Origin of the sequence: Thermocoleostomius sinensis A174 (genome assembly GCF_026802175.1) — a bacterium.
Taxonomy (GTDB): Bacteria; Cyanobacteriota; Cyanobacteriia; order Elainellales; family Elainellaceae; genus Thermocoleostomius; species Thermocoleostomius sinensis.
Genome location: NZ_CP113797.1, coordinates 4,033,735 through 4,264,420 on the forward strand (window position 1 = coordinate 4,033,735; position 230,686 = coordinate 4,264,420).

The 230,686-nt window shown below is 48.1% G+C and carries 189 protein-coding genes, 3 tRNA genes, 5 pseudogenes, 1 CRISPR repeat array and 1 riboswitch (2 of these 199 running past the window's edge); of the genes and pseudogenes, 122 read left to right on the plus strand and 75 right to left on the minus strand.

The features are described from left to right. Window positions 1-1,503, plus strand: partial view of a single-stranded-DNA-specific exonuclease RecJ gene (recJ, locus tag OXH18_RS17505; RefSeq protein WP_268608424.1) — the 3' portion only. 876 nt of this gene lie to the left of the window's left edge; 1,503 of the gene's 2,379 nt are visible here — the last part of the coding sequence; its start codon lies beyond the left edge, outside the window; its stop codon occupies window positions 1,501-1,503. 82 nt (window positions 1,504-1,585) lie between these two features. Further along, a complete protein-coding gene (locus OXH18_RS17510; RefSeq protein ID WP_268608425.1) occupies window positions 1,586-2,200 on the plus strand; it encodes a hypothetical protein in 615 nt (204 codons plus the stop codon). Between the two features lie 6 nt (window positions 2,201-2,206). Here OXH18_RS17510 and OXH18_RS17515 read toward each other — a convergent pair whose 3' ends face one another. Continuing rightward, the gene (locus OXH18_RS17515; RefSeq protein ID WP_315874752.1) at window positions 2,207-2,800 is read right to left on the minus strand and encodes a MarC family protein; all 594 of its coding nucleotides are present in this window, start codon (window positions 2,798-2,800) and stop codon (window positions 2,207-2,209) included. Window positions 2,801-3,089: 289 nt separating this feature from the next. Here OXH18_RS17515 and OXH18_RS17520 point away from each other — a divergent pair, with 289 nt between their 5' ends. The 5 genes from OXH18_RS17520 to OXH18_RS17540 all read left to right on the plus strand — a co-directional run bounded on the left by OXH18_RS17520 (window position 3,090) and on the right by OXH18_RS17540 (window position 6,585). Continuing rightward, a complete protein-coding gene (locus tag OXH18_RS17520; protein ID WP_268608427.1) occupies window positions 3,090-3,965 on the plus strand; it encodes an ABC transporter permease in 876 nt (291 codons plus the stop codon). A 160-nt stretch (window positions 3,966-4,125) separates the two neighbouring features. After that, window positions 4,126-4,524 (plus strand): DUF4346 domain-containing protein, encoded by a 399-nt coding sequence (locus tag OXH18_RS17525; RefSeq protein ID WP_268608428.1) that lies wholly within the window; start codon window positions 4,126-4,128, stop codon window positions 4,522-4,524. 178 nt (window positions 4,525-4,702) lie between these two features. Next, window positions 4,703-5,251: a 2TM domain-containing protein gene (locus tag OXH18_RS17530; RefSeq protein ID WP_268608429.1), complete on the plus strand. Its 549-nt coding sequence runs from the start codon at window positions 4,703-4,705 to the stop codon at window positions 5,249-5,251. A gap of 11 nt (window positions 5,252-5,262) precedes the next feature. Then, window positions 5,263-5,571, plus strand: a complete 309-nt coding sequence (locus OXH18_RS17535) for a (2Fe-2S) ferredoxin domain-containing protein (protein ID WP_268608430.1) — start codon at window positions 5,263-5,265, stop codon at window positions 5,569-5,571. A 96-nt stretch (window positions 5,572-5,667) separates the two neighbouring features. Beyond that, the gene (locus OXH18_RS17540) at window positions 5,668-6,585 is read left to right on the plus strand and encodes a histone deacetylase family protein (RefSeq protein ID WP_268608431.1); all 918 of its coding nucleotides are present in this window, start codon (window positions 5,668-5,670) and stop codon (window positions 6,583-6,585) included. A 120-nt stretch (window positions 6,586-6,705) separates the two neighbouring features. On the opposite strand, the gene OXH18_RS17545 is transcribed toward OXH18_RS17540, so the two are convergent. Together OXH18_RS17545 and gmd are read right to left on the minus strand one after the other, a co-directional pair. Continuing rightward, complete coding sequence (locus OXH18_RS17545; protein WP_268608432.1) at window positions 6,706-7,653, minus strand: GDP-L-fucose synthase family protein; 948 nt, start codon at window positions 7,651-7,653, stop codon at window positions 6,706-6,708. Window positions 7,654-7,884: 231 nt separating this feature from the next. Beyond that, the gene (gene gmd / locus OXH18_RS17550; RefSeq protein ID WP_268608433.1) at window positions 7,885-8,970 is read right to left on the minus strand and encodes a GDP-mannose 4,6-dehydratase; all 1,086 of its coding nucleotides are present in this window, start codon (window positions 8,968-8,970) and stop codon (window positions 7,885-7,887) included. 611 nt (window positions 8,971-9,581) lie between these two features. Here gmd and obgE point away from each other — a divergent pair. Beyond that, window positions 9,582-10,601, plus strand: coding sequence for a GTPase ObgE (gene obgE, locus OXH18_RS17555; protein ID WP_268608434.1), 1,020 nt, complete (start codon window positions 9,582-9,584; stop codon window positions 10,599-10,601). Window positions 10,602-10,999: 398 nt separating this feature from the next. Next, window positions 11,000-14,587, plus strand: a complete 3,588-nt coding sequence (locus OXH18_RS17560; protein ID WP_268608437.1) for an FkbM family methyltransferase — start codon at window positions 11,000-11,002, stop codon at window positions 14,585-14,587. 93 nt (window positions 14,588-14,680) lie between these two features. Here OXH18_RS17560 and OXH18_RS17565 read toward each other — a convergent pair whose 3' ends face one another. Next, on the minus strand, window positions 14,681-16,840 hold the full coding sequence (locus OXH18_RS17565; protein ID WP_268608438.1) for a hypothetical protein: 2,160 nt from the start codon (window positions 16,838-16,840) through the stop codon (window positions 14,681-14,683). A gap of 224 nt (window positions 16,841-17,064) precedes the next feature. On the opposite strand from OXH18_RS17565, the gene OXH18_RS17570 reads away from it, so the two are divergent. The 7 genes from OXH18_RS17570 (at window position 17,065) to OXH18_RS17600 (ending at window position 23,026) form a co-directional block, all read left to right on the plus strand. Continuing rightward, window positions 17,065-18,045 carry a glycosyltransferase family 2 protein gene (locus tag OXH18_RS17570; RefSeq protein WP_268608439.1) on the plus strand — a complete coding sequence of 327 codons (981 nt, stop codon included), beginning with the start codon at window positions 17,065-17,067 and terminating at the stop codon, window positions 18,043-18,045. 45 nt (window positions 18,046-18,090) lie between these two features. Then, window positions 18,091-18,780 (plus strand): acylneuraminate cytidylyltransferase family protein, encoded by a 690-nt coding sequence (locus OXH18_RS17575; protein ID WP_268608441.1) that lies wholly within the window; start codon window positions 18,091-18,093, stop codon window positions 18,778-18,780. Window positions 18,781-18,860: 80 nt separating this feature from the next. Next, entirely contained in the window at window positions 18,861-19,784 is a 924-nt protein-coding gene (locus OXH18_RS17580; protein ID WP_268608443.1) for a phosphoglycerate dehydrogenase, read from the plus strand. Between the two features lie 94 nt (window positions 19,785-19,878). Continuing rightward, window positions 19,879-20,628 (plus strand): SDR family NAD(P)-dependent oxidoreductase, encoded by a 750-nt coding sequence (locus OXH18_RS17585; RefSeq protein WP_268608445.1) that lies wholly within the window; start codon window positions 19,879-19,881, stop codon window positions 20,626-20,628. 112 nt (window positions 20,629-20,740) lie between these two features. Then, window positions 20,741-21,439, plus strand: coding sequence for a class I SAM-dependent methyltransferase (locus OXH18_RS17590; protein WP_268608447.1), 699 nt, complete (start codon window positions 20,741-20,743; stop codon window positions 21,437-21,439). Next, window positions 21,439-22,641, plus strand: a complete 1,203-nt coding sequence (locus tag OXH18_RS17595) for an alpha/beta hydrolase fold domain-containing protein (protein WP_268608449.1) — start codon at window positions 21,439-21,441, stop codon at window positions 22,639-22,641. The genes OXH18_RS17590 and OXH18_RS17595 overlap by 1 nt, the downstream gene beginning before the upstream one ends. Before the next feature lie 100 nt (window positions 22,642-22,741). Then, the gene (locus OXH18_RS17600; protein ID WP_315874753.1) at window positions 22,742-23,026 is read left to right on the plus strand and encodes a Precorrin-3B methylase; all 285 of its coding nucleotides are present in this window, start codon (window positions 22,742-22,744) and stop codon (window positions 23,024-23,026) included. Window positions 23,027-23,190: 164 nt separating this feature from the next. Here OXH18_RS17600 and OXH18_RS25560 read toward each other — a convergent pair whose 3' ends face one another. Further along, window positions 23,191-23,319, minus strand: a complete 129-nt coding sequence (locus tag OXH18_RS25560; RefSeq protein ID WP_390904335.1) for an IS630 transposase-related protein — start codon at window positions 23,317-23,319, stop codon at window positions 23,191-23,193. 420 nt (window positions 23,320-23,739) lie between these two features. Between OXH18_RS25560 and OXH18_RS17605 the strand changes: the two genes are divergently transcribed. From OXH18_RS17605 to OXH18_RS17615, 3 genes are read left to right on the plus strand one after another with little or no spacing between them, the layout of a single operon-like run. Beyond that, window positions 23,740-24,807 carry a chlorophyll a/b binding light-harvesting protein gene (locus tag OXH18_RS17605; RefSeq protein WP_268608453.1) on the plus strand — a complete coding sequence of 356 codons (1,068 nt, stop codon included), beginning with the start codon at window positions 23,740-23,742 and terminating at the stop codon, window positions 24,805-24,807. A gap of 59 nt (window positions 24,808-24,866) precedes the next feature. Next, the gene (locus OXH18_RS17610) at window positions 24,867-25,898 is read left to right on the plus strand and encodes a chlorophyll a/b binding light-harvesting protein (protein ID WP_268608455.1); all 1,032 of its coding nucleotides are present in this window, start codon (window positions 24,867-24,869) and stop codon (window positions 25,896-25,898) included. A 1-nt stretch (window position 25,899) separates the two neighbouring features. Then, complete coding sequence (locus tag OXH18_RS17615) at window positions 25,900-27,468, plus strand: chlorophyll a/b binding light-harvesting protein (protein ID WP_268608456.1); 1,569 nt, start codon at window positions 25,900-25,902, stop codon at window positions 27,466-27,468. Between the two features lie 69 nt (window positions 27,469-27,537). Here OXH18_RS17615 and OXH18_RS17620 read toward each other — a convergent pair whose 3' ends face one another. Together OXH18_RS17620 and OXH18_RS17625 are read right to left on the minus strand one after the other, a co-directional pair. Next, window positions 27,538-27,846 carry a hypothetical protein gene (locus tag OXH18_RS17620; RefSeq protein ID WP_268608457.1) on the minus strand — a complete coding sequence of 103 codons (309 nt, stop codon included), beginning with the start codon at window positions 27,844-27,846 and terminating at the stop codon, window positions 27,538-27,540. Window positions 27,847-27,946: 100 nt separating this feature from the next. Then, a complete protein-coding gene (locus OXH18_RS17625) occupies window positions 27,947-28,522 on the minus strand; it encodes a hemerythrin HHE cation-binding protein (protein WP_268608458.1) in 576 nt (191 codons plus the stop codon). Window positions 28,523-28,854: 332 nt separating this feature from the next. On the opposite strand from OXH18_RS17625, the gene OXH18_RS17630 reads away from it, so the two are divergent. Continuing rightward, on the plus strand, window positions 28,855-29,883 hold the full coding sequence (locus tag OXH18_RS17630) for a chlorophyll a/b binding light-harvesting protein (protein WP_268613207.1): 1,029 nt from the start codon (window positions 28,855-28,857) through the stop codon (window positions 29,881-29,883). Window positions 29,884-30,045: 162 nt separating this feature from the next. Next, complete coding sequence (locus OXH18_RS17635) at window positions 30,046-30,759, plus strand: phycobilisome rod-core linker polypeptide (RefSeq protein ID WP_268608460.1); 714 nt, start codon at window positions 30,046-30,048, stop codon at window positions 30,757-30,759. 264 nt (window positions 30,760-31,023) lie between these two features. Here OXH18_RS17635 and OXH18_RS17640 read toward each other — a convergent pair whose 3' ends face one another. Beyond that, window positions 31,024-31,878 (minus strand): SIMPL domain-containing protein, encoded by an 855-nt coding sequence (locus OXH18_RS17640; RefSeq protein WP_268608461.1) that lies wholly within the window; start codon window positions 31,876-31,878, stop codon window positions 31,024-31,026. Window positions 31,879-32,099: 221 nt separating this feature from the next. On the opposite strand from OXH18_RS17640, the gene trmD reads away from it, so the two are divergent. Further along, the gene (gene trmD, locus OXH18_RS17645; RefSeq protein WP_268608462.1) at window positions 32,100-32,795 is read left to right on the plus strand and encodes a tRNA (guanosine(37)-N1)-methyltransferase TrmD; all 696 of its coding nucleotides are present in this window, start codon (window positions 32,100-32,102) and stop codon (window positions 32,793-32,795) included. 64 nt (window positions 32,796-32,859) lie between these two features. Here the strand turns inward: trmD and OXH18_RS17650 are convergent, their stop codons facing one another. Continuing rightward, window positions 32,860-34,947 (minus strand): cation:proton antiporter domain-containing protein, encoded by a 2,088-nt coding sequence (locus OXH18_RS17650; RefSeq protein ID WP_268608464.1) that lies wholly within the window; start codon window positions 34,945-34,947, stop codon window positions 32,860-32,862. A gap of 601 nt (window positions 34,948-35,548) precedes the next feature. Between OXH18_RS17650 and OXH18_RS17655 the strand changes: the two genes are divergently transcribed. The 4 genes from OXH18_RS17655 (at window position 35,549) to OXH18_RS17670 (ending at window position 39,878) form a co-directional block, all read left to right on the plus strand. After that, a complete protein-coding gene (locus tag OXH18_RS17655) occupies window positions 35,549-36,877 on the plus strand; it encodes an ABC transporter substrate-binding protein (RefSeq protein WP_268608466.1) in 1,329 nt (442 codons plus the stop codon). Then, window positions 36,874-37,776, plus strand: a complete 903-nt coding sequence (locus OXH18_RS17660) for a carbohydrate ABC transporter permease (protein WP_268608467.1) — start codon at window positions 36,874-36,876, stop codon at window positions 37,774-37,776. The genes OXH18_RS17655 and OXH18_RS17660 overlap by 4 nt, the downstream gene beginning before the upstream one ends. 3 nt (window positions 37,777-37,779) lie before the next feature. Then, window positions 37,780-38,664: a carbohydrate ABC transporter permease gene (locus OXH18_RS17665; RefSeq protein WP_268608468.1), complete on the plus strand. Its 885-nt coding sequence runs from the start codon at window positions 37,780-37,782 to the stop codon at window positions 38,662-38,664. Between the two features lie 122 nt (window positions 38,665-38,786). Further along, window positions 38,787-39,878, plus strand: a complete 1,092-nt coding sequence (locus OXH18_RS17670; RefSeq protein ID WP_268608470.1) for an ABC transporter ATP-binding protein — start codon at window positions 38,787-38,789, stop codon at window positions 39,876-39,878. Between the two features lie 46 nt (window positions 39,879-39,924). On the opposite strand, the gene OXH18_RS17675 is transcribed toward OXH18_RS17670, so the two are convergent. The 3 genes from OXH18_RS17675 to OXH18_RS17685 all read right to left on the minus strand — a co-directional run bounded on the left by OXH18_RS17675 (window position 39,925) and on the right by OXH18_RS17685 (window position 42,670). Further along, on the minus strand, window positions 39,925-40,677 hold the full coding sequence (locus tag OXH18_RS17675) for a response regulator transcription factor (RefSeq protein WP_268608472.1): 753 nt from the start codon (window positions 40,675-40,677) through the stop codon (window positions 39,925-39,927). Window positions 40,678-40,860: 183 nt separating this feature from the next. Continuing rightward, on the minus strand, window positions 40,861-41,745 hold the full coding sequence (locus OXH18_RS17680) for a phytanoyl-CoA dioxygenase family protein (RefSeq protein ID WP_268608473.1): 885 nt from the start codon (window positions 41,743-41,745) through the stop codon (window positions 40,861-40,863). Beyond that, a complete protein-coding gene (locus tag OXH18_RS17685) occupies window positions 41,726-42,670 on the minus strand; it encodes a phytanoyl-CoA dioxygenase family protein (RefSeq protein ID WP_268608475.1) in 945 nt (314 codons plus the stop codon). Before OXH18_RS17685 ends, OXH18_RS17680 begins: the two co-directional genes overlap by 20 nt. Before the next feature lie 145 nt (window positions 42,671-42,815). Between OXH18_RS17685 and OXH18_RS17690 the strand changes: the two genes are divergently transcribed. The 7 genes from OXH18_RS17690 (at window position 42,816) to OXH18_RS17720 (ending at window position 53,942) form a co-directional block, all read left to right on the plus strand. Next, window positions 42,816-43,577 (plus strand): type 1 glutamine amidotransferase, encoded by a 762-nt coding sequence (locus tag OXH18_RS17690; RefSeq protein WP_268608477.1) that lies wholly within the window; start codon window positions 42,816-42,818, stop codon window positions 43,575-43,577. Between the two features lie 8 nt (window positions 43,578-43,585). Further along, window positions 43,586-44,347, plus strand: coding sequence for a FadR/GntR family transcriptional regulator (locus OXH18_RS17695; protein WP_268608479.1), 762 nt, complete (start codon window positions 43,586-43,588; stop codon window positions 44,345-44,347). Between the two features lie 234 nt (window positions 44,348-44,581). After that, on the plus strand, window positions 44,582-46,069 hold the full coding sequence (eat, locus tag OXH18_RS17700; RefSeq protein WP_268608481.1) for an ethanolamine permease: 1,488 nt from the start codon (window positions 44,582-44,584) through the stop codon (window positions 46,067-46,069). A gap of 42 nt (window positions 46,070-46,111) precedes the next feature. Next, window positions 46,112-47,500: a glutamine synthetase family protein gene (locus tag OXH18_RS17705; protein WP_268608483.1), complete on the plus strand. Its 1,389-nt coding sequence runs from the start codon at window positions 46,112-46,114 to the stop codon at window positions 47,498-47,500. A gap of 123 nt (window positions 47,501-47,623) precedes the next feature. Next, entirely contained in the window at window positions 47,624-51,397 is a 3,774-nt protein-coding gene (locus OXH18_RS17710; RefSeq protein ID WP_268608485.1) for a hydantoinase B/oxoprolinase family protein, read from the plus strand. 305 nt (window positions 51,398-51,702) lie between these two features. After that, the gene (locus tag OXH18_RS17715; RefSeq protein WP_268608487.1) at window positions 51,703-52,719 is read left to right on the plus strand and encodes a J domain-containing protein; all 1,017 of its coding nucleotides are present in this window, start codon (window positions 51,703-51,705) and stop codon (window positions 52,717-52,719) included. Further along, window positions 52,719-53,942 (plus strand): ATP phosphoribosyltransferase regulatory subunit, encoded by a 1,224-nt coding sequence (locus tag OXH18_RS17720; protein WP_268608489.1) that lies wholly within the window; start codon window positions 52,719-52,721, stop codon window positions 53,940-53,942. Before OXH18_RS17715 ends, OXH18_RS17720 begins: the two co-directional genes overlap by 1 nt. 32 nt (window positions 53,943-53,974) lie before the next feature. Here OXH18_RS17720 and OXH18_RS17725 read toward each other — a convergent pair whose 3' ends face one another. The 4 genes from OXH18_RS17725 to OXH18_RS17740 form a co-directional block, all read right to left on the minus strand. After that, entirely contained in the window at window positions 53,975-54,973 is a 999-nt protein-coding gene (locus OXH18_RS17725; RefSeq protein ID WP_268608491.1) for an MBL fold metallo-hydrolase, read from the minus strand. A gap of 89 nt (window positions 54,974-55,062) precedes the next feature. After that, window positions 55,063-56,157, minus strand: coding sequence for an alkene reductase (locus OXH18_RS17730; RefSeq protein ID WP_268608493.1), 1,095 nt, complete (start codon window positions 56,155-56,157; stop codon window positions 55,063-55,065). Between the two features lie 227 nt (window positions 56,158-56,384). After that, window positions 56,385-57,071 (minus strand): PRC-barrel domain-containing protein, encoded by a 687-nt coding sequence (locus tag OXH18_RS17735; protein ID WP_268608495.1) that lies wholly within the window; start codon window positions 57,069-57,071, stop codon window positions 56,385-56,387. Between the two features lie 157 nt (window positions 57,072-57,228). Beyond that, the gene (locus OXH18_RS17740; RefSeq protein ID WP_268608498.1) at window positions 57,229-57,606 is read right to left on the minus strand and encodes a WGxxGxxG family protein; all 378 of its coding nucleotides are present in this window, start codon (window positions 57,604-57,606) and stop codon (window positions 57,229-57,231) included. Window positions 57,607-57,859: 253 nt separating this feature from the next. Here OXH18_RS17740 and OXH18_RS17745 point away from each other — a divergent pair, with 253 nt between their 5' ends. Then, window positions 57,860-58,663, plus strand: a complete 804-nt coding sequence (locus tag OXH18_RS17745; RefSeq protein WP_268608500.1) for a YebC/PmpR family DNA-binding transcriptional regulator — start codon at window positions 57,860-57,862, stop codon at window positions 58,661-58,663. Between the two features lie 71 nt (window positions 58,664-58,734). On the opposite strand, the gene OXH18_RS17750 is transcribed toward OXH18_RS17745, so the two are convergent. Both OXH18_RS17750 and pcrA read right to left on the minus strand, forming a co-directional pair. After that, window positions 58,735-58,911, minus strand: coding sequence for a hypothetical protein (locus OXH18_RS17750; protein WP_268608502.1), 177 nt, complete (start codon window positions 58,909-58,911; stop codon window positions 58,735-58,737). A 114-nt stretch (window positions 58,912-59,025) separates the two neighbouring features. Continuing rightward, window positions 59,026-61,389 (minus strand): DNA helicase PcrA, encoded by a 2,364-nt coding sequence (gene pcrA, locus OXH18_RS17755; RefSeq protein ID WP_268608505.1) that lies wholly within the window; start codon window positions 61,387-61,389, stop codon window positions 59,026-59,028. Between the two features lie 268 nt (window positions 61,390-61,657). Between pcrA and OXH18_RS17760 the strand changes: the two genes are divergently transcribed. After that, window positions 61,658-62,206 (plus strand): hypothetical protein, encoded by a 549-nt coding sequence (locus OXH18_RS17760; RefSeq protein WP_268608508.1) that lies wholly within the window; start codon window positions 61,658-61,660, stop codon window positions 62,204-62,206. A gap of 185 nt (window positions 62,207-62,391) precedes the next feature. On the opposite strand, the gene OXH18_RS17765 is transcribed toward OXH18_RS17760, so the two are convergent. From OXH18_RS17765 to OXH18_RS17775, 3 genes are all read right to left on the minus strand, one after another. After that, window positions 62,392-64,212, minus strand: a complete 1,821-nt coding sequence (locus tag OXH18_RS17765; protein WP_268608511.1) for an AAA family ATPase — start codon at window positions 64,210-64,212, stop codon at window positions 62,392-62,394. A 48-nt stretch (window positions 64,213-64,260) separates the two neighbouring features. Next, window positions 64,261-64,488, minus strand: coding sequence for a hypothetical protein (locus OXH18_RS17770; RefSeq protein ID WP_268608515.1), 228 nt, complete (start codon window positions 64,486-64,488; stop codon window positions 64,261-64,263). A gap of 86 nt (window positions 64,489-64,574) precedes the next feature. Beyond that, window positions 64,575-65,627, minus strand: coding sequence for an endonuclease/exonuclease/phosphatase family protein (locus tag OXH18_RS17775; RefSeq protein WP_268608518.1), 1,053 nt, complete (start codon window positions 65,625-65,627; stop codon window positions 64,575-64,577). Window positions 65,628-65,874: 247 nt separating this feature from the next. Between OXH18_RS17775 and surE the strand changes: the two genes are divergently transcribed. Continuing rightward, window positions 65,875-66,726 (plus strand): 5'/3'-nucleotidase SurE, encoded by an 852-nt coding sequence (gene surE / locus OXH18_RS17780; protein ID WP_268608521.1) that lies wholly within the window; start codon window positions 65,875-65,877, stop codon window positions 66,724-66,726. A gap of 34 nt (window positions 66,727-66,760) precedes the next feature. Here the strand turns inward: surE and OXH18_RS17785 are convergent, their stop codons facing one another. Then, window positions 66,761-68,491, minus strand: a complete 1,731-nt coding sequence (locus OXH18_RS17785) for a succinate dehydrogenase/fumarate reductase flavoprotein subunit (protein WP_268608524.1) — start codon at window positions 68,489-68,491, stop codon at window positions 66,761-66,763. 203 nt (window positions 68,492-68,694) lie between these two features. Between OXH18_RS17785 and OXH18_RS17790 the strand changes: the two genes are divergently transcribed. The 3 genes from OXH18_RS17790 to OXH18_RS17800 all read left to right on the plus strand — a co-directional run bounded on the left by OXH18_RS17790 (window position 68,695) and on the right by OXH18_RS17800 (window position 71,744). Beyond that, the gene (locus OXH18_RS17790; RefSeq protein ID WP_268608529.1) at window positions 68,695-69,078 is read left to right on the plus strand and encodes a DUF3110 domain-containing protein; all 384 of its coding nucleotides are present in this window, start codon (window positions 68,695-68,697) and stop codon (window positions 69,076-69,078) included. A 162-nt stretch (window positions 69,079-69,240) separates the two neighbouring features. Continuing rightward, window positions 69,241-70,776, plus strand: a complete 1,536-nt coding sequence (locus OXH18_RS17795) for a site-2 protease family protein (protein ID WP_268608531.1) — start codon at window positions 69,241-69,243, stop codon at window positions 70,774-70,776. Window positions 70,777-70,814: 38 nt separating this feature from the next. Next, window positions 70,815-71,744, plus strand: coding sequence for a PIN domain-containing protein (locus OXH18_RS17800; RefSeq protein ID WP_268608533.1), 930 nt, complete (start codon window positions 70,815-70,817; stop codon window positions 71,742-71,744). Here the strand turns inward: OXH18_RS17800 and OXH18_RS17805 are convergent. The 3 genes from OXH18_RS17805 to OXH18_RS17815 all read right to left on the minus strand — a co-directional run bounded on the left by OXH18_RS17805 (window position 71,700) and on the right by OXH18_RS17815 (window position 74,438). Continuing rightward, window positions 71,700-72,548, minus strand: a complete 849-nt coding sequence (locus OXH18_RS17805; RefSeq protein ID WP_268608535.1) for a M48 family metallopeptidase — start codon at window positions 72,546-72,548, stop codon at window positions 71,700-71,702. The two genes, OXH18_RS17800 and OXH18_RS17805, sit on opposite strands and share 45 nt — an antisense overlap. 302 nt (window positions 72,549-72,850) lie before the next feature. Further along, complete coding sequence (locus OXH18_RS17810; RefSeq protein ID WP_268608537.1) at window positions 72,851-73,384, minus strand: DUF4330 domain-containing protein; 534 nt, start codon at window positions 73,382-73,384, stop codon at window positions 72,851-72,853. Window positions 73,385-73,523: 139 nt separating this feature from the next. Then, on the minus strand, window positions 73,524-74,438 hold the full coding sequence (locus tag OXH18_RS17815; protein WP_315874601.1) for a LysR family transcriptional regulator: 915 nt from the start codon (window positions 74,436-74,438) through the stop codon (window positions 73,524-73,526). Window positions 74,439-74,592: 154 nt separating this feature from the next. Between OXH18_RS17815 and OXH18_RS17820 the strand changes: the two genes are divergently transcribed. Together OXH18_RS17820 and OXH18_RS17825 are read left to right on the plus strand one after the other, a co-directional pair. Then, window positions 74,593-75,297, plus strand: a complete 705-nt coding sequence (locus OXH18_RS17820; RefSeq protein WP_268608541.1) for a pirin family protein — start codon at window positions 74,593-74,595, stop codon at window positions 75,295-75,297. Between the two features lie 123 nt (window positions 75,298-75,420). After that, a complete protein-coding gene (locus OXH18_RS17825; protein WP_268608543.1) occupies window positions 75,421-76,008 on the plus strand; it encodes an NADPH-dependent FMN reductase in 588 nt (195 codons plus the stop codon). 157 nt (window positions 76,009-76,165) lie between these two features. Here OXH18_RS17825 and OXH18_RS17830 read toward each other — a convergent pair whose 3' ends face one another. Then, window positions 76,166-77,278: a glycosyltransferase gene (locus OXH18_RS17830; RefSeq protein ID WP_268608545.1), complete on the minus strand. Its 1,113-nt coding sequence runs from the start codon at window positions 77,276-77,278 to the stop codon at window positions 76,166-76,168. Window positions 77,279-77,454: 176 nt separating this feature from the next. On the opposite strand from OXH18_RS17830, the gene OXH18_RS17835 reads away from it, so the two are divergent. From OXH18_RS17835 to OXH18_RS17845, 3 genes are all read left to right on the plus strand, one after another. After that, the gene (locus tag OXH18_RS17835; RefSeq protein WP_268608547.1) at window positions 77,455-78,732 is read left to right on the plus strand and encodes a M16 family metallopeptidase; all 1,278 of its coding nucleotides are present in this window, start codon (window positions 77,455-77,457) and stop codon (window positions 78,730-78,732) included. Window positions 78,733-78,827: 95 nt separating this feature from the next. Beyond that, window positions 78,828-80,141 carry a M16 family metallopeptidase gene (locus OXH18_RS17840; protein WP_268608549.1) on the plus strand — a complete coding sequence of 438 codons (1,314 nt, stop codon included), beginning with the start codon at window positions 78,828-78,830 and terminating at the stop codon, window positions 80,139-80,141. An 18-nt stretch (window positions 80,142-80,159) separates the two neighbouring features. Beyond that, complete coding sequence (locus tag OXH18_RS17845) at window positions 80,160-81,371, plus strand: FAD-dependent monooxygenase (RefSeq protein WP_268608550.1); 1,212 nt, start codon at window positions 80,160-80,162, stop codon at window positions 81,369-81,371. Window positions 81,372-81,497: 126 nt separating this feature from the next. On the opposite strand, the gene ftsH2 is transcribed toward OXH18_RS17845, so the two are convergent. Continuing rightward, window positions 81,498-83,384 carry an ATP-dependent zinc metalloprotease FtsH2 gene (ftsH2, locus tag OXH18_RS17850; protein ID WP_268608552.1) on the minus strand — a complete coding sequence of 629 codons (1,887 nt, stop codon included), beginning with the start codon at window positions 83,382-83,384 and terminating at the stop codon, window positions 81,498-81,500. A 547-nt stretch (window positions 83,385-83,931) separates the two neighbouring features. Here ftsH2 and OXH18_RS17855 point away from each other — a divergent pair. After that, window positions 83,932-85,002, plus strand: coding sequence for a ParM/StbA family protein (locus OXH18_RS17855; protein ID WP_268608554.1), 1,071 nt, complete (start codon window positions 83,932-83,934; stop codon window positions 85,000-85,002). Window positions 85,003-85,032: 30 nt separating this feature from the next. After that, on the plus strand, window positions 85,033-85,698 hold the full coding sequence (locus OXH18_RS17860; protein WP_268608556.1) for a hypothetical protein: 666 nt from the start codon (window positions 85,033-85,035) through the stop codon (window positions 85,696-85,698). Between the two features lie 407 nt (window positions 85,699-86,105). Here OXH18_RS17860 and OXH18_RS17865 read toward each other — a convergent pair. From OXH18_RS17865 to OXH18_RS17875, 3 genes are all read right to left on the minus strand, one after another. Next, a tRNA-Val gene (locus tag OXH18_RS17865) sits at window positions 86,106-86,179 on the minus strand. A gap of 84 nt (window positions 86,180-86,263) precedes the next feature. Beyond that, on the minus strand, window positions 86,264-88,987 hold the full coding sequence (locus OXH18_RS17870) for an ATP-binding protein (RefSeq protein ID WP_268608558.1): 2,724 nt from the start codon (window positions 88,985-88,987) through the stop codon (window positions 86,264-86,266). A 192-nt stretch (window positions 88,988-89,179) separates the two neighbouring features. Further along, on the minus strand, window positions 89,180-89,578 hold the full coding sequence (locus tag OXH18_RS17875; RefSeq protein ID WP_268608560.1) for a response regulator: 399 nt from the start codon (window positions 89,576-89,578) through the stop codon (window positions 89,180-89,182). 528 nt (window positions 89,579-90,106) lie between these two features. Between OXH18_RS17875 and OXH18_RS25615 the strand changes: the two are divergent. Both OXH18_RS25615 and OXH18_RS25620 read left to right on the plus strand, forming a co-directional pair. Further along, window positions 90,107-91,090: pseudogene (locus OXH18_RS25615) on the plus strand (PAS domain-containing protein); the annotation flags it as partial. Between the two features lie 90 nt (window positions 91,091-91,180). Beyond that, a pseudogene (locus tag OXH18_RS25620) lies at window positions 91,181-92,485 on the plus strand (hybrid sensor histidine kinase/response regulator); the annotation flags it as partial. A 122-nt stretch (window positions 92,486-92,607) separates the two neighbouring features. Here OXH18_RS25620 and uvrA read toward each other — a convergent pair. After that, on the minus strand, window positions 92,608-95,697 hold the full coding sequence (gene uvrA / locus OXH18_RS17885; RefSeq protein WP_268608564.1) for an excinuclease ABC subunit UvrA: 3,090 nt from the start codon (window positions 95,695-95,697) through the stop codon (window positions 92,608-92,610). 222 nt (window positions 95,698-95,919) lie between these two features. Then, entirely contained in the window at window positions 95,920-97,104 is a 1,185-nt protein-coding gene (lptC, locus tag OXH18_RS17890) for an LPS export ABC transporter periplasmic protein LptC (protein WP_268608566.1), read from the minus strand. Window positions 97,105-97,245: 141 nt separating this feature from the next. Here lptC and OXH18_RS17895 point away from each other — a divergent pair, with 141 nt between their 5' ends. The 5 genes from OXH18_RS17895 to ptsG all read left to right on the plus strand — a co-directional run bounded on the left by OXH18_RS17895 (window position 97,246) and on the right by ptsG (window position 104,899). Beyond that, on the plus strand, window positions 97,246-97,923 hold the full coding sequence (locus tag OXH18_RS17895; RefSeq protein ID WP_268608569.1) for a HEAT repeat domain-containing protein: 678 nt from the start codon (window positions 97,246-97,248) through the stop codon (window positions 97,921-97,923). A gap of 317 nt (window positions 97,924-98,240) precedes the next feature. Beyond that, on the plus strand, window positions 98,241-100,805 hold the full coding sequence (gene ptsP, locus OXH18_RS17900) for a phosphoenolpyruvate--protein phosphotransferase (protein ID WP_268608571.1): 2,565 nt from the start codon (window positions 98,241-98,243) through the stop codon (window positions 100,803-100,805). Window positions 100,806-100,827: 22 nt separating this feature from the next. Further along, window positions 100,828-101,643 carry a glucosamine-6-phosphate deaminase gene (gene nagB / locus OXH18_RS17905; RefSeq protein WP_268608573.1) on the plus strand — a complete coding sequence of 272 codons (816 nt, stop codon included), beginning with the start codon at window positions 100,828-100,830 and terminating at the stop codon, window positions 101,641-101,643. 120 nt (window positions 101,644-101,763) lie between these two features. Beyond that, the gene (gene nagA / locus OXH18_RS17910; protein ID WP_268608575.1) at window positions 101,764-102,951 is read left to right on the plus strand and encodes an N-acetylglucosamine-6-phosphate deacetylase; all 1,188 of its coding nucleotides are present in this window, start codon (window positions 101,764-101,766) and stop codon (window positions 102,949-102,951) included. 73 nt (window positions 102,952-103,024) lie between these two features. Then, window positions 103,025-104,899: a glucose-specific PTS transporter subunit IIBC gene (ptsG, locus tag OXH18_RS17915; protein WP_268608577.1), complete on the plus strand. Its 1,875-nt coding sequence runs from the start codon at window positions 103,025-103,027 to the stop codon at window positions 104,897-104,899. A gap of 52 nt (window positions 104,900-104,951) precedes the next feature. Here the strand turns inward: ptsG and OXH18_RS17920 are convergent, their stop codons facing one another. Together OXH18_RS17920 and OXH18_RS17925 are read right to left on the minus strand one after the other, a co-directional pair. Next, the gene (locus OXH18_RS17920; protein WP_268608579.1) at window positions 104,952-105,269 is read right to left on the minus strand and encodes a hypothetical protein; all 318 of its coding nucleotides are present in this window, start codon (window positions 105,267-105,269) and stop codon (window positions 104,952-104,954) included. Beyond that, window positions 105,262-105,456 carry a hypothetical protein gene (locus OXH18_RS17925; RefSeq protein ID WP_268608581.1) on the minus strand — a complete coding sequence of 65 codons (195 nt, stop codon included), beginning with the start codon at window positions 105,454-105,456 and terminating at the stop codon, window positions 105,262-105,264. The genes OXH18_RS17920 and OXH18_RS17925 overlap by 8 nt, the downstream gene beginning before the upstream one ends. A 368-nt stretch (window positions 105,457-105,824) precedes the next feature. On the opposite strand from OXH18_RS17925, the gene OXH18_RS17930 reads away from it, so the two are divergent. Further along, window positions 105,825-106,256, plus strand: a complete 432-nt coding sequence (locus OXH18_RS17930; RefSeq protein WP_268608583.1) for a threonine/serine exporter family protein — start codon at window positions 105,825-105,827, stop codon at window positions 106,254-106,256. A 91-nt stretch (window positions 106,257-106,347) separates the two neighbouring features. On the opposite strand, the gene OXH18_RS17935 is transcribed toward OXH18_RS17930, so the two are convergent. The 3 genes from OXH18_RS17935 to OXH18_RS17945 all read right to left on the minus strand — a co-directional run bounded on the left by OXH18_RS17935 (window position 106,348) and on the right by OXH18_RS17945 (window position 109,469). Beyond that, window positions 106,348-106,635, minus strand: a complete 288-nt coding sequence (locus OXH18_RS17935; protein ID WP_268608585.1) for a hypothetical protein — start codon at window positions 106,633-106,635, stop codon at window positions 106,348-106,350. 286 nt (window positions 106,636-106,921) lie between these two features. Next, the gene (locus OXH18_RS17940) at window positions 106,922-108,484 is read right to left on the minus strand and encodes a PAS domain-containing protein (protein ID WP_268608587.1); all 1,563 of its coding nucleotides are present in this window, start codon (window positions 108,482-108,484) and stop codon (window positions 106,922-106,924) included. Window positions 108,485-108,677: 193 nt separating this feature from the next. Beyond that, window positions 108,678-109,469, minus strand: a complete 792-nt coding sequence (locus OXH18_RS17945) for an IS5 family transposase (RefSeq protein WP_268607476.1) — start codon at window positions 109,467-109,469, stop codon at window positions 108,678-108,680. 501 nt (window positions 109,470-109,970) lie between these two features. Between OXH18_RS17945 and OXH18_RS17950 the strand changes: the two genes are divergently transcribed. Beyond that, window positions 109,971-110,270 (plus strand): RNA recognition motif domain-containing protein, encoded by a 300-nt coding sequence (locus OXH18_RS17950; RefSeq protein ID WP_268608589.1) that lies wholly within the window; start codon window positions 109,971-109,973, stop codon window positions 110,268-110,270. A gap of 219 nt (window positions 110,271-110,489) precedes the next feature. On the opposite strand, the gene mnmE is transcribed toward OXH18_RS17950, so the two are convergent. Further along, entirely contained in the window at window positions 110,490-111,887 is a 1,398-nt protein-coding gene (gene mnmE, locus OXH18_RS17955) for a tRNA uridine-5-carboxymethylaminomethyl(34) synthesis GTPase MnmE (protein WP_268608591.1), read from the minus strand. A 481-nt stretch (window positions 111,888-112,368) separates the two neighbouring features. Here mnmE and OXH18_RS17960 point away from each other — a divergent pair, with 481 nt between their 5' ends. The 3 genes from OXH18_RS17960 to OXH18_RS17970 all read left to right on the plus strand — a co-directional run bounded on the left by OXH18_RS17960 (window position 112,369) and on the right by OXH18_RS17970 (window position 113,568). Continuing rightward, the gene (locus tag OXH18_RS17960) at window positions 112,369-112,569 is read left to right on the plus strand and encodes a hypothetical protein (RefSeq protein ID WP_268608593.1); all 201 of its coding nucleotides are present in this window, start codon (window positions 112,369-112,371) and stop codon (window positions 112,567-112,569) included. Window positions 112,570-112,869: 300 nt separating this feature from the next. Beyond that, window positions 112,870-112,953: transfer RNA gene (locus OXH18_RS17965), tRNA-Ser, on the plus strand. Between the two features lie 114 nt (window positions 112,954-113,067). Beyond that, on the plus strand, window positions 113,068-113,568 hold the full coding sequence (locus OXH18_RS17970) for a hypothetical protein (protein WP_268608595.1): 501 nt from the start codon (window positions 113,068-113,070) through the stop codon (window positions 113,566-113,568). A 2-nt stretch (window positions 113,569-113,570) separates the two neighbouring features. Here OXH18_RS17970 and OXH18_RS17975 read toward each other — a convergent pair whose 3' ends face one another. Both OXH18_RS17975 and OXH18_RS17980 read right to left on the minus strand, forming a co-directional pair. Beyond that, the gene (locus tag OXH18_RS17975; RefSeq protein WP_315874754.1) at window positions 113,571-115,298 is read right to left on the minus strand and encodes a diflavin flavoprotein; all 1,728 of its coding nucleotides are present in this window, start codon (window positions 115,296-115,298) and stop codon (window positions 113,571-113,573) included. Window positions 115,299-115,373: 75 nt separating this feature from the next. Next, window positions 115,374-115,973 (minus strand): phosphate-starvation-inducible PsiE family protein, encoded by a 600-nt coding sequence (locus OXH18_RS17980; RefSeq protein WP_268613208.1) that lies wholly within the window; start codon window positions 115,971-115,973, stop codon window positions 115,374-115,376. Window positions 115,974-116,323: 350 nt separating this feature from the next. On the opposite strand from OXH18_RS17980, the gene OXH18_RS17985 reads away from it, so the two are divergent. Further along, complete coding sequence (locus OXH18_RS17985; RefSeq protein WP_268608599.1) at window positions 116,324-116,725, plus strand: hypothetical protein; 402 nt, start codon at window positions 116,324-116,326, stop codon at window positions 116,723-116,725. Window positions 116,726-116,975: 250 nt separating this feature from the next. Here the strand turns inward: OXH18_RS17985 and OXH18_RS17990 are convergent, their stop codons facing one another. Beyond that, on the minus strand, window positions 116,976-118,700 hold the full coding sequence (locus tag OXH18_RS17990) for a diflavin flavoprotein (protein ID WP_268608601.1): 1,725 nt from the start codon (window positions 118,698-118,700) through the stop codon (window positions 116,976-116,978). 171 nt (window positions 118,701-118,871) lie between these two features. On the opposite strand from OXH18_RS17990, the gene OXH18_RS17995 reads away from it, so the two are divergent. The 7 genes from OXH18_RS17995 (at window position 118,872) to OXH18_RS18025 (ending at window position 128,424) form a co-directional block, all read left to right on the plus strand. Continuing rightward, window positions 118,872-119,912 (plus strand): glutathione S-transferase family protein, encoded by a 1,041-nt coding sequence (locus OXH18_RS17995; RefSeq protein WP_268608603.1) that lies wholly within the window; start codon window positions 118,872-118,874, stop codon window positions 119,910-119,912. Between the two features lie 279 nt (window positions 119,913-120,191). Next, the gene (locus OXH18_RS18000) at window positions 120,192-120,473 is read left to right on the plus strand and encodes a hypothetical protein (RefSeq protein WP_268608605.1); all 282 of its coding nucleotides are present in this window, start codon (window positions 120,192-120,194) and stop codon (window positions 120,471-120,473) included. A 422-nt stretch (window positions 120,474-120,895) separates the two neighbouring features. Further along, window positions 120,896-122,185 (plus strand): phosphopyruvate hydratase, encoded by a 1,290-nt coding sequence (gene eno, locus OXH18_RS18005; protein WP_268608606.1) that lies wholly within the window; start codon window positions 120,896-120,898, stop codon window positions 122,183-122,185. Window positions 122,186-122,280: 95 nt separating this feature from the next. Beyond that, window positions 122,281-123,225, plus strand: coding sequence for a tRNA pseudouridine(55) synthase TruB (gene truB, locus OXH18_RS18010; protein WP_268608607.1), 945 nt, complete (start codon window positions 122,281-122,283; stop codon window positions 123,223-123,225). Window positions 123,226-123,445: 220 nt separating this feature from the next. Then, on the plus strand, window positions 123,446-126,298 hold the full coding sequence (gene mutS, locus OXH18_RS18015; RefSeq protein WP_268608608.1) for a DNA mismatch repair protein MutS: 2,853 nt from the start codon (window positions 123,446-123,448) through the stop codon (window positions 126,296-126,298). Between the two features lie 558 nt (window positions 126,299-126,856). Further along, a complete protein-coding gene (gene cbiB, locus OXH18_RS18020) occupies window positions 126,857-127,801 on the plus strand; it encodes an adenosylcobinamide-phosphate synthase CbiB (protein WP_268608610.1) in 945 nt (314 codons plus the stop codon). A gap of 185 nt (window positions 127,802-127,986) precedes the next feature. Beyond that, the gene (locus OXH18_RS18025; protein WP_268608612.1) at window positions 127,987-128,424 is read left to right on the plus strand and encodes a DUF4079 domain-containing protein; all 438 of its coding nucleotides are present in this window, start codon (window positions 127,987-127,989) and stop codon (window positions 128,422-128,424) included. Between the two features lie 352 nt (window positions 128,425-128,776). Here OXH18_RS18025 and OXH18_RS18030 read toward each other — a convergent pair whose 3' ends face one another. Continuing rightward, window positions 128,777-129,937: a glycosyltransferase gene (locus OXH18_RS18030; RefSeq protein ID WP_268608614.1), complete on the minus strand. Its 1,161-nt coding sequence runs from the start codon at window positions 129,935-129,937 to the stop codon at window positions 128,777-128,779. 1,184 nt (window positions 129,938-131,121) lie between these two features. Here OXH18_RS18030 and gnd point away from each other — a divergent pair. Both gnd and OXH18_RS18040 read left to right on the plus strand, forming a co-directional pair. After that, on the plus strand, window positions 131,122-132,537 hold the full coding sequence (gnd, locus tag OXH18_RS18035; RefSeq protein ID WP_268608616.1) for a decarboxylating NADP(+)-dependent phosphogluconate dehydrogenase: 1,416 nt from the start codon (window positions 131,122-131,124) through the stop codon (window positions 132,535-132,537). Between the two features lie 299 nt (window positions 132,538-132,836). After that, window positions 132,837-132,909, plus strand: a tRNA-Glu gene (locus tag OXH18_RS18040). Window positions 132,910-133,024: 115 nt separating this feature from the next. On the opposite strand, the gene OXH18_RS18045 is transcribed toward OXH18_RS18040, so the two are convergent. Beyond that, window positions 133,025-136,231: an AAA family ATPase gene (locus tag OXH18_RS18045; RefSeq protein ID WP_268608618.1), complete on the minus strand. Its 3,207-nt coding sequence runs from the start codon at window positions 136,229-136,231 to the stop codon at window positions 133,025-133,027. A 151-nt stretch (window positions 136,232-136,382) separates the two neighbouring features. Beyond that, a complete protein-coding gene (gene hpt, locus OXH18_RS18050) occupies window positions 136,383-136,910 on the minus strand; it encodes a hypoxanthine phosphoribosyltransferase (RefSeq protein ID WP_268608620.1) in 528 nt (175 codons plus the stop codon). A 166-nt stretch (window positions 136,911-137,076) separates the two neighbouring features. Here hpt and OXH18_RS18055 point away from each other — a divergent pair, with 166 nt between their 5' ends. Next, window positions 137,077-137,772 (plus strand): phospholipase D-like domain-containing protein, encoded by a 696-nt coding sequence (locus OXH18_RS18055; RefSeq protein WP_268608621.1) that lies wholly within the window; start codon window positions 137,077-137,079, stop codon window positions 137,770-137,772. Window positions 137,773-137,787: 15 nt separating this feature from the next. Here OXH18_RS18055 and OXH18_RS18060 read toward each other — a convergent pair whose 3' ends face one another. From OXH18_RS18060 to OXH18_RS18070, 3 genes are all read right to left on the minus strand, one after another. Further along, window positions 137,788-139,047, minus strand: coding sequence for a glycosyltransferase (locus OXH18_RS18060; protein ID WP_268608622.1), 1,260 nt, complete (start codon window positions 139,045-139,047; stop codon window positions 137,788-137,790). Window positions 139,048-139,065: 18 nt separating this feature from the next. Next, on the minus strand, window positions 139,066-139,818 hold the full coding sequence (locus OXH18_RS18065) for an aspartyl/asparaginyl beta-hydroxylase domain-containing protein (protein ID WP_268608623.1): 753 nt from the start codon (window positions 139,816-139,818) through the stop codon (window positions 139,066-139,068). A 454-nt stretch (window positions 139,819-140,272) separates the two neighbouring features. Beyond that, the gene (locus OXH18_RS18070) at window positions 140,273-140,920 is read right to left on the minus strand and encodes a hypothetical protein (RefSeq protein ID WP_268608625.1); all 648 of its coding nucleotides are present in this window, start codon (window positions 140,918-140,920) and stop codon (window positions 140,273-140,275) included. 529 nt (window positions 140,921-141,449) lie between these two features. On the opposite strand from OXH18_RS18070, the gene OXH18_RS18075 reads away from it, so the two are divergent. The 3 genes from OXH18_RS18075 to OXH18_RS18085 all read left to right on the plus strand — a co-directional run bounded on the left by OXH18_RS18075 (window position 141,450) and on the right by OXH18_RS18085 (window position 145,718). Next, window positions 141,450-141,764 (plus strand): hypothetical protein, encoded by a 315-nt coding sequence (locus tag OXH18_RS18075; protein WP_268608627.1) that lies wholly within the window; start codon window positions 141,450-141,452, stop codon window positions 141,762-141,764. Window positions 141,765-141,939: 175 nt separating this feature from the next. Continuing rightward, complete coding sequence (locus tag OXH18_RS18080) at window positions 141,940-144,645, plus strand: MGH1-like glycoside hydrolase domain-containing protein (RefSeq protein WP_268608628.1); 2,706 nt, start codon at window positions 141,940-141,942, stop codon at window positions 144,643-144,645. Window positions 144,646-144,746: 101 nt separating this feature from the next. Beyond that, a complete protein-coding gene (locus tag OXH18_RS18085; protein WP_268608629.1) occupies window positions 144,747-145,718 on the plus strand; it encodes an S-layer homology domain-containing protein in 972 nt (323 codons plus the stop codon). Between the two features lie 68 nt (window positions 145,719-145,786). Here OXH18_RS18085 and OXH18_RS18090 read toward each other — a convergent pair whose 3' ends face one another. Continuing rightward, window positions 145,787-146,251: a DUF2459 domain-containing protein gene (locus OXH18_RS18090; protein WP_268608630.1), complete on the minus strand. Its 465-nt coding sequence runs from the start codon at window positions 146,249-146,251 to the stop codon at window positions 145,787-145,789. Between the two features lie 411 nt (window positions 146,252-146,662). Between OXH18_RS18090 and OXH18_RS18095 the strand changes: the two are divergent. Continuing rightward, window positions 146,663-146,829 (plus strand): annotated as a pseudogene (locus tag OXH18_RS18095) (IS701 family transposase); the annotation flags it as partial. A gap of 21 nt (window positions 146,830-146,850) precedes the next feature. Here the strand turns inward: OXH18_RS18095 and OXH18_RS18100 are convergent. The 4 genes and pseudogenes from OXH18_RS18100 to OXH18_RS18115 form a co-directional block, all read right to left on the minus strand. Then, window positions 146,851-147,042, minus strand: a pseudogene (locus OXH18_RS18100) (IS1 family transposase); the annotation flags it as partial. A gap of 88 nt (window positions 147,043-147,130) precedes the next feature. Continuing rightward, window positions 147,131-147,856: a hypothetical protein gene (locus OXH18_RS18105; RefSeq protein ID WP_268608633.1), complete on the minus strand. Its 726-nt coding sequence runs from the start codon at window positions 147,854-147,856 to the stop codon at window positions 147,131-147,133. Between the two features lie 96 nt (window positions 147,857-147,952). Beyond that, complete coding sequence (locus tag OXH18_RS18110) at window positions 147,953-148,378, minus strand: response regulator (protein ID WP_268608635.1); 426 nt, start codon at window positions 148,376-148,378, stop codon at window positions 147,953-147,955. A gap of 264 nt (window positions 148,379-148,642) precedes the next feature. Continuing rightward, window positions 148,643-149,023 carry a hypothetical protein gene (locus tag OXH18_RS18115; protein ID WP_268608638.1) on the minus strand — a complete coding sequence of 127 codons (381 nt, stop codon included), beginning with the start codon at window positions 149,021-149,023 and terminating at the stop codon, window positions 148,643-148,645. Between the two features lie 625 nt (window positions 149,024-149,648). Here OXH18_RS18115 and OXH18_RS18120 point away from each other — a divergent pair. Beyond that, a complete protein-coding gene (locus tag OXH18_RS18120) occupies window positions 149,649-151,649 on the plus strand; it encodes a S8 family peptidase (RefSeq protein WP_268608640.1) in 2,001 nt (666 codons plus the stop codon). A gap of 97 nt (window positions 151,650-151,746) precedes the next feature. Here OXH18_RS18120 and OXH18_RS18125 read toward each other — a convergent pair whose 3' ends face one another. Next, complete coding sequence (locus OXH18_RS18125) at window positions 151,747-156,381, minus strand: glutamate synthase-related protein (RefSeq protein ID WP_268613209.1); 4,635 nt, start codon at window positions 156,379-156,381, stop codon at window positions 151,747-151,749. Window positions 156,382-157,130: 749 nt separating this feature from the next. Between OXH18_RS18125 and OXH18_RS18130 the strand changes: the two genes are divergently transcribed. The 4 genes from OXH18_RS18130 (at window position 157,131) to cbiE (ending at window position 162,407) form a co-directional block, all read left to right on the plus strand. Next, window positions 157,131-159,068 (plus strand): phosphodiester glycosidase family protein, encoded by a 1,938-nt coding sequence (locus OXH18_RS18130; protein ID WP_268608643.1) that lies wholly within the window; start codon window positions 157,131-157,133, stop codon window positions 159,066-159,068. 413 nt (window positions 159,069-159,481) lie between these two features. Next, window positions 159,482-159,901 (plus strand): phosphomannose isomerase type II C-terminal cupin domain, encoded by a 420-nt coding sequence (locus OXH18_RS18135; RefSeq protein ID WP_315874602.1) that lies wholly within the window; start codon window positions 159,482-159,484, stop codon window positions 159,899-159,901. Window positions 159,902-160,398: 497 nt separating this feature from the next. Then, window positions 160,399-161,145: a phycocyanobilin:ferredoxin oxidoreductase gene (locus tag OXH18_RS18140; RefSeq protein WP_268608645.1), complete on the plus strand. Its 747-nt coding sequence runs from the start codon at window positions 160,399-160,401 to the stop codon at window positions 161,143-161,145. Beyond that, window positions 161,142-162,407, plus strand: a complete 1,266-nt coding sequence (gene cbiE / locus OXH18_RS18145) for a precorrin-6y C5,15-methyltransferase (decarboxylating) subunit CbiE (protein WP_268608649.1) — start codon at window positions 161,142-161,144, stop codon at window positions 162,405-162,407. The genes OXH18_RS18140 and cbiE overlap by 4 nt, the downstream gene beginning before the upstream one ends. Here cbiE and OXH18_RS18150 read toward each other — a convergent pair. After that, window positions 162,384-163,265 carry a CPBP family intramembrane glutamic endopeptidase gene (locus OXH18_RS18150; protein ID WP_268608650.1) on the minus strand — a complete coding sequence of 294 codons (882 nt, stop codon included), beginning with the start codon at window positions 163,263-163,265 and terminating at the stop codon, window positions 162,384-162,386. The genes cbiE and OXH18_RS18150 overlap by 24 nt on opposite strands. Before the next feature lie 269 nt (window positions 163,266-163,534). Continuing rightward, window positions 163,535-163,936 (minus strand): AbrB family transcriptional regulator, encoded by a 402-nt coding sequence (locus OXH18_RS18155; protein ID WP_268608652.1) that lies wholly within the window; start codon window positions 163,934-163,936, stop codon window positions 163,535-163,537. 603 nt (window positions 163,937-164,539) lie between these two features. On the opposite strand from OXH18_RS18155, the gene OXH18_RS18160 reads away from it, so the two are divergent. The 4 genes from OXH18_RS18160 to OXH18_RS18175 all read left to right on the plus strand — a co-directional run bounded on the left by OXH18_RS18160 (window position 164,540) and on the right by OXH18_RS18175 (window position 168,689). After that, window positions 164,540-165,592, plus strand: coding sequence for a succinate dehydrogenase/fumarate reductase iron-sulfur subunit (locus OXH18_RS18160; RefSeq protein WP_268608654.1), 1,053 nt, complete (start codon window positions 164,540-164,542; stop codon window positions 165,590-165,592). Window positions 165,593-165,660: 68 nt separating this feature from the next. Beyond that, a complete protein-coding gene (locus tag OXH18_RS18165) occupies window positions 165,661-166,620 on the plus strand; it encodes a glycosyltransferase family 10 domain-containing protein (protein ID WP_268608656.1) in 960 nt (319 codons plus the stop codon). A gap of 128 nt (window positions 166,621-166,748) precedes the next feature. Continuing rightward, on the plus strand, window positions 166,749-167,747 hold the full coding sequence (locus OXH18_RS18170; protein WP_268608658.1) for an Npun_R2821/Npun_R2822 family protein: 999 nt from the start codon (window positions 166,749-166,751) through the stop codon (window positions 167,745-167,747). A gap of 21 nt (window positions 167,748-167,768) precedes the next feature. After that, window positions 167,769-168,689, plus strand: a complete 921-nt coding sequence (locus OXH18_RS18175; RefSeq protein ID WP_268608660.1) for an Npun_R2821/Npun_R2822 family protein — start codon at window positions 167,769-167,771, stop codon at window positions 168,687-168,689. Window positions 168,690-168,793: 104 nt separating this feature from the next. Here the strand turns inward: OXH18_RS18175 and OXH18_RS18180 are convergent, their stop codons facing one another. Together OXH18_RS18180 and OXH18_RS18185 are read right to left on the minus strand one after the other, a co-directional pair. After that, the gene (locus OXH18_RS18180) at window positions 168,794-169,585 is read right to left on the minus strand and encodes an IS5 family transposase (protein WP_268607476.1); all 792 of its coding nucleotides are present in this window, start codon (window positions 169,583-169,585) and stop codon (window positions 168,794-168,796) included. 100 nt (window positions 169,586-169,685) lie between these two features. After that, window positions 169,686-169,979 (minus strand): YggT family protein, encoded by a 294-nt coding sequence (locus tag OXH18_RS18185; protein WP_268608662.1) that lies wholly within the window; start codon window positions 169,977-169,979, stop codon window positions 169,686-169,688. Window positions 169,980-170,173: 194 nt separating this feature from the next. Between OXH18_RS18185 and psbX the strand changes: the two genes are divergently transcribed. From psbX to OXH18_RS18250, 13 genes are all read left to right on the plus strand, one after another. Next, window positions 170,174-170,296, plus strand: a complete 123-nt coding sequence (gene psbX / locus OXH18_RS18190; protein ID WP_268608664.1) for a photosystem II reaction center X protein — start codon at window positions 170,174-170,176, stop codon at window positions 170,294-170,296. Between the two features lie 392 nt (window positions 170,297-170,688). After that, window positions 170,689-171,429 carry a Ycf66 family protein gene (locus OXH18_RS18195; RefSeq protein WP_268608666.1) on the plus strand — a complete coding sequence of 247 codons (741 nt, stop codon included), beginning with the start codon at window positions 170,689-170,691 and terminating at the stop codon, window positions 171,427-171,429. Between the two features lie 519 nt (window positions 171,430-171,948). Beyond that, on the plus strand, window positions 171,949-173,397 hold the full coding sequence (locus OXH18_RS18200; protein ID WP_268608668.1) for a trypsin-like peptidase domain-containing protein: 1,449 nt from the start codon (window positions 171,949-171,951) through the stop codon (window positions 173,395-173,397). A 104-nt stretch (window positions 173,398-173,501) separates the two neighbouring features. Then, complete coding sequence (locus OXH18_RS18205; protein ID WP_268608669.1) at window positions 173,502-174,932, plus strand: trypsin-like peptidase domain-containing protein; 1,431 nt, start codon at window positions 173,502-173,504, stop codon at window positions 174,930-174,932. Window positions 174,933-175,031: 99 nt separating this feature from the next. After that, window positions 175,032-175,175, plus strand: a riboswitch (cobalamin riboswitch). 20 nt (window positions 175,176-175,195) lie between these two features. Next, a complete protein-coding gene (locus OXH18_RS18210) occupies window positions 175,196-175,888 on the plus strand; it encodes a HupE/UreJ family protein (protein WP_268608670.1) in 693 nt (230 codons plus the stop codon). Between the two features lie 27 nt (window positions 175,889-175,915). After that, window positions 175,916-176,440 (plus strand): hypothetical protein, encoded by a 525-nt coding sequence (locus tag OXH18_RS18215; protein WP_268608671.1) that lies wholly within the window; start codon window positions 175,916-175,918, stop codon window positions 176,438-176,440. A gap of 548 nt (window positions 176,441-176,988) precedes the next feature. After that, the gene (locus OXH18_RS18220; protein ID WP_268608672.1) at window positions 176,989-179,217 is read left to right on the plus strand and encodes an AMP-dependent synthetase/ligase; all 2,229 of its coding nucleotides are present in this window, start codon (window positions 176,989-176,991) and stop codon (window positions 179,215-179,217) included. Between the two features lie 19 nt (window positions 179,218-179,236). Beyond that, on the plus strand, window positions 179,237-181,582 hold the full coding sequence (locus OXH18_RS18225) for a 3-hydroxyacyl-CoA dehydrogenase/enoyl-CoA hydratase family protein (protein ID WP_268608673.1): 2,346 nt from the start codon (window positions 179,237-179,239) through the stop codon (window positions 181,580-181,582). Window positions 181,583-181,596: 14 nt separating this feature from the next. Beyond that, window positions 181,597-182,778, plus strand: a complete 1,182-nt coding sequence (locus OXH18_RS18230) for a thiolase family protein (RefSeq protein WP_268608674.1) — start codon at window positions 181,597-181,599, stop codon at window positions 182,776-182,778. A gap of 112 nt (window positions 182,779-182,890) precedes the next feature. Continuing rightward, window positions 182,891-185,332, plus strand: a complete 2,442-nt coding sequence (locus tag OXH18_RS18235; protein ID WP_268608675.1) for an acyl-CoA dehydrogenase — start codon at window positions 182,891-182,893, stop codon at window positions 185,330-185,332. Between the two features lie 650 nt (window positions 185,333-185,982). Then, window positions 185,983-187,224 carry a sedoheptulose 7-phosphate cyclase gene (locus OXH18_RS18240; protein WP_268608677.1) on the plus strand — a complete coding sequence of 414 codons (1,242 nt, stop codon included), beginning with the start codon at window positions 185,983-185,985 and terminating at the stop codon, window positions 187,222-187,224. Next, window positions 187,224-188,039, plus strand: coding sequence for an O-methyltransferase (locus OXH18_RS18245; RefSeq protein WP_268608679.1), 816 nt, complete (start codon window positions 187,224-187,226; stop codon window positions 188,037-188,039). Before OXH18_RS18240 ends, OXH18_RS18245 begins: the two co-directional genes overlap by 1 nt. Before the next feature lie 101 nt (window positions 188,040-188,140). After that, complete coding sequence (locus OXH18_RS18250; protein WP_268608681.1) at window positions 188,141-189,514, plus strand: ATP-grasp domain-containing protein; 1,374 nt, start codon at window positions 188,141-188,143, stop codon at window positions 189,512-189,514. Between the two features lie 140 nt (window positions 189,515-189,654). Here OXH18_RS18250 and OXH18_RS18255 read toward each other — a convergent pair whose 3' ends face one another. Beyond that, window positions 189,655-190,071: a universal stress protein gene (locus OXH18_RS18255; protein ID WP_268608683.1), complete on the minus strand. Its 417-nt coding sequence runs from the start codon at window positions 190,069-190,071 to the stop codon at window positions 189,655-189,657. A gap of 700 nt (window positions 190,072-190,771) precedes the next feature. Here OXH18_RS18255 and OXH18_RS18260 point away from each other — a divergent pair. Further along, on the plus strand, window positions 190,772-191,083 hold the full coding sequence (locus OXH18_RS18260) for a hypothetical protein (RefSeq protein WP_268608685.1): 312 nt from the start codon (window positions 190,772-190,774) through the stop codon (window positions 191,081-191,083). Window positions 191,084-191,261: 178 nt separating this feature from the next. On the opposite strand, the gene OXH18_RS18265 is transcribed toward OXH18_RS18260, so the two are convergent. From OXH18_RS18265 to OXH18_RS18295, 9 genes are all read right to left on the minus strand, one after another. Further along, window positions 191,262-191,900 carry a DUF6151 family protein gene (locus tag OXH18_RS18265; protein WP_268608687.1) on the minus strand — a complete coding sequence of 213 codons (639 nt, stop codon included), beginning with the start codon at window positions 191,898-191,900 and terminating at the stop codon, window positions 191,262-191,264. Window positions 191,901-192,045: 145 nt separating this feature from the next. Further along, window positions 192,046-192,699 (minus strand): hypothetical protein, encoded by a 654-nt coding sequence (locus OXH18_RS18270; protein WP_268608689.1) that lies wholly within the window; start codon window positions 192,697-192,699, stop codon window positions 192,046-192,048. Between the two features lie 308 nt (window positions 192,700-193,007). Continuing rightward, complete coding sequence (locus OXH18_RS18275; protein WP_268608691.1) at window positions 193,008-193,220, minus strand: DUF6887 family protein; 213 nt, start codon at window positions 193,218-193,220, stop codon at window positions 193,008-193,010. Beyond that, the gene (locus tag OXH18_RS25565; protein ID WP_390904336.1) at window positions 193,204-193,395 is read right to left on the minus strand and encodes a DUF6888 family protein; all 192 of its coding nucleotides are present in this window, start codon (window positions 193,393-193,395) and stop codon (window positions 193,204-193,206) included. The genes OXH18_RS18275 and OXH18_RS25565 overlap by 17 nt, the downstream gene beginning before the upstream one ends. Before the next feature lie 82 nt (window positions 193,396-193,477). Next, on the minus strand, window positions 193,478-194,107 hold the full coding sequence (locus tag OXH18_RS18280) for a hypothetical protein (RefSeq protein WP_268608693.1): 630 nt from the start codon (window positions 194,105-194,107) through the stop codon (window positions 193,478-193,480). Between the two features lie 121 nt (window positions 194,108-194,228). Then, on the minus strand, window positions 194,229-194,732 hold the full coding sequence (yidD, locus tag OXH18_RS25375) for a membrane protein insertion efficiency factor YidD (protein ID WP_315874603.1): 504 nt from the start codon (window positions 194,730-194,732) through the stop codon (window positions 194,229-194,231). 334 nt (window positions 194,733-195,066) lie between these two features. Beyond that, complete coding sequence (locus tag OXH18_RS18285) at window positions 195,067-195,519, minus strand: HNH endonuclease (protein ID WP_233745964.1); 453 nt, start codon at window positions 195,517-195,519, stop codon at window positions 195,067-195,069. After that, window positions 195,506-195,748, minus strand: a complete 243-nt coding sequence (locus OXH18_RS18290) for a hypothetical protein (protein WP_233745962.1) — start codon at window positions 195,746-195,748, stop codon at window positions 195,506-195,508. The genes OXH18_RS18285 and OXH18_RS18290 overlap by 14 nt, the downstream gene beginning before the upstream one ends. A 15-nt stretch (window positions 195,749-195,763) precedes the next feature. Next, a complete protein-coding gene (locus OXH18_RS18295; protein WP_315874604.1) occupies window positions 195,764-196,624 on the minus strand; it encodes a restriction endonuclease in 861 nt (286 codons plus the stop codon). A 181-nt stretch (window positions 196,625-196,805) separates the two neighbouring features. Here OXH18_RS18295 and OXH18_RS18300 point away from each other — a divergent pair, with 181 nt between their 5' ends. After that, on the plus strand, window positions 196,806-197,597 hold the full coding sequence (locus OXH18_RS18300; protein ID WP_268607476.1) for an IS5 family transposase: 792 nt from the start codon (window positions 196,806-196,808) through the stop codon (window positions 197,595-197,597). Between the two features lie 260 nt (window positions 197,598-197,857). On the opposite strand, the gene OXH18_RS18305 is transcribed toward OXH18_RS18300, so the two are convergent. Then, window positions 197,858-199,249 (minus strand): DUF4041 domain-containing protein, encoded by a 1,392-nt coding sequence (locus tag OXH18_RS18305; RefSeq protein WP_268608701.1) that lies wholly within the window; start codon window positions 199,247-199,249, stop codon window positions 197,858-197,860. Between the two features lie 393 nt (window positions 199,250-199,642). On the opposite strand from OXH18_RS18305, the gene OXH18_RS18310 reads away from it, so the two are divergent. From OXH18_RS18310 to OXH18_RS18325, 4 genes and pseudogenes are all read left to right on the plus strand, one after another. Then, on the plus strand, window positions 199,643-200,530 hold the full coding sequence (locus OXH18_RS18310; protein WP_268608703.1) for a phage integrase N-terminal SAM-like domain-containing protein: 888 nt from the start codon (window positions 199,643-199,645) through the stop codon (window positions 200,528-200,530). Next, window positions 200,476-200,736 (plus strand): annotated as a pseudogene (locus OXH18_RS18315) (tyrosine-type recombinase/integrase); the annotation flags it as partial. The gene OXH18_RS18310 and the pseudogene OXH18_RS18315, both read left to right, overlap by 55 nt. 351 nt (window positions 200,737-201,087) lie before the next feature. Further along, on the plus strand, window positions 201,088-201,288 hold the full coding sequence (locus tag OXH18_RS18320; RefSeq protein WP_268608008.1) for a hypothetical protein: 201 nt from the start codon (window positions 201,088-201,090) through the stop codon (window positions 201,286-201,288). 151 nt (window positions 201,289-201,439) lie between these two features. Beyond that, complete coding sequence (locus OXH18_RS18325) at window positions 201,440-202,249, plus strand: methylenetetrahydrofolate reductase (protein WP_268608705.1); 810 nt, start codon at window positions 201,440-201,442, stop codon at window positions 202,247-202,249. Window positions 202,250-202,304: 55 nt separating this feature from the next. Here OXH18_RS18325 and OXH18_RS18330 read toward each other — a convergent pair whose 3' ends face one another. Beyond that, window positions 202,305-203,165, minus strand: a complete 861-nt coding sequence (locus tag OXH18_RS18330) for a WCX domain-containing protein (RefSeq protein WP_268608706.1) — start codon at window positions 203,163-203,165, stop codon at window positions 202,305-202,307. Window positions 203,166-203,286: 121 nt separating this feature from the next. Here OXH18_RS18330 and cas3 point away from each other — a divergent pair, with 121 nt between their 5' ends. The 10 genes from cas3 (at window position 203,287) to OXH18_RS18380 (ending at window position 217,153) form a co-directional block, all read left to right on the plus strand. Next, a complete protein-coding gene (cas3, locus tag OXH18_RS18335; RefSeq protein WP_315874756.1) occupies window positions 203,287-205,407 on the plus strand; it encodes a type I-D CRISPR-associated helicase Cas3' in 2,121 nt (706 codons plus the stop codon). A gap of 358 nt (window positions 205,408-205,765) precedes the next feature. Further along, complete coding sequence (locus OXH18_RS18340) at window positions 205,766-206,245, plus strand: hypothetical protein (protein ID WP_268608708.1); 480 nt, start codon at window positions 205,766-205,768, stop codon at window positions 206,243-206,245. After that, on the plus strand, window positions 206,245-209,538 hold the full coding sequence (gene cas10d / locus OXH18_RS18345; protein WP_268608709.1) for a type I-D CRISPR-associated protein Cas10d/Csc3: 3,294 nt from the start codon (window positions 206,245-206,247) through the stop codon (window positions 209,536-209,538). Before OXH18_RS18340 ends, cas10d begins: the two co-directional genes overlap by 1 nt. 41 nt (window positions 209,539-209,579) lie before the next feature. Further along, window positions 209,580-210,605 (plus strand): type I-D CRISPR-associated protein Cas7/Csc2, encoded by a 1,026-nt coding sequence (gene cas7d / locus OXH18_RS18350; protein WP_268608710.1) that lies wholly within the window; start codon window positions 209,580-209,582, stop codon window positions 210,603-210,605. Between the two features lie 5 nt (window positions 210,606-210,610). Continuing rightward, complete coding sequence (gene cas5d, locus OXH18_RS18355; RefSeq protein WP_268608712.1) at window positions 210,611-211,345, plus strand: type I-D CRISPR-associated protein Cas5/Csc1; 735 nt, start codon at window positions 210,611-210,613, stop codon at window positions 211,343-211,345. A 410-nt stretch (window positions 211,346-211,755) separates the two neighbouring features. Continuing rightward, complete coding sequence (gene cas6, locus OXH18_RS18360) at window positions 211,756-212,571, plus strand: CRISPR-associated endoribonuclease Cas6 (RefSeq protein WP_268608714.1); 816 nt, start codon at window positions 211,756-211,758, stop codon at window positions 212,569-212,571. Then, window positions 212,571-213,155, plus strand: a complete 585-nt coding sequence (cas4, locus tag OXH18_RS18365; protein WP_268608716.1) for a CRISPR-associated protein Cas4 — start codon at window positions 212,571-212,573, stop codon at window positions 213,153-213,155. The genes cas6 and cas4 overlap by 1 nt, the downstream gene beginning before the upstream one ends. A gap of 47 nt (window positions 213,156-213,202) precedes the next feature. Beyond that, window positions 213,203-214,207, plus strand: a complete 1,005-nt coding sequence (cas1d, locus tag OXH18_RS18370) for a type I-D CRISPR-associated endonuclease Cas1d (protein ID WP_268608719.1) — start codon at window positions 213,203-213,205, stop codon at window positions 214,205-214,207. 86 nt (window positions 214,208-214,293) lie between these two features. Then, entirely contained in the window at window positions 214,294-214,566 is a 273-nt protein-coding gene (gene cas2 / locus OXH18_RS18375) for a CRISPR-associated endonuclease Cas2 (RefSeq protein ID WP_315874758.1), read from the plus strand. 296 nt (window positions 214,567-214,862) lie between these two features. After that, a CRISPR array of direct repeats spans window positions 214,863-216,561; the repeat unit is 37 nt; unit sequence GCGCTAATCATCACCAAACCCTTCCAGGGATTGAAAC. A 346-nt stretch (window positions 216,562-216,907) separates the two neighbouring features. Then, window positions 216,908-217,153, plus strand: a complete 246-nt coding sequence (locus tag OXH18_RS18380) for a hypothetical protein (protein ID WP_268608723.1) — start codon at window positions 216,908-216,910, stop codon at window positions 217,151-217,153. 231 nt (window positions 217,154-217,384) lie between these two features. Here the strand turns inward: OXH18_RS18380 and OXH18_RS18385 are convergent, their stop codons facing one another. Further along, on the minus strand, window positions 217,385-218,401 hold the full coding sequence (locus OXH18_RS18385; protein ID WP_268608725.1) for an ABC transporter substrate-binding protein: 1,017 nt from the start codon (window positions 218,399-218,401) through the stop codon (window positions 217,385-217,387). 213 nt (window positions 218,402-218,614) lie between these two features. Between OXH18_RS18385 and hemE the strand changes: the two genes are divergently transcribed. From hemE to OXH18_RS18405, 4 genes are all read left to right on the plus strand, one after another. After that, window positions 218,615-219,679 (plus strand): uroporphyrinogen decarboxylase, encoded by a 1,065-nt coding sequence (hemE, locus tag OXH18_RS18390; RefSeq protein WP_268608727.1) that lies wholly within the window; start codon window positions 218,615-218,617, stop codon window positions 219,677-219,679. 422 nt (window positions 219,680-220,101) lie between these two features. Continuing rightward, a complete protein-coding gene (locus OXH18_RS18395) occupies window positions 220,102-221,058 on the plus strand; it encodes an NAD-dependent epimerase/dehydratase family protein (RefSeq protein ID WP_268608729.1) in 957 nt (318 codons plus the stop codon). A gap of 11 nt (window positions 221,059-221,069) precedes the next feature. Then, on the plus strand, window positions 221,070-221,498 hold the full coding sequence (locus OXH18_RS18400) for a VOC family protein (RefSeq protein WP_268608731.1): 429 nt from the start codon (window positions 221,070-221,072) through the stop codon (window positions 221,496-221,498). 576 nt (window positions 221,499-222,074) lie between these two features. After that, window positions 222,075-223,097, plus strand: coding sequence for a pentapeptide repeat-containing protein (locus OXH18_RS18405; protein WP_268608733.1), 1,023 nt, complete (start codon window positions 222,075-222,077; stop codon window positions 223,095-223,097). A gap of 80 nt (window positions 223,098-223,177) precedes the next feature. Here the strand turns inward: OXH18_RS18405 and OXH18_RS18410 are convergent, their stop codons facing one another. After that, complete coding sequence (locus tag OXH18_RS18410; RefSeq protein ID WP_268608735.1) at window positions 223,178-223,306, minus strand: hypothetical protein; 129 nt, start codon at window positions 223,304-223,306, stop codon at window positions 223,178-223,180. A 26-nt stretch (window positions 223,307-223,332) separates the two neighbouring features. Here OXH18_RS18410 and OXH18_RS18415 point away from each other — a divergent pair, with 26 nt between their 5' ends. The 3 genes from OXH18_RS18415 to OXH18_RS18425 all read left to right on the plus strand — a co-directional run bounded on the left by OXH18_RS18415 (window position 223,333) and on the right by OXH18_RS18425 (window position 225,636). Further along, window positions 223,333-223,617, plus strand: a complete 285-nt coding sequence (locus tag OXH18_RS18415; RefSeq protein ID WP_268608736.1) for a hypothetical protein — start codon at window positions 223,333-223,335, stop codon at window positions 223,615-223,617. 162 nt (window positions 223,618-223,779) lie between these two features. Beyond that, on the plus strand, window positions 223,780-224,145 hold the full coding sequence (locus OXH18_RS18420; protein ID WP_268613211.1) for a GNAT family N-acetyltransferase: 366 nt from the start codon (window positions 223,780-223,782) through the stop codon (window positions 224,143-224,145). A gap of 3 nt (window positions 224,146-224,148) precedes the next feature. Further along, window positions 224,149-225,636: an FAD-dependent oxidoreductase gene (locus OXH18_RS18425; RefSeq protein ID WP_268608738.1), complete on the plus strand. Its 1,488-nt coding sequence runs from the start codon at window positions 224,149-224,151 to the stop codon at window positions 225,634-225,636. Here the strand turns inward: OXH18_RS18425 and OXH18_RS18430 are convergent. The 3 genes from OXH18_RS18430 to OXH18_RS18440 form a co-directional block, all read right to left on the minus strand. Beyond that, window positions 225,631-225,867: a hypothetical protein gene (locus tag OXH18_RS18430; RefSeq protein ID WP_268608740.1), complete on the minus strand. Its 237-nt coding sequence runs from the start codon at window positions 225,865-225,867 to the stop codon at window positions 225,631-225,633. The genes OXH18_RS18425 and OXH18_RS18430 overlap by 6 nt on opposite strands. Before the next feature lie 28 nt (window positions 225,868-225,895). Further along, entirely contained in the window at window positions 225,896-226,543 is a 648-nt protein-coding gene (locus OXH18_RS18435) for a hypothetical protein (RefSeq protein WP_268608742.1), read from the minus strand. A 272-nt stretch (window positions 226,544-226,815) separates the two neighbouring features. Next, a complete protein-coding gene (locus OXH18_RS18440) occupies window positions 226,816-227,265 on the minus strand; it encodes a hypothetical protein (RefSeq protein WP_268608744.1) in 450 nt (149 codons plus the stop codon). 113 nt (window positions 227,266-227,378) lie between these two features. Between OXH18_RS18440 and OXH18_RS18445 the strand changes: the two genes are divergently transcribed. Together OXH18_RS18445 and OXH18_RS18450 are read left to right on the plus strand one after the other, a co-directional pair. Then, complete coding sequence (locus OXH18_RS18445; RefSeq protein WP_268608746.1) at window positions 227,379-227,681, plus strand: hypothetical protein; 303 nt, start codon at window positions 227,379-227,381, stop codon at window positions 227,679-227,681. 222 nt (window positions 227,682-227,903) lie between these two features. Further along, window positions 227,904-228,125 (plus strand): chlorophyll a/b-binding protein, encoded by a 222-nt coding sequence (locus OXH18_RS18450; protein ID WP_268608747.1) that lies wholly within the window; start codon window positions 227,904-227,906, stop codon window positions 228,123-228,125. A gap of 198 nt (window positions 228,126-228,323) precedes the next feature. Here the strand turns inward: OXH18_RS18450 and OXH18_RS18455 are convergent, their stop codons facing one another. Next, window positions 228,324-228,887, minus strand: a complete 564-nt coding sequence (locus OXH18_RS18455) for an HdeD family acid-resistance protein (RefSeq protein ID WP_268608748.1) — start codon at window positions 228,885-228,887, stop codon at window positions 228,324-228,326. A 347-nt stretch (window positions 228,888-229,234) separates the two neighbouring features. On the opposite strand from OXH18_RS18455, the gene ahcY reads away from it, so the two are divergent. Together ahcY and OXH18_RS18465 are read left to right on the plus strand one after the other, a co-directional pair. Next, complete coding sequence (gene ahcY / locus OXH18_RS18460) at window positions 229,235-230,506, plus strand: adenosylhomocysteinase (protein WP_268608750.1); 1,272 nt, start codon at window positions 229,235-229,237, stop codon at window positions 230,504-230,506. Between the two features lie 115 nt (window positions 230,507-230,621). Further along, window positions 230,622-230,686: the start of an exopolysaccharide biosynthesis protein gene (locus tag OXH18_RS18465; protein ID WP_268608752.1), read on the plus strand. It continues 568 nt past the right edge of the window; only the first 65 of its 633 coding nucleotides appear in the window; the start codon lies at window positions 230,622-230,624; the stop codon falls past the right edge of the window.

Consider the following 230,686-nt stretch of genomic DNA (forward strand, 5'->3'; position numbering starts at 1 on the left):
ATTTCCTTTGGACTGGGACCACGCATCAATGCCATTAGTCGCATTCATGGCGAGGCTCAGTTTTGTGTTGAGTTGTTGACCAGTTGGGATCTCGATCGGTGTCAACAGTTGGCGGAAGAAACAGAACTGGCGAATACTCGGCGTAAGTCGCTGCAAAAAGATATGGTGCACCAAGTAAAAGCAAAGCTAGCGCAACTCGATTTGTCTACTTGTCCGGTGATTGTGCTAGCTGATTCTCAGTGGTCAGTAGGTCTGTTGGGATTGGTAGCGGGACAGATTGCGCAGGAGTATGGACGTCCGACAATTCTGCTGAGTGTAGAAGCTTCTGATGACGAAGCATTGCCTGCACTAGCTCGTGGTTCGGCTCGTTCGGTGAATCAACTCAATCTCTATGAACTAGTGCAACAGCAGGCGCACTTATTGCATCGCTGGGGAGGGCATCCCTTGGCGATGGGGTTGAGTTTGTCTGTAGAAAATATTCCGTTGTTTAGCGACGCCATCAATCGCCAATTGCGGCAAACGCTGAAAGCGAACCATGAAACAGACACCCTGCTGCAAGCCGATCTGACAGTGACGGTGGCCGAGTTAGGCAAGGCGTTATTTCGCGAACTCAAGCTGCTAGAACCCTGTGGTATTGGCAATCCTGTGCCGAAATTGCTGATTCAGAACTGCTGGTTTCAACAGGTGCGCAACCGCAACATTCAAGATCATCGCGGACGCAAAGTTCGCTACATCAAAACAGAATTTGAACTGTGGGATGATTCTGCCACAGATGGCTTTCCAGGCGTTTGGTGGGAACATTACCGCGACGAAATTCCCACTGGCTTGTGTGATGCGATCGTGGAACTGGATTTCAACACCTACAAAAAATGCTATGAAGTACGGCTGCTGGCGGTGCGATCGACCCAGCAACCCAGTCAACTGACCGTTGCTACGGCTGTTGATTGGATTTTAGATTGGCGAGGCAAAGCAGAAATAGAAAATTTGATCGCGCCCCTGTCCTCTCCTTTGCCGCTCAATCATTCCCCAAAAATCTTGAAAATTACTCAGTGTCCAACCAGTTGGAGGGATATGCAGCAGTGGTTTCAGCAAGTGCAACCAGGGCAAAAATTAGCGCTAGCCTACGCTCCACCCCTAACTCACCCCCCAATCGATCTCTGGCAACAGTTGGTAGGAATTGCCAAATATCTCACCCGAACGGGAACCTTGGCAACGCGATCGCAACTGCAAGACAAGCTGGCATTGAGCGATCGGGCATTGACGATGGGGCTAGAAGCGTTACAGGAGCTTGGGTTTACTGTCAGCGTTGTAGATGAAACGGTGCAAATTGGCTGGTTCAAAGCGGTTGAGGAAACAATGACCAACTCTGCTCTCGGCCAATTTTTTGTGGTGCTAGAAGAAGAACAATTTCGTCAGCGTTATTTTTACGAAGTGCCCCTTGCTACTATTCAATCCGTTGCCCGTCAGTTTCTTCAATCTCGCAGTAGAGCGATCGAAGATTGAAAATCCTAGAATGGGCTTAGTCGTTCATAAAGATAGAGGCTATCGTATGGGGTTCAATGATGATTAAAGACTGATCTATTTATTGGAGGGAATCGCTTTCTTCACACTGCATGAATTTGATTTAGACGAGATTGTTCGATCGCTAACCACCATCGGCATCATCTCGATTCCTTTGTTACAAGAACAAACTCGACAACAGTTGCAACGCGAAGCGGAGCAATTCAACTACGCTCCTGAAATTAAAACAATTGGCGCAACTGATCAGATTGTGAAAACTGAATATGATTCCTGTGATACCTTTGCTGAGAATTCGTTGTACACAGAATTGACACAGCAGTTTCAAACTTTACTAAATGATGCCATTGCCCAAACGGGATTATCGCTGTTTGAGACACCACTGCAATTTAACTCTATGGTGCTGCAACGTTATCGACCAGAACAATTGGGGATCACGCCTCATCGCGATAGCCTTAGAGCTATCAACCTGATCTGTGTTTTCAACATCAGTGGACATGCTTCTTTCTACCGCTGTGACGATCGATCAGGGGCTGGAGCCATTGCCATCGATACGACCCCAGGACATGTGATTTTGATGCGAGCACCGGGATTCTTAGGATTAAGCGATCGACCGTTTCATTACGTTACTGAGATTCGCTCTACCCGCTATAGCTTGGGATTACGACAGCGGATTCGATAGAAACCCTCAGGTGAAGAACAAGGTGCGAATGCCCTCACTGCCAAGCTCGATCGCTAGAGCCGCCAGCAAAAATCCCAAAATTTTGGTGGCAATGATGGCACCTTCTGCTCCAATCCAATGGGAAACCCGGTTCGCTTGCCGAAAAATTAACCAGCTTACCAGCATGGCGGCCACAATCCCAAAAATCACGCTAGCGTGGGCATTGGGTTCTTGGGACATCAACAGCATAACGGTTGTTAGCGTACCAGGACCAGCCAATAGTGGTAGAGCCAAGGGCGTAATCGCCACATCGCGATCTTGTTCGACAATCGGCTCTTCGATTTTGCCGTTCAGCATATCAAGCGCAATCAGCAGTAACAGCAATCCTCCGGCTACTTGCAGCGAAGCAATACTAATATGCAAGTAATTCAGGATAGGCTGCCCGATAAAGGCAAAGATTAATAAAACGGCCGTTGCCACAAGGGTCGCTCGATCGACGACTTGATTGCGCTGCTCTGCATCCATCCCCTTCGTCAGAATTAGCAAGATTGGTGCATTGCCGATCGCATCGGCTAAAACAAACACCGCCACAAAGGTCCGAATCACGATCGACACATCCATTTCCATCCCCCTTTGCCACTTAACACATTACGTTTGGTTCTGAACCTGATTGAGTGTTTCAATCTAGGTTTTAATTCGCTGCTTTTAATACCAATTCTCTATCAGGTTGCACCGGATGCCGACCCCTCCAACCATCCCGTTGCAAGGGGAGGAGCCGCCAGCGGTGGGATGAATGCGATACCGCATGACAAAGAGTTGATACAACCTAAAGTCTGATGTCGTCAAGATAAAGCTAAAGCACATTCGATAAACGATAAAATGCTGCTTTAGCCTCTGTATTTGTGCCATCATGTCCCTTGTAAGAACCCGCCCGCTGCGGCAATTTGTTGGATTATCCAGTCTATCGCGTCAAATGATGGCGATCGGCGTGCTAATCACCCTCGTATTTGTCTTGGCAGCTGTATTTGCACCACTATTGCAATCTTGGGGCGTCATTCAAGATCCGCTCGAAGCGTTGGCGAATCCCATTCATCAACCCCCATCGGTAGAGCACTGGTTTGGTACAAGTCGGCAGGGCTATGATGTGTTCTCGCGCACGTTGTTTGGCAGTCGCGTCGCGCTACAGGTGGTGATTTTGGCTACACTGCTGGGATTGGTGACAGGTGTTCCTCTGGGCATGGTCAGCGGCTACATTGGCGGACGGCTCGATCGCACCGTGCTGTTTTTCATGGACATCATTTCGACGTTGCCAACGTTGTTACTGTCTGTCACCCTAGCGTTTGTGGTGGGTCGGGGGGTGTGGAATGCGGCGATCGCCCTCAGCATTGCCTACATTCCGCAATATTATCGAGTGGTCCGCAATCATACCGTCAGTGTCAAAACTGAGCTATTCATTGAGGCGGCCCAAGCAATGGGGGCCTCGACGTGGCGGGTTCTGAGGCGCTATCTTTTCTTTAATGTGATTCAAAGTGTTCCGGTGTTGTTTACCCTCAATGCAGCAGAAGCGGTGCTGGTTTTGGGTGGACTGGGCTTTTTAGGGTTAGGACTGCCTGAAGGTACACCAGAATGGGGCCGCGATCTGCAATATGCCTTGGATGCTTTGCCAACAGGCATTTGGTGGACAGCCCTGTTTCCAGGGCTAGCTTTAACGCTGCTGGTAGTAGGTCTGTCGCTGATTGGCGAAGGCTTAAATGAGTTAATTAATCCTTTGGCTCGGCAAGAATGAGTGGTTAAGATTTGTAACTTCACAAAAAGTAGTATTGACTTTCAGTGGAATTCTCTGCGATCTCCTGCCCACATCGGCAACGTACAGATTACACTGGATCAAGCCCTTAATTCAGACATTAGGTCGCACCTTATCATCTTGGCAATTCTCTTTTTGCTCCATGATTCCATCTACACAAAAACTATCGGCTGAGGAGCTAGTTGCCCTCGATCATAAACTCTCTAACCGCTACATCGAACTTGATCCGGCTGGTTACTTTATCATTTATGTCGATCGTGAAGCCGGACTCATTTGCGCGAAACATTACACGAATACAATCAACGATAAGGGGCTGGCTTGTGATCCTGAAACCGGTGAACCCTTGCCTTGCAACAGTAAAGTAGAGCGGGTTCCAACTCGAATTTATGCAGGTAGAACCGCGAAAGAATTGTGCATTCAGATATTTGAAGAGACCCAACCCTGCCCCCTAACATACCTAGACCATGCGGCTTATTTGGGGCGGGAATTTGTGCGGGCGGAAATGGCGCTGCTGACAGGACAAGACTATATCCAGGATTGAAATCGGCTTTTTGGAGTCTAGGGAATGGGTGGTTGGAAATGGGTTAGTTGAGTCAATAAGGATTGTTTGAATAGGCTTGGACTCATGGCACGAGTAGTCGAGCACAGCCAAGTTCCAGCATATCAGTTCGGTTCCAATCAGTCTTCTTCTGCATTGAGGACAAATCTCACCAGGGAGGATGAGTTCGTCTGCTGTTGGGCTGAGTAGAATAGAAGGGATAGCTATTCCTCATTTACAATCCGTTGCCATGATGAACGAGTTGTACCGCTCAGAAGACGCCCAGCAAATTTTGCAAATTGCAATGGCTCGTCAAACAGACGAAGGCGAACTCACTCGCACTCAGCTTTATGAGATTGCGGCAGAGTTGAATATTTCGATCGCCGATATGGAAGCAGCAGAACAACAGTGGTTAGCACGGCAAGGTGAGGAAGCAGAACGGACTGCGTTCATTCGATTTCGGCAAAGCAAGTTTCAGCGACGACTGGCGAAATATGCGATCGTCAATGTGTTTCTGATTTCCCTGAATTTACTGACTGCTCCAGGAATGTTGTGGTCGCTGTATGTGGCGCTCTTCTGGGGAATTGGCGTCGCGCTAGATGCTTGGAAGACCTACTGGGTGGGCGATATAGAATTTGAGGAAGCCTTTGAAAACTGGCGACAGCGGCAACAACTGAAGCGATCGGTTTCGACAGTGCTCAATCGCTTCAATCGCTGGATTGCGAGTTGATGACGGCTCCAATGTCTTCCCCAAAGCGGCGATGCGTTTTAGTTTGTCAACACCGATCGTGTGCTCGTAACGGAGCCGCCGACGTTCTAGCCACTTTTCAGCAAGCTGCACCATGCGAAGTGTTTGTCAGTGGTAGTGATTGCTTGGGACAATGTGCATCTGGTCCAACGGTGCAGGTGATGCCCGACGGTACATGGTATTGTCGAATTAAGCCCAGCGATGTAGCGGCGATCGTTGAGCAACATTTGCAGAACAATCAACCGATCGCGAATCTTCTGCATCCGCGGTTCCATCCGCGTTACGATAGTCCGCTTGTATAGTGCTCAATTGGCAGAGCTTTCTATGAAACCCTGTATACGGGTGAAGCCGAACTCAAAAAGCAGTGTAGTTAGATTGAGATAGACGATTGATGACCTATGGATTTGCCGATCGTCTATCATCCCAACTATGTGGTACCGCTACCTGACAACCATCGCTTCCCGATGCCCAAATTTCGGCAGTTATACGAAATGCTGATAGCTGACCAAGTGGTGCATCCCTGCCAGTTTCATGTTCCAGAATTACCGTCAAATGAGACGATTGCATGTGTGCACACTCCTGAATATGTACAGGCTTATTGTGACGGAACGTTAGATGCCAAAGCCCAGCGACGCATTGGACTACCATGGAGTCCGGCGTTGGTGAAGCGCACTTGTATAGCTGTGGGCGGAACGATCCTCACGGCTCGATTGGCGTTAGAGTGCGGCTTAGCCTGTAACACGGCGGGTGGAACCCACCATGCCTTTCCCAGTTACGGCTCGGGGTTTTGTATTTTCAATGATTTGGCGATCGCCGCTCGCGTATTGTTGTCTGAAGGTGTAGTTGAAAGAATCTTAGTTATAGATTTAGACGTTCATCAAGGTGATGGTACAGCTTTTATTTTTCAAGCTGATGCACGTGTCTTTACATTTTCAATGCATTGTGCTGTTAATTTTCCAGGAACGAAACAACAGAGCGATCTAGATGTTCCCCTAATAGCGGGAATGGGTGATGATGCTTATTTGCAACTATTAGGTAACTATTTGCCCGATTTATTGTCGCATGTCAATCCTGATTTGGTTCTCTATGATGCTGGAGTAGATGTGCATATTAGCGATCGGCTTGGTAAGTTGGCGTTGAGCGATCGGGGAATTTTTTGTCGAGAAATGCAGGTATTAAGTACCTGCGTATCACAAGGCTATCCAGTGGCATGCGTAATTGGCGGTGGCTATGGAGACGATATGCAAGCCTTAGTGTATCGACATTCACTAGTGCATCGCGCCGCCAGTGATGTGTATCGACAGTACCGACTTTAGAAAAGAAAGGAGGAAAGGATAAGGCATGAAGAATGAACTCAGCGCTTTCACGTTGTCTTAAAAAATTCCCAGGTTCCGTCGGCAGAACGCTGGGAAAATAACAAACTTCTCGTTAAGAATTTAAGCAGCGTGCTGACGATACCAGTCGATCGTGTTTTTCAGTCCCTCCTCGAAGCCAACTTGTGCCACAAACCCAAAGGCTTGCTTAGCTCGTTCTGTATCCAGACAGCGGCGTGGCTGACCGTTGGGTTTATCTGTTTCCCAGACAATTTCACCATCGAATTCCATTAACCGACAAATTAATTCAATTAAATCTTTGATGGCGATTTCGTATCCAGTTCCTAAATTTACAGGTTCAGCCTTGCTGTAGGACTGCGTACCCATGACAATGCCGCGTGCTGCATCTGTCGAGTAGAGGAATTCGCGAGTGGGGCTACCATCTCCCCAAACCGGAATCTGCTTATCACCGCGTTGCTGAGCTTCGTGCACCTTGCGGATTAAGGCAGGGATGACATGGGAACTGCGCGGATCAAAGTTGTCTTCAGGTCCATACAGGTTCACGGGCAGTAGGTAAATGCCGTCAAATCCGTACTGCTGTCGATAGGCTTGCAGTTGTACAAGTAATGCTTTTTTGGCAATGCCATAGGGGGCGTTAGTTTCTTCGGGATAGCCGTTCCAAAGATCATCTTCTTTGAAGGGCACGGGCGTGAACTTGGGATAGGCGCAAATGGTGCCAACACAAACAAATTTCTTGACACCTGCTTCATAGGCTGCATGAATTAGCTGAGTACCCATCATCAGGTTGTCGTAGAATAGCTCGGCTGGTTTTTCTCGATTCAAGCCAATGCCGCCGACATGGGCTGCTAAGTGAATCACAATATCTTGCTGGTCTACGGCACGTTGACAGCTTTCCATCTGGCGTAGATCGCAGTCTTTCGATCGCGGTGTGGTGATTTTGTCTCGATCGGCCCCGGCTTTGCAGAGTTGATCTACCACTTGACGACCCAGAAAACCGGCCCCACCCGTAACCAGAATGCGTTGATTTGTGAAGTCTAATGTTGAGGTCATATGAATTACTTCTGGAGTAACTAAGGGGAGTACAAATGGACAAATGGCGATTGTTTCAGGGACAACAAGGAATGGGGATGGGGGATAGGTAATAGATAAGAGTAATGGGTGATAGCAACGCAAAGTGCAGTCTCTATTCTTTCCCTATTCTCTACTCCCTACTCCCTACTCTCCATTCCCTATTCCTTCCAACCGCATCCCTCTACTACGATCGCCGATCGCCCTCGGTAACTAGAGCGAGATGCTGCCAACGCCTTGGCGAATGGTGGCATGTTCCAAGCTAGCGTTAGCCACGATGGAGCCGTTGCTGAGGGGAATTAGCCCTAGTGCTTTGAGGTCAGCTTCTACCATCAGTTGAACTAGTTGCTCGAAGGTAACGGATGGTTCCCAGCCTAATTTCTGCTTAGCTTTGGCGGGATCACCAATCAGCAAATCAACTTCTGCTGGCCGCAGGTAGCGCTCGTCAAATTCAACATAGTTCTGCCAATCTAAATTCACATAGCTAAACGCCAGATCGAGAAATTCTCGAATGGAATGGGTTTCCCCGGTTGCTACAACATAATCATCGGGTTCGCTGTGCTGAAGCATCATCCACATGGCGCGAACATAGTCTTTGGCATAGCCCCAATCGCGCTTGGAGTCTAAGTTACCCATGTACAGTTTCTTTTGCTGTCCGGCCACAATGCGAGCGATCGCTCGGGTGATTTTACGAGTCACGAAGGTTTCGCCACGGCGGGGCGATTCATGATTGAACAGAATGCCATTGCAGGCAAACATTCCATAGGACTCGCGATAGTTCACCGTTTGCCAATGAGCATACACTTTGGCGCACGCATAGGGACTGCGGGGGTAGAAGGGTGTGCTTTCTCGCTGCGGAACTTCTTGCACTAGCCCGAACATCTCTGACGAACCAGCTTGATAGAACCGCACTTGCGCCCCTGTCCGTCGCTGATAATCCCGGATAGCTTCTAGTAACCGCAGAGTGCCCATGCCAACAGCATCGACTGTGTATTCTGGTGCATCAAAGCTAACTCGGACGTGGGATTGAGCACCCAGGTTATAGATTTCTGTGGGCTGAACTTCTTCTAGAATGCGGCGTAGCGTTGTGCCATCTGTGAGATCACCGTAATGCAAGAACAGCCGGGCATCTTCTTTGTGCGGATCTTCATAAATGTGATCAATGCGATCGGTATTAAAGGTTGAAGTTCGGCGAATAATTCCATGAACTTCATAGCCTTTTTCCAGCAAAAATTCACTTAGGTAAGAACCATCTTGACCTGTAATTCCTGTGATCAGTGCACATTGCCGTTGTGTCATGTTCGGTGTCCCTTGTAAATTCATGAGTAGAAATGGCAGAAACCTCTTAATTTTGAAGAACTTCTGCCGGAAATAGGCTTTCTAGTTTGACATTTAGACTAATACCGCATGGCGCGTTAACTACTAGAATTCCCAGAAAATCCACCTCTGCAACCACTGTTATAGTGGTCAGGATGTAGAAAATTTCCTCGTTGTTGCTCAGCCGATCGCCCCCATCTTCAGTAGATTTACTAAGATCACAACGATCAATCCGAAAGTTTCTTTATAAACTTAGCTCAGGCTCCGACAAGAAACTTTAAAAAAATTAAAAGTTATGGTGAAGTTAGCCGCACTACTCAATTTTAGTGGTGCTGTTGCTGCTAGCGGAGTTGGGGCAAGGCAAAAGGCGTCGGATGCTGAACGTTTCGATGCTGACCATGAGTTCCAAATGCTGGCTAACTGACACAACTCATTGCTCCCTCATCCCTCAACTTCTTCGTCCTCCTGGTCTAGAAACGGAATATAGGGAAGGGCGGATTATTCTCAGTTAATCAAGTTGCAAACGAGTTCTCTGTTCGATCGCCTACTATCAAAGAAGGATGGCAAGGTTAAAGATGGGCTAATTATCAGTCATGCAATTTATTGATCAAGCAGAAATTGAGGTGCAGGGCGGTGACGGCGGTGACGGACTGGTTGCTTTCCGGCGCGAAAAATATGTACCCGCGGGTGGGCCGGCTGGCGGGAATGGTGGACACGGTGGTTCGGTCATTCTGGTGGCTGTCGAGCATTTACAAACATTGCTAGATTTTAGATACGCTCACAAGTTTAAGGCCCAAGATGGACAACGGGGCGGCCCTAAAAATATGACGGGGGCTTCGGGGGATGATCTTCGAGTTGAAGTTCCTTGCGGCACGGTTGTTTATGATGCTGAGACGGATGAAGTGCTGGCCGATTTGACAGCACCGAATCAAGAATTTTGTGTGGCGAAGGGTGGTAAAGGTGGGTTGGGCAATAAGCATTTTCTTAGCAATCACAATCGTGCCCCAGAACGGGCGTTGCCAGGGCTGCCGGGGGAGGTGCGGCTGATTCGTTTGGAATTGAAACTGTTAGCCGAAGTCGGAATTATTGGCTTGCCGAATGCGGGTAAATCGACGTTAATTTCGGCATTGTCAGCCGCCCGTCCTAAAATTGCGGATTATCCTTTTACAACGCTTGTGCCCAATTTAGGTGTAGTTCGTAAGCCCTCAGGCGACGGTACGGTGTTTGCTGATATTCCTGGACTGATTGAGGGAGCGCATTTGGGAACGGGGTTGGGGCATGATTTTCTGCGACACATTGAACGGACGCGCGTCTTGCTGCATGTGATTGACGCCACTCAAGCCGATCCAATTGCCGCTTACCATACGATTCAAGATGAATTAGCAGCGTATGGACGTGGTCTCACCGCTCGTCCCCAAATCCTAGCACTCAATAAAATTGATGCTTTTGCGTCTGAAGAAGAGGTGGCGGCGATCGCTGCTCAATTAGAACAATGCAGCCAGATTCCGGTGTTTCTGATTTCAGCCGTCGCAGGAACTGGGCTAGATCCGTTGCTTCAGCAGATTTGGCAGGTCTTAGAAGTAACTGAACCTGTTGTGGAAAGTTTAGCTTAATCGTCCTGTATAAGCCTGGTTGATTGAATGCAAGCGGCTATTAACGGCGGGTGAAGCTAGGTACAGTACTCATTCAAAGGCCCCTATAGCAACCTAAACCAAGCAAACTGATGCAAAGTAGGTGAGGTGACGTTGCTAAAATCTAACGGGATTGCTGACACAGCGTTGCACAAAGAGGAATCGCGAGGAGCAACGTGATCTGTTTAGAGTGCCACCTGATAAACTGTCACAGCAATGAGGCGCGAGACGCGCAACCGATCTGAGTCTAATGCAGGGTTGAGACTCTAATGCTTCAACGAGATGTTTGGATTTAATAGCGCTTGTCGCTAAAACACGGGTCACTGTTTGCTAAACTGAGGGACAGTTTTAGGCAAATAGACGTTTCACCCATTGCCTCCATGAGTGTCACATCCTCCGGTGCTATCTCGGCATTGTTGACAGGACATTTAGTACCTCCCCGAGTCTTAATCATTGACATGACTCGTATAGGAGACTATTCAGCAACTGGGCAGATGAAACAGTCTATCTTTGGCCTTCACCCTGCAGAATGCCTACTACAAGTTTACATGGTAGGTGAACGGCAATTTGGGTTATATTCTCCAGCCTCAGATTCAGCCATCAAACAATATCAAGACTGTGATCAACTGTTAGCAGACTGTATTCAATTCGCACCGGATGTTATTTACTATCGTCCAGTTGCTGAGCGTCCATTGCTTCACACCTTTGCTGTTGCTGCTATCGCTAAACTAAGTATTCCCACAGTCATTCACATTGTAGATGATTGGCCAGAACGGCTGCGGCTTCAGACCCCAAGCCGATATGTCCAGTTAGATCAGTCATTGCGTAGGCTACTTAATGATGCGTTTGCTTGCCTTAGTATTTGTGAGGCTATGTCGATTGCTTATCGAGAACGGTATGGTGTTGATTTTATTGCCATTGCTAATTGCATTAAACCTGAAGATTGGCTGCCAACAAATACTCAAATTTCAAAAAAATTTTCACGGGTGCAACCTTTCACAATTCGCTATGTCGGTAGTTTAGCCGACGATATGACCTGCCAGAGTATTTTGGATGTTGCCGAAGTGATTGCTGCACTGCAAACAGAATATTCTATAAACTTTGAAATTTACACTACCAACTATTGGAAACAAAAGGCGATTAACACCTTCTCGAATCTACCAGGTGTAAGCATTCATGAAGCAGCCTTTTCTACAGTAGCCTATCGCCAGTTGCTCATCACAGCAGACGCTCTGTTGATTGCTTACAATTTTGATCCAGACAGCGTTACTTATGTTCGTTATTCGATGGCAAACAAATTTCCGGAATGTTTAGCATCAGGAAATCCTGTTCTGGTTTATGGTCCCATCGATGTAGCACCGATCGCTTATGCGGCGGAGATTGGTTGTACCCAATTAGTGATTGATCGCGATCCAAACAAGCTTAAAATTGCCATCTGTGCCTTAATAGATGACCCAAATTATGCTAGGGCATTGGGACAAGCTGCCCGCGAATATGCTTTCCAACATCATTCGGAATCTGTAGTAGCAAAGCGATTTTACGAAATTCTGTGTCAAGCAGCACAATCAGCTTTACCCACTCGGCACCAGAGCGTGAGCAATTTAGTAAGTTCTGATCAGCAGTCGATACTGGGTCCTTTCACGCGGGATCAATCAGTTTGTTTAGACGAAACTCAATTAGTCGCTGAGCTTTTGTCACATCTGCCTGAACACTCAATCATGTTAGACGTTGGGGCCCATCATGGCTCTGCTCTCCTCTCGTTTGTTGAAAAAGGATGGCGAGTGTTCGCCTATGAGCCTGATCCGGATAATCGCCAAGTTCTTGAACGACGAATGAACTCCTACACAAATCTGACGATCGACCGCCGAGCCGTTAGCGATCGAGCAGGAGAAACGGTTTCATTCTATGCTTCACCTGAGAGCACAGGCATCAGCACGCTTTCTCCCTTTCAAGACAGCCATCAGCAGAAATGCCAGGTTATAACTACAACAGTAGCTGAAATTTGTGCTGAGCATCAGTTGCACCAGATTGATTTTTTAAAGATCGATACAGAAGGACATGACTTGATGGTTTTAAAAGGAGTCCCTTGGGACAAAATTCATCCTGCTGTGATTGAATGTGAATTTGAAGACCACAAAACTGTTCCTTTGGGATATACCGTTGAAGATTTGGCTCAATATCTTGTCGATCGCGGTTACACCGTATTAGTCAGCGAATGGCATCCAATCGTTCGATATGGAATTCAGCACGATTGGCATCGCTTGATGTTATACCCCTGCCAACTTGCTACTCCTCATGCTTGGGGAAACTTGCTAGCGTTCAAACACACCCCCGACCTAGAACAGGTTGTAGCGCTCACCCAGAAACTCATTAAAACGAAATCTGAAAAACCAATCACCCAGATTTCTCTAAAACTTTCTAACCAAGCCACGATCGAAGGACATAATGGTATGAACCCATCTCGTCTTCAGGACAATCCGCAGCAAGATTCTACAGAATCATTGAATGGAAAGCATTCCTCTCATTCTGAGCTATCCCGACAACAGGAACCCTTCAATCCTCCCAAGTCTGTGCCTGTATTGCTCAAATTGAATGGGACTCGATTGGCTACTGGCTTGCTTGGACGGGTTGGGCGTTATTACAGCCGTTGGCCTCTCAGCATTGCCCTACTTGCCATAGGACTGAATACGATTGCCATGTTGGATGATGTCCCGTTTCGTTGGATTTTCTCTAGCGGGGGAACATTTCTTTTGGTGTTTTTGGTTGGACATGCTGCCTCCAAAGCAGATGTCGCTTTGCAAACGGGCGAACGTGCTCAAGAAACAGTGACGCAATCTCAGGAGATGACTGCACGGTTACAGAAAAAGGCAACTTCGGCCTTCAAGCGAGCCACTCAAGCGGGTGAACGGTTAAAACTGACTACTGAGCGCGTTGATCAAGCGATAGCAGAGGCAGTGACGGTTGCAGATCGAGCAATATCAACCGCCAAATTTGCCACAGAGATGGCGAGCCGTGCCACCGGAAGCGCTCAGTCTGGCGCTCAATCAGCCAATCGCGCTATTGAAATGGCAACTGCTTCCTTGGAAACGGCAAAAAACTGTCATGAAATAGCTCAACGATCGCTTAGCTATGCTGAGTCTGCTAGCGCTCAAACAACACAAGCCATTGCAGATTTGAAACAGCAAATTGATCAAATGTCAATATTGAATCCAAGCAATACCAGCAATATCAAATTGTTTCAGCCATTCGGACGGCAACTCTCGCAGGAACACATTGAAGTTTTTACTAGCTTCTGGACATCAATGTTGAGATTGCAACTAAACCAACAAGGTTTAGGATATCTAGCGCATCGAATTTGTTTGTCAGAAGATATCTGCACTGGGCGCTTGGCAACAACGGTGCAAGATATGGCACTTCGAGTTTTAGTCGCCCAAAGTCTTCGCACTCCTAACTTGTCAGTTCTAGAAATTGGTTCTCTATTTGGAATTAACCTTGCCATTATTTATGAAACTTGTCGTGATCATTTTGAGCAAATCCATTTGAGCGCAATCGATCCGTTGGATGGTTATTACGATAAAGGCAGAACGGATGTTATTACTCAAGTTCCAGTCACGCGTAAGATTTTTGAACACAATATGCGCCAAATGGATATTGCGCCTCAAGATATTACTCTGCTTCAAGGTTTAAGTACTGAATCAGTAATTTTAGAAAAAGCAGGATTAAGGCAATACAACTTGCTAATTATTGATGGTGATCATTCCTATGCAGGAGTCAAATTTGATTTTGATCACTATTTGGCTGCTGTAGATGTAGGGGGGTATATCATCTTTGATGACTATAATTCCGAGGATTGGCCAGAGGTGACGGAATTTGTTGATAATGAAGTTAAACGGAATTCGAGCGTTGAATTCATAGGCTCAAGTTGGAGAACGGCTGTATTCAAGGTAATTCGTAAAAACCTAGTTTGATACGCCTGCTGAACTACATGACTCTAAGAAACAAGCTTTTTCAGAGCTTCAAACTACTGCTAAAAGCCTCAGTGAAGATTTAAGAATTTCTATTTAGGCTTTATCTAGGCTTTCAATGCTAACCTGAGAGATTGTTTGACAGTGAAAGCTAATATTGGTCAAGATGAGTTCTACTTCGTTAAAGTCATCACTACCAAATTCAAGGCTAATTCCGTCATGACTGCGTGAAACATTTAACTGGAGTGCAATCTTCTCTGTTCCTGCTTGGCAATGGAAGGTTCGTCTAACGCCTTCAAAAGGATTGCACCCTCGTGGGTAGAAACCAATCGATAGTTCGCAAGACTTGACCATCAGTAAGCTAATGTCAACCTGAATTAAATCGCCTAGTTCGATCGCTTTGTTGTAGTGTAGAACGACCCAATCTTTAGCTGAATGGTTGCCGACTACAAAGCCTTTTTGAGTGGGGTAACTTTTTCCTTCAAATTGAATTCCACAAAAAGTAAAGCCAGATGCTAATTCCTGAGCTAAAACATCAAGTAATTGAGCAAACTCTTCCGCTTTGGGTCGTACTTTAAAATCTTCAGCTAAAACCTGACGGCAGATAGAGTCACAAATGGTGCGATTATGCAAGATGTAGGATTCTGAGTAGTTTTTCCTTGAGTGTAGCAGTAGAGTAGGCTCAGCCTTCTCCAAATCCCTCTTTGCACTGTAGTTTAAGATGTAGTTAGTATAGCGAAGATAGGGTGAAATTTCTTGAAAAAGCTGCCACCCCTCAGAGCTAGGATCAACTGGTTGAAATGGTGAAGATAGATTGGAACCAAATTCGGCAGCAAAGAAGTTTTCTAGCAAGCAATCATAGGCCATGCCACTGTCAATTTTCTCAGTAGTTTCATCTAGGAGAGCCTGCCACTTTTGGACAAACTCAATGAATCGCCGATCGCCGACCGCATAAATAGCATTGCCATTGATGTGACGGGCATATTTCCGTGCTAGCGTATCTTGTCCTTTGTACGGGCTACCCAAAATCCAAAACTCTTCAGCCGTTTGCACTAAATCGTAAAGCGCTCCCAGCCAATCGGGACGTAGAGGAACACAGTCTGTTTCCATAAAGAAGGCATAATGGCAACTATCTTGAAGTGCAAAAATACCTCGAAAGAATTGTTGATTAGGTCCGCTTTTATAACCTTTCTTTCCAACTGGAAGCGATCGATCGCGAATATAGATATCTTCACCGTCCGGTAATACAAAGAAATAGAATTCTAGCTCTGAAAAACAATTTTGAAGAAGTTCACTAGTTTTAAACTCCTCAATAATTTCTTGCTTTAATGCTTCATCTTCCACGCCTGTAAACGTAAAAATCAATTTAGGTTTTTTCCGTCCCCGAAGATGAAGAAATGGTGTAAAGCCTGGAATCTGCCACAATTTAAGATTATTTAAAATTTGCTCGCGTTCTCTCACCTGCGTTGGAATAACTAGTGCCCCCAGTCCTGGTTGATCCAAAACTTTCCACAAGGGCTTGTATGGCAATATACCTCTCGCATGAAGTTCAGACTTCAAATTGCAATTAATGACTTCCACATCCAAATTTTTCAGGAGAATGTCATCTCGCAAGGACTCAAACGAAGTAGGATGGAGATCAAAATTATGAACTTTTGGGTTTGGAATCTGAAACTTGTCTCCAGCTTGCTGATAATCATCAAAGAAATAGTTAGGATTTCTTGATGGTGTTTTTTTCATGACAAGCTGTATTCCCTCAGTGTTTTCTGCTTCTGGAATTTGTTCAATATATTGCAGATCAATACCGAGCAGCGCAACTCGTTGATATCCTAAATAGATGGCATAGCGAACTGAGTAAGAACCAGTTGTCACTTTTGATGGTTGAGCGCTTTGAAAAATCGAACTTTCGATAAATGGTAAACCGAATTCAGCACCGCGTTTTTGATACCAATACAATAAAAACTGATCTAGAAAAACATAGCGCTTATCTTTGCTTGCATCAGGAAAAAACTCAAGAAAACGCCCGTCTAAAAACGCTGTTTTCACTTGCCCCTCTTCAACTAGCCGTTTGATAGCTTGGTGATGTGTAGCAATCAGTTCAGAGTCTAGACAGCAATAATGGGTGGGATACCAGTTAATACGATCCCAATAGCGATAGGCAGCATTCATGCCTAATGTATCAACCTTGTTGAGCGCTGCAAAATCAAATCCTCGTAAACTCGGACCATTACCAATGACGATGATTGTTTTTTCCATGACACCCTTTCTTTAGCTAGTCAATCTTCAATTAGCAAAAATGATGAGAAAACTTACATAAAAGCGGCACTCAAAAAATTCTATCCTGATTCATTAACGTATAAAGATTTGATCTGGTAGATAGGAGTGGTAAGGTAGAACTGCACCCGTCAGTGATATTAGACACAGTTAGAACGGATAAGAACCAGTTATTGACCTGTGTGGTAGAGAAGTGCGAGGTTTAGATGATTCATCCCAGATGTTCTATCATCATCCGATGTTATAACGAGGAACAGCATATCGGCCGACTGCTCGACGGCATCCAGCAACAGACGATCGCCCCCGTCGAGATCATCGTAGTAGATTCCGGTTCTACCGATCGAACCGTGGAGATTGCGCAGCAATATTCGGTAACGCTGGTATCGATTCGCCCAGAAGAGTTTTCCTTTGGGCGATCGCTCAACTTGGGATGTCAAGCGGCTTCGGCTGAGTTGATTGTAATCGCCAGTGCTCATGTGTACCCTGTCTATCGAGACTGGCTAGAGCAACTGCTGAAACCGTTTGCCGATCCACAAATGGCGTTAGTATATGGTAAGCAGCGCGGCAATGATGTTACAAAATACTCCGAACACCAAATTTTTGCAACCTGGTTTCCTGATGACTCCAACCTCAATCAAACTCATCCGTTCTGCAACAACGCCAATGCAGCAATTCGGCGAAAATTATGGCAGCAACTTCCCTATGATGAATCACTGACAGGCTTGGAAGATTTAGACTGGGCCAAGCGCGTCATGCAACTGGGGCATCGCATCGCCTATAGTGCTGAAGCGGAAATTATTCATGTGCATGATGAAACACCACGACGCATCTACAATCGCTATCGCCGTGAAGCTATTGCTCTCAAGCGCATTTTTCCACAGGAGCATTTTAACGGATGGGATTTTGTGCGACTATTTGTCACTAACACCTTCAACGACTACTATCACGCTTTTCACGATCGTGTTTTATTCAAAAACTTTCTTTCCATTCCAGTATTTCGCTTCATGCAGTTTTTAGGAACCTGTCGCGGCTTTATGCAAAGAGTTCCGGTGACGAGCCAACTGAAACAGACCTTTTACTATCCGAGAGGACTAAAGCGACATGCTCTCTCGCAAACTTCTAATTCACGACGGGCGATCGATTACACTCAGCGCGAAGAAGTCGTACTTGAGCAAATTCGTCACTAACGGTTACTTTACTTTTCTCTTTACCTGTCTATAATTAATTAATTTATGAATTCATCACCTTCTTCTTTGCAAATTGCTGCGTTTGTTCCTATGCGCCACAACAGCGAACGAGTGGTGGGTAAGAATTATCGCCTGTTTGCGGGTCGTCCGTTGTATCACCACATCATCACCACCTTGCTCAACTGTCCGCAAATCAGCCTTGTCTGCATTGATACCGACAGCCCCATGATTATGGAAGATGCGGCAGCACAGTTTCCCAGTGTCAAAGTATTGGAACGTCCAGAGCATTTACGAGATGGAGCCATACCCATGAACGAGGTGTTGCTAAATTCTGTGGCTCAAGTTCCAGCCGATCTGTATTTACAAACTCATAGCACCAATCCGCTACTGCGAGCAGAAACAATTTCACAGGCAATCGAGCAATTTCTAGGACAGTCTGAGCATGACAGCCTATTTGGAGTCACCCAGTTGCAAACCCGCCTCTACGATGCCACTGGCAGAGCCATGAATCACGATCCAGAAGTATTGCTGCGAACACAGGATTTGACGCCTGTTTACGAAGAAAACTCTAATCTCTACCTGTTTACAAAGCAGATTCTGCAAGAACGTCGTAATCGAATCGGCTACAAGCCCATGATGTTTGCAATCGATCGCCAGGAAGCCTGGGATATTGACGAAGAAATCGATTTCCGTGTGGCGGAATTTCTCTACACCGTGCAACAAACAAGCGCGTGACACGGGCGATAATGCTTGTAATTTATCAATAGGTTAAATACATGAACTGGCGAGTTTTAATTACTTGTCCACCTATGATCATGACATTGGATCAGTGTCAGGATCGCCTTGCGGCCGAAGGGTTGGACGTGGTTGTACCGCAAATTCAGCAGCAGATGAGCGAGTCCGAGCTATGTAACATTATTGCTGACTTTGATGGTGTGATCGCGGGCGACGATCCGTTTACGGCCAAGGTGCTAGAGATTGGTCGCAAGGGACGCTTGCGGGTGCTGGCTAAGTGGGGCATTGGAGTGGATGCGATTGATTTAGAGGCAGCCAAGCAACTGGGCATCTATACCTCTAACACCCCCAATGTGTTTGGGGATGAAGTGGCGGATATTGCTCTGGGATATATCATTTTGCTGGCGCGGCAACTGCACCGCATGGATGCGGCAATTCGGCGCGGCGAGTGGTTGAAGATTCAAGGCACGTCTCTGCGCGGCAAAACGGCTGGGGTGGTTGGTATAGGCAGCATTGGGAAGGCAATTGTCCGGCGATTGCATACGTTGGGCATGGAGGTGTTGGGGCATGATGTGCACCCGATCGATCCGGCGTTTTGTCAGGAAACCCATCTGAAATCTGTGGCGTTAGATCTGCTTTTGCAACAGTCCGACTGTATTGTGCTAGCTTGCAATTTGACGCCGCAAAATTATCATTTATTGAACGATCGGGCGTTTGCTCAGATGAAAAATGGCGTATGGGTTGTGAACGTGGCACGGGGAGCCTTAATTGATGAGACAGCCCTTGTGACAGCCCTTAAAGATGGCAAGGTGGGTGCTGCGGCGTTGGATGTGTTTGAGACGGAACCACTACCACTAACTAGCCCCTTACTTCGGTTTGAGCAGGTGATTTTGGGCAGCCATAATAGCTCGAACACGCGAGAAGCTGTACTACGAGTCAATCAGTTAGCGATCGATCATCTAGTTCGTGATTTGAATCGCGCAGCTAGTAGTCATGAATCGTAGAATACATCAGCGCAACGCAGTGCATCAATCCCTTGCGCGGCGATGGTTTGGTTAGCCCATCCTGTCAATTACTGGTTCGAGTGACTTAGGAAAAATGAACAAAATTGTACTAATTACAGGGGTTGCTGGTGGCATTGGCTATGCGACTGCTCAACACTTCAAACAAAATGGCTGGGTAGTAGTCGGCGTCGATCGCCAAGACACGTCATCGCTACCGGACATCGATTGTCGAATTCAGGTGGATATTGCAGAACCACAGGCAATTCAAAAAGTAGTATTGCAACTGCGCCAAGAGTTTGACAACTTACATTGTCTTGTCAACAATGCGGCGGTGCAGATCTGTAAACCCTCTCTAGAGATGACTGTAGCTGAATGGGACGAAATCATGGCGGTGAATGTGCGATCGTGCTTTTTTCTGGCTCAGGCAACGTATCCCCTGCTCAAACCCGTAGCAGGTAGTGTGGTGAATGTCAGTTCGGTTCATGCCGTTGCCACCTCTGCCAACATTGCTGCCTATGCCACTAGCAAAGGAGCCTTGCTGGCCATGACTCGTGCCTTGGCGATCGAGTTTGCCTCTGCAAACATCCGTGTTAATGCCATTTTGCCAGGAGCCGTAGATACGAGCATGTTACGATCGGGCTTGCAGCGGGGGCATTTGAGTGGGGATTATGTAGACGAATTGCTTACCGATTTAGGCAAAAAAACCGTAATCGGGCGAGTAGGTAATCCTAGGGAAATTGCCGAAGCTATTTGGTTTCTGGCAAACAATACCTGTTCCTCCTTCATGACTGGGCAATCACTGATTGTAGACGGTGGTGCCACAGCACGACTAAGCACCGAGTAGAAACAAACCATTCAAGACAAGAGCAGCTTGGAGTGTTGCAGCACTCTTAAGCAAGTTAGTCTATCTGTCACCGGTATGTGATAGGTGCAGGGTTCTTCCAAGGAAAAGGCTAATGAGTATAAAACTGGAAAAATTTGTTCCGTTTGGTCGATCGTTTGATGAATACCGGCAGATCTTTGCTTTATCTGAAGCAGATTTGTCGGGAAACATTTTGGGAGTCGGAGATGGTCCTGCTAGCTTTAACGCTGAAGCGACTGCAAAAGGATATTCTGTAACCTCGATCGATCCTGTCTATAAATTTAGCGGCGAAGAAATTTATCGGCAATTCGATCATGTTCTGGATACGATTATTGATCAAGTAATTGCTACTCCGAATGATTGGATTTGGTCCTATCATCGATCGCCTAATGACCTGCGCAGAAATCGAATTCAAGCTATTCAGCGATTTATTTCTGACTATCAGCACGGAAAACAAGCAGGGCGCTATCAAGTGGGTTCCTTACCGAGCTTAACCTTTAAAGATGATCAGTTTGATCTGGCATTATGCTCTCATCTTTTATTCTTATACTCTGATCACTATGATGCCGTCTTTCATCAGCAGGCTGTGCAAGAGATGCTGAGAGTGAGCCAAGAAGTGCGAATTTTTCCACTTTTAACGTTGATGTTGCAACCATCTCCTTATTTAGATAGAGTGATTCATGATTGTGTGGCGGCTGGGCATACCGTCACAATAGAGCCGGTATTCTATGAACTGCAACGAGGGGGTAATCAGATGCTGCGTATCCGCAAAGTCATCAAAGCAGCAAACTAATGAATTCTATGAATCGCATTAAACGCATTGTGAAGATTACTCTGTTCTTAATCTTGTTGTTCAGTGGATTAGGATTCTTTTTAAGCCTTTGGATCATTGTGCCTGCTCCTACCTTCTCGTTACTACCTTTAGCAGTGGGTGCACCTGAAATTAGCCCCTGGCTCTTGGTTGGCAATATGATCGCGGCCCTTTTAGCCCTCAGCCAGTATCAGCATCCCCTTGCACGAGTTGCCCTAGTAGCAAGTTTAGTTGGGTTGTTGTTGAGTAGTTTACCCCTTAGCCAGTTGTCGGCGACTCATCAAGCTGTCACCCTGACGATGCAGCGGAATCTAGACGTTGATTCCTGGAATCAGCCACACCCAACCCTGTCCTTCCGGACTCAACCATTTCAACTGATCGATGGGTTTCGCGGCATTCCGTTGACTTCTGTCCGTCACGATTCTGGTATTGTGTTTGCCGAAGTTGAAAATGAACGGTTAACGCTGGATATTTATCGTCCGTCTACTCGCGGGCGCTATCCCACAGTTATAGTCATTTACGGTGGAGCTTGGCAAAATGGTAATCCGTCGCTGGATGCTGACTTCAATCGCTATATGGCTGCCCAAGGGTATACGATGATTGCGATCGACTATCGTCATGCGCCTCGCTATCAGTTCCCCAGCCAAATCCTGGATGTGCAAACGGCGATGCAGTTTATTCAGCGCCATGCAACGGCATACGAGGTGGATCTTAATCGCATGGCTGTACTGGGGCGATCGGCAGGGGCACAGTTGGCGATGTTATTAGCCTACCAACCCGACACTACACCATTGCGAGCCGTCGTGAACTATTATGGCCCGGTTGATTTGGCAGCAGGCTATCGCAATCCCCCGGTTCCTGATCCGATTAATACCCGAGCAATTTTAGACGCATTTCTGGGTGGTTCTCCCGAACAAGTTCCCGACCAATATACACTGGCCTCTCCAATTCACTTCATTAAGCCAAATTTGCCGCCAACGCTCTTGGTCTATGGCAGCCGGGATCATGTCGTGGAAGCTAAATATGGACGACAGTTGCGCGATTGCCTGCAAGCCTCAGGAAACACAGCCGTGCTACTGGAAATTCCTTGGGCAGAACATGCTTTTGATGCAGTGTTCAGTGGTGTCAGTAATCAGCTAGTGCTTTATCATACAGAGCGTTTTTTAGCTTGGGCTTTACGATGAGGTCGCGGTAGGATCAAATTGGGATAACGACGGTGCAAGGTGTGTCAGTCAATTAAAATCAAAGTGTCAATCCGATCGCAGCAATCGTTAAGCTGGAATGATGAAACAACCCGAAGACCCTCTCAGCGGAGATGCGCTGGTGAAAGAAGTATGTCGGCGGATTCGAGTTGCCCGCAGCTATTGGGATGCTCATAATAATGCTGCCTGTCGAGGGGAACGCGATCGAGCGCTGCAACTTTACAATACTCTAACGAACGAGCAAAAAGCGCAGATTCCACAAGTGTTACGAGTGTGGCTCCGCTATCGCAGCGAGAAATATTTTGGCCGCCACCGAACACCACCTGGCAGTCAGAAGCGCGCAAAACATGGAAAGCGCAAGCGCTAGGAGAAATTATAAAATCTATTTTGACTAAACATACAGACAAGTCACACTCTCCTCAAATCCATATGCATCGGTGAAGACAAGGCTTTTGCCACCATACCGTTGAATTAAGCCTTTCAAGATTTGAGAGCATCTAATTCTTGCTTCTGTGTTTCTCTCTCGAGATCTCAGCGCTTTTTCTGAGTGACTTTCATCTTCTTTAAAGCATAAAAGATGGCATTGGTTCTCACCCCAAACTTTTGAGCGCGATCGGCCACCTTGGACTCTAAATTCTGCGTTAAAAGAGCATAGAGCATTCAGCTATATACATCTACAAAGGTTGAGATGGCATATCTCAGGCGTAGTTCATAGAAGCCGGACCTTTGACCCACTATCCAGCGTATGATTACAGCACCCACCGCAAGAAGTGTAACAAAATCTTGATTTTTATTGGGTATTTGCTGCTCAACCTGCATAATCAGATTTAACGCTAATCATTCTCATTAAGCCGCCGATCCGCATGAGAATGTCAATAATCCTTTGAGAGAGAGCCAATTCGGAAAGTCAATCCTGGTGAGTTGAACCAGCTAAGTGATTCAACTTACGATACTTGCCTGTTATAGAGAAGGGATTTGATTTTGCGATCCGTGACATTGCAATAGGTTTAACTGATTCGCTGCAACCACTGCATCGAGTCCAGGTTGTTTTGTTGATTGAATACTCAAAGGAAACGGTGAATGGCAGTCTCAATTGTTTGGAAGCCTGTCTTTCGGGTGTTGGGCTGGTCTTTTGATCAAGAATCTGGAGCACCCTTGTTGGCAGGTAATGCCCAGTTTGTGAACCTTTCAGGACGATTGTTAGGGGCACATGTTGCCCATGCGGGATTAATCGTGCTGTGGGCGGGTGCAATGACCCTGTTTGAGCTATCCCGGTTTAATCCCAATTTGCCGATGTACCAACAGAACTTGATTTTGCTGCCTCACTTAGCAACGCTGGGATTTGGCGTCGGAGTCAATGGACAAATTTTCGATACCTATCCTTACTATCTGATTGGAATGCTGCACTTGATTAGTTCTGCTGTGCTGGGAGCGGGCGGAATTTATCATGCTGTGCTGGGGCCCGAAGTCCTAGATGAAAGAGGGTTTGGCTATAACTGGAATGATGGCAACAAAATGACCACCATCTTGGGAATTCATTTGGTCTTGCTGGGAGGCGGGGCACTGCTGCTAGTGCTTAAGGCAACCCAATGGGGTGGGCTGTATGATCCGTTGGTTGATCAGGTGCGATTGATTCAGCCTAACTTAAATCCAGCCCGGATTTTTGGCTATTTGTTTGGCTTTAGCCCTAATGGCTGGACAATAACGGGAATGGCCAGTGTGAATAATTTAGAAGATGTGATTGGTGGTCACGTTTGGGTCAGCCTTCTATGTATTATTGGCGGAATTTATCACATTTTCTCTAAACCGCTCGATTGGGCAAAGCGGGCATTGGTCTGGTCAGGAGAAGCCTACCTTTCCTATAGCCTAGGTGCGCTGGCGATCGCAGGTTTCAGTGTGGCGTGCTTTGTTTCAGTCAATGACATTGTCTATCCCAACGTCTTTTACGGTCCTGTGAGCGGTTCACCAGTCCGTGCTGCCCTTGCCAGTGTCCATGCTGCCCTAGGATTTTTGGCATTAATCGGACATCTCTGGCACGCCTACCGAGCACGTTCAGCGGAACGCGGTGTGCAGGCTAATACATTCTTTGATTTCATGGCGAAGGATGTGACGTTAGCAGTACCTGCGGGGTTGCAAAGCCAAGAGTGAGGAACAGAAAGTCTCACTCATCCCCATTCAATAGGATTTAACGAGGAGAGTAACTCATTATGACAACAGCAACTCAAGCCATCGATTCAATTCCTTGGCGAGCGGGGAATGCTCGTTTAGTTAACCTTTCTGGAATGTTATTGGGTGCCCATGTTGCCCATGCTGGGCTAATTGTCTTATGGGTGGGTGCGATCACCCTGTTTGAAGTAGCGGGTTTCAAGCCAGATCAACCGATGTATGAGCAGGGATTAATTGTGTTGCCCAATCTGGCGCGATTAGGATTTGGTGTGGGTAACGGTGGCGCAATTGTGGATACCTATCCCTATTTTGTGATTGGTGTTTTACATCTGATTAGTTCTGCTTTTTTGGGTGCGGGTGGTCTCTTTCATGTGTTCAAAGGTCCCAAAAAACTGGAAGATCGGTTTCCCTTTTTTGGGTATCGCTGGGATGATGCTAACAAGATGACAACGATTCTCGGTATTCATCTAGTGGTGTTAGGTACGGGTGCATTGTTGTTAGTCGCCAAAGCGATGATCTTTGGTGGGCTTTACGATCCACTCATTCAAAAAGTGCGTCTAATTACCAATCCAACACTGAATCCAGCGGTAATTTTTGGTTATCTGCTGGGTACACAAGGAAAGTTCTGGATTGCTAGTGTGGACAATCTCGAAGATGTTGTAGGAGGGCATATCTGGGTAGGTCTGATGTGCATTCTCGGCGGTATCTGGCATATGCGTACGACTCCATTTACCTGGGCAAAACGACTGTTTGTCTGGTCAGGGGAAGCGTACTTATCCTACAGCATTGGCGCGGTAAGTCTGATGGCGTTCGTGGCAACGTTGTTTGTCTCGGTCAATTCACTAGTATTTCCAACTGAGTTTTATGGTCCTACCTTGTCATTGGTGTTCGATCGCTTCCCAGTTTTTGTTAGTCCAGACGGTGAGTTAACCGCGCGGGTCTGGCTCGCCAATGCGCACTTTTGGCTAGGTTTCTTTTTCCTGCAAGGGCACCTATTTCATGCACTGCGAGCAGCAGGCTACAGCTTTGCAGAAGGACGGGTTCTCGCTTCTACTCGTGGGCAGGTGAGTTGAAATGACAATTGCAAATGTAACACCCGACAGCACAGCGCCTTCGCTGGAGTTTCCAGGCAGTACGCCCGAAACACGCTATGTCAAAGATTCTGTCGATCCCTATTCTTGGTGGGCGGGTAACTTCCGCTTTGCCAATCTGTCAGGTAAGTTATTGGGTGCCCATGTTGCCCATGCAGGATTAATCGTGCTGTGGGCAGGTGCAATGACCCTGTTTGAGTTATCCCAGTTTAATCCCAATTTGCCGATGTATGACCAGGGCTTGATTTTATTGCCCCATCTGGCTAGTTTGGGGTTTGGGGTCGGAGCCGATGGGCAAATTATTAGCACCTATCCTTACTTTGCGATCGGTGTTGTTCACCTGATTAGTTCATCAATTTTAGGAGCCGGCGGCATTTACCATGCAGTTTTGGGACCAGAAAAACTAGATGAAAAGGGGTTTGGTTACAACTGGGAAGATGGTGGCAAAATGACTTCTATTCTTGGCATTCATCTAGTACTGCTGGGAATGGGAGCATTGCTGCTAGTGCTTAGGGCAACTCGACTAGGGGGGGTGTATGATCCGGCGATCGCCGATGTTCGTCTCATTACCAATCCCACGCTGAATCCACTCACGATTTTTGGCTATCTGGTGGGCATCACGCCTGACGGTTGGACACTTCAGGGTATGGCAGCCGTCCACAACCTGGAAGATGTTGTGGGAGGTCATATTTGGGTGGGCGCCCTGTGCATTCTGGGTGGCATCTGGCATATCTATACAAGACCAACCAACTGGGCGAAAGGCTTATTTGTCTGGTCAGGAGAAGCTTATTTGTCCTACAGTCAGGCAGCACTAGCGTATATGGGCTATTTTGCTGCTTACTTTGTTTGGGTGAATGAAACGGTGTATCCCTCGGTGTTCTATGGCCCTGTTGGTACTACCACTGTCGATGGGGTGATTACTCCGCGTACTTGGCTGATGCTATTTCATGTTATCTTTGCCAGTCTGCTGCTGGCAGGGCATTTCTGGCACGCCTTGAGGTCCCGGGCGATCGCTGCTGGATTTGTCTTTAGCAAGATGACGTTCAATTCCGATGCCATGCTGGGTGATAGCCAGTTTAATGGCATACCTCTGTTTACAGGCATTGTGCAGCCTGACCGTAGCGATGTTCAGCAGGGCAACCTAGCAACTCCGATCAACACCAGCGACATTAGCCTCACTTGGATCAAAAACCTTCCCATCTATCGATCGGGGTTGTCTCCCATTACACGGGGGCTAGAGATTGGTATGGCACATGGCTATCTACTGCTAGGCCCATTCCTCAAACTAGGCCCATTGCGAAACACTGATGCTGCTCTCATCGGTGGCTTTGGCGGTGCATCAGGCTTGGTTGTGATTCTCAGTGTTTGTCTGTTTCTATATGGGTTTGCGGTCTTTCAAGGTAGACCCAAACCACGTGGAGTCTTACCCGGTAATCTCAAGACCTACAAAGACTGGAGTTTGTTTACGTCAGGATTTCTGATTGGTGGTCTTGGGGGTGTGCTGTTTGCCAGCTTTATTGTCCTAGAAATTAGCCGAGCAGGTCTTAGTTGAGGATGAAATGATGGAGCAAGGAGTGCTGACTACATTTCATCACTTCCCGCTCCATCGTTCCTTTTGAATTTAAGCCTGATCTACTTTGAAGTATTTAGCTTTTAACAAAGCACGACCATCGGTGGTAATCTCTGCGTTCTTAACCGTGATCAGAGCAGAGGAGTCAGAGGACGAATCAATTTCTCCCATCATGTAGTTAGATTGCAACAAATGATTCATTTGTTCGTTTAATTCCTCGCGGCTAACTTGTTTGCCGTCAAAGTCTTCAGCAAAGAAGCTGACATTCGATCGCCCTTCGCCACTGTGTTTGATCTTGTTGAGCAATACATAAACGATTTCATCGTTCAGGTTATCAGCAGGCGTCATATCAACTGACATAGAGAACTCCTTGTTTGTAGGTTGAATCAAGTTAGATGAATGGTTCAGGAATACCTAGGTGAAAGGATTTTTCATCCTTTGTGTAAGACTGTATGGAATGTCACTTAGTGATTCCCTCAAACAGACCTCTCAATGCGGCAACAGCATCCTGCGTCCGTGCCCAAACTCCTTTGTCGGGGTCTTTGCCTGTCAGTTCTCGAGTTCCCAGAATTTCCATCACTCCTTTCAATTGCTCTTGATGGGCACGATTCTCAAAGTTCACTTGATTCAAAGCACCGATCGCCTGCTTGACATCCTCACCAGCAACTTGTGCCGCTTTATGAACAATCAAACCTGTCATTACCGCTTGATGTTTAATACGCTCATGAGTAGACACTTTCTGATACAGCGTTAATTCTGAGCCGTTCATCAAACGGTTTACCTGATCAATGTACTGTCGAATCGTATCTCTAGGCTGAGTTACACCCCCAAACTGGGTCAGAACACCATCAATCACCGTCAGGTTCTTTTGGTCATCTCGAAGAAAGTCATTAAAGCGATCGCGAATCTCCGCATCTGTGCTGACGGCAGGCAGAAGGTTCTGTTCTGTCGCAATCAACAATTCCTGGAGCGCTTTGAGATCGGCAATTTCTTGAGCGATCGCACTCCGCTTTGTATCGTCTAATCTTGCAACCATGTGTGGATCTTCTCCAACTCATTGTGCTAACTACTGTCACATGCCCTTTGTTTTCTAACACCTTTCTTGAGATAGATTATCAATAAATTTGCTTCTTATACTTTGAGATACTGCCGTTCAAGAATCTAGCGAAATTGGACGCATTTACAGAGCATGCCCACACTAGCCAAAGCCGACAACCCCCTATCATTACATTAATTTACATGGTGTTAATAATAGTCATTCTTGATAAGTGTGATAGGATACCTCTGAAGCTAATTGAGTATAGTTCTCAATAAATGCTGATTACTGTATAACAAGTAAGGAGAAAGAAATCCATGCAAAGTGCTGCCATGCAGACTTATGGCAATCCTGACGTAAAGTATGACTGGTGGGCGGGTAACGCTCGCTTCGCTGACTTGTCTGGGCTATTTATTGCAGCGCATGTTGCTCAAGCTGCACTGATTACGTTTTGGGCAGGAGCATTCACACTATTTGAAATTTCTCAGTTTGACCCTGCTCGTCCCATGGGTGAACAAGGTTTGATCCTACTCCCTCACTTGGCAACCCTGGGGTTGGGTGTTGGCGATGGTGGACAAGTCGTCAGCACCTACCCGTGGTTTGTAGTCGGTTCGGTGCATCTGATCTCATCCGCAGTGTTTGGAGCAGGGGCACTGTTCCATGCCTTTAGAGCGCCAGAGAATCTCAAAGATGCTTCTGGGCAAGCTCGTAAATTTCACTTTGAGTGGAACGATTCTGCAAAACTCGGACTGATTCTGGGGCATCATTTGCTTTTCTTAGGAGCAGGTGCATTGTTACTGGTTGCAAAAGCGATGTATTGGGGGGGGCTATACGATGCTGCATCTCAAACGGTTCGCGTGGTGACAGAGCCAACCCTTAATCCCGCCGTCATCTATGGCTATCAAACTCATTTCGCCAGCGTTGACAACTTGGAGGATTTAGTGGGAGGGCATATCTATGTGGGAGTGATGTTAATTGCAGGTGGCATCTGGCATATTTTGGTTCCTCCCCTGAATTGGGCAAAGAAAGTGCTGATTTTTTCAGGTGAAGCCATTCTGTCTTATTCGTTGGGTGGCATTGCCCTGGCTGGATTTGTAGCAGCTTACTTCTGTGCTGTAAACACACTGGCGTATCCGGTTGAGTTCTATGGCCCTCCGTTAGATGTCAAGTTGGGAGTGGCTCCTTATTTTGCAGATACGATCGACCTACCACTGGGTGCCCACACACCTCGGGCTTGGTTAGCCAATGCTCATTTCTTCCTAGCATTCTTCTTCCTGCAAGGGCATCTCTGGCACGCACTGCGAGCTATGGGATTTGACTTTAGGCGGGTGGAAAAAGCCTTGAATGCGGTTGAGAGTTAGGTTTTTCAGGTTCTGCAAAGAACTTTGATGAACTCTATCCAAATTAATCACAAGGGTGGATGGATAGGTAGATGAGTTATTTTCATCCCTTACCTGCTCTCTCCTATCTGTTCACTCTTTATTTCTTGTTCTGAATTTAATCTATTCGCGAAAATATTCAACATGTCATTACCACTTTTAGCCTATTCTCTTTCCAGTCAGAACCAGCGAGTCAACAGCTACGAAATTCCAGGTGATGAGCATCCTAGAATGTATACCACAGATAATTCGCCCAAGACGACCGAGATGGACTCAATCATCTGGGCTTGCTATCGACAAATATTTAACGAACAACAAATCATTCATCATCATCGCCAAATTGCTTTAGAATCACAACTTCGCTGTGGTCAAATCACTGTGCGCGATTTCATTCGAGGGTTGGCGTTGTCTGATTCATTTCGAAAATTGAACTATGAGGTAAATAATAACTATCGATTTGTCGAGATGTGTATTCAGCGGATTCTAGGTCGCAACGTGTATAACCAGCGAGAAAAATTTGCCTGGTCAACGGTTTTGGCAACCAAAGGGTTAGGTGGGTTCATTGATCGGTTAATCAACAGTGACGAGTATCTGGAAAACTTTGGAGAGACGATCGTTCCCTACCAACGGCGACGAATCTTGCCACAGCGTCCGCAAGGTGAACTTCCGTTTGCGCGGATGGCACGCTATGACGGCTATCATCTGGAGCAATTGCAACAACTGGGGCATTGGAGACCATTTGGCAATGGTGTAGTCGATCGTAGTACTGAGGTTTATCGCAGAGTGCTGTTTGCAGTTCCCATGCTTTCCATTGTGGCATTGATTACAACTATTATCCTGATCGCATCTCCTAAGTAAAGGCACATTCCGGTTAAAAGCTGTCTTGAAATCAGTCATTGCGATCGCCAGTAAGCTTGTAACTGACTCAGTTGTGCAATTGCTTATCCAACTCCTCAATGGGTTCCTGCACCCATTCAAGAGGGATATCCATGTTCTGCCAGATCTTTCTCAGCATTGTTCCTTGATGGTTCTTCTCAAACGATAAGGGGTCGTTTGCACAACCCCTATCGTTTCTCTTCCGCATTGGACAAATGAACCGTCTTCAATCCGATCGATTCGATCTTAGTCTTCGATCGAGTAAGTGGCGGTTACTTGTGTGGTAACGCTGACTACAGGCGGCACAGTAGGATCGAAAGGATACCCTCCATACTGAAATGGAGCCGGAGACAGGCTGTCGGGCGTAGGGCACGTTGTGGAATAGCCAAAGTTCCAGCTAGAATAGTCTGCCAACGTTAAGACCTTTCCAAGCTCCACGCCGGCAATATTGGCAAAATCGTTTGCTCGCGTTTCTGCATCGGCGATGGCTGCTCGTCGAGCATCATTTTCTATGGTTGAGCACTGATTGATCGTATAAATCACGCTGCTGCCACTGGGCGAAAACCGTTCGTCCTCAGCCACAACTTGATTGACCCTTGATACGATTTGATTGAGGCGATCGGTGGTGGGTTGCGCCAATGTCAGTTGAATTCTTGCCCCGCCGTAGCTGTTGGGATCGGCAAAAACTCGAATATCACGCTCCGCCACGCCCAAGCTGGTGAGGGCATTGACAATGAATTGCAGTTCACTGGGATTAATTGGGGCAGACGAAACGGGCAGAGTGGTATCAACTGGAACGATCGGATAGTAAAACAGTTGTAAGAGTGCTTGGTCGGCTGGGGCGTTCACTTGCCCAGTCCCAGTAACGGTAAGGCTGCGTTGATTGGTAAAAACCGTGGTTTCAGGGGGAGACGTCTGAGCTAAAAGATCCAAAGACATGTCAGAGGATGGCAACTCTAGTTGAGCAATTTGAGGGGCAGAAGATACTTCTGATCGGTTCTGGGCAAGCGGACTAGCCTGGCTTACCGATGGGATTCCCCATCCACCTGCTAGAATGCCGGCTATCATCATTACGGTTCCAAAGCGTTTGCTTCGCGACATAGATTTACTCGTGAGTCTTCAAAATTGTTCAAAGGGATCGGTTATTTAGAAAAGCTAGTTAAGGTAAAAAGAACTGTTGATGCGATGAGGAGAGAACGCAGGCACATTGGTTATACACAACGGTTATATACAACTAAAACGAGGGCAGTTCCGTACTGTTTCTGCAATTGCTCTTAGAATTCCCACTCTTCTTAAGCTGTAATCATTTTTAAGTAGTAACCATGCGTTTCGACATTGTGACGTTGTTTCCCGATTTCTTTGATTCGCCACTCAGTTCTGGCTTGTTGGGTAAAGCGATCGCGAAACAAATTGCAACCGTTCATTTGGTGAATCCTCGTGATTTCACTACCGACAAGCATCACAAAGTAGACGATGAACCCTATGGCGGCGGCGTGGGGATGTTGATGAAACCAGAACCTATTTTCGCGGCGGTTGAATCTTTACCTGTGTTGCCCCAACGTCAGGTGATTTTACTGACTCCTCAGGGGCAAACCATGAATCAGCGCTTGTTTCAAGAACTAGCGCTTGGCTTTAATCAATTGGTATTAATTTGTGGACATTATGAAGGAATCGATGAGCGGGTGTTGCACTTGGTCGATCGAGAAGTGTCTCTGGGCGATTTTGTGTTGACCTGTGGAGAAATTCCGGCTCTTACCTTGCTGAATGGCGTGATTCGACTTTTACCAGGAACCGTTGGCAAAGAAGAATCCCTTAAACTAGAGAGCTTTGAAGCTGGCTTGCTGGACTATCCTCAATACACTCGCCCGGCTGACTTTCGCGGCTGGAAAGTGCCCGATGTTTTGCTGTCAGGTAATCATCAAGCGATCGCCCAATGGCGAAAAGAACAGCAAATTCAACGCACTCGCGATCGGCGACCGGATTTGTGGGAAGTTTGGGTGAAGGAATGTGGAGAGTAGGGAGTAGGAAGTAGGGAGTGGGGAGTGTACTGCTCTAACTGTCTCTCTTTTATTGCTTCTATTTTCATCCTTTCCTTTCGTCTTGGCTGGGGAAATGCACGATGATCATCGATACGTTTGGATGCTGACGAGCGATCGCTTCGGGTTCTACGCCAAGGGCTGAGGTTCCAAACCGTTCGGGTTGGGTGCCAACGGTCATCATCAGAAGATCGGTAGGCTGTAGGCGTCTCGAGACTTGCCCTACCAGATTACCTTGGATGGGATGGATGGGTAGGTCTGTGGTGAGTCGCTGGCTTGGCTGCCGTCGGGGACGATCGTTGACTACTTGCAGCAGTTGCAGTGTGGCTTTGAGTTCAGAGGCGAGGGTTTGTGCTAAAGACAAGCTTTGTTGCAAGATGGGGTTTTCCTGATCGCCGTCTGGAATCACTAATAGGACTCGTTGAATGGCTTCGATCGCTTGAGGAAAGCGGCTAACCAATACGGGCACTGTGGCCCGACGCAGAACATTGTCGATTACACCACCAAAAAAGTTTTCTCGATAGGTGGAATAGCCTTTCCAACCACAAACAATTAAACTGGCACTGCGTTCTTGGGCAACGCGGACAATGCCCCGATCGATCGATGCATCAACGCGACCAATCGGTTCGACTGGGGTGACGGACGCATGGGCGATCGTTTCTGCGACAGCCAACAGTTGTGTTTGCTGCATTTTAGCTTCTTCTGAAATGGGACCTTTTGCGTCTGACAGCACATGCAACGGTAACAGGGTTCCTCCGGTTGTTTTGGCTAAAATCAGTGCTAGTTGCAGCAAATTATCTTCGGTGTTGGGGTTAGCAACGGGAATCAAAATGCGATAGCGTAACGGTCCAGCCTTGACCGGAGCCGATACTGTCATGCGCTTTCCACTGCGTTTCGTTGTTTCAGCTTTAATTTTGGGTCCCCATCGGGCTGTAATCCAAGGCGAGGCAATGCAGGTAACTAAAATCATGGCGATCGTGCCATTGACGGTTAGCTGATCGACTAAATCAATGTCATAGGCAACGGTAATAGCAGCCAAGGTTGATGCGGCTTGCGCCACCGATAGCCCAAACATAACCATAATGCTCGATCGGGCAAAGCCAAAGAATTTGCCCACTCCCCATGCTGGCAGCAACTTAGCAACCAATGCAACTCCTACCATGGCACCCGATACCAGCAACGATTGTGGATTTTGAATGAGCACTAAGGGGTTGACCAACATCCCGACCGAGATTAGAAAAAATGGCACGAATAGCGTATTACCAATGAACTGAATCCGGTTCATCAAAGGACTAAGCTGCGGAATCAATTGAGTAATAGCAATTCCGGCTAGAAATGCCCCAATAATTGGCTCAATCTCAATCAGTGCGGCTGCATAGGACACCACCAACAACGTGGCAAATACAAAGGTGAATTCGGCTCCTTCGTCGTGGCCAAAGCGACGAAAAAACCAACGCCCTACTTTAGGCACGCCCCACAGTGTGGCGAAGGTATAAAGCGCAAGAGAAGGAATGAGAAATAGCCAAAATCCCAAATTTAAGTCACCTTGATGAGACTTAACGACGACCGCTAAAACCAGCAGCGCTAACACATTGGTAATGAGGGTTGCTCCTAGTGTAGCCGTGACAGCCTGCGATCGCATGATGCCAAATTTTGACGCGAGCGGCAGCGCTACCAACGTGTGGGAGGCAAAGCAGGACGCCACTAGGACAGCCGCCAAAAAACTATAGCCCAACCCCTGCATCACCACCGTGCCCATCAGCATCGGTACACCAAAGGTTGCCAATCCAAAAATCACTGCCTTATCTGCGTTGTACTTCAAGTCATCTAAGCTGGTTTCCAATCCGGCCATGAACATCAGGAACAATAACCCCACCGTTCCCAACAGCACGATCGTATTATCTCGCTCTAAAATTCCTAGTCCGTTTGGCCCAATGACCACACCAGCTAAAATCAAGCCAACAATTCCGGGGAGTCGAATGCGCTCGAATAAGAGGGGAGCCACCAACATGATGGCCATGATGATCAAAAATACCCCAACTGGATCGGTGACAGGATTCCCGAACACCGAAGGACTTAAAAATTGGGTTAACCATTGCCAACTACTCTCCAAACTTGCCCAAACCCTTCCCATGATGATGACGTTTCCTTGGTGTCCAACATCCTCATCTATTCAAGCATGAGTTTGGGAAGCGCGGAAAAACACGAGGGTAGTTTAGGAAGGGCCGAATGAATAGAAATCTACCTTGTAGTAGAGGCATTGAGATCACAAGTTCTAATATATCTAGCTATGCATTAAATAGTTTCTAGTGTAGTGCTGTGCCATCAATTCTGCGATTTCTTGATGCTAAGCACTGATATTCGATCGCTTGCTTATTACTAAGCTTGAAGTCAAGAATTTGTCAATTTGATTTCTGAAGTTCAATGCAAAAGAATCTAAACTTTTTTTACATTCCTTCTCATTCAAATTGAAATTTATTCTAAATTTAAAAGGATATTCGTTGGCTAAAGCTGAGCATTGTTGAGGCTTTTAGGCTGCAAATGCAATAGCAATAGCTCAAAGGCTGAATGCATTTGTTGCCCAATTGAAGAGTCTCTGGGCTGAAAAATACACCCATCAACTGGAGCGATCGACTCACTGGTGCTTTCGATTCAAAATCAACTAGGCGTTCTTCAAAATTTGAAGTGCGGCACCTTTTTTCTGCAACATTTTATCCTTGCGTCGTCTACTTTCTATGAATGTTAATTTACTCATTCATCGCTTAAAACGGTTGCTGTTGAGCAGGTTGCCATCACGATTGTGGCTAGTGCTCACAGGAATTGGAGTGGCGCTCAGCATTGTGTTCTATGCGGCGATCGCCTTCTCCCAGCAACCTGTTGTGCTTTCTATGTTAATGCCTGCCCTCGATGCGGCTTCAGCCCGGGTGGTTGTAGAAGAATTTGAGGCCCAGAACCCCAACATCCGGCTGAACTTAGTCGAAGGTCCCGCGGCGTCTAACTTGATTGAAGACCTATACACGTCTTCTTTTTTGTTGGGCGATTCGCCCTATGACCTAGTGGTAATGGATGTGGTCTGGCTCCCTAAATTTGCCGCAGCGGGTTGGCTAGTAGACATGACCGACCAGATTCCCGAATCTGAATTAGCCGACTTTTTGCCGGCGGATTTAGAAGGCGGCAGGTATCAAGGACGGCTGTACCGCTTGCCATTTCGCACCGATGTTGGGCTACTGTACTATCGCACTGATCTATTGGAACAAGCGGGATTGCAGCCACCTGAAACTTTTGATGATTTGCTGACAGCGTCGCGCACTATCCAGGAAGCAGGAGAGGCGCAGTGGGGTTATGTATGGCAAGGGCGACAGTATGAAGGGCTGGTGGCCATGTTCGTCGAGGTGTTGTCGGGAGCTGGTGGCTTTTGGGTCAACCCTGAGACGCTGGAGGTTGGCTTAGACCGCCCTGAAACCTTGAAGGCGATCGAGTTTCTGCGCAATACCGTTGCTCAAGGTGTTTCTCCACCAGGGGTCACGACCTATCAAGAAGACGAAGCCCGGCGGCTGTTCCAAAGTGGCAATGTAGTGTTTATGCGCAACTGGCCCTATGCCTACCCGCTGGGTAATGAAGACGGGTCAGCAATTCAAGGACGATTTGACATTAGACCGATGGTGCATGCCCCGGGGCAAGATGGAGCGGGCTGCTTAGGGGGTTGGGGGCTAGGAATCTCCCACACAACGCCACACCCAGAGGAGGCGCTGCAAGTGGTGCGCTTTTTTGCCGGGCCTCAAGGGCAAAAACTGACGGCGCTGGCTAATGGCCATTTGCCGACAATTCGATCGCTCTACAACGATCCAGAGATTGTAGCGCAATATCCCTACTATCCTGATTTGCTGGAAGTGCTAGAACGTGGCGTTTTACGTCCGCCAGTGGCGCAATATGCCCAAGCCTCGGATATTTTGCAGCGCTATCTTAGTGCAGCGTTAACGGGTCGTATGAATCCTGAAGCCGCCATGAAGTCAGCCGCTGATGAAACTCGTCGATTACTAGAGGCAGGAGCCGCCGCATCATGACAAGTACGATTCGATCTCGCGAAAAACGCACTGGATGGCTATTGTTAGCTCCGGCATTGCTGATTTTGGCAGCAGTGTATGCCTACCCCATCGCTCGATCGTTCTGGCTGAGTTTGTTCACACAGAACCTAGGAACCCAGTTGCAACCTGTGTTTAATGGCTTGGGTAACTATGGACGCATGGCTCAAGATGGGCGCTTTTGGCAGACCATCAGTAACACGATGGTGTTTACCATTTCATCGCTGGTGTTGGAATTAATCTTAGGCTTAGCCATTGCGCTGGTGTTGAATCAAGCTTTCAAAGGACGGGGAGCAGTGCGGACGATCGCCATTCTGCCCTGGGCCTTGCCAACAGCACTAATTGCCGCGACGTGGGCTTGGATTTTTAACGACCAGTTTGGTGTGGTCAATGACCTGCTACTGCGGTTGGGGGTGATTGATACTGGCATCAACTGGTTGGGCAATCCGGTTCCGGCGATGGTATCCGTCGTGATTGCCGATGTTTGGAAAACCACCTCGTTTGTGGCCATTTTGCTCTTGGCGGGCTTGCAGTCTATTTCGGGTGATCTTTATGAAGCGCATGCGATGGACGGAGCTACCCCCTGGCAGAGCTTCCGCCAAATTACCCTACCGATGCTGATGCCACAGATTTTGATTGCCACGCTGTTTCGCTTTGCCCAAGCTTTCGGCATCTTCGACTTGATTCAGGTGATGACCGGAGGGGGACCTGGTGGCGCCACGGAAACCGTTTCCATCTATGTCTACGCCACGGTGATGCGCTATCTCGACTTTGGCTATGGAGCCGCACTGGTGGTTGTCACTTTCTTGATTTTGATTGCTGTTGTGGCGTTGGCGGCTCTGTTCTTGTCTAAACTTCGTAGTGCTGCGGGAGAAAACTAGGTTATGACCACCATTACCCCTGCTGATCCACAGGTACAACCTCAATCCAAAGAGTCGAGCTTTCCCTGGCGCAAAATTCTGTTTGCGATCGCCGTTGTCGCCATTGTTATCTTCAGCCTAGCCCCCATTCTTTGGCAAGTATTGACCTCGTTCAAAACCAACGAAGACATTTCGGCGGTTCCCAATGTTTACTTTCCCACTCGGCTGACGCTGCAACATTACATTGAGATTTTTGCCCGGCGCCCCTTTCTCAACTACATGCTCAACAGTGCCTTTGTCGCCATTACTTCAACGCTGTTGTGTTTGCTGCTGGGAACCCCAGCGGCCTATGCCTTGGCGCGGTTGCGCTTGCCCGGAGAGCGAATTGTGCTGGCGATCGTGCTTGTGGTGACGTTGTTCCCATATATTCTGCTGTTTCTAGGGCTGCTGGAAATTGTTCGAGCCACTGGTCTAGCCAATAATTTCCTAGCGTTGATTGTTCCCTATACAGCAATGAACGTACCGCTGACCATATTAGTGATGCGCAGTTTCTTTCAGCAGCTTCCTCGTGACCTAGAAGACTCGGCCAAGGTCGATGGCTATACCACCTGGGGAATGTTGGCCAAGATTCTGATGCCCATGACGGTTCCAGCCTTGGTCACTACTGGTATTCTCACCTTTATTGCCGCCTGGAATGAATTTTTGTTTGCGCTTACCTTCATCACCCGCGAGTCGATGAAGACCATTCCTGTCGCTGTGGCTCAACTCAGCGGCAGTAGCGTCTTTGAGATTCCCTATGGTGCTCAGGCAGCGGCTACGGTGGTTGGGACAATTCCGCTGGTGATTCTCGTTCTCCTCTTCCAACGCCGTATTGTGCAAGGTCTGACTTCCGGCGCGGTGAAAGGATAAGTCAAGAGAGAAAGGATAAAAATCAAGAAGTGAGTTTGATACTTTAGCCTTTTGCTTTCCTACTGCCCCCAGTCTCTAATTCCCAACTCCCAGTTCCTAATCCCTAACCCCTTAATAGAACTATGGCCAAACTTGAACTGATTCACCTCAATAAAACCTATTCACCCAAGATTATTCCCGTTAAGGATGTTAGCCTTAGCGTGGACGACGGTGAATTTTTGACGTTGCTGGGACCTTCTGGATGTGGTAAATCTACCATTCTGCGGCTGATTGCCGGGCTGGAACAACCCACCCATGGCGAAATTCGGATTAATGGTCGTGATGTCACCAATGCTCCGCCGGGCGATCGCAATATTGCGATGGTGTTCCAAAGCTACGCGCTCTATCCGCACATGTCGGTATATGACAACATTGCGTCTGGGCTAAAGCTGAAAAAAGTGCCATCCGAAGAAATTCGAGTCCGCATTGAGCAGGTGAGCGATTTCTTGGGACTAGGTAGCCTGATGCAACGCAAGCCCGGTCAGCTTTCCGGAGGACAACGACAGCGAGTCGCGTTGGGACGGGCGTTGGTACGGCAACCAGATGTGTTTTTGTTAGATGAACCGTTAAGCAACCTAGATGCCCTACTGCGGGAACAAGTTCGGGCGGAACTGAAACAAATTTTTGAGACTCAAAACACGCCTGTTGTCTATGTAACGCACGATCAAACCGAAGCAATGACCCTGTCTACGAAAGTTGCGGTGCTCTATAATGGCGATTTGCAACAACTAGATTCGCCTCGGCGGATTTACACCCATCCTGCGAACCGATTTGTGGCGGGGTTTGTAGGTAGCCCCCAAATGAACTTGTTGGATCTGAGGTGCGACGGCCGGTTTGCGATTTTGGGGAATTATAAGATTCCCTTACCGAACGGACTACAGTCGCCGGGGCATATTGTGTTGGGAATTCGACCGGAGCATGTACGGCTCGCCGATGCGAGTGATAGCCATCCGATCGCTGCAAAGGTCATCTTAAAAGAAAACCTAGGAATGAGTGATTTGATTAGCACTCGTGTGGATGGAGCCGAGAACTTGTTGCTGCGGGCCTTATTGCCCAGCGATCGTCCTTGGCAAGAAGAATCTATCAAACTAACGTTGCCATTAGACGCCATTCATTGGTTCCATCCCGATACGGGCGAACGGTTAAACAGTGAGAACCTACAGGTGGTTCGATAGAACCGCTCGACATCCTCTGGCGAGAAGGCTGCGATCGCTCAGAGGATTAGAGTTCAGAGGGTTCAACATCGTCTGAAGTTGAGGACGCTTGCCCTCCAGTTGTTGGTAGCTCCAGGCAATAACCAGCACCATACACGGTTTTGATGTAACGAGGATGACGAGGATCAGGTTCTAGCTTGGTGCGTAGATGACGAACGTGTACGCGAATGGTTTCAATGTCGTCATTGGGATCGTATCCCCATACCTCTTTGAGAATCTCACTTGGCGATACGGTTTGTCCGTGGCGCTGAAGCAAACAGTGTAACAGTTCAAACTCTAAATGCGTCAGTTTAACAGTGTGATCAAACCAAATGGCTTCAAGCCGCTCCGGCACGAGGGTGAGTGGCCCGAAGTTGAGAATTTCGGTATGTTTCGCCGCTTGAGGAATGCGATCGGTTCGCCGCAGTAACGCCCGCACCCGCGCTAACATTTCCTCAATCTCGAAGGGTTTAGTCAAGTAATCATCAGCCCCAGCATTAAAGCCTTCGACTTTATCTTGAGTTTGCCCCAGCGCCGTCAACATCAACACTGGAATATCGGCCGTGCGATCGTCTCGGCGAAGACGCTGACACACCGTAAAACCATCTACCTTCGGCAGCATTAAGTCCAACATAATTAGATCAGGAATTAGCTGGAGTGCTAAAGCCTGACCTTTAATACCATCTGGCGCTTGGCTCACGTCATACCCAGCCATCTCTAGGTTGACCGCGACCAATTCCGAAATTGCAGGATCATCATCGATGACAAGTATACGAGGCATTTCTACAGGTATTGCGTTGTTTTCATGGATAATGGCTAGCCATTAGGAATCTGTATCGGAATAAAAAGATTCCTGTACAGATTATAAGCAAGGATTCTAAATTCTTTCTAAGCATGTCAAATCTATCAATTTATGTAGAAGATTTAACACTGCTTTTATGCCGATCGGCTGCCAGACCTGCAACTAGCAAATTGCCAAAATATCTGAGCAATATTCCTTGACCATGGGCGATCGAGCGCCTGTGTTCGTCCACAACACTGGGAAAAAGCTGTCGTCTAAGGTAGAACTGTTAGCACAACGGTAGCGGCTGAAAATATAACCCACCCCTGTCCCTGGGGGTTGAAAGCAAGCATTGACCGGCAAGGTGCTGATGGCAAAACTGCGCCGCCATTGATTGGTTGTATTGCATCCAGACCCATGCCACAGGTCGCCATGCAGAAATACACAGCCGCCAGCCGGTAATTCGATTGGCACAATGGTAGAGCGATCGATTTTGGCATCCCGTGCGGCTTGCCACAGTGGTTGGCGATAATCTCCTTCGGGCGCATGCACAAAGCGAAACTGATCGGAGCCAGGCCAGTGATGCGATCCGGGAACAACTTCTAAGGTACCCATTTGTGCCGTGATGGAGTTGAGGGCAATCCAACAGGTGACAATGGCCGCCGGATCAATGCAACTAACGTAGGTAGAGTTGCGATGAAATGCGACTTCGGGTGCGTTGGGCGGCTTTAGCCAACAGCTATCCATCGCCAAGCGTGCGCCAGACCAGCCTGCCAGGGTTGCATTCAGTCGCGCCACCTCAGCCGACAACGACAAACTGGCCACGGTTCGATCGCAGCGCCACAGTCCAACCATCTGCCGCGTTGCATGGGGACGGCTTAGTCCGGGGCGTCCGTGCCATTCATCCGGATAAATGCCTGTTTCTAAGCGGGTAGCAAATAGGGGATCAAGCCGATCGTCAATGTGCTTCACCACCTCAAGGGGCAAAAACCGATCGAGGATGAGAAATCCTTGCTGGCGAAACTGAAGAATTTGCGCCTCGCTGAATTCAATAGGTTGATAGCGCATGATTCTGTGACTCCCCGATTATCCAAGCCTGCTCTCGATCGTCCTCGTCTAAGTCATTTTCCTGTAAACAATAATTCTGTAAGAAGGGCGTGCGGTAGCCATCTTGTTGCCAAGCGATTGGAAAAAAGCTTTCATCCATTGTGTCATCGCCAAAGCGTTTGTAGCGCCCTGGCAAATAGCCACCAGGAACATAAGTGCCAGTAGACTTAAACCGCGCCGTTGAGGGAATATGCGAAATGACCAAACTGCGACGGAGGAAATTGGGCTTGAGGTTTTTACCAGAGCCGTGCCACATGTGCCCATGATGAAAGGCACAGTCCCCTGGATTCAGCGATAATTGCAGAACAGTAGGGGTTTCAATCCCAGCCCGCTTAGCGGCTTGTTCCATCTCGCTGCGATAGCCCCTACTAGTGGCATGAAATTCTGCAACGGTTTGCGATAACGTCCAGCGGTGGGAACCAGGAACATATTCGATCGTGCTGGCTCCAGGCATGGCGGGGCTGAGAGCCAACCAACAAATCACCAAGTCCTGGGGTGTGTGATAGTGGCAGTACATCGAGTCTTGATGATGCGTTGTTTCGGATGCGCCATAGGGTTTCATCCATAGGCTATCGGTTAAGACTCGCGTTCCGCTCCAGCCGCCCAAGCTGGCGCTGATTTCAGCCAACTCGGCTGAAAATACTACCGACGCAAAAGCCCGATCGCTTTTCCAGACATTGCTCATTTGTCCAGATGCTCCCGGTAGTCCCAACCGTGGGTTCCAATACCACTCGTCTGGATAAACACCCGTTTCAAAGTTGCCTGCAAACAGCGATTCCACTCGATCGGCTAAGCGTTGCATCCGCGCCGGATTCATGAGATTGCGGACAACTAAGAAGCCATCGCGGTGAAATTGCTCAATTTGGTCAGAAGTGATCAGCGACATAGACAGAATGAAATTAGGTAGAGTTGCTACCCGATAGCAGGAACGATAGCAGAAAAAATGGTATGAAGTTGTACCATTCAACTTACCATTCAACTTAAAATGTTCACGATTGGCAATTCGTAGCTGGCAATACCAACAGAAATTTATGCAACTTGCTGCAACCAATCCGCCAAAGATACTTGTAATTCGCCATGAGGCTTGCACTAGCTTAGGGCTATTGGGGCAAGCGCTCTCCCCCGATCACAGAGTTCACTATCTCAATTTCTTTCAAGGTGAGCAGTTAACGGATGTGATTACCGACTACTCGCACTTGGTTGTGTTAGGTGGAGCCATCAGTGCCTACGAAGCCGATCGCCATTCCTTTCTGCATGACGAATTTCACCTGATTGAAACGGCGATGGCGGCTGAAATTCCTACGCTTGGAATTTGTCTAGGGGCGCAGATTTTAGCCAAAGTTTTAGGAGCTAATGTCTATCGTGGCGCTGCTGGACGAGAAGCTGGTTGGTGTGAGGTAGAGTTACTAGAGGCTGCTAGTCGGGATCGGTTGCTGCGCTCGTTTCCCAAACGGTTTCGCGTGTTTCAATCGCACCAAGACACCTTTGAGATTCCGACTGGAGCGGTGCGGCTGGCCCAAAGTGCTCAATATCCCAATCAAGCTTTTTGCTATGGCGATCGGATATGGGCGTTACAATTTCATCTAGAGTTTGACGAGCATGTGTTAACCGATTGCGCCGCCGTCATTACCCAAGAACTCTACGACAGTGGTATTCACACTACCACCGTCTCAGATTTACTAGCAGCAGCGAAACGTCATTCTCCTGCCGTTGCCCCCCTTGCCCATCAATTCATGCAGCAGTTTTTTCAACTTCCAACCCTCAATTCCCAATCCCCCAACCCTAACTCTTAATCCCCTTCATGCCTACCCCGCGCCACGTATCCAGTCCTATTAGCCAGCGATCGACTCAGCGATCGGCCGATGCGTTGTTGCGAGGCCCTAAGCCCACCATTAATCCCTTTGAAGTCACCCTAGAGCGACTGGGATCGGCTATTAAAATGGGACTATATGAGCCGGGCGATCAACTGCCTAGTGAACGAGACATCGCCAAATTGATGGGGATCAGTCGGGCAACGGTGCGGGAAGCAATTCGCCTCCTAGTGGAACAAGGCATTCTTACGGTAAAGCGGGGGCGATCGGGCGGTACGTTTGTTTCTGAAAACCCGCCCTCAGAAGCGCTGTTGGAGTTGCGACGACGACTTCATACCAGTGGTGCTACTTTATCTGAAATTTTGGATCATCGTTTGGTGGTCGAAACTGGAATTGTGGAACTGGCGGCCCAACGTGCACAAGCCGATCAATTAGAAGAATTGCAAGCGTTAGTGAATGTGATGCAGCAGGCCGATAGTTACGCGGTTTATCGCAAACTAGACATTCGCTTTCATCTATTAATTGCCAAAGCGACGCAAACGAATCGACTTCCGGCGATCGTAGCTGACATTCACTCAGAATTATCGGACTTACTGCAAACGGCTCCCTATAGCCGCTCTCAACAAAGCCACTCGACGCAACAACATCAAGAGATTCTTGATGCGATGCAGCAGCAAGATGGAGTTTCCGCCAGAGAGGTGATGCAAGAACATATCCTTGCAACCAACAGCTTTTTGAAGGGATTACTCTAAAGCCAGTTCAGCTAAGCTTAAGATTTCAATCACTTTGTATTTGCAGTTACTAATTTACAATCAGGGACAGCGTACGTTTTAATGGTACGATTTCATACCATTGGTTCCCGAAAACGACACGCAGATCTTAGGGGAGTGAACCTATTCTAGAGCCATTGCTCCAAGACTGGAGCGCGTCGTGGTGACAAAACGATACTGCTAAAATCTTGACGTTATTCTCACAAGTGAGGGTGTATGGCAAATAAACCGCCGAAAGGAATTGCCCGGTACGAGAATGTGGGAGATGAATACTTGCAAAAACGGCAGCTACGCCGCAGTGCCGGATGGGTTCTGCTGTGGGCGCTCGGGGTCGGGGCGGTCATCTCTGGCGATTTCTTTGGTTGGAATTTTGGATTGGCGGCAGGCGGCTTTTGGGGACTGGCGATCGCCACGTTTCTCATGGCCATCATGTATCTGTGCCTCGTCTTTTGCATTGCAGAATTATCAGCAGCATTACCTCATGCCGGAGGGTCCTATGCTTTCACCCGCTATGCTTTTGGTCCCTTGGGCGGCTACCTGAACGGCATTACTGACCTAATTGAGTACATTCTGGCCACCTCTGTGGTAGTGGTTGGGATTGGTGGCTACCTACAAACCCTAATACCAGGCATTCCATTGTTGTTTTGGTGGTTGCTCGCTTATGCCGTGTTTGTGGCAATCAACATTCGCGGGGTAGAACTAACCCTGAAAGTTGCACTCGTCATTACGCTGCTGGCAGTTGCCATGTTGGTGTTGTTCTATGTCGGGGCGATTGGGTCGGGTGCGTTTGATCCGGCCTTGTTGTTTAATTTAGAACCCGATCCGGGGCAATCTGCCACGTGGTTGCCCAGGGGATGGTTTGGCGTATTTGCCGCTTTGCCATTCGCGATTTGGTTCTACTTGGCGATCGAGCAGCTTCCCCTGGCAGCCGAAGAAACCCATAATGTGGCGCGAGATATCCCAAGGGCAATTGTGTGGGGCATTGTGACGCTGCTGATTTTGTCGCTGTTTACCTTGGTGCTGAACTCAGGGGTTGGCGGTGGGGTCGCGGCGATCGGCGAATCGGCGGCTCCGCTTAGTGATGGCTTTCAAGCGGTGTTTGGATCGGGGGTGACAACCGTTGTTTTAACGCTGATTGCCCTGACTGGATTAATTGCCAGCTTCCACACCGTCATTTATGCCTATGGACGAGTGCTGTTTGCCCTATCGCGGGCAGGCTATATTCCCCGCTGGATCTCTGTCACCGGACGGTTTCACACCCCAGCCAGAGCACTGATTTTGGGCGCAGTCATTGGGATTTTGTGTGCACTGTTGATCGATCGCTTTAGCAGCACCTTGGGCGCGGCATTACTCAATATGTCGGTGTTTGGAGCCGTCATTACCTATACGCTGATTTTCTTTACCTATATCAAGCTGCGGTTAGCGCGTCCTGATTTACATCGTCCTTACAAAAGTCCAGTGGGCTTGACTGGGGCGATCGTAGGAGCGATGTTATCGATTCTGGCACTGTTTGCTTGCTTCTCAATTCCCGATTATCGTCCTGGAGTTTGGGGAACGTTGATTTTTCTCATTGTGGCCGTGCTGTATTTTCTGCTGTACAGTCGCCATAAGTTAGTGGCGCAAGCCCCTGAAGAGGAAGATGCCCTGTTGGGACGTGCCCTTCGGGAAATCGATCATCCACATGGTATTGATTTGCAGCGATAACGTTGCCGTTATCATTTCGTCTGTAGCAAGCGAGAAACAGGTATGGACACCTCAAAGTTGCGTGGCAGGTTGACAGTTGAAACGCTAGCCCAGTTAGTGGAAGATGAGCAGATTGAAACCATTCTGACCGTCATTCCTGATCTGTATGGGCGATTGGTAGGTAAACGCATTACGAGTGATTTTTTTCTCAATGATGTACTGAAAGAGGGAATCCATGCCTGTGATTATTTATTGGCGTGCGATATGGAAATGGAACCCGTGCGCGGCTATGCCTTCACCAATTGGGCCAGCGGCTATGGCGATTTTCGGCTGATTCCTGATTTAAGCACTCTGCGGCTGGCTTCGTGGTTAGACAAAACGGCGATCGTTCTCTGTGATGTCTACAACGAAGAAGAAGATGAATTGGTGGCGGTGGCTCCCCGCACAATTTTGCGACAGCAAGTTGAACGAGCAAAATCCCTAGGCTATACGGCTATGGGTGCATCGGAATTAGAACTTTATGTGTTTTCCGAGTCTTACGAAGAAGCCCGTCGTAAGCACTATCATGACCTACATCCGATCGGTCCGTATGTTGAAGACTATCACATCTTTCAAGGAACAAAAGAAGAATTTGTGATTGGCGCGATTCGCCGACATTTAGAGCGATCGGGCATTCCGGTTGAGTTCTCTAAAGGAGAGTGGGGCCCGGGTCAGCAGGAAATCAACCTGCGCTACAGCGATTTCTTGGAAATGTGCGATCGCCATTGCCTCTACAAGCATTTGGCCAAAGAAATTGCTTGGCAAAACCAGGTGGCGGTCACGTTTATGTCTAAGTGGGATGAGCGCTTCGCCGGATCGAGTATGCACCTGCACGCCAGCCTATGGGATCAAGCAGGACAGGCGTTGTTTCCGGGTGAAGAACCGTTTGGACCAGTACACAGTTCGCCGCTGTTCCGCTGGTTTTTGGGAGGGTGGATGCAGCATATCCGCGAAATTTTTGCTTTCTATGCCCCCTATCCCACCTCTTATAAGCGCTATGTAGCCGGTTCGTTCGCACCGACGGGGATCGCTTGGTCGTATGACAACCGCACAGCTGGGTTTCGCGTTTTGGGACACGGATCATCGTTGCGGCTAGAATGTCGTGCCCCTGGAGCCGATGCCAATCCCTATCTGGCGTTTGCGGTAACGCTAGCTGCCGGACTTGACGGAATCAAGAACCAAATTGAACCCCCGCCTATGTTTGAGGGTGATGTCTACGAGGCTAACAATTTGCCGCAAGTACCGCGTAGCCTCAATGAAGCCATTGCCGAACTGGAGCAAAGCCAGTGGGCCCGATCGATCTTGGGAGAGGCGATCGTCGAGCATTACCTCCATTTCTTCCGCACCGAGCAACGCAAATTTGATGAAGTAGTCACCAGTTGGGAACGGGCCCGTTACTTTGAACGTGCATAGATGCGGGAATTCCGTGACTGATGCAAGCGCACCTAGAAAGCTAATCTGTAGAAATTAGCATCCCTCGGCGAAACGCGCCGATACCTTGGGGGTGTGGATTGATCTACGATAAGGACTTCTCTCATGCTGAACGTATTTGCCGATCGCGGCGGAACCTTTACCGATCTGGTGGCAGTTACCGATCAACCTGACATTGTCGATCGATTATTGCTATTTCCAGAACGGTTTCAGGTCACGGCGTTACCGAATCAGCAGTGGGTGGTGGTTTATAAATTGCTGTCAGAACAACCGGATCAGTACCAAGATGCGGTCATTCAGGGCGTGCGCGATATTTTGGGACTGTCGAACCATGAACCGATCCCACCTGAGGCGATCGATCGGCTCAAGATGGGTACAACGGTGGCAACCAATGCGCTGTTGGAACGCAAAGGCGATCGCACGGTGCTATTAATCACCAAAGGCTTTGGCGATGCCCTGCGAATTGGCTATCAGAATCGCCCGGATATCTTTGCGCGTCAGATTGTGTTGCCGGAGATGCTCTATGAACGAGTGATTGAAGTAGAGGAGCGCTATACCGCCCAAGGCGACGAATTAATTCCGATTACCGCTGAAGAACAGACTCGACTCGTCGAAGCCTTACAAGCAGCTTATAGGGATGGTATTCAAGCTTGTGCAATCGTGTTGTTGCACGGCTACCGTTACCCCAATCATGAAGCTCAAGTGGCAGCGATCGCCCGTGAGGTGGGGTTCACGCAAATCTCGGTTTCCCATGACGTTAGTCCACTCATGAAACTAGTCAGTCGAGGGGACACTACCGTAGTAGATGCGTATCTTTCGCCAATTTTGCGTCGCTATGTAGAGCAAGTTGCGTCTGCTTTAGAGAGTAGTGCTGATTGTGGATCGGCTAATCTTCTACCAACGCTAGAGTTCATGAAGTCTGATGGCGGGCTAACGAACGCTCGATTGTTTCAAGGGAAAGATAGCATTTTGTCTGGCCCAGCAGGCGGTATCGTTGGGGCGGTGAAAACAAGTACCAGTGCTGGATTTGACAAAATCATTGGCTTTGACATGGGCGGCACGTCTACCGATGTTTCCCACTTCAATGGTGAGTACGAACGCAGCTTTGAAACTGAGGTGGCAGGTGTGCGGCTGCGATCGCCGATGCTGTCGATTCATACGGTGGCGGCTGGCGGTGGTTCTATTCTGGTTTTTGATGGGTTTCGCTATCGAGTTGGGCCAGAGTCTGCCGGAGCACACCCCGGCCCGGCATGTTATCGCAAAGGTGGCCCGCTGACAGTTACCGACTGCAATGTCATGCTGGGAAAAATTCAGCCAGACTTCTTTCCCAAAGTGTTTGGAGCCGAAGGCAATTTGCCGTTAGATCGATCGATCGTTCAAGAAAAATTCACGGCATTGACGGTTGAAATTGCTGAGAAAACTAGCGCTTCGCCCCCCAACCAACGCACCCCAGAACAAGTGGCAGAAGGATTTTTAAGGATTGCGATCGACAAAATGGCCAACGCCATTAAAAAGATTTCAGTGCAGCGTGGGTATGACATCACTGACTACACATTGTGTTGCTTTGGGGGGGCGGGCGGTCAACATGCGTGCCTGATTGCTGAAGCGTTGGGCATGAAGCAGATTTTTATCCATCCCTACGCCGGCGTGTTATCGGCTTACGGGATTGGACTGGCCGATTTGCGCACCCTCAAGGAAAAAGCAATTGAAGCTCGATTACATGAGTCTGTGATGCCTACCCTAACCCAGACATTAGAGGAATTGACCCATAGCGCTTGGGCTGAAATGATCGCTCAGGGAGTCAGCGATGATCGAATTCAGGTGATACAAAAGGCACATCTTCGATATGAAGGTACAGACTCAGCGTTGGTTGTGGATGTTGGTTCAACCGCAGAAATGCGATCGCGATTTGAGCGAGCGTATCAGCAGCGCTACGGATTTATCATGACCGACAAGGCTTTGGTGGTAGAGGCGGTTTCGGTAGAAGTTATTGGACAAACGACCCCGTTAGAAGAACCCCGATTGTCCACCGAGCGAACCACATCCCTACAGCCTGTGGCAACCGTGACGCTCTACACAAAAAACCAGTGGTGGGAAACTCCTGTTTATCAACGTGAGGATTTAAGACCAGGCGATCGAATCATAGGAACGGCTCTAATTATTGAAGCAACCGGAACAAATGTCATTGAACCGGGGTGGTATGCAGAAGTAACCGAAAAAAATCATCTAATCTTGAAGCGAGAGCAGTTTACTTCATCAAATTTTACTGCTCTAGAAACCACCTTAAATCATCGAACTGACTATCCTGAAACTCGTCCTGATCCAGTACTGTTAGAAATTTTCAATAACTTGTTTCGAGCGATCGCTGAAGAAATGGGTATTACTCTGCAAAATACTAGCTATTCCGTCAACATCAAAGAGCGACTTGATTTTTCTTGCGCTGTTTTTGACCACCAAGGACAACTTGTGGCGAATGCTCCACATATTCCCGTACACCTTGGTTCTATGAGTGAAAGTGTACGCAGCCTCATCGATGCCAACGGTAACGCCCTCAGACCTGGGGACGTTTATGTGTCCAATAATCCCTACAATGGTGGTACACATTTGCCAGATGTGACAGTCATTACTCCGGTATTCATGCCGAATGTCTCAGCTTCAGAGGAGGAACTTCATCCTCACTTTTATGTAGCATCTCGTGGACATCATGCGGATATTGGCGGAATTACACCCGGTTCGATGCCACCCCATAGCACCTCTATGGAACAAGAGGGGGTTTTGCTGGACAACGTTCAACTAATCAAACAAGGTCAATTTTGCGAATCAGAAATCTTACATCTATTAACCACAGGTGCGTATCCCGCACGCAATCCAGTTCAAAATTTGGCCGATCTGCAAGCTCAAGTTGCCGCAAATGAGCGCGGAGTGCAAGAGCTACAACGGATTGTAAAGCACTATGGATTAGAACTAGTGCAAACCTATATGCAGCATGTACAAGCGAATGCTGAGGAATCTGTGCGTCGAGTAATTGATGTTCTCAGAGATGGACAGTTCTGTTACCCAATGGATGACGGCTGTGAGATTCAGGTTCGCATTACAATCGACCGTTCGACACGATCGGCGCACATCGATTTCACCGGCACATCTCCCCAACAACCAACCAACTTAAATGCGCCACTGGCCATTGGTAAAGCGGTGGTTCTGTATGTATTTCGTACCTTGGTCGATGATGACATTCCTCTTAATGCAGGCTGCCTGAAGCCGCTGAAGATCACTATTCCAGAAGGGTGTATGCTCAATCCGCGCTATCCAGCCGCCGTAGTGGCAGGTAACGTGGAAACTTCACAAGCGATCGCCAATGCCCTCTATGGGGCGCTGGGGGTGATGGCAGCGGCTCAAGGGACGATGAACAACTTTACTTTTGGCAATCAGCATCATCAATACTACGAAACCATTTGCGGTGGTTCGGGGGCGGGCGCAACCTTTGACGGAACTGATGCTGTGCAAACACACATGACCAACTCACGCTTAACTGATCCAGAAGTACTAGAGTGGCGCTTTCCTGTCCTAGTCGAAAACTTCGCTATTCGTGCTAACAGTGGTGGTAAGGGCCAGCATTCGGGAGGCAATGGCGTAATTCGACATATTCGGTTTCAGGAAGCCATGACAGCAGCCATTTTGTCAGGGCATCGCATTGTTCCACCATTTGGGCTACAGGGAGGCAACCCAGGGGCAGTCGGGCGAAATGCGGTCAAACGACGGAACGGAGCGATCGAGCCTCTTTCCAGCAAAGCCGAAGTGGATATGCAACCGGGCGATGTTTTTGTAATTGAAACGCCGGGCGGTGGTGGGTTTGGAACAAAACCCTTGGAAAACTCATAATAAGGTCAAAGAATCATGAGAAGATGCCGCCGAAACTCCCTCGCCCGTTAAGCAGGATACGTCCAACTGATACAGCCCTCAGCCTCTGTTCCTCTCCCAAAGGGCGCGAGACTGGAAGCCGGAAGAATGGGTGTTGCTGGAGCTGTGGTGAGAGGGTGCTCTAGACTCCCCTTTGTCTAAGGTTGGGAGAAGGGGCAGGGGGATGGGGGCGGATACGGACATTACAATCCGAATGTGGGTGCAATCCGTTAGGCAGGCGCGATCGCAGGGAATCCTGTATATAGTCACACTGTGTAAGAAGCCGCATGTCTTTCAAGATTGAGCAAGGGCTGTTTAGTCTCGATTTCACGGACTATCATGCCATTTTGGGAGTTCCAGTCGATGCAGACGCCAAAGATATCCGAAAGCGCTACTTAACTATTGCCCGCCGGCTCCATCCCGACAGTTGCACCACCGACAATGATGTCGATCGTCAACGTGCCGCCAACTTTTTGTCAAAGCTCGTCAATCCTGCCTACGAAAAGCTGTCACAAGAAAAAAACTATGTGGAGTATGCTGTACTCTTGCGGTTAAAGGGGCAACAAGCCCTGCGACAACAAGACACCATAGCATTAACCAGTGATGCTGCTCGTCGATTAGCCTCTGCCAGTGATTTAGAGACGTCTTACCGGGCGGCAATACGAGAAGTAGCCGAACACCAATACCAGCAGCTAGAGCAATCGCTCGTGTATATTGGGCAAATCAGTGAGCTAAACCTAGTGTATTTGATGCGCAAGGAAAGCCGAGGAGAATCGATCGGACTGCCGCAATTGGACGAATCCATCAATTCATCGAGTGCAGCCTCTCGATCGAGCACTGTTCCATCACCGTTGCCGAAACCCCCTTCTGCCCCCCCAACTCGCGACTCGCTGATCTCAGCCTACCTCCGCCGTGCCCAAGAGTTTGAAACCAAACAAGACTTTCCTCGTGCCATTCAAGAACTGCGAGAAGCCCTGCGAATGGATGCAACCAACAGTGCTTGTCACAGCCGTCTAGGTCTCATTTACCTGAAAACCCAACAAACCACGATGGCGAAAATCCATTTTAATAAAGCCTTAGAGTTAAATCCCCAAGATGCGGTAGCCTTGGAAGGTAAACGCAAATTAGAACCCTCAAACAGTCAGAAAGCGACTAAGCCAGATGGAAAGGGTGCTAAACCTGCTTTTGGTAAATCTGATCCAAAGGCAAAAACGCCTCCTAGAGGCGCTTTGGAAGCGGGAGAAAAGCCCAATTCCACCGGCAAGGGCGGTCTGTTCAGACTGTTTGGCAACAAGAAGAAGTGATGGTTTACCAACCCCCCGCTGGCTCACGCGATTTGTTTCCCCTAGATGTTGCCCAAAAACGATGGATTGAAGAGCGAATTCAACAAGTCTTTCACAGCTGGGGATATCACCGAATCATTACCCCGACCTTAGAACGATTAGAAACGCTGATGGCAGGTGGCGCGATCGAACAATCGACTGTGATTCAACTGCAAGATGTGGATGGGGAAGCGCTGGGGTTACGCCCAGAACTAACTGCGTCAATTGCCAGAGCGGCTGTCACTCGCATGGTCGGAGTGAGCTATCCTCAACGGCTCTACTACAACGCCAATGTGTTTCGTCGGGCTACTAAAGGCAGCGACAATCGGCAACAAGAGTTTTATCAAGCCGGGGTAGAACTCCTGGGAACGGGTAGCGTTGCGGCCGATGCAGAAATTCTCTTCATCTTGTTCGACTGTCTGCATAGCCTCAAGCTCGAAGGGTGTTCGCTCATCGTTGGAGACGCCGGCCTAACCCGATCGCTGCTTTCGCCCTTTCCTGAATCGATTCGAGAATCGGTACGAGAGTCGATTGCTCAACTCGATCGCATTGCCCTAGAATCCTTACCGCTGTCTGCCGAACTCCAGGAACGCGCCCGATTGTTGCTCGACTTACGAGGTGAACCCGCCGATGTACTGCAACAGGTGTCTCGCCTTAATCTGGATGACAAGCAACGATCGATCGTCACTCGCCTCAAAGCCCTGACTGAATTACTGCAAACCAGCCAATCACCAATCCCTAACCCCCAACCCTCGATCGTACTGGATTTAAGCCTGATTCAAGCGATCGACTACTACACCGGGATTGTATTTGAAGTCGCGGGGCCATCCGGGCGGCGCATTTTGGGACAAGGTGGACGCTATGATCAACTGCTGAGCCTTTACCAACCTCAGGGGCAGACCTGTCCTGGTATCGGATTTGTGCTGAATATCGAAGAATTGCAACAGGTATTGCTGACCGACGGACAGTTGCCCCTGCACACACCTGCCAGTGAATGGTTAGTTGTACCGACGAGTCCCGCTGCCTATGCAGCAGCCTTTGCTCATGCCCAAAAGATTCGAGCTTCGGCTCACTTGGTGCGGGTAGAGGTAGAATTGGGCGATCGAACGACTCCAGAGGACATTCGTGAATATGCTAAACATCGCCGCGTTAAACAAATTGCTTGGGTTAGCGCTGAGGGATTATCGCAAGTGGAGACGGTGTAGGGAGAGGGAGTCGGAAGTCGGAGTGGGAACGGCTACACGTCAAATTGCCATTGCACGGGTTCCCACGCGAAGCCGCCCTCGCTGCGGCGACGAAGATGTCCCAAGCCAGGAAATGGAAAATGGTAGGCAAACATAAGGTGGCGTTCGGCGGCGATCGAGGCCAAGGTTTGTTGGCGAGTAGCGACAGCTTGATCGGCATCGAAATCAAAAATTGGCTGCCAGCTTACATTCCAGAGATTCACTGTATGCGTGTGAACCACATCAGCCGTGTGAATTAGAGATTCACCGTTTGAGGTGATGCGAACGGCAATCTGCCCTGGAGTATGTCCTGGCGCGGCAAGCGCATGAAAGCCAGGAATAATTTCCTGCTCGGGTTCAACCAAAGTAACCCGATCGCTAATTGCCCCCAAGCATCTCTGCGCTACACTGATGAACTGTTGCCGCATTGGCTCATCAATGTTGATTCTTGCCAAGCTAACTTGAGGATCAGTCCAGAACTCATATTCAGTACGAGAAACAAAATACTGCGCATCGGGGAACACAAAGGCATCGGCTGCATCTAAGACACCACCGATGTGATCGACATGCGCGTGAGTAATGATGATCGTATCGATATCGGCTGGCGAAAGCTGTACGGTTTGCAAATGGTTGAGCAGCTTCCCGGCTGTTGGAGCCATCATTGAACCACCACCCACATCAACCAGAACGTTATGACTACCTGTATTCACAAACAAAACGTTGCAGTCCAGCGTTAAGGTTTCAGTTTGAAAGGCTTGTTCTAAAACCTCCGCGACTTCAGTAGCCGGAGCATTACCAGCAAACAGTGCTGCCGGAGCATTGATAATTCCATCGCTAATGGAGATTACTTCAAACTCACCAAGCTTGAATCGGTAAAACGGAGCATTGCTCAGTGAAGTGGCTGCACTTTCTTGAGCCGTTGCTCCTTGTCTCCAGGTAATAGGCAGCGCCGAAGCGATCGTCGCTCCTGTTGCTAACTGCAAAAATAACCGTCGTGAAAATTTTGGGTTCATAGCAGGATCAGATATTTGTAAGCCTTGTCCGAACAAGGGAGTGGGAGAGGAAGAGCAGCAGATGAGCGATTATTTCCGCTCAATCCACTTTATGCTGTTTGTGTCATGGCTGGGTAATCTGTATACCCTTTTTCATTACCACCGTAGAAGGTCGATCGATCATAAGGGTTGAGGTCAGCGTTGGCAGCAAAACGCTCTGGTAAATCAGGGTTAGAAATATACCAGCGACCGTAAGCAATCAAATCGGCTTCTCCGTTGGCAAGGGTGACTTCTCCAGATTCTTTGTCGTGTCCGCCAGCAGAAATCAGCGTGCCGCTGTAGACCGATCGAAAGAAGCTAGTGGTCAGGTTTTGCCCGGCGGGCGCGCCGTTATCAATGCGGGGTTCTACGATGTGAACGTAAGCCAGATGGTGGCGATCGAGTTGTCCAACCACATAAGAAAACAAGGCTTGCGGATCAGAATCAGACATGCTGTTGAACGTGCCGCTGGGCGATAGGCGAATTCCCACGCGATCGCTGCCCCACACACTGGTCACGACCTCTACAATGTCAAACAAGAAACGGGCCCGATTTTCGATCGATCCTCCATACCGATCGGTGCGCTGATTGGAGCCATCGCGTAGAAACTGATCAACTAGATATCCATTGGCAGCATGAATTTCAACCCCATCAAAGCCCGCTTCTAGGGCATTTTTGGCGGCTTGGCGATAGTCTTCTACAATGCTAGGAATCTCTTTAATGTCAAGGGCACGAGGGGTGACAAACGGCTTTTCGCCATCATAGGTAGTGGCCATGCCTTCAGGCGCAATGGCACTCGGTGCGACGGGCAACTCACCATTCGGTTGCAGCGACGGATGAGAGATCCGACCGACATGCCATAGTTGCAGAAACACACAACCACCGCGATCGTGCACTGCCTTCGTGACCAGCTTCCATCCTTCCACCTGTTCTGGTGAATGAATTCCAGGTGTAGCGGGATACCCAACTCCTTGGGGTGAAATTTGGGTAGCTTCAGTGATGATGAGACCCGCCGTTGATCGCTGAGCATAATAGACTGCATTCAATTCGTGAGGGACATTTCCGGCCCCGACTCGATTGCGTGTTAACGGAGCCATAACCAAACGATTGGGCAATTCATAGCGACCCAGTTTGACAGGCGACAAAAGAGTTGTAGCAGTGCTCATAGATGAGATGACAGTGAATAGAAAAACAGTAAGAGAAACAACGGCTAAAGAGACAGCAACTAGGCAAGCAACCTCCAATTGAGACCATACAATTGAACCGGTAAGTTGCTCATAAGTGCACACCAAAAAGAGGAGTTGGTAAACTCCTCTACTGTACAGGATGCATATGATTCTCAGCCAATTCTCAGGTATTTTGCAGCTAATTCACACCGAACCCAACACACGGGTTAACGAGACCGCATCCGCTTTGCCCGCAAACGTTCTTCAAAGCGCTGAAGCACAGATGGCGACTGGTCAATATGACCGCTGGTAAGATTGCTGTGATAGTTTGGTGCCGATGGATAATCGCGCTGCATTCCATATGCTCCTTGATTGCTCACTGAGTGATCCGGACGTGACATGGACTGAGGAGCAGTGGATGGATACGACGAACGCTCAAGCGGTGCCGTTCGCTCAATTGGCATGACCTGATAGGTAGGGTTCATCGGCTGAGGTGGCAGAGTTTCAGCCGTGGCCTGTGAGCGGCTGGAACGTGAATCTGCGACAGGTTGGTGAACGGGTTGACGCAAACTCTCGTGTAACTCTTGACGACGATCGTCATCGATGCGCAAGCTTTCGTTAAATTCTGCCAACTGTTCCACTTGATCCTTGTGCAGACCCAGGGCATAAAGATGCTTTCCATCACTGTCAATCTGGGCACGTTCGACTGGCAACATCACCTTTTTACCGAAGCCCCAAAAACCTAGATCAACGATGAAGTAACGAAAATGGCCTTGTTCATCCACTAAAAGGTCATGAACAGTTCCAACCTTCTCATTATTAACATCCGAATAGACATCGAGACCCTTGATATCATATCCGCCAAACGCTTCGCGATAATCCGGCTCAAAATCCTTAATTTTCACGAGGGCCATAGAGTTGATCCTCCGACTTTAACTTTCAAACAACTGAACGCTTTAAGGCGCTTCTAACGAATAAAACAATCATCAAAGAAGCATCGATCGCGTAATCAATCTAATTAACGCTGGATATGTGCGACACTATCAGCAAGTGCGTCGCTCATGCGTAAAACTATTCGCGATAGTCAGTGCGGTTGATAGCATTGGGATCGCGATAGCGGGGAACATCTGTGCGAGTATTGGTAGGTGCCCCAGGTTGATAGCTAGGATCAGCATCCGTGCGATGCTCATTACGATAGCGCGTGTCTACATCACGCACATCATCACGTCTGCCGCGACCTGCCAGACCAGCAAGCCCAATCAGCCCTAATAATCCCAATAACCCCCAATCAAAATCCGTATTCTCTACGGCTGCTTGAGTCGATTCAACTGTGTCTTCTACAGGGTTTGTTGTCTCTTGAGCAGAAGCGCTAATGGAAAACGGAACTGCAACTAATCCAAACGATAAAACACTGACACTTGCCACTTTTGCTAACTTGGAGAAGCTCATACATTTACTCCCTTTACTGCATCTTTTTTAAGAGTTCAAAAACGCGATCGGGCTGGGTTAAAAAACTCTTACAACAATAAACAAACTGCCTTGTTGTTATTACTTTATAAAAATCTTATAAAACTTGAATCGTCCCATAGCAAGAACGTTAACTGCTCCCCGCTCCTACTGAAGGGATAGGAATCGGTTCTAAAACTGCTAGATCTTTGTCTATTCTAGTTTTGGTGAAGTAGCAGAAATGTTAAGTTGAGGCATGGCAGGACACAGTAAATGGGCCAATATCAAACGGCAGAAAGCTAGAGTAGATGCGGTTAAGGGAAAAACCTTTGCTAAGATGTCGCGGGCTATCATTGTGGCAGCCAGAACGGGTGGAGCTGACCCTGCTGGCAATTTTCAACTCCGCACAGCTATCGATAAGGCCAAAGCCGCAGGCATCCCCAACGACAACATCGATCGGGCGATCGCCAAGGGAGCTGGCAAACTAGGAGCCGATGGAGACAACCTAGAATCGATTCGCTATGAGGGGTACGGCCCCGGTGGCGTAGCCGTTTTGATTGAAGCGTTAACCGACAATCGCAATCGTACTGCCGCCGACTTGAGAACAGCCTTTAGCAAAAACGGAGGAAACTTGGGCGAAACAGGCTGTGTGGGGTGGATGTTTGACCAACGAGGGGTTGTCACCATTAAAGGAAAGCCCGTCCTGCGCGGTCGAAAAGAAGTCTTTGAATTAGATGAAGAAGCGTTATTGGAAGCCCTATTAGAAGCTGGAGCCGAGTCCTACGAAATCGTTGAATTAGACGAGGATAGTTTAGGAGCCGAAGTATTTACTCAGGCATCGCAATTAGAATCATTGTCCCAGGCTTTGAGTGCATCAGGGTATCGCCTAATCCAGTCTGAGTTGCGCTGGATTCCAAATAACAGCGTGGAAGTCACAGACACTGAACAAGCACGATCGCTATTGAAGCTGATGGATGCCTTGGAAGAGCTAGACGATGTACAGTCTGTAACAGCCAACTTCGAAATGTCCGACGAGCTAATGTCGCTGAGCATGGCTTAGAAAAATGATAATGTTTCATAACCCATTACCTATGCCCCCTATTCCTCATCACCATTCGGTAAGTTCGCAATTTATTGCCCAAACCAGTCCGCCGTATAGCTATTGGTGCCTGCGCTCAGTCGCTGTAAGGTTTCTTCAAGTAACTCGATCGGTGATCCTGCCAGGTTGCTTGCTGCCATCGCCGCAAACAATGGCTTAGCGAAGGAAGATCGATCTGTTGTTCCTGGGGAAGGAAAAGTTGCAGTCATGATTTCAGCCAAGCGTTTGCGATCGTGTTCAAGCCAGAATCCTTAGAAAAGCCAGTCCCAATTCCCGACTTCCGACTCCCGATTTCCGACTCCCAATGACCAAAACTACTCCTATTATTCCACCCGCTTCAACGCGACCAGTTTGGGATCGAGAATGCGAGGAATGGGTTGATCATTAAAGCGCACAGCGATCGTCGCTTTGTTGCCACTGCCCAATACGTGCGTCACTTGCCCCATGCCAAATTTGGGATGAATAATTTGATCGCCCACGTTCCAGTCGGTAATGGTGGTTTTTGGGGTGCTGGGTTTTGTCGCTGCTTGGTCACGTTTAACATCACGAATTTGCTGCGTAAATTTGGTAGGAATGGCATTGGCGACGCTACTCAACAGCAAGTCTTTGGGCAATTCTGCCAAAAATAGCGACGGGCTGGCGGGTTCTCGATTGCCGTATAATCGCCGTTCACGGGCATAGCTGAGAAATAGCCGCTCTTTGGCGCGAGTGATGCCTACATAGCAGAGCCGCCGCTCTTCTTCGATCGCCTTGGGATCTTCCAGCGAGCGGAAGTTGGGAAACAAGCCCTGCTCTAACCCCACTAAAAATACTACGGGAAACTCCAGTCCCTTGGAGGAATGCAGCGTCATCAGCGATACTTTCGACTGCTGTTGCTCATTTAAGTTGTCCAAATCGGAGGCTAATGACGCATTGGCCAAAAATAGCGGTAGATTAGATTCGTCGTTTTCTTCTTCAAACTGTAAAACAGCGTTATAAAGCTCCTGCACGTTTTGCAACCGATCGATCGCTTCGTCGGTTCCCTGATTTTTGAGATCTGCTATATAGCCGGAATCTTCCAAAATTCCCTGTACGATGGTAGAAGCAGCAGCGGTTTCTACTTGTTCTTGCCAAGTTCGCACGAGGCTGGTGAAAGTCAGCACTGGCTTAGCCGATCGTCCCGCTAATGTTTGCACCGAGGTCTCATCAGTGAGCAGTTGCCAGAGGGGAATGTTCAGTTCTCTGGCGGCATTTTCTAAGCGATCGATTGTGGCTTTGCCGATACCACGGCGGGGGGTGTTGATGATGCGCTTGAGGCTAATAGTATCGTCAGGGTTGGCAATCACCCGCAGGTAGGCCAGCACATCTTTGATTTCTTTACGATCATAAAATCGCAAACCGCCTACCACCGTATAGGGAATCGCATACTTTACCAACACTTCTTCAAACGCCCGCGACTGTGCATTGGTGCGATAGAGAATCGCAAAGCTACCCCATTGCAAATCCGGCTCTGTCAGTTCCATCTGCCGAATTTGATTGACAACGAAGTGGGCTTCTGCGGTTTCATCATCGGCGCGGTAACAGAAGATTTCTTCTCCAGTGCCACGAGTTGGACGCAGAACTTTGTCAATTCGTTCGGTATTGTTTTCAATTAATTCATTCGCAACTTCGAGAATGTTAGCTGTCGATCGATAGTTTTCCTCCAGTTTCACCATTGTCCGTGTGTCATCATCTGGCAAACCATCGCCGAAGTCATGCTGAAAGTCCATGAGAATGGTAAAATCTGCCGCTCGAAACGAATAGATTGACTGATCCGCGTCGCCCACCACAAAGATCGATCGATGGTTCCAGTCGTTAAATTTACGCGAATCTTCTCCATTTGTCACCAGCAATCGAATTAAATCATATTGGGTGCGATTAGTATCCTGATATTCATCCACCAAAATATGGCGAAATCGCTTGTGCCAATAGGCTAATACCTGTTCGTTTTGCTGAAAAAGCTGCACTGGAATCCAGATTAGATCATCAAAATCGACTGAGTTGTTGGCAGCCAGTCCTTTTAGATACTCAGAATAGACATTGGCCAAAACGCGCCCGCGAAAATTGGGCTGTTCCCGTTCTACATCTTCTGGTGACAACCCCTGGTTTTTGGCATTACTGATGGCATAGCGCATCGATCGTGGCTCAAATTTCTTATCGTCCAAATTTAATTGGTTGACAACAATGTCTTTCACTAGGCTCTGCGCATCAGATTCATCCAAAATAGAGAAATTTCGATTCCAGCGAAACCCTTGAGGGCTTTGATATTTTTCGATGTCAAACCGCAGGATGCGCGCACACAGGGCATGGAACGTGCCAATCCACAAATCTTTGGTGATGGTTTTGTAGACCTGCGATTTTAGCCGGGTTTGCTCTACGGGAGCTAGTTCTGTCAGTGGTTTATCGTACTTTTCCCAAGCCTGCTGTTCGGCAAACAACCGCTCAATCCGCTCTTTCATTTCCCGTGCCGCCTTATTGGTAAAGGTGACGGCGAGGATATTTTCAGGATCGACTCGATGGGTTAGCACCAAGTTGGCAATGCGATAGGTCAGCGCTCGTGTTTTTCCAGACCCTGCTCCGGCCACCACGAGCAGTGGCCCACAAAAGTGCTCAACGGCCCGATGTTGAGATGGATTCAGATGCTTGAGAAAATCGATCGATTGAGGCATGAAGCTAAAGATACGAATGAACGCAAATAGCCAAGATACAGAAGCGCAAGGACTAACAAAGACTTACAATAAAAGCGGTGGAATGAACCTAAGCGTTTCCTAGGCGTGTCCTGTACGTTTGTCCTCGAGTCTTCCGTACTCAAGGGTATCGCATCTCTTGAAGACATGACTGATCGCGATTCTCCTTCTCAGGATCTACGTCTTTGGATAGTAGGAACTGCACGGATACACGCTGAAGATCAGTTATATATTTTTATACCAGTGACCTATGCACGACAGAGAAAAGGGTGACAGAAACAAGTCCGTTGATGAAATGGAGAGCGATCGAGCACTCGATGTGGAAGCTAAGCTACACAATCGCAAGCCTCGACCACTGATTTATGCCTTGAGTCGGCTATTGGTGACATTGTCCTACGCGATTGTGGGTAGCTTGATCGTCAGTCTTATTGCGCAAGCTTTTACCCTCAACATCGAAGCTGGTCTAAAGTGCCTAGCGGCTGCGACTCTACCGCCTCTTGTCATTACCTACTTTGCCTTGTTCACCCGATCGATTCGTCCTCCCCGTCACATTTCTGAAATTTCGCTGTTTGTGGCAGCGGCGGCGTGGATGATTGCGATGCTGTTGCTGGTCAACTATTTGAACCAGTATGCAACCTATGGGATTCCCCTCGGGGTTCTAGCGCTGTCCACCACCCTCAGCGGTCTTATCTATCTCAACAAGCACATTCCCTTCTCTGCCACCCTTTCTTGCTCCTACGGCATTGTGGCAGGGTTGCTGCTTTACACTCTGTTGTTTGGATTTACCTTTGGGATCTAAGTTGAGTCCTTCAGATTGGAATTGACGTGCTCCTAGAGGATGTTTGACACGTGGCAACCATTACGCTCCATCCCCCAATCCCTACTCCTGTGGAAGAAGGGGAGGGCGTTGCAGCTCCTTCTGCTGGGGGTGAGGGTGAGGAAAGGGCAGTTTGAGCCATCTATTGATTCTATTCAACCAACCTCTTAACCGATTGTCGATCGAGCATCAAATTCTTCGCTCCAAGCTGGAATGTCAGTGTTGATCTGTCGCCCATAGATCGTCACCTTCTGAATCGCATCGAGACTCATGTGCGCCAGTTCTTGCCGAACAAACTCAACGAGTTCAGCTTCGCTAGGAATCTGGTCTGACTCTAGCATCACTTGCAGCGAACCGTTGGTGTTGGTCACTCGGGCAGTAATGTTTTGGGAGTTTAAAGAGCGATTCAAGCGATCGGCCACAGCCGCGATCGAGGGAGATAGCGAAGACGAGGCAGAGCTAGATGAGGGAAAAGATAGCGCTTGCCAATTCACTTTGCCTGCCAGGGTGCCAACAGCATCAACCGGAATGTCGTCGGGTTGCAGAGTAGTTAATACCTCGTCGGTTAAAGAAGACAGTACCGCAAGTCGATTTGCTTGCCGTTCAATACTCTTTTCAAACAGGTTTCGGGCAACTCGTGCATTACCAAAGGTTCGATCGCGCCGAACATAGAGTTCTTCAAACACCCGTAAGAGCTTGGTGCGGGTAGCAGCAGTGAGATGAAAATGGCTTTTATTGGCCATCTTTTCAAAAATCTGTAATAGTTCATCCGGCTTATAATCATCGAAATAAAAATAGCGATTGAAACGCGACTTTAAGCCTGGATTCGATTCAATAAAACGGGTCATTTCATCGGTATATCCTGCCACAATTACCACCAATCGATCGCGGTTGTCTTCCATGCGTTTTAACAACACATCGATTGCTTCTCGCCCGAAATCTCGTTCGGCATCTTCAGGAGCCAGTGAGTAAGCTTCGTCAATAAACAACACACCATCGAGAGCCGAATTAATTACCGCCTCTACTTTTTCTGCGGTTTTACCGATGTAACCGGCCACCAATCCAGCCCGATCGGTTTCTACAAGATGCCCTTTCGTCAAAAAGCCCAAGCCCTGATAAATTCGACTCATCAAGCGAGCCACGGTCGTCTTGCCGGTGCCGGGTGGACCACAAAAGACGGCGTGCAGTGAAACGGAGGTTTGCGCTAGCCCACGTTCCTCACGGATTTTCTGCACCTTAAGAAAATTTGCCAGCGTTTTCACTTCTTCTTTGATATTATCTAGACCCACCAAATCATTCAATTCTGCCAGGGCTTGATTCAAAATTTGGTTCAACTCAGCTTCACTTTTGGCAACTGATTTATCAGCGAGTTGTGTGTTCGAGGCGGTTGACGAGGATGGAGTTTGCTCGATCGTCTGCGACGGAATTTTCGCCACCGCTTGATTCAATGCAGCTTGATAATCCTCGATCGATTGATAGGAATGCAGCAGTTGCCAAATATGGGATAAAGCATCCATTTCCTGCATCGAAATTTCGCCATCTGCCTTGACAATCACCTGGGCAAATTTGTAGATTGCATTAACTGCCGTATCTAAATAGTGAGTATTTTTCTCCTCATCAAGCTTATTCAAAACAGACGGTAACGTTAATTGATCTGGAGTTTGATGTTTGGTTAAATTTAGCAAAATTTGCAGTGTTGTTTTCTCGAATTTCGATCGCTCAACTTCAGAAAACTCCCATGTATTTAAGGCAACATTGAGTTTATCTTTATCCTTTTTAATTAGGGCATAGATAATTAGATAGGCCAATAATTCAGCCGAGGTGATTTCACCACTCGCTTGTCCACAAATTTGCACCACTTTGGCCAGATCAATTAAAATTAATTCTGCAAACTTTTCATCGAGTTCCAGGATTGGCGTTAACGATCGATGCAACGCACTCGCTTCTTGCTTAACCATCCTGAAATTGACGATTTGTCTAAAATCCACGATCGTCTCCTAGGGGTGGGAAAAAGGAAAGGGGGAAGAAGAGAACGATTAGCGATCGGTATCAGACATTTCATTTGAGTCACGAATTTCAGCATTTTTACCACGCACGGGAGGTAAGCGATCGACCAAACCCATCTCAAACGCAAGGTCAGGTAACTCTCCCGCTAAATAGGTGCCTGGCTCAAACACGCGCCCCGGTGTGAAGCACGTTTGCCGCAGTTGCACAACTTCGCTTGGCAAAAATGCGCCCTTAAACATCCTGTGCTCGATGCCCATTTCGCAATCCTCTCATACCAAATCCTTCCCCTCAGTTTAGCAGTCTCCCCTAGAGATAGCGCAGGCGATCGAGCGTTTCCTCCACCCTAAAGGGTAAAGCGAGCATAGATCGGGGCATGATCTGGGCGGTTTTTACCGAAGCGTTCGACTGGATTGTCACCAATGCTTTGCTGTTGAATGCTGTCTACTAAACTTCGCACCTCCAGGACACGCCATTGATCCTGCCGCAAAGAACTTTCTGTACCAAGAAGTCCTTTACTGACTAGGATGTGATCAATCAATTCATATCGTCCTTTATAGATTCGCGAAAACCGTTCCTTTGAAGACAAAAATCGTTTATCGTTAGATTCATCACCTCGACGCGGAATTGAATCCACCAAGTTGTACAACCGCACAATATCTAACTTATCGTCGGTGGTAATATCGGCGTCTTCGGGACCTAGCAACAGTTGTGTAGTAGCGGCTCGCGGTTCATCGTTCAAATCACCTAAGACGATCGTTTCAGTTGTATCATCAGGCTGCATCAGCGAGTTGAGATAAACCCGTACCGTCACTGCTTCGGCTGTTCGTCGCAATAGGGCCAATCCTTGTCCGATCGATCGTTCATTCTCATCCCTAGGTTGAAAGCGTGGGTTCGCTCTTGCAGTCGGCAGGTAAGTAATGAGCTTAGACTTTAAGTGTAAATTGATCAGGCGAATTCGGAGTCCGGATGAGAGTTCAATCTCAATTCGTAAACCACCCCGTCCCATTTGAGTGACAGGCGGTTTAGACGACCAATCGGGCACTTGGGATAATTCTCCTGCTGGAAAATCAGCGAAATCGTCTGTTTGTAAAATATCTAATTTTGATAGAAATCCAACCCGAATTAAGCGACGATCGGGATTGCTAGAGAGCGCTTTATAGGGATAGTTCTGCAAGTGGGCTTGCAAATCATCCAACGATTGAGTATCGTCCGGCGATCGGCTGCCAATCTCTTGTAGGGCAATGATATCTGGATCAACTTCCAGAATCCGTTGTTTCAAATAGCTTAATTTACTCTCGTAATCCGCTGGAGAAATCACCTTACTAGGGCTGATGGCATGGCCGGGTGGAAACAGATTTTCAACGTTCCAGGTCATCACCGTAAAAGCAGTCGGCATCGAATTGTCCTGGGTAACAATCACGGTTGTACCCCAAATTACGGAGCGATCGGCTTTTTTACAGAAAGAGTTAACGAGGGTTGCCAAGCACCAACATCTAGACGTGATGACTTGATTGGGCTACGTTTGGGGAACCTTGAGATTAGAAAAAGTTTGAAGAACTTTAATTGAGCGCGCCATCACGCTTTTGCTGAGATCCCATCTACACTAAATGGTGAAACATTGGTCATCTTTGCCCCAAACCTGCATGAATCTTCTGATTAGCAACGACGATGGCATTTTTGCATTGGGTGTTCGTACCCTTGCTAACACTCTCGCTGCCGCTGGGCATCATGTCACAGTTGTGTGTCCCGATCGCGAGCGATCGGCAACAGGACACGGATTAACGTTGCACGATCCGATTCGAGCAAAACTAGTGGAATCAGGGTTTCATCCCACTATTCAGGCTTGGGCGTGTTCGGGAACTCCCTCAGATTGTGTCAAACTGGCGTTGGGTGCTCTGCTAGACGCTCCCCCAGATATGGTGCTTTCTGGCATTAATCATGGATCGAACCTGGGAACCGATGTGCTCTATTCAGGCACGGTCTCTGCTGCGATGGAGGGTGTCATTGAAGGCATTCCCAGTATTGCCTTCAGCTTAACCAGCTTCACCCATCAGGATTTTCAACCGGCTGCTGACTTTGCCCGATCGCTGCTAGCCCAACTGGAGACCCGATCGTTACCGCATTTGGCGTTGCTCAATGTCAATATCCCAGCAGTGGCGGCTGACGAAATTGCTGGGGTTGTGATGACTCGACAAGGAGTACGTCGCTATTTTGATACCTTTGAAAAACGGGTTGATCCGCGTGGAAAAATCTACTACTGGTTGGCTGGAGAGGTACTAGAAGAGGTGAGCCAAGAAGAACTCGAACAAGCGGGAATGTCAGGGTTGAAAGCATCTGGCGGGGATATTGAGTGGTTCCGCAACACACCCACTGATGTGGAAATGATTCGCAAAAATTACATCACTATTACGCCCCTGCAATACAACCTGACCTGTGCTTTGGGGTTGGAAAGTTTACAAAAGTGGCAGCAGGGCTACAAAAAATGGGCAGAATAGTTTTACCTTAAGATTTAAGGCTTAATACTAAGGCTTAATACTTACGCTCTTGCGGCTCAAATCGGGTAATGACCACTGGCATCGATCGAATCTCTACCCCAGCCGCCGGAGCATAGTAAGCCAAGGTGTGCTTGAGGAAGTTGGTATCATCGCGATCGGTGTAATCTTCACGGCAGTGGGCCCCTCGGCTTTCTTGGCGATTCAAGGCGCTGCTGAGAATAATTTCACCCACGGCTAATAAACTCTGAAGTTCCAGCGCTTCCACTAGTTCGGTATTCCAGAGTCGATCTTTGTCATCTAGATAGATACGATCGGCCTGCTGGCGGATCTGGTGCAGTTGTTCCAGTCCTTCCTGCATTAGGCTCTCGGTACGAAAAACGCCACAGTAGTCGGTCATGCAGTCTTGAAATGCCTGCCGCACAGTAGCAATGCGATATTCTCCGGGTTTGTCGAGGAGGGACTGCAATTGTTGTTGAGCCTCATTGAGGTAGCGGGCTTCGTCAAGGTCGGGCAACTTGCGAGTTTCCACATAGCGGGCGATCGCCGCCCCGGTGCGTTTACCATAGACAACACATTCCAGCAACGAGTTACTGCCCAAGCGATTCGCTCCATGCACGGAGACGCAAGCAGTTTCTCCAGCCGCAAAAAAGCCTTCGACTAATCCTTCCGCACTGCTGCGCACCTGTCCATCGGTGTTGGTAGGAATACCACCCATCGAGTAATGCACGGTGGGGCGTACGGGAATTGGCTGCTGCACGGCGTCAATCCCCACTAAGCGATGGGCTTCTTCCCAACAGAAGGGAATGCGGCTCATGATGTGATCGCGCCCTAAATGCCGTACATCCAAGTGCACAAACGGCCCGCCCGCACTGCCATCGGGCTGAATGCCACGACCTGCCCGAATTTCTTTGACGATCGCTCGCGAGGTAATATCTCGTGGAGCTAGTTCCATCCGACTGGGAGCATAGTCCGCCATGAAGCGATGACCGTCGCTGTTGATCAGGTAAGCGCCCTCTCCCCGCACCGCTTCTGAAATCAGCACCCCTACTGGGTATAGCCCCGTTGGGTGAAACTGTACAAACTCCATATCTTCCAACGGCAGTCCGGCCGCCGCAGTCATTGCTAGCCCGTCCCCCGTAGAGGCGTAATCGTTGGAAGTGGTATTATAAACCCGCCCATAGCCGCCTGTGGCAAACATCACCGCTTTGGCTCGCACCACTTCAATGTGTCCGTCGCGGATGCGATACATCACAACGCCCTTAGCCTGGCTGTCTTCCAAAATTAAGCGCATAACATACCATTCGTCATAAATCACGACTCCATAGCGGCGCAAGTTATTGACGAGTTCGTGCAAAATGGCATGTCCGGTTTTGTCGGCAGCATAGCAAGTGCGCTTGTGAGAATGACCACCAAAGGCGCGTTGGGCAATGCGTCCATCGGGCAAGCGCGAGAACAGCACACCCATGTGTTCTAAATCAATCACCACATCGGGAGCTTCACGGGTGAGAATTTCAACAGCATCTTGGTCAGCGAGATAATCGGATCCTTTGACCGTATCAAAAGCGTGGGCTTCCCAGGAGTCTTGCTCGTCTACATTTTTTAATGTGGCAGCAATGCCACCTTGGGCCGCCACCGAGTGCGATCGAATGGGATGAGTTTTAGCCACTACGGCAACCCTGAGACGTGGGTTGGTTTTAGCAATTTCGACGGCGGCTCGGCAGCCAGCTAGTCCTCCTCCCACAATGATTACGTCGTGTTCAATCATGCTGTATCTTGCGTTTAAGCAGTAGTCGTATAGTTCAGAGTTGAATCGGCTTCTAATTCTATCCTGACGCAAATGCCCGGCTTGGCGAGAATTTCCCCAAATCCCGTAATATCTCTCAACTGGGATAGCCGTCCGCTGTGGCCGCAATCCGATTAGGATAGACAAGTCCCCTCTCAAGATGTTACTGAGACTCCTGGTCAGCCATGCGTGTATTTGTTCTGCTATTCAATGCCGGTACGGAGAACGAAGGAATTCATACGCTGAAAGTGGGCGATCGCAATACCATTCTGATGTTTGAGTCAGAAGACGACGCCACTCGCTATGGTCTAATGCTAGAAGCTCAAGATTTTATTACGCCATCGGTCGAAGCCTTTGAATCAGAAGAAATCGAGGAGTTTTGCCAAGGAAGTGACTATGATTGCAAGCTAGTTCCTGAAGGCACACTTGCGGTTCCGCCCGAAACGAATTTGGAACAAACCGACTGGCAGCCCGATGGTACTCCTGCTAATGCATCCAGTGCTGAGAAACCCGATTTTTCCCAATCCGAGTTAGATGAAATTCGCCGTCGCCTAGAAGGCTTGATATAACCTCTGCAATTGCGCACAGAGAAGACGATTTAATTGAACGAAATCGCGCCAGAACCGCTACAGTGTTAGGAAAGCGAGCCGCAACAATTTAGCTCTGCCTAAACCTATACGGCTTCAGAATTTCTCAGTATTGGTTCTGAAGAAACCGAGGAAGTTAAAAGGATGATTATTGCTTTAATTTTAGTGGCAGCACTGGGGATACTAGGATGGGGATTCTATCGCGCTAAACCCTATGGCAAGTTGGGTCTCCTATCATGGCTGCAATCAGTGGTGTTGATGCTCCCTTGGCTCACCTTTTTTGGACTTGTGGCACTGGGCATATATATCAACTTGGCGATCGTGATTTTTCTGTTGGTTGGGTCGATCGGGCTATACATTCTCCTTGGTCGGCAACTACGGACAATTGCCGGAAATGAAAATTTCACGAAGCGGTTTTCGTCGGTCAACGCCACAAACACCAAAGCGGAAATCGATCAATCGGAGCCTGCGGCAGCGGATGCCTCGCCTCAGTCCCCCTCAGAGACCCCCGCCCCCACCCCAGCATCGTCCTCTCCTTCAGCTTCGACGGAGCCTGCCAAGCTGTCGCCATCGTTGCCAGCAGAGGATTTGCAAGCCATTCAGGGTATCTTTGGCATTGATACCTTTTTTGCCACCGAAACAATTCCGTATCAAGATGGTGTGATTTTTCGCGGCAATTTGCGCGGCGAGCCAGACTCTAGCTACGATCGCCTTGCCGCTAACCTCAAAACCCAAGTAGGCGATCGGTATCGCTTATTCCTCGTAGAAGGGATGGAAGGTAGACCTGTAGTGGTGGTGTTACCCAGCGCTAACCAACCACAACCAACCACCCCGGCCCAACTTGTCCTGGCAATTGTGCTGGGACTAGCCACTATTGCCACCTGTCTAGAAACAGCCGGGCTACTGCTGGGGTTTGATTTCTTTAGCGAAATGAGCCGCTATGCTGAAGTTTTACCAATCGCCAGCGGTATTTTAGCGGTGCTGGGGGCGCACGAAATCGCTCATCGCGTTGTGGCCAGGCGCTACCAAATTCGGCTTAGCCCCCCTTTCTTCATCCCCACAGGGCAAATTGGCTCGTTTGGTGCCCTAATGCGGTTTGAATCGGTTCTGCCAAATCGATCGGTCTTGTTTGATATTGCTTTCGCCGGACCGGCGATCGGCGGCCTTGTAGCCCTAGGATTGCTCATTATTGGGTTGTTGCTGTCTCACCCTGGCAGCCTATTCCAAATTCCCGCTGAGTTTTTGCAAGGCTCAATCTTGGTGGGAACGCTGGCGCGGGTAGTGTTGGGAGCCGCTGTTCAGCAACCCCTAGTGGATGTGCATCCGCTGGTGCTCATCGGCTGGTTAGGGTTGGTAATCACGGCTCTGAACCTCATGCCAGCAGGTCAACTCGATGGTGGCCGTATTGTGCAGTCTATTTACGGGCGCAAGGTGGCTGGACGCACTACAGTGGCAACCTTAATTGTTTTGGGGTTGGCGTCTCTGGTCAACCCGTTGGCGCTATACTGGGCTATCTTAATCTTGTTTCTACAGCGCGATTTAGAACGTCCAGCCCTAAATGAGCTTTCCGAACCCAACGATGCGCGTGCCGCACTGGGGCTGTTAGTGCTGTTTCTGATGGCAGCTACCTTGCTGCCGCTGACTCCTAGTTTGGCAGGGCGGTTAGGAATTGGCGGTTGATAGATATAGGAGCAGCGGTTGATATAGGAGAAAACGATATGGTGATGGTTCCTCCGGTGATTCTAGTGTTTGATATCAGTGCTCTATCAGCCGCCTCGTCGTTGGAATGGCGCGAGTTTTCACGGGTAGGAAATTGCTACATTCCACAAGTTGTCTATGAAGAGGTGAAGCGGCTAATCGATCGCGCTCCCGATTCAGACCTAGAGCGTATGGCCAGGGCATTTCACCAATTTTATGGTGCTAGTGGTTGGCAAGTGAGTGAGGCAAATGCCTATCATACTGCCCTCACAAGCGATGCTGGACTTCCCCCGACTCGACGTACAACCTTATCGCTGGCAGTCGGACGCTGTGCCTATGGCATGGCCCAAGAATTTCCCAATAGTCTCGTTGTTCTAGTTAGCAAAGACCGCTCTTTGTTACAACGACTGTACGAAATTTCTCGCTTCAATCTATGTGGCATCACGGGTGAATCGTTGCTGCAATGGAGCCGTAGCGGTCAGCGTCCGATTCCTGTGAGTCAAACCTTTCAACAGTTTAGAGCTAAACATAGGTTTCAGCCACATCACTCATCTGTTAGTTCGACGTTTGAGCCATCTGCGTTGTCTGCTTATCCGATCGCTCATACTACATTGCTGTTGACAGCGGCAGTGAGACCTGCATCTGCTCGATCGCGGCTGCCTTTATTCAACCGATCGACAGAATGGTTGGTGGCAGGAAAATCTCTCCTGGTTGCCCTTGTCAGCTTCGCGATCGTCACCTATTTGGTGTGGCTACTCTTCAACGCCACCGGATGGAACACGCTCCTGCAACGCCCATCCAATCTTCAATCACTTAGACATCTCATGAAAGCGCAACTGGTACTAGGCGAACTCCCTCACCCCGATGCGCAAGAGGCAGACAGAGAGAGGGTAGAGGGAAAAAGGCTACAGCAGATCTCGAATTCGACTGCGATAGGCGGCGTTATCTAGTCCATCTCCAGCGTTGGCGGTGGCTGGGTCAATTAACGCATTTAACCGCTCGATGCGGGTGCTGGTGGCGGGATGCGTACTTAAAAACGTCGGTACAGACCGCTGATTTAGCAACTTCTCCATGAAAGCTGGCATGGCCCCGGCGGCATATCCCGCTCTAGTTAAATTAGCTAATCCCAGTTCATCCGCTTCTAGCTCGTCTTGACGACTGTTGGGACGACGAATCGCCAAATCAACACCGATCGCCACCGCATCATTACGATTGAGTCCAGCGGCTGTCAATGCCCCAGCAGCAATGGCCTGTTCTCGCATTTGTTGTACTGCATGGCGTCCGACAATATGTCCAATCTCATGACTGATGACGCTGGCCAATTGTGCTTCGTTGTCGGCAGTCCGTATCAGTCCAGTGGTGACATAGACATAGCCGCCCATCGTGGCAAATGCATTAACGCTTTGATCATCAACCACTTGAAATACATAGGGAAGATTAGGGCGATCGCTATGGGGGACTAATCGTTGACCAATATCATCAACATAGTTAGCAATATCGGCATTGCGATAGAGCCTGATTTCTCGGCGAACCAATTGATCATTGATTTGACGTCCTAAAGCGACTTCATTGGACGTTGACAAGGTAGAGAGTTGAATAACTTGAATACCCCGAAATAGTAGCTCCAGTAGAGAAGAAGCGTGAGATGGAGTAGGAGTACTAACAATTAACCCTAGGGCGACGATGAGGGAAATTAATCCATACATCCATCGGCGACGCAATTGACGAAAACGATGAAAAAAAAGGTTCATCATGATTTGGAACTTAGCAAAAGCTACGACAGTGTAAGAGGGCTGTATCAGTATGGACATGAATCAGCCTTGACCCATGGAGACGTTACCCCGCTTTTTTTCAAGACGATCGCCTCAATCGCTTGTTCCGACCGAGCGCAATCTTGGGCAAGTCGTCTTGTACCCATGCTTTTAGTTTAAATGGTTGACTCGATCGGGTTTTTCTGGCGATTTTTTCTGGCAAAAAGACATTAAAAATGCACCCGTTTTCAAGGTGCTTTAGGTACGATTTGCAAAAAATTGCTGGTAGAGCTTAACCAGCTTATTTACTTATCCAAAATTCTAACTCCAACAACGGGCGCATTAAAGCGATAGGTTAGTCCTTCTAATTCCATGGGTGTTCCCACTTTAATGTTTGTATTCCCTAACACAGCCCCATTATTAACAATTTGAGCATCGCCACCCAGGGTAATCAACATATCGATCGTGTAGTTTAACTCTGGGCGGGGGTCAGGCAACGATTTTACCGTACCGTCGGGCTGAGGAACTGCCACACTGCGCGGCAAGGATTGGACTGCCAAAACATCAACTTCGCCATAGGGCTGGTTGCGAATGATGATTTTGGTTTTCTTCTCGTCTTCAAAGGCTTTTAGCAATGCTTGAGGATCGCGCACAGTTAAGCCCCGCACCATTACATCAACTTCAACCGGGCGGGTGGTTGTTCCCACCTGTGCCACGGAACCAGATCCACCAGGAAACAGAAATATCCCGGCTAACACTAGTAAGATCATCAACGCTGCGCCGAGATCTAGAATGCTGACTTTGCCGAACAAACGACCTTTAGAATCTAAAATAGCCATGTGAAAGGCTCCCAACCGGAGAGTGGATTCATATCAGATAGCACTGTAGCAGCAAATTCATCGGAAAGATCCACAAAACTACAAAAATCGATCGAGCAATGAATACTGGGAGAATGAACCGTCAGCAACCGTTCAGCCCTTAATTCTCATCCCCATCCCAACTAGGAGATTGACCAAACCGCTCTTTTAAGAAACTGGTGAATAGCTGAATTTTGGTAGACAAATGCCGATTTGCCGGATAGATAACACAGACATAAATATCCGGTGGCGCATAGTCTGGCAGCACTCGTTGCAGCGTTCCTTGATGTAGACACCGGCTAACAATAAAAGTGGGCAACAGAGTGATACCTAATCCTTTCAGGGCAGCCGCTTGTAACACTTCGCCGTTATTAGAGCACAGCACAGCCGGGGTTGAAATTAGGTGTTCTCCATCAGGGCCCCTCAGCTTCCATTGATTATCAAAGGTGGAGTGGCCATAGTGTAGACAAGCGTGTTGCCGTAGTTGAGAAGGATGGGTGGGATTGCCATGTCGGCTTAAATACTGAGGAGAGGCACACAAGATGCGCTCTGCAAGAACAAGAGGATGCACAATCAAAGCCGTGGAGTTGGGTGGGTCGGCAATGCGCACAATCAGATCAAATCCTTCGCTGATGGGATCGATGAAGCGATCCTCTAGGGTTAATTGCACCTGCAAGTCTGGATATTTGACCATAAAGTCAGCGGTGGCGGCGGCTAGATGTAGTGTTCCAAATGACATCGGCGCATTCACCCGTAACGTCCCTTTCGGCTCTTCGTGCAGTTGCGACACAGCCAGTTCTGCCTCTTGCAGATCTGCCAAGATGGAAACGCAGCGATCGTAAAATGCCAGTCCAGTCTCCGTTGGAATCACTCGGCGTGTACTGCGATGCAGCAGTTGCACTCCTAAATCATTCTCTAGATTAATTACCAGTTTATTGACTGCCGAGCGCGACAGTCCCAGTTCGCGAGCCGCTGCTGCGAACCCACCTGATGCCACCACTTGGGTAAATGCTTTCATTGACTCAAATTTGTCCATTTCTGCCTGCCATCCGCACACGTTATTGTAGAAAAATTAGATACAAAATGTATATAAAATTGGTTATTGTCTTTTAATTTAATTCAATTCATAATAGAACTATACGAAGACGGCAGTTCAAACCGTTCGCTCCTTCCATCAGGAGGTACACCTTATGATTACTATTCGGCCTTCTAGCGATCGAGGGGTAGCAAATTTTGGGTGGCTTAACAGTCGGCACACCTTTTCTTTTGGTAATTACTATGACCCCAACCATATGGGCTTTGCCAGTCTACGGGTGATCAATGAAGACAAGGTTGATCCCAGCCAAGGCTTTGCCACGCATGGACACCGAGATATGGAAATCATTTCCTATGTTTTAGAGGGCGCGTTAGAGCACAACGATAGCATTGGCAATGGTTCTGTAATTCGTCCAGGCGATGTGCAGCGGATGTCAGCCGGAACGGGAATTCTGCACAGCGAGTTTAACGCTTCAGATACCGATCCCGTTCACTTTTTGCAAATTTGGATCTTGCCAGAGCAACGCAACCTAGAGCCAGGCTATGAGCAGAAGCATTTCTCTGATACGGACAAGCGTGGACAGTTGCGGTTGGTGGGGTCGCAGGATGGACGGGAGGGGTCTGTCACCATTCACCAAGATGTTAACCTCTACGCGGGCTTGTTCAATGCAGGCGAAACCGCTGCATATCCGATTCAAACGGGACGCTCGATTTGGGTACAAGTGGCCCGAGGCACGCTGCAACTCAATGACCACAACCTAACGGCGGGCGATGGTGCAGCCATTGATGCAATCGACTCTCTTACCTTGACAGCGACCGCTGACGACACAGAAGTGTTGCTGTTTGATATGGCGGCTTAACCCCAGCGGTACACAACGCTTGAGGGGACGATCGTCTAAAGTATAGCCAGTTTGCGTTATGTAGGGTGGGCCAAGCCCACCTTACTCCAACCTGTACATGTCAACTATTCATAGGAGGTTCTAGTGACAAACTCAGCAAAAATCTTGGCCTTTGCAGGCAGTGCGCGAGAAGGGTCGTTCAATAAGATGTTGGTGAAAATTGCAGCGGAAGGCGCTAAAACCGCTGGAGCCGACGTGACGTATGTAGATTTACGCGATCTGCCGATGCCGTTGTATGACCAAGATTTAGAGGCGAAAGAAGGATTGCCAGAGAACGTGCTTAAGCTCAAAGGACTGATGAAGTCCCATCAAGGATTTTTGATTGCCTGCCCAGAATACAATAGTTCCATTACTCCATTGTTGAAAAATACGATCGACTGGGCTTCTCGATCGGAACCGGGCGAACCACCGCTGGCCTTAACCTGCTTTCAGGGCAAAGTCGCGGGAATTATGGCAGCATCTCCAGGTGGATTGGGGGGGCTGCGGGGGTTAGCTCACGTGCGCTCCATTTTAGAAAGCATTGGTGTGATTGTCATTCCCAATCAAACAGCGGTCCCCAGCGCCTACAGTGCCTTTGATGAAGCGGGAAATTTGAAAGACGAAAATCAGCGATCGTCCGTTCAAGCGATCGGTGCAAAATTGGCGGATGTAGTGGCGAAATTGAATGCTTAAACTGCATGGCAGCAGCCTCAGAATCAGCCGTTTGATGACCTATACCAATTCTCTATAGGGTTGCACCGGATGCTGACCCCTCCCAACCTCCCCTCGCCAAGGGGAGGAGCCGCAGGCGGTGGGGTGAATGTGATGCCGCATGAATAAGGCATGGGTATTACAAACATGCTGCTACGATGTGATTCAATTCAACCATAAACCGCTGAGTAGAGAACAGGTTTCTCTGCTCATTTAATGCTAGTCGCAGATTTTTTTGCTGTTCAGAGTGGCGCAAAACCGTAACAATTTTATCAACAGCTTCCTGCTCATTGCGAAACATTAAAGCATGGTTCTGTTTACCCACAATTTCAATTTGTCCTCCTTGATCGCGCACAAAGGGAATGGCTCCTGCTTTTACCATTTCTGCGATCGAAATGCCAAAAGGTTCCTGCTTGAAATGAATGCCAAAACGGCACTTGGCTAATATCTGGGCATAGGCTTGATAGGATAAGTTTTCATAGAGCGTTATCCAGTCAGCATTTTCTTTTACTAGCTTTTTGACAAAATTCTGATATTTCCAAGCATAGGCTCCGCCACCGCCACCAGTTAGATAGAGCTTTACATCAAAGCCCTGCTGGCGCACTCGTTTAAGAATGGCAATCACTTTGTGGGGTTGTTTGGCTTCTGTAATGCGACCGCTACAAATGAAAGCATTTTCTTTTTGCTCCCACGAAAGATTGGGTGTATCTAACACAACTGGCGGATAAAGAACGTTAGCAGTGCAGCCATATTCCTGTTGAATATACTCAGCAACGGTATAGGAGTTAGTGATCGAATGATTCTGCTTCATGCGCTCGATTGAAAAATTAGAAATTTGATTGTAGAATGCATTCGTTTCTAATACTTTGATCCAGTGGATATATTGCAAACCTGGTTTGCCAAAATCAACCGCATTATAGGCAGAAATCAATAAATCATAGCGATCGCGATGGACTTTTAGAGATCGAAGCAGCCAGTGAAACAGCAGCAGCCGAATATGTTGATTGTTGGCAATTAAACTGTTCACCATCGGACGTAGCCAACCAGCAAAAAACGACTGCACTGTAACAGACTGGAGCGAGAGGCTGGTGCCATAGAGAGCATTGAGGCGATCGAAGTCTACCGCAGCCAGCGTAAACAGCGTTAGGTCATAGTTTTGCTGAAGTGCCTCCAGCATCCAAAGTCCAACGGTTTCAGCGCCTCCACCTAGAAAGGCTGGGTAGTAAACTGCGATTTTGGGGTTGCCTAACATCTGCATAAGGGCATGGTAAAAAAAGGCTCTTGTCGTAGCGTTCCCTTCAAACAGTATCAGGCAATCAACCTGCCTCATTTCCCCAATCGGTACGCAGTAAGTTATCCTATTTATTTAATCGGCCGTATACAACATTACGTCCCCGACGGAACTTTTAAAATTTGGATTGAGAAAAGTTGGTTGTACTTCTCAGAACCGAATCGCCCGTTCACACGTTTTTAGCCCATCATTGTCAGTTAGAGAATGGACTGACCCTGATTCATCAGCAAATTCCTGCTGCCCCTGTTGTCACTGTAGATGTTTGGGTTCGGGCTGGGGCCGCCACTGAACCCGAGCCGTGGGCAGGCATGGCACATTTTTTGGAGCACATGATCTTTAAAGGGACCGATCGATTGGCTCCTGGCATGTTTGACCAAATCATTGAAAGTCGGGGCGGAGTGACCAATGCCGCCACCAGCCATGATTACGCTCACTTTTACATCAACACCGCCGCTGCCGATTTACCCGAAACCTTGCCCTGCTTGGCAGATTTGTTGTTGAATGCTGCCATCCCCGATCAAGAGTTTGACCTAGAGCGGGATGTGGTGCTGGAGGAAATCCGACAGTCTTTGGATGATCCGGACGCTCTGGGATTTCAAGCGCTATTGGAGACCACATTTCAACGCCATCCCTATGGCCGATCGATTCTAGGCGATGCCGCTGGATTGTTGGAGCGATCGCCAGACGAAATGCGCTGCTTTCACCACACGCATTATCAACCCGAAAATATGACAGTGGTCATAGTAGGCGATATTGCGTGGGATGTAACCGTTGAACTGGTGCAGCGTCACTTCAGTCGATTTGCCCCTCGTGCTATTTGCCCTGTGCCAGAGTTGGTGGTTGAGCCACCCCTGACCGAGATTCGTCGCCAAGAGTTGGGCTTGCCGCACATTGGTTCTGCCCGGTTGATGATGGCCTGGGTTGGACCTGGAGCCGAGCAGTTACACCGTGCCTATGGGCTAGATCTTTTGTCGGTGCTGCTATCGGGGGGACGGACTTCGCGATTGGTGCGGGAGTTGCGCGAAGAACGGCAGTTGGTACAAGATATCAGCAGCGGCTTTTCACTCCAGCGAGATTCGAGCTTGTTTACGGTGACGGCGTGGCTTGATCCAGCCCATCTTGATCAAGTGGAGGCGATCGTAGGCGATCGGTTGGCAGAACTGTCAGCGGTTCCGGTTAGTGAACTAGAACTGCGACGCTATCAGCGGCTTCTGTGCAATGACTATGCGTTTTCCACCGAAACCACAAACCAACTTGCCGGACTGTACGGCTATTACAGCACCATTGCCCAACCAGAACTATCGGCTGTTTATCCGCATGTGATTCAGGCGATCGAACCAGACGAATTGAGCCAGTTGGCAGCACAATATCTATCTCCGTATCGCTATGCAGCAACTGTGGTGAGACCATGCTAACCCACTTACTCTCTGGACATTTGAGGGTGACGCTACAGTAGGAAAGGAAATTCTGTGGTGTTGGTGGTCATAGCTTTTATTTTTTGTATCTAACCATGCCTAGTTATCAAACCGTTACTCATTCGTTCCAAAATCGCACCGTTCATCGAACCGAACTGCACAACGGCATGGTGGTTTTGGTAGTGGAAAACCCCGCCGCCGATATTGTGGCGACACGCATGTTCATTCGAGCGGGCAGTCGCTATGAGCCGCTGCATCAAGCAGGACTCTCGCATCTGTGGGCCGCCGTCCTCACCAAGGGAACCGATCGCCTGTCGTCTCAAGATATTGCTGAACGAATTGAGTCGGTTGGGGCTGGGCTGGGCACAGACTCGGCAACCGATTATTGCCTCCTGAGTTTGAAAACGGTCTCGTCTGACTTTCCCGAAATTCTGCAACTGGCGGCAGAGTTGTTGCAATCACCCTCGTTTCCTGATGCAGAGGTGGAATTAGAGCGGCGGTTAACCCTACAAGGCATTCGCTCGATGCAGGAACAGCCGTTTTCTGTCGCCAACAATCAATTGCGCTACGCCATCTATCAACACCACCCCTACGCCCTACCAGGATTGGGCACCGAAGCAACGGTGGCTCAACTCGATCGCTCGGCATTGCAGCAGTACCATCAAACCTATGTTCGTCCCGATAATCTGGTGGTCAGCATTGCCGGACGCATTACGTCTCAGCAGGCGATCGATCTGGTGGATCAGTATTTTGGCAATTGGCAACCACCACAGCAGAACGGACAGCTTGTGCCGTTGCCCAGCCTGACTCTCCCTAAAGTCACGGCAAACCCGACTCAGGTCATCACCCTACGCGATACGCAACAGGCGATCGTGATGTTGGGATATCTCACTAATTCGGTTCACAGTGCCGATCACTTGGCTCTAAAACTGCTGAATACCTATTTGGGGAGTGGTTTATCAAGTCGGCTGTTTGTGGAACTGCGAGAAAAGCGAGGGCTGGCTTACGAAGTGTCGGCTTTTTATCCCACTCGCATCGACACGTCGCATTTTGTCACGTATATGGGCACGGCTCCCGAAAACGCGGGCATCGCTCAGGAAGGATTACGATACGAAGTCGATCGCCTGTGCACGACGTTGCTGACGCCTGAAGAACTGCAAACGGCTAAGAATAAGCTGCTGGGTCAATACGCCTTGGGCAAGCAAACGAATGGGCAAATTGCGCAAGTTCTCGGCTGGTATGAGATTCTAGGACTAGGCGTTGGTTATGATGAAACGTTTCAACAGAATGTGGCTGCTCTCACGGCCGAGCAAATTCAGCAAGTAGCGCGGCGCTATTTCACCGAACCTTACTTATCAATTGTGGGCCCCGAAACCGCTATTGCGCTGCTGAACACTGTTCCAGTTTAACCCACCTCCCCTAGACCCATGACTCAAGTTGTCGTTGTTGGAGCCGGGCCAGCCGGGGCTACCCTATCGCGGTTGCTGCTGCAACGGGGCATCTCGGTGCAACTTGTGGAAGCGTCTCGCACATTTCGACGATCGTTTCGAGGCGAAGGGCTGATGCCCAGCGGCTTAGAGTCCCTGCAACAGATGGGTCTCTCCTCCGTGCTCGATCGAGTACCTCATCAAGCGTTACATGCCTGGGAATTTATCATCAATCAGCGACGGTTATTCCGGGTCGAAGAACCGATCGAACCCGGCAGCCCACCCTGCACTTTGGTGTCGCAGCCCGCTTTACTAGAAGCTCTAATTCAGGAAGCCAGCACCTTTCCCCAGTTTGCATGGATGCCAGGAACACGAGTACAGGATTTGGTCTGGCATGGCTCGCGAGTTGTTGGCGTCAAGCTGACAGACGGACGCAAGTTGCTCGCTGACCTAGTGATCGGTACCGATGGGCGCAACTCGATCGTGCGGCAACGGGCCAATTTAGCACTGCAATCTTCACCAGGAGCCACTCATTCGTTTAATATCCTCTGGTTCAAGCTGGCAGACAGTCCTGACTTTGGAACTGAGAATAATTTCTACTCGATTGTGCAGGGTTGCCATGCCTTTGGACTATTTCGCAGTTCTGAAGGGAATCTGCAAATTGGTTGGGCGTTGCGTAATACTGAAGCCAACACCTGGAAGCAAACCAACTGGGTTGAGAAATTGGCGGCTGCCTCACCTAATTGGCTATCCGAGCACCTTCGGTTGCACTCCGATACCCTGGAAGGGCCAGTATTGCTAACGGTTGTAGTAGGGCACTGTCCGCAGTGGTCGGTTCCAGGAGTGTTGCTGCTGGGAGATGCGGCTCATCCCATGTCACCGATTCGCGCCCAAGGCATCAACATGGCGTTGCGAGATGTGATTGTAGCGGTTAATTATCTAGTCAAACCTTTGCAGCAGAGAAATTGGGAGGCGATCGATGCAGCCTTGCCTCAGATTCAAGCAGAGCGAGAACCAGAAATCATTCGAGTGCAACAGCTTCAAGCTCAGGAAGCGGCTCAGGCAGATTTATTAGAAAAAACCGAACTGTTCCCATGGATTGTTAGCCAGCTTGCGCCCCTATTGCGGCCTCCGATTCGATTCGCGTGGCTGCGACGGCAGCGGCAGTTACGTCAAGGGGTCACTCAGGTGAGGCTGAGGACTGAGGGCTGAAGGAGAGCGTAAGAGGCAGCCCCCTGTATCGACCCTCATCACAGACAAATCATGTCAGCAAAAAGGGTGAGCAAGGCCCACCCCTGAGAAATGAGGCACGCTTGAAACGCCTCCCATACGGTTAATTTACAGTTGCGGCACGTACTGCTCCTTCTCAGGCACAACCGTGTACTCTGCCACAATCTGGCGGAATTCTTCGCCATCAATCGTTTCTTTTTCAATCAAGAGATCGACCAAGCGATCGATTACGATCCGATTGTCACGAATCAAACGGCAGGCCACTTCATAGCAGTGTTCCACGATTGTGCGGACTTGGGCATCAATCCGAGCGGCAATCTCTTCCGAATAGTCCGAGCGCGACATCCAATCCCGTCCCAGGAACACTTCACCCTGCTGGCTTTCCAGCGAAACTGGTCCAAGGTCAGACATGCCGAACCGCGTCACCATCTGCCGCGCCATGCCCGTTACCTGCTGCAAGTCACCGCCTGCCCCGGTGGTGACTTCCGCATCACCAAAAATCACCTGCTCTGCGGCCCGACCACCCAACGCACCAGAAATACGAGCTAGTAGCTGTGCCCGCGAGACCAAGCCTTGCTCCTCATTTGGCATAAACCAAGTCAACCCCTGCGCCTGTCCACGCGGAATTAGAGTAACTTTCTGAACCGGATCGTGGTGTTGCAACAGCGTTCCTACCAGAGCATGACCAATTTCGTGGTAAGCAATCAAGCGCTTGCTCTTGCTGTCTACCAGTGGTGTCCCTTCCATGCCAGCTACTACTCGATCGACTGCATCGTCAATTTCCAACATTGTAATGCTTTCCTTGCGACGGCGGGCCGTGAGAATAGCTGCCTCATTCAACAGATTCGCCAAATCAGCCCCAGTGAAACCGGGTGTACGACGAGCGATCGCCTCTAGAGACACTTCTGGCGCAATCTTCTTGTTGCGAGCGTGCACTTGCAGCACTTCCAATCGACCCTTGATATCCGGTGCATCGACCATCACTTGGCGATCGAAGCGACCCGGACGCAGCAGCGCTGAATCCAGCACATCGGGACGGTTGGTAGCAGCAATGATGATAATGCCCGTGTTGCCCTCGAACCCGTCCATCTCGGTCAGCAACTGGTTGAGGGTTTGTTCGCGCTCGTCGTTGCCACCGCCAATACCAGCCCCCCGCTGCCGACCCACGGCGTCAATTTCATCAATAAAGATAATGCAGGGGGCGTTCTCCTTCGCCTTCTTGAATAAATCGCGGACACGAGAAGCTCCCACTCCCACAAACATCTCCACAAACTCAGAGCCAGAAATGCTGAAGAAGGGCACTCCTGCTTCCCCGGCGATCGCCTTGGCGAGCAACGTTTTGCCCGTTCCCGGTGGTCCAACTAGGAGAACACCCTTAGGAATTTTGGCTCCCACGGCGGTAAAGCGCTCTGGTTTTTTCAAGAAGGTGACCACTTCTTGCAGTTCTTCTTTGGCTTCTTCAATGCCAGCGACATCGTCAAACATCACACCCGTTTTAGCTTCCATCATGAAGCGGGCGCGAGATTTACCGAAGTTCATTGCTTGACCAGGGCCACCCGGAACGTTGCTAGAGCGACGGAACAGAAAGAACAGTCCACCAATTAGCAGAATGGGGAAGATCAAGTTACCAATGAGGCCCCAGAAAGCGCCATCATTGCGGGGTGGATGTACGTCAAAATTTACATGATCAGTTCTCAGCCTAGAAATTAATTCCGGCGCGTTGCCCGGCAGGTCTACCCGCAAGCGCTGTACCCGATCGTCCAACTCTGGATCGGTCGCCTCCACGATGGCTGTTCGTCCACCATCAAACAAATCAACACTGGTGACTCGACCTTGATTAAGATAATCCAGAAAGCGGCCGTAGGTCATGCGCGTGCTAGCCGTATTATTGCCCACGTTCATCGGGGATGTAGCAAATGCGCCTTGCCAGACGAAGAAACCTATCAATAAGGCTGGCAACGTCCAGAGAAGAATTACTCTCCAGGAAATTTTCATAATTTAAGTCGCCTCTGAGATATTAATACAGCAGCAAAACGTTAGAACTGAGCAATCAACGCGATTGAAACTCGATCTAGCCTGAAACCTGACTATTTCAATCCAATTTTTCAATCCAGTTTCTCAAGTGTCACGAACTTTATAACCCCAGTTTAGAACCTCTGGTTCAGTCCTGAACGGCTCTTGCGCAGAGCAAGAATAAGTCTGTCTGCTCTACGAGCGCTCGAGGATTCGTACAAACTGAGAGCAAATCTTAATTAAATTTAACTTAATTAAGGGCCTTCGAGCAACGTATCTTTCGGTACAGGTTGATTTAAGGTGCATCAGGCAAAGCGTTTCAGGCGTTTATCGGGATGATAACCAGATTCATAGGGGAACAGGTAGGGCGAAATTTCTGAGCCTCATTCTGAGAAATCGATCGCTGCATTCCATTTTGATATACATTTGTACTATTCCGGCAAGGCTTACGGGTTACAGAATGCCGACATATGCTTTCGGCAGAATCATAGTAAAATCGCAGCATCAAGTAGATAGAGGCATTCCGCTCATGGCTGGCAGGCAACCTGTTGTTGCTTCTCCGATCACTGTTCTCAGTGTGGATCTGGGTCGAACGTCCACCAAGACTTGTATTAGTCGCGATCCAGATCAAGTGGTGTTGATTCCGGCAAACGTCGCTCACTTAACGGTGGAGCAAGTGCGTCGGGGTGGCTTTGAATCACAGTCAACCGATCCGCTGTTGGATATTTGGCTGGAATATCAAGGGCGAGGATTTGCGATCGGTCAATTGGCGGCTGATTTTGGAGCCAATTTGGGTGTGGGTCAATCTAAGGTGGAAGATGCATTGGTGAAGGTGTTGGCCTGTGTCGGATTCTTTCAGCTACAAGGAGAAATTGCTGTGGTGTTGGGGCTGCCCTATTATTCTCAGGAGCAATTCGATCGCGAAAAGGAACTGCTGAACAGCTTGGTGCGATCGCCCCATATCATGAACTATCGGGGAGAGCCAGTTTCAGTAGACATCAAGCATGTGTGGATAATGCCAGAAGGGTTTGGCAGTTTAATTTGGAGCGAGGCCCAGGACAAAAAAGCCTCTAGTCCCGATTTTCCCAACCTCTCTGTAGCAGTTGTGGATATTGGACACCAGACGACCGATTTTCTCATGGTCGATCGCTTTCGTTTTGCTAGGGGTGCATCCAAAAGTGAACCCTTTGCCATGAGCCAGTTCTATGACCAAGTGGCAACACAAATTCAAGGGGCAGATAGCCAGTCGCTGTCGTTAATTGAAGCAGTGCATCGCCCCGAAGGCGAACGGTTTTTCCGGCCGCGTGGAGCCACTAAGCCTACCAATTTAGACGATATTTTGCCGAGTTTGCGCAAAAGCTTTGCCCGTGAATTGTCCGATCGCCTAGTAGCTTGGCTGCCAGAGCGGGTCACAGATGTGATTGTCAGCGGTGGTGGTGGCGAATTCTTCTGGAGTGAACTGCGGCCACTGTTGCGCGAAGCTCGGCTGAAGGGACATCTGGCCAAACCGTCGCGGCAAGCCAATGCTTTGGGACAGTATATTTATGGAGAAGCACAAATGATGGCACTGATAACCAAATCAACCGCGACACAGCCCTGATTCAGTTCAGGTGTTTGAACGTTTTATGGCATGGCTGAATCGAGCTATGAATCTGACCGTCCCCCTCACCCTCGCCCTCTCCTAACCAGCGAGGAAGCGTTTTGGCTCTCTGCTCCCTTGAGGAGAAGGGGTGGGGATGAGGGCAAACCCGACTTCAATTCAGAAACGCCCGTTTTATTAGCCCCTGTTTTTGCAACCATGTCTTCTGGGAAAGAGATCAACAAAGATAAATTCAGTCAGGTTGTTAAGTTTGCTCCGACCGAGTCTGATCAAGCCTTGAAGCAGGCGATCGAGCGGACTTTGGAAACTGGCGAGTATTCCAACTTTAGTGAGTTGTGTAAACAAGCCTTACGGCAGTTAGTTTCCACCCAAGCTCCCTCAGTAAGGTCAGATGTCACACTGTTGCAAAGTCAGGTGAGTTCACTGCAAAAACAGATGCGATCGTTGCAGATGCAGTTGGCTCGGTTGGAAGGGGCACTGGGAATGCAGCAACGGTTGTCGTTGGGATCGCTGGAACACCAGATGAGTCAACTAGAAGAACGCTTGATGCAGCAAACGGCTCAATTATCCGATCGGCTTCAGCAGATGGAATCTCATCTTGCTTCCCACAATCTACCGACAGAACCTGAAGAAGTCCCTGTTCATGAATTCGATCCACTATTAACTCGGCTGGTGCCGCTGCTAGAAGATTTTTAGTCTTAATCACCGTCTAGGTAGGTTAATTAGCCACCTGGCTTCCATAATTAATTTGTGTAGCTAAAGTTGGCTAACAACCCCCAAGTAGAAACGAGCATCACTACATCATTTCTATTAAACGCTTGAGTAGGCTTCCTATTCAGGAGATTCTATCCTATCGGAGTGCGTGAAACTGGTATAATGCCGAGGGCAACTTGTTCAAGAGTGAGCAGCATGACCCGGACTCCACACAACCAGTTCTCAAAACAGTATTTGGAAGAATTGCTGTCACCTCTGGGTCAAGTCCCCCTTAGCCAGGAAGTGCCAGGAGAAGCAAGGCAGGTTGTAGAGTTCAACAGCAAGCCATTCAGGAATTAGCTGCTCTACTTAGAGAAGATGCACTCCGTGATAGAGTCTTAGCGTGTGCATGGACACAACTGGACTCGAACCAGTGACCCCCACGATGTCAACGTGGTGCTCTAACCAACTGAGCTATGCGTCCAAATTATCCAGACAATAGTAGCACGAATTCTATGCCTCCTGCAAATAGCGATTCAGAGAGAAAAGAAACGAGGAAAGAGACTCGCTAACGGAAATAGAGAGGACTAGAGAGGGGCATGAGGGGCAGCATGATTGTAAAGGTAGCTCCTTGTTCTTCTCCCATACTTGTGGCTTGAATCCCCCCTTGATGTAATTCAACGAGTTGTCTGGCAATGGCTAGTCCCAAGCCTAGCCCCCCATACTTGCGTGTGTTAGAGCTATCGGCTTGGCGAAAGTAGTCAAAGATATAGGGTAGGGCTTCGGCTGAAATTCCCACCCCCGTGTCGCTGATAGTAATTCGGGCGTATTGGAAGTCGGCGAGTGGAGAACTGGAGGTTGGAGGTTGGGAGTTGGGGGCGGCGATCGCTGTGACCCAATCGCAATGACCCACGACCGCTTCTAGTTTCACCTCGACACAACCGCCAGATGGGGTGAATTTGATGGCATTGGAGAGCAGATTTTCCACAACTTGTTGCAATCGATTGCTATCTCCTAACACCTCACCTACTGCATCATCTAGGGCACTGTTTAATTGAATGGCTTTTGACAAGGCTTGGGGATTGACAGTTTGAAGGGCCGCTTCGATCACTAATTTCAGATTGACGGGATGTTTATTTAACTGCAACTTGCCCTGCAACAACCGAGAAACATCGAGCAAATTCTCAACAAGCTGTCTCTGTAATCGAGCGTTGCGTTCGATCGTTTCCAGTGCGCGGGCGGTAACGGACTCATTGAACTGACGGGTTCGCAACACCTCGGCCCAGCCCAGAATGGCATTGAGAGGAGTTCGCAGTTCGTGAGATACGATCGCCAAAAACTCGTCCTTTAAGCGGTTCGCTTGTTCCAGTTCTTCTGAGCGTTGTCGCAGTGCAACCAAAGCTGCTTGTAGTTCTTGGCGGCGCAAACTCACTTCTTGAACGAGTGCTTCTAAATCATGGCTTTGACTAGCAAGTTCCTGCTGTAACAAGTCTCGCACCCGTTTGATGGCAATTAAGTTACCAACTCGTGCTCGTAGTTCCTCAACCGAAAAAGGCTTCATTAAGTAATCTTGAACACCCTGCCGCAGCAGTTGTATCCGTAGTTCATCATCAGCTTTGGCAGTCAGAATTACCACTGGCGTTGGGTCTAGCGTTGGATAAGTGCGGAGTTGCTGAACAAATTGATTGCCGCTGAGGGCTGGCATCATGACATCACTCAAAATGAGATCGGGTTGAAGGGCGATCGCTTGCTCCAGTCCTTCTTGTCCGTTGGCGGCCGTAGCCGTGCGATACTCAGTGGCCAACGTGGTGGTAATGAATTGATTCATTTCTGGGTTATCTTCCACAATCAACACCAAGGGTTTACCCAGGGTTTGTTCTGGAATTGGATAAGCAGGTTGGCGAACTGTGCGGAATTCTTCCAAGCTCAACACATTGTTAACACTCACTGGTTCCAAAGCTTGTGGCGGTTCTGATGCAGCTATGCCAGAGGTCGTCACTGCACCCAACGAAGAGACCAATGGAATTTCAACGGTGAATTGAGCACCGCCTTCAGGAGCATTGCTAGCGCGAATCGTACCACCTTGAAGTTCAACAAACTCTTTGGCGATCGCTAAGCCTAAACCCGTGCCACCAAAGCGCCGGGTAGAGCCACCTTCCCCTTGACTGAACCGTTCAAAGATATGAGGCAGGAAGTCGGGAGCAATGCCTTTACCCGTGTCGGAGACGGTAATTTGAGCGTACTGGGACTGAGGAGTTGAGGGTTGGGAGTTCGAGGGTGAGTTCAACGGTGTATCGATCGATGACGCATGACCCTTGACTTCCTGCACCTGTACTTTAATTTGCCCACCTTCTGGAGTAAATTTGAAGGCATTAGAAAGCAGATTTAGAAGAATTCGTTGTACCTTTGCAACATCAACCTCAGCAAGCAACGATTCTGGAGCAACCACACTAAAGGCGATTTGCTTTTCTTCTGCCAAACCATCAAAATTGGCGGCCATCAAACGCACGAGTTGCGCCAAGTTTACAGGGCTGTACTCCACGTTCATTTTTCCGGCTTCTAGCTTTGACACATCCAACAGATCATTGACTTGCTTCAACAGTAATCGAGCATTGCGATCGACAATTTTCAAATCGTGCTGGTGCTCTTGGCACAAGTCTTGTTTAAGCAGTTTTTCAATCGGCCCCAAAATTAAGGTAAGGGGTGTCCGCAGTTCATGACTGACATTGGCAAAAAATTGAGTTTTAAGTTGATCCACCGCTTTGAGTTGTTCATTCAGAGACTCTAGCTGATGATTTGCCGTTTCGAGATGAAAGCGCCGTTCTTCCGAAAGTTTGGCAGCTTCAACGAGGGCTAAGGCTTTGGGGACGAGAAACGGTAAGATTATGGCTGTAGTGACAGAGGCGATCGCCGTGATCACTTTGAAAGCACCTGAAAGCCAATAGGTTGGATGCCACAACGTCCAGACCTCCATGAAATGCGTGCTTCCACAGGCAATGATGAAGGAACCAAATGCCAAGAACATCCAGTGAAACGGAATTTCTTGACGAGTTTTATAGACGAGGTAAGCCAAGGTCGCTGAAATGGCAACGTAGGCAAGCGCAATCAATGAGTCTGAAATGACATGTAACCAAACTAAACTTGGCTTCCACAAATAACAGTGACCGTGGGGAATAAACTCATTTGCCGTCAATAATGCATTCCACCATTGTGGAACCATCAACAGAAGTATGAGGGCCACCACGCTGATAGCGGTGCCATAACTCCGGGTGTCTTGATCGATATTTATCATCTGTTTGAATTTGAACACCAAGTTTTGATAGCCTGACATCCAATAAATCACGGTCTAAACAATCTCCAAAATTAGAAGACTGTTCATCTACCTTACCGTGACCTTTGGTTTGGGCCCAAGGTGTGGTATTGAGAATGATGAAGAGTAAGAAGAATGACGAAGGGTGAGAAGAATAGCGTGAAAGAGCAGCAATTAAGGCGAACAGGGATTCTGCTTAAATTGTAAAAATGCGGCCACTCGTGTCAACAGTTGATCAAATTCGATCGGCTTGCGGATGAAGTCATTAGCCCCTAATGCCAAGCCCTGCACATCATTGGCATCTTCATGGGCAGTCACTAGCAGAATTGGAACGAACGGAATACTTGAATTCTGCCGAATTCTCCGAGTGACTTCATAGCCGTTCATATCGGGCATCATTACATCCATCAGGATCAGATCCGGTGGAGAGGCTTCAACTTTAGCTAAGGCTGAACTTCCATTGTTGGCTGTATCGACCTCGTACCCCTCTGCTTCCAGAATTGTCTGTAGCAGAAATAAGTTGTCATCGAGGTCATCTACAACCAAAATCCGAAAGGCTGGGAAGTCACACACAAGTCACCTGAATATAGACGCTAAGACAGTAATTATTGTCATTCTTCCCCAACAAGTTGGAATTTGCCTCTCACTTTGGATAGAAGCTGATCAAAAAGAAGCCTCAACTATTCAGGAGAGGTTCGATCGAGTAAGGTTATCTGTTGGCTAAGGTTGGCTAAGATAGTTGACCCTCCAGATAGATCAGAATTTTCACACGATAGTGGACAATGAGTAGAGACCCGCCATATCCTATTCCATCTAAAGTAAGATTGTGCTGAGCCATGGAATAGGTTGCGACTCGCGCCTTGGCCTAATAGCCGTAACCGGACTCATTGCCCCAGATTCACTGCCTAAAATCGTCAATCGCCATTTGCTGTATTTTGGTCGTTTACTATTCGGAAGTTTGGAGAGAGGCACTGTATGACATCCGATCGGATTGCTTCACTAAGCGAGTATCATCGCTTACCTCAAGCATCCCAACCTTCTGATTTCTATAAGCGGCTGCTGGAGGTGGTTTGCAATAACGCCACCCTTGCGCTTTTCATTATGGATGAGCATCAGCAGTGTATTTATATGAACCCGACGGCGGAAACATTGACGGGCTTTAGTTTGGCAGAAACGCAGGGACGGGCCCTGCACGATGTTATTCACCATACACGACCAGATGGGCGTCCTTATCCGTTGTGCGAGTGTCCGATCGATCAAGCCTTTCCTCAAAACAATCGGGAACAAGGAGAGGAAGTATTTGTTCATAAAGACGGTCACTTCTATCCGGTGGCCTATACAGCCAGCCCCATTCGAGAAGGCGATCGAGTCACTGGCACAATTATTGAAGTTCGCGATATCACTCAGGAAAAGTTAGATCAACAGTCTCGTGAAGAGGCCCTGCGCCGAGAACAACAGCTACGAGCCGAAGCCGAAGCGACTCAACGACGGCTCACCCATTTGTTGGAGCACATGACTGATGCCTTTATCGCCCTCGATCGCAACTGGCGCGTGATTTATCTAAATGCTGAAGCAGAGCGAATTAGTCGCAAATCCCGTTCTGAAGTCCTGGGTAGAACTCATTGGGAAGAGTGGCCGGCATCGATAGGAACAGCGATGGAAACCCAATATCGTCAGGCTATGGCAGAACAAATACCCGTTCACTTTGAACATCACTATTATCTGCCACCCGACTATGACCTTTGGCTAGAAGTTCATGCTTATCCGTCTGAAGATGGGCTGGGGATTTTCTATCGAAACATCACCGATCGCAAACGGGCAGAAGTTGCTTTAAGCCAAAGTGAATTCCGCTACCAAACACTAGTCAAAAATATACCTGGCATGGTGTACCGCTATGCTCCAGATACAGGCATAGGCGATCGCTTTACCTATGTAAGTTCTGGCTCTCGTGATCTGTTTGAGCTAGAACCAGATTTGATTCTTCAAGATCCATCTGAGTTTTGGTCATTGGTTCACCCTGAAGATGTCGCGTCGTTACAAGTGTCGATCGAGCAAGCGGTGGTTCAATCAACTGGCTGGGAATGGGAAGGGCGGTTTATCACCCCTTCTGGGAAAATGAAGTGGATTCAGAGCAAGGCCCGCATGGAGGCAATTGGACAAGGCAAGGTTTGGGATGGATTGCTCATTGACATCACTGATCGTAAACAGGCTGAAACTGAACGAGAACGATTATTGATCCGAGAAAAGAATGCCCGGGAAGATGCTGAGACCGCTAACCGAATTAAAGATGAATTTCTGGCAGTACTATCGCATGAATTACGATCGCCATTGAATCCGATTCTTGGTTGGACAAAATTATTGCAAGCACAAACGCTAGATCAACAAAAAACTCAACAAGCATTAGCAACCATTGAGCGGAATGCAAAATTACAAACTCAACTAATTGAGGACTTACTTGATGTCTCTCGAATTCTGCGCGGCAAGTTGACGTTGAATACGGGGGCTGTGAACTTGTTGGATACGATTGAAGCAGCAATGGAAACCGTGCGATTGGCAGTCGATGCCAAGGCGATCGATTTGTGCTTGGCAGTGACCTCGTCCTCCCGTTCTCTTCAAGTGATGGGCGATGCGGCCCGGCTGCAACAGGTGGTCTGGAACTTGCTTTCCAACGCGGTTAAATTCACTCCCACTGGTGGTCGCATCGAGGTAAAACTAGAAACGGTCACGGGGCATTGCTCATCGATGACCCAACGGTTTGACTCACCCCCCACCCCCGATTCCCCATCCTCTGCCCTCCCATACGCTCAGATTACCGTCTCCGACACTGGCAAAGGCATTGCTCCCGATTTTCTACCCTATGTATTTGACTATTTTCGCCAAGAAGATGGCACCACCACTCGCAAATTTGGCGGCTTGGGTTTGGGATTGGCGATCGTGCGGCATATTACGGAACTGCATGGCGGCACAGTCAGGGTAGAGAGCGCTGGAGAAGGGCAAGGGGCTACATTTACGGTGCAGTTGCCATTGCCCGGTTCCGACCTCCTCGGAGAGCAGGAGGAAACCGCAGACGCCCCTTGTTTAGCTGAGTATTCTTCTCTTCAAGGTGTGCGGGTGTTAGCGGTGGATGATGATGCAGATATCCGGGAATTGATTGAGTTTGTTCTACAGCAAGCGGGGGCAACCGTGTGTGCGGTGAGTTCTGCCTCGGAAGTGCTGCAACAAATCAAAGTTTTTGCTCCAGATGTGCTGATTTCAGATATCGGTATGCCTGAAATGGATGGATACATGCTGATGCGACAAATTCGCACCTTTTTGGAACGCCGAGGCATTTTGGCGATCGCCCTCACGGCTTACGCTGGCGAGATCAATCAGCAACAGGCGATGGCAGCGGGGTTTCGGGTACATCTGGCAAAACCGATCGAACCCAAAGCATTGATTGAGGCGGTCGAGATGGTTCTAAATCGCAATCGACCGCTGTGAGAGCTAATTTATAAAGTAAGTCTTAAGCAAGCTGATTGACTGACAATTCTTTGTTCCCTCATCTTCTAACCCTATTGAGTCAGCAAACCTGAGCCTAGACGGAAATGGTTTAGGAATGAATTTTAGGAATGAACAGTCGGTGGGTGTTGGGCTAATACTTTCTTGAGATACTGCCCGGTGTACGATCGCTGATTTGCTGCTACCTCTTCGGGAGTGCCAATCGCCACAATCTCACCACCGCGATCGCCGCCCTCCGGACCGAGATCGATAATCCAATCAGAGCAGCGAATCACATCCAGATTATGTTCGATCACTAAAATTGTGTTGCCCATGTCGGTCAGCCGTTGCAGCACGTCCAGCAGCTTATGCACATCGTAAAACGATAAGCCAGTCGTCGGTTCATCGATTAGATACAGAGTCTTGCCTGTGGCGCGACGAGAGAGTTCTGAGGCCAGTTTCAGTCGTTGGGCTTCTCCGCCAGATAGGGTGGGGGCCGTTTGTCCCAGTCGCACATAGCCCAAGCCTACATCCACCATCGTTTGCAATCGCGAGGCGGCTTTGGGGATGTTCTCGAAGAATACCAAGGCCTCTTCAGCCGTCATGTTCAACACATCGGAGATGGATTTACCTTTGTATTTCACCTGCAAGGTTTCGCGATTGTAGCGTGCGCCTTTGCAGACTTCGCATTGCACATACACATCCGGCAGGAAATTCATCTCAATTACGTTCACGCCTTGTCCACCACAGGCTTCGCAGCGGCCGCCCTTAACGTTAAACGAAAACTGTCCTGGTTTGTATCCACGTGCTTTTGCTTCAATGGTCTCTGAAAATAGATCGCGAATTACATCAAACACCCCCGTATAAGTAGCAGGATTCGATCGTGGGGTGCGGCCGATCGGCGATTGATCAATGACGATGACTTTATCTAAGGCATTCAGCCCTTCAATCTTTTCTAATTCTTTTGGGAAGGGAATTTTGTGACCAAAGTGATGTTGCAGCGCCGGAAACAGCAGTTCGTTGATCAGGGTCGATTTGCCGGAACCAGATACGCCCGTAACGCAGACTAATTTACCTAGCGGAATCTCTACGTTGATGTTTCTGAGGTTATTGCGATGAGCGTTACGAATGCGTAGCGATCGGCCATTGCCTTCCCGGCGTTCGGCTGGCGTGGGAATCACCCGTCGCCCCGACAGATACGCACCCGTCAGCGAATTTTCTTCATTGAGCAGGGTTTCCAGCGATCCCTGGGCCACAATTTGCCCACCATGAATACCAGCGCCAGGGCCAATATCCACCAGATGATCAGCCGCCCGAATCGTATCTTCATCGTGTTCCACTACGATCAAGGTATTGCCCAAATCGCGCAGTTTGGTCAGCGTATTCAGCAAGCGATCGTTGTCGCGTTGGTGCAGTCCAATGCTGGGTTCATCCAGGACATACAGCACTCCAGTTAATCCGGCCCCGATCTGCGTTGCCAACCGAATCCGCTGCGCTTCTCCCCCTGAGAGAGTCATGGCCGTGCGATCGAGGGTGAGATAGTCCAATCCCACGTCTAACAAAAATTGCAGTCGGGCTTTAATTTCCCGCAGCACCAGATCGCCAATTTGCGCTTGTCGGGGCGTTAGTTGCAGATGGTTGACTCGCTCTAAACAATCGCGAATCGATGCACCCGTCAGATCAGTAATAGTGTACTGTCCCACCTTCACCGCCAACGATTCCGGCTTGAGGCGATCGCCACCGCAGACTTCACAGGGTTGATCGACGAGATACTGTTCCAGCTTTTGCTTATACAGATCGGAGGTAGATTCCCGATACTGGCGATCGAGCATGGGCAACACACCCTCATAGCGACGGTGATAGCCTTTGTTGTCGCGATAGCGAGAATCGGCTTCAATCAAAATTTTCTCATCGGAGCCATGCAGCAGGACCGCTTGCTGATCGGGGGTGAGTTGATTCCAGGGAGTTTGAATTTCAAATCCGAAGGCTTTGCCGACGCTGTAGAGCAACGAGAAGTAGTAAGTGTTGTCTTTCTCTGACCAAGGAGCAATAGCGGCATATACAGGCAGCGATGGGTCAGGCACAACGAGTTCAGCAGAAAAGGTGCGCAATGTCCCCAGTCCGTGACAGTTGGGGCAGGCTCCGTAGGGCGAGTTAAAGGAGAACAAGCGCGGTGACAGTTCCTCCATCACGGCTCCATGTTCTGGACAGGCGAAGTTCTCGGAAAAGATCAGTTCCAGCCGATTTTTGTCTGCTTCCTCCGATTTGCCATAGCGTCCGGCGGGTTCTGCGGCCATTGAGGGCAACATCGCCAGTTGCAGATCGGGATTTAGCGTTACTACATTGTTAGTCTCGGGCAGCGTCGCATCAATGATGGCAATGCCGTCCGATCGCTTCAGGCAGGTACTGAGCGAATCGACCAAGCGCTCTTGAATGCCATCTTTTTTCACCAGGCGATCGACGACAATTTCGATATTGTGTAGGTGGTTTTTGTCCAGTTCAATATTGTCTGAGAGTTCCCGCACTTCTCGATCGACCCGCACCCGCACAAAGCCCTCGGATGCCAAACTCGAGAGCAATTTCTTATGCGTTCCTTTCTTGCCGCGTACCACCGGAGCCAGAATTTGAAAGCGGGTGCGATCGGGCAATTCCATAATTTGATCGACCATTTGATCCACCGTTTGTGGCACAATTGACCGCCCGCAGTGGGGACAGTGGGGTTCCCCGGCCCGTCCATACAGCAAGCGCAGGTAGTCGTAGATTTCCGTCACCGTGCCCACTGTCGATCGTGGGTTGTGGGAGGTAGATTTTTGGTCAATGGAAATGGCCGGACTCAAGCCTTCGATCGCGTCTACATCCGGCTTATCCACTTGTCCCAAGAACTGCCGCGCATAGGCGCTCAGCGATTCCACGTAGCGGCGCTGTCCCTCAGCAAAAATCGTATCGAACGCCAGCGAGGACTTTCCCGATCCCGATACCCCTGTGAATACAATCAGCCGATCGCGCGGTAATTCTAAATCAATATTCTTGAGATTGTGCTGTCGGGCCCCGCGAATATGAATGCAGTTCTGCGCTTTGCCATTCAAGATTCCAGGTGAACTGAGCACAGCTACTTTCTTACCTTTTGCCTTTTGCCTTTTGCCGTCTGCCTTTTCATCAACCGGAATTGGCGGGACAACAGTCTCAGACTCTATAAACACATCACGCTGGGACATGGGCGATCGGGGGGAGACAGAAACGGTTCTTAACAATTCTATCGTCAAGCTTCATCTAGTCGAGTTGACGCACTGCCATCAACCCAATTATCCTAGCGCGATCGAATCCAACAGTACACCCGTCCTAATCATTTAAGCTTTCCCAACCAATGTTCTCGTGTGCAGAGAATAGTTAAAGTCTATGGAAAAAACACTCTACGTCAACCTCGTTCGATCTTCGACCTAATTTGCCCCATCGGGTAGAAAATTGAAATCCCCATTGGGCACAATCTGGGTTTCGACTCGCCCGCCGCTAACAACGATCGTTCTATCTTGTAACCTGCCCACGGCTTTTGGCCCACGCAACGTAGCAGGTGGATCAGGTTGGGTATAGACAACATTTCCCTCGGCTTCCACGCGCTGTGAATCGATTTGCCAAGTGAGTTGATCAGCCGTCAGCAGCGCTTGGTTTTGCTGCCCTGTTGCCCGAACATTGCCCATGAAATAAGCCGTCTGCGGCTCAAATTCCATGCGTCCTTGATCAGCCGTCAGCGTTACTTGTTCTTGGCGCTGTACCGCCGTCACTGCTTGATCAGACACGAGAGTTTTCTCGTCCATATTCCACAACAGCGAGTTGCCACGGATTTGCAGTGGTGGTTCCGTCAGCGTCAAGATCGCGTTGTCCAGCAGTTTCACGGTCTTTGCCTGAAGATTGACCTCGGCACGGTTGCTTTCTGCTTGTTCGGTGACTTGTTCGCCCTCAAGCTGCTGCATGACCAACGGACGATCGCTAATCACCATTTCGTTATCTAATTGCCAAACAATTCGCTCGCCTTCAAGCTGTAGTTTTGGATTATCTAAGGTTGTTGCCTGAATTTGGCCAGTGAGTTCCACTTCCCGGCGTCGATTAGAAGCCCGGGCCTCATCTGCCGAAACTTGTAACTGTGGATGGGTTCCCCGTAAATTGCCGCGCACAATCAGCAAATCACGCTTGGGTTGCCATTCCATCTCGTTACCCCGCAGAATAGCCCCACTTTTGATATCCGTAGCGACCACATTGCCACGCAGAAAAATTCGTTCACCATCCCGTCGTACCTCACCCTCTTGGGCTTGCACCTGATAAACCGCCTTGCCTTCCTGATACAGTTCGCCATCGGGATTGACCACCGTTGCCACTCGCTGATCCGGACTGTAAACCACTTGCTCGGACTGCACCTTCCAAAGCACCCGTCCTTGCTCATCCGCTTGTTCCAAGGTGATGTTATTGAAAGTGAGATTAGAATCCACCTGTTGAGCCGCTGAACTGTCTTCAGCCAGTCGATCGGCCCCACGGCTTCCCGATCGACAGCCAGTCGCCGTCAACAACAGCGTGACTAGAAGTATTGGCAGCGTTGAGAGTCGAATCCAGCCCATGGTTTTTGTGTTCAATTCAGTAGCTCAGCGTTTGATTCAGATGTTCGATCAGACGATTCGATCGAATTAGACGCACTGCGATCGACAATGCTTCCCCATTTAACCGTGTGATTCCAATATAATAAGAACAGAAGAATGTAAATTTCTGTAAAAATTATGAGCCAACTCAGCCTCGAGCAAATTGCCGCCCAACTCGATAGCGATAGTACCAAAGACCGCATGTTGGCGCTGGCGTCGCTGCGCAACGTACCGGCTGAAGCGGCTGTGCCGCTAATTAAAAAAGTTTTAGACGACGAAAGCTTGCAAATTCGATCGATGGCTGTGTTTGCGTTGGGATTAAAACCAACCGAGGAATGTTTTTCAATTCTGGTGAAGTTACTGGAAACCGATCCTGATTATGGCATTCGGGCCGATGCTGCTGGAGCGTTGGGATATTTGGAAGATCTGCGAGCGTTCGAGCCGTTAGTTCGGGCTTTTTATGAAGATACCGATTGGTTGGTGCGCTTTAGTGCGGCTGTGGCATTGGGTAATCTCAAAGATCCGCGGGCGCGAGATGTGTTGATTCGGGCCCTAGAGAGTGAGGAAGTAGTGCTTCATCAAGCGGCGATCGCGGCCATTGGTGAAATTCGAGATGTGACGGCGGTCGATCAGATTTTGCGGTTTGCCCAATCCGACGATTGGTTAGTGCGGCAACGCCTTGCAGAAGCCCTAGGACAATTGCCTACAGAAAAGAGTGTTTCCGCTCTTAAGTATTTGGAGAAAGACAGCCACGCTCACGTTTCTACTGCGGCGACCCTTTCTTTGAAAAAGTTAGAGGAAAGTGGATGGCGTTAAAAAGCGATTGAGGAGGCCATTAGCCAACGGCTCACCTGAACTTTGTATCTGTTAATGTCATCTGTTAATGTCCCTGGTGAACCCCACACATCACCGGGGGCTTTTTGTAATTTCGCCACACCAAGGGAGCATGGACGGCTAAGTCTTGAAAAAGATGAACAAAAGCTTAAATCTTTTGCGATGAAAAAGAAAACACATCCCCCTTGTCCTCAGAATGAAACAATAGCGATTGCAGCTTCACATAGCCACAGAGCAGAGAACTGAATCAATCCATTACTTTACGGTTCTTTGCAATAAAACAACATTGGGAGATTACGATGACGTACACAGCTACATCGGTTCAGCCCGGTACAGGTGTGCTTTTAACAGCCCCACTGTCTGGAAAATTGGTGCCGATCGAACAGGTGCCTGATCCAGTCTTTGCCCAAAAAATGGTCGGAGATGGCATCTCCATTGATCCGGTTAGTCAAAGTTTGCTTGCTCCATGTGACGGTGAAGTCATTCAGTTGCATCCGTCCCATCATGCCATCACCCTTAAAACAGCGAATGATTTAGAAGTGTTGATGCATATTGGCTTGGATACCGTGACGCTACGGGGTGAAGGCTTTACGCCTAAGGTGAAAGTTGGTGATCAAGTGCAGATGGGCGATCGGTTAATTGATTTTGATGCCGATTATGTGGCACTAAATGCCAAAAGCTTGTTAACGCAAATTGTCATTACCAACAGCGAGCAAGTCACCACGTTCATACCGCGATCGGGCAATGTTACCGCTGGGCGCGATCCGGTGTTGGAGTTAGCCTTTGCGGGTACAGAGGCAACGGCTCCGGCAACCGACAACCATGATGTGGCTACATCCGAAGCGATCGTTATTCCTAATCCAACGGGACTTCATGCTCGACCAGCCGCAGTCTTAGCCAATTTAGCGAAGAAGTACAAATCTGATATTCGCTTGAAATATGGCGACAAGAAGACCAATGTGCGCAGCGTTGTTGGAGTGATGGGGTTGTCGATCGACAAGGGTGACACTGTATCCCTAGAAGCAACTGGGCCAGATGCGGCGGCGGCCATTGCAGAGTTGACCGAAGCATTGCGATCGGGGTTAGGTGAAGCTGGGGTAACTCCTGTGGCCACAACGACCAGCCAAGCAGCGGCAGATGTGTCTGCTCCACCTCCTCGACCGCGATCGGACGATCCCAATTTAGTGTTGGGGGTGGCGGCCTCTCCTGGGGTGGCGGTGGGCTATTTGCATCGGGTACAACAACAGGACATTGCCGTTACCGAACAGTCCGACAATCCTGCTGCTGAACGCCGTCGCCTTGAGCAAGCGATCGCCCAGGCAAAGCTGGAAATTGAAGCGCTACGGGCCAAGGTGCATGGGCAGGGCAATCCGCAAAAGGCGGCAATTTTCTCGGCCCATCAGGAATTGCTGGAAGACCCTGAACTGGTAGATGCAACCATGCAGGCGATTGATCACGGCAAGAGTGCAGCCTATGCTTGGAAGCGAACCTATAGCGAGCAAGCCGATCAACTCGCGAGGTTGACAAACGAACTGCTGGCGCAACGGGCGAATGACTTACGCGATGTAGGGGGGCGAGTGCTGCGAATTCTCACTGGCGTCAGCACTGAGACGACCCACTATCCGGAAAACACCATTTTGGCCGCCGAAGATCTGACGCCCTCGGATATGGCCACGCTCGATCGCTCTAAGGTGGTGGGCTTTTGTACGGTGGCTGGTGGCGCGACCTCCCATGTGGCGATTCTGGCTCGATCGATGGACATTCCTGCCATTGCTGGGTCAGAGCCGCGCGTGCTGGAACTATCCAACGGTACACCTGTGATTTTAGATGGCAGCAAGGGCACCCTGCGGCTGCATCCATCCTCCGACGAAATGGAGCGGGTCAAGCAACGCCTGGTGCGCATCAAAGCTAAGCGCGAGCGGGATTTTGCCAGCAAAGATCAGCCTGCGATGACGATTGATGGCCATCGCATGGAAATAGTTGCCAATATTGGCAATGTCGAAGATGCCAAACAAGCCGTAGCATTGGGTGGCGAAGGTGTCGGGCTATTGCGATCGGAGTTTGTGTTTATGGAGCGATCAGCGGCCCCCACCGAAGAGGAACAGACCGATATTTACTCGGCGGTGGCGCAGATCCTGGGACCGGAACGCCCGTTGATCATTCGAACTTTAGATGTAGGCGGCGATAAACCCCTGCCCTATTTACCAATGCCCCATGAAGAAAATCCCTTCCTAGGGGAACGCGGGGTGCGGATTGGCTTCGATCGCCCGGAAATTTTACGCACTCAGCTACGCGCCATTTTGCGATCGTCTGGCTTGGGCAATGTCCGCGTCATGTTCCCGATGATCGCTCGTTTAGAGGAATTCCGCATGGCCAAAGGCATGTTAGAAGAAGAACGCCAAAAGCTGGGCGTTGCGCCTATTCCCGTCGGCATTATGGTAGAAGTGCCATCGGCGGCGGTGATCGCCAATCAATTTGCCAAAGAAGCCGACTTTTTCTCGGTGGGAACCAACGATCTGACCCAATATACCCTGGCTATGGATCGGGGGCATCCTAAACTCGCTCCTTACTGCGATGGACTTGATCCAGCCGTGCTCTCGCTAATTGGCATGGCGGCAAAGGCAGCTAATCAACAGGGCAAATGGTGTGGCATCTGTGGTGGCATTGGTAGTGATCCGCAAGCAGTGCCGCTGTTAATTGGGTTAGGCGTCAAAGAACTCAGTGTCAGTATTCCTACCATTCCCAGCGTCAAGGCCCAAGTGCGCGATTTGAGTTATGCAGAGTGTCAACGCTTGGCAGCCCAAGCCCTTGCTGCCGACACAGCCGCCGATGTGCGCAATTTGAGTCCACTCGCTGAGGAATAACCGGGAACTACTGGGAACCACCATGCGGCTAATTGTTTGCGAAAAAGAGATTGCACCCTGGGCAGCGAGGTATATCAAACAGCGGATCGAAGACTTTGCTCCCACGAGCGATCGACCCTTTGTATTGGGGTTACCGACGGGCAGCACTCCATTGAAGCTATATCAAAAATTGATTGAGTTTCATCAGCAGGGCTTGAGTTTTAAGCATGTGGTGACGTTCAATATGGACGAGTATGTGGGGCTACCAGAAGATCATCCGCAAAGCTATCACACCTACATGCATCAACATCTGTTTGACCACGTTGATATTCCCCGCGAAAACATTCACATCTTGAACGGCAACGCCCCCGATCTTGAAGCGGAATGTCAGCAGTACGAAGACCAAATCAAGGCATTTGGTGGTGTTGAATTATTCGTGGGCGGTGTGGGTGAAGACGGCCACATTGCCTTCAACGAACCAGGTTCTTCGTTGCAATCGCGCACCCGTGTCAAACCCTTGACTTACAGCACCCGCCTAGCTAACGCTCGCTTTTTTGACAACGATTTAGAAAAAGTACCCAAACTGGCCCTTACCGTTGGCGTTGGCACAATCATGGACGCCCGCGAAGTCATGATTCTGGTACAGGGATTTCACAAATCGATCGCCCTTGCCCACGCGATCGAAGCAGGGATTAACCACATGTGGACTATTTCAGCCTTGCAACTGCATCCGCACAGCATCGTAGTCTGCGACGAAGACGCCACCATGGAACTCAAAATTAAAACCGTGAAATACTTCAAACAACTAGAACAAGAAATGCCGACGTTGAGGGAATCGGAAATCGGAAATCGAGAATAACGCCATTGCCCTTTTCTCCGACCCTGTTCCTACCAGTGAGAGCAGAGAGACAGAAAAGGGGGCAATCTCCTTTCTCAAACCCACTCCCCACTCCTGATTCCCGACACCCCACTTCCTGCCATGTACGCTCTAACTAACTGCACCCTCTACACCGGACACCAAATCCTCACCGATCGCGCCCTTCTGATCGAGGGTTCGCGGATTGTTGAGATTGTCCCACAGGCACACCTGCTGCCTGATTGGACAATTAATCAGACAATCGATCAAACGATCGATTTGGCAGGAAACTCGGTTGCACCAGGATTCATTGATTTGCAACTAAATGGCTGTGGTGGGGTCATGTTCAACGACTGCATTACGGCCGCGACGCTGGAGACAATGCATTACACCAACCTGAAATCAGGAACAACGAGCTTTCTGCCGACGTTGATTACCACATCAGATCACGAGATGCAGGTCGCGTTGGAATTGGTGCGGCACTATCGTCAACACCATCCCCATCGGGTACTGGGGCTGCACTTGGAGGGACCCTATCTCAATCCCAAACGCAAGGGTATTCACAACGAGTCCTATATTCGTCCACCCGATCGCACCATGCTCCAGCACATTGCTGAGTATGGACGCGAGACGGTCAAGCTAGTGACGTTGGCTCCCGAACAAGCACAACCGGATGAAATTCGGCTGCTAACTGAGGCGGGAATTGTGGTATCGGGCGGACATACAGATGCCACCTATGAGCAGGCGATCGCCGGATTTGAGGCAGGGGTGAGCATGGTGACTCACCTATTCAACGCCATGACGCCGTGGTTGGGGCGCAGTCCGGGCATGGTGGGGGCGGTATTTAGTCGCGGTGATATTTACGCTGGCATCATTGCCGACGGCTTTCATGTTCATTATGAGTCGATTCGGTTGGCGCACTGCATTCTCCAGGACAGACTGATTCTGGTGACGGATGCAACCCCTCCCGTGGGGACGAATATGCCTGCCTTCTGGATTGGCGGACAGGAGGTGTTTTACCAAAACGGTAAGTGTGTGTCAGCCGATGGCACATTGGGCGGCTCGGCGCTCACCTTAATCGAAGCGGTTGCAAACTGTGTGCGCTATGTGGGGATTCCGCTACCGGAAGCACTGCGGATGGCGACACTCTATCCCGCTAGGGCGATCGGCGTGGATAACATCCTGGGACAGATCGCTCCAGGATATGTGGCTAACTTGGTGATTTTCGATGCCAATTTCCAGATTCAGGGCCTGGTGCAGGCGGGGCAATATACCGCCGATTGTGCCTCTGTGTTGTCTAACTGTTCCTGACTTCCTTCGTTTATCTGTTCTAAAGGTTGATATTAGCTTGTGATCTAAATCCATTACTTCACTGTGACTCCTTATGTGGAAAAAAGCATTTGCTATCTTGCAACAGCTTGGAAAAGCGTTAATGCTGCCGGTTTCAGTACTGCCCGTAGCGGGGTTGCTGCTGGGACTGGGCAGTGCTCGTCTCATTGAGATTGAAAACCTGCAAAAAGGAATCATTCAAACGGCTAAATTTGGATTTATTCCAGACTGGCTGGCCAGCATCATGAAAGCGTCGGGGGATGCCATCTTTGGCAATTTGGCCATCATTTTTGCCATTGCCGTGACGATCGGCTTTACGGGCAATGATGGGGCCTCGGCGGTGGCGGTAATTGTCGGCTATGTGGTGTTTCTGGCAACAATCGGGGCTGCGTCAACAGGTTTGTTTGGCGTTGATCCAGACAGCCTCAAATCTGTGATGGGCATCAGCACACTGGATACGGGGGTGTTCGGCGGCTTAATCATGGGTGGTATTGCGGCCTACCTATTCAACCGCTTTTTTCGGGTCAAACTGCCGCAATATCTGGGCTTCTTTGCAGGTAAGCGATCGGTCCCCATTCTCACGGCGCTAGCCGCCATTGTGGTAGGAACGCTGATGAGTATCATCTGGCCGCCAATCGGCAATGGCATTGATGCCTTCGCCAATGCAGCCGCAGCAGGAGACAACACGGCAACAACGGCGGCTATCTACGGTGTCATTGAACGCTTGCTGTTACCGTTTGGATTACACCACATTTGGAACGTTCCTTTCTTCTTCCAAATTGGTTCCTTTACCGATCCGATTACGGGCGATGTTGTCCGAGGGGATATCAACCGCTTCTTTGCGGGCGACACTACAGCCGGAATTTTGGGTGGTGCGTATTGGTTCAAGATGTTTGGCTTGCCAGCAGCGGCGATCGCCATGTGGCGGGCAGCTTATCCTCAGAATCGAGCCAAAGTTAGCGGGTTACTGCTATCGGCTGCGTTCACTTCATTCTTAACCGGTATCACCGAACCGATCGAATTTTCCTTCATGTTTGTCGCCCTCCCGCTTTATTTCATACATGCAGCGATCGCCGGAGTCTGTCAGTGGCTATTCCAAACATTGGGCGGCAAAATGGGCTTCACCTTTTCTCAAGGTGGCATTGATTTCCTGTTGTTTAGCGGCTTGCCCAATGCTCAACGCACTTGGCTCATTCCCTTGTTGGGGCTGCTGGTGTTTGCGCCGCTTTACTATGCCATTTTCTACATTGCCATCCGACGATTCGACTTCAAAACCCCAGGACGCGAAGAAGAAACAGGCGATGCGGTAGTCGGCCCTGGCGGCGACTCAGAACTTTCCCGCGAATTGGTACGAGCGTTTGGTGGACGTGGCAACATCGCCAACCTAGATGCCTGTATTACGCGCCTACGGGTCGGTGTCAATGACAAAAGCCGCGTCAGTAAAGAACGCTTGAAACAATTAGGGGCAACGGGTGTTCTGGAAGTGGGCAATAGCGTCCAGGCTATCTTTGGGCCGCGATCGGAAAACTTGAAAACTGACATGGCCGAATACTTGAAAACCGCCGGAGCCGAAGCCGATGAGGCCTATGCTCCCAGTGCAGTTGAGAGCGTCGCAGCAACCAACGGAGCCGCCCGCGATGGAGTTGCAGATGGGGCCGTTGAGATTGCTGATGATCCAGACGCTACTCGGAAAGTGCAAGATATGATTATTGCGCTGGGTGGTCGCCGCAACATCCGCACTGTAGATATGGCAGCTTTAACTCGCTTGCGGTTACAGGTTGCAGACGATGCCAATGTGAATGAAGAAGCGCTGCGATCGGCGGGTGTGGATGGCATTATGCACTTGCCCGATCATCGCTATCATCTCATTGTTGGACTTCATGCTGACCAGTATGCCCAAGAGATGAAGAAGCAACTGGCAAACGTCTAGGTTTGGATCGCTGGTAGGGTAGGCACTGCCCACCCTATCTATCCAGGCACGGTCATCGCATGGGTTTTGGTCGTTTGCCTCCAATTGCTTGTTCAATAATAGAATAGAGTTTGGTTTGTTGACGATCCTGAACCGCAGGTAGCAACCGCCACTGAGCCACAGGTCGGGGAATGAAGGTAAGTAGCATCCACCACTCCTCGTTTGTTTGAGAAACTCCCCAAGCGAACTGATCATCTAACTTTTGAACGGCGTATCCTTGGGCTAACAGCGCTTGAGCGATCGTCTCACCTTGTTGAGACAAGAGGACATCGTTGATTAAATCACTCGTTTCGTGACCGCTGATTTGGTCACTAGGAAAATATCTAATCAAGGGGCCGCCCTCCATCGCCACAGTGCGCCACGTTTTTCCCTTGATACGTCGCCTTAAATTCAGCTTGCCGATAAATTTTCTGGAGTTGCCGAATAATGCGATCGGCCTCGGTTCTCGTCTTTGCAAACGCACAAATCTTGCCATTGCGCGTAATCCTCCAGGGGTGCTCTGGGTACTCTAATGCCATACAATAAACTCCTTAAGCATATTTGAAGAACGGGGGCGATCGATCGCCCCTTTTTTGTTGATTTGAACGCTTCTGTGATCTCAATCAGGGAACCACGGTGATCAAAGTCAGACTACAAGCGGGTTTTCGCCGCTAGTCACTATCAAGTACAGGCATTTTCTGAACAATCAGGGAAAATTGGCAAAGATTTCCTTAAAAACTTGACAAATTAGCAGATAAATGCGTTACGGCTTTACAATCGCCTCGGCTCTGATTTAGCTCATCCTGCAACAGCCTAACGCTATAATTCTTTAACTCAGTGCAGAAGTAGTAACAATAGGATTTCTGAAGGAGCGTCAACATTGGTCTCAGAATTCTTCTCTCTTTCATTGCAGACGGTCTTCAGTTTCTTGGCAACCTTGGGATTTGCTGTGCTATACAACGTTCCTTATAATGCCCTCTGGATTTGTGCGGCGATCGGTGCAGGTGGTTACTTGCTGCGTAGCGTTTTGGTTGATTTTGGTATAGCGATCGATGTCGCTACGTTTTTTGGTGCCCTGTTTGTAGGGTTGGTGGGCACTATTCCAGCCAGACGATTACGTCTACCAATGGTGCTGTTTGCCATCACTGGAATTATTTGTATGATTCCAGGAATTTCGGTGTACAAGATTTTAGTGTATTTCAATCAAGGTGACCTTTTAGGCGGGCTAGAGAGTGCGGTGCGAGCAGGATTTGGGGTGGGAGCCATTGCCACAGGAATTGGGGCCGCTCGCATTTTGACCGATCCAGAATGGGGGTTTGACCGCGATCGACCAACGTAGCCAACTAGAGGACAAAGAGTTGGGCTACAAAAAAATAAGAACGTTGCGCACTGCTTAAATGAAACGCACTGGACGCGTCAATACACTACATTTAATAGCGAACCAATTTATAGCCATCTCGGTAGCCGCGCTGATATTCCTCAGCAAATTCGTCCGCTGGCAGAACCAACTGAGAATGGGTGCGTAATGGTTGATCAACCATAGCGTCTGCTCGCCCTTGCCGATAGCCTTCCACATAGTGACGGTGAGCGTCTAGACGACGAGAACTAGACCCAGCCTTGGCCGCAATAGCCACAAAACACAGGACAAACCCGATCGCGAAAACTAATAGATGTACCGGAAGATTGGCTGTCCTAATTGCGTTCTTGTTCCAAAACACGCCATGCACCTCATAGATTCAGAAAGTCCCGCTCCAACATCACGAATGACCTGGAACGGGAAGCGATAACCTGGTATATGACCAGCTTGGGTTTCCTCACCTAAAAGCGTAGAAAACAACCATTGCTTGAACATCCGCCAAGCTAGTGATCCTGCGTTTTCAACTAATTTTTCGATGAATCCTTGGGATGGCTGTTGACAATTGGTCTGTCACATGGTAAGCAACTAGTGCGTCATTGACTAGTGCTGAACCGTTTAGCAGCATCGTGGTACAGGCACACCTCGAATTATGAAATCCTCACAATCACGCCGATAAAATAAAGAGGAGCATTTTGGGCATCGCGCACGATCGACCCTGCTAAATCTACCCAACAGACTTGTCCATCTTTGCGAAGATATCGCTTGCGCATAGAAAAGTTGGACAGGTTGCCCTCCAACATTTGCTGAGCATAGGTCAAATCAAGGGCTAAATCATCTGGATGTGTAATTTGGCTCACTTTTTGCTGCAACAATTCTGCTTCAGAGTAGCCAACAATTTCGCAGAAGCGTTGATTGGCTCGCAAAAACCGTCCAGACGGGCTAATGACAGTGATACCGACGGCCGCTTGTTCAAACACCACCCGAAACCGTTCTTCACTTTCTTGGAGTGCAGTTTCTATGCGTTTGCGATCGGTAACATCCCGGATAGCCCAGATCACCGAATTCTCATCGATCGGGGAGATGCTAGCATCTGACCAACATTCTTGATCGTTAATCATCAGGGGATATTCGGCCCGCACAGGCTGTTGGCTGTCTAGGGCGGCGTGGATATAGCCCAACATTTGATCGGCAATTTCTGGAGCAAACAGTTCGTGTAGAGTTTTATTCACTTTCTCTTTAACCGGACGCACCAAAATGCGCTCATTTACGGCCAACGTTTTCAGGTGACGTCCCTGCCGATCGTAGATAATAATCAAATCGTTCATCGCTGCAAAGAGCGCGTTCATTTCAGCATTAGCGGTTGCTAGCTCTTGGCAAACCTGATTCAATTCAGCCGTTCGAGCTACCACTCGTCGTTCTAAATCGGCATTCAGTGCTTGAATTTCTGCTTCTTTCTTTTTTCGTTCTGTGATGTCTCGAACAAAGCTTTGAAAGACTAGGCGATTGTTATATTCAATGATTTGAGTACTAATTTCAACAGGAATTTCATCTCCATTTTTACGTCGATAGACATGCTCAAACATAAAACTGCCATTGTTCTCTAATTGTTGCAGAATGGCAGCACGGCGTTTTGCCGACATCGGCATTTCAATATCGCAAATTGATAGTTGCAATAGTTCCGATCGCGTATATCCAAGCTGTCTAGCTGCATTCCAATTGGCATCTAAGATTTGATAGGTTACAACGTCAACAATGAAAATAAAATCCGTAGCTGATTCAAACAAATACCGATATTTTTCTTCAGATGCTTTTAACGATCGCTCTGCGTGATTCCGAGCACTAGCGTCTCTAGCAATCAGTAGGATTAGATTGACTCCCAAATCGCTTTGGCGAACCAAACTCAATGTATACTCATATTCTTTGAATGAATGCGCCGTTGGAATTTTTAGTTCGCCATAACACCCCTGACCAGTTTCAAGCGTCACCTGCGATCGAGCTATTAAGGCCATTTTGTGTTCCTGCGAGAGATTCAAATCTTCCCACATTTTACCTAACAGATGAAATCGTTCAATATTGAATGCTTCAGCGCTCGCTGCATTCACGTAGGTAAAGCGCCCAGTTGGATCTTGAATAAATACGAGATCAGGCGAAGCGGCAAATATTTGTTCTAGAATGTCTGCTAATAAACCAGTGGATGACGAGGATGACATAAATTCTGGGCAAGATTAACTTCGGCTGAAATTAACAATTTACAGCAGATTTCTTTCGAATCAGTGGTTTAAATCATCATTCCCATCGAAGAGTACGGTATCCCTGAAACTCTTTTTGCTTAGTTATTATTTAATTAAAGATTTTATAAAATTAACGGTAAGAGGGTGTTTGAAAAGATTTGAGGTGTCAAATTTATGCCAACCGCCTCACCATAATCCGAATCATGGCAAGGTAGATCAAGGTTTCTGATGTCTCTGGTAATAATTCATAGTCTCTGACCAACCGTCTGCATCCCATTAGCCAACCAAAAGTTCGTTCTACCACCCACCTCTTTTTGAGCAAGCTAAAGCCTTTGGTTTGCTCAGGTCGCAGTACAACTTGCACAATCCAACGACAAACATCCATCACCCACATCAGAAAAGGGGCGCCATCGAACCCGCCGTCTACCCAAATGGTGATTAAGCGTGAAACCTTTTTCTTCATCCGTTTGACTCGTTTGAGGACACGTTTGCCCCCTTCGCGTTCCCCCAGGTTTGCCGCACTCACAAACACCCGCAAAACCAGTCCTAACGTATCCACCGTTAAAAATCGTTTGCGTCCTGTAATCAGCTTGCCTCCATCAAAGCCAACTTGTTGATGAACTCCTGCTGCACTCTTGATGCTTTGGCTATCGATGATCGCTTCTGATGGACTAGGATAGCGTTGCGCATCGATGCGAACCCACTGGTGCAACTGGTCATGAATGGAAATCCAGGTGCCGTCCAATCGCCAGTTGCGGAAGTACGTGTACACCGTCTGCCAGGCTGGGAAATCACCAGGTAAAGAACGCCAACGACAGCCTTCAACCAGAACATAGAGCATGGCATTGAGCACCTCCCACAGGTCAACGCTGCGAGGACGACCACCTGGCTTTGCTGCTGGAATTAATTCACTCAAAACCTCATATTGGGCGCGGGTTAGGTTACTGGGATATGCTTTACTCATCTGACTCACTCAGGGCTGTAGATATTTGCTATTCGCAGCCTACACTGAGTGAGCTTTTTTACGACCTTCCTGGCTTCTCAAACACCCTCTAAGTTTTTGTAATTAGAGAGGCGTCGGCAACCATTATAAATGTATTGCAGTGTGCGTATTGCAGCGCAACACAAAAATGTAACCGCTGAGCGTTTCTTCATTCAGTGTGGTAGTTTTTTAAACTTTTGCTAGCCATCGCACGCAATGGTTTTTCTGAACCAAAACCCTTCCTAACGGTAGACAGCAGATATTTGAAGAGAGCGGGCACGATGGACTCATTCCATCTCGAACAATTCTAAACAATTCTACAGATTCACCCATTTTCTCGATCGAGTGCTAGGATGGTATCTGAGAAAAGGTAATCGGTTATAGCGTTTGTTTCAAATATTAAAGGTTTTATACGTTTGGTATTGGCAGGCTTCTCTCCGAAATCTCACTCTCTACACATTTTTCCGTTTTGGAGATTAGTTCATGTCGATTTATATTGGAAACCTGTCCTATCAGGTTAGCGAAGCAGATGTAACGGCTGTCTTTGCCGAGTATGGTGCAGTTAGGCGAGTGCAACTGCCAACCGATCGCGAGACCGGGCGAATGCGCGGGTTCGGTTTTGTGGAAATGAGCACAGAAGCGGAAGAGCAGTCTGCTATTGATGCGTTAGATGGAGCAGAATGGATGGGGCGCGATCTCAAGGTCAATAAAGCGAAGCCCCGCGAGAACCGAGGTTCATTAGGCGGTGGCAATCGCAGAGATAGTTTTTCTCGTAGATACTAATTCTGCTAATCCCCGTTCGTTATCAGGCTGCATTGCATTCACCTCACCGCTTGCGGCTCCCCTTTATAAAGGGAAAGGGTCGGTTTCAGCGTAGTCTCTAAAACCAATCCTGCGGACAGTTAAGGTTCATGGAATCACCCGTGAACCTTTTTTGATTGCTATTGCCGATTGAGGCAACCACTCAGCACAAAAATAAACCCATCAATAGAATAGATACGTCTACTTGCCAATGCAAAATCGGCTAAAGATTTGATCCAATACAGATTCTGTAATCTCGTCTCCAGTGATTTCTCCCAACGTTTGAATCGCACTACGCAAATCGATTGTCCAAAAGTCAAGGGGCAGTTGATCCGCGATCGTTTGTTGTACTTGCTCCAAGGCAGATTTGGCGGAGATTAGAGCCGCTGCTTGACGTTGATTGATGGCGAAATCCAGATTGGCGGCTTGGAAGTTCCCCGCTTGAGCGATCGTCAAAATTGCTTGTTCCAACTCATCAATACCACGATGCTGAGCAGCAGCGGTGCGCACGATCGGGATTGTGTCGTTGGTAAACGGCAATGCTTCGCTGAGGGTGTGATCACTCGTCACCAGGTCAATTTTGTTCATTACCAAAACGAAAGGGCGATGACTGATCTGTTCATAAATATCCTGATCAGCCTCTGTCCATCCAGCAGTAGCATCGATCGTTAATAGCACTAGATCAGCCGCTTGAGCCACTTGTCGTGATCGTTCCACCCCAATTTGCTCAACGCGATCGGCCGCTTCCCGAATTCCAGCCGTATCAAGCACCTGAATCGGAATGCCGCCAACTACCAGTTGCGATTCCACCACATCCCGAGTGGTTCCTGGCAAATCCGTGACAATAGCCCGATCGCTGCGGCTCCAAGCATTCAGCAAACTGGACTTACCCACATTAGGACGACCGACAATCGCCACTTTCAACCCGGTGCGCAATAGTTCTCCGCGATCGGCCGTCGCTAGAATTTGCTCTACCTCATGTAAAACCTGCATCAACTGTGCCTTGATTTCGTCCTCATTCAGCGGTGGCAAATCATCTTCAAAATCAATCCGAGCTTCCACCTCCGCCAAAATATCAAGACAGGTTGATCGCAGTTGCCGAATTGGATGAGCCAACTTGCCTTGCAGTCCTGCCAGGGCAAACTGAGCCGCCTGTGGTGACTGTGCCCCCACCAAATCAGCAATACTTTCAGCCTGAGTCAAGTCTAACCGTCCATTTAGAAACGCCCGCAGCGTAAACTCTCCAGGTTGCGCCAATCTTGCCCCCTGTCCCAGACAGACTTGCAACACTTGCTGCACCGCCATGATGCCACCATGACAGTGAAATTCCACTACATCTTCGCGGGTATACGATCGCGGCGACGCCATCAGCAACATCAATGCTTCATCAATCACTTGCTGCGTTTGAGGATGGCGCACATAGCCATACAACACCCGATGACTTTCCCAAACTTGCTGTCCGGGTGCGTGGAATAGCGATCGAGCAATTGCCATTGCCTCTGCGCCTGACATGCGCACAATGCCCACACTGCCTTGCTGGGGCACAATAGCCGTAGCAATGGCGGCGATTGTTTCTCCTTGAATCACGGGTTTAGGCATGGGGAAACTGAACGGTTCTTTTGTGGGTAGCACTCATCAAGAGATCTTGTGAGATCTTGTCCAGCACTACTCTGAGTATGCATCTTCCAGAAGTCTAGCGGAGCCAGGCAAAGTTGGCAGCAACGCCATGGTAAAACACTCACCTCCTCCTTCATCATCACCAAATCCTGACAAAAAATTGCCCGATACGCTTGTGCAGTGCAATCGAGTTGGTTTATGCTATGGCGATGCTGGTTCTTTCGGCAGACGAGAGGAACGGCTGAACGGCTCAAGGTACTGGCGCTGATTAGGGAAGTTTGGCCGCAACCCTAACCAGCTAACCTAACTTCCTGTTGACCGCAGGAGGCTAGGCTGTGTTGATTGTAGACCAGGTGTCTGCGATCGGCACACCTTGCTGATGCATGGTTGGGTGACCCCCATGCCTTGGGCCATTCTTAACCCAATAGAAAACATCAGCAAGGAAACGAAGAGGAATACAACCATGACTGGAGAATGGAATAGTGAATTGCGCGTTCAGGAGACTGAGCGAGCACAGGTTTGGATTATCGGTAATCGTGAGCAGGTGACACATTTGATGAATGAGTTTTATGTCAAACGGATTGCCACTGACCGAGTGCAGTTTACGCCGATCGTTCCGGCTCCGTTTGCCACAGGCAAGTACATGACGGTGTTGGTGCGGTAGGAAAAATAGGGGCGATCGAGGGTCGTCCCTAGCACAAAAACTATTAACCCGGCCATATTTGCTCTTGTATTTCGCCCCCCCATCCCCCAGTCCCTGCTCCCACAAAAGGGGAAGGAGAGCCGGATCGAAAGTCGCTCTCCCAAAGGGTGAGAGATTGAGGGTGAGGGGAATCGAAGTTTGTCCGTCAATTAGGAGAAATAGTCGATCGAGCACCCGTTACGTCAGATTTAGGCTAAAATCTTAACTTGAGGTTTGTGTTGAGATTTCCCTACAAGGCACATTCCTTGGCTGAAACACCTTGGAGAGGTGGCAGAGTGGTCGAATGCGCTCGACTTGAAATCGAGTGTCCGATGAGGACCGTGGGTTCGAATCCCACCCTCTCCGTTTAGTTCTTACCTGCACACAACTTAAAGCAGAGTGCAGATTAACTCGATCGAACTCGATTGACGAACTAAAAAACTCAGTTCAACCTTGAAGGAAGTGGCGTTGGAGTGGCTTGTGTTAGCGATAGACTTTAGTCATCTCACGATCGCAGGCGGCAAATTTGTATACCAGTCTTATCACTGGCAGATCGATCGAATAGCTACTTCGAGTGAGGTTTTTTTTGAATACATACTGAAACGAGACAGTGAACTCATTGGTGAAGCTAAATGTCAACCCTCTAGCTTAATTCGAGCGAATCTAGCTGGCTCAGACGCAGCCAAGCTCAGCGTTGATCCGATCGCAGTGCAGCAGTACCAAGGGCAGTGCCACTGGATTGAAACCCTGCAAATTTTTTCAGCGTTTCGTGGTCGGGGCTACGGGTCATTATGGCTGGAAGCACTGTGTGCATTGCTGCATTCAGACGCCAAGCTGCCGATCGTGCTGTATGCTGATGAGTGGTGGGATCAATCGAGTCCACTTAAGGGCAACCAGTTCAACGCCTGGTATGAACGCCACAGATTTTTTCCCTATCCAGTGAATGGAATGTTAACCTTGCGAGTCCGTGAGTCGGAATAAAATTAATATTGCATCCCTGACTTGCGATGTTGTACCGCCGTCACGCCGATCGCCTCTAAGACTTTGCCATTATCCACCGTGGCATACAGCAGCCAATGATCACCACACTCCATCCGATCCTGAACCGTACATTCTAAATAGGCTAGGGCTTCATCTAAAATCAAGCAACCATTCTGAGCCGGATGCGTCATTAAGTCGCCAAAACGATCGGCGCCAGACGCAGGTTTGAGAAAATGCCGTCGCAGGTTACGCCCTTCTTTCAAAATATTCAATACAAACGCGGCCCCAGACTGTGGCAGAGATTGACTTTGGTCAGTGGAAATGGCGATCGTTAGGCCGGGTGGGTTGAAGGTTGCTTGTGAAACCCAAGAGGTTAAAAATCCTCGATGCTGCTCACCTTCGCGAGTTGTCACCACACACAGCGACCCAGCAATGCGTCCTACGGCTTGTGCAGTGCGATCGGACTGGGTTTCCACCGCAGGTTGACGAACTGTGCGCACTTTTCGCACTTTCTTCAGCGCCTGTACAAACTCGGCTCCGGCTGTTTCGCACTCCTGCAAGGTGTCGTCTGTGGGTTTAAATTTGACGCGAATAGGTTCAAAGCCAAATTGATAGCCCGCATCTTGCAGCTTATTTTGCAACAAATCGATCGCTTCACCGCTCCAGCCATAGGAACCAAACACCCCAGCTAATTTAGTTTTGGCTGCCGTAGATAAGGCAATTCCTAGCGCCGTTTGAATTTGCGATGGAGCATGGCCGCCCAAGGTGGGAGAACCAATGATAAAGCCATCGCATTGTTCCAAGCTGGCAGTGATTTCTGCCGGATCGGCAAATTCACAGTTAATGGTTTGCACCGATGCCCCTGACTCGATTAACCCCTTGGCGATCGCCCGGCCCATCGTGGCTGTGTTGCCATAGGCGGAGGTATACAACAGTGCCACATTGAGTTCCTGCGCCTGCTGATGTTCGCACCAATAGCGATAATCAAACGTTAAGCGGCTAACGCTGTAGCGCACCAGTGGCCCATGTCCAACCGCATAGAGCTTAGCTTTATCCGAGAAAGGTGCTAGTCGATCGAGCGCTGCTTCTACCTGTTTGGCTTGGCTCGCATGCAAACAGTCAAAGTAATAGCGCCGATCGTCATCCAGTCTGCGCCAGTTTTCATCCAACACTGCATCATCACAGAGGTGTGCGCCAAACAGCTTATCTGTATAGAGAATGCGCGTGGCTGGGTCATAGGTGCAAAGTCCATCAGGATGGCGCGGGGTGGGTGTAGGAATGAACTGCAACTGATGCCCCTGTCCCAGATCGATCGTCTCTTCGCTGTTGGCCAACACAATGCGCAGTGTTTGTTCTGGAAAGGCCGATCGCAAAGCCACCTCTGCGGCTCTGGCACAGACAAAGGTAATTTGAGGAGCCACCTCAATGCCCAACAGTGCCTTCAATGTAGCAAAGCGATTAGGATTGGCATGACCCAAGATCACATAGTCAATTTTCTGTAAATAGACGTGATGGGCCAGTTCCTCAATAAATACGTTGGTAAAGGATTCGCCGGGTGGATCAATCAACGCGGTTTTGTCAGCTTGAATTAGGTAGGAATTAGCCGTAGTTCCCTTTTGCCGCGCATACTCCACTTCAAACTTCAGCCGATCCCACGTGCGCGATCGCAACACCAACGTATTCGCACCAATTTCGGCTGTTTGCACATCGCGAGGTCGAGTTTCAGCCATTTTTGCTTCGGTCAGTCTCGTTTCAGCCATGAATCCTCTACGCTCCCACCTGCATCAAGGTTTGCTTCACATGTTCTAACTAGTTTTGCTCTCACGAGCGGGTACTGAATGACCTAGAGCATGGTTGTTTAATCCAGTCATATTACTGGCCGAACCGTTTCTTGTGGCTAATTCCGATGCATTCAATTCAGCCAGCTCTTTCAAACGCTTCATCGATACAATATGTTCTGGATCAATGCCTTCAAAGGTTGGTGGCAACCACACTCGAATCACTAGCAATACTCCCAACACTAGCAGAAAAGCGCAAGCTGAGAGAATCTGATTCGCGGGTGCTTCCAGCACGCCTCGCACAATGACTTCCCGCAAAATAGAAACGATCGATACCTCAACCGCTACACCAATGGAAATACGCTGCTCTTGCAAATAAATGATCAGTAGCCGAAACAGTTCCACCAAAATCAGCAGAAACAGAATATCAGCCGTTACCGCCGGAAAATCTAATGGGGGCAACAGCGAGAGAAACATTTCTCGCATCTGGATCACCATGAAGCTAAACAGCCCAATGCACAGCGAGATGATGATTAAATCTTGAACCGTTTCAAGGGCACGAACGATGCGATCGCGTTGAATCCAATCCGATCGCTCTAGGGAAGAGGGCTTCATCAGTTTCTGCATATTCTGCATGGGGCGCTCCTTGAACTTAACTGCAACAATTCTTAGCTTAATTCAGCAAGGCTTATAAATAGCGCTTCTATTTATCAATAAATCTAATGGAATCAATTGAGCTTCAAGAGTGTGGCGATAGCTGAACCAGCACAGGAAAGGAGAGGATACGCCACAGTTTCTCCACTCGATCGGGCAGAGTCCGCATCACAAGCCATCCTCATATCATGTTGTCCGTGTGTTGCTCGTGTGTTGTTCGTCATGCCATAGGATTTAGTACCCAAGTGGGTCATCTCAATTCCAGAGAAACTAGTTAGGGTGGAAGTAGGTTCGAGCCATCCACCCCCACAGGATTTTTAGGTATGACAAACAACCCGCTACATCCATCACCGTTGATTGATTGCAGGTTAACGCATCTACGATGGTGTAATTGTTCAACTCAGCGTCTCTCACAAGGAACCGTTGTAGTCCTTGCATCGATCGCAGCTACCTCTCTATGGGGGTTCAACACCGCAGCACAAGCTCAGGCGGCCTTTGGTAATTTCGGCATCACCACACCTTCCGAACGCTTTCGCCAAGAAGGACAGCAGCGGATTGAACAAGAGATTGACCGACTCTACGCTCCTCTGACAGAGACCCTGCTGACGATCGACGATCGGGTGAATATTCAAGAGGACCTATTGCAACTTGAAGATCTGCGTTGGCATCTGCTAGACATACCACAGCCAGATGGGCCAGACGATCGAGATCAAGTTAAAGGGTAATGGGCAATAGGTAATCGGGGCTGGGAATTGGTTGGGAATGATTGATTTCCTATTAATGTGGTCTGCGACTTTATTTAAAGTGCTACGTAGACTCTACATTGCCCTCAGCCCCGACCCTGTTCCCACCCGTGAGAGCAGGAAGCCAGAAAGGGGGCGGACTCTTTGCCCTTCTGGCTTTGGGAGAGGAAGGCTGGGGAGGTGAGGGCAAAATAGTCACACATGGCGCTATCACCCGTTCCCCCACTTAGCTTTAATAGTGATTCCCCACTTTGCGATGGTGCACAGCCGTGAGTCCATCCAGTTTCGAGACGCGCCCCAGGTCCACTTGGCTGTAGACAATCCAGTGATCGCTGCATTCCATCCGACTGACTACTTCACATTCCAGATACGCCAGAGCATCGCCCAAAATTGGAGACCCGTTGGTGGCAGGATAGGTTTTCACACCAGCGAATCGATCGGCTCCAGGTGGGAACCGCTTTAGGAAGTGCCGCATTAAGCTTTGATAATTGCCTTCTTCTAGCACGTTCAGCACAAACCGATCGCCCACATGCATTAAGGATTCAATTGCGCGATCCTTGGCGACGGCGATTGTAATCCCGGGGGGCTTCATGCTTGCTTGGGCAACCCATGAGGCCAACATAGCACTGGATACATCCCCCTTTCTAGCGGTAATGATGTACAGCCCGCCGCTGAGCCGACCAAGAGCCTTATCCAGGTCGTTATCCATGGCCTTCATTTGTTTCACGGCTCGATCGCGAGTCAGCCACTGGCCCATATCAGTTCCGGCTTCTTCGCACAGTTGCAGGGTTGATTCTGTCAAGAGTTCTTTAATCAGAATGGGTGGAAAGGCTTCGCGCACGCCCAACTCCTGAAACTGGTTGCGCAACGGATGCACCGACTCATCATCGCCGCCGCCCACTTCAAACAGACCAAAGGTTTGCTTGGGGTTTACGGCTGCCAAGATGGTGCTTAACGCGGCCCGAGCCGTCGTTGCAAATTCACCCGACTGGGGTGGCATTCCAATCACAATGCCGCTTGCTACACCCACCATGGCCATGATTTCGTAGGGATCGGCTAGTTTCAGATCCAACAATTCGGTGGCAACGCCTGTTTTGGCAATCCCTTGAGCAATCGCGTGCACTAACTCATTGCTGTGACCATAGTCAGAAACATAGAACAACACAGCCGTAGTTTCTGCTTTGGCCTGGGCTTGGCTCCAGTTGCGATAGCGCTCGACCAATTCTGGAATGTTGTAACGCAGCAGTGGCCCGTGTCCGGTGGCGATCGTCTCGATTGGCGGCAAGTCAGCCATGCGCTTGAGGGCTGCTAGCACCGAGCGGGCATTGGGGCCCATAAGACAGTCGTAATATAACTTATAGTCAGCGTCGATCAGTTCTAGATCTTCGTCGTAGGGGCGATCGTCACAGTAGTGCATCCCGAACACATCACAGGTAAAGAGAATGCCCGTTTTGTGATCAAAGGTAAGGATGGTGTCGGGCCAGTGCAAGTTAGGAGCCGAGACAAACTCTAACTCGTGCCCATTGCCTAAGTCCAGCCGATCGCCACTCTTCACCAACTGGCGCTGAAATGGCACATGCACAAAGCCTTCCAAAAACTGAATTGCCACCTTAGAGCCAACCACTATCATCTGAGGAGCCAGCATCAACATGTCCTGAATCAGACCGCTGTGATCGGGTTCAGTGTGGCTGACAATCAAATAATCAATTTGAGTCGGGTCAATCAGTCCTTGCACGGCATCGAGATAAAGCTGCCGAAACTTTTCGTGAGAAGTATCCACTAGCGCAATTTTTTCGCCGCGGATGAGGAAAGAATTGTAGGTTGTTCCATTTTGTAACTCAAATTCAATGTCAAACCGATCGCGATCCCAATCTAGCGATCGAATCGTGGTAGTATCCTCAGCAATCTCTAACGTCTGTAATGTCAAGCGGCTCTGGGGGCGAACGGCTGCAACCATAGCAAACCCTCCTAAAAATGACTTATATCTGCATTTATCCTTACGCTTCTACTATTGTGGCGTAGATGAGGGCATTGTAAAGTTCTAATAAGAAAAGCTGGCTATTAACCAAACTTATATTAGTAGGATGAATTTGGTCGGCGGCAGCAGCAGGAACGCTACAATAGTGCTATGTCACCTTCTTCTACAAAAGGACTCAAACCCGGACGGGCCCTTCCTCCTGGCTTGGTTGTTCGCACAGGAAAACTCGTATGGACAACGCTGTGGCATTTGATGATGTCGCGCCTTGCTCCACGGGATGCGTCTGGAGCGTATGTTCGCCCTGCTAGCCAATTTCGCCACACGGTTAGCTCAGAGCCAGACAATCCCTATCAACCTGCGATCGATCGCTATCGGTTAATCATTGGCTACGGTTGCCCCTGGGCCCACCGCACTCTAGTGACCCGGGCTTTGAAAGGTCTAGAAGAGACTATTCCCCTGTGGATTGCTTCTCCGTCTCCCAATGAAGGGATTTGGGTATTTGATACTAATCAGGATGCCGCAGGGTGTCGCAGCTTGCCAGAGTTGTATCAGCTGGCTCAACCCGGTTACAGAGGTCGCTCTACGGTTCCTGTACTTTGGGATACCCAAACCAATACGATCGTCAATAATGAGAGTGCTGAGATTATCGTTATTTTGAACGCTGCGTTTAACCGTTTTGCCAATCACCCGGATCGCGATCTATACCCACCTGACTTACAAGCAACGATTGATCAGTGGAATGAGAGGATTTATCACAGCGTGAATAATGGTGTATATCGCTGTGGCTTTGCTCAAACACAGGCAGCCTACGAACAAGCATGCCAGGAATTGTTCAGCACTCTAGATGATATTGATACAATCTTGGCAACACAACGTTACCTTTGTGGCGATCGCATTACACTAGTAGATGTGCGGTTATTTACTACCCTATTTCGATTTGATGTAGTCTACCATGGTCTTTTTAAGTGCAACCGTCGGCGCATTCAAGATTACCCAAACTTAGGTCCTTATTTGCGTGATCTCTATCAATTTCCTGGAATTGCTGAAACTGGCAACCTGGAAGCCGTTAAGCGAGATTACTATGGCAATTTGTTTCCACTGAATCCGGGTGGAGTCATCCCGCTTGGCCCCGATCCGGCGGAACTTTTAAAACCCCACGATCGTCATCAACTAAGTACCGCCCTTTCATAGAATCAGGTTCAAACGCAAGTACGGAATCAGGATCACAGTCGCCTGCTCTACCAATTCGATAGAACAATAGTAGGGTAAGCAATGATCAGTTTCTATTGGCTGGTTCTATTAGCTAGATTTACCAACAGCATGAACGTGGTCAGACTTGTTAAGAATCTTGTCATGTGTCTGACTTAAAAATCAAAAATCTCCTGAAAAGTTCCCTGTCGTGTTGTAGATACTCTAATCTGCAAACTCGCTACGTGTGTAAGACAATCACTTGATTCAGGGAGAGTTCCAATGAATAAATCTGATGTTAATTTGATTCAGAAATTCCGTCGCGATCTGTTCCGTTTCAATGATCCAACTGTGACGTGGGGAGAAGACGAACGCTATCAGCAGTATCTAGCTTGGGCGCGTGCCACTATTACCTTTGCAGTTCTGCTTGTGCTCGGCGGAATACTAGCTTGGAGCTATGTGCAATTGCGCCAAGATCCATACCAACAATTTCTACAACGATGCCACCAGCAGGGTAATGATGACACAACGTGTAGTTCTCACTGGGAGCGCATTCGATCGTAGAATTTATCACTCTGCAATCACTGTTAACTGTTAACTCTGTTTACTAATACCCAGTCTTTGTCAGGTGGCATCGCATTCACCCCACTGCCGACGGCTCCTTTCCTTGCCAAGGAGAGGTTGGAAGAGGTCGGCATACGGTGTAACCGGATAGAGAATGAGTATAACTTAATTCTCTCGTGTCAAGGCCGATCGGTTGTCGTCTCTAGGTTAAGCGTGTCTGGGACAAGCTCGATCGGCTATTCATTTGCAATTGTTGATCAGCCAATGATTGGATTAATTATTCTGCATTCTGTTGCAAGTCTATTAGGAAAGTCATCGGAATCTAAAGTCTTGTAGACGACGGTTACGAATGCACAGAGAGGTGATATACAAGATTGGATTCACATCATTAGCAATCGATTGCACTGAGAGGAAAGTTAAGAATGCTGGAAGGGCTAGACACGTCGATTGAGAAAATTGAAGCTAGGGAAATCTTAGATTCACGCGGCCGACCCACGATCGAAGCCGAAGTGTATTTATCAGGGGGGGCTGTGGGATTGGCACAGGTTCCCAGTGGGGCGTCAACCGGCAGCTTTGAAGCCCATGAACTGCGAGATGGCGACTCCAGTCGCTATGGTGGCAAGGGAGTTCTCAAGGCAGTTATTAACATTGAAGAAAAAATTGTCCCCACGTTGGTTGGCATGAATGCGCTGGAGCAAGTGGCAATCGATCGCACCCTAATTGACCTGGATGGATCGGCTAATAAGGCAAATTTAGGAGCGAATGCCATTTTGGCTGTGTCTTTGGCCACAGCCAAAGCCGCTGCTAATGCCTTGGGAACCCCTCTGTACCGGTATCTAGGGGGAACGCTAGCCAATGTCTTGCCCGTGCCGCTGATGAATGTGATTAACGGTGGTGCTCATGCCGATAACAATGTAGATATTCAAGAATTCATGATTGTGCCGATCAGTGCGCCTACCTTTGCTGAAGCATTGCGCTGGGGATCCGAAGTCTTTGCCTCGCTGAGTGCAGTGTTGAAGACGAGAGGACTGTTGACCGGAGTAGGCGACGAAGGCGGCTATGCTCCCAATTTGAAGTCTAATCGGGAAGCGCTGGATATCTTGATGACGGCGATCGAACAGGCAGGCTATAACGCCGGCGATCAGGTAGCCCTAGCCCTGGATGTCGCAGCGACTGAACTGTTTAAAGACGGGCAGTATATCTACGATGGCGCGGCCCACTCTCCTAACGCGATGATTGATTATCTGGTGAGCTTGGTAAATGACTATCCAATCGTCTCCATTGAAGATGGACTATCGGAGGATGATTGGCAAACCTGGAAACAACTCACCGAAGAACTGGGCAACCGGGTGCAACTAGTGGGCGACGATTTGTTTGTCACCAATCCCACACGCCTGCACAAAGGCATTGACTTAGGCGTGGGCAATTCGATTTTGATTAAGCTCAACCAAATTGGCACCCTTACCGAAACCCTGGAAACGATCGACTTAGGTAAACGCAACGGCTACACCTCCATCATCAGCCACCGTTCCGGCGAAACCGAAGACACCACGATCGCCGATCTCTCCGTAGCCACCCGCGCTGGACAGATCAAAACCGGCTCCCTCAGCCGCAGCGAACGCATCGCCAAATATAATCGCCTGTTGCGCATTGAAGCCGAACTAGGAGAACAAGCCGTGTATGCCGGAGCAATCGGGTTTGGACCACGATAAGGGTGAAAGAATAGGGGATATAAGGATGAAAGCAGACCAAAGAGTGAAATGTACCCCCGTTCCGACTTCCGACTCCCCTTCCTTCTTTCCCAATCATGCAAGGCTTCATTAACCTCAACAAACCGTTTGGACTCACATCTCATGATTGCGTGGCTCGGTTGCGCAAACTACTGCGGCTACGCAAAGTTGGACACGGCGGCACATTAGATCCGTCCGCAACGGGGGTTTTGCCGATCGCAGTAGGTAAGGCAACGCGCTTATTGCAATATTTGCCGACGGACAAGGCCTACAAGGCAACGATCCAGTTTGGGGTGCAAACGGCAACCGATGATTTGGAAGGAGACGTGTTGGCGACGCATCCCGCCGATAATCTGACACTAGAGCAGGTACAGCCTCATCTGGCTCGGTTTCAAGGCACGATCGAGCAAATTCCCCCCAGCTATAGCGCCATTCAGGTGGGAGGAAAGCGGCTGTACGATTTGGCACGGGCGGGTGAAGCGGTGGAAGCCCCCATGCGCACAGTGCAGGTTTACCAGATTGAGATTTTGGATTGGCGATCGGGTCAATTTCCAGAATTGGATGTGTGGATTGCCTGTGGCAGCGGCACCTACATTCGATCGATTGCGCGAGACTTGGGGGCAGCGATCGGCACAGGTGGCACGTTGGCAGCGTTACTGCGGACTCAAAGCAGCGGCTTTGAGTTATCCCAAAGTCTCACACTGGAAGCGTTGACCGAGCAGATTGAGACCAAGACATTTCAACCGATTCCACCCACTATGGCCCTTCAGCATTTACCGTCGATTGTCCTGTCGGATAGCTTAGCTCAGCGGTGGCGGCAAGGGCAGCGCATTTACTGGCAAGAGGTGACATCATTACAGCTAAAACCAGCTTCCCCTACTACTTGGCTAAGCCTCGGAGAAACCGATCGACTGTATCGAATCCAAGAGGCAGGCGATCAGTTTTTAGGGATTGCAACCTACGGCATTCGGCACGAGGAAGAGCGGCTATTGCCCAAATTAGTTTGGGAAACTGGCACTTAGCGGTGACAATCCATAATCATTGGGGACAAAGATGGCATTGTCAAAGTTAAGCAGGAGAATAGGGAATAGGGGTTGGCGATCGTTCAACCATATCCATTACCCTTTGCCCTCTACCCCTTACCTCTAGTCGATAACCTCCGCTTTCTTGCCAACCCTTTCATAGTACAACCCCTGGTACAAGCGCTAGAATCCAAAGGTCAGGGTTTCTTCACTCATACCAATGACGGATTACACCTCCTCTCCAGATTCTCCATCTAATTTACTAGGCGATTTGCCGGAACGTCTGGTTAAGCATACGGTGCGCTATGCTGACCATCGATCGGTCGATCGCCATGAGTTAACGCCGATGATGCGGCACTATGTGGAGATGAAAGATCAATATCCCCATGCGCTGCTGTTGTATCGGGTGGGCGATTTTTTTGAGACGTTCTTTCAAGATGCGATCACCGTAGCGCGAGAGTTGGAGCTTGTTTTAACTAGCAAAGATGCGGGGCAGAAGATTGGGCGCGTTCCCTTGTCTGGCATTCCCCACCATGCCCTCGATCGCTACTGTGCGCTGCTAGTGGAAAAGGGCTATGCGGTGGCCGTGTGCGATCAAACGGAAGATGCAGCGGATGTGCAGGGTCGATTGGTGCAGCGGGAAGTGACTCGCGTAATTACGCCCGGAACGGTGCTGGAAGAAGGTATGTTGAATGCCCGTCGCAATAATTACTTGGCGGCGGTGGTGATTGCGGGAACGCACTGGGGATTGGCGATCGCTGATATCTCAACGGGGGAATTTCTGACGACGCAATCGAGTGAACTGGAACAATTGTCACAAGAACTGATGCGGCTGCAACCGTCAGAGGTGTTGGTTCCCACAAATGCACCTGATTTGGGTGGACTGCTGCGACCGGGTGATAAGGAGGCTCGATCACGGGTAGCGGCGGACCTGCCCGACTGTCTGCCAATTCAGTTTTGCTACACGATGCGCTCACAAGCGCCATTTGCCCTAGCGGAAGCCAAGCAGCGACTCCTAGAAAAATTTCGGGTGCGATCGTTGGAAGGCATGGGCTGTGAACATTTGCCGTTGGCCGTGCGGGCAGCAGGCGGGTTGTTGGAATATTTGGAGAATACCTTAAAGAGTGAAAGGCGAAAGACGGAAGGTGAAAAGCAGAATCGAGACAGCCATTCCTCCCTGCTGTTGCAACCGCTGTGTACCTACACGCTGACCGAATATTTGGTGATTGATCATCAGACACGGCGCAATTTGGAGATTACGCAAACCGTCCGGGATGGCACGTTTCACGGATCGCTGCTGTGGGCGCTCGATCGCACCGTAACGGCAATGGGGGGGCGAATGCTGCGGCGTTGGCTGCTGCAACCGCTACTGGATATTGCGGCGATTCAAGCCAGACAGGACACGATCCAAGAACTGATCGAGAATGGGTCGCTTAGGCAGAATTTTCAGCAGCTATTGAAACGAATTTACGATCTGGAACGGCTAACTGGGCGGGCCGGATCTGGGACAGCTAATGCGCGAGATTTAGTAGCATTAGGTGATTCCTTGTGCAAATTGCCAGAGGTAGCAGCCTTAGCAGCGGCAGGCCGATCGCCCTATCTGCGAGCACTGCAATCCGTTCCGCCCGAACTAGAGCAATTGGGACGACATTTACAAGCACATTTGGTCGAACAACCGCCGCTGTATTTAACCGAAGGGAACTTGATTCGATCGGGCGTGAATACACAACTGGATGAATTACGGCGGCAAGTGGAAGCCGATCAGCAGTGGATTGCCCAACTAGAAGCGAGTGAACGTCAGCGCACGGGCATTCCCAATTTGAAAGTCGGCTATAACAAAACCTTTGGATATTACATCAGCATTTCTCGCGCCAAAGCTAAAGGCGATCAGGTTCCAGAGGGCTATATTCGCAAACAAACATTAACCAACGAAGAACGCTACATTACCACTGAATTGAAAGAAAAAGAAACCGCTCTGCAACATGCTCAAGATGTATTAAATAAACTAGAGTATGACATTTTTATTGAATTGCGATCCAACGTCGCTGAGTACGCCGAAATAATTCGTCCGATCGCCCAAGCGGTTGCGTCGATCGATGTGCTTTGTGCCTTATCGGAAGTTGCCGTGTACCAAGGCTATTGTCGTCCTGAAATCGTCCCCACTCGCGAAATTCACATCACTGATGGCCGCCATCCGGTCGTCGAACAATCGTTGCCTGCCGGATTCTTTGTGCCCAATTCAGCAATGTTGGGGAATCGGGAATCGGGAATCGGGAATCGGGAATCGGGAAAATGCAAGTCGAACAATAGCACCGAGGATCCTTCCCACTCCCTACTCCCCACTTCCCATTCTCCCGATCTGATCATCCTCACCGGCCCCAACGCCAGTGGCAAAAGCTGTTATCTGCGGCAGGTAGGCTTGATTCAACTGATGGCGCAAATGGGCAGCTTTGTTCCAGCCAAATCAGCAACCTTGGGCGTGTGCGATCGGATTTTTACTCGTGTCGGCGCAGTAGATGATCTGGCCACTGGACAATCCACATTTATGGTGGAGATGAACGAAACGGCGAATATTCTTAATCATGCTACGCCAAAATCATTGGTACTATTGGACGAAATTGGACGAGGAACGGCTACGTTCGATGGTTTGTCGATCGCGTGGGCGGTGGCAGAATACTTGGCGATCGAGATTCGGTCCCGCACAATTTTTGCGACGCATTACCATGAACTGAATGAACTCGCGTCTATCTTAGCTAATGTAGCGAATTATCAGGTCACGGTAAAAGAACTACCCGATCAAATCATTTTTCTGCACCAGGTGCAACCCGGAGGAGCCGATCGATCCTATGGAATTGAAGCCGGAAGACTGGCCGGACTACCTGCTTCGGTGATTCAACGCGCCAAACAAGTAATGACTCAAATCGAGAAGCATTCACATATTGCAGTCGGATTACGACAAGGCAATAAGAAAAATCATAAAAATTCTCAAGAAAAGAAAGCAAATGAAAAGGGTGAAAACTATCAGATAAACATTGAGTCGGACGATTTAGAACAACTTGATATCTTCAGCTAGGTGAATCTGTCTGAGAAGTTGCGTCTGGTTCAACCAAACATCTTCGTACAACAATTCGAGCGAGCAAGAGAACTCAATAGTTTCCAGGGCGATCGTTTCTCCAACTATATGTGGAACATATGGAACATAAAGTCATATCTTTCCTTCTCCCCAGCAATAGCATTCCATGCTCATTTGTTTGGAATTGATTAAGACATATAAACTGGGAATTTGCAATCATTGCCAGCCTTTCTGAGGTGTTAGCTGTCCGGTTGTGAGAAACTTGACATGTAAAGAGTAATTGAAAATAGGCGGGCAGTCATAAATAACGGAGCGGAGTGAAGTTTGAGAAGATGTGTCAATCCATTCAAGCGTGTTTCTGTTGATACATCGGTCAAATTTATGATCCTATGACCAGTTTTCACGCTGTCGAATTCCTGATGTGGGGAATTGGCAATTGTCGCCTCACCTTGTACCTTTAATCTGACTTAATCTTCTACTCACCGATCAAAATCTTGATCTTGATCAAGCTTTGATTGACCTGCCAGCTTGCTATTCTTGGCTCCTGATGATGCAGTTATGGTTCTAGCGATTGCAGCGTTCCTCGATTTTCTTATTGGCGACCCCTGGAATTGGCCGCACCCGGTTCAAATCATGGGGTGGGGTATCCAGCAGTATACTCAATGGGTTTTGAAACGAATCAACCATCCATTGGGGCAGCGCATTGCAGGGGTGGTGCTAGCGGTACTGATGGTTGGATTAAGTGCTGGTGTGGGCTGGGGACTGGTCTATGGTGCACGCTTTGTCAATGCATGGTTCAGTCTGGCGATCGAAAGCATTCTGTTAGCCAGTTGTTTTGCCGGACGCAGTTTGCGGCGATCAGCCGAAGAGGTGCTGAAACCCCTGCATCAGGGCGACGTGGCAGCAGCCCGTTCACGACTACAACGCTATGTGGGCCGCGACACCGAGGAGTTGTCTCCCTCAGAAATTTTGCGAGCCGTATTGGAAACTGTCACTGAAAACGCAACTGATGGTGTAATGGCTCCGTTATTTTGGGCGATCGTCGGCACCTTTACACCGATCGGTCCAGTTTCCTTTGCGCTGGGCTACAAAGCTGCCAGTACCCTCGACTCAATGGTAGGCTACCGGGAAGAACCCTATACCTACCTTGGCTGGTTCAGTGCCCGCCTGGAAGATGTGCTAACTTGGCTTCCTTGTCGCTTTGTAGTATTCAGTCTTTGTGCCCTAGCCAATAATCCAGGATATGTTTGGAGAGTATGCTGTCGCGATGCTCCCAAAGATCCTAGCCCCAATGCTGGCTGGAGTGAATGTGTGTATGCAGCGATTCTAGATGTGCAAGTCGGCGGAACTAATCGCTATCGCGGCATCGAAAAACAAAAGCCCCTCCTGGGAAATCCCAATCGCTCGATCAATGCGGAAGCCATTCGCCAAGCTTTGAAGTTAACACGCCTCAACTTCTTGATTTGGCTCGCGATCGGGCTGGTGTATAAAATTTTTCTCTGAGGCATCACCCTCTAGACAGTAGATGACCATTGATGGTTAGGTGGTAAAAGAATAAATGAAAGATAAAGGAAAAGGGATGAAGGATGAGGGATGAAAAGAGTGAATGAACCAACCATCGACACTATGATACTAATCCCCCACCCCCGATTCTCCATTCCTACCCCCTACCCCCACCTCCCCATCCCTTGAATCTCCCCTCATTTCTCTGGCTTTGGCGTATTGCTGCTTGGTCAATGGGCTTATCTTTGACCGCCTATGTGCTGCTGACTATCACAGGTTCCTGGATGTTAGTGGCTCGGCATCACAGCCGACCGCGCCCTAAGTGGCTACGCCCAGTTCACTATGCAATCGGTGGCACAATGGTGGGGTTGGTACTGCTACTACTTGGCATTGGCTTAATTGGTACGATCGGCTATTACGGTAACTTGGGTCACTCGGCTCATTTACCTGCTGGTTTGGTGGTAGTAGGCTTAACATTGCTCTCAGCTTGGAGCGCCACCCAAATTAGCCCCAAACGACCGTGGGCCCGATCGCTGCACATTGGCACAAATGTAGCGTTGTTTTTAGGGTTTGTCCTAGTGTCGTGGACAGGATGGACGGTGGTTCAGAAGTATTTACCCTAAGCAGTTGTTCGAAAAATATCAAGCTGGCTCAAACTGCCCGCGTCCTCACCAGGTGCATCCCACTTTCGTATTAGTGTGGTTGTAACAGCCCTCATCTGCCTACCCCTCCAAACCTTGGGAGAAGGGGGCAGAGAAAAATGACCTGGCGCAAGCGAAGCCAATTCTTCCCGCTCAAAGTCCCTCGCCCGACCTTAGAGAGATTTAGCGTGAGGGCTTGCACAACTGGGATGCACCCTCCTCGCAAAATACCCCAATGTCTCCATCGGAGTATGAATCAGAAAAATCACGAGACTAACTAGCTAGGCGATACCCTTGAGCGCTGGTTCGATCGCGCAAGTAGCCTAAAGCATTTTTAGACACAAGCAAGGACTGGTGACTCGCCTAGAATGGTGTTCAAGAACCGCTCTGCTGTTGCTTCAGGAGAATAATGTTGCATCACCCAAGCACGGCCCTGCTTTGCAATGCGATCGAGCAGTTCAGGATTGTCGCGAATTCTATCAATAGCTTCGTCAATGTTATCTAAGTCAATTCCGATGTAGTGTTCCCAATTAGTTGGCTGTACTGGAAGCACAAAACCATACTTCTCAAAATCTACGTGGAAAGTTACACAACCAGCCGCTAGAGACTCCCAAAGACGCCAACTATCCCACTGCGCAATTCGATCTGTTTTGATGCCAAGGCGATCGACGATTCTCGAAGAATAATAACTGACTCTTGGATTGAAATCAGTGACTTTAGGAGCTAGAAAGAGACCACTAAAGGCAGCACAAGCTGTAGCTTCCCGCAGGCTTTTGAAATAGCTCGGATTGTGCCGTCTACCCGTTTGTACCCATCGGAGATAGTGATAGGGATCTTCTGGGGCTACAGGGGTAGATTTGTGAATAGCATTGCTCTTACCTGATGTGTCAATCGGCAGGACAGATTCAACTTTAGGTACAAAGCTTTTTTCAATGAACTTTCTCAACGAGTGGGGCTGCTTGTTATGTCTAAAGTTTACTAACAGCTTCTTTTCTCTAAACTCCGAATCATTATGCTCTGCCAACTCTCGAATGATTCTATTGGTTAAACCGAATGTCCAAGGGTAAATATTATCAGGATAGTCAACAGATTGAATATGATGCGGTTTAAATATAAAGTCAAACTGTCTAAACTCCGGCAGCCAGGAAGGTGTTGTGATGCCGTCATCGCTATCTAGGTAAACTGTAATGTACTTGCGCGATGGCTTGAATAAATCTTTTGGTAACGCATGGTTTTCCTCAACATATTGTCGTTCTAGCACAACAATATCGCAGTCTTCATGCGTAACGGTTGGATCATGCTGAAGCAAGAACTCATTGGTATTAGGCAGCAGTCTCCAGTAATTGTGGTTGGAATAGTGCTGAATTCCTAATTCATTGAATCCTTCAGCCAGCGTAATTAAAAGCGTCTGGTACCAAGCCCCAGCAGCGCCAGACGCATTGCACTCAGTAGAGGTGGTGTAAAAAAAGACTTTTGGCTCAGAATGTCTGCGCATATCTCAGGGAACCTTTGTTGTCTTAATTGATTTGAATGAATGAGACAGCTCCAGCAGGAGTTGGTGTCAAATTGAAACAAACTTCGTTGTCAGATCACTGCAATGAAAAACACCCTAGCCTACAGTGAGTTCATGACAACCGCGATCCATAGAGGCGATCGATACTATCAACCAACGGTTGCAATCAATCGGTAGATGCAATCGATAGTGGTATTGGATTAACAGTCTGAAATGGATGTGACTTAGAAGACTTTGTTCTAATTCTTCATTCGCACTGCTGCCTATCCATCAGACTAGTCTTGCTACGGTTGACTTAAAGTTGACATTTGCTAGTGCAATTGTGAAGCCTGAGTATAGAACCGAACACTTAGCAAAACTTGGTAATGTCCCTGAGTATTAGCCCACTTCAGGTAGATGTTTGAAGATACATCAGTTCAAAACCAAATCTGAATGAGGTCACACAAGCAGTTGCGATCGCTAGAGTGCCTTCTTCCGATAGGTGAACTTACCTGATTCTATAAGTACTAATCTACAAGAGATTAAGGAGTTGCTCTGATGGGAACTGCGTTTAAGAATACTGATTCACCCTATAGAGGTAGCCCTGACGAAAATTTTATCCGTCTTGAGCTAGTAAAGCACCTTGTTTCAAACTCACTGCTTTCAGCTAGCCCTTAAAACTAGCTACAAACTATATATAGCTGGTTATCTGTAAAGGCCGGGTAAAGCCGTTTCACAGGTTCCGTAAAGTTACAGGTGAAATGGCGTAACGCTGCTCCAAATAACCAAAATTGCAACTGTGCCGGCAGATCGTTTGCTGACGTAAGCTCAAATTCCACCTTGGCATAGCCAAATTTTATCCCTTTTGATTGTGGACGGAACTAAAAAAACCGATTTTCTAGTATTGAGAACTACAAAAACCCAAACTGGGCAAATGTTGTTGCTCAACCAAATAAAGAAAATCTTTCAGAGAACCTGTTTTCCTTGAACCGTTGTTTACTCTGGTATGTGCAAGCCTGAATATAAATCGATTTTACGAGTCAACCGTCAACCTGTACGGCTGCAATTCTAAAGAATCGTAACGATTCCAGAGCGTTGTTCAGGAAACAGGGTTTTCGGATAGAGCGAAATGCGCCCAAAAGCCAACGTTTCCATTGTCCAGAGTAAGCGGAGAATAGCAGAGTCCTATGGCACAAAGTTTTGGTTTGATCGGACTGGCGGTCATGGGGGAAAACTTGGCGCTAAACGTCGAGCGCAATGGTTTCCCGATCGCCGTATACAACCGCACTTCTAGCGTGACAGACAAATTTATGTCTACGCGGGCACAAGGTAAGAATGTAAAGCCTGCCTATTCACTTCAAGAATTAGTGCAGTCCTTGGAGCGGCCTCGCAAAATCATGATTATGGTAAAAGCGGGTGCTCCGGTTGATTATGTCATCAACGATCTGAAGCCCTTGCTTGAGCAGGGTGACATGATTATTGATGGGGGCAATTCGCTGTATACCGATACCGAACGCCGCACCCAAGACTTAGAGGCGATGGGGTTGCGCTATATCGGAATGGGTGTCAGTGGTGGTGAAGAAGGGGCACTCAATGGCCCCAGCTTGATGCCGGGTGGAACCAAAGAAGCCTATGAAGCGATCGAACCGATCGTCACTAAAATTGCCGCCCAGGTTGATGATGGCCCTTGTGTCACCTTCATCGGTCCGGGTGGGGCTGGGCACTATGTCAAAATGGTGCACAACGGCATCGAGTATGGCGACATGCAATTAATCGCCGAAGCCTATGACATGCTAAAAAATGCGCTGGGTTTAAACCACGAGCAACTACATGAAGTCTTTGCCGAGTGGAACACCACCGATGAGCTAGATTCCTTCTTAATTGAAATCACAGCCGACATCTTCAAGAAGATGGACGACGAAACCGGACTGCCCCTGGTGGATGTGATTCTAGATGCAGCCGGACAGAAAGGAACGGGCAAGTGGACTGTGGAAACGGCTCTCGACTTGGGCATTGCAATTCCGACGATCGTGGCCGCAGTAAATGCTCGTATTATGTCCTCTATTAAAGAAGAACGGGTGGCAGCCGCTAAGGAATTGTCGGGACCCTCCGGCAAGTATGATGGCAATACGAACGCCTTCATCAATAAAGTGCGAGATGCGCTCTACTGCTCGAAAATTTGTTCGTACTCTCAAGGGATGGCCTTGATTGGTAAAGCCTCCAAGGAACTGTTCAACTCTCAGATCGATTTAGGCGAATGTGCTCGTATTTGGAAAGGCGGCTGCATCATTCGGGCACGCTTTCTGGGCAAAATCAAGCACGCTTTTGATGAGAACCCTAACCTGCCCAACTTGCTGCTGGCTCCAGAGTTTAAGCAAACGATTCTCGATCGCCAGGATGCATGGCGCGAGGTAATCATGACCGCTGCTAAACTGGGCATCCCTGTTCCTGCCTTCAGTGCTTCTCTCGATTATTTCGACAGTTACCGTCGCGATCGGTTGCCGCAAAACCTCACCCAGGCCCAGCGTGATTACTTTGGTGCCCATACCTTCGAGCGCACTGATAAACCGAGAGGTGAATTTTTCCATGCCGCTTGGTTCTAACACTCGATAGAGCCGAACCAGAAGGTAGGCGTGTCATCACGCTAACTTCTCTTGGGTAAGGGACAGGGGAGTATGTCACGTTTGCAAGCCTAGCCCTTATCCCCTAACCCCTTCTCCCAAGCGCGGAGAAGGGGAGCCGGATTCAAGTTCCTCGCCCTAGAGGAGAGGGATTTAGAGTGAGGGCAACAAATATGACATGCTCCCAGGGACAATATTCTTTGAATGAGAATGGCGATCGATTGTCATTGAGAGTTGACAACACTCATTACGTTCGCTATATTAGTTAAAGTGAAAAACGCGCCCCCATCGTCTAGAGGCCTAGGACACCTCCCTTTCACGGAGGCGACGGGGATTCGAATTCCCCTGGGGGTATTGAATTTAATAGTAAGTGCGCTGTGAGGACTTTAATACTTGCAGCGCATCTGTTTTTTACCTGTTCTAATTTTTACCTGTTCCAAGCTGCTGGTTTTGGGATGATACAGCCAGCCTATGGCACCATGTACCCAGATTGGCTTCGATCATAGATGCCAAATTTGGAGCCATCGGCACCATAAAGTTCGATCGGCGTTTGAGTAGATTCACTGATATTGACTAACGATTGCAAAAACTGGCTAGTTTGGCTGCCATCATTCCAACGCGTTGCATTACTGCTTAATTGAGCAGTTCGTACAGCTTGTGCCACTGTACGATCATAGGGAGCATTCAGATGCACTCGAATGGCTTCTGTCGTCAGCGTATAGGTGCACAATGCTAACCTGGGTAAACACAGGTTTTCTAGTTGAGGCTGTGCGGTTTGCAGCAACGTCGATTGCTTGGCGCTTGCTTCCGCTTGGTTCAATGAGGTGGTGTACGGAGTCATCAGTGCTTGGGACTGGCTATAGTGGGTTGTTCCCTCAGGTACTTGTTTGATGGCTGCAATGGCATCACGCCAAGCGATCGAGGCTTGTGTCCACTGTTGTTGTTGTTCCAAGCGGCGAGCTTGATCGGCCAATTCTAGGGCGCGATTATAAGCATTAACCGATCGCTCCTCTTGAGCACGACGGTTTTCAGCGGCTTCTAAACGAAGTTGATAGAGTTTGGCCAAGCGTTGAGCCTCGGTGAACGCCATGGTTCCTTGAGGAATTTGCTGCAACTGAGCTAAAATCGCTTGCCACGACTCGGTGGTTTGTTGCCAACTTTCGATCGAACTAATAATTTGCGATCGGGCTTCAGTGACTTCGGCGGCTTTTTTAAGCATCTCAATCCGATCTTGTGCTGCCTGTTCTGCCATCACGCGATTGTTGATGCTGTCTAAATTAGACTCATATTCCGAGCGTTTAGTTTGCGCTAGAGAATATACCAAGCTTTCCGTGGGAACTTGCTCCAATAAGGCGATCGCTTCTCGCCACATCCATTGCACTTCTCGCCATACTGGGACAGGATGTGGTGGATTCAGGCTTTTCTTGGCCGCATTGTTCGCCTGATTCAGTGCTTTAACGACCAAGCCCAATTCTTCAATCTTATTGGCATATTCTGCTATTAGTTCTTGAGCCGTAGAATAAGAGCGCGACCAAACTGGAATAGTTTCAAGCAGTTGATTGGCTTCAGACAGTTGATCATAAGCATCGACTACTTCCAAAGCAGACGGATTGGTTTGGATTGTGGCTAGCGCAATTCGAGTGAGTTGCTGCGATCGTTGCAAGGGTTGACACTGGTTGCCTAGCACGCAGGGTCGTGACAAAATATAAAATCCGCTAATGACAACAAAGGAACTCATAGCTCCCACTAGTAAAACATTGGACAGCGTGACCATCGATTGAAACGATCGCCGTTTGTGATCGCGGATATCTAACGGCAGACGATCGAACCCTAAATCATCTGCTGCTTGAGTCGTTATCATCTGGATGTTTGTCGTTTCGGTATTCGTGGTCTCAGGATCGGCAGTTTGAGTATCAGTGCTCTGAATATTAGCCGTCTGAATAGTGATAGTCTCAGTGTTAGGATCTGTTAATGATGACGCTGCATTTGATGGATATTGATCTGGATATTGATCTAAATCGGTGACAAATTCAAGCTCTCGATTAGGTGACGATTGTTCTGTTTCCAGATCACGCAAACCCTCATGTTCACGGAAATATTCGGTACGTTGTTCAACCTTGACAAGTTTGGAGCTAAAATCATCAGCCTCGCGTTTTGATACTTGCTTTGATGACTCTTGTTCTAAGTTCAATCCTGATGTGAAGGAAGAGGGTTTGCAAGATGATTCAACTTCCTGAGTGGGGACGGGTTCTGTAGGCGTCGGCTCAAAAACTACCCGCTCAGAGCTAACTGGCTCAACCTGAGCGGAGCTTGCCGAAACTGGATCAGACTCACGGGGGATTGTTGTCGGTTTAGAGACTGCATCAGGCACGATCGCTCTTTCTTCAGCTAGGAAGTTCTCGACAGGTTGAACATCTGAAGAAACGAGTGGCTCTAATGTTGCTTCTTCTGAATTTAGTTCTAAAACAGATGAATCTTGTGAATCTTGAGATAAATCTTTAACGTAACTGTACTCTGTTTGATTGTCGTTATTTTCAGATGATGATTCAGATGCTATTACCGGGTTAATGAATAAATCGCTCTTTGTTGTATTAGGTGAAATAGTTAGATTCTTTGTATTGAAATCAACAGTTGAATCAGGGAGGTGATCTCGTTCTTCAACCACCCTTTGATTTTCTATTTCTAGATTCAGCAAATTCCCATGTTCTATTAATTTTTCGTCTGATATTTTGTTAGGTGTAATTAATTTATCTATCTGCAAATTTTTCGAGATTAGCTGAGGCTTAGATTCATCTAAGATTTTGAAAGAATCTACGCTAATTTCAGCATGAGTTCCAGTAAGCGAGGTTTCGATCGTTTCAGTTTCAATCGATTGAAATTCAGTAACTCTATCGCTTGTATATCTTTCAACAACCTCTTGTCTTCGTTCTTTATCTAATCGCTGGGACAGCCGCTCTGGATTCTCAGATATCTCTTCTGATGCCACTAAAGTTATCTGTTGCTCATTGCAAGCAGACACCTGGCTATTACTCTGTTGCTCCACATCTGGTGCAGGATCGTCTGGTTTGGAATCATCTGTCTCAATGATGGGTGTTTCCCCTGGTTCGATACTGGAAGGGGTGACAGGTAGCGTTTCGGCAAGGGAATAGTTCGGCTCTATTGACTCGCTCGCAGGAGCAGTAGGAGTCTCTTGTAGAATCGTAGCTGGACTGCTATTGGTAGGGAGTTCATCCAACAGCGTTGTTTCAGCGGATTGGGCTGAGGTATGAAGGGGAGACAGCGTGAACGCGAACGTGTCGTAGGGCTGCTGATATCCAGCCACTCTTAGATAAAGCCGAACTGGCAGCGGGTAAGCCTTGACAATTGGCTCACAGTCTGGATTAGACTCGATGAGTTTAGGCACATTCGATCGTACCGTTTGCTCGACGGCTTGGAAAATCTGCGGTGGCTCTGGCTCAATGTGCAACAGGTGCTCAATTAAAACCAACAGCACTCCCTCTCGAATGGCGCAACGAATTTGAAGGCGATTTGGCTGAGCTATCTGTTGTTGAAGGATTGTTTGAATCAGTGGAATGAGCCAGCCAATCTCACTAGCAGAGATCGAGCTAGTAGGAGCGGTGGGCTGGGGTTGCGGTTCAAGGGAACGGTTGCGCTTGAAAAGAAAATTCCTGACCATGCTGTAGTAAGGGAAATTAAGCGACTAGAGCCATTAACACAAGCCGTACAGGGACACAGATTATCTTCAATAGATCACGCCAAGCGGAGGCGTTTCAGGATGGCACGACGACATCGATTCGATTCAGTTCCATTGGCTACATCCTCCTAGTTTATTCGGTCAACCCATAAATGGCTGGTAGCTGCCGGTATTGTTGGTTAAAATCGATACCATATCCTACAATAAATCGATCGGGAATCGTGAAGCCTAAATAATCGATTTGCACAGATCGCTGTCTTCGTTCAGGCTTATTCAGCAAGGCACAGAGCTTTAAGGAGGCAGGCTGGTATTGCTGCAAAAGTTCTAGAGCCGTGTGGGTAGTGATTCCGGTATCAATAATATCTTCTACAACAATGACATCCTGGTTGACGATCGTCTCGGCAGCAATTCCCATCAACATTTGTGCCTGTCCAGAACTGGTTGTAGAAGAGCCATAACTAGAAAACCGCATAAACTCCACGTCTCGAATGGGAATCTGCATCGCTCGTACTAGATCCGCGAGAAAGATAAACGACCCTTTAAGAATTCCAATCATTAAGGGAGAACGATCCACATAATCGCGATCGATTTCTTGGGCGAGGCGTTGTACAGTATTGGCGATTGCCGTCTGGGCAATGAGTAGTTCTAGGGGTTTCTCCATTGGGGTCATCCTCACAGATCTTACCCACTATATCGATCCAAATTAAAAGTGAAGCATTTTGAGCATGACTGAATTGAAGCTAGGCTGCCAATAAACCCTTTGATCTTTCGCCTGACTTTGGCTGTGCTTGGGCCTTGCTCCTTCTATGCTCTGCTATAGTTTCTCTATGCCTCCACTTACCCTCAAGCAACGGCTAGCAAAAACGCTGGAAGATGCAGTGCTCTCTAACGACGAGAAGCGGGCGCTGGAGTTTGTTTTTGCAAACTTGGAACTGACAGATGCTCAACGATTGCACATTCGACAACTGGCGTTCGATTTGGCATCAGAAGCGCTGACTAAAGCCCGGCCCCAAGCCGTATTGCAATGGTTCAATGCGGTAACGCTCCTGCTGACCCCTTCTGTCTCATCCTCCTTAATAGCTGAGGCATGGTTTAGCCCCCATAACAACTGTGCAGAACGTATTGTGCGACTGCTGGATGCGGCGCAACGGGAGGTAGATATTTGTATATTCACAGTTACAGATAATCGGTTGTCTGAAGCAATTCTGGAAACTCATCAACGCGGAGTCTCTATTCGGATCATTTCTGATAACGACAAAGCGTTCGATCGAGGATCGGATATTATGTTTCTTCATACGAACGGTATTTCTGTACGAGTTGATCGCTCTGAGTTTCACATGCACCATAAATTTGCAGTATTCGATCGACAAATTCTGTTAACAGGTAGTTACAACTGGACAGTGGGGGCAGCGCGTGATAACCAAGAGAATTTTTTGATTACGTCCGATCCTCGTCTGGTACAGGCGTATCAAGGAGAATTTGAGCGGTTGTGGCAAAAATTGGCAAATACTAGCGCTTTGTAGAGCAGGCTGATGGCGTTAGTGGGACAAGTCGCTGTGCGCGCGTTCAATCTGCTGATTCCACACATGCAGCAGGCGATCGACTGCCCGATTCCAAGTGAATTGAGCAATATGATGCCGAGCATTTTGCCCCAACGTTTGGCGCATCTGTGGATGATTGATCAGTTGTACTAATTTCTCTAGAAAATCTTGTTGATTGCCCGGCGCATACAAGCAACCCGTATAACCATCCTCAATACTGTCAATAATACCTCCTGCACGCGGAGCTAAAACGGGCAACCCGGCAGCAAACGCTTCCAAAACCGTTAAGCCTTTAGTTTCTTTCTCTGAGGCTGTAACGTGAATATCGCTGTTAATCAACAGAGCCGGAACTTCAGATGGTGGGATTCGCCCCAGCCAACCTACCGAGAATCCGAACGATGATAATTGGTCAGTGATTCGATCGCGCATGGGGCCATCTCCAGCGATCACTAGGGCAATATCGGTGGAGGATAAGGTTTCCTGCACCAGAAATTCCGCAAGGTTGCCAAGAGCATCAAGTGCAAAATTCCAGCCTTTGTCAGGTGTTAGCCGTCCTAGAAAAACGAGCTTAATTTTTTTATCTATCTCTTCTATTCCATAGGTGTGATGAAAAAAGTCAGGGCGTCGTAAATTTGGATGAAAGCGATCGAAATCAATGCCTAGAAACTCGTCGGTTACAACATTCTTAATTCCCATTTGTCTCAACTTATGTGCTGTTTCGGCACTAGCAGTTAGCGTTGCATTGTAGGAATTATAATTACGAGCAATCAAGCATTGAGACAGCTGTTGAAATCCACGCAGTACGAAGTTTGGCAAGGCAAAATAATCTTCAATATACTCAATGAAATTAGTATGAAAGAAGGCAACGCAAGGAATATTCGCCTGACGAGCATAAGCAACACCAGGATACTTAAACAAACTAAGAAATAGGCGATCGGGTTCATCAACATGAATTAAATCAGGCTGAAATTTTTTTAACTCATGGATCAATAATGGATAGGCTTGGCGACTGATATTGCGTTCAAACGTTATATCTATAAACGGCACGCTTGGTAAATTAATTACGTTAATACCTGGTAGAATTTCGCCTGTAAATGCTTGCCAATTTGGATAAATTTGTTCTAACGTCTGGTAGTCTGGGCAAAACACGATCGCTTCATACTGGCGTTGGCTTAGCTGCTGTAATCGATGCCACAAGGTGATAGTCACTCCATCAATCACAGGAAGAAATCCAGAAGAAATGATGGCAACTTTCATGGGTGTAAATTCATTGAGTTATTTTGGTTCTAAACGACGTTCCCATGCTAGAAAATTTGCCTTGCCGCTTTGCACATACGGCGACCAAGCAATCAATTGAATCATACCGCGATTGAGCAGTGAAAAGGGAAACTGCATTGGCCGCACGAAATCCAGGAACAAGATTACGCGCAGATCATTAGTATTGTTCCAAGCTTTGTGAGGAAATGTGTCATCAAAAATTAAGCTTTTACCTTCTTGCCAATAACGAGTTTCTTGACCCACTTGGATGCCACAACCCCGATCGACAGGTGGTACTTTAAGCGCCAAATGATAGCGTAGTAGGCCTTTGTAGGGGCCTCGATGCTCTGGTATTTGTTTATGAGGTAACAAAATAGAAAAAAAGGCAGTTTTCATGCCTGGTATTTGTTCAATCAGACGTGTTGTGTTGGGACATCGATTGCAGTTTTTTTCAGCTTTGTAACCGTAGGCATATAAAAAATAAGTTTTCCAACGATCGTCCTGTGTAATGCTAGTTTGATCTGTCGAAATCTCCTGAAAATTAGGCAAGCGATCGATTTGTTGCAGCACAACATCTAGTTCCTGTCGAATAGTCAGCCAATTTGCCTCTAGCAATTGTACCCAAGCAAATTGATCTGTATCCAAAAACGGTCTATTTGGCACTAGTGATTTTCTAGCAATCTGATCTTCTAACTGTCGCACAAGGACTTCGCCATAGGTCAATACCAATTGTTTGTGCTTTGCTTGCAGTTGAGAATAAAACGACGACATAAATGAAGAATCTATGATTTTGTCGATGGTTTCTTTTTAATCAGACTTTAATTAGGAATGATAGCAATTTTAACTGAGTGAGCAACGCCGCCATCCCTGACGGCAGATACATACAACTACTTGCACTGGTGCATTGCTCAAAAAACGTCGCCACCGCCGCTCCACACTTTGTGCTTGGGTTGCCCAACTCGGCACATTGGTTCCCATGCACGGAGACTCAAAGTACTGTTTGCGATCAAGGTGCTGTTCATCTAAGCTAGGTCCTTGATACGCCTCAGATCCTCGGCGTGACTGTATTGACGCAAGAAGTCGAATATTTGACTATACAAATGGGTAGAGTTTGCCGTGGGCTTCGGGCTATTTGTGTCGTAACTTTAGCCTCTCATGCTTCTCTATCTTTTCCTTCAACTCTCTTTGTTCTAGCTTTCACCTACTTCTGCTAGGCAGCGAGGTGCTACTGACAATTACCATCACATGAACCTTGAGTGCGACTAATAACTGAACCAATATATGTATTGATGACTTCATTAAAACATTGTCCATCAGGATATTGAACTTGCCGCAGTAACTTTCCTCCCCCTAAATCTTTCGTACAAAGTACAATTGGAGCCTGCGATATCTGGTTCTCTTCCTGATTGTCATTTACAGACGCAGCAATCGCTACAGGAGAAAAAAGATCAATAAATGCGCTTTCTTGAAAAATATCATTTTCGACCCATCTAGATATCGGTTCTAGAGAATCTGGTGTCTCAACAATTTTCGAAGTCGGTACAGAAGTTCGGATAAATTTAGTTATTAGTACATCTCCAGAAGATGAGCAAACTAGAGCAGTTACCCTAATACTCCTGTCCGTTGGAACTTCAATAGGTTCAACAGAAACTAGACAGTCTTGATTTGCCAGCCATAGCCTTCGCTGCCTTGCTGCCTCAGAAGCTCGACCTGGAGGAACGCCCGTTCTAATTGCTATGTAAAGTTCTATCAATGTTGGAATGCAGCCAAGAATAGCAACAAGGAGACCTGGGTATTTTAGCCACTGTAACCCTTGTAACAAAAGTCGATTCCTTGGAACTTGCAAATTCGTTGTTAGATTCTCCTGTACCATAGCTCAACTCACTGAAAATGTAGAGTATTCAAACCGAACCGATTCTAAGCATCGATCTAGTCACACAGGGAAACGTTGCGTTGATGACACCCTAAACGAACCTTAATCGACTTGCCGACAGTTCACTGCAATAGTGAAAAAAGTATTAAATTGTTTGTTCAGATACTGTTTACTCGAACGTATCTAGTCCTGAGGATCTAACTAGGCTTAATTGATTATTTCACCCAATTTACGGCAGTTACGGACAGGTTTTCTTAAAAAAAGTCAGGTCAGGTCAGAAAAAATCAGGAAAAGGTCAGGTTTTGCGACTTCAAATGTGCTGATGGCAAGAGTTTTAGAAAAAGTTGGCAGTTGTACGATCGTCAACGAATATTAGGCAGGATTTATTAAAAAGCTGTAATACGCGGAGAATTACTTTGGTTTTCTGACGTTTTTGTCATCAATTTGTCTAAGCATTTTGTCCAGTCAGGGGAAGGCAGGCTTACTAAGGGCTGAATAGGATGGGAATGTAGAGTTCCATATCAGGGTTATGAAACACTCCTACGAAATTCCGATCGCCATCATCAAAACGGTGTGGGGCAGTGCCGTTGGGATGGTGGTAGTTGCAGGCATTTTTACAGGGGGTGAATCCACTGGAAAATACATTGCCATGTCTGTTCCACCCATTGCAGCAACCGTAACCACAGCGGTCGTGCTAAATCACGCTAAGAAGACTGACCAGCCACAAGCAACGATCGAAATGCAACAGATAGAATCGCGACTCGCGACCCTGGAAACGATCGTCACCGCCGAACAGCCTGACCTACTAAAACATCCATCCCATCGCCCATCAACACATTCCTAACTGGTATAGGCAGAACCGTAGAGTGGGCGGTTCTGTCACTTTCCAATCACATTTAAGTTGGACACTAAACCTAAGTAGGCAGCACAAGGATTGCTGCAATGGATCAAAGATTGCACAGCTTTCCAACTCCTGCCTCAGTAAAGCTTTTCAACCATTGACACCACTCGCAAGACCTATGACAACCGCAGAAGAACGTAGACTCACCGAAGATCGTAACCGCACCGCATACTGGCGCAGATGGGGCCCCTACTTGAGCGAACGCCAATGGGGAACGGTGCGCGAAGATTATAGCCCTGATGGCAGCGCCTGGGATTACTTTCCCCACGATCATGCTCGATCGCGGGCTTATCGCTGGGGCGAAGACGGTATTGGTGGCATTTCTGATAATCATCAGCGGTTATGTTTTGCGATTGCGTTGTGGAACGGTGAAGATCCAATTTTGAAAGAACGGCTATTTGGGTTAACTGGACCGCAAGGAAATCATGGTGAAGATGTTAAGGAATACTATTTTTACCTTGACAATACTCCCAGTCATGCCTACATGAAATACCTTTATAAATATCCTCAACAAGAATTTCCCTATGAGCAGTTGATTCAAGCCAATCAACAGCGGGGATACTTTGATCCAGAGTTTGAATTAATTGATACAGGGATTTTCAATAATAGTCGCTACTTCGATGTTTTCGTTGAATATGCAAAAAATACAGACGAAGACATCTTGATTCAAATCTCTGTCGCTAACCGATCGGCAGAAACTAAAACACTGCATTTGCTACCAACTCTGTGGTTTCGCAATACCTGGTCTTGGGATGAGTCAAGTGAAAAACCAAACCTGCGACAAGTAGAATTACAAGGCACTACTCATGTAATCCAAGCATCGCATCCTACCTTGGGCGATCGATGGCTCTATTGTCAATCTCCTAAAGCCTTGTTGTTCACTGAGAATGAAACTAATCTAGAACGCCTGTTCGGAACATCAAATTCTTCGGCATATGTCAAAGATGGCATCAACAATTACATCATTCACGGGCAAACAAATGCCGTAAATCCAGATCAAACTGGAACCAAAGTATCCGCCTACTATCAACTAACACTGGAACCTGAAGAAACTCAAATTGTTTGGCTGCGGCTGGCTGATACTGCCAAGCTTTCAAACCCCTTCCAGACGGAATTTGAAACCGTGTTTAACCAGCGCAAACAAGAAGCTGACGAATTCTATCAGCGCTTCACTCCGGATCAGAGTTCTGTAGATGCCTGCAATATTCAGCGACAGGCCTTTGCCGGTTTGCTATGGACAAAACAGTTCTATCATTACGTGATTGAAGACTGGCTGAAAGGTGATCCTACTCAACCCCTGCCCAACCGCTCCTATGCCCGCAATGCTGAATGGATTCATTTATTTAACGATGATATTTTATCGATGCCGGATAAGTGGGAGTTTCCGTGGTTTGCGGCTTGGGATCTGGCATTTCATATGATCCCGTTTGCAGCGATCGATCCTGACTTTGCCAAGCGACAACTCGATCGATTAACGCGGGAATGGTACATGCATCCCAACGGGCAGATTCCAGCTTACGAATGGCACTTCAGTGATGTCAATCCTCCGGTTCATGCTTGGGCTGTTTGGCGGGTTTACCAAATTGAGCAAGAGATGTATGGACGGGCCGACACAGAGTTTTTAGAGCGCGTCTTTCAGAAATTACTACTCAACTTTACCTGGTGGGTGAATCGCAAAGACAACAACGGCAATAATGTTTTCCAAGGCGGATTCCTAGGATTGGATAATATTGGTATTTTTGATCGCAGTGCCGAATTGCCAACAGGTGGATATTTAGAGCAAGCAGATGCCACTAGTTGGATGGGAATGTATTGCTTAAATTTATTGGCGATTGCGCTGGAATTGGCCAAAACTAACCCCGTCTACGAAGACATTGCTAGCAAGTTCTTTGAGCATTTCCTCTATATTGCCGATGCTATTAACCACATGGGTGACACAAATATTCCTTTGTGGGATGATGTCGATCAATTTTTCTATGATGTATTGCATTCACCTCAGGATGAATACCACTATCTGAGAGTGCGATCGATGGTAGGATTAGTGCCTCTGTTTGCCGTTACCGTTTTAGAGCCACAAGTGTTAGACCAATTTCCCGATTTCAAACGCCGCTTTGAATGGTTTATTCACAATCGCCCTCAACTACAGCGCCACATTGCCTCAATGGAGCAACCAGGCAAAGACTCGCGGCGATTGTTAGCAATCGTCAATCCGGAACGGCTGAAACTGATTTTGCAGCGATTGTTAGATGAAGAAGAGTTTTTGAGTCCGTATGGAATTCGATCATTATCTAAAGCTCATGCGGATGCTCCCTACACCTTCAATGTAGACGGACAAACGCATCAAGTGGCCTATGAACCTGCGGAATCCACCAGTGGTATGTTTGGCGGTAATTCCAACTGGCGTGGACCAATTTGGTTTCCAGTGAACTACTTGCTGATTGAATCTCTGCAACACTTCCATAGCTATTTAGGCGACCACTTCAAAGTGGAATGTCCTACCGGATCGGGACAGTGGATGAATTTATCTGAAGTGGCGATCGAGCTTTCTCAACGCCTGATTCGCATTTTTCGGTGTAACCAGGAACACAATCAGCCAGGTAATCGCCCTGTTCATGGAGGTCAAGCACTGTTTCAATCTGATCCTCATTGGCGATCGTTAATTCTCTTCTACGAATACTTTCATGGCGATAATGGTTCAGGGCTGGGAGCTAATCACCAAACGGGTTGGACAGGGCTAGTGGCGAGCTTAATTCAACAGTGCGGCACAGATAATCAACTAGCACAAGCGAACCGTTCTAAATCGCTACTCAAAACTGCCTTCTGAATACAGATGCGATTGTTACGCATTCATGACTAGGGTTATGGAATGACCAATCTGTGATACAAACAACTTACTATTCACATCACGAATCAGGGAGGAAATCTATGTTTAGCGTTTCGCGCTGGTCGTTTGCAGGGGTAACGTTGCTCACTGCGGGGCTGGCTGCTGGGGCGATCGCCCCCTTTGTCACCATCCACTCTTCTACAGTGCTGGCTCAAACAAATGGTGATCCCTTTCCCGACATTCAGGGGCATTGGGCCCGCCCGTTTATTCGTGTCCTTGCGAACGAAGGCATTGTCCGAGGATATTTAGATGGAACCTATCGACCAGAGCAAGCAGTCAGTCGAGACGAGTTTGCTGCATTGGTCAATCAAGCCTTCGACCAGGAACCCGTTCGCCAAATTGAAGGGGGAAGTGTCTACCAAGATGTTCCTGAGGGCTATTGGGCAGATGAGGCGATCGAAGCGGCCTACCAGCAAGGCTTTATGACAGGCTATCCTGGTGGTTTCTTTCAACCCAATCAACCGATTGCCAAAGTGGACGCCTTAATGTCCTTATCTCGCAATCTCAACTTACCAGGAGCGGCTGGAAGCACGGAGCAAGCCACGTCCGAACCCACAGCCACTGCCTCAGAAACGGCTCGGCCAGCTACCCGTCGCCAGGCAACAGCCCGCCCTTTGATGTTTCCACTGGCAATGACAGCCCTTATGCAACCAGTGTTGTCAATTCCCCAAGAGCAATCCCCCACCTCTACGGCTGCACAACCGGACACTGTAGCAGCTACCCAGACTGAGCAACCCCAGGAGGCAGAGTCCATTGCAACTCCTGCTTCACGTTTAGTGGCTGATTACTATGTAGATGCGGATCAAATTCCCCAACATGCAGTCGGTGACGTTGCTGCTGCCACTGAAGCAGGGCTAGTTGTCAATCATCCAGAGCCAAACGTGTTAGAACCTAATCAACCAGTGTCGCGTGGAGAGATGGCAGCTATTCTTCATCAGGCGTTGGTCTATCAGAATCGGTTAGAGCCATTACCCGCAGAAGAACCCGCTGCCAATTACATCGTTGGTCGTTAATCTGTTGTTGGTGATCGGATGTATGGTAGCTCATCAGGGTGTTTCACAAAACGCCCTGTTCTGCCCTTTTAAGGCTTGAAATTAGAGAGTTGTTTGACAACCGTTGAAACTAACTGGGTTGTCCGAAAATTTGCCCATAAGACAAAGCCGCGCACACGACAGTCCAAAGCTTGTAACCACTCCACTAATTCATGGTTACTATTGTGAAGTAAAGTGTAGTCTTGCTCATCGCGAACAAGAGTAAGCCCTGTATCGGGGTTTTCAGTATAGGTGCTAAGTTGTCGATCGAACCGCTGGTTTAATTCTTGCCGTAATTGCTCTACTTTTGCGCTCGCGACAGCGACACTGAGAATGGTGGCTTGTTCCTGCTGAGATGTTTGTTGAAACTCAGTTAGGCTTGTAAATATGCGCCGTCCCAATGCGCCTTGCGTAGGAATTAAAACGGCTGCGATTGTATTTTCCCAATCTTGTTGACCCAGTGCATAATACTTCCAATCTCCATAGGCATACTGAATCAATTCTCCTTGATTCATCGGTAGTACTAGCCTAGAATGCAATCCATGCTCAGTGATATGGACTAAAACAGGATAATTAGGTTGAACCGGTGGAAGAATTAAAGCAGGAGAAAACATCCAAGCAGTTATGATTATGATAATACTAGTGAATGCTAGAGCGAGGAAATAACGCAACTGCATAACGGCATCCGTATTTACTAATCATTTTTTGATTGTTTGAATTGAGAGTGAGATCAAGAATAGCTTATTTAAGATGAAACCTAAAAATTATAGTAACCGTTCACGGGGAGGTGCTGCTATCCGGTAGCAGTGATGGAGCAGGTCGCCCTTGGCGAGCAGCCCGATACGCCTCGACGAAATAATCCAACACTGGACGATTTTGAGCACGCAATGTTGGCAAGCGTTCAGGCGTATCTTCAGCGCAGGTAGTATTGGCTGCTTACTACAGCCCCCCAAACCCTACCAGACAACTCGACTTCCTTTGTCATGGCTGTGCGCCTACAGTCAAGTTGATGGAAATTAGCAACCAGTATGGGTTTAGAACCTGGATTGAGTATGGTCTCAAGCAAGCGAAAGATACACTCGGATGGGCAGACGGTAGTGGTGAATAGTAATGGTCAAGAGCGCAGGGAGGCATTGTCATGATGCACAAAGTACCAAATTGCGCCAACATGGCCAATATGATTGCTCATTTTTTTCGAGAACGACAAGGTTTTACGAACCAAACGTTCGGCCCGCTGGCGCAAGGTGTTGTTGAACCGTTCAATATAGCTAGTTTGACCCGTTTCTTTGCCCACCGCTCGATGTTGCTTGCTCTATATTGAACAGGTTGCAACTTATCCTTCCTCCCTCCTTCTTAGGTCCTCCCTCTTTGTTCCGCTTTCCTCCTTTCCCCCATCACTCGCAACCAACCCAATCTCGATCGACATCAAAATTGTAAGGGTCTTTGCCTACAACGCGAAAGCCGCGCCGACCAAGCGTCCGACAATCCAAATTTTCTAGATTTGGAGGAATACAAAAATCTGGATAAGACGGTTCACACGCCGGCTCGGCTGCTTCTGCCTCTGTACTCGGTTCAGATGTGACCACTGTCTCGGTTTTTGCTCTCGAATCAGCCGCATCTACCGTAGTCACCGCTGATTCACTGTTCTCTGTGCTACCTTTTTTCGGCTGCATATCCTGGTAGATATACACAACTGTTTCAACAATGGCGGCGGCTGGATGCTTGGCAACATAGCTGGCCACCTCAACTTGTTCCTTGTGCCATTGACACTGGCTTTTGGCTGCCCAGTCATATTCCGGCAGCATTCCTGAATTAATCACAAATTTCGCTACACTTTTGCCGTCTCTAGCAATCGCATCCAACTGATCGCAAAAGGATAGGGCTTCAAATGGAACGGGTTTTGCCGTTTCAATGATTTGCGGCTGCTCGATCGTTTGAGTGGGTGATTCGACAATGACTGGAATCGGGATATCTGGTATGGTTTCAGACCGTTGAGATTGAGACGTACCAGCCCCAGAATCGGGTTCAAGGCGAATAAAAGGCTGAAGTTCAAAAATTTCACCTGTTCCCACAGACGAGGTCAAAACACTGAATCCAACTCCTGCAATTAAGCTTTTCATAGATCGTTCTATTAGTCTCCCTAGTAAGAGAACAACAATCTCCGCCTGAAACCGGACAATGTACAAAAAGCTACATGAAAAATTTATCGCGATCGATTAAAAGGTACTGCTGTGTCCTCGTAGTTTGCCCTGCTTTTTGGCTCCTCGTGTGTACTGCAACAAATTCTCGATTTTTGAGTGCAACTCTTCAAAATCGATCGGTTTACGCACAAAGTCGTTGGCCCCAGCTGCTAATCCTTTAATTCGGCAGGCATCAATATAAGCTGTAACTAGAATGACGCGGACAGTACGCAGCTTTTCATCTCGTCGAATTGCTCGTGTTAACTCATATCCATTCATTTTGGGCATCATCACATCAAGCAGGGCAACATCAAAGGAAGAAGCCGCTAGTTTTTCTAGAGCTAAATCGGCGCTGTCTGCTATATCAACCGTATGTCCTTCAGATTCTAGAAATGCCTGAAGTAGGAGTGCATTATCAACCACATCGTCTACGATCAAGATTCGGTAGCTTTTGGAAGACATAAGAACTAACCCTCAAATGGTAGTTTTCAATCCAGTGTTTTGCGTTCACGCTGTCAGAGCGATTGCAAAAGACTATTTCTTAAATTTAAGAAAGCTAAACAAAAGTAAATCTCTGTTGTCAATCTTGTCTACCCTATCTAAGGCCAGGCTGATGCAGGCAATGGTGCTTTAAAGAAAAAGCAGCTTACAATGAAGCTGCCGTCATCAGTTCGATTAGCTGGTTGGATGCACAGGATGGAGAATTGATTTTGCTGGAATGCAAGACTAGATAATACCAGTTCCCTTGCCTCGCTTATCCTCTTCCATCGTTAGCTCCCCTTGCTTATCTGTATCACGAACTTCTTCAATCTCTTCAGCCCGCTCTGCTTCTAGAGCTTCCTCTTTTGCTCTCAAATCACCTGGCTCTTCATAATACATTTCAGGTTCAATCGCATAGTTATTCACTAACCCTTCATTGTCCACAGTGTAGCCACTGGTAGTATCAACATGTTCACTTCCAGCTTCATCGTGGACTGTTTTCTTATATAGATCTCCTTCACGCTCTTTGCGGGCCGCCGTTTCAGCCGGAACAATACCCCGATCGTAGGTATCTCTAGAAACGTCTTGTTGTTTATCAGGATGCTTATCAGTGTTTGGATCTGCCATAACAATTCCTCTTACGCATTCATATTGTGATGAATTGCTAACAAGTATCAGTCGAAACCTAAAATTAAACCTCTATCTCAAGGGGTTATGTTTTTTAAGGGTGATTTCTACCTATAGGCATAGGTAAGGACCATGCTTTATCATACGGCATCGCATTCACCCTACCGCTGGCGGCTCTTCGCCTCGCCAACGGGAAGTTGAGGGCGGCATATTATGCAACCTCATAGAGAATTGGTATAAGTAGGATTTTTTATAAATTGCCAGGCTCTCTCATATTCGGTGTATTTGCTCCAGCCTTACAGATTTCTGCCACTCTGGTTGCTGATACTTCCAGAGAAGTTGACACAAATCAGGAAAGAGACCGTAAAGCTCTTAGTGATATCTTATTGGTGTTCATCATTGGGTGCGTTTATCGAAGACATGTTGGGGAATGAGGGTGGTTTGGCACAAAAATGTCCGGACTATTGATTTAACTACCCCATCGGTTGCACTGGCCCATTAATCGACCGTACTATCAGCCGTAAAGGTTGAGTGTGAATTTGTAGTAAATAACACAACCGGAACCAATCAGCTTTCTGGTGTGCCTAATCGGATTGTCTTAAACAACCAATATCTACTTATATCTATGCTTTCTTCAACATCACCAGAAACGATTGCTTTGTTGGATAGCTCGTTAGGTAAGATTCATGGATTTGGCGATAGTCATGATCAGTATGGACTAAATTCTACTTCTAGCGATCGAAATCAATTATCAACCTCTCTTTATCGCGATCAAACATTAAATTTAGATTTAAATCAATACTCACAGCGATCATCCACTGATGATTCAATGCTTACAGTCTCTAATTCCAGTACAAGTTCGCTGTCGGATACAACTGAAACTACTTCATCGCTATCAACAAATAACAAAAATTCAAACGAAACTGATACGCTTACTGGAATCGCTGCTACTGATGCTCTTGTGAATCGATCGGATTCTGCTCCTGGTACTAATAATACAGTCTACGGTACTCTGTCTGGAACCGATGCTCTGAACCCGACTCGTCCCGGTGCATACAAAGATGACTATGTTTATCGAAGTCGAACGACGCAGACGGTTCAAGTCAGCATGAGTTCATCCCAGTTTGATACGTACCTACAAATTGTTAATGCTAGCACTGGGCAAGTCATTGCCTATGACGACGATAGTGGCCCTGGACTTAACTCGCAACTTGTCTTTACGGCGACAGCTGGCACCACCTATTTCATCCGCGCTACGAGCTATGCTGCTAGAGCGACAGGAGCCTACGCCTTAACAACCCGTGCCAGTACCACACCGCCCCAATCTGGACAATTTAATTCAACAACTGGTTATGGTTTAGTCAATGCAGCCGTGGCAGTTGCCCGATCGATCAATACGTCTACCTTTGGCGATGTTAGGGATTTAGGTGGCAATAACTGGGGTACGGATATGGTTCGAGCACCAGAAGTTTGGGCCCGAGGCTACACCGGGCAGGGTATCACGGTGGCAGTGATTGATTCAGGAGTAGATATTAATCATTCCGATTTACGCAATAATATCTGGGTCAATCAGCGCGAAATACCCAATGATGGCATTGACAACGATGGCAACGGGTATGTAGATGATGTCTATGGCTGGAACTTTGGTGCCGGACAAAATAATAACAATGTCACACCAGGAACCAGTAACTCTGCACAAAGTCACGGTACGCACGTAGCGGGTACGATCGCGGCGATGAATAATGGTGTGGGACTGACAGGAGTAGCCCCCAATGCCAGAATTATGTCGCTGCGGATGGGTGATGTCGATAGTTTTGGACGCTTCGTTAATCCGGGCAGTTTAGCTCAGGCGATTCGCTATGCGGTAGATAACGGAGCTAGGGTGATTAACATAAGCTTGAGTTGGACAGATTCTCCTGAACTGCGATCGGCGCTTGCTTATGCCGCGTCTAGAAATGTAATTACTGTGAGTGCAGCGGGCAACAACGGGAATTTTTCACCCGGTTCCCCTGCCTACTATGCTACGCAGTATGGGCTATCAGTCGGTGCGGTCGATCGCTATGGGTCGGTGGCCTATTTCTCAAATCGTGCTGGTTCTAATAGCCAAATGCGGCATGTTGTAGCTCCAGGAGTAGATGTGTACTCCACGCTGCCAGGCAATCGCTATGGGTTGCTCAGTGGCACCTCAATGGCATCCCCCCATGTGGCTGGAGTGGTTGCCTTAATGCTCAGCGCTAATCCCAATCTAACCCATGCGCAGGTGCGGCAATATCTGACCGGAGCCACGACGACCACGACGGCATCAACTTTATCCACCCAAGGCACAACGCTGACTCAAACACAAGCTGACCCTGAATTGGCTACGCTGCAATCAGGGTCGATCGACCTAAATCGGACAACCGATCGTAGTGCTACCTATGGCATCAGCAGTGCCGCAACTCGCGATGCGATTGACGCAGCCGTGTATTCTACAGTTGATGCCACGGACGCGGACGCTGATAGCCTCACTGGTTGGGTGGCAAGCCAAGGCCGAGGAAATCGGCAGCTAGATCGCAATGGCAGTGATGAGGTCGATGAGCTATTCGCTGTTGGCAATCGCAGGATCGCTCGTCGGTATAGTGTTTGATTTGACTGTATTGCTGATAATAAAAAAACTCCTGGGTGAATCACCCAGGAGCACTTGAAGGAGATCAGAAATTTATAGAACGGGAAGTCGATCGCGCCTACTGCACCGGAGTCAGCACCTTTTCCGCAACTGCTGCATTGGGATTGGCTTCAGGGCTATCGGCTTCCGATGGTGGTACCACTTGCCAGAACTTCGGCAGGGCTTCGCTCCAGTTGTCGAGAATGAACCGGGCTTTGCGGCTACCTGTGCGATCGACGTGGGCTTGAATCAAAGCTTTTAGCTGTTGCTCACCAGTTGGTGTGACAACCCGCTGTACTTTGACAATTTCCGGGTTGACTTTGGTGGGGAAGCTACCGTCTTCGTCAAAGAAGTAAGCTAAGCCGCCCGTCATACCAGCGCCCACGTTACGCCCGGATTTACCCAGTACAACAACAACGCCACCCGTCATATATTCGCAGCAGTGATCGCCTGTGCCTTCAATTACCGCCTGAGCATTAGAGTTACGAACTGCAAAGCGTTCACCTGCCTGGCCCACGGCAAACAATGCACCGCCCGTTGCGCCATATAAACAGGTATTGCCAATAATCACGTTTTCAGACGGGGTATAAGTGGCTTCAGCAGGAGGGTGGATGATGATTTCGCCACCGTGCATCCCTTTCCCCACATAATCATTGGCTTCGCCTGACAACCGCACAATCATGCCAGGGAGGATAAAGGCTCCAAAGCTTTGCCCCACCGATCCCTCAAAGTTAAGCGCAATTTGTCCTGTGAAGCCTGTGTCGCCGTGCTGTTTGGCGATCGCTCCCGATACTCGTGCCGCCACCGATCGATCGGTGTTGACAATCTTGTAGGTTTTGCTGACCGTACCGTGATGGGCAATTGCATTCTGAATATCGGCATCTGCTAGGATTTCATCGTCCAGGACATAGCCGTTCCCGTGTACATCCTCATGCTGCAACCAACTACGATCGGTGCGCGTGTCGGGGAGATTGGTTAGGCAGTTCAGATTCAGGGCTTGGGTTTTGGTCAACGACACGCCATCCCGCATCTTCAGCAAATCCGATCGTCCCATGATGTCGGTCAACGAACGATAGCCCAACCGTGCCAACAGCGATCGAACTTCCTCGGCTACAAAGTAGAAGAAATTCACGACATGTTCAGGCGTGCCGGTAAAGCGCTGCCGCAGTTTCTCTTGTTGTGTGGCCACGCCCACTGGACAGTTGTTGGTGTGACAAATGCGGGCCATGATGCAGCCTTCCGCAATCATCGACACAGACCCGAAGCCGTATTCCTCGGCTCCCATCAGCGCCGCCATCACTACATCCCATCCGGTTTTCATGCCGCCATCTGCTCGCAGCAATACTCGATCGCGCAGACGATTTTCCATCAGTACCCGATGCACTTCAGTCAGTCCCAATTCCCAGGGAACACCGGCATGTTTGATAGAACTGAGCGGCGATGCGCCTGTCCCACCATCATGACCAGAGATTTGAATAATATCGGCGTTGGCTTTGGCCACTCCAGCAGCGATCGTCCCAATCCCCACTTCTGCCACTAGCTTCACCGAGACTTTGGCTTGTGGATTGATTTGGTGCAGATCAAAGATCAGTTGTGACAGGTCTTCGATCGAGTAAATATCATGGTGCGGTGGCGGCGAGATTAGGGTCACACCAGGTTTCGATCGACGCAGCATAGCAATGTAGGGGCTGACTTTCTTACCGGGTAGCTGGCCACCTTCACCGGGTTTTGCCCCCTGTGCAATTTTGATTTCTAGCTGCCGACCGCTCATCAAATATTCTGGAGTGACGCCGAATCGTCCTGATGCGACTTGTTTGATGGCCGAACTGGCCGTGTCGCCATGGCGTAATCCCTTCAGATGAGGAAATTGCTGAGAGCGCCCTGTTTCATCGACATCGCCAATCGTCTGGTAACGCATCGGATCTTCGCCGCCCTCACCAGAATTAGATTTGCCGCCCAATCGGTTCATGGCAATGGCTAGGGTTTCGTGGGCTTCACGGGACAGCGATCCCAGCGACATTGCCCCTGTGCAGAAGCGCTTAACGATCTCCTCCACGGGTTCAACGTCTTCAATTGGAATAGAGGGGCGATCGCTTTGGAAATCTAACAAATCCCGCAGGGCTGTGATTGGTCGCCCTTCCATGTACTTTTGGTACAGAGCGTAGTGGTCAATGCTCTTGTCGGCTACCGCTTTGTGCAAGTACTTAGCCATCTCCGGGCTATTCATGTGGTACTCGCCACCGGGTTTGTAATTAAAGAAGCCAAAGTTCTCCAGCTTTTTGGTGGTCAACGCTGGGAAGGCGCGACTGTGGAATGTGATGATCTCCTGTGCTAGATCGGCCACACTCAAACCACCCAGTCGCGAAGCCGTGCCCTGAAAGCCCAACGCTAGCAGATCAGGACCAATACCAATTGCTTCAAAAATTTGCGCCGCTTGATAGCTAGACAACAGCGAAATGCCCATCTTTGAGAGAATTTTCAGCAACCCTGCCTCGACGGCTTTACGATAGTTATGCTGCGCCCCAGCCAAGCTAATTTTGGCAATTTTGCCGGTTTCCATCAGCTTTTGAGTTTTACCATCTGCCCACCAGTGTCGCACAGTTTCCCAGGCTAAATACGGACAAACGGCGCTAGCTCCGTAACCAACTAAACAAGCAAAGTGGTGAGTGCTCCAGCATTGCGCTGTATCAACTACGATCGAGGCTTTCATGCGTAGGCCTTGCCGAATCAGGTGATGGTGCACCGCGCCCACAGCCAGCATCGGCGGAATGTAGCTGAACGCTTCGCTGAGAGTCGTTGGGTCTCCAGCCGCATTGACGCGATCGCTGAGAATCAGAATTTTCTTGCCGTCGTGCACCGCAGCCGTTGCTTGTTGGCACAGATTTTTGACAGCATGTTGTAGTCCATCTGGTCCATCGGCAATCCGAAATAGGGTTGAGAGGGTGGCCGTGTCAAAGCCCGACTGACGGATTTGCTCGAGTTCTGGATCATTTAGCACTGGAGAATTCAGCTTCAGCAGATGGGCGTATTCCGGCTTTGCGTCGAGCAAATTGCCTCGTTCACCTAGTTGAATCGACAGCGACATCACCAAACTTTCCCGCAGGGGATCGATCGGCGGGTTCGTCACTTGCGCAAAGCGCTGCTTGAAATAGTCGTACAACAACCGGGGCTTGCTTGATAGCACTGCCAGTGGAATATCATCCCCCATGCAAAAAGTGGGTTCCTTGCCCTGGGCCGCCATTTCTTGAATAATCATCTCCACATCTTCGGTGGTGTACCCAAAGGCAGTTTGGTGCTGAAGCAGATTTTCAGCTACCATGAAGGGTTCATCCAAGAAAGGTTGGGGTGACAGGTCTTGCCGATGTGCTTGGAGCCACTGCCCATAGGGACGGGCCCGGGCTACGCGCTGCTTAATATCCCAGTTTTTCAGCACTTCCTGGGTTTGCAAATCTACGGCGATCGCCTGTCCTGGTCCCAAGCGCCCCTTTTCCACAATCTCGGCTTCGGGAATGTCTACCACACCAGCTTCCGATGCCACCACAATCAAGCCATCGCGGGTGATACAGTAACGGGCTGGTCGCAAGCCGTTGCGATCAAGTGTTGCACCGACTAGTTTTCCGTCACTAAAGGCCAACAAGGCAGGGCCATCCCAGGGTTCTTGTAGCCCACTGTAGTACTCGTAAAAATCAACGATCTCTGGATACTGATCAAGGTCGGGTTGGTTTTGGTAGGCCTCCGGCACTAGCATCATCACCGTTTCCAGCGGCGGACGCCCCGACTGTACCAATAGTTCGGTGACACTGTCGAGGTTAGCCGAGTCACTTTGCTCAGCATTCACAATCGGCTTGAGGTCTGCCAACCGATCGCCCCAGTGCGGATCAGCCAATCCAGCCTCCCGTGCCATCATCCAGTTGATATTGCCCAGCAGCGTATTGATCTCGCCGTTATGCCCCAAAAACCGCATCGGTTGTGCCAGCGGCCATTTGGGCATGGTATTGGTGCTGAAGCGACGATGGTAGATGGCAAAGGCGCTCTCGTACAGGGGATTTGCCAGGTCTTCGTAGAATAATCCCAACACTTCCGATCGCACCATGCCTTTATAGACAATCGTGCGGCTCGAAAATGAGCAAATGTAAAAGTCTTGTAGCCCTGGCGTTTGTTGAGCCTGTTGACTCATGGCTTTCTCGATGCGCTTACGGGCCCAATACAATAGTCGCTCTAGCTCGTCGCCCGTTTGAGTAGACTGCACCAAAAGCTGCTCAATCTGCGGTTGGTTTTCCTTTGCCTGCTGACCAAGGACTTCTGGTTTAACCGGCACAATCCGCCAGCCTAGAGGGATAAGGTTCACCTCAGAGAGCGCTTTCTCAACGATGTCACGCGCGATCGCCGCATCTGCGGCAATGGCCGGCAGAAACATCATCCCTACGCCAAGCTGATCGATCGCAGGAACCGCGATTGCTTGACAAGAGAGCCAATCAGTGAACAAGTTCCAGGGGATTGCCGTCATCAACCCTGCCCCATCGCCCGAGTCTTGGTCGGCACTGCATCCACCTCGGTGTTCCATGCAAGTAGCCGCTATCAACGCCTTGGAGACTAACGAATGACTAGCACGCCCATGTTGATCGGCAATAAAACCGACCCCACAGGCATCGCGTTCTTCGACAAGCCAACGTTGACCGACATATCCAACTTCTGATTCCTGATGATGCAGCATAGGTTGATTCACGCTTCTCCTACTCCCGATGAAATACACGAACTGCGCTCTGCAACGAGTAAACCTTAAAAATTGACCACAAACCTTGACAACCTCAGGGTCATCTTTCTGGCATCTTGTTCTTCATGCACGTTACCAACTTTCAATACTGTCGATCGTTCCCTTAGGGCATTTCTTAATTGAAGCCTGCAAAGTCTCCTCACTCGTCTTTAACAGGGCGAGGGGTAGGTCTAGCAGTCAAGTAAACCCAAATGTCATCCTTGACGCTACACACAATCTTAAATAGAACAGATTAAGCATCTTAATAGAGTTTAACTATGCTTTGCAATCCTTGACGCGGTTGCCATTCGCAGCACTTTGGCCTCACTAATCTCCAAACTCTGTACCTGACCCCTATTTCAGCCTGCAACCGATTTTGAAGCCTCCCTGATTGGGTGAGGGATCGCCTCTATTGTCCGGAATAGTACCCATCTATTATGAGGCTAATCTTTACCTGCATAAGGTGATGAGAGTGACCGTTTGCTCAGGCTTTGTGAGGCTCATGCGAGGCAGGGATGCAGCCCAGCACCAAACGGGGTCTGACTATCTGTTTGACTGTCTATTTTTAAAATCAACACAGAACTGACACAGTTTGATTACGTAATCGACAGAATAGCAACAATTTGTGAATAAATAGCGGCAATTTAAACAAGGGTGAGGAATGCTGTAGAAACGTGTTTTTAGGAATGTTTGGATAAGCTCTGAGAATCGTGGCCAGAACTAGAACTCGTCGTCGTCGGGATCGGCGTGATCGATCGCGCTATCCTCGCCCTGTCAGTGTCTCCCTATCTAGGAGTCCAGCCAATCACTCCCCAGACACCCTTGTCTTTGTGCCCCTGTTGGTGATGGTGGTGTGTCTGCTATTGATCCGGCAGCCTAGCATTGCGCAGGTGCTTCAGCTTCCCTCGCCAGTTGTCACCGATTGGAAAACCGGGCTGCTGTCGTCGATGGGACGGGCCTTTCAATTTGCGCAGGTGTTTGAGCCGGCTGTCATCACCCAACAAGGCAATCAGGTCATTCTCAATGGGCGTGCCTATCCCGTTGCCTGGAGCCAACGCCAAAACCGCATTGGTGTTTCGGATACATCCTTGCTGCAACTCATTGGGGTTGATTTACTGAGTACCGCCGACGTGTCTAAGCAGCCAATCGAATGGTTTTCCGATCAGCGAGTCAACCCGATCGTCTTACCTACGTGGCGCAGTGGCCCGATTCGATATTTGGACATTACAGATTTACCGCAGCATTTTAGCTGGCAGCTTGAAACCAATGGTGGAACACTACAGATTACGACACCTACCGCTAGGGTGACAGGGGTGCGGCAAGGCCGCCAAAGTTGGGGCGATCGAATTGTGATAGATCTAGATCGATCGACGCCGTGGCAGGTTGATGAACAACCAGGTGCTGTGATCGTCACCCTGGACGCCCAGGTTTCCCCTGCCATCCTCCGTGCCTTTAAACCAACGGCAGGCAACCGCATCACCTCGACCAAAGTGGAAACTAGCCACAACCGTACGGTAATTCGAGTAGGAATGGCGGCGGGCATTCGTCCTCGCGTTTGGGCAATTCCAGACCCTAATCGGTTGTTAATTGATGTTCGTCCCGATTCGCTCGTAGAACGCGATATCCTTTGGGCCCCCGGCATCCGCTGGAAGCAGCAGTTTGTGAAGCTGGGCAACAGTAGTTTTCCCGTGGTAACGCTAAATATTAACCCTCGGCAACCAGGCATTACGCTCAAGCCGATCGTCAGCCATGCTTCCACGGTCGTTGGTACGGCTCCTCTATTGTCTACCGCGCAGTCGATTCAGGCCGCCGCCGCCATCAATGGTGGGTTTTTTAACCGCAACAATCAACTTCCCTTGGGCGCTATTCGTCGTGATTTTCGCTGGATTTCAGGGCCGATCTTAAACCGAGGGGCGATCGCCTGGTCAGATACGGGCGATATCACTGTGGGACGATTACACCTGCAAGAGACGTTGAAGACCTCCACAGGACAACAATTGCCCGTGGTCTATCTCAATAGCGGCTATGTGGGGCTTGGTGTTTATCGACATACCCAAGAGTGGGGAACAACTTACACCCCAATTTTGGACAATGAACGCATTGTCACAGTTCGTAACGATCGAGTCACCCAACAACAGCAGTCCGGAGCCGCTGGTAAAAACCCAATCCCCATTCCCAGCGATGGGTACTTATTGGTAATTCGTGGAAACGATGCCGCCTTTAACGCTTTGTCTGTGGGGACGGGCATTGAAATCGAAGCCGCTACCCAACCAGCTGAGTTCGATCGTTATCCCAATGTGGTCGGGGCAGGTCCACTACTGGTACAAAATCGTCAAATTGTTCTCAACGCTCAAGGCGAACAGTTTTCGACCGCTTTTCAACAACAAGGAGCCGTTCGTAGCGTCATTGCCACCACGGCTGAGGGCAACCTACTGTTGGCAGCCATTCATAATCGCATCGGTGGGTCTGGGCCAACGCTGGCAGAAACCGCTCAACTCATGCAGCAGATGGGAGCCGTAAACGCACTGAATTTAGATGGAGGTAGCTCAACAGCACTGTATCTAGGTGGACGACTACTCGATCGAATTCCAGCCACAGCCGCCCAAGTTCATAATGGCATCGGCGTCTTTGTCCAACCTGATTCTTAGCCTATATCAGCAAAATTACCTAGTGAAAAAACTTAACTTTAAATGGGCTTGAACAGGCCGTCCTGCGTGTGAAGAGTACATGTAGAAAGCGTCGTTTCAGTAATCCAAGGCTACCGAGAACCAAAAGAATTTTGTTATCTTTACTTGCGGTCTATTGAACCCCCGAACGCTAAATCCCTGCTTCTAGTAGGGTAGGCAGGGATGACTCTGACCTTTGTATGGGTGTTGGGCTTGTTCGTGTTCCCATTGGAACTTTGCGTGGGGTTCCTGATTCAATTCTTGACTAGGCATGTCTAAACTTTCACCAAAGCGCTATGGAGTGCTTGGAGATAGCAGAGACCTGTTTGTTAGAAGAGTCATCTGAAAAAGTTCATCAGAACTTCCGTTTTGCAATAGTCTCAAGGAGAAAAATTGTGGCTCAACCGAAAGAAGTGACGCAACCAACAGCGCTATCTGTCCCAAACCCAGCTGTTGCCAAGGGCGTGGCAGCGACTGAACTACGCCCCTGGGGGTCTTTCACCGTTCTAGAGGAAGGCAACGGTTACAAGATTAAGCGCATTGAAGTCAAGCCAGGACATCGCCTCAGCTTACAGATGCATCACCACCGCAGCGAGCATTGGATTGTGGTATCAGGTACGGCTCGTGTATTCTGCGGTTCGGAAGAAAAGCTGCTATTTTGTAACCAATCGACCTATGTTCCGGCGTGCACGAAGCATCGGTTGGAAAACCCCGGGGTGATCCCGCTGGTGTTAATCGAAGTGCAGAATGGCGAATATCTCGGAGAGGATGATATTATTCGATTCCAAGACGATTATTCTCGCGCAGATAAGTAACTGTCAATCTGGTTTTTCGTGCTCATAAATGAGCTTTTAAAGATTGCAATCTTGTAACATTGAGGCCTGCACCAGCAGGCTTTTCGCGTTGGAATTATATTAATTGTATTAGTATCAAGCGATCGAAAACAAAACAATCAAGGCAGTGTCAGGCTTCTTAAATCGCCGATCCAAGATAGGCTCGAGGTTGGTTGCAGCGTCCAGTTGACCAGAGCGCCGTCGCATCTAACATCAAGGCTATATCAGGGCTATCTTAAAAGGATTTGACCGAACCAAAATTGACAAGATCAACTAGCAGATGGGTTTGAATCAGAGCCAGCGCCTTGCTGTCCTTAGGAAGATCAATTTCAAAGTATTCTAGAGAGTTGGACATTGTGCTAAGCGTGAGGGCTTGGAAGGCTTTGATCTCTCGCTGAAATATGTTTTAACTTATCGACGGACTCCCTTTTGGGCTTTTATTGCTTCAAATTTACCTTTTGAACATCTGTTTGGTTTATATGTCTTCTTCAACTACTCGATCGATCCGCGAACAACAGCATCCTCTGATTCATCAGCTTGCCGATGTCATTGAGTCGGTTTGGCAGCGCTATCTCGATCTATCTCCCTATCAGCTTCCTGAAGACTTGGGCTATGTGGAGGGACGGCTAGAGGGCGAAAAGCTGATTATTGAAAATCAGTGTTATCAAACTCCGCAATTTCGTAAGCTGCATCTGGAACTCGCTAAAGTTGGTAATTCGTTGGATATTTTGCACTGTGTAATGTTTCCGCGTCCGGAGTATGCCCTACCAATGTTTGGTGCTGATTTAGTCGGTGGGCGCGGACAAGTGAGCATGGCTATTGCCGATTTGTCCCCAGTCAGCCGCGATCGCCGCTTACCGGATGTCTATCGATCGGCTCTGCATGCTTTGCCAATCCCAGAATTTTCGCAAGCGCGCACCGTGCCAGCCTGGGGTGATATTTTTTCCGAGTTTTGCGTATTGATTCGTCCGGGTAGTGCAGAGGAAGAAGCTCAGTTTCTATCGCGGGTGGAAGCCTTCCTTCAGATTCATTGTCAGCAGGCAACAGCCATGCCTCCAACCCCCGAAACCCAATCGGAGATTTTAGCTGGACAGCAATACTACTGTACGCAACAGCAGCAGAATGATAAAACTCGCCGCGTTTTAGAAAAAGCCTTCGGTACTGAGTGGGCCGATCGCTATATGACTACCGTACTGTTTGATGTACCCGAGCCGGAAGCGCGATGACCCCAATCCATGTGGTTGGCATTGGTCTAGACGGTGTAGATGGGTTGTCTGCACCAGTTAAGCACCTGCTGCAACAAGCTACATTCCTAATCGGAAGCGATCGCCATCTCAGTTATCTTTCCGATTATGCAGGTGAGCGGTGGGTGTTGGGCGACTTCCGTCAAGCGATTCAACACATCAAGGAACAATTACAAATCTCTAACGATTGTCCTGAACAACCGCCTCTGATGGTGATTTTGACCTCTGGTGATCCGCTATTTTTTGGGCTGGGGCGGTTGCTGCTCGCAGAATTGCCGGCAGAACAACTAACGTTTCATCCTCACCTTAGTTCAGTCCAGCTAGCCTTTAGTCGGGTAAAAGTAGCGTGGCAAGATGCGCAGATTATCAGTGCACACGGACGATCGTTGGATGAACTGTCCCGGGTGCTCCAACAAGGTGCGGAAAAAATTGCCATTTTGACCGATAAAACCAATACCCCCCAAGCGATCGCCCGTCTCTTGTTCGCGTTGAATTTACCCTGGGCTTACCAGCTTTGGGTCTGTGAAAATTTGGGTGGCAATGATGAGCAGGTTCGTTGCTTCCGTCCAGAAGCTGTGGTAGATGAGAGCTTTGCGCCCTTGAACGTAGTAATTCTGCTACGCGATGCCAGTGCACTGGCTGCAACGTTAGACTCACTTCCTGCCCTGGGCATTGCCGACCATCAGTTTCTTAGTTTTCCCGATCGCCCAGGGTTAATGACGAAACGAGAGGTGCGGCTGCTGGTGTTGGGCGAGTTGAAATTGCAGCCTCATCAAACCATTTGGGATATTGGGGCAGGAACCGGATCGGTGTCGATCGAAATGGCTCGATTATTTCCTAGCTCGCAAATTTATGCCGTTGAACAAACGGCGATCGGGATTTCGTTGATTCAGCAAAATAGCCAGCGGTTTAACGTTCAAAACATTACCAGTGTGCACGGCTCTGCGCCAACTGTCCTAGAAGATCTTCCGCAACCCGATCGAATTTTTATTGGCGGCAGCAGCGGCAAACTTCATGAAATTTTGCATCAATGTAGCCAGCGACTACATATCTCTGGCACGATTGTTGTTGCCCTGGCAACGTTGGAGCATTTGACGGTGGCCCTCAATTGGTTACAGACGGCTCCTGCCTGGGAGGCTCAATGGTTACAAGTGCAACTGTCTCGATCGATTCCGATTGCTACCTTGACGCGCTTTCAACCTCTCAACCCCGTGACACTGCTAACGATACGCCGCCGTCCATAACCCGATTCCGGTCAGCAATAGAAACCCTAATCCCATCACCCCTGCTAATGGGTGATTATCAAATCCTGTGAGCCACTTTGCGGTTTGATTCGAGTAATGCACTAGATGCCAGCGATCGCAACTGGCTAGAGTCCAAATCCATCCGGCATGAAGCCCGATCGCTAGTCCTAATTGTCCCTGATCTGCCCAACGAGCCAACGAAAGCACCATTCCCATCAGCCAAAGCCCAGGCAACTGCGGCAGAATTTTACGTCCGTCCCACACCCAATGCAGCATGGCAAACAACACACTGACACTTGTTGCTGCAACCCAAGGAGCATAATCTTGCTGAAGCTGGTTCCACAAGAATCCTCGAAACACGAGTTCCTCGATCGTGCTGACCCACAGTCCCAGTCCCACGATCGCCACCAAGGCAAGAGACTCAGACTGGACTGCTCCAATTTCTGTCAAGTCTTCTGGTTCAATTGGCAAATCTGTTGATACCATAGCGTCCGATCGCCCCAGCTTTACCCAGCCAAACTGTTGTTGTAGAAAGAATAGCCCCCCTAATCCAACCGTCCCTATAACTGCCCCAACACCAAAGGATACCAGCGTGGAAGGTTGCCCAAGTCCATAGGTTGTCCAGAACGCCCGTTTAAAGCCCGAAACAACCCAAATGGCGACGGGTGCAACGGCATAAAGCGAGACAACTAAAGGAATCTTGTGATTAGCAGTTGCTGAAGGCTGCAAGGGATTCCATTTCAAGACAACTGCTAGGATTGCTGCCAACGGTAGCCAAACTACCATCCAAACCAAGAAAAAAAGCAGTAACTTGGTCAGGGCTGGAACTTGGGTAGAAGCCGGAAACAAGGATAGCAAATCACAACTCGAACGAAGAGAGCAATAGAAAGTCGGTAACAAGTCGTTTAGCACTTAGCACTCTCCGAGCAAGGCGGTTCAAGGATAGATAGAACTACCTAATTGTACTGTCTCAAAATTCAGGGGTACACTTTGAATACTCAGAACTAAGCTAAAAAGCAATAATTACTTCGTCTACTCTGAATCGACTCTCATCGGAATGTCCGCTGTTTCACAGAAGTAATACTGCCTACATACTTTCATGCATAATTATTTGAATAAATGGAATGCTATTCCTCGTCCTCATCTACAAAGCCATTACGATCGCTGTCAATCTGAATCAGGTGGATATGCTTGTAGCCTAACTTGATTTCAAATTCATCGCCTGGCTTCAAACCCATTTTCTCGGTATAAGTAGAACCGATAACGATTTGACCATTTTTGTGTACGCTGACCCGATAAGTTGGCTCACGACCCCGACCATCTTTCGCTCCCTCGGCGTCTAGCGTTGTTCCCTTTGCTTCCAACAACGCCTCAAAAAAATCCGCTAAATTGACTCGCGTTTGATTATTTTTTCCAACAGTATAGTACCCGCAACGCCTTGCCTTTTCTCGTCGGGGTAAATGAGAAAGTTCCTTTACCTTTTGAAGGAGTGCTTTCCCAGTTAATGGAGTCGGCGTGGATTCAGTCATTGTTTCCAGGAATTCCTTACAGCTTTTAAGGGTAGTTAGGAAGTGAGATTCATCCAGTTCATCTCATCTATCTGAATATAACTTTAAACCTATTTATTTCAAAGACGACTAGTAGGAATTAGATTATGAAGTTTAGTAATTGGATGTCCCGATTTTGATCGAGCAGAGAAGTTGCTAGACGAAATTAAAGGCTTCCAATTACTAAATTGGTCTGAGAAACTACCAATTGAGTCTGTTATTTGAGAGTTACTGTTTATGATTACAATTTCTTGGCTGTTGTGTATTGATATTAAGGTAGGTATACATGAATTTTGCCAACTGTCAACCGAAAAGCTGAATGTTTAGCTTGCCAACGCGCATGAATCGGTGCTACTCAAAAAGCCCAAGGCAATTTTAACTACCAATAGTGCCGTAATTTGTTGACTAAACAAGTTACATTTGATGCAATCTTGTCTACGCAGAAAGCCATTAGGGTGATTGAGATGCTTGACTGAACAAGCTATTTTTATCTCTAATACGATTTCTGAAAGAATTCCGTAAACTCTGAGCACTCTGTACGCTTGGATTAGACTAGAAGATAAGTCAGCATTTCGCTTCAAATGTATGCAAGTTTTGTTTAAAGTCGTTCGGCAAGCCTCCAACTCTACTTCTTACACGCAGTCTTATCAACTGGACGTTGAGCCAGGCAACACTATTTTGGACTGCCTCAATCGAATTAAATGGGAACAAGATGGTAGTTTAGCGTTTCGGAAAAATTGTCGAAATACGATTTGTGGCAGTTGTTCCATGCGGATCAATGGTCGATCGGCGTTAGCCTGCAAAGAAAATGTCGGTAGTGAAATCGCCCGGTTGCAATCTATTGCTGCTTCGGTTAGTGAAAAATTCCCTACTTCAAATACTCAAACTGCTCCTATCCCCACTATTACCATTGCTCCGATGGGAAATATGCCTGTGATCAAAGATCTGGTTGTGGATATGTCAAGCTTTTGGGATAATCTGCAAGCCGTTGATCCCTACGTCAGTACTTCGGCCCGGCACGTGCCCGAACGAGAGTTCTTGCAATCTCCTGAAGAGCGCGATCGCCTGAACCAAACGGGAAACTGTATCTTGTGTGGCGCGTGCTATTCCGACTGTAATGCCCGCGAAGTCAATCCAGACTTTGTAGGGCCACACGCGCTGGCTAAAGCCTATCGTATGGTGGCAGACAACCGAGATGCCCAAACCGCCGATCGCCTGACCCATTATAACGAAGGCACAAGAGGCGTGTGGGGCTGTACCCGTTGCTATTTCTGCAACGCGGTTTGTCCAATGGACGTGGCTCCCATGGATCAAATTGGCAAAATTAAGCAGGAAATTCTCGATCGCACTTCCTCAATTCAGTCCGATCCTCAGGCTGAGCCAACCAGTCGCTCGGTACGGCATCGCAAAGTATTGGTTGAGTTGGTGAAAGAGGGTGGCTGGATCGACGAGCGCCGCTTTGGGTTGAAGGTGGTGGGTAATTCCTTTCGTGATTTGAAGGGTGTGTTTAGTTTAGCGCCGCTGGGTCTGCGCATGATAGTCAAAGGCAAGTTTCCGCTCCGCTTTGAACCCTCAGAAGGCACTGACGAAGTACGATCGCTCATTGAATCTGTGGAACAGGCAGAATCTGAAACCTAATAAGCCCTCAACTGTTGTTTGATGAAAGCTGTTTCTGGGAACTCTACCAGTAGTTCACCAGAAAACTTATGGGTAGACGGATTGTAGGCATGATCACTTCCTATCAAGGTGTGAATCAAAGTGATTGGTTATGGCAGCAAACTCCCAACCCTTTCGGCGTTTGGAAAACTATTCAAATTTTGAAAAATGCACCCAAACCTGATGTTTTGCTGCTCTACCAGTATGATTTTTTTCGGCAGTCTACTCGGCGGAAAAGTTGGCTCGATCGCTTGCAACCACCCCAGTTGGAAACGGTTTCATTAAGCGCTACCGAATTACGTGGTGTCCCCAGGGAGCGAGCGATCTATTTGTTGCGAGAACCGCCATTAGAAGAAATTTTGCACAAAAACAAAATTAATTATGAGGCTGCTAAATCCTACTGTGGCTATGTTTTCGGCCCCGATGATAGTGCTCCTACGCCCGATTACATGCCTGCGATTTGGTATCACGCCAACTCATTTCGAGAGCTTGAGCAACTACCCGTTCCAGAAAAACCCAAACGCTGTAGTTGGATTACATCGGGCATCAACCGCACCAAAAACCACCGCCAGCGCCTTGCGTTTTTGCAGCAATTGCAGCAAATCGAACTTGATGTGGATCTCTACGGTCGGGGTTTACCCAGTGGGGCAAGAAGCAATGGCGAACTAAAAAATAAATGGTATGGCATGGCTCCGTATTACTACAATCTAGCGATCGAAAACTATGCCGACAACGATTGGTACGTCAGTGAAAAGCTATGGGATTCGTTGCTGGCTTGGTGTTTACCCATTTACTACGGTGGTTCAGCCGCCGATCGACTGTTGCCACCTGGAAGTTTTCTGCGCTTGCCCAGCCTTGACGAGAAAGGAGTTGCCTACATTCAAGAAGTCATTACATCTCCAGAAACCTGGTATCAGGCAAAAGATGCCATCGCCGAAGCACGACAAATTATCCTGCACAAGCTCAATCTCTTGAACTGGCTGTCAGAATTCGTTGAAAAGTACTTTTAGGCAATGTGACATTACCTTGTGAAAGGGGAAGTAGGGAGAGGCAATGGGAAATAGGGAACGAAGCGATAGATTCTGCACCAACCCCCGACTCCCGACTCCCAACTCCCGACTCCCAACTCCCGACTCCCATGAATGGAATCTGCACCCTTGCCAACGATCAGGTTTATAACCAACTCGTAGCCCTGCTCAATAGCATTGAAGCCGTTGTAGGAGCAACCATCCCTGTTTGCGTTTATCCTTATGACGATCGCACCGATCGCATTGCAGCCGAAATTGCTCGGCGTCCCAATGTGCAGCTTTACAATGATCGCCTCTCGATTCAGCACTGGGATCAGTTTGTGCGGGATGTTTGGGACGCGCATCCCACCGCTAGACAATGGTGGGGCAAGCTTGACCCAACTGTATATTACCGAGTTGGAACCCATCGTCGCTTTTGTGCGTTTGATGGCCCGTTCGAGCGCTTCCTTTATCTGGATGCCGACACGCTGTTGATGAGTTCACCAGAGTTCATCTTTCAGCAGCTAGACCAGACCGATTGGGCAGTTTACGACTTTCAATTTAAAGATCCTAGCCACGTTTACAATCTCTCTTCACCCCGACTCACTCAGTTATTTTCGAGCGATCGGCTGCAAACGGAGATTTTTTGTTCTGGTTTCTACGCTACCAAGCGCCACATATTTACGGCAGAGCAACAAGCATGGCTGCTGTCAGAGTTACGAGCGGGCGATGCGGAAATCCTGTATCCGATGGCTCCTGATCAAACGTTGCTAAATTATATGGTAATGAAATCAGGCATTAAACTCTGCAACTTGGCGCTGAAGCTACCACCCGAGCAGCGAACGGGCTGTTGCATTACCTCGGATAAGTTCACCGAGCATGATCGAATTCTGTACGACCAAGGCAATCCGTTGACCTACATTCACTACATCGGGTTAACGTCTAGCCTCGTGAACCGGGTCTGTAGCGGCGAAAATCTTGACTTTCCCTACCGTGATCTGTTCTTGCACTATCGCTATTTGCACGAACCAGAGCAACACCCTGTTTTTTCTCAAAAACCCAGGGCCTACAATGCATCGCCGAGCCTACAGAAGCGCTTGTTTCGGAAGTTGGGTTTGGCTCGAAATTAGACTATCTCAAGGAGAACTGGTATGAATCGCGGTATCTACATCACCGCCAACGATCGCGCCACAGAGCAATCGATCGCCCTACTGAAAAGCATTCGGGTTTATGATGCTGAGACGCCCGTTGTGCTGATTCCCTATGACGAGCACTATCACCATGTCGCCGATGTGTTAGCTCATCAATTTGGGGTAACGGTTTATGAAGATTTGGAGTTCATCGATCGGTTATCGCGTCAGCTATATGACATTTTTGGGGAGGGATTTTTTGCCCGCCCTAATCAATTCCGCAAGCAAGCCTGCTGGTTTGGACCCTTCGAGGAATTCATTTATATCGACACGGATATCGTGGTCTTTGAAAAAATCATTGACAACCTGAATTACCTGACCGAGTACGACTTTATCTGTGCCGACTACCAGCACGCAGGCGGGATCGCCAACGTTTTTACGCCGAAGGTACTAGAGGCAGGGGTTTTGACTGAGCAAGAGTGTGGCGATATTTTCAACGGCGGCTTTTGGGGATCGAAGCAGCATCGCATCTCTGAGTCCGATCTCTACTCTATTTTTCAAGAGTGTGCCGCCCATCCCGACTATTTTGATTTTTCTCAGAAAACCTCCGATCAGCCCATCATGAATTACATGGTGTTGAAACAGATTCCCAAACGCTTCAATATTGTCCGCCGACCCGGCAAAGCGCCCGGAAACTGGGCAGGCAGTCCCCATTTTCAAATACAGGGCGATCGGCTTTTTGATCCTAAAGTGAATCAACCTTTACAATATTTGCACTGGGCTGGAATGCGGATTCAGCCCGGTTGCCCCTATTGGGAAATATGGGAACACTACCGCTACTTAGGTGAAGAGAAACCACCGATTGGTGCTCAACCCACGGGTCAGACCCCCGTCTGGCGGAAAACACTCGACCAAATCAAATTAAAAATCAAAGCATATTAAGGATTAGGGATAAGGACAGAACAGACAGGACTGCAACCTTCATTTATCTATCACTTTTATCTCTGACCCTTAGAGGGTGTTTGAAAAGATTTGAGGTGTCAAATTTATGCCAACCGCCTCACCATAATCCGAATCATGGCAAGGTAGATCAAGGTTTCTGATGTCTCTGGTAATAATTCATAGTCTCTGACCAACCGTCTGCATCCCATTAGCCAACCAAAAGTTCGTTCTACCACCCACCTCTTTTTGAGCAAGCTAAAGCCTTTGGTTTGCTCAGGTCGCAGTACAACTTGCACAATCCAACGACAAACATCCATCACCCACATCAGAAAAGGGGCGCCATCGAACCCGCCGTCTACCCAAATGGTGATTAAGCGTGAAACCTTTTTCTTCATCCGTTTGACTCGTTTGAGGACACGTTTGCCCCCTTCGCGTTCCCCCAGGTTTGCCGCACTCACAAACACCCGCAAAACCAGTCCTAACGTATCCACCGTTAAAAATCGTTTGCGTCCTGTAATCAGCTTGCCTCCATCAAAGCCAACTTGTTGATGAACTCCTGCTGCACTCTTGATGCTTTGGCTATCGATGATCGCTTCTGATGGACTAGGATAGCGTTGCGCATCGATGCGAACCCACTGGTGCAACTGGTCATGAATGGAAATCCAGGTGCCGTCCAATCGCCAGTTGCGGAAGTACGTGTACACCGTCTGCCAGGCTGGGAAATCACCAGGTAAAGAACGCCAACGACAGCCTTCAACCAGAACATAGAGCATGGCATTGAGCACCTCCCACAGGTCAACGCTGCGAGGACGACCACCTGGCTTTGCTGCTGGAATTAATTCACTCAAAACCTCATATTGGGCGCGGGTTAGGTTACTGGGATATGCTTTACTCATCTGACTCACTCAGGGCTGTAGATATTTGCTATTCGCAGCCTACACTGAGTGAGCTTTTTTACGACCTTCCTGGCTTCTCAAACACCCTCTTAGCCTGATATCAGGGCACTCGATTCATCATGGTCAACAACCCTTGCTGTCCTAACAACAGTTCCCTTGCCAAACTTAAAATTCCTACCCAAATAATGGGCGAGATATCGACTCCTCCGATCGGAGGAACCAACTTGCGGGTAGGACTCAAGAAGGGTTCAGTCGGAACTGCGACAACGTTGAAGGGAAAGCGCTGAAGATCTGCTTGAGGATACCAAGTCAAGACAATCCGAAAGATGAACAGAAAAATCATGATCCCTAGCACGAGAGCCAGAATCCAGGTTGCGATCGATATGGCAGGCATATTTTAAGCTTTGTAACTGTGCTGTCTCATATTTTATCGCTGGTTGTGCGAAGCATGAATTCAATCATTATCCTTACTTGGCGGGCTGTAAAGTCATCAGTTCCAGATTGCTTTTCTGATTCATCTTTTCAAAGGTTTAACAGACCGATAAGATGATTAATGAATAACTCGCCTGAACCTACGGATAAAGTTCTATGACACCCTCTCTTGCTAATTTCCTTTACAGCTTGCTGGCTGGTGTTGTTGTTGTGGTCATTCCTGTTGTGGTGGGTCTCGTCTTCATTAGTCAGAAAGATAAGATCCAGCGCGGCTCATAACTCAGTCATATATTGCTCTGTGAATTTGTCCAGTGAATAGGTGTGACACCCTTTAGTCTTGACACAATTGCTTGACAAGCCTGTCTCCATAATAGCTAGGATAAAGTTGGCGACCCTAATGTGGTAGAGCGACAGCTTGTCCTAGCCATTTTTGTATCATTGGTATCAACGAATGTGGTTTTACCCAAGTATCACCTTATAAGTAGATAGAGGACAGCTTAAATAAAGCAGCATATAGAGTAGCATCAATCTAAATTTCAGACCTTCAGGCTCGATCGATTTCTGTCGGATCTGATTGATCAGAATCAATTTCTCACGATTTCATTAAAAATCCTGCTAGAGATTTGATGCCCAGAGTCGTTAACATAGGGACATAACATCGGAGAACGGTAATGGTAAACGTTGGACTTAACTGGGCTAGCTTTCTAGGCATTGCCCTGGCGCTAGGAGGGGCAGGCTTATATGCTCTAAGAACCATGCGTCCGGGGTTGGCTCGCGATCAGGATATCGTATTTGCGGCAATTGCTCTCCTGTGTGGCGGTATCTTGTTCTTCCAAGGTTGGCGGCTTGACCCGATTCTGCAATTTGCTCAAACTTTGTCTGTGGCTTCAGCTATCTGGTTTGCTTATGAAGCGGTTCGTTTGAGAGGAATTGCTACGGAGCAGGCGAAACGGAATACTCCTGTTGTCGATGAGGAGCGCCCTGTCAGCCGAGTTTACCGTGCAGAACTAGATGATTATCCTCCACTAGATGAACGCGATCGGTTCCCGGTGAATCGTCGAATTCGGGGAACTCGTGAAGAGGTTCGCCCCCGCGATGATTATGACGATACCCGTCGCTCAACACCTCGGCGTGGCAGCGAACGTCCCAGCCTCAGCGATCGCCCTCGTCGCCCTCGTTCGTCCCGATCTTCCAGTTTGCCTCCCGATCGCTCGGAACGTACTTGGGATGACGATTCAAGTGAGCAGTCGTTTCGTCGTGAAGTGATTCGACCCAGTAGCGCTAGCGACGATCAGCCGACTCGCCCCAAGCGCAGCCGTCCGTCTGAGGCATCCCGTCGCCGCAGTTCAGACTACGCTGCCTCTGATTATGTTGATTATCAGCCAGTGGATCGCTCTGACGATTGGAGCTAGGGTGTTGGCTAGTAACCGCTGATCATGCCGATCGTACAAGCTCACGGTGGATTTGATGTTTAGGAGTAGGGGCGTTCGGTTAGCGTCCCTACTTTGTTTTTTTAGTAGAGTTGTTTAACTACAAGGTGAAGCTATCAATTTTTTATGGAATTTGAGCTAGTCTATTTAATTCTCAATAGGCAGGGTGGAACTCCAAAAATATTAACAATTTCAACATTGACATCTCTGGTTGATAGTAAGCAGAAATAGAGAAAGGCTTTGCTTGGGATTGACGTGAGAATCGGCATTCAATGAATGCAATGCAAATAGGGCTTGTCGATGGCAATCACAGCAATCTTTTGTTTACGCATGTTTACGCAAGATCCCTGAAGCAAACCCTCTGTGTCATCCAACGAGCGAGTGAAGGTTGCGAGTTCAGTGTGAATTCTCAACGAACGTCCAAAACGCGAACTGGTGCGATCGTGCCTGTGTATTTCTATGTAAAGGGCTTTGTACTGTACCTATCAACAAGTGGTGAGCATGACTATCAATTTTTTTCGGTTAGCGTCCTCTAGCTTAGCTGTTGCCGGAACGGCTCTTGGTTTAATAGGACTGAACGCTTTTATACCGCTAGAGGTTTTTACGCTGAAATTAGGAACTCGACAAGCAATTGCTCAGACCAACATAACCGATGATCCAGAAGAGGGGGTGAATGTTCGCGTCTACCAAGCAGCTAGCCCGGCGGTGGTGGCGATCGAAACTGCAACAGGCAGTGGCAGTGGTAGCATTATTCGCCCCGATGGGCTGGTGTTGACAAATGCCCATGTGGTGACAGGGTCAGAAACTGTGACGGTCAAACTTGCCGATGGTCGAGAATTTGAAGGGACGGTCATTGGCTATGGAGAGGGAGGACTGGACTTGGCCGCCGTTCGTATTGTCAGCAACGAACGCAATTTTCCAACCGTGCGAGTTGCCGATCCAGAAGCGGTGGCGGTTGGTCAGCGGGCGTTTGCGATTGGCAGTCCGTTTGGCTTTCAAGGCACATTCACCACAGGCATTGTCAGCCGATTAGATCGCAATCGCGGGTTAATTCAAACCGATGCCGCCATTAATCCTGGAAATTCTGGTGGTCCATTGCTCAATAGTCGCGGAGAATTGATTGGAGTCAACAGCGCCATTCTGTCCCCTGGTGCGGGAGCTGGCAATGTGGGAATTGGGTTTGCCATTGCTACGGATCGCGTAGATTCGTTTCTGGTTGCCGTTGAAGAAGGGCGAGCCCCCACGGCTCCCCAACAATCTCCCCTGTTAGCGGGTGGAGCCGCTGCTGAACGGTTGGCCCTCAACAACGAACCGATCGAAGTGAAAGGAAAGCTGGATGAGGAAAGTAACGTTCTCCCTAGCGATAATAGCTACTTCAACGCCTACACCTTCGAGGGCGATGCTGGACAACGGGTTATTATCGAAATGAATAGCCAGGAATTTAACTCCTATTTGATTTTGCTCTCGCCAGAAGGAAACAATGTTGCTCAAGCAGGTACGGACAATGGGGCCAGAGATTCGCGGATCGAGGTGACGCTACCAACCGAAGGCATTTATACCATTTTGGCGAATACCTATTCCGCTGGTGAAACCGGAGAGTACACACTAGCCCTCTCTACCACTGGCTTAAGCCCAATTTTGCTGAAGGAAGAGGGACGGTTAGGGCCAGAGTCGCAGGTGCTTCGAGCCGATGGGACATTCTACCAAGAACATACCTTCCAAGGACAAGCAGGACAGAGTGTGACGATTGTGATGGAGAGCGAAGATTTTGATACCTATCTGATTTTGCTCGGTCCAAATGAACAGGTGATTGGACAAAATGACGATGCGTCGGCTGGAACGCTCAACTCGGTGTTGACCGTCACATTACCGGTCACTGGAACGTACCGAATTATTGCCAATGCCTATGAACGCACCGGGCAAGGGGCCTATACCGTGACCGTTCGCTGACCGAGCCTGATTGCTTCACGGCTAAAATAGCGCTGTACCTCTGGCTACAACCTTGTTCTATGTCTGTTTTTTAAGTTGCTTTCGCTGAGTTGCTTTAACGTCTTATGAGTTTTCAAGTCCTCCGTCTCGCATCGTCGGGTCTGATTGTTGTGGGCACAACCCTGGGGCTAACTCTATTTAACGCGATGTCTCCGGTGGAGTGGTTCAGTGTATCTGGGTTTGGCCGATCTGCGCCTCGCGTTGCACTAGCCCAAGATGCAGAAACAGTTTATGCCGAAGTTAGTCCGGCAGTTGTCTCGATCGAATCCGACAGTGCGACGGGGAGTGGCACGTTGATTCGCTCGGATGGGTTGGTGCTAACCAATGCCCATGTGGTTGGAGATGCCCGATCGGTGACAGTGATTTTAGCGGACGGCACTCAGTATGTGGGCGAGGTGATTGGCTATGGAGAAACGGGTCTCGATTTAGCGGTAGTTCGTCTGCAAGGAGACGATTCCTTTCCAACCGTCCGCATTGCTGAACCAGGGTCTGTCCGCACGGGGCAACAGGTGTTTGCAATCGGTAATCCCTTCGGACGTTTCCAAGGCTCCATCACGCAGGGAATTGTGAGCCGTATCGATCGGGAACAAGGATTGATCCAAACAGACGCTTCGATCAATCCAGGCAACTCCGGGGGGCCATTGTTGAACAACCGAGGGGAATTAATTGGTGTCAACACGGCTATTTATGCTCCACGAGGATCGGCCGGAAATATCGGCATCGGCTTTGCTATTCCGATCGAACAAATTCAACCCTTTTTAGCGGCTGTTAACCAAGGGGCTGCCCCACGAACTGCTCAACAGCAAACCCCATTTGTTGAAGAACGCACTGTACAACCCTTAACGCTCAATAGCCAGATTCAAGGCAGGTTAGATGACAACAGTGGTATTCTGCCAGCCGATAATAGCTACTTCAATGCCTATTCATTCGCGGGTAGGGCAGGACAGCAAGTGGTCATCCATATGAGTAGCAGCGAATTGAATCCGTATTTGATTTTGTTATCTCCTACCGGAACCGCTTTGGCTCAAGATGACGACAGTGGTGGCGGCCGTAATTCCCGCCTCAGTGTGACATTGCCAGATGATGGCACGTATTTGATTTTAGCTAATTCGTATGCTGCTGGAGAACAAGGTAATTATCAGCTAGAACTGTCAACTATTGCCACAAACCCTCAACCAACAGTCGCAATTCTTCAAACGGAAGGTCTCCTCGGTAGTAGTTCACCGAAGCTGGAAGATGGCAGTTTATACGAGGAGCATAGCTTTCAAGGAAACGCCGGTCAAACCGTTACCATTTCCCTAGAAAGCAGTGACTTTGATACCTACTTAATTTTGCTAGGGCCCAACGATCAAGTCATTGGTGAGAACGATGATGCTGCTTCCAATACACTCAACTCCACTTTGACCATCACCCTCCCGGTGACGGGAACCTATCGTATCATTGCCAATGCCTATGACTCGGAGGGACAAGGGCGCTATGTTTTAACTGTTCGGTAAGGGAGCAGTGTGGTGAACGCGAAGCAGAGGCGTTGAAACTGCATTAACTTGCTTTGTGTCAATTCCGTAACTTTGCATTAGTCCGCCCTGACCATGCTAATCTCTTAAGGTAACGTCGGTTCTGATGGGGAACAGCCATCAGACGCAAGGGGGAAAGTTCGGTGCAAATCCGGCGCTGTCCCGCAACTGTGATGAGATGTTTCCTCTCTGAGTCAGGATGCCCGCCGATCGCAAATCCATCCCTTTTCATCTGCGAGGTACGGATGAACCAACATTCTGGCTTTTCTAGATTAATCCGCTGCGATCGTCCCTTCAAGCAAGCAGGGCTTCTAATATTTCTAATCATCGCCAGTTTTTTGTTCAGCAACTCTCCTACACTAGCTCACCACGCAATGGGAGAGAGAGTTCCCGCCAATTTCGTTGAAGGCTTTCTGTCAGGTCTGGCTCATCCTGTGATTGGCGCCGATCATTTTGCATTTATTGTGTCTGTTGGATTACTAGCTGCGATTAGTTGTCAAGGAATCAAGATTCCGATCGCTTTTGTGCTGTCAACAGTAGCAGGAGCCGTGTTCCACTTGATGCAAATCACATTACCAGCGGCTGAGCTTTTCATTTCTGGATCGGTGCTGCTATTTGGTATTTTTCTGACCCTGAAGCAGCAGCCCAATAGCTGGGTTTTAACTGGATTAGCTGCAATCTGTGGATTGTTTCATGGCTATGCCTACGGAGAATCTATCTTTGGTGCAGAAATGACGCCGCTGGTTGCCTACCTGGCAGGCTTCACTGTGATTCAACTCGCAGTGGCTATTGCCGCTTTTTTCATTGGTAAAGCGGTTCTCAAGCAAGCCACTGAACTGCCTAATTTGCCGCTTCGGTTTGCTGGGTTTGTCATTTGTGGCGTAGGTATTGCTTTTCTATCGACCCTAATTGTTGAAACGATTTTCTCAGCATTGTGACAAATTGAAAGTGAGGGATTTTAGATAGTGGCTGTAAGCAAAGGATGGTACGTCAGTTTGATTGCAATCGGCAGCGTTAGTAACTTGATCTATCCTCACGTGCCACTAGTTAGTTTTGCTACTCTGGCGGGAGTAACCCTCCGTCGCAACCAGGCGATCGTAGCGATGGTGTGCATTTGGTTCGTCAATCAGCTTGTTGGTTTCACGATTCGACAGTATCCACTGAATGCGATCGTGCTGCTGTGGGGCTTGACGATGGGCTTAGGAAGTATTCTGGTTGCCTTGATCGCTTCAATGCGCCCAATGTTTAGTTATCACGGTTGGGTAGGACAACTCCTGTGGCTAGGAGTAGCGCTGCTGCTGGGGTTCACTGTTTACCAAAGCAGCACCCTGCTAGTCCATCAATGGGTGGGAATGCACGGTTTGACGGTCGATGTTCTCCTGCGCATCTTTGTACGTGATGGAATGTGGACGATCGGTCTCTATGCAATTTACTACGCTATTCACAAAGTCTTCCGATTAAACTATCAGCAACGATTGAAAAGCCGATAAATCAGTAATCAACTCTCACAAAAATCTAAGTATCTTAATCTTTCAACGTCCATTCGTTCAAGAAATGTATAAAATCCGACAAATTCGTTATTGAATGGCTACACTAAAGCTACTAGCTAGAGAGAAATGAGACGTGTTGGAGTCAATTTTCTCGAGCCATGAAAGTTGTTGCTAGTTACTACCAAACTGAAAGGAGATACTGAAGATATTGGCACTTCAGGTGTCAGTCATCAGCATCAACAATCTAATTGTGCCCGATTGCACAAGTAGATCTTGCATTGCTTGAAATACAAATTATTTATCAACCCTGATCTAACTCAATACGCTGCTTATTGCACGATTGCTTCCTTGCTTGACATTAGCTTATTCAAGCTTGATGGCTCTGCTTTTGCTGTTAATCAGAAAAAGGTTTCTTATGAAAGAAATTATATCCTGCACTTCATCTTGCACCTCTTAATTGATTGTTTTTGTCTAATTTGCATTGTTGTGTAGTTATAGCCTTTCTTAAAAACTACTGATCGCCGAAGAGAATTGCTCTTCTAAAGAAGATGATAGGAACTAAAACCACCAAACCTGTTTCGCCTGATTCTCTTACTGTGAGATTGGGGCGAACCTTACCTTCCTTGTTGAACGAAGCTTCTCTTCAAGTTCCCAACCCTCATGCGTTTAATCAGTGGACTGAATCAGGATGGCAATCGTTGTCGAATCAAGCCTTTCAAACGGCAGTCGAATCGCTGGCGGTTGGCTTGCTAGAGTTGGGGTTGCAGAAAGGCGATCGAGTAGCGTTATTGATGCACAGCGATGTTAATTTTTGCGTGGCTGATTTAGGTTGCTTGCTTGCAAACCTAGTTGATGTCCCGATTGATCTAACTCAGACCCTTGAACATATTATTTTCGTACTGGATCACAGTGAAGCGCGAGTGCTGATTGTTTCTAATTTAGATTTATTGCAGCAAATCTTGCCCTATCTTTGGAATATGCCTCAGCTTCGCTACATTATTGTCGTAAGCGTTCCTGAAGACTGGCAGGCAGTTCGATCGCAATGGATCACTTCCGCTTCTACACCTGGAAGCCAATTCCCCACCAAAGAGATTCCTGAATCTGCTTGTCTAGATATTCCTATGCTGCTGCACCCAGCGTCTCTGGAGCAATCCCATCCAACAGTTCCTCAATGTCTTCAAGTTTTCTCACTCGAAGAAATTCAGCACAACGGACAGGCATCTACAATCAATCCTCGATCGCTTCATGACGCCATCGCTGCGCATGATTTAGCCACGATTGTATATATTCCCGACGAACAGGGGCAACTGCAAGGAGTGATGCTGACCCACGAAAATATATCGGCTAACGCGCTAACCTCATTCTCGGTCATTCCAAACCTCAAACGAGGAGCACAAGAGGTTGTGCTTTCCTTTTTGCCCCTCAACCATGTTCTAGCACGAACGCTGTTATATGGGCACATCAATTATGGTCATAGTATCTATTTTTCTAGCCCCAATCGTGTGATGAAGCAGTTGCAGGAAGTACATCCTACTGTGTTGACCACGGTGCCGCTGTTTCTAGAGAAGATTTATAGCAAAATTCTGGAACATAGCCACAAAGCCTCTTCAATTGTAGAGCGCCTGCTGCTACGCTGGGCGATGCGACTGGCAAAACGCTACGAAATGGAACATCAACCAAGCGGGGTCTATGCAGGGTTGCTAACGCTAGCGGATTGGTTGGTGTTTGCAAAATGGCGATCGGTGTTTGGAGGGCGCTTGCAGCATCTCATTTGTGGAGGAGCCGCCCTGCGCGCCGAGGTGGCTACGGTATTTGCCGCCGCGGGTATTCCAGTGATGCAGGGGTATGGACTCACACAAGCCAGTGCTGTTGTATGCTGCAATCGGGGTTCTCACAACCGCCCCGGAACAGTTGGTACTCCCATTCCGGGAGTTGAACTAACGATCGCAGAGGATGGCGAAATTCTGATTCGTGGTCCTTACATCACACCGGGTTATTATCGCAATTCTGAAGCCACTCGATCGCTAATTGATTCGCAGGGTTGGCTCCATACAGGAGATTTGGGAACGATCTCTGAAGATGGATTTTTAAAGATCGTAGGACTAAAAAAATCGCTGTTTAAACTTTCGACTGGCAAATACATTGCTCCACAACCTATTGAGCAACGTCTAATGCAATCACCGTTCGTCGATCGAACAATCGTCATCGGGGCCGATCAAAAAACGTGTGCTTTATTGATTATTCCTAATCTAGCAGCCTTGCACCGCTATGCATTGGAGTTTGGAATTGATTCACCTAATGATGCCTTACTGAAGCATCCATGTGTACTAGCCTTGTATCAAGCTTTAGTCAACGTTGCGAATTGTCATTTGCCATACTGGGCCATCGTTAAGCAATTCCGATTGATTCATCCAGATATTATCTCTAACGCTGAACAGAACTCGATCGAACCACTCAGCCGGACGGCTCTACTACAACTCTTGACTGATGAAGTTAAGGCATTATTTGCTGAAATAACGCCTCAGGTAAGACCTCAAAATATCAAAGTTTTGACAAGCCCTGATGCAGATAAATGGAATATCAATGAGCAAGCTGGGTCTGAAGTGATTGATTTACTGTGTTCTTACCTTCCCGACGCAACTTGTCCTGTTTTTGCTCAATCATTGAATCCGCGATTGACAACGCTGCGATTGATCGTGCCATTTATGCTTTACACCGGAATGAATATACCTGAATTTTCTAGAGGCATTGCAGAGCAACTCATTACGATTCTTTAAGGGGGAGGCTATCAGAATCATGAATAAACCATTCCGAACTGCTGCTGTACTCGGTGCTGGAATTATGGGCACTCAGATTGCTGCTCATCTTGCTAACGCCGGATTGACTGTGCATTTACTAGACTTGCCTGCTCAATCATCTGATAAAAACGATTTGGTAGAAACTGCATTTAAGAAAGCGTTGAAACTATCTCCTCCCATTTTCTTTACCAAGAAAATCGCCCATCGGGTCATATTAGGCAATTTTGAAGAACATTTTCACCGAGTTGCCGATGTGGATTGGGTGATTGAAGCAGTAGTAGAAAAACTAGATGTTAAACAGCAGTTGATGCAGCAGTTAGAAACGGTCATTCGAGCCGACACGATCGTTTCGACAAACACAAGTGGTTTACCAATTCAAGCAATTGCAGAAGGACGATCGCTATCATTCCGTCAGCGTTTTTTAGGTACGCATTTCTTTAATCCACCGCGATATCTCAAGTTGTTAGAATTAATTCCCACATCTGACACCAATCCAGATGTTTTGAAGCGAATGCAGTGGTTCGGACGATCGGGTTTGGGCAAAGGTGTTGTGATTGCCAAAGATACTCCTAACTTCATTGCTAATCGTATTGGTATGTATGCTGTAATGCTAGGATTACAAGCTTGGACAACCCAAGGATACACGATCGAAGAAATCGATGCCCTGACCGGAACATTGGTCGGACGTCCTAAATCTGCCACCTTTCGCACGGCTGATTTAGTTGGGTTAGATACCCTGCTGTACGTCATCGAAAATTTGTATCCTGCTATTCCCAATGATGAGAGCCGTGAAGTGTTTCGGGCACCTGAAGTGTTGCGTAAATTGGTGTCTACGGGCACATTAGGTGCAAAAACTGGGCAAGGATTTTACAAAAAACAGAACCAGCAAATTCTCTCGTTAAACCGAGAAACCTTTGCCTATGAGCCTGCCAAGTCGTTGGATTTGGGCGATTTGTCGGCGATCGAGCCGTTGCCGTTAGCCGATCGGTTACGGGCCCTTTATGGTGCTCCTGGACGAGCGGGTGCATTTTTCCGGCAAACTATGCTCCACATTTTGGGCTATAGTGCTCGACGGATTCCTGAAATTGCCAATTACCCGGTAGAAATCGATCGAGCTATGCGTTGGGGTTTTGGTTGGGAACTGGGCCCGTTTGAAATTTGGGACGTGCTAGGGTTTGAAACGGTGCTGGCAGACATGAACGCTGCGCATATTGCGATTCCAAACTGGGTGGAGACAATGCACCACAATGGAGCTAGAAGTTTCTATTGGAATCATCATTATACTTATGAGTTGCAGTATCAATATGTGCGGATGGAAGCACCAGCTGATGAGATCAATCTGGCTGATCTCAAACGCATTGCCGATCGCACGCTTTGGCAAAATTCTGATGCTGCATTACTCGATTTAGGAGACGGGGTGGCTCTGTACGAGTTTCGCTCCAAAGGCAATACGTTGAGCCTGAATGTAGTGAACGGACTGGCAGAGGTGCTTGATCGCCTGGAAACTCAGGATGATTTGCAGGGATTGGTGATTGGTAACGACCGCCCCAATTTTTGTGGAGGGGCAAATTTGGCAGAAATTGCTGAGATGGCGCAATCTGGCAATATGGAGGCGATTAACACCTTAATTATTCAGTTCCAGTCACTTCTTCAGCGGATTCACTACGCTTCAAAACCGATTGTTGCTGCTGTTCAAGGACGTGTTCTCGGTGGCGGTTGTGAGTTAGTTATGGCTTGTCCGCAAGTGGTGGCCGCTGCAGAAACCTATATTGGACTGGTGGAGTTGAGCGTTGGTCTCATTCCAGGAGCAGGTGGTATTCTACGAACTGTTTCTCGATCGGTAGAACGGGCTGCAACTGAATCTCCTGAACATATTCGTCCATTCTTGCAAGCCGCCTTTGAAACGATCGCTACAGCCAAAGTCTCAAATAGTGCCTACGAAGGTCAAGAATTAGGATTTCTTCCATCCACAACTCACATCGTGATGAATGCCGATCGCCGTTTATTCGTGGCTAAGCAGCAAGTGCTTCATCTCAGTCGGATTGGCTACACACCACCTCCTCGACAAAACGCTATTTTAGTTTTGGGGCGTCCAATGCGGGCTGTTTTGGAACATGCTGCCTATATCTTTCAACAGAGTGGGTTTGCCAGTGACTACGATCGCTATCTTGCTAATCGCTTAGCTTATGTCATGACAGGCGGAGAGCTAACGGCTCCATGCTTTGTTTCCGAAGAATATCTACTGCAACTAGAGCGAGAAACGTTTTTACCACTCCTGGGTCAGCTAAAAACTCAGGAACGGATTGCACATGCACTGAAAACGAAGAAGCCGTTGAGGAATTGATGAGGGAAAGAACGATGAAAGCTGCATACATCGTTAGTAGTGTTCGGACAGCGGTTGGTAAAGCACCACGCGGGGCACTTCGCACGATCCGTCCAGATGATATGGGGGCCGTCGCAGTGAAAGCCGCGATCGATCGAGTTCCAGGATTGAAGCCTGAGCAAATCGATGATGTAATTTTAGGTTGTGCTTTTCCAGAAGCGGAACAAGGTTTCAATTTGGGTCGTATTGTAGCCCAGCGTGCCGGATTGCCAGACTCAGTTGCAGGCTGCACGGTAAATCGATTTTGTGCATCAGGGCTGCAAACGATCGCGATGGCTACACAAGCAATCATGACTGGACAGGCGGAGGTGATAGTAGCAGGGGGAGCGGAATCGATGAGCTTGATGCCGATGGGAGGACATGGCATGGCTCCTAATCCGGATTTAATGACAAACATGCCGCAAGTCTATTGCACAATGGGACTGACGGCTGAACACGTAGCGCAGCAGTATCAGATTTCCCGTGACGATCAAGATGTGTTTGCTCTACGATCGCATCAACGCGCTTTGGCTGCCATACAAGCGGGCAAATTTGCCGAGGAAATTGTTCCCCTTCAGGTTCATGAAACCCTGTACAAGGACGAGCGACTGCAAACTCAAGATACAGTATTTCAGATCGATGAAGGTCCCCGGGCCGATACTAGCTTAGATGCCTTGTCCAAACTACCAGCTGTGTTCCATGCCAAAGGCACCGTCACGGCAGGCAATGCGTCCCAAATGTCAGATGGAGCCGCTGCAACCGTGGTGATGAGCGATCGCCTGGTCAATCAACTAGGCGTTAAACCTTTGGGACGGTTAGTCGGATTTGCGATTGCGGGTGTGCCGCCAGAAATTATGGGAATTGGCCCGATTGCAGCCATTCCTAAGGTGTTACAGCAGGCGGGGCTGACGCTGAATGATATTGGCTTAATTGAACTGAATGAGGCGTTTGCTGCTCAAAGCTTGGCTGTGATTCGCAAACTTGATCTCAATGAAGAAATTCTCAATGTGAATGGTGGGGCGATTGCGTTAGGGCATCCATTAGGAATGACAGGGGCAAAACTGACGGCAACGCTACTGCACGAAATGAGACGACGCAGCGTGCGCTATGGGCTGGTGACAATGTGTGTAGGTGGCGGTATGGGTGCGGCAGGAGTGTTTGAGAATTTGATGGTGTAAGGCTGATTCTGGCAGTAGAGGTATGGTATTCAATCGGTACGATTTCTAAAGTATTCAAGCAAACGCTTGAATGCTATACCTTACAATTTTTTATTTAATTTAGTGAACTATTATGATTTCTATTTCCTTAGCAATCGCCTTTTCAATCTTTATTTTCTTTTTTGCGATTTTTGGCTACCTTAATGTTCCGTTTTGGGTGTGGTCAATTTATTTTGTCTTGGCTCTACTTGTATTTCATACATCAATTTGGATCTTAATTATATTTTCTGTCGCTATTGCAGGACTTAATATTCCTTTGATTCGTCAAAATTTAATTACTCATTCAATCATGAGGGCAATTCGTATTTCTGGTGTTTTGCCAACAATATCAGAGACAGAAAAAGCGGCGATCGAAGCGGGGACAGTTTGGATAGAGGGAGAGTTTTTCACGGGTGCACCGAATCTCAAACGGTTGATGAATGAACCGTATCCGAAACTGTCACCAGAGATTCAAGCGTTTTTAGATGGCCCGGTTGAACAAGTTTGTCGTATGGCAACAGATTGGGAGATTTACCGCCACAAAGACTTACCGCCGGAAGTTTGGAATTACCTGAAACAAGAACGATTCTTTGGCATGATGATTCCTAAAGAATATGGTGGGTTGGGGTTTTCTAATCTGGCGTATAGTGCCACGATGGTGAAACTTGCGTCGCGATCGTTCATTCATACGGCTACGGTGGGGGTCACCAATTCCCTTGGTCCGGCTAAACTGCTGCTCAGTTATGGTACGCAAGCCCAGAAGGAGTATTACCTGCCCCGTCTCGCACGCGGAGACGATATTCCTTGCTTTGCCCTCACAGAGCCGCAGGCAGGATCAGATGCGGCTAGCATTACCTCATGCGGGGTTGTGTTTCGCGCAGGTAATGGCAAATTGTACCTGCGCTTGAACTTTCGCAAACGCTATATTACTTTGGGCGCGATCGCCACGCTGATCGGATTGGCGATCAAATTGCACGATCCGGATCAATTGCTGGGGAAGGGGAAAGACGTTGGCATTACTTGTATTCTGGTTCCAGCCAATACGCCGGGTGTGGTACTAGGAAAACGCCATGATCCGATGGGTGTTCCGTTCTATAATTCACCGATCGAAGGGCGGGATGTGATTGTGCCGATTGATCAGATTATTGGCGGAATCGAGCAAGCGGGACAGGGGTGGAAGATGTTGATGCAGACGCTGGCGGCCGGACGGGGAATTAGCTTCCCTGCCACCTGTACAGGCATTGCCAAATTTGTCACTCGTGTCACCAGTGCCTATGCGACAGTGCGGCGACAGTTTGGCTTGTCGATTGGGCGTTTTGAAGGAATTGAGGCACCCTTAGCGCGAATTGCCAGCCTCACTTATTTGCTGGAAGCGGCGCGGCTTTACACCTGTGCAGCGGTCGATCGGGGTGAACGTCCTCCGGTGGTATCGGCCATTGCCAAGTACCACTTTACTGAACTGTCGCGCCAATTGATTAACGATGGTATGGATATTTTAGGTGGTTTCGGTATTTGTCGCGGTCCCAGAAACCTACTAGCCAACATTTATATTGCTACTCCGATTCCTATTACTGTAGAAGGTTCCAATATTCTCACTCGTTCATTGATGATTTTCGGACAAGGCGCGATTCGCTGCCATCCCTATCTTTACCAGGAAATAGAAGCGCTCAACAGTGGAGACACCGTTGCCTTCGATCGAGTGTTTTGGCCACACCTTGGCTTAATTTTTCGCAACGGTGTTCGCGCCATTTTGTTGAATCTATCGCGTGGCCGATTGGCGTGTCCTCCGGTTCGGGGCGCAACAGCTATCTACTATCGCAAGCTAGCATGGGCAGCCGCTACGTTTGCCTGTCTTGCCGATCTAGTGTTGCTCACATTCGGCGGCACGCTGAAGCGTCGAGAAACCCTAACTGGACGCTTTGCCGATGTTTTGTCCTGGATGTATTTGATAATGGCTACCTTGCGGCGCTTTGAGGCAGAAGGACGCCATCCAGATGATTTACCTTTGGTGCACTGGTCAACGCAATATGCTTTTGCCCAAATTCAACAAGCACTAGAGGGAATTTTCGCAAACGTTTCTATTCCTGTGCTGGGCGCAATTCTGCGTGGCCCGGTGGCTTGGTGGTGGCGACTCAATCCGATCGGCACATCTCCAAGCGACATCCTAGGTCATCACATAGCACGCAATATACAAATTCCTGGAGACATTCGCGATCGTCTCACCAATGGCATCTATTTACCTGCTCATTCGGATGAAGCCTTGGGACGGTTAGAGAAAGCATTTCAGTTGTCTATTGAGGCAGAAAACGTTCTCAAACTAATCAAAAATGCTAGTCAAACAGGTCAACTGCCTCAGTCTAAACCGGAATCGTTAATCGATGCGGCTCTTGAGGCGGGGGTAATCACCGCAGAAGCTGCCCAACTTGTGCAAGAGGCAGAGCGGATTCGAACGGATGCGATTCAAGTAGATACCTTTACGCTAGAAGAATATCAGCGCGATCAGCTTATTCCGGTTAACTTGGCCGCGATTGGCTAATACCCCTACGTCATGCATGCAAATCGTCAATGTAAAAGGACATTCCAAGCTTGCCAATTCCCCCTTCTTTTCTAAGCCCTATTCCTAGAAGGATGTTTGAAACGTCGCACATCTTACGCCTTCATCCTCTAACCCCTTCTCTGGTAGGACAAGGGGAGCGAGTGTCCGATTCCTTCTCCTGGGGGTGCGGGTGCGGGCAATTTGAGCCAGCATTAATACTGTTCAAATAGCCTCTAAGATATACACCGTTGCTGTAACAAGTTCATGTATTTAGAAATACACAAATGAATGTAAACTTAGAAGCTTTACTCATCCTTGAGTTAGTATTTTTGCTCGATCTATCTAATATGGAGTAGGAAAGGTGAATAGGTATCGTGGAAGAAACCAGTAAAATCGTCGATCGCTGATTAAAAAATTGCAAAAAATTACAACTTCTTAGCCAATGATGAGGACTTTTCATAAAAGCTTCTCGTTAGTTGAGCTTTCTTACTAATTCAAACATCTGCCAAAGGGTTGATTTTAGCAGGCTTGAGACCCACGGAAAACTAGGATTCTTTAACCGAATCTTAATTGCAGCTTATGTGCAAATCCTTAGAATTCTGTTAAGTTATACAACAATTGCAATTGCTGTTTAAGCTAAGGTAATCTCAATGGGTAACGTCCAAGCTACGTTCACAGCCACCGATACAGCTTTTCATGTTGAAGGCTACGAAAAGATCGATTTCAGTTTGCTTTATGTTGATGGTGTATTTCGCATCGGCAACGCTGAAATCGCAGACAGTTACAAGAAATTCGGACGCTGCCTGATGGTCATTGATGCTACTGTGTACGAGTTATACGGTACTCAAGTTCAGCAGTACTTTCAGCATTATGGAATTGATCTGACACCATTTCCAATCACGATTCGAGAAACAGACAAGACACTGCAAAGCTTCGAAAAAATTATCGATGCTTTTGCAGATTTTGGATTGGTAAGAAAGGAGCCTGTTCTGGTTGTAGGAGGTGGTCTAACAACCGATGTTGCTGGATTTGCCTGTTCTGCCTATCGTCGCCGCACCAACTACATTCGCATTCCCACCACATTAATCGGTCTAATTGATGCCAGTGTGGCTATTAAAGTAGCGGTCAATCATGGCAAGCTCAAGAATCGATTGGGGGCTTACCATGCCTCGCAGAAGGTTATTCTTGATTTCTCATTTCTGAAAACATTGCCGATCGATCAAATTCGCAATGGCATGGCCGAATTGATCAAAATTGCAGTGGTTGCCAACGCTGACATCTTCAACTTGTTAGAGCAACACGGTGAAGCACTATTGCGGACTCACTTTGGATATGTAGATGGCTCGCCAGAACTGCAACAGGTAGCCCATGATGTCACTTACAATGCCATTAAAACCATGCTGGAACTGGAAGTTCCTAACCTGCATGAGTTGGACTTGGATCGTGTCATCGCCTACGGTCATACCTGGAGTCCTACGCTAGAGCTTGCACCTGAGATTCCTATGTTTCACGGCCATGGCGTCAATATTGATATGGCTTTTTCTGCCACAATTGCAGAACGGCGTGGATACATCAGTGAGACCGATCGCGATCGAATTTTGGGATTGATGAGTCGTTTGGGATTAGCCATTGACAGTTCGTATCTCACCAGTGAGTTGCTTTGGAAAGCCACCGAATCGATTACCCGTACTCGCGATGGTCTACAACGAGCCGCTGTCCCTCGTCCGATCGGTCAATGTTTCTTCATGAATGACTTAACCCGTGAAGAACTTGCGACTGCTTTAGAAGCTCATAAGTACCTATGTAGTCACTATCCTCGTCACGGAGAGGGAATTGACATGTACATGCAAGTCGAGCAGCAACCCGATTCGTTACTGATGGGAGTGGCTTAATGACCAACCCAGCTAGACCTGTGACACCATTGGGCATCTTAGCTGCCAAGTTAGAACACATTGTTCAGCAAGCTCAGTCCACCTCCCTTTCAGCGCCTCTGAAGCAGGCGATCGAAGAGGCGTACCATTTGGCTAGTGGACTTGATCCCTACCTCGATCGCTGTACCACACCTGAATCAGCAGCATTGGCAGCGTTAGCGCAGAAAACCCAGCAGGAAGACTGGAGCAGACGCTTCTCTGATGGGGAAACTGTTCGTCAGCTTGAGCAAGAGATGCTGTCCGGGCATTTGGAGGGACAAGTCCTGAAAATGCTGATTCACATGACTAAGGCCAAGCACGTTTTAGAAGTTGGTATGTTCACTGGCTATTCAGCTTTAGCGATGGCAGAAGCCTTGCCAGAAGACGGGACACTGATTGCCTGCGAAGTTGATCCCTATGTTGCTGCATTTGCGCAGCAGTGTTTTCAGTCCTCCCCTCATGGCAATAAGATCAAGGTTGCGATCGGCCCTGCGCTAGAAACGATGCAGCAGCTAGCCGACGCAAGGGAAACCTTTGATTTGGTGTTTGTTGATGCCGATAAAAAGGAATATGTAGACTACTTCAAATTGCTTCTAGACAGTAGTTTGCTCACTCCAAATGGTTTTATCGTTGTTGATAACACCTTATTTCAAGGACAGCCCTATCTCTCCAACACACATCGCACTGCGAATGGTGAAGCGATCGCCCACTTTAACCAACTTGTGACGGCCGATCCGCGTGTGGAGCAAGTTCTTTTGCCAGTGCGGGATGGTGTTACAATCATTCGACGCATTTAGTTTCGTTGTTCCAAGAATAGTGCAATTTAGCTATAGGGACATTCCTGCTAGTGTCCCCTAGCTTTTCACGCGTGTTTCTTTAGTTGAATTGAGCCTTTGTTATGATACAATCCACCTCTATTCCAGTCAATTTTGTTCAATCCAAGTTACTAGCCATCGGTAAAACAATCGGCGCTCTACTATTGCTTACAGTTATTTTGCCGATTTCATTTTTGGTTGTCTTGATTTCGCTCGTGGTCAGTTCGCTATTCAACCCTTTTCGACAATCGTCTGTAACGGCCGAGCACCCCAAAACAATATTACTGACGGGTGGTAAGATGACGAAAGCGTTGCAGCTAGCTCGATCGTTTAGGTCTGCCGGACATCGTGTCATCTTAGTAGAAACACCAAAATATTGGTTATCTGGTCATCGATTTTCCAAGGCTGTCGATCGATTTTATACTGTTCCTGTGCCAGAAAAAGATCCAGAAGGGTACTGCAATGGTTTGTTAGATATTGTTCAGCGAGAAAAGGTAGATCTATTTATTCCTGTTTCTAGTCCAATTGCTAGTTATTATGATTCCTTGGCGAAATCGCTGTTATCCCCACATTGTGATGTAATGCATTTTGATGCGGAGATTACTAAGTTATTAGATAACAAATTTACTTTTTGTGAAAAGGCGCAATCGATCGGTTTGTCTACTCCCAAAGTGTTTCTGATCACCAATCCAAATCAAATTCTTGATTTTAATTTTGCGACAGATGGTAGCGAATATATTCTTAAAAGCATTCCCTATGATTCGATACATCGGCTAGATCTGATTAAATTGCCCTGTTCCCAAATGGCAGAGCGTGTCAAGAGTTTACCAATTACTCCTGAAAAACCGTGGGTAATGCAGGAGTTTGTTCGCGGACAAGAATACTGTACCCATAGTACGGTTCGTAATGGGGTAATTCGTCTCCATGGTTGTTCCAAATCTTCTGCGTTTCAAGTGAATTATGAACATGTGGAGAACCCTGCTATCTATGCCTGGGTAAAGCAGTTTGTCCAAGAATTGAATTTAACTGGACAAATTTCGTTCGATTTTATTCAACGATCGGATGGCACCGTATTTCCGATTGAGTGTAATCCACGTATTCACTCCGCCATCACCATGTTTCATGATCATCCTAGTGTAGCTGATGCTTATCTCACTCCCGCTACTGCTGCAAATCAGCCGCCGATCGAGCCACTGCCCGACAGTAAACCGACGTATTGGCTGTACCATGAGCTTTGGCGTCTAACCGAAGTTCGATCGTTTAAGCAATTAAAGTCCTGGATTAGGAATATTACACAGGGCACAGATGCTATTTTTCGACCTAATGACCCATTGCCGTTCCTTGCGGTGCACCATTGGCAAATTCCGCTACTGCTATTGGGTAATTTGCGCAAACTCAAGGGCTGGATTCGCATTGATTTTAATATTGGCAAGCTGGTTGAACTAGGTGGTGATTAATGACTGGGGTGGGGTTGCTTCCCTAGATCAAAAATGGCTTCAGGTAAGGCAGAAAATCTCTGGGCTGACGATCGAACAACTCTTTGAAGGACTGATGTATGTCAGCAGTCCAGCCGATTCACTAAGCAGATTGTAGACGCTTAGGGAACAACCAGCACCGGACAAGGCGAAAGATTGATGACACGATTGGTGACACTATCGGAAGCGCCTTCTTCAGTGAGTCCTAGCCCACGACAGCCCATCACGATCAAATTGGCGTCGATCTCATCAGCTACATCGCAAATCACAAAAGCTGGAATTCCTTCTCGTTCAATCACTTCAGCTTCAATCCCTTGGTCTCGGAAGACAGCTTTGGCGGTTTCCAACAGTTTGGCGATCGCCTCTGGAGATGCCATTTCTCGATCGGCAGCAGAAGTGGCGTCTGTGGCGTTGGCAGTTTCAACAACCGAGATAATTACTAAGCGGCTTTGGTAGGTTTTCACCACATTTGCAACTGTATCAACCGCTTCACGGGCTTCACGGCTACCATCGATCGGAAATAAAACAGTCTTAAACATAGTCTGCCTCACTGGATCGAGCAATTATCTTAATAAGTGTCTTTTCATCTTTGTTATAGCTTAGTTATAGCCTACACCGTACTCGATTACTGGACACTCACAAAGGCTCGTTTTTGCAATTACAGCAACTGCTTGAGGTCGTTGCCCTTTTCGTAATGTTCAGTTTGTAACCCCTTGCCATAGGCCCTTTTATAGGTCCTAACAAACGTTTTATAGCATTTGTAGTTCCTCCTCGGAAAATTGGTATAAAATGCTTATCAAAAATTGGTGCAACTTAACGCGCTGAGAGCAAATTGCTGACTTCTGAAGTACTTGAACTAGGCACATGCCCTTCGACACTTTCTGACATGTTTGACCGGTTCATTGAGTTTGTCATGCTTCCCTCTATCTATTTATTTATCAGCCCTGAGAAGAACCTATTCCAATCGTTTGGACAGGGTTTGTGAGAACGCTGAACCCCTCGCCATGCCGTCAGTTGTTAGCCCTCCCCCTCAATCCCTCCCCGTGGTGAGAGCGAGCCATTGATTTGGCTCTCCTTCTCTAAAACGGGAAAAGGGGCTGGAGCATGAGGGCGGTTTGAGATACAAGTGTCCGGACTATTGCTATTCATTAAAAACTGATTGTGTAGTGCATCCCAAAAACTGGATACCTAAAGAGCCAGTTTCTGCGATGCACTACATGCTTTCAGGTGTTCCTCAACTTGGTTGCTCAGCATTTTGCAGACAGTATCTTGATGATTCAACTTGACCAAGCGGGTTGTGACAGGGCAAAGCGGTTGCAGATTCTCTCCAACATCATTTTGATGTTTCAACCGTCTCATTCACCCGAACGAATCCCATTGAGCAATGTTTGGCTGTATCTCAAGCGAGGACTCCGATGGAAGCTGCCTAATACCCTTGATGAGTTGCGCTTGCTGATGCGAGAGCGATTGCAAGAAATGACCCAAGCCGTGATTCGTTCAATCGTCGCTAGAGCCTCTATTCTTGAGGCATTATCTGTAGCCGGTCTTTAAGGAATTGGTATCATTCCTATTTGCGCGATCGCCTTAGCAACGCTCCCAAAGTGATGCCACACAGATAATCTCAAAGTAAATTAGCCTTTAATACTTACAAATAATATTGCTGTACCGTCCCCACCAGGATATGAAGCAGCCCAACGTTCCGCTTTACCCGCCGCAGATCACCTTTGCATCATAACCGATCAACTTTCGACGGTTGGTGTGCATGGGCGTTGTATACGGCATCCATTACGTCCTTCAACTCCTGATCGCTGAGCACTTTCGGAGTAACGATAGGATCACCAGATCCTAGAACAAAGAATGGTGTACGTTTATGGCTACCATCAAGGCGAGCTTTGAGCACCATTGCAATGATACGCAAGGTGCCAGATAGAAGTCCTATCGATTTTGGCTTATCTTCCCCGATCGCATATTTTGTATTTACGTGCATACGGACGGGACCAAACGCTCTGCTTAATAAATTTCGATCCGAACTCAAGCAGTTATCAATTAAACCAATGAATGGTGGATTGAGGTTTGGAGGAGTATTCCCGATCGGAGTATTACAACAAGCTGCATACCATCGTAGCAGTCCATTCGCAGTCAGACGCATACACCTCAGGTTTTCAATGCCTTCAGCAAATGTGACATTTGCAGGGATGGTCTGAATGATGCTAGTACCACCCCTTTCATCAAGTATTTCATTCTCTCGTTTTAGAAAACGGGCGAAGGCTTGGCAGTCAGCACAGTAGCATATACATCTATTTACATTGGCATTGCGGTTAAGTGTACCCTTGAGTTTGCCACAATTGCAGCGAATCGAGTGGGTCATAGTTTTTCATTCCTCTCCTTCGATAACTCGCTGTTGTTTGCAGTATAACGGTTCAGGTCAGCGATTGCCGATCCCTCCAACTCAGCACCAGCGGCTTCCTTCAATCCGCTGCACCACAATTGTTAGGCTGTGCTTATTCTCTAGTTTATGCTGAATATCGAAGCATCCAAACATAGACAACAGCCAAAGTGAGACGATTCCAATTGGGTTGATTGAGTGTGAATAGAATGCCTCCAGCTAACGCTGCCCAACCCACGGGGCCAAGGATAAACGCAATCGTTTGGCTCATGCCCATGTAAATTGCAAAAGGTAATGTAATTCCCATGGCGTTAGTCAGTCCACCCAGCATGGTGCTTGCTAACAGGTACACTCCAAAACCACTCATTCTTGCAACCGTCATCACACCGCCGCCTAGCAGCAAACTCTCAAGACGTGGATCATCGCTATCTCTTTGCATCTCCATGACAAGTTTTTGTCGCTGCTCTGGTGAAAGTTGCTCCAGCATATTCTGAAACAGCTTGGTTACGACAGCGGCTTCAATTTCTTGAGTTTCTAGGTCGCGCCACCGACGATCATTTAATGTGCTTGTCCAATCAATCTTGATGTGATCGGCAACGTCTGTTACTACCTGCTTCCAAGAATCGTTCCAGAAAAGTTGACCAATACTTCCAGCCCTGAGACAGCGTATATGATTGCAGAGAGTATCAGGAGCATCACCAAATGCAGATTCAGTCAGCTTTGCCAAGTTTTCTCGTTGTTCTTTTGTAGCTGATCTGACGATTTCGTCAAATTCTTTCATTGTTGCGATTTAGCTTTAATCGTAGGATGGTTTGCTATCAAATGAAACACTCTATTGTTTAAACTAGATCGCCCACTTGACTCGTATCTAAAAGCAACAAAAGCTTCATTCAAACATTACACAAATAACATTAAAGCATTGCCCTACGATATCTTAAACGACTGCATCTGGTGTGGATGGTTTAATCGGAATCGCACTTGAGTTAATGAATCCTGAACACCTCAAACATTGGTTTACTCATTGCTGCTACTGTACCTCATAAACCCCGAATCCGCTGTAATCTTTGTACCGTCCGCACCAACGCAGTGTTAGACCGCGCCGCCACTGCTACCTAGTTTTCTTTTGAGGATTTCTTCCATTGCTTTCAAGTCCTCATCAGTCTGAGGAAATGGGTAGATTGGACTATTGGGATTGCCCATTCTAATCAGCGCTTCAATAGCCTCGTCATCATCCCGATGAGCAAGAACGTAAGCTCTCAATTCTTGGCGAGACATTTTGTTAAAATCAGGCTTCGTCATCATTGAACCTCCATTGTCCACTTGAGAAAACCAAGATTTCCAGGCTCTCAGTTACACCAGCAAGAATGAACACCGTCTTGGTATTGGAGTTATACCGAAACACATGAATGGGCTGATACCCATCTGAGAGCATTTGGCACACTCTGACGCAGGCAAAAGCCTGTTCTGCTGTAGGCATATACTCACATCTACATGATAGCGAGTAATACCATACCGTAAAAGATGTACGGTCTTGAAGATTAAGCTCAGTAAATATATCGTTAGTCGTCCTTTTTTGTTAGATTAATGGTTGTGCAACTGTGATGATCCATTCTTCCAGAAAACGTTTCTAAGTTCTCATCGAATTCGCCGTGAAACCCAAAGGCTGTCCAGAACGGAGCAGGTTGCTCCCTCCATGTTCCCCGTGGGAAGTTGATAAGACGAGAAGTAGGATTGAAATCTCCTTGATATCGTGCGCTTCCACTACGTCCGTCATATCTTTCAACCCCACGAGGAATATCTGAATTTTCTCGCGGAGGATATAGAACAAAGTCAGCGATAACTTTATTTCCAGTTTGAGCCATAGCAACAGTCACGCCAGTGATACGTTTTGAACAAATGTATTTGCCTTCCCATTCACCTGATATCGTTGGTTCTGGTTTTGGTGTTTGTATTGGTGTTGGTGGAGGTGTTTGAATTGTTTCTTGAGGTGTAGGCAATCTAGCAGTTTCGGTAGGACTACTGGGTAGTGTAGTAGGATTTTGGCTTCGCTGCGGATCAAAACGTGCATCCTGATTGAAGTAAGCAGATATAACACTGCTAGCAACAGGGAAAAAAAGATATGTAAGAAAGCCCATGCAAATCGCTGCAAGGATTTTCTTGAAGGATGAACGATCGGGTTTGTCACTCATGAACTATATGCCGATAGCCTTAAAGTGCTAGTGCAAAAGGTCTGCACAGAGCCAACTAACGGCTCTAAAGAATCTATTGACTGTGAGTCGGTGTTCCTAGAAAACTGGGATATGCAAGCATCTACTTGCAACAACCACTATTTCTTCCAAATATCAGAGCAAAAATAGCGACAATGATGCTAATAATCCATTGAATGATGTCTGTATCAGGACCTACTGACACCATAACTGAACCATTAGATTCGACGACTCGATTCTTTGAGGATGTGTATGTAATATTACATTCTTTAAATCTTTGCCTAGCAAGAAGAGTTGCTTCAACCAGGCTCTTGTCTGCAAGAGTTTTCTTTACATACTCTGAACAAGAGTCGCCGCCGTATACAATTCGGTGGGAGCAGGAATAACCTTTCCTTGGTGAAAGATGATGTTGATAACCACCGATAATTGCTACTGCAACCGAGCGTAGTAAACTGTCAAGCAATGATAGCAAGTTAAAGGGCATCCTTTGTGTAGGAAAACATAAGCTGGTCTTTTTTGATTTAGTCGCTTTAAAGCGCGGTAGACGATTGCTTCGACTCTCTGTGGAGTAGTCTGAACTATTAATAAATCTCGTCATATCTCTCATACTTCAAAGCACTACTCCAATAATCTTTGTCAAAAAATCTGTACAGAACATCAACGTAACCTCATACAGAATTGCAGTCTAACAATCCATTTTGTTGAAGGTACAAGGTTTATTTATGAACAACCGGAAAAATTACTGTTAATTTACAGGTTTTACTGAAACTTTACACACTTGGTAATTGCACCCCACCATTAAACTTCCGATTGCGCCCAAGCAGATAACTCAGGCGGTCTAACGGCTCAAATCAGCGGCGGCCGATAACCTTAAACTTAATACCAGCAACTTTCGTCCGTCCGCTGCCACGCAGGGTTAGCTGGCTGGCAGCCACCCTACTTCAAGCTTGACACGGATCACCTGCTGGAGGGTGTAATCCGGTTTGTATCCAAAATCGTCTGGTTGCTCGAATAGAATCTTCCTCTGGATAACGAGTATCATTCAAATCAAGCCGCAGGCAAGTTGCGCGACCAATGGGTGTCGTTCCTCCTATGACAACGCCCTTATCTTGCCAAACAAAATGCTCTGCCCATTTTTGTTTGCGAGGATTAAAAATGGGAACAATTTCTTGGGTCTCTGGATCGATACCAGCCACAAAATTGTAACGCCTCTCGTTGCAACGACGACACGCCAGCGCAAGATTGTCGAGTGCGTCGGAACCCCCCAAAGATTTTGGGATGACATGATCAACCGTAAACCGATTAGCACTCAACCGTTCTGGAGAGTGACAATACTCGCAAATATAGTTAGCACGCTCTCGAATAGCCTGCCTGACTTCATCACTGATTGGCATGTTGAGCAGCAAGCATCGCGTTGATATGCGTAAAAATACGATCTAGCTCTCCAATCGCATCTAATTCAGCAACTTCATCAGGCGTGAGTTGATCAGCTTTTTTCTTTTCTAGAAGGGTTTCCATTCGCAGTTGAAGAGACTCACTAAATTTGAATAAATCCCAGTTGCCAACTTTCTCGATCCGGATCTCATGAATTAAAGAAGATGGTTTATTGAGGGTTGTAACCATTTAGACCTCATTGAATTAAATTTTTGCAAACCAAGCTGTATCAACTTCTACTGACTCAATCATTGTGATCTTGACACCAAGTCCCAGTTCTTTCAAGCGTTGGACTAGCTGCTCGCCATCAATCAAGTCAATCGGGGGTGCACCATCTCTGGTTGCCTCCTTAATTGCATCTCTGGTAAAGGTACCGGTTGTGATCAATAATCCCTTGTCAGTGCGCCCTTGCATAGCTCCCCGAAAATCTCGAATTTGCCCCGCCGTTACTGCTCCTTGGTAACGCTTACATTGGAAAAGAACATGGAAACTCAAAAAACCGTTGATGCGAGCAATACCGACTCCATCAATGCCACCGTCGCCAGATTTTCCAGTAACTTGAACTTGGATAAAACCAGATTCACGCAGTAGGCGTTGTGCCAAACGCTCAAATGCAGATGGTTCAAGCTCTAGAAGCATTTTATGTAACTGCTGATGCCATGCGAGTTCTTCCAAGGTTTCGATTGCTTCAACTGTCTCGGTCATTGGATCTGAAGGAACAACCTTGCTCTTGTCTGTATCTCGAACAGTTTTGACAATTTCTTTGGGATCTAAGCCATCAGGATTGATAGTGGTTGACAATAACGACCATACTCCTCGTGCCGAATTCTGCAAAAGTCCGTATTTCTTCAAATAGGTACGGCTCCATGCAAGACGGTACTCAACTTCACTTTGTGAGCTACTTCCATGTGGGATTTCAAGCACTTCATCTGGCAACTTGAGAATTTGTGCCACTCGGTCATAAATCTCCTCAGTTGTACCAGACCCACCCAGAATTTGTAGAGCCTGAATTGTGGGTATAAGCATTGCATCAAATGTTGGTACTGAGGAGGCAGATCGCTTCATACAGACAAGTTGATTTACAAAAGGGCTACCTTGTCAAATATAAACCGCTACTTAAGGTGTGGAGCCCCGCGATCTCTCAAACTGTTATCTTAGAGGGTGTTTGAGAAGCCAGGAAGGTCGTAAAAAAGCTCACTCAGTGTAGGCTGCGAATAGCAAATATCTACAGCCCTGAGTGAGTCAGATGAGTAAAGCATATCCCAGTAACCTAACCCGCGCCCAATATGAGGTTTTGAGTGAATTAATTCCAGCAGCAAAGCCAGGTGGTCGTCCTCGCAGCGTTGACCTGTGGGAGGTGCTCAATGCCATGCTCTATGTTCTGGTTGAAGGCTGTCGTTGGCGTTCTTTACCTGGTGATTTCCCAGCCTGGCAGACGGTGTACACGTACTTCCGCAACTGGCGATTGGACGGCACCTGGATTTCCATTCATGACCAGTTGCACCAGTGGGTTCGCATCGATGCGCAACGCTATCCTAGTCCATCAGAAGCGATCATCGATAGCCAAAGCATCAAGAGTGCAGCAGGAGTTCATCAACAAGTTGGCTTTGATGGAGGCAAGCTGATTACAGGACGCAAACGATTTTTAACGGTGGATACGTTAGGACTGGTTTTGCGGGTGTTTGTGAGTGCGGCAAACCTGGGGGAACGCGAAGGGGGCAAACGTGTCCTCAAACGAGTCAAACGGATGAAGAAAAAGGTTTCACGCTTAATCACCATTTGGGTAGACGGCGGGTTCGATGGCGCCCCTTTTCTGATGTGGGTGATGGATGTTTGTCGTTGGATTGTGCAAGTTGTACTGCGACCTGAGCAAACCAAAGGCTTTAGCTTGCTCAAAAAGAGGTGGGTGGTAGAACGAACTTTTGGTTGGCTAATGGGATGCAGACGGTTGGTCAGAGACTATGAATTATTACCAGAGACATCAGAAACCTTGATCTACCTTGCCATGATTCGGATTATGGTGAGGCGGTTGGCATAAATTTGACACCTCAAATCTTTTCAAACACCCTCTAAGAAGCTAATTCTGTGAATGGTTCCATACCCACCGTAATTTCTACATACTTGCTTTGTCAGCCGTGCAAAGTCAGGAAAAGGTCAGGGAAAAGTCATATGCACTCACACGCAGAACCGAAGAACCGCCTCACCCCAAATTTAAAGGGCTAACGTTTCGGGTCAGCGGTTGCCGGGGTCTTCGTAACCCACCCAAGCGGCTTCGGTCAATCCGCTGCACCCGAATTGTTATATCGCTGTTGCTACTTTGTCTTGGCGTTCTCTAGCTAGAGTTTTTCGATAGTCTGTTGCTTCAGCAATTTTGGTAAAGGTCACTTCAGATTTACAAATCTTGAGTTCTTGATCTATTTCTCGCACAACTCTAACTATCTCGTCTAATGAAACTCGAAAGAACTCCTTCCTCTCATTCTCCTTGTTCATTCTTCTGCTATTGAAACGCTTGTGTAAACGAGCTTCGAGTTCTGGAGCATTCTCGCAAAAGATCATAGCGTGAACATCAAATGGAAAGGGAACAGAAGCATCACCTAGTTCTTTAACTCGATCCATTGGTTCAAGGCGGCGCGTCATACCAATTTTATAAACATCTTCGCCAAACGAGCCAATGTTTGAAATGATGTAGACGTGTCCAGATTTTGTCAATTGAGCTTGAGATATAGCCCTTTCTTTATTTGCTTCAGCCTCTGCGAGTCGCTTCTGCAACTCCTCGATTTGACTAAGAAGTTTCTCTTGAGCCTTACCTGTAGCCGACTCTACGTCTCTACGAGCTTTTTCCAAAGCTTCCTGATAACGACGTTCTTCCTTCTCAGCATCTTGTCGAGCTTTTTCAAGTTCGCGTAATGCTTTCTCTTCTTCGCGCATTTGTTCGCGAATAATGCGCTGTTCTTCCTGCTCTTGATATTTTCTTTCTTGGTATTCGTGGGTTAACCAAAGCTCTTGGAGTTTTAAGTCTAAGTAGCGTGAAGTAATCTCGCAGTGTGTAGTTTGAGAGAGCTTATTTAGATCATCATAAGTCTTTCTGATGCGATTTTCCATTGTCTGAACATTGTTGTATTTAACCTTTACAACGGAAGCATCACATTCGCCATTAAAAGCACGAAGAACTAGTTTTAGAAAATTATCAGTCATTTTCTTACCTTCTTTCGCGCTCCCACCAACTGACCACTCCGTATGGCAGACAGCAGCTTGCTTATCCTTAATCATCTGCTTTTGTTGAGCGCGAATTTTGTCTAAGCGTTGCTTGTACTCTTCAGCCTCTTGAAAATCATATTTGGACTCGTAAAATCCAAAAGCTTCGACAATCTCTTGCTCTTCAAGTCCTTTCAGTTTTGCTCTGAGTACTGAAATCTTAGTAGATAGTTCCTGCTCCTCTACTTGTGACTGCTTATCGAGTTGCTTAAGCCGATTCGTCAGAACGGTAATTTTCGTGTCTAGTTCTCTTGCAGTATCTTCCCTAGAGATGAGTCCTCCATACTTCCGATCGGCTTCTTGTAACCGCTTGTCTGCTTCCTTCAACCTCTCCTGAGCTATTGCATAATCATTTTTTCGCTGTTGCAATTGCTTAATCACTAAAGCAAGTGCAGTGGCTAACCCGATGGATAAGAGAAATAGTAAGTATGTCATGGAAGCAAGCCGAAATCACCTGTTATAGATTGCCCGAATCAGCACCCATACGTACTAGAAAATCAAACTTTTACTCAACCTTGCACAAATTCATATTAAAAAATACAGATTTGTTAAGCCTTGTCAGGATCTCAAAGCACAGCCCCAACCAAGAGGTAAAGCGATATAACAATTTATTGTACAGAGTAACTCTACATATCCTTCCATCTGAGGTGAATGAACACACTCCCTGCTGCATATCTGCCCCAAATAGCTGGATATACAGCAATCCTACTGTATATTTACCTGAACCAAGGTGGATCTACAGCAAAATTCCGTAGATCCGACCAGGTAATCTCAGTAGAATGCCTATACTATAAAGACATATTTTATACAAAAGTATTACGCTATCCAATGCTGGAACCTCGTCCTCGAAAGCTACTTGACCAAGTGCGCGATGCCATACGAGTCAAGCATTACTCATATAGCACGGAGAAAACTTACGTTTACTGGATTCGTCGCTTCATTCTGTTTCATCACAAACGCCATCCTAACGAGATGGGCGCACCAGAGGTCACGCAGTTTCTCACCCATTTAGCTGTAACCGAACAGGTCGCAGCCGCCACTCAGAATCAGGCACTCAATGCCATTATTTTCCTTTATCGTATCGTCTTGCAACAAGAGCTAGTTGGCATTAACGCCGTACGGGCAAAGACATCGCGCTACCTCCCCACCGTCTTAACGCCAGAGGAAGTGCAGCAAGTCATCTCCCACCTGTATGGCGTGTACAAGTTGGTGATTCAATTGCTATATGGCAGTGGACTTCGCTTGAGTGAGGGATTGGCATTGCGGGTGAAAGATGTGGATTTTGCTCAACAGCAGTTGGTGATTCGAGATACCAAAGGCAAAGAGAGCCGAGTCACGATGTTGCCTGCTTGTGTGGTTGCTCCCCTGCAAACGCATCTGCAAACGGTGCGACAGTTGCACCATCACGACTTGGAGCGCCGGTTATGGCTCGGTCTACTTGCCCTTTGCCCTGGAGCGGAAGTATCCCCATGCCGATCGCTTCAGCAAATCTTCATGGTCAGTAGGCAGGCAAGAGATGTAGCATTTAGCACACAAGTGCTACTGTCATCTACCCGCCTCGCGATGGCATCCCGACCCAGAAAGCTGCTTGACCAAGTTTGCGATACGATTCGTCTGAAACATTATTCCTATCGAACCGAGCAAAGTTATGTTGGCTGGATTCGCAGGTACAGTCTCTTCCATATCTGCATGAAAGTGGGGTACAGAAAACGCTAAAGCAAGCGGTTCGTGTAGCGGGCATTGCGAAGCGAGTTGGGTGCCATACCTTTCGCCATAGTTTTGCCACCCACTTGCTGGAAGATGGCTACGACATCCGCACGGTACAAGAGTTGCTGGGGCACAAAGATGTGAAGACCACGATGATTTATACCCACGTGTTGAATCGAGGTGGCAGGGGTGTTTGCAGTCCCCTGGATGCGTGAAACTCGATCGCCCCCTCCTTGCCCTCATCAAAACTTTCTGACAAAAAATGACCCGATACGCTTGTGCAGACCGATCGAGTTGGTTTATGCTATGGCGATGCTGGTTCTTTCGCAGGACGAGAGGAACGGCTGAACGGCTCAAGGTACTGGCGCTGATTAGGGAAGTTTGGCCGCAACCCTAACCAGCTAACCTAACTTCCTGTCGCAAGCAGGAGGCTAGGCTGTGTTGATTGTAGACCAGGTGTCTGCGATCGGCACACCTTGCTGATGCATGGTTGGGTGACACCCATGCCTTGGGCCGTTCTTAACCCAATAGAAAACATCAGCAAGGAAACGAAGAGGAATACCACCATGACTGGAGAATGGAATAGTGAATTGCCCGTTCAGGAGACTGAGCGAGCACAGGTTTGGATTATCGGTAATCGTGAGCAGGTGACACATTTGATGAATGAGTTTTATGTCAAGCGGATTGCCACCGACCGGGTGCAGTTTACGCCGATCGTTCCGGCTCCGTTTGCCACAGGCAAGTACATGACCGTGTTGGTGCGGTAGGAAAAATAGGGGCGATCGAGGGTCGTCCCTAGCACAAAAACTAGAAACGGATTTTCTATCATGCGATTGGATGAATCAATGGCAGGACTCGCTCCGTTGTATGGTTAGCTATAGTGAAAGTGCTGCGTGACTTACCTTTGATTAGCCAACTATGGAATTTTCGCTCGAAATTACGCCCAAAGCGACTGTTACCGATATTCCTCGCTCAATTCAGGACGTAGCTATCACATTTCTACCCCAAAGCAATGATTTGGATGTGGTTCAACAAGCCGTAAATTTACGTCAACATGGGTTTAATCCCATTCCCCACATCCCGGCGCGACGTATTCGCGACTTCAATCAACTGCGCGATTTTGTACAGCGGTTACGCAACGAGGCTGGTGTTCAGCAAGTGTTGGTGATTGGTGGCGACGGCAAACCAACAGGCGATTACAACGCAAGCTTACAATTGCTGGAAACGGGGCTGCTGGATGGGTTGAAAATTGGTGTGGCTGGTCATCCCGAAGGGACATCCTATTTAAGTTCCGAAGCATGCGATCGCGTTCTATTCCTTAAGAACCAATATGCCAAAAACACGGGCAGCGAATTGTACATCGTCACTCAGTGGTCACTCAGCCCAGAGAGTATCATTGCCTGGTTAGAGCGTATTCGCACATTCAACACCTTACCTGTGCGAATTGGCATTCCTGGCCCCACCACCCTCCCTGCTTTGATGAAGTTTGCAATGATTTGTGGTGTGAAAACTAGTTTGAATGCACTTAAACAACAACCACAGAAATTAACACAACTGATGACGGTGCAAACCCCTGATTTCTTAGTGGATGCCCTTCAGCCGTATGTCGATCAATTCCATCTGTTTCCGTTTGGTGGGCTGAAACGCACTGGCGATTGGTTAGAAGCTCGTTTGAAAACGACTCAACTTGAATCGATAGAGACACAGTCTGAATTCATTCTTAATTAGTATGTGATGCACTTGTAACCAACCTCGCTTCTCCCAAAATTGAAGATCGTTACACTCACTGTGTGTCATAGTGTGCCATCATCCGGATCAGTTCTTGCTTAAACCGATCGCGCACCGCCTCTGGAGATACAATCACACACTCGCTTCCATAACGCCGTACCTCTCGAAAAAACCAAAAGATATTTGTTACCCGTCGCACCACTCGCCGAACATGCACAGGGTCAGTTAACCATTCATTGATTTCGTCCATTGCGGTTTTGGTATGGTAGGCAAAAGCCAATCTATGCAATAAATGCATCTCAACTAAGATCGAATCTAATTGCGATCGCCACTGTCCTTTCACAGGCGACACCGAAGCATCCGAAATTCGATCCCAACGCAGACACCAATTATGGGCTAACGCTGGTAAGTCATAATTCCCGTCTGTTTCCTCGCACCAGCAGTGAAGGTATTGCCGTTGTTCATAGTGAGTTATCTCTGCATAATAAATTGTAAAGTTCCAAATCCGTTCTGCTGCATCTTGATAGGCTAGCTGAAATGGTTGTTGCTGCCGAATATAGCGATCGATTTCAATTTGCCAAACAACCGTAGGTTTCGTAACAAATTGTTCAATTTCTTGACGTAATGGCAATGTAATTTCACTGCGTTCTAGTAGTAGATGAGCTAAAACGAGGGCATCTTCTATTTGACCAGCATCAATTAATAGAGTCCTCGCTTTATTAAGTGTATTGATGCGATCGCGACTCCAATTATTGTTTAAGGAAACTAACAGTTGGCGACGGGCGATCGCTTTAATCAACCGCGAAATATTAGGGTCATCTCCCCATTTCATACCAAGTTCGAGGGCGATTGCCTCTAGCTGGGCTTTGTCGCTCTCTTCCAGGGAAAGGGTGATCGATCGTCCTTTGCGCGTCACGGGATCTCCTAGAGTGTCCGTATACTTTTTTCCGTATAACTATTGCCTGTCTCTATTTTGCGTGCCATATTGGAGCAAAGCAATGAGTTACGGACACAATTTCAGGACACAGACCAAGACCATGTCTGATTACAGCATTACTCTTAAACCTGTTTACTCTCGGACAGTTCCAATCCCGATTGGAATCAATTTGCCCGATGAATGGTCGCTTTCATGGCACCAATCAGAAACCTTCAATGCCTTGAGCGATCCGCAGATTGACGTTGTATTTAACACAGCCATGACTGGGGATGGCAAAAGCCTGGCGGCATACTTGCAATCGATGACTGGAAAAACATACACACTGGCAATGTATCCCACCAACGAATTAGCTAGGGATCAGGAACGGCAAGTACAAGATTACAAAGGCAAATTTCAGCCGAAGTATGACCCGCAAATTTTTCGCCTCACTGGTGCAACGCTAGAAGATTTTGTCGAAACGAATCAGCTATCTTCAAAGCAGCAAGGAATTGTTAATCTGACAGATAATTCAGAAATTTTACTAACCAACCCGGATATCTTTCATTACATCCATCAATTTCGATATTTGAGGAGTGATTCTAACAATACTAGGTGGGGTGATAACGCAGATAAAGTATTTCGCAAAGTGGATGATCTTTACAAATTGTTTGTTTTTGATGAATTTCATGTTTTCTCTTCACCTCAAATTGCCAGTGTTTTCAATGCAATGCTGTTGATGAAACATACAGGGTACAAAGGAAAGTTCCTATTTCTATCTGCAACCCCTAGTGAATTGCTTCAGGGCTTCTTATCGCGATCGGGTTTTAAACACCGAGAAATCAATCCTGTCACAGAAGGTGCATATTGCTTTACACAGGCAGACGAAAAGTGCTGGCGACAGATTAGCCAGCCCATTGCACTGGTATTTCCCAATGATTTACAGCCAAATGCCAGATCTGGATACGACTGGATTGTTGAAAATGCTGAATCTATCATTCTCAAGTTTTTTCTAGATTATCCAGATAGTAAAGGGGCAATTATTCTCAATTCAATTGCAGCCGTTTACAAGCTTCTAGGTAAACTGCAACCACTGTTCAAACAGCACAATCTAACTGTTTTACCAAATACCAGTCTGACCGGTGAAAGTGAACGGGCACGATCGATCATAGATGCCGATCTGTTAATTGGTACCTCTACAATTGATGTTGGGGTAGATTTCAAGATTAACTTTCTGGTGTTTGAAGCATCTAGTGCAGCAAACTTCATTCAACGCTTCGGACGATTGGGCAGGCATCAAGGCTTTCCAATCTATCGAGCCTATGCACTAATTCCAAACTTTCTGATTTCAAGATTATTTGAAGATAAGAACGAAAAAGCTGCATCATTAGCTGATGGAGATGAGTACGATCGGGTTTTCTTTAATAATGCCATTCGAGATTCCTGGTTATTTGTGAATCAGTTTGAAGGATATTCAAAACGTTGGGGATCTGTGCAGTCGTTTTACGTTTGGAACGAATTGCGTAAGAAACAAATGCAAGCAGCTTATCCAGACGCAGCAAAAAATTTTGAAACAGATATTTTCAACGCGCTTCAAGTCAGTGTAAGGTCTCGTTATGGAGAAATCAATCGATGTTTGGAAGCCAAACAACATAAGATAATTGACGAAGCAAGAAGTTTTCGGGGTAGTAGTCAGTTAGATTGTGCAATTTACGATACAACAAATTCAAATGAACCAGAGCGGGACAGGTTCAAGACCTACAATTTACCAGGGCTATTGAGTAACTTTATTTTTGAAGTAATGGATAATGATGAGTTTCGGTTAAAGGCTGAAAAAGCTGGAATATCTTTTACTAGACGCTATAAAGATGCACTGTGCTGCTTGCAGTTGCGAGATTATCGAGAGATGCGTGAGAACTGGCACTTTTACCATGCAGGAAATGTGAGCGAATTAGCGAGAATCGGTAAGGTGCAAATCCTCAGAGGTCTGGAAGTGACAACAGGTGAAAATGCAATCAGTAACGCTTTATGTCAACGTGGAATCGTTTGTTATATCTCCGATCGCCGCCGGGATGAACTACGCGCCAAGTTAGGTTTACCAATGCAGTTTCAAGCATATGGATTGAGCGATCGTCCAGATGACCGCGACCCACCCTACACGATCGCTTTTGGTCAGTCTGCTCTTTTGCTGGAAACTCTCACCTGGCATTGGAAACCGAAGGAGGATGAAGGATGGATTTGTTGAGGAAACCGCTCCTTCCAAGACCTTAGCATTCAAGAATACCAACCCCTTGAGATGGAGGAAACTAAGGGATGATAACTAGCTTAACTAACAAAGATTGGAGAAGGGGCTTTGCCCGACATCAGAAGGCAACAGTGTTTCAATACCTGAAAGGCTTTGTGAAAGTGCAGCACTGCACTGCATCCCCTTCTCCATATATTAAGGTTACATCAGATTGGGCTTCCCGCACTCATGAAGGTAACAGTGACTAAATCTATCATAAGGCTACAGTAACTCTTGAAAATCTAGATTGGAGTTGCCAAGATGGTGAAAATACTCACCAAGGGATTTTCAATAGCTTCTTCAGCTAAGTGACAGCGATTTGGCAAAAATGCCTCCTAGCCTCTCCACTGCTTTGATTGATTGGTTACAGCGTGAGAGATTGAAGCCTGCTCAACCCATTGGCAACTCACAACGCAAAACTGAAACCGAGCAACTCGCGCTTACTCTCGTCAATACAAGCTCAAACAAGAAGTCTAATTCAAGCAAAACAAGAAAAAGCCGCTCTCACATCAGACTTACTCAGCTATTTGCCGCAGGTATCACTAAATCAGGAATGCCTATTCGAGTTAAGTTGAAACAAGAACTAGCCAAGAAGTGCGGACATAAGTACGTAACAAAAGGATTGAGTTTTTCCCAAAAAGGTACTGTGCTTTACCAGGATGAAGAGTTTGATAAGCCCAGTCCTCTGGCAAGGAGGGTAAACAGTAGTGCTGCTAATGGCTGGGAGTATGTTGAAGTGCTGAAAAACGGGCAATGGATTTGCTTGGACGAGTTACGTAAAATTTGGAGAACAATCTAATGGACGAAGAACAACTGGCTCTACCAATTGACAATGATTTGCCAATTGTAGATTTTGATGCAGGGCGAGAAGATAAAGAAGCCAAAGAACAAAAGAAACTGCTCACGATTTCTCTGTTTAAAGAAGCCATTTGTGAAGCAGAAGGGAATGAGGACGATCGTTTACTAATTGACTTTACTGACTATGTTTTGCCAAAGTTAATGCGACAACTGGCAGGATCAACGGCAAAGGGAGGACAATTTTTTGAACGGTTAGATGCTAGAGGCAAGGTTAAACGACGTGATAATGCAGGTGATCAATCGCTTCCGGCGCATTTGCTTAACGGTTTTCTGCCAACTTACCGAATTGCAAAACGGCTACAACAACCAGATGTAGCCAGAAATCAGGTGAAAGCCTATTGTGAGGCATTGCAGTTGCGGATTTATGTTGCTGCATATATTCTGCATGATTACGAGAAGTTTCCAGATTACCAGCAGTGGTTAATCAAGCAGGACATTGAAGGTAAATGGAAACATCGAGACTGGGTTGATCAAGCTCCTGGTAAACAGGATGCTCCTGATTTGGGACGAGAGTACATTGCCCAGAAAATCATTGCTCTGGGACTGGATCAATTTTTGGGTGCATCATGTCGTGAATTCATTGATGACATTATTTGGATTAGCAGCAATGCTGGAGATAAAAACGATGCCGATTTAGGTCTAATTACACGTGGATTAAAGCCATTAGAAGACGATCGCATGGATGGTAGAATTCGCAACGTTCTAGTGAACTTAGTGAAGCTGTCCGATCGGTTTGCTTCAATTATTAAACATCCTCAAGATATTACAAAAAATAGCCTGACGGATTTGCTCAATAGCTTGAGTAATGCGGGGCAGTTTAAGTTTACCTATCATGCACTGTCTGATAATCGCGGTGTTTTAACCAACATCATCAACAATGCTTTAATGGATTTGCACCCCAAAGAATTTTATACGCAATTGCTATATTTACCGGACGGTGTGGTTTATCTCGCAACAGCCAATGCACCCCCGATCGCTGTTCAACAAATCTCCGAGCAAGTCATCAATAAAATAAAAACGCTTTGTGGCGATCGGCTCAAGCAACGGCAAATTGGATTTGGTCGAGATGGTAAAGGTTTAAAGTTTGCTGACTATTACTGGCTCTTTTTTAATATTGCCCAACTTATGGATGTGGCAAAGCTTGCTGCCTGCCGCATTATTCCTTCAACCAAAAACTCTTCAGCCGCTAAACGGAGTGCCAGCTTAACCAACTTTCAAGCTGACGGTGAATTACCTAATTATCTCACTGTCGAATTCAAAGATGACTATCGAATCGATCGCCTGGCTGAATTTGGGGATACGCTTTGTCGGGGTATTTGGCGAGGATGGTGCGATCGTTTTGATGCGTGGCAAAAACAGCAGCCCAAAGCAGAACGAAAGACGCTACCTGAGTTAAATCTCACCCAAAAACTCGCAGAGCATTTAGGGCTAACTCACGAAATTCCTGCAATTAGGTCAATTCAATCTCTCAAGAAAACAGGTGGTGTACCACTCGATTGGTATTATCTTGCTGCTAAATATATCCAGAGCAATTCTACGCTTGATGATCAGCAAGTTCGAGAGGTAATGACTGCGATGGTCAGTTTTGCTGCGGATGCTGTGGAAGCGATTGTGCAAGAGTTCACATTACCCGATGGTTGGGATGACTTACGCACTTACGTGCAGCAAATTGTTTCCTTACCTACTGGAACCATTGTTCCACCCCAAACTGATCCGTTCCTGGTTGAACTGAGTCGCTATCAAGCTGCAAAAGTGACGGGGCGCGGACGCGAAAATGTCTGTGCCATGTCTAGCTCGTCCTACACGGTGACAGAGCAAATGGAATCTGCTACATTGTTTACGCCCCAGGTTTATAGCAATCGTCAGATCCTCTTTAATGCTCAGGCTGCCAAACGTCAGATTTGCGCGATCTGGTCAGTGGAAATTATGCTGCGCCAGATTTTGATGAATCAGACGAACGCAACAGGAGGAGACTTTGAAGGACGCAAATATCGCTATCTCTATCTTTATCCGGCCTACTTCTTTACACCAGAAACAAACACTTTTATTCAAAAAGTCTATTCCTGGATTCGGCGCACTCGATTTGATGCAGATATTCGTAAACACCTGGTTACTGATCAACAGGTTGCTCAACTTAACCTTGAGAATTACCAGCAAGTAGACTCGCTTCTGATTCAAGCAGAATCCGATCGGGATCAAACCTTTAAGCTCAACTATCCTAATGAGCCGATGACCTTCTTTTTTATGGCGCTACCGCCAGGAAGAGATGCTACAGATACCGAATCTTGGGTGATGCCTGCTTGGTTGGCCTTTGCCCTGCCATTGGTATTAGATGTCAAGGTAGTGGCTTCTGAATCGCCTGTACCACCCTTTATTAGTGGGGCTGATTTTGAACACACAACCGTCTTAGATGGAGAACATCAGGCGATCACCACGCTGGTTAAAAAAGAGCAATATCGCCTAGATGCAATCCTTCCTCGCACCACAGAAATCTTTTCCCCCCTGAATGCTCTGAGTGCAGCTTACTGCATTCATCTAGAAGTGAATCGCAAAAAGGATGGTGATCCAGATTGGGGCAAGTTAGCGGCTCTGGCACGTGATCTAGAAACCAGTCCGCTTTATGTTTTCCACTACCTGACCAAGCTTGTTCGAAAACTGGATTGGGATTCTGCTCCCATTTCCAAAATTAAGCTATATCTCGACTTTTATCATTGTTTTGATCCCCAAGGAGACGATGTGAACCAATTACGCGAACTAACTCGGCTCTATCGCCGTTTCTACCGTGCTAAAAGCCAATATGCCAAACCTAACGCCGTTCTAAAACCGATCGATGAAGCGGCCGATGTAATTCTCAAAGTTGATAAAGCGCTGGTTCCAGATGATCAGGCATTGACTGATGTAGTCGCAGCCCGTATTTCTAAATTGATGACGAATGTACGGCGTAGAACGGCTGAGGGCAAACCAACATTGGCATTTGTAGATGGAAAATGGAAACCTGCGTTGACCGTTGAAGAAGAACGACAGGCAATTTATGAGTTTGCACAATTCTTTGTGAAAGATCTGTTTCGGGAAACGTTTAAGAGCGATCGAGCACGTCTTGCTGGAATGCAGCTTAATCTGATTCGGGATACCTGTGATTATCTCTATCGCCTTACCGATGACGAAGAGCGCAAAGCTCAGAATCAACCTGAACCAGAAGACATTCCTGAACTGGAAACTGAAGACGCGGCTTGAAACATTACTGCTAACACATACACTCATTCTGGAGAAACAACATGGCTTTCTTAACAACGGTTGATGCGAAGCATTTCCATACCGAAATTCCTGCAAAACCAATGGGCAAGTATGTCCACTTCATCACGATTCGTGTCACAGAATCTTACCCACTATTTCAAACCGATGGTGAGTTGAATAAGGCACGAGTTCGGGCTGGTGTTGATCAGAAAAATAATGAACCTATCAGCCGTCTAGCCATGTTCAAGCGGAAGCAATCAACCCCTGAACGATTAACAGGACGCGAATTGCTGCGAAACTATCAAATTGGTGATTGGGAGAAGTGCGACTATAACGTTGATTTCAGTAAAACGACACCCGATTGCGTTTTGTACGGGTTTGCGATCGGCGATGCAGGGTCTGAAAAATCCAAAGTTGTTGTTGATACCGCCTATTCCATCACGCCCTTTGACGATTCCCATCTCAATTTCACGCTGAACGCACCCTTTGAAAATGGCACAATGAGCCGCAATGGAGAAGTTACCAGTCGAATTAACAGTCAGGACCACATTCTGCCTCAAGTCTTCTTTCCCAGTATTGTGACGCTCAAAGATCCAACAGAAGCAGGCTTTTTGTATGTATTCAACAACATTTTGAGAACTCGCCATTATGGGGCGCAAACTACTCGTACAGGTCGTGTCCGCAATGAACTCATTGGGATTATTTTTGCCGATGGCGAGATCGTCAGCAACCTGCGCTGGACTCAAAAGATTTACGACTTGTTGATGGAAAAAGGTCAAATTAAGTTGCCTGATCCTTTGAACGAAGATCAGGTTCGTGAAGCAGCTGAAGTCGCTATTCAGCAACTCATGGCTGAAGAATACATTCCTCACACTGACTTTATCGGTACTGCTCTGGACTCGCTGCTCACAGAAGTAAAAACTATCACAGGTGACGAAATGCAACTAAGAGCAATGTTGACTCAAGCCAATGCTGAATCTACGGCTTACGCTAACAAACACATCTTCAAATCTGCTGAAAAAGCCAAAAAGAACAATAGAAAAACAGCTACAGCCACAGCAGAGTAACCGCCATGACTATCATTTATCGTTGTACGTTAGAGTTGCATGACTCGATGTACTTTGCCACCCGTGAGATTGGGCGATTGTACGAAACAGAACCAATTTTGCATAACTATGGGCTGTGTTATGCACTGGGACTGGTGGATAGCGATCGTCATTCCACTACTGTTTCTGAAGAACATAGCTACCGTTACTTCTGCCCTGAGCAAATTCCCAGGTACGAAGCGCACCTCACGCCGCTCAACCAGCAGGGAATTTATGTCACTCCTGCACGGGCTGTTTCCCATACAACCGTTCTCAACACCTGGAAGTACGCTAACAACAATTACCACGTTGAGATGGAAAAGACTCAGAAAAATATTCCTAGCTTTGGTCGAGCCAAAGAAATTGCACCAGAAAGCCAATTTGAATGTTTCATCCTCTCTGACAAAGTATTAAGTCAGAAGAAGGAAGAGAAATATCAAATTCCTCGATGGGTAAGACTTGGTAAATGGGCAAGCAAGGCAGCAGTCAAACTCAGTGATCCCTTAGACTTTGAGTTAAAGACAGATGATTTTATGTGTTCTCATCCACTTAATCCATTAGATGTGATGTTTGCTCACCGAATCGTCAGTTATGACACTCTAAATATGCCACCTGTGAGCCTGATCCGAAACGTGCGGTTTTTACGGGGTAAACATTATCGAGTCAAGGAAGGAAAAGAGACGTTTTGCCTTCCGGCTGATGTTCAATATCGATTTGGATAGTCTTAACTACTACAGCTGAACCATCCTCCCCTTTCCCCTCAACCCATAGCCCCGATCGCCCATTAGAACATCATGCCTTTTCTAATCCACAGCAATCTTACACCTTCAGCAAGATCTTTGAGCTGCAAATCGAAACAGACGATCTAGTAGCTGAATTCGGCTACACACTCCGGAGAACGCGACTCAACTTGCCGCAATATCCCAGAGAACTCGATCGCCTCGAAGTTTACGATCGCGCATTGAAGAAGTTTTACCCTACGTAAGTCTGACCAGTGAAACCTCTCGTCGCGAAGCGTTATTTCTCAGGTTGTTCTGGAGTTGTTGCATTATCCTGCTCACTTCTGCCAACAGTACATATCATTGGCATTTCCGATCTTCATCATCAATTTTTCATCTTATCAATACAACCCATGCCCCACAGCCTCATTCTCAACCTGCAACCCCGATCGTCCATTCCTTCTGGTTATCTCACCGGCAAGCATCTCCATGCCCTCTTTCTAACCTTAGTCAGTTCAGTCGATCGGAACTTAGGAGATTACTTGCACGAGCAGAAAACCGAAAAAGCCTTCACCCTCAGCCCGCTCCAGATCCGCGATCGTGCCTCAAGAGGGCATTTGTTGCAGTGGGAGCATCACCGCTCCATTGCAGCCGGAACCTCCTGCTGGTGGCGGATTTCGTTATTAGACGATACCCTATTTGCTCATCTGACTCCGCTTTGGCTCAACCTCAACCCAGCCCGCGCTTGGCATTTGGGGCCCGCCGACTTACAGATTACGAGTGTGCTTGGAACCGCCCAATCGGCTCAGCCGTGGGCAAACTTTCAGTCCTATGCTCAACTGTACGAGCAAGCCTCCGACGAGGCGCGACAAATTACGCTGACCTTGGCGACACCTGCCACGTTTCGGCAAGGCAAATATGACTCTGCGTTGCCGACAAGAGAATGTATTTTTAACAGTTTGCTGCACCGCTGGCATCGCTATAGCAACATCCCTTTCTCTGAAACCCTAGTTGAGTGTCTTTTTCCTAGTTTTTTTGATATTCGCACTGAACTTGTCAATCATCCTGAAGGCAAGTGGGCGGGTTGTGTAGGGACGATCGGCTATCGCATTCTAGGCAATGTCGAAGCGGCAACCGTTCGGCAAATTAACACGTTGGCAGACTTTGCGGTGTATAGCGGCATCGGGCGCAAAACCCCAATGGGAATGGGAATGGTAAGGAGACTGTAATGGATGATTATATTCCGATCGCAGCGCTCAACCAGTATGCCTATTGCCCCCATCGGTGCTGGCGCATGTTTTGTTTGGGCGGATTTATCGACAATCAGTACACGATTGAAGGAACGAGTTTGCACGATCGCGTTCATACAGTCGGAGAAAACCAACGGGAAGAAATCTGGCAAATTCGAGCTATATGGCTAAAGTCAGATCAATATCATTTGATTGGGAAAGCAGATTTAATTGAATCGGGTAATGGGCGCTGGTATCCTGTGGAATATAAGCGGGGACATGTTGGTGAATTTGAAAATGATGCCTTACAGGTTTGTGCTCAGGCACTATGTCTAGAAGCGATGACTGGAAAACCCGTAACTCTTGGCTATCTATACTATGCTCAATCGCACCAGCGCCAACCCGTCGAAATTTCAACCGAGTTGCGGCAGAAGACAATCGCCATCATTGAGAAAGTTCGCCATCTCCTTGAGACTGGCGACATGCCACCAGCTATCTATTCTTCGCGCTGTCAGGGATGCAGCCTTTATGAGCAATGTTTACCTAAGGCGGCAGACAAGGTAAAACGATATCGAGAAGCGTAGGTAGGGAACCGAAGTATTCATTCACTCATTCACTTATCCATACAAATATGGGAACTCTTTATATCACACAAGATGATAGCTATCTTGGTAAAACAGATGAACGCTTGACGGTGCGCGCAAATAAACAAACGCTGCTCGATGTACCGTTGATTAAAGTTGATGGTGTGGTGGTGTTTGGGCGATCGACGGTTTCCCCCGCTGTCGTCATTGAGTTGCTAGAACGCAATATTGCGCTGAGTTTTCTGACTCACACAGGGCGCTATTTGGGACGACTAGAACCAGAGTTAACGAAGAATATTTTTGTGCGAGCGGCCCAGTGGAAGGCGATCGCCCCTTCCGAACCTGCCCTGCATTTAGTCCGAGGATTTATTCGAGGAAAGCTGAAGAACTATCGCAATGCACTGCTGCGAGGACTACGAGAATTTCCTGAGCTTTCATTACAGCCAGCCCTGACTCGGTTGGAACAAGCAATCGCTCCTATTGACACCACTCACACGATCGATTCGTTACGCGGATTGGAGGGAAGCGGCAGTGCTGCCTATTTCGGTAGTTTTGATGCCCTAATTCGTGCTGAAGGGTTTCAGTTTACCCATCGCAATCGTCGTCCTCCTACTGATCCGGTCAATGCATTGCTCAGTTTAGGCTATGCGCTGTTGCGGCATGATGTGCAAAGTGCGGTGAATTTGGTAGGCTTTGATCCATATTTGGGCTATCTGCATACACAACGGTATGGACGCCCTTCTCTAGCGTTGGATTTGATGGAGGAGTTTCGCCCGATCGTGGTTGATGCGGTGGTGCTTAGCGCCATTAACCGTCGAGTGCTTTCTCCTGAAAATTTTGAGACAGAACCGTTAAGTCATGCGGTTTCACTGACCTTGGAAGGGTTGCGATCGTTTTTGCGGCTATATGAACAGAAGAAACAATCGAAGTTTAAACACCCTGTTTTACAAACTCAATGTACTTATCAGGAGGCGTTTGAAATACAAGCGCGGTTACTTGCGAAGTACTTGATGGGTGAAACTGAAAAGTATCCGCCGTTGGTGTTGAAGTAGGGCATCGGGAATCGAAAGTCGGGGGGTGGAAGAGCAGGGATAGTGTTTTGAGTTTTGTCAGTTCTGCTGTTGGCTATCAGGTTCATATGTATCTCGTCATCTCCTACGACATTCCAGACGACAAACGCCGATCGAAGATTCACAAGGTGCTAAAATCCTACGGACAATGGATGCAGTTGAGTGTTTTTGAATGCAACCTCAGCGAAACTCAGTATGCTAAGTTACGATCGCGTCTAAGCAAGTTGATCAAGCCGGAGCAAGACAGCATTCGGTTTTATTTTCTCTGTAGTTGCTGTCAAGGAAAGGTCGAGCGCATTGGCGGAGAGGTTTTACGAGATGAGACCATCTTTTTTGTGTAGTGGCTCTTTATGAGGTGATGGCTTTTTGCGGGTGCACGATTGCATAGACGGCGCGGATGGGTAGGTGTTTTGAGCAGTGTTTGTTAAAATTGGCTGTAATGCTTGCAGGGAGGTGAATTGTACGATTCTTGCTAAAAGATGATCCGCGCAATGGCTGAAAGGCAGAGTATACTTGAATTCTAGTTGTTAAGTTAAGTGATGTTTGACTTTGTTCGTTGTCAGAAATGCTATGATTTAAGAGATCCGCGCGATCGAACCTTGAAAACCGCATATGATCAGACTTTGGGGTCTCCGCCGCGCTAATCATCACCAAACCCTTCCAGGGATTGAAACTTTCTCCACTGGAGTCATGGCGGCTGTCGCTGTTGCGCTAATCATCACCAAACCCTTCCAGGGATTGAAACACATTTGGGTTGGATGCCAGTGGTAAGCGGGTCGGCGCTAATCATCACCAAACCCTTCCAGGGATTGAAACTGTTAACACCACGACCAATGTGATTACGTTAACGCGCTAATCATCACCAAACCCTTCCAGGGATTGAAACGTCGGATGGCGGGTGCTGAAGGAGCCGACGATCCGGGGCGCTAATCATCACCAAACCCTTCCAGGGATTGAAACGCATTCCGGCCACACGTGTGCTTTTCCGGCCACGAAGCGCTAATCATCACCAAACCCTTCCAGGGATTGAAACTATAAGCACTTGCCCCAAGATGCCCCTATTGATGGCGCTAATCATCACCAAACCCTTCCAGGGATTGAAACCAGATCCTTCCTTCCAACTCGAATCGATTACAGCGCGCTAATCATCACCAAACCCTTCCAGGGATTGAAACTCTCTGCCCGGATCAAAAATGCGGGTCATGGCTTGGCGCTAATCATCACCAAACCCTTCCAGGGATTGAAACGCTTCCCGGCTTGGGTGGTAAGGTGGCACGCAAAGCGCTAATCATCACCAAACCCTTCCAGGGATTGAAACTACAGCAGCACGTTTATCTACACTACGTCGCTATTGCGCTAATCATCACCAAACCCTTCCAGGGATTGAAACAGCCCCGATCGCCATTGGTGCTGGCATTGCCTTGGCGCTAATCATCACCAAACCCTTCCAGGGATTGAAACTTTATCCGCGTGTATTCCAGTAATTCTTAATTCCTTGCGCTAATCATCACCAAACCCTTCCAGGGATTGAAACACCCTCAGCATCACTGAGGAGAAAGACCGTAATCGCGCTAATCATCACCAAACCCTTCCAGGGATTGAAACTTGTACCAACACCCACAGAGCGGCCGGTGGCAATGCGCTAATCATCACCAAACCCTTCCAGGGATTGAAACCTTTTCCGGCCACGAATGTGATCGAAAAAGCACATATGCGCTAATCATCACCAAACCCTTCCAGGGATTGAAACAACAGCAGTTTGATTTATAGAACCCTCGAAAATAGGGCGCTAATCATCACCAAACCCTTCCAGGGATTGAAACCAGCAGATTAGTGTAACTCAGGTATTTGGTTGGTTGGCGCTAATCATCACCAAACCCTTCCAGGGATTGAAACATCTAAAGCGGCGGCAAAAGCAGTGATATCTGATCCGGCGCTAATCATCACCAAACCCTTCCAGGGATTGAAACTAACTTATTCCGGGGCATCTGAACGGGGATTCGGGGCGCTAATCATCACCAAACCCTTCCAGGGATTGAAACCCAAATTAATCAATGGAGATTAAACGAATGCCTAAGGCGCTAATCATCACCAAACCCTTCCAGGGATTGAAACTTTATCTGGGGGCTGACTTTGCCACACTGGGCTTGAAAGGCGCTAATCATCACCAAACCCTTCCAGGGATTGAAACGGATGAGAGCAAGTGGATGCTGGGCTGCCAATCGCTGCGCTAATCATCACCAAACCCTTCCAGGGATTGAAACTAAGCGAAAGCTCCTCTGAGCCTTTCACCCGTTACGCGCTAATCATCACCAAACCCTTCCAAACATCGTAACAGTGAGCACAGGGTCAGGTTCGATCGCCACCTAATCGCGTCATCATCGCGTCAAGCAGAGAGTTCAAAAATAACTTGATTATTGAATGACAAAGTGATAGCCTCAAAAGTCGAGGCTATCTTTTCCTTGACAGAAAATAGCTTCAGCAACAACGTATCGCCTAGAAGCTAAGTTCTAGGAGCGCTGATTAGGGAAGCTAGCAACAACCCTAACCAGCTAACCTTAAACCGGACGCAACCCGGTCTAAGGCTAGAAGAGATTATCTCATCTAGCTGACAGATCTTGCTGCAATGGTGAATCGAATTTGGCTTCTAGTTTCCTCATCTGAAACTAGGAGTTCTGAACTATGGCTGACTTCATTGATATTCCATCGGGAGACGCGCGATCGGTCAGAAGCAAGCGCCGCGCCGTCAAAATCTTGATGATTGGACAACCCGAAGATGTAGCGGCTGAGATTGCCCACCTGTATCACTGTGGCTACTGCCGCGTGGAAAACTGGTCACGGGCCTTGCCCTATGCCCAGATTCAACAAGCCACGGTGCGAGAACCCGGAGAGATTATGCGGATTTACAAGCGCTATGTCGATCGGTAAGAGGTGAGCAGGAATGGGGAGTCGGGAGTTGAGAGTAATGCGCTGTGCGACGCTTCCCCCATCTTTTGCCCCCTTCTCCTGGTTGAACGCAAGGACGGGGATGAAGGCAATGCTGGATTCCTCCTCCACCCCCGCAGGGTCAGGCATGGAGACAACGCCAGACTGCCCCACCTCTGTCAAACAGGGGTTCCTCGCCCTAGTCACAACCATTACAACCCCTATTCCCCATTCCTACAAAGTCCCCGGCCACACACTTAAATCTAGCGATGCCTCTACCGAAGGAGCCGCCGTAATAATGCCATAGTCAGCCATCAATTCAGCCGTTTCCTGCCATTGTGCCGCCGAAATCACACCCAGTTCTGCCTCAGAAATGCCCCGCATGACATACTCTCCCACCAATGCCAACGACTGAGTTTGATAATCGACATCAGTGTATTTGCTATCCGGTTCGGCATAGATTTCCGCAACCATTTGCGCCGTTCCGGAAATATCTGCTAATGCTCGTTTCCAGCCCTCAAAACTAGCCTCCAGAAACGCGCTAACTTGGTCTGGCTGTTGTTCTAAAACCGTGGTAGTGGTGAAGAAAGTTTGAGCATAAGCATTGTAGCCATACTGATCCATCGGCAACAGCAACGGAGCTTCTCCCACTTGTTGCGCAAAGCCGATCGGCTCATCTACGGCATAGCATTGTAGCGCTGCCACCTCTCCCTGAATTAAGCGATCGAGTTTGTTTTCGTAGGGCACTTCCACCACCTCAATGGTGGGCAAATTATTGACCCCCTTCACCAACTCCATCACCTTCAGCCCATCAACATGCACCCCCACCGTTTTACCCGCCAAATCGGCCAGCGTAGTCAAGCCACTATCCGGCATCATCATCAGCGCATAAGGAGACGCTTGAAACATCGTAGCGATCGCCTTAATCGGTGCCCCCTGTGCTTGGGCATCCAGAATCAAATTTTGCTCGGCACAGCCAATTGTCAGCGGATTTTTGACTACCTCTTCTGGCACAATCATGCCAGACTCCCACGGTTTGATCACCACATTCACACCCTTGTCTTGATATAGCCCCAACTGCTCGGCCAACAGCAACCCGGCAAACTGCACATTAAACACCCAATCCAATTGCATCGTTAGGACATCCGGTTCGGCAGATTGCGCCAATGCAGGCTTGGTTTGCCCTAAGCGAGTCAGTAACACAGTGGCACCCAAATAGCTAGAAAACTTTAAAAGCGATCGACGTTTCATTTCTGTATAGTCCAGCCCTCAACAAAATAGCCCTTCATTATGGACGCAAGGTTGCGCACCAAGCAGTACCGAATGTAACAAATAGTGAACAGCGACTCTGAAGAATCTGAACTTTTATGAAGGTTTGCCCAGACCCTATGCCGAGAGGGCGATCGCTGGATGGTAAGCTAGCAGATGCGCTTAAGAATTTGTTTATTAGATGACGGAGTTCAGATGATTGGATCAAACCAAGTTCCCTATCTACTTCGGGCTGCCCGTGGAGAAAAACTGAACCGTCCGCCTGTTTGGATGATGCGGCAGGCTGGGCGTTACATGAAAGCTTATCGGGAACTGCGAGAAAAATATCCGTCATTTCGCGAGCGATCGGAAATTCCCGAAGTCGCCGTCGAGGTTTCGCTGCAACCTTGGCGCGCCTTTCAACCCGATGGCGTGATTTTGTTCTCCGACATTGTCACTCCCTTACCGGGCATGGGCATTGAGATGGACATTGCTGAAGGACAAGGCCCCATTATTCACCAGCCCATTCGCACATGGAATGATCTCAATCAGTTACGCCCGCTGGAACCGGCCGAATCACTGCCGTTTATCCAAACCATTCTGCAAACCCTGCGGCAAGAAGTAGGCAATGAATCGACCGTATTGGGCTTTGTGGGTGCACCGTGGACGCTAGCAGCCTACGCCGTCGAAGGCAAAGGCTCTAAAACCTACTCCATCATCAAAAACATGGCCTTTTCCGAGCCGTCGATGTTGCATCGATTCCTAGAGTTTCTGGCCGACTCGATCGCGACCTATGTCCGCTACCAAATCGATGCCGGAGCACAAGTCGTGCAAATGTTTGACTCGTGGGCCGGGCAACTAAGTCCACAGGATTATGAAGTCTTCGCCTTACCCTACCAGCAGCGTGTCATTCGCCAAGTTAAGCAAACCCACCCCGATACCCCGCTAATTCTGCTAGTCAGCGGCAGTGCGGGTCTATTGGAACGCATGGGCCACTCCGGAGCCGATATCATCAGCCTAGATTGGACCGTGGACATGGCCGAAGCTCGGCAACGCTTAGGGTGGGATGTCAAAGTGCAGGGCAACCTCGATCCGGGTGTTTTGTTTGGCTCAAAAGAGTTCATCCGCGATCGCATTCTCGATACCATTCGCAAAGCTGGTAACCAGGGACATATCCTCAATTTGGGGCACGGCATTCTGCCCAATACCCCCGAAGAAAACGCCGCTTTCTTCTTTGAAACCGCAAAGCAAGTCGATCAATTGTTGGCCGTTCATGCGTAATAGGAATTGGGGATGGAAGATACCTAAAGGCGGTGGAACTGCTCCTTGGGCGCGATCGATTAATTGTAATGGTTGCATACCGTTCTCACCTGATCTGGCATAGCATTAGAGTCTTAGACAGATCGATCGCCTTGCCAGATGCACAACATTGGCCCTATCATCCAATGGCATCGATTCATCCTGGATCGATCAATTCGGTTCATCATGAACCCATCAGTGTTCTTACGATGAGCCTATCCCGATTTAAGTCACAGTCTCCACCCAGATCACCCCACCGCCTACGGCGACTCCTCTCGATAAGGGGAGGTTGGGAGGGGTTTCATTCGATCGGTCTCGTGCTGATCATTTATCATCTAGATCATCTAATTTGTTAGGGCTAACTCCAATTTCCCCCCCCTGTCCCCCACCCCTAACCCCCTCTCATGCCTGCGAAACGAATCTTCATCACTGGTGCCAGCGGTTGCATTGGTCATTACATTGCCGATCTTTTGATTCAGCGCACTTCCCATGAATTGTTTTTCATGGTCAGAGATATCAGTAAGCTGAAGTTTGACTATAATGCTCGCCCTGGTATCACAATCATTCCCGGCGACATGCGAGAGATTGAACAAGTGGGTCGGCTGCTGAAGACAATGCAGGTGGCAATCTTGGCAGCCACCGCCTGGGGTGGAGAAGATGTCTTCGATGTGAATGTGATCAAAACCGTACGGTTACTGAACTTGCTTGATCCCGATGTATGCGAGCAGGTAATTTATTTTTCTACGGCCAGCATTCTCGATCGCCACAATCAACCCTTGAAAGCAGCCGGGGAACTGGGCACTGATTACATTCGATCGAAATATACGTGCCATTTGCAGTTGTCAAAGCTGGCGATCGCGCCCAAAATCACGACCCTATTTCCCACGTTGGTTTTTGGCGGCGAAGACAACAAGCCCTACTCTCACCTGTCTTCAGGGTTAAAGGATGTCTTGAAATGGGCTGACCTGATTCGCTTCCTCCAAACCGATGCCAGCTTTCACTTTCTTCACGCCCACGATATTGCCCAAGTGGTGACGTACTTTGTTGATCATCCCCCCGATGCCAACGACCCGCATGAATTTGTCTTAGGGAATCCGGTTCTGACAGTGAATCAAGCCGTCAAAGAAATTTGTACCTATCTCAACAAACGCATCTATTTCCGCATTCCCCTATCGCCACAGCTTGCCGAGTTACTGATTGCAGTCTTTCGGATTCAAGTGGCGGACTGGGATCGATTCTGCATGAGCTATCGTCACTTTAGTTATCAAAACCCGGTTAGTCCTGAGTCATTTGGTTTAATTACCTACTACCCTACCCTGCGCGATCTGCTGAAAGCCAGCGGCATCTCGCCCTATCCTTAATTCCAATTGCTATGGTTTTGCGTCCCTTTCACCTTGCCTTTCCTGTTAAAGATCTGGTGTCCACCCGTCAGTTTTACGAAACTGTGTTGGGGTGCTCGATCGGTCGTAGCTCGGATACGTGGATTGATTTCAATTTCTTCGGACATCAAACAACTGCCCACCTTTGCCCAGACGTGTTTGATAGCATAGCAACCAATCTCGTTGACGGTAAACCCGTGCCCGTGCAGCATTGGGGTGTAATTTTAGACATGGAACAATGGCAGGCATTAGCCGATCGCCTCCGGCAACATCACGTTGAGTTTGTGATTGAACCATACAGGCGCTTTCAAGGAGAAGTGGGTGAACAAGCAACACTGTTTATTCTCGACCCTAGCGGCAATGCTTTGGAATTCAAGGCATTTCAACACGATGCATCCATTTTTGCCACTTATGCCACTTAATTGATCGCCTAGATTCACGGCATCAATCAGCATCAATTGGCATCAATAGATATTGCGCTAGATATTGCATTAGTTCAAGATAGTTCAAGTTTACTAACAACTTGAGCGATCGTGACCAATCTCACCCAATCTCTTCCGTGTTCTTTGCTAGAGTGAACAGAACAAAGGTTCGTTCTAATATTCAAGTTGAAGACCTCGTTTAAAAACGTAGCTTGTGAGTCCCATTCTTTATTAGGCTGCATCGCATTCATTCCACCGCGTGCGGCTCCTCTCTTTACCAAGGGGAGGGTAGGAAGGGTCGGTATACTAGTCCACCGGATAGAGAATTGGTGTCACGATTAATTTTGTTTCACTAAGTTTTGTTTTGTTTTCTTGTTGCTTTGATACCTTCTGATTGCAGTGCGGGAACGTTCATACACAACAGTTCGCTGTAAGCATGAAGCACCTATCACAATGGTTGCTCTACGATCGGTGTCTGCTGTTTAGCAGCCTATCCATGTAAACTCTGTTCGTTGTAAACCCTGTTCGTTCCAAGCATGGTGAGTCAACTTCCTGTTTCTACGCTACTTGAGTCCTATGGATGTTGATGAATTAATACAACAGTATGCGGCGGGTGAGCGCAATTTTGCTGGAGTGAATTTAGCCGGAGCCGACTTCACTGGCATCAATTTAAGCGGCGCAAACTTGACCGGAGCATTTTTGCCGTTTACCAGATTCGATCGCAGCATTTTAACGGAAACCTGTTTGAAGGGCGCGTTTTTATATGGCTCTAAGATGCAATACGTTAAACTGGGCGGTGCAGACTTAAGCCAGTGTGATTTCACCAAGGCTAACCTCACGGGGGCTAATTTGGTGAAAACCAACTTAACGGAGGCAAAGCTGACTGGCGCGGTTTTCCAGTCCGTGAACTTGCGGCAAGCTAGCCTCAAAAGCGTTAATTTCTGTGGTGCAAATTTAAGTCACATTAATCTCTATGCTGCCAATTTGGAAAGCGCTGATTTAAGTTGGGCAAATTTGTCGAACGCCAAACTCAGCGGGGCAAATCTACGTGGAGCCTGTTTGCTACATGTGAAGCTTTGTGGTGCATTCGTCAATGGGGTCGATTTAAGCGGGGCAGAGCTTGATGGGGTTGATATGAGCCGAGCACGCCTCAACGGTGTGAATTTTAACCAGGCTAATTTAACTGCCACCAATTTAACGCACGCCCAGCTAAAGCGCGCCTCGCTGATCCAAGCGAATTTGCGGGCTGCCAATTTAACCGGAGCCACCTTGGCAAAAGCAGATCTCAGTGAAGCCCATCTCAGCCGTAGCAATCTCACGTCGGCTAATTTGCATTACGCCAATCTCAGTGGGGCTAACCTCAATGGGGCTAACCTGACCGGAGCAAATGCAGAACACGCCAACTTACGAAGCGCCTATCTTTGGATGGCACAATTGCGCAACGCGAATCTAAACCACGCGAATTTACGGGGGGCACAACTGCAAGGCACAACCCTAGACGGGGCTGACCTTCGCAACATTCTCTCTGATCCGACAACCCGGTTTCCCTCACCATTGCATACAATTGCAGAACAGTTTTCGTGGTTGCGTACATCCTAAGCTAGTGTTTCAAACCTAGTGACATCTCTTGATGATCCTTTAAAGTCTCCCTGACTTATGCCCCCCTATAGTCCCCTTGGCTAGGGGGGACGGCAACAGCCGGGGGCGTGACTGTTTTGCTGCTGCTTTACTAATGCCTGTAGTAATGCCTGTAGCCATTCAATCGTCTCCCCCAGTTCTTCTCGATCGCGTCCTAAACTGAGAACCATTAGGAGGACGTTAGGAGAAGACAGCTATGCAAGCAGCGCAGCGCCCCCATCGGTTCATCGACCCACTAGTCAATGCGTGTGTGTTGACGCTGGGGTTATACATTGCCACTGTTCCGGTTGCTCCGTCTTCTTCAAAGGGGATGGAACCAGCAATCGATGCTGCTAGTCCGTTGCAAAGTACGCCGCCTCCGGTTCAGAAGCGATCGGAGTCATTATCGCCAACGCCCACCCACCCAGCCACTTCTAATCGTGGTTGTGTGCAAGAAATTTGGTACACATTGAGTCACTTTATTTTTCGTCAATCTGGTTAGAATATACTTCTAATTGAGTTTAGAAATTAAGTTTATAAACATACTAATTCACTTGCAATAATGATTATTTGAGATTTCCAATCCGGTAATCTATCCAGTATTCGCCAGCTATTCTACGATACTGTTCATTGTGTGAACAGCTAAGATTACACAGCCGAACAGATTGCTGTATGGTCTGCGGGCACGACTGATGAAGAACTTTGGCAAACTAAACTGCACACGCGATCGACCGATGTTGCCGAAGCTAACGGACAAATTGTAGGATTTGCCATGCTTGACTCTAACGGCTACATCGACTGCTTTTACTGTCATCACAACTATCAACAGCAAGGGATTGGCTCTCAGTTATTGCATCACCTAGAAACGATCGCATCCGCGTTAGGAATCCGGCGACCTTTTTCTGAAGTTAGCATTACAGCCACACCATTTTTTCAACGCAAAGGATATGGTGTGGTGACGAAACAAAGAGTGGAACAACAGGGTGTATCGTTCTGTAACTTCTTAATGGAAAAATATTTGGAGCGCTGAATCATGATAACTGATAATCAAGCATCACTTCAATTAGAATCTAATGATGCATTGAACTCTTCAAATTCTCAGGAATCGAGCGCGATTGTCATTGGTGCTAGCATCGCTGGACTATTGGCAGCGCGTGTGTTGCTGAATCACTTCGATCGAGTGACTGTCCTTGAGCGCGATCGGCTTCCCGATCAACCAGAACGACGACCCGGTGTTCCCCAAGCGAGCCATGTGCATGTGCTGTTGGCGCGGGGTCAACAAATTTTAGAACAGTTGTTTCCAGGTATCAAAGCAGAATTAGCCGAGTTGGGCGTTCCACAAATTGATTGGACTGCCAACTTCCCCTGGTTTGGTATTCACGGTTGGATGCCCCGGTTTCAGTCCAACATCACCAGCTTTTTGGCCAGCCGAGCGCTATTGGAGTGGCTGGTGCGTCAGCGTCTAAGTGCAGACGATCGGGTAACTATCATGTCTGCCTGCACGGTGAAACAGCTACTTGCCAATGCCGATCGCAGTCGGATTACTGGGGTCGTGCTGCAACGCGATTCTGTAGAGGCTTCAATCCCGCTGTTTGCGGATCTGGTGGTTGACGCTAGCGGGCGTAACTCCGCCTTACCCAAATGGTTAGAAGCGCTGGGCTATCCTGCACCTGCCAAAACGATCGTGAATGCCTTTTTGGGCTATAGCAGTCGTTGGTATGAACGAACGCCTGATCAGTCTAGGGATTGGGCAGGAGCCGTTATTATGGCTAATCCTCCAGTGGAACGACGTGGCGGTTTCTTGATGGCAGTCGAGGCCGATCGCTGGGTGTTGAGTGTAGGGGGTATTGCAGACGATTGTCCCCCCGCCGATGAGCAGGGCTTTCTTGAATTTGTGCAAAGCTTACGGCATCCGCTGCTGTACGAGACTATCAAAGATGCAACACCACTCTCTCCGGTACAAAGCTATCGACGTACCGAGAATTGTTGGCGGCACTACGAAAAACTAAAGCGGTTTCCGGAGGGAATCATAGCACTGGGAGATGCGGTGTGTGCCTTCAATCCAATTTATGGACAGGGCATGACAACGGCTGCACTCAGTGCCCTGTTGTTAGATCAAGCATTAACCCAAACATTGCCACTAGCAGCAAATCAGGCAAATCGAATCAACGATCGCCATTGCTTTTCTCGAGTGTTTCAAATGCAATTGGCTCGGTTACTGCAAACACCGTGGATGATGGCAACCAGCGATGATTTTCGTTGGGAAACTACAGAAGGCGACGAACCCACCTACTTCACTCGGCTCATGCATCGTTATATGGAGCAGGTAATTATCCTGTCTACGAGCGACCTAGCCACCTACCAAGCCTTAATTGAAGTGATTCATATGCTGAAGCCACCTACCTCTCTATTCCGTCCACAACTTTTGCGGAAAGTGCTAGGACAGTGGCTGCGTTGCAGGACAAAATCCAAAGATTTAAGTCGCCAGCGAGCAAAACAACCCGCATCTGCTTCTTTATAGTCCTAAGCGCGAAGGTGCACCAGGGTTAATTTCAGGAGTGCGATCGGGTGGGGGAATGGGATTGGGATCTGGGTCTGGGGGAGGCGACGGATTAGGCAATGGGTCAGGATCGGGATTGGGTGGAGGAACAGGGGGCACGGGCGCTGGTTGGGGCGATGGCAACGGTTGGGGTAGCGGTGGGTTGTTGGGAATCTCAGGGGGATTCTGAATGGCAAGAAACAGAAGGGACATTGGGAAACTTCTCCGAGTGAACATTAAGTTACTTTTTGTTTTTCTTTGATTTCTTTTTAGATTTCTTCTTCTTCGCCTTATTCTTGTTTTTCTTTGGTTTCTTTTTAGGCAGTTCAAGCTCATCTAGACCTGTTTTCAGCTTGTCTACTGCCGTTTTTACAGTTTCAGTGATGTGGTTCTCAACTCCATTACGATCGCCATTCGCAGGAACAAAGAAATCGCTGGCCCGTTCAATCACCGCCTCAACTAACTCCGCAGTATTGCCAGTGGCAGATCTGGTTGTGTCAATTGTAGACTCGGCCGTTTCCTTCAGGGCTTGTGTTGCTTCATCAGGTGTCTCTTTGCCTGTTTCTACCAAATTCGTCGCGGCGGGTTGTATGGGCTGCATCACCTCTTGAATAGCCGATACCGCTTCTTTGACGGAAGGGGGGGCATCTTCCAGCGCAGATTTGACTGAGGTAGCCACCTTTTTGACCGAATGGCTCATGCGATCGACTTGCTCGCTGTCGTTGAGTGATTGAGTCGTTTTGATCAGTACCGTTTGGGTCAGTTCTGCCACAACAGCAGCAGCAATAGCAGACCCAAGCTCAGCCATGTCGATTCCGAGAATTGTGCGGTTGGACTGATTTATCTGTTTTTGGGTTTTGTGCGGTTTCGATTTCTTCTTGGCAGCCACGATGCTACCTCCTCCGACAAGTCGTTTAAGCCTAGGTTAAGACTCTTACTGTAGCAGTCTCCACTTCATTCAACGTCTGCTGCAAGAGGGAACCTATTCGGAAAAAGCTGAAACTTGTTTTTTCAGTCCAAACCACCACTCGTTGTCTGAACGTATCTGAACGTAAGAGCAATCCTTCGGACCGTTTTTATGGAAATGTTGAAAACCCTTTTGGTACAAAAGTGTCCGGACTATTGTAAGAGGCTACTTTGTTGATCAAGGCATGTTAGCACTCAGTTGATTGATTCTGATGTGGGGACAGATAGATTGGGAACAGATTCGTTAGGGACCGGCTGATTAAATTCTGATGGGGCAATTGGAGCGGCTGATGGATCGGGAATCACACCATCGATGATCACAGGATTGATAGGAGTGGATTCGACAGAGGGATCGATCGGTTCTTGGGTGTTCTGAGGGGGGACGGGTGCTAGCGGACTGGGTAACGTCACACCCGTGTCAGGGCTGCTGGGCAAGGAGTCTAAGGGAGCAGGGTCTGAACTAGGGGAAGTTGGGGTTACGGTTTCGTTGAAATCCAACTGGACTGTTTCAAGCGAAGGAGACTGTACCTGTCCTAACGGGGTTTGGGCAATAGCGTGCCTCCCACTTCCAATGTTAGGAACCAACAGACTCATGCTAAGAGCGAGCGGACTGACAGACGCTGCAAATTCTTTGAAATGGCTCATACTTTTTCCTTATTGAATGCTTCTAAGGGCTAAGGGCTTTTCCCAAGCCATTCAGTCAAACTAAAGATACCATTCGTACTTAGATCATATACGGCTGAAAAGGGTAGACAGTAATGATGGAATCTTCGCATCCGCTTATTCATGAACTCAATGAACTGTTACAAACCCACGGATTTACGTCAATATTAGAAGCAATGAATGACTTGATTGTGGCGAGAATTAACGCGATCGAGTCGTTCGAAGATCACTTTGCTCAACAGCATATACAAGCTTTGAAGAAGGTCAATCAAGCTTTGACAGAATTCAGGCAAACATCGCCTATAGACATAGATATGGAAATAGCGTTGGAACAATTAATGCACGCTTCTGGGGCGATCGAAACGTCTCAAGCAAAACTCAGCAGTGGTTTGGAATGATTTATCGATATACGCGATGTGTCACTTTCGACAGTGCCTAGGTTATGGAGCAGAGGGTGGGGGAGATGAGGTCAGATATCTGTCTACTTCATCACAATCAGTCGCAATGTGAACACCTTGGATCTCTACCCAATAACTTTTAGACCTAGTCCTAAAGATAGAGCGCAGCCACTGATCCCGTCAGTAGGATGTAAATATAGCGTTTGTTAAGGAATGTAAATCATGACGAACCCAACACCCACTGAAAACCGCTCTGCAACTAATCTGCCCCCCGTGGCTCGCGAATACAATGGTGTCGATCGCAATGCCTTTCTGTTTGGTTGGAAGCCACAAGCTGAACTGTGGAATGGCCGTCTAGCTATGATTGGATTCCTCGCTTACCTGCTGTGGGACATTGCTGGCTATAGCGTTGTCCGTGACGTGCTCCACCTTCTTCCTTACTAGTCGGCTAAAGGCGATAGGTTAAACAAATTTTCGGTTTCCATCTTAATAGTTCTCCTTGGCGCTAATGGACGATGACTCAACCTTGAAGAGTTACATTAACGCCAAGGAGTTTTTGTCCTGCTGGAGACCCTGTGATGAGGATTAAACTGGCAAACACAATATGCCCCAGTTTCGCGAGATGATAGGGCAATCGATCTGCTATAACGAAGCAGCTTGGCTTGAATTGTCTGACGGAGGAACTAACGACATCATCAACCGCGAGACTCCGCTGAATAGAACACTGATCCCCACTAAGGTTCCGATCGCCCAAGGCGCATTAAATGGCCATTGGAACCAAATCATAGCACCCAACAATAACGTGATGATTCCATTGAATAGGGCCCAAGTCCAATTTGCTTGAGGACGGAGCCGAAAGGCTAATACTAACTCGAAGACGCCCTCGGTCAACAGAAAGCTGCCCAGCAGTAAAGTCAGTGTTAAAATCCCGGTTCGCGGATAAACAAACAACATAATGCCTGTAGCCACATACAAAATTCCAAGCAACAATTTCCAGACAAAGCCACCTCGATCGCGAGTTTGGAATGCATAGATGATCTTTGTCGTTCCCGCTGACGCCAGAATAACGGCCAGCCACGTTTCGGCGACTAGGGTCGAGACCACCGGCAAAGCAATGGCAATTGCTCCTAATACAATCAGCAAAATTCCCACGATTAACGATCGATTTGCATTTTTTGGGGAAGAGTTCGTCACATCAGAGGTCATAGAGTTGTCCTCACTACTTCACAACGCAAAATAAGGCTATGGGATTTTCCAATCGCTCGATAGGCTCCAAAGATAGACTTGTGCGCAATCTGCTCAGGGATTTTTGGTATCAGTGGTATCAGAAAAACCAAAGCTCAAGCAAAGGGTCTTCGCAGACATTGATCCGCAGGCATTGATTAGGCACGCTCAGAAATGATAAATCTCCAAAATTCCGTAGAACAACCCACTGTAGGCTATATCCCTGAGGAAGCTCCATGATCTTTAGTGTGCTTTCTCCTTAATCAATGGATTCATCGGATAAGCTAGTTAGAGCAGATCCGAAGTAACAAAGTATTGCAAGGCTTCACATGGTAGCAACTCAGGTAAAACACGACGTAAAAGACCTTTCTCTAGCCCCTTTGGGAAAGCAACGAATTGACTGGGCCGGACGAGAAATGCCCGTTCTGCGCCAAATTCAAGAACGCTTTGCCCAGGAAAAGCCGCTAGCAGGCATTCGGTTGGTGGCTTGTTGTCACGTTACAACTGAAACGGCGCATTTGGCGATCGCGCTCAAACATGCTGGGGCCGATGCCGTGCTCATTGCCAGCAACCCGCTTTCGACTCAAGATGATGTGGCTGCTAGTCTTGTTGTTGATTATGGCATCTCGGTGTTCGCCCAAAAGGGAGAAGATAACGAGACTTACCATCGTCATGTGAATATCGCTCTTGATCATCGCCCCAACATTATCATTGACGACGGCAGTGATGTGGTAGCCACATTGATTCAAGAGCGTCAGCAACAAATTCCTGATTTAATTGGCACCACCGAAGAAACCACCACCGGGATTGTTCGCCTCAAGGCCATGCTGCGGGATGGCGTGCTTACTTTCCCAGCTATGAACGTTAATGATGCCGACACCAAGCATTTCTTCGACAATCGCTATGGCACGGGACAATCTACCCTAGATGGCATTATTCGCGCCACCAATATTCTGCTGGCTGGAAAAACTGTGGTTGTAGCAGGCTATGGTTGGTGTGGTAAGGGAACAGCCCTGCGTGCTCGCGGCATGGGAGCCAATGTGATTGTCACCGAAGTTGATCCGGTCAGGGCGATCGAAGCGGCCATGGATGGTTTCCGGGTCATGCCCATGGAAGCAGCGGCTCCTTATGGTGACCTGTTCATCACGGTGACGGGTAATAAGCACATCATTCGGGGTGAGCATTTTGAGCGCATGAAAGACGGAGCAATCGTCTGCAACTCGGGCCACTTTGATATTGAAATTGACCTCAAGACGCTCAAATCGATGGCTTCAGAGGTGAAGCAAGTGCGGAACTTTACCGAAGAGTATCGCCTCAACAGTGGCAAGTCGATCGTGGTGTTGGGAGAAGGTCGCCTAATTAACCTAGCCGCCGCCGAAGGTCATCCCAGCGCAGTGATGGATATGAGCTTTGCCAACCAAGCCTTAGCCTGTGAGTACTTAGTAAAAAATAAAGGTCAGCTAGAACCCGGATTGTATTCCATTCCTACGGAAGTTGATCAAGAGATCGCTCGGTTGAAACTGCAAGCAATGGGCATTGCCATTGATACACTCACCGATGAGCAAGTCGAATACATGAATTCCTGGACTTCTGGAACCTAGACGGTCAGTTCACGATCTCAATCAGGGTGCAATCAATCTGCCGATCGTAGGTGTGTGTGGGGCGTTACTAAGACGCCCCTCTTCTGTAAACGTTATCCCTTGAAAAGAGTTAATTGTGGCGCGACTTTCTACAGAACTACAGCGTTTTTTCCTAGAAGAACCCCGCAGCAATCGAGTCAC

What these genes read in the sequence shown, in the direction of transcription:
- OXH18_RS17515 (WP_315874752.1), bottom strand. Translation starts at nt 2,800, where the DNA reads ATGGATGTGTCGATCGTGATTCGGACCTTTGTGGCGGTGTTTGTTTTA.
- OXH18_RS17520 (WP_268608427.1), top strand. Translation starts at nt 3,090, where the DNA reads ATGTCCCTTGTAAGAACCCGCCCGCTGCGGCAATTTGTTGGATTATCC.
- OXH18_RS17525 (WP_268608428.1), top strand. Translation starts at nt 4,126, where the DNA reads ATGATTCCATCTACACAAAAACTATCGGCTGAGGAGCTAGTTGCCCTC.
- OXH18_RS17530 (WP_268608429.1), top strand. Translation starts at nt 4,703, where the DNA reads ATGAGTTCGTCTGCTGTTGGGCTGAGTAGAATAGAAGGGATAGCTATT.
- OXH18_RS17535 (WP_268608430.1), top strand. Translation starts at nt 5,263, where the DNA reads ATGTCTTCCCCAAAGCGGCGATGCGTTTTAGTTTGTCAACACCGATCG.
- OXH18_RS17540 (WP_268608431.1), top strand. Translation starts at nt 5,668, where the DNA reads ATGGATTTGCCGATCGTCTATCATCCCAACTATGTGGTACCGCTACCT.
- OXH18_RS17545 (WP_268608432.1), bottom strand. Translation starts at nt 7,653, where the DNA reads ATGACCTCAACATTAGACTTCACAAATCAACGCATTCTGGTTACGGGT.
- gmd (WP_268608433.1), bottom strand. Translation starts at nt 8,970, where the DNA reads ATGACACAACGGCAATGTGCACTGATCACAGGAATTACAGGTCAAGAT.
- obgE (WP_268608434.1), top strand. Translation starts at nt 9,582, where the DNA reads ATGCAATTTATTGATCAAGCAGAAATTGAGGTGCAGGGCGGTGACGGC.
- OXH18_RS17560 (WP_268608437.1), top strand. Translation starts at nt 11,000, where the DNA reads ATGAGTGTCACATCCTCCGGTGCTATCTCGGCATTGTTGACAGGACAT.
- OXH18_RS17565 (WP_268608438.1), bottom strand. Translation starts at nt 16,840, where the DNA reads ATGGAAAAAACAATCATCGTCATTGGTAATGGTCCGAGTTTACGAGGA.
- OXH18_RS17570 (WP_268608439.1), top strand. Translation starts at nt 17,065, where the DNA reads ATGATTCATCCCAGATGTTCTATCATCATCCGATGTTATAACGAGGAA.
- OXH18_RS17575 (WP_268608441.1), top strand. Translation starts at nt 18,091, where the DNA reads ATGAATTCATCACCTTCTTCTTTGCAAATTGCTGCGTTTGTTCCTATG.
- OXH18_RS17580 (WP_268608443.1), top strand. Translation starts at nt 18,861, where the DNA reads ATGACATTGGATCAGTGTCAGGATCGCCTTGCGGCCGAAGGGTTGGAC.
- OXH18_RS17585 (WP_268608445.1), top strand. Translation starts at nt 19,879, where the DNA reads ATGAACAAAATTGTACTAATTACAGGGGTTGCTGGTGGCATTGGCTAT.
- OXH18_RS17590 (WP_268608447.1), top strand. Translation starts at nt 20,741, where the DNA reads ATGAGTATAAAACTGGAAAAATTTGTTCCGTTTGGTCGATCGTTTGAT.
- OXH18_RS17595 (WP_268608449.1), top strand. Translation starts at nt 21,439, where the DNA reads ATGAATTCTATGAATCGCATTAAACGCATTGTGAAGATTACTCTGTTC.
- OXH18_RS17600 (WP_315874753.1), top strand. Translation starts at nt 22,742, where the DNA reads ATGAAACAACCCGAAGACCCTCTCAGCGGAGATGCGCTGGTGAAAGAA.
- OXH18_RS25560 (WP_390904335.1), bottom strand. Translation starts at nt 23,319, where the DNA reads ATGCTCTATGCTCTTTTAACGCAGAATTTAGAGTCCAAGGTGGCCGAT.
- OXH18_RS17605 (WP_268608453.1), top strand. Translation starts at nt 23,740, where the DNA reads ATGGCAGTCTCAATTGTTTGGAAGCCTGTCTTTCGGGTGTTGGGCTGG.
- OXH18_RS17610 (WP_268608455.1), top strand. Translation starts at nt 24,867, where the DNA reads ATGACAACAGCAACTCAAGCCATCGATTCAATTCCTTGGCGAGCGGGG.
- OXH18_RS17615 (WP_268608456.1), top strand. Translation starts at nt 25,900, where the DNA reads ATGACAATTGCAAATGTAACACCCGACAGCACAGCGCCTTCGCTGGAG.
- OXH18_RS17620 (WP_268608457.1), bottom strand. Translation starts at nt 27,846, where the DNA reads ATGTCAGTTGATATGACGCCTGCTGATAACCTGAACGATGAAATCGTT.
- OXH18_RS17625 (WP_268608458.1), bottom strand. Translation starts at nt 28,522, where the DNA reads ATGGTTGCAAGATTAGACGATACAAAGCGGAGTGCGATCGCTCAAGAA.
- OXH18_RS17630 (WP_268613207.1), top strand. Translation starts at nt 28,855, where the DNA reads ATGCAGACTTATGGCAATCCTGACGTAAAGTATGACTGGTGGGCGGGT.
- OXH18_RS17635 (WP_268608460.1), top strand. Translation starts at nt 30,046, where the DNA reads ATGTCATTACCACTTTTAGCCTATTCTCTTTCCAGTCAGAACCAGCGA.
- OXH18_RS17640 (WP_268608461.1), bottom strand. Translation starts at nt 31,878, where the DNA reads ATGTCGCGAAGCAAACGCTTTGGAACCGTAATGATGATAGCCGGCATT.
- trmD (WP_268608462.1), top strand. Translation starts at nt 32,100, where the DNA reads ATGCGTTTCGACATTGTGACGTTGTTTCCCGATTTCTTTGATTCGCCA.
- OXH18_RS17650 (WP_268608464.1), bottom strand. Translation starts at nt 34,947, where the DNA reads ATGGGAAGGGTTTGGGCAAGTTTGGAGAGTAGTTGGCAATGGTTAACC.
- OXH18_RS17655 (WP_268608466.1), top strand. Translation starts at nt 35,549, where the DNA reads ATGAATGTTAATTTACTCATTCATCGCTTAAAACGGTTGCTGTTGAGC.
- OXH18_RS17660 (WP_268608467.1), top strand. Translation starts at nt 36,874, where the DNA reads ATGACAAGTACGATTCGATCTCGCGAAAAACGCACTGGATGGCTATTG.
- OXH18_RS17665 (WP_268608468.1), top strand. Translation starts at nt 37,780, where the DNA reads ATGACCACCATTACCCCTGCTGATCCACAGGTACAACCTCAATCCAAA.
- OXH18_RS17670 (WP_268608470.1), top strand. Translation starts at nt 38,787, where the DNA reads ATGGCCAAACTTGAACTGATTCACCTCAATAAAACCTATTCACCCAAG.
- OXH18_RS17675 (WP_268608472.1), bottom strand. Translation starts at nt 40,677, where the DNA reads ATGCCTCGTATACTTGTCATCGATGATGATCCTGCAATTTCGGAATTG.
- OXH18_RS17680 (WP_268608473.1), bottom strand. Translation starts at nt 41,745, where the DNA reads ATGCGCTATCAACCTATTGAATTCAGCGAGGCGCAAATTCTTCAGTTT.
- OXH18_RS17685 (WP_268608475.1), bottom strand. Translation starts at nt 42,670, where the DNA reads ATGTCGCTGATCACTTCTGACCAAATTGAGCAATTTCACCGCGATGGC.
- OXH18_RS17690 (WP_268608477.1), top strand. Translation starts at nt 42,816, where the DNA reads ATGCAACTTGCTGCAACCAATCCGCCAAAGATACTTGTAATTCGCCAT.
- OXH18_RS17695 (WP_268608479.1), top strand. Translation starts at nt 43,586, where the DNA reads ATGCCTACCCCGCGCCACGTATCCAGTCCTATTAGCCAGCGATCGACT.
- eat (WP_268608481.1), top strand. Translation starts at nt 44,582, where the DNA reads ATGGCAAATAAACCGCCGAAAGGAATTGCCCGGTACGAGAATGTGGGA.
- OXH18_RS17705 (WP_268608483.1), top strand. Translation starts at nt 46,112, where the DNA reads ATGGACACCTCAAAGTTGCGTGGCAGGTTGACAGTTGAAACGCTAGCC.
- OXH18_RS17710 (WP_268608485.1), top strand. Translation starts at nt 47,624, where the DNA reads ATGCTGAACGTATTTGCCGATCGCGGCGGAACCTTTACCGATCTGGTG.
- OXH18_RS17715 (WP_268608487.1), top strand. Translation starts at nt 51,703, where the DNA reads ATGTCTTTCAAGATTGAGCAAGGGCTGTTTAGTCTCGATTTCACGGAC.
- OXH18_RS17720 (WP_268608489.1), top strand. Translation starts at nt 52,719, where the DNA reads ATGGTTTACCAACCCCCCGCTGGCTCACGCGATTTGTTTCCCCTAGAT.
- OXH18_RS17725 (WP_268608491.1), bottom strand. Translation starts at nt 54,973, where the DNA reads ATGAACCCAAAATTTTCACGACGGTTATTTTTGCAGTTAGCAACAGGA.
- OXH18_RS17730 (WP_268608493.1), bottom strand. Translation starts at nt 56,157, where the DNA reads ATGAGCACTGCTACAACTCTTTTGTCGCCTGTCAAACTGGGTCGCTAT.
- OXH18_RS17735 (WP_268608495.1), bottom strand. Translation starts at nt 57,071, where the DNA reads ATGGCCCTCGTGAAAATTAAGGATTTTGAGCCGGATTATCGCGAAGCG.
- OXH18_RS17740 (WP_268608498.1), bottom strand. Translation starts at nt 57,606, where the DNA reads ATGAGCTTCTCCAAGTTAGCAAAAGTGGCAAGTGTCAGTGTTTTATCG.
- OXH18_RS17745 (WP_268608500.1), top strand. Translation starts at nt 57,860, where the DNA reads ATGGCAGGACACAGTAAATGGGCCAATATCAAACGGCAGAAAGCTAGA.
- OXH18_RS17750 (WP_268608502.1), bottom strand. Translation starts at nt 58,911, where the DNA reads ATGACTGCAACTTTTCCTTCCCCAGGAACAACAGATCGATCTTCCTTC.
- pcrA (WP_268608505.1), bottom strand. Translation starts at nt 61,389, where the DNA reads ATGCCTCAATCGATCGATTTTCTCAAGCATCTGAATCCATCTCAACAT.
- OXH18_RS17760 (WP_268608508.1), top strand. Translation starts at nt 61,658, where the DNA reads ATGCACGACAGAGAAAAGGGTGACAGAAACAAGTCCGTTGATGAAATG.
- OXH18_RS17770 (WP_268608515.1), bottom strand. Translation starts at nt 64,488, where the DNA reads ATGGGCATCGAGCACAGGATGTTTAAGGGCGCATTTTTGCCAAGCGAA.
- OXH18_RS17775 (WP_268608518.1), bottom strand. Translation starts at nt 65,627, where the DNA reads ATGCCGACTGCTTTTACGGTGATGACCTGGAACGTTGAAAATCTGTTT.
- surE (WP_268608521.1), top strand. Translation starts at nt 65,875, where the DNA reads ATGAATCTTCTGATTAGCAACGACGATGGCATTTTTGCATTGGGTGTT.
- OXH18_RS17785 (WP_268608524.1), bottom strand. Translation starts at nt 68,491, where the DNA reads ATGATTGAACACGACGTAATCATTGTGGGAGGAGGACTAGCTGGCTGC.
- OXH18_RS17790 (WP_268608529.1), top strand. Translation starts at nt 68,695, where the DNA reads ATGCGTGTATTTGTTCTGCTATTCAATGCCGGTACGGAGAACGAAGGA.
- OXH18_RS17795 (WP_268608531.1), top strand. Translation starts at nt 69,241, where the DNA reads ATGATTATTGCTTTAATTTTAGTGGCAGCACTGGGGATACTAGGATGG.
- OXH18_RS17800 (WP_268608533.1), top strand. Translation starts at nt 70,815, where the DNA reads ATGGTGATGGTTCCTCCGGTGATTCTAGTGTTTGATATCAGTGCTCTA.
- OXH18_RS17805 (WP_268608535.1), bottom strand. Translation starts at nt 72,548, where the DNA reads ATGATGAACCTTTTTTTTCATCGTTTTCGTCAATTGCGTCGCCGATGG.
- OXH18_RS17810 (WP_268608537.1), bottom strand. Translation starts at nt 73,384, where the DNA reads ATGGCTATTTTAGATTCTAAAGGTCGTTTGTTCGGCAAAGTCAGCATT.
- OXH18_RS17815 (WP_315874601.1), bottom strand. Translation starts at nt 74,438, where the DNA reads ATGGACAAATTTGAGTCAATGAAAGCATTTACCCAAGTGGTGGCATCA.
- OXH18_RS17820 (WP_268608541.1), top strand. Translation starts at nt 74,593, where the DNA reads ATGATTACTATTCGGCCTTCTAGCGATCGAGGGGTAGCAAATTTTGGG.
- OXH18_RS17830 (WP_268608545.1), bottom strand. Translation starts at nt 77,278, where the DNA reads ATGTTAGGCAACCCCAAAATCGCAGTTTACTACCCAGCCTTTCTAGGT.
- OXH18_RS17840 (WP_268608549.1), top strand. Translation starts at nt 78,828, where the DNA reads ATGCCTAGTTATCAAACCGTTACTCATTCGTTCCAAAATCGCACCGTT.
- OXH18_RS17845 (WP_268608550.1), top strand. Translation starts at nt 80,160, where the DNA reads ATGACTCAAGTTGTCGTTGTTGGAGCCGGGCCAGCCGGGGCTACCCTA.
- ftsH2 (WP_268608552.1), bottom strand. Translation starts at nt 83,384, where the DNA reads ATGAAAATTTCCTGGAGAGTAATTCTTCTCTGGACGTTGCCAGCCTTA.
- OXH18_RS17855 (WP_268608554.1), top strand. Translation starts at nt 83,932, where the DNA reads ATGGCTGGCAGGCAACCTGTTGTTGCTTCTCCGATCACTGTTCTCAGT.
- OXH18_RS17860 (WP_268608556.1), top strand. Translation starts at nt 85,033, where the DNA reads ATGGCTGAATCGAGCTATGAATCTGACCGTCCCCCTCACCCTCGCCCT.
- OXH18_RS17870 (WP_268608558.1), bottom strand. Translation starts at nt 88,987, where the DNA reads ATGATAAATATCGATCAAGACACCCGGAGTTATGGCACCGCTATCAGC.
- uvrA (WP_268608564.1), bottom strand. Translation starts at nt 95,697, where the DNA reads ATGTCCCAGCGTGATGTGTTTATAGAGTCTGAGACTGTTGTCCCGCCA.
- OXH18_RS17895 (WP_268608569.1), top strand. Translation starts at nt 97,246, where the DNA reads ATGAGCCAACTCAGCCTCGAGCAAATTGCCGCCCAACTCGATAGCGAT.
- ptsP (WP_268608571.1), top strand. Translation starts at nt 98,241, where the DNA reads ATGACGTACACAGCTACATCGGTTCAGCCCGGTACAGGTGTGCTTTTA.
- nagB (WP_268608573.1), top strand. Translation starts at nt 100,828, where the DNA reads ATGCGGCTAATTGTTTGCGAAAAAGAGATTGCACCCTGGGCAGCGAGG.
- nagA (WP_268608575.1), top strand. Translation starts at nt 101,764, where the DNA reads ATGTACGCTCTAACTAACTGCACCCTCTACACCGGACACCAAATCCTC.
- ptsG (WP_268608577.1), top strand. Translation starts at nt 103,025, where the DNA reads ATGTGGAAAAAAGCATTTGCTATCTTGCAACAGCTTGGAAAAGCGTTA.
- OXH18_RS17925 (WP_268608581.1), bottom strand. Translation starts at nt 105,456, where the DNA reads ATGGCATTAGAGTACCCAGAGCACCCCTGGAGGATTACGCGCAATGGC.
- OXH18_RS17940 (WP_268608587.1), bottom strand. Translation starts at nt 108,484, where the DNA reads ATGTCATCCTCGTCATCCACTGGTTTATTAGCAGACATTCTAGAACAA.
- OXH18_RS17945 (WP_268607476.1), bottom strand. Translation starts at nt 109,469, where the DNA reads ATGAGTAAAGCATATCCCAGTAACCTAACCCGCGCCCAATATGAGGTT.
- OXH18_RS17950 (WP_268608589.1), top strand. Translation starts at nt 109,971, where the DNA reads ATGTCGATTTATATTGGAAACCTGTCCTATCAGGTTAGCGAAGCAGAT.
- mnmE (WP_268608591.1), bottom strand. Translation starts at nt 111,887, where the DNA reads ATGCCTAAACCCGTGATTCAAGGAGAAACAATCGCCGCCATTGCTACG.
- OXH18_RS17960 (WP_268608593.1), top strand. Translation starts at nt 112,369, where the DNA reads ATGACTGGAGAATGGAATAGTGAATTGCGCGTTCAGGAGACTGAGCGA.
- OXH18_RS17975 (WP_315874754.1), bottom strand. Translation starts at nt 115,298, where the DNA reads ATGGCTGAAACTCGACCTCGCGATGTGCAAACAGCCGAAATTGGTGCG.
- OXH18_RS17980 (WP_268613208.1), bottom strand. Translation starts at nt 115,973, where the DNA reads ATGCAGAAACTGATGAAGCCCTCTTCCCTAGAGCGATCGGATTGGATT.
- OXH18_RS17985 (WP_268608599.1), top strand. Translation starts at nt 116,324, where the DNA reads ATGACAAACAACCCGCTACATCCATCACCGTTGATTGATTGCAGGTTA.
- OXH18_RS17990 (WP_268608601.1), bottom strand. Translation starts at nt 118,700, where the DNA reads ATGGTTGCAGCCGTTCGCCCCCAGAGCCGCTTGACATTACAGACGTTA.
- OXH18_RS17995 (WP_268608603.1), top strand. Translation starts at nt 118,872, where the DNA reads ATGTCACCTTCTTCTACAAAAGGACTCAAACCCGGACGGGCCCTTCCT.
- OXH18_RS18000 (WP_268608605.1), top strand. Translation starts at nt 120,192, where the DNA reads ATGAATAAATCTGATGTTAATTTGATTCAGAAATTCCGTCGCGATCTG.
- eno (WP_268608606.1), top strand. Translation starts at nt 120,896, where the DNA reads ATGCTGGAAGGGCTAGACACGTCGATTGAGAAAATTGAAGCTAGGGAA.
- truB (WP_268608607.1), top strand. Translation starts at nt 122,281, where the DNA reads ATGCAAGGCTTCATTAACCTCAACAAACCGTTTGGACTCACATCTCAT.
- mutS (WP_268608608.1), top strand. Translation starts at nt 123,446, where the DNA reads ATGACGGATTACACCTCCTCTCCAGATTCTCCATCTAATTTACTAGGC.
- cbiB (WP_268608610.1), top strand. Translation starts at nt 126,857, where the DNA reads ATGGTTCTAGCGATTGCAGCGTTCCTCGATTTTCTTATTGGCGACCCC.
- OXH18_RS18030 (WP_268608614.1), bottom strand. Translation starts at nt 129,937, where the DNA reads ATGCGCAGACATTCTGAGCCAAAAGTCTTTTTTTACACCACCTCTACT.
- gnd (WP_268608616.1), top strand. Translation starts at nt 131,122, where the DNA reads ATGGCACAAAGTTTTGGTTTGATCGGACTGGCGGTCATGGGGGAAAAC.
- OXH18_RS18045 (WP_268608618.1), bottom strand. Translation starts at nt 136,231, where the DNA reads ATGGTCAGGAATTTTCTTTTCAAGCGCAACCGTTCCCTTGAACCGCAA.
- hpt (WP_268608620.1), bottom strand. Translation starts at nt 136,910, where the DNA reads ATGGAGAAACCCCTAGAACTACTCATTGCCCAGACGGCAATCGCCAAT.
- OXH18_RS18055 (WP_268608621.1), top strand. Translation starts at nt 137,077, where the DNA reads ATGCCTCCACTTACCCTCAAGCAACGGCTAGCAAAAACGCTGGAAGAT.
- OXH18_RS18060 (WP_268608622.1), bottom strand. Translation starts at nt 139,047, where the DNA reads ATGAAAGTTGCCATCATTTCTTCTGGATTTCTTCCTGTGATTGATGGA.
- OXH18_RS18065 (WP_268608623.1), bottom strand. Translation starts at nt 139,818, where the DNA reads ATGTCGTCGTTTTATTCTCAACTGCAAGCAAAGCACAAACAATTGGTA.
- OXH18_RS18070 (WP_268608625.1), bottom strand. Translation starts at nt 140,920, where the DNA reads ATGGTACAGGAGAATCTAACAACGAATTTGCAAGTTCCAAGGAATCGA.
- OXH18_RS18075 (WP_268608627.1), top strand. Translation starts at nt 141,450, where the DNA reads ATGAAACACTCCTACGAAATTCCGATCGCCATCATCAAAACGGTGTGG.
- OXH18_RS18080 (WP_268608628.1), top strand. Translation starts at nt 141,940, where the DNA reads ATGACAACCGCAGAAGAACGTAGACTCACCGAAGATCGTAACCGCACC.
- OXH18_RS18085 (WP_268608629.1), top strand. Translation starts at nt 144,747, where the DNA reads ATGTTTAGCGTTTCGCGCTGGTCGTTTGCAGGGGTAACGTTGCTCACT.
- OXH18_RS18090 (WP_268608630.1), bottom strand. Translation starts at nt 146,251, where the DNA reads ATGAATCAAGGAGAATTGATTCAGTATGCCTATGGAGATTGGAAGTAT.
- OXH18_RS18105 (WP_268608633.1), bottom strand. Translation starts at nt 147,856, where the DNA reads ATGAAAAGCTTAATTGCAGGAGTTGGATTCAGTGTTTTGACCTCGTCT.
- OXH18_RS18110 (WP_268608635.1), bottom strand. Translation starts at nt 148,378, where the DNA reads ATGTCTTCCAAAAGCTACCGAATCTTGATCGTAGACGATGTGGTTGAT.
- OXH18_RS18115 (WP_268608638.1), bottom strand. Translation starts at nt 149,023, where the DNA reads ATGGCAGATCCAAACACTGATAAGCATCCTGATAAACAACAAGACGTT.
- OXH18_RS18120 (WP_268608640.1), top strand. Translation starts at nt 149,649, where the DNA reads ATGCTTTCTTCAACATCACCAGAAACGATTGCTTTGTTGGATAGCTCG.
- OXH18_RS18125 (WP_268613209.1), bottom strand. Translation starts at nt 156,381, where the DNA reads ATGCTGCATCATCAGGAATCAGAAGTTGGATATGTCGGTCAACGTTGG.
- OXH18_RS18140 (WP_268608645.1), top strand. Translation starts at nt 160,399, where the DNA reads ATGTCTTCTTCAACTACTCGATCGATCCGCGAACAACAGCATCCTCTG.
- cbiE (WP_268608649.1), top strand. Translation starts at nt 161,142, where the DNA reads ATGACCCCAATCCATGTGGTTGGCATTGGTCTAGACGGTGTAGATGGG.
- OXH18_RS18155 (WP_268608652.1), bottom strand. Translation starts at nt 163,936, where the DNA reads ATGACTGAATCCACGCCGACTCCATTAACTGGGAAAGCACTCCTTCAA.
- OXH18_RS18160 (WP_268608654.1), top strand. Translation starts at nt 164,540, where the DNA reads ATGCAAGTTTTGTTTAAAGTCGTTCGGCAAGCCTCCAACTCTACTTCT.
- OXH18_RS18165 (WP_268608656.1), top strand. Translation starts at nt 165,661, where the DNA reads ATGGGTAGACGGATTGTAGGCATGATCACTTCCTATCAAGGTGTGAAT.
- OXH18_RS18170 (WP_268608658.1), top strand. Translation starts at nt 166,749, where the DNA reads ATGAATGGAATCTGCACCCTTGCCAACGATCAGGTTTATAACCAACTC.
- OXH18_RS18175 (WP_268608660.1), top strand. Translation starts at nt 167,769, where the DNA reads ATGAATCGCGGTATCTACATCACCGCCAACGATCGCGCCACAGAGCAA.
- OXH18_RS18180 (WP_268607476.1), bottom strand. Translation starts at nt 169,585, where the DNA reads ATGAGTAAAGCATATCCCAGTAACCTAACCCGCGCCCAATATGAGGTT.
- OXH18_RS18185 (WP_268608662.1), bottom strand. Translation starts at nt 169,979, where the DNA reads ATGCCTGCCATATCGATCGCAACCTGGATTCTGGCTCTCGTGCTAGGG.
- psbX (WP_268608664.1), top strand. Translation starts at nt 170,174, where the DNA reads ATGACACCCTCTCTTGCTAATTTCCTTTACAGCTTGCTGGCTGGTGTT.
- OXH18_RS18195 (WP_268608666.1), top strand. Translation starts at nt 170,689, where the DNA reads ATGGTAAACGTTGGACTTAACTGGGCTAGCTTTCTAGGCATTGCCCTG.
- OXH18_RS18200 (WP_268608668.1), top strand. Translation starts at nt 171,949, where the DNA reads ATGACTATCAATTTTTTTCGGTTAGCGTCCTCTAGCTTAGCTGTTGCC.
- OXH18_RS18205 (WP_268608669.1), top strand. Translation starts at nt 173,502, where the DNA reads ATGAGTTTTCAAGTCCTCCGTCTCGCATCGTCGGGTCTGATTGTTGTG.
- OXH18_RS18210 (WP_268608670.1), top strand. Translation starts at nt 175,196, where the DNA reads ATGAACCAACATTCTGGCTTTTCTAGATTAATCCGCTGCGATCGTCCC.
- OXH18_RS18220 (WP_268608672.1), top strand. Translation starts at nt 176,989, where the DNA reads ATGATAGGAACTAAAACCACCAAACCTGTTTCGCCTGATTCTCTTACT.
- OXH18_RS18225 (WP_268608673.1), top strand. Translation starts at nt 179,237, where the DNA reads ATGAATAAACCATTCCGAACTGCTGCTGTACTCGGTGCTGGAATTATG.
- OXH18_RS18230 (WP_268608674.1), top strand. Translation starts at nt 181,597, where the DNA reads ATGAAAGCTGCATACATCGTTAGTAGTGTTCGGACAGCGGTTGGTAAA.
- OXH18_RS18235 (WP_268608675.1), top strand. Translation starts at nt 182,891, where the DNA reads ATGATTTCTATTTCCTTAGCAATCGCCTTTTCAATCTTTATTTTCTTT.
- OXH18_RS18240 (WP_268608677.1), top strand. Translation starts at nt 185,983, where the DNA reads ATGGGTAACGTCCAAGCTACGTTCACAGCCACCGATACAGCTTTTCAT.
- OXH18_RS18245 (WP_268608679.1), top strand. Translation starts at nt 187,224, where the DNA reads ATGACCAACCCAGCTAGACCTGTGACACCATTGGGCATCTTAGCTGCC.
- OXH18_RS18250 (WP_268608681.1), top strand. Translation starts at nt 188,141, where the DNA reads ATGATACAATCCACCTCTATTCCAGTCAATTTTGTTCAATCCAAGTTA.
- OXH18_RS18255 (WP_268608683.1), bottom strand. Translation starts at nt 190,071, where the DNA reads ATGTTTAAGACTGTTTTATTTCCGATCGATGGTAGCCGTGAAGCCCGT.
- OXH18_RS18265 (WP_268608687.1), bottom strand. Translation starts at nt 191,900, where the DNA reads ATGACCCACTCGATTCGCTGCAATTGTGGCAAACTCAAGGGTACACTT.
- OXH18_RS18270 (WP_268608689.1), bottom strand. Translation starts at nt 192,699, where the DNA reads ATGAAAGAATTTGACGAAATCGTCAGATCAGCTACAAAAGAACAACGA.
- OXH18_RS18275 (WP_268608691.1), bottom strand. Translation starts at nt 193,220, where the DNA reads ATGATGACGAAGCCTGATTTTAACAAAATGTCTCGCCAAGAATTGAGA.
- OXH18_RS25565 (WP_390904336.1), bottom strand. Translation starts at nt 193,395, where the DNA reads ATGCCTACAGCAGAACAGGCTTTTGCCTGCGTCAGAGTGTGCCAAATG.
- OXH18_RS18280 (WP_268608693.1), bottom strand. Translation starts at nt 194,107, where the DNA reads ATGAGTGACAAACCCGATCGTTCATCCTTCAAGAAAATCCTTGCAGCG.
- yidD (WP_315874603.1), bottom strand. Translation starts at nt 194,732, where the DNA reads ATGAGAGATATGACGAGATTTATTAATAGTTCAGACTACTCCACAGAG.
- OXH18_RS18285 (WP_233745964.1), bottom strand. Translation starts at nt 195,519, where the DNA reads ATGCCAATCAGTGATGAAGTCAGGCAGGCTATTCGAGAGCGTGCTAAC.
- OXH18_RS18290 (WP_233745962.1), bottom strand. Translation starts at nt 195,748, where the DNA reads ATGGTTACAACCCTCAATAAACCATCTTCTTTAATTCATGAGATCCGG.
- OXH18_RS18295 (WP_315874604.1), bottom strand. Translation starts at nt 196,624, where the DNA reads ATGAAGCGATCTGCCTCCTCAGTACCAACATTTGATGCAATGCTTATA.
- OXH18_RS18300 (WP_268607476.1), top strand. Translation starts at nt 196,806, where the DNA reads ATGAGTAAAGCATATCCCAGTAACCTAACCCGCGCCCAATATGAGGTT.
- OXH18_RS18305 (WP_268608701.1), bottom strand. Translation starts at nt 199,249, where the DNA reads ATGACATACTTACTATTTCTCTTATCCATCGGGTTAGCCACTGCACTT.
- OXH18_RS18310 (WP_268608703.1), top strand. Translation starts at nt 199,643, where the DNA reads ATGCTGGAACCTCGTCCTCGAAAGCTACTTGACCAAGTGCGCGATGCC.
- OXH18_RS18320 (WP_268608008.1), top strand. Translation starts at nt 201,088, where the DNA reads ATGACTGGAGAATGGAATAGTGAATTGCCCGTTCAGGAGACTGAGCGA.
- OXH18_RS18325 (WP_268608705.1), top strand. Translation starts at nt 201,440, where the DNA reads ATGGAATTTTCGCTCGAAATTACGCCCAAAGCGACTGTTACCGATATT.
- cas3 (WP_315874756.1), top strand. Translation starts at nt 203,287, where the DNA reads ATGTCTGATTACAGCATTACTCTTAAACCTGTTTACTCTCGGACAGTT.
- cas10d (WP_268608709.1), top strand. Translation starts at nt 206,245, where the DNA reads ATGGACGAAGAACAACTGGCTCTACCAATTGACAATGATTTGCCAATT.
- cas7d (WP_268608710.1), top strand. Translation starts at nt 209,580, where the DNA reads ATGGCTTTCTTAACAACGGTTGATGCGAAGCATTTCCATACCGAAATT.
- cas5d (WP_268608712.1), top strand. Translation starts at nt 210,611, where the DNA reads ATGACTATCATTTATCGTTGTACGTTAGAGTTGCATGACTCGATGTAC.
- cas6 (WP_268608714.1), top strand. Translation starts at nt 211,756, where the DNA reads ATGCCCCACAGCCTCATTCTCAACCTGCAACCCCGATCGTCCATTCCT.
- cas4 (WP_268608716.1), top strand. Translation starts at nt 212,571, where the DNA reads ATGGATGATTATATTCCGATCGCAGCGCTCAACCAGTATGCCTATTGC.
- cas1d (WP_268608719.1), top strand. Translation starts at nt 213,203, where the DNA reads ATGGGAACTCTTTATATCACACAAGATGATAGCTATCTTGGTAAAACA.
- cas2 (WP_315874758.1), top strand. Translation starts at nt 214,294, where the DNA reads ATGTATCTCGTCATCTCCTACGACATTCCAGACGACAAACGCCGATCG.
- OXH18_RS18380 (WP_268608723.1), top strand. Translation starts at nt 216,908, where the DNA reads ATGGCTGACTTCATTGATATTCCATCGGGAGACGCGCGATCGGTCAGA.
- OXH18_RS18385 (WP_268608725.1), bottom strand. Translation starts at nt 218,401, where the DNA reads ATGAAACGTCGATCGCTTTTAAAGTTTTCTAGCTATTTGGGTGCCACT.
- hemE (WP_268608727.1), top strand. Translation starts at nt 218,615, where the DNA reads ATGATTGGATCAAACCAAGTTCCCTATCTACTTCGGGCTGCCCGTGGA.
- OXH18_RS18395 (WP_268608729.1), top strand. Translation starts at nt 220,102, where the DNA reads ATGCCTGCGAAACGAATCTTCATCACTGGTGCCAGCGGTTGCATTGGT.
- OXH18_RS18400 (WP_268608731.1), top strand. Translation starts at nt 221,070, where the DNA reads ATGGTTTTGCGTCCCTTTCACCTTGCCTTTCCTGTTAAAGATCTGGTG.
- OXH18_RS18405 (WP_268608733.1), top strand. Translation starts at nt 222,075, where the DNA reads ATGGATGTTGATGAATTAATACAACAGTATGCGGCGGGTGAGCGCAAT.
- OXH18_RS18410 (WP_268608735.1), bottom strand. Translation starts at nt 223,306, where the DNA reads ATGGTTCTCAGTTTAGGACGCGATCGAGAAGAACTGGGGGAGACGATT.
- OXH18_RS18415 (WP_268608736.1), top strand. Translation starts at nt 223,333, where the DNA reads ATGCAAGCAGCGCAGCGCCCCCATCGGTTCATCGACCCACTAGTCAAT.
- OXH18_RS18425 (WP_268608738.1), top strand. Translation starts at nt 224,149, where the DNA reads ATGATAACTGATAATCAAGCATCACTTCAATTAGAATCTAATGATGCA.
- OXH18_RS18430 (WP_268608740.1), bottom strand. Translation starts at nt 225,867, where the DNA reads ATGTCCCTTCTGTTTCTTGCCATTCAGAATCCCCCTGAGATTCCCAAC.
- OXH18_RS18440 (WP_268608744.1), bottom strand. Translation starts at nt 227,265, where the DNA reads ATGAGCCATTTCAAAGAATTTGCAGCGTCTGTCAGTCCGCTCGCTCTT.
- OXH18_RS18445 (WP_268608746.1), top strand. Translation starts at nt 227,379, where the DNA reads ATGATGGAATCTTCGCATCCGCTTATTCATGAACTCAATGAACTGTTA.
- OXH18_RS18450 (WP_268608747.1), top strand. Translation starts at nt 227,904, where the DNA reads ATGACGAACCCAACACCCACTGAAAACCGCTCTGCAACTAATCTGCCC.
- OXH18_RS18455 (WP_268608748.1), bottom strand. Translation starts at nt 228,887, where the DNA reads ATGACCTCTGATGTGACGAACTCTTCCCCAAAAAATGCAAATCGATCG.
- ahcY (WP_268608750.1), top strand. Translation starts at nt 229,235, where the DNA reads ATGGTAGCAACTCAGGTAAAACACGACGTAAAAGACCTTTCTCTAGCC.